Here is a 230,686-nt window from a genome sequence, read left to right as displayed (position 1 = left end):
ATATTGAAGCTGCTCCAACAATTTTACCAGGTTTTGATGAAGACCTTGTAAAATATGCACGTCGTTCTTTAGAAGATCGCGGTGTAGAGTTTAAATTAGGTACAATGATTAAAGAGTGTAAAGCTGACGGTGTTATTGTTGGTGACGATAAAGAAGAAATTAAAGCAGCAACAATTGTATGGACTGGTGGAGTTCAAGCTAACTCTATTTTAGGTGAATCTGGTTTTGAGCTCACAAAAGGTAAAGTGAATGTTGATTCTGATTTACGTGCACCAGGTTATGAGGATGTATTTATCCTTGGTGATTGTGCATGGGTTATGAACAAAGAATCAGGACGTCCTTATCCTCCAACAGCACAAATTGCTATTCAAGAGGCTGATGTTTGTGCAGCAAATATTGATGCACTAATTAAAGGTACTTCATTAAAAGAGTTTACGTTTGACAATAAAGGAACAGTTGCATCATTAGGTGGACGTCATGCAATGGGTACAATTTTCGAAGGTAAAAAATTGTATGGTTTATCAGCTAAAATGATGAAGCATGTCATTGATGATCGTTACTTGTTTATGCTTGGTGGAGCAGGACTTGTATTGAAAAAAGGTAAATTCAAACCATTTTAAATTAAAAACATATCAACGTTAAGTTAAGTAAGCTGATTTTTTTCATCATTTGAAGGAGGGAATCCGTTCATGAAGAACACGTTGCTTGTCACATTATTTACATTACTTACAACTGTAGTGTATGTCGTATTTTCACGACAGAATGAAAGTGGAAGAGAATTTCATTGAGTTTAGTAGAAACCAGTCAGGTCTTGGCTGGTTTTTTTGTGAATGAATTTAGAAAGTATACATATTATTAGTTGTAAAGTCTTAACATATTTCAAAAATAAGGTATAATTATTTTGATGTAAAAAACATAGAAGTGTAACTGGAAAGCGAGAGGAACGAAATGGGACGTAAGTGGAATAATATTAAAGAAAAGAAAGCATCAAAAGATGCGAATACAAGTAGAGTTTATGCAAAGTTTGGACGTGAGATCTATGTTGCAGCACGTCTTGGTGATCCAGATCCTGAGACAAATCAAGCGTTGAAAATAGTCTTAGAGCGCGCAAAGACATATAGTGTACCAAAGCAAATTATTGATCGCGCAATTGAAAAAGCTAAAGGTGGGGAAGAAGAAAGTTATACGGAATTACGCTATGAAGGTTTTGGACCAAATGGTTCGATGCTTATTGTTGATACATTAACAAATAATGTTAACAGAACTGCAGCAGATGTCCGTGCAGCATTTAATAAAAATGGCGGAAACATGGGTGTGAATGGTTCTGTGGCATATATGTTTGATGCGACAGCGGTTATAGGTTTTGAAGGGAAAACAGCGGATGATGTCTTAGAATTATTAATGGAAGCGGATATTGACATTCGAGATGTTTTAGAAGAAGATAACGCGGTTATTATTTATGCTGAACCAGATCAGTTTAGGGCAGTACAAGACAGATTAAAAGAAGAGGGGATTACAGAATTTAGGGTTGCAGAATTAACAATGCTAGCTCAGAATGATGTTGTCCTGTCAGAAGAAGATAATGCACAAATGGAGAAGTTATTCGAAGCGCTAGAAGAGTTAGAGGACGTTCGTCAAGTCTATCATAATGTGGATTTACCAGAATAACTGAGATTTTGTTCAGTTATTCTTTTGTTTGAATATGTTTAAGACAATGATACAAAGGGTAAAATTCAGGAGAGTGATTAGATAGACAATTGAGGGAGATGTTTCATTTATGGCAGAAAGAACACAACTCGGAAAATCAGATTTATACGTTAATCCTATAGGTTTAGGAACGAATGCAGTAGGAGGACATAATCTATATCCTAATTTAGATGAAGAAGTAGGTAAGGATTTAGTGCGGACTGCAATAAAAAACGATATTAACTTTTTAGATACCGCATTTATATATGGCCCGGAACGCTCAGAGGAATTAGTAGGACAAGTGGTGAAGGAATTAGGAAATCGCGAGGATGTTGTGATTGCTACAAAAGGGGCGCACAAGTTTAATGGCGATGATGTTCTTATCGATAATTCACCGGCTTTTTTAACAAAAGCAGTAGAAGCTAGTCTTACAAGGTTACAGACAGATTATATTGATTTGTATTACATTCATTTTCCAGATGAGCATACACCAAAAGATGAAGCTGTTGGTGCTCTACAAGAATTAAAAGATGTAGGCAAAATAAGAGCAATAGGGGTTTCCAATTTTTCAATTGATCAATTAAAAGAAGCGAATAAAGATGGCCTCGTAGATGTATATCAAGGTGAATATAATTTACTTAACCGCGAGGCAGAGAATGAAATATTACCATATTGTAAAGAGAATAATATTTCGTTCATTCCATATTTTCCTTTAGCTTCAGGTTTATTAGCAGGGAAATATACAAAAGATATGAAATTTGATGATCTACGTAAAGACATGCCACATTTTCAAGGCAGACAATTTGAACATAACTTGGATAAGGTTGAACAAATCAGAGAAATCGCGCATGACAAGGGTGTAGAGGTTCCACACATCGTCTTAGCATGGTATCTAACGCAACCCGCAATAAACGCGCTTATTCCAGGTGCGAAACATTCAGATCAGGTCTTAAATAATTTAAAAACATTAGACGTGACGTTAACAGAGCACGATATTGAACGAATAGATGGTATTTTCAAAAAACAAGCATAATAAATATGTATAAAGAGCTTGGCCCCAAACATGGAGGTCAAGCTCTTTTAATTCTATATGCGCCGAATCGGGCGATAATTTCAATAATTGGGCGAACAGCAGAACTTATCGGGCGAAATTTTTAATAATCAATCGAAAACTAGAATAATCGAGCGAAAAAGAATATTTACTGTGAAACACACAGATCATTTGATAGAATAATAGTATAGAGAAGCTAGGAGGAAGTCTGTATGGATTTTGTTGCAATTGATTTTGAAACTGCGAATCGTTTTCGTGATAGTGCTTGTGCAGTGGGGATTGTCGTTGGAAATGAGAATGGCATTATTGATGAGTTTTACAGTTTAATAAATCCACAAACAAGTTTTGAAAGTCATAATATATATGTTCATGGAATTACAGAAAGAGATGTACAAAGCGCACCTACTTTTGATGAAGTTTGGGATACAATGAAAGATTACCTTGATAATCAAATTGTAATTGCACACAACGCTAGTTTTGATATGAGCGTTTTACGTGCGTCATTAGATAAATCGCGGTTAGCCTATCCGACTTTTGATTATCTCTGTTCTGTTATGCTATCAAAATTAGTCTGGCCAGGAATGCCAAACTATAAATTGAATACATTGGCTGATTTAAAAGGTATTATGCTCGATCATCACCATGCACTTGCAGATTCACGAGCGGTTATTGAATTGTTGGTCCAAGCGATGCAAGATAATCAAGTATCAAATATTGATTATTTAATAAAACAGCATGCAGTGACATGTGGAAAAGTTTTTGAGAGAAGCTATCAAACACCTAAACGTCGTAAGCGAAGTGTAAAGTAAAAACTAATAGAATCTTTAGGAGGATAAAGATGGCTTGCAAAGGTTGTTCAGCATCCGTAAGGCATACAAAGGAAGAAGTAGAAGCACTTGTGAGTGAGCAATTAGCATTAGAACCTGATCTAGTAACAGAAGATATTTATCAATCTAGAATGCAAATCTGTGAACAATGTCCAAACCTGCAATATGAAACGACTTGTGGATACTGCGGTTGTTTTGTTGCATTTAGAGCAAAATTGGCTTATAAAAAATGTCCAGATCCAACTGGTTCGAAATGGCTAGTCAATTCATGAAGTAATGACTTGCATAAATTTTCACTAAGCATTATATTTAATCATTACTATATGAATACATACAACTAGATGGGAAGGGAATAATATTATGAAGAATAAACTACAATCAAATTTAGACATGTTTAAAGACAAACTATGGGAGATGAGTGATTACTTATATCATCATCCTGAATTAGGTGGACAGGAATACAACTCGATGAAACTTCTGGTTGAATTCTTACAGTCACATGATTTTGAAGTGGAAACAGGTTTAGTTGATCGAGAAACGTCATTTAGAGCTGTTTATGATAGCAATAAACCCGGACCGACAATAGCATTTATGTCCGAATATGATGCCTTACCGGGTGTTGGACATGGTTGTGGTCATAATATGATTGCTACAATGGGTGTAGGTGCTGGTGTGACCTTGAGTAAAGTCATAAACGAAACAGGAGGTAAAGTCATTGTTCTAGGAACCCCAGCAGAGGAAACGAACGGTGCTAAAGTACCAATGGCTGACGAAGGTATTTTTGATGACATTGATGTCGCGATGATGGTACATCCAGGAGATGTCTCAGCAAAGAGTGGTCATTCATTAGCAATGGATGCGATACAATTCTCCTACCATGGCAAAACAAGTCATGCTGCAGCTGCTCCTGAAAAAGGTATTAATGCATTAGATAGCGTGATCCAATTATTTAATGGTATTAATGCATTAAGACAACACGTTCGGTCTGATGTTCGAATTCACGGTGTCATAACAGAAGGTGGGGTTGCTGCAAATGTTGTTCCTGATAAAGCAACAGCACAATTCTATGTCCGTGCAAAAGATCGTGCTTATTTGAATGAAGTAGTAAAAAAGGTGAAAAATATCGCAGAAGGTGCAGCTTCAATGACTGGTGCATCAATTGAAATTAGTAACTATGAGTTGAGTTATGATGATATGCATACAAATGAAACGTTATCTGATTTATTCACGAAGAATTTATATGCAGCTGGTGAAACGAAAGTGAACCCTTCCAATGCATCATATGGTTCGATTGATATGGGGAACGTGAGTCAAGTTGTGCCAGCTATTCATCCGTATATTGGCTTCGATCATCCAGGTTTAATCGCACACACAACTGAATTCGCAGATAAAACAATTACCGAAAAGGGGCATACTGTAATTGCTCGTGGTGCTTTAGCTTTAGCGATGACTGGCTATGACATAGTCGCTGATAAAACATTACTTAAAAAAATAAATGCGGAATTTAACAAGTAATAACTAAAAAATGAGCTAATTTTTGATTTACTCTTCCCAAATGCATAAATATTTGTTAAAATGCAGTATCGTGTATAAATATACGTTACAAAGAGATAAAAGAAGGGAAGATAAAAATGAAAAAACAATTTTTCTTAATGGCAGCACTTATTGGAATATTTTCACTATTGTTAGTAGCTTGTGGTACATCTGATGAAGGAGAAACGACGGAGGATACTTCAGAAGAAACGACGGATGCAACTGAATCAGAAGATAAAGAAGTATTAGAAATGGCAACTTCTGCTGATTTCCCACCATTTGAATCACGAAATACGGATGGCGATTTCGTTGGTTTTGATATTGACTTAGCTAATTATGTAGCAGATGAACTAGGATATGAATTAGAAATTACAGATATGAATTTTGATGGTTTAATTGGAGCACTACAGAATGATCGTGTAGACATGGTATTATCGGGTATGTCGGCAACGGATGAACGTGCTGAAAATGTTGATTTCTCAACAGCATATAACCATTCAGGTGAAATGTTTGTAACACTTAAGGATTCCGAAATCACTTCATTAGAAGATATTGAAGGAAAAACTGTTGGTGTTCAATTAGGTACGATTCAACAAGATGGTGCAGAGAAGATTCAAGAAGATACAGACTTTGAAATAAAAGCTGTTGATACTGGATCAATATTAATTCAAGAATTAATGTCTAATCGAATTGATGTAGCATACATGGATAAAGCCGTAGCTACTGGTTATATAGAGGAGCAAGATCTTGCTGGATTCGATGATCCAACAACAAGTTCACCAGGAATGGCGATTGCATTTCCAAAAGGAAGCGAAATGGTTGATGAAGTGAATGAAGTTCTAGCTCAAGCAGAAGAAAGTGGCTTTTTACAAGAATTAAAAGATAAATGGTTAAGTGAAGAAGAATAAATTATATTAGTCAAATAAAATATTATAGGAAGAAATGAGGTGTAAGGCATGAATTTGGATTTTACCCAAATCGTGCCTTATATTCCTTTTATGATAGAAGGAATATGGGTAACATTAAAGTTTGTATTTGTCGCTATTATATTTGGTTTCATATTGGGAACCATCTTAGCATTATTTAAAATTGGTAGCATTCGACCACTGAGATGGTTTGCTGATGCGTATACATCAATATTTCGTGGAACACCGTTAATATTACAATTAATGATTATTTATTTTGCTGTTCCTCAACTTACAGGATATGATATCCAACCATTTTTATCAGCAGTTTTAGCATTTGGATTAAATTCATCTGCATATGTATCAGAGATTATTCGTGCTGGTATTCAGGCAGTTGATAAAGGCCAAACTGAAGTTGCACAAGCATTAGGAATACCGTATCGTCAGATGATGACGGATATTATACTACCACAAGCTATGAAGAACATTTTGCCAGCATTAATGAATGAATTTATTACTCTAACAAAAGAATCAGCTTTAGTTTCAACAATAGGTTACTTAGATCTAATGCGCCGTGCACAGGTCGTTGGTGCTGAAATGTATCGCAATTTTGAACCGTTATTATTTGTTGGTGTGATATATTATCTATTAGTTATGGGACTTACAATAGTAGGTAAGCTTGTGGAACGGAGGTTGAGAGTTAGTGATTAAAGTAGAAAATCTATCAAAAAAGTTTGGAAACAATGAAGTATTAACAGACATCTCAGCAGAAATTAAAAAAGGTGAGGTTGTCTCTATTATTGGGCCCTCTGGTTCAGGTAAATCAACTTTTTTACGATGCATCAATTTATTAGAAAAACCGACAGAAGGTAAAATATATATTAACGGTCAAAGCTTAACAGATCCTGGAACGAATATTATGAAAGTAAGAGAAAAGATTGGTATGGTATTTCAACACTTTCACTTATTCCCTCACTTATCTGTTTTGGATAACTTAACGTATGCTCCGATGAAAGTGAAACGCGAATCAAAAGCACAGGCACAAGAAAAAGCGAAAGAGCTTTTAGCTAAAGTCGGTTTAACGGATAAAGAGGAAGCATATCCAAGTAGTCTTTCAGGTGGTCAAAAGCAACGTGTAGCAATTGCTCGTGCTTTAGCAATGGAACCTGAGTTAATGTTATTTGATGAACCAACTTCAGCATTGGACCCCGAAATGGTTAAAGAAGTATTAGATGTAATGAAAGATTTAGCGCATTCTGGTATGACGATGGCTGTCGTAACACATGAGATGGGATTTGCTCGTGAAGTTGCTGACCGTGTAATCTTTTTAGATCATGGTAAATTAGTTGAAGAAGGCGAACCAAATCAGTTTTTCGATAAACCTAAAACAGAGCGTGCAGCATCTTTCTTAGAAAAAATATTATAGGTTGTTAAAAAGAGAGTTAACTTCGATGAGGTTAATTCTTTTTTTATGATGACAAATCATTTAAATTGACCGTAATTCCTTGTCATTATATAATGGTTATAATAGGTTTTTAAGCTTTATGTGTATAGTAGTATTATAAAAACATATATTGTTAATAAAATGAAAGGGTGTTTTTTATGAATCCTTTAATATCTGAGCACATGCCGTTTTTCATAAAAAGAGAAATGGAAAAGATCGCAGAACAAGTTCAACCTTTAATGAAAAGAAATTCGAGATATATACTGTTTGCATTTCCTCTCATGTTAGTAGGAGGGATTAATTTAATAATTATGGCTTTTCAAGGGAATTGGAGCGAAGATATGCTACCAATTGCGGTGACTTATGCTTTGATTGCCTCCATCGGAATGGCGTTATATAAAGAAGCAAAACATGTTAATAAAAAGATTCATCAGATTGGTAAGGAACACATGATTGAACGTATAAAGACTAGCCATGTTGTTGCTGATGATAAGAAAAAGGCATATATTAATATGGTGAAAGAACATTCTAAAATGAGTCTCCAAATTTTTTTCAACTTTTTGACAGAAGAGAATAAAGAAAAGCAAGATACATTTTCATAGCACACGAAAAACTAGCAAGCATTTTAAATGTTTGCTAGTTTTTTATTTAATTTAAATATAAAACTTTTATTACTGTTAAGATTCACAGTTGATAGAAAATGTGACATAACATGCCGCTTTGGAAATGTACTTCGCTTTCCGTGGGCACGGCTTCAGCTAACTTAGTAAAGCAAAAAACGCTTTACTAAGTGGATCTTCAGCCCGCGCTGTTCCCACAGGAGTCTACGTATATTTCCAAAGCTAGTTCAGATTCTACATGATGATTGTATATGGAATAATGACACTTTAGCTAAAGACATGCTTATCAATTGTTTATATTCTCCATTACAATTACAGTTTTTCTTCAAACTTGCTTCATTCCCTAGATAACCTAATTCTTCATAGTGAATATTGTTATTTATTTCTCCTAACTAGCGTATCAAGTGAAATTGGCGACACTCCTGCAGGAACAGCAAATGTTTTCGATGGGATGAGTAATCGCAATCCCACGGGCTGAAGATCCACTCGGAAACGTTCTTAGTTTCCGAGTTAGCTGAAGCCGTGCCTGCGGAAAGGGAGTCAATTTCACTTGAGTAGCGGGTCGGTCAGGGGATTTTGTTATGTCACAGTTGATGGCAATTTTGACGCAAGTAATGTTATGCCGGTGTCTATGGATACTTAATCACAAATAATACTTTTAAAAAGAGTTGAAAAATGTTCATATGTTTTCCTGTAGAACATTGGTATAATTAGTTGTGCATAACTTCACATAACTAATTAGAAGAAGGGTTTGGTTGACATGAGTTTTTATACGCCACAGGAAATTGCAACGTATACGGTATCGTCTGGAAAGAAAAAGGCGCATTTATCTATTTTACAATCTTCTGTTTTGGGATTTGAAGCAGGAGCATTTATTGCACTTGGGTTCTTGTTATATATTCGTGTAACAGCGAGTATGCCTGTTGAATGGGGAGGGTTTTCAACTTTTATTGGAGCGTCATTATTCCCAATCGGTTTAATTCTAACACTTCTTGCTGGTGGTGAATTGTTAACAGGAAATATGATGGCAGTTCCTTTATCACGAATGGAAAATAAAATTAGTACGTTACAATTATTGAAAAATATAAGTATTATCACACTAAGTAATTTTATCGGCGCACTATTTGTTGCATATTTCTTTGGGCATATTGTTGGATTAACAGAGACTGGAGCATATTTAACAGCAACAATTAGTTTAGCAGAACATAAATTAGACGCAACATTTTTACAAGCATTTGTATCTGGAATTGGATGTAATTGGTTAGTCGCTTTAGCAGTTTGGTTAAGTTATGGTGCAAAAGACATGGGTGGTAAGATATTGGGTATTTGGTTCCCTACGATGGCTTTTGTTGCAATAGGTTTTCAACATGTGGTAGCTAATATGTTTCTTATTCCTGCTGCTATATTTGCAGGTCATTTTACATGGTTAGCATATTTAAGTAATTTTGTGCCAGTATTCTTAGGTAATGCTATAGGTGGTACTTTATTTGTAGCTGCTGCTTATTGGACTGCATATCTAAAAGAAAGACCAAATATATCTGATAAAAGGGAAGAAGATATTCCACTTTCAGTCGTTTCAAATAAAATAAATTAATGAAATAGACAATAGCGATTGAATGTCAGCATTATTTTATTTCTCGTTCAATCAATGCTTCTTTTAATAAAAAGATAAATTCATTATCCAGTTTTAACCTAATTGCAGTCTGATAGGCTTCAATAAGTTGTTTATCTGTTAGTCGCTCCATCTCATCTCCCACTTTCTTTATGGTATTAATTAAAATTTATTTGTTTAAGTAAATGGTTGGCTTATAATAAACTAAATAGTGGTTATTAATTTAGTGGAAATGTTATAATGTAATTTGTACTATACTTTATTTATATCGGTATCGTTTAATATTTAACTGAACAAGTATGTCCTAAGAGGTGGAGAGATGACAACGTTATTTGAATCAATGGTATTTCCTGTAGATAATTTGTTAGGGATATTTTTATATGCTGTCTTGTTTGTTATTATTACTAGCTTAATAATTAGCCTGCTATTGCATTTCATTCCTAATTCACTGAGTAAAAGGTTAAAAAGTTTTATCTTAGGAACAGCTGTATTTATTTCACTATTTTTTTGGTGGTCTATTATTGTTGTATGAAAAATTGAGATTAGTTTTCTAATTTAACAATGATTTCCTTACTATTTTTCCCGATTTTTAGAAATATAAACATTCTACAATAGCTAATTTTACTTTTTCTTACTAGCAAGTTTAATTGAAAGCGCAAACATAGAAAGGAGAGAGATTATTTATGAATTTAGAAGATATTCAAACGATGACGAATAGAATAAAAGAAAATGTACAACAAGTTATTGTTGGGAAATTCGATGTTGTAGAACAACTCTTAGTAGCGTTACTTGCTTCACGTCATATATTGTTAGAGGATGTGCCTGGCACAGGTAAAACATTGTTGGCAAAGTCTTTAGCAACTTCACTAGATTGTAAGTTCAACAGAATTCAATTCACTCCAGATCTTTTACCCACGGATGTAACAGGTTTGACTATTTACCGAACGAATAAAGGGGAATTTGAATTCCAACCTGGACCATTATTTACGAATTTACTATTAGCAGATGAAATTAATCGTGCAACACCGAGAACACAATCTAGCTTGTTAGAGAGCATGGAAGAAAAACAAGTAACGATAGATGGAAAGACGCATGTGTTGGATCGTCCGTTTATGGTAATAGCTACTCAAAATCCAATTGAAAGCCAAGGAACATTTCCATTACCAGAAGCACAATTAGACCGCTTTTTCTTAAAGATTAAAATGGGGTATCCAGACAAAGAGGAAGGAATGGAAATACTAAAGCGATTTAAGGATAATGATCCATTAGCATCACTTAAGGCAGTTGTGAGTAAAGAAAGTCTTATAGAAGCACAGAATCTTTTTACAAATGTATATGTAAGTGATGAAATATTGGAATACATAATGGCTATTGTGGAGGAAACAAGACACCACAGCGAAGTATTAATTGGAATCAGTCCACGTGGTTCGCAAGCTTTGTTAAGAGCAGTACAAGCATACACAGCAGTTAAAGGGAGAAGTTACGTTATACCTGATGATATTAAAATGATGGCAAAGTCTGTTCTGGGTCATCGGTTAGTCTTAAAACCAATGGCTAGAAGAAGCTTAAATGGAGCAGATGATATTATTGATAATGTACTAGAACGGGTCACAGTTCCTACAGAATCATTTAAAACAGAAGGTTCATAGCATATGAATATCGCCTGGGTCATTGTTGTGACGATTGGATTTATTTATCTACAAAGTAGTCTTTATCAAAGATGGGGATTAACTAAAATCACATATCATCGGAAATTTAATAAACTAGCTGTGTTTGAAGGTCAGGTAGTTGAACTTATCGATCAAATAGCGAATGAAAAAATATTGCCATTACCCTGGGTTCGTTTAGAATCTAAAATTAATAGACATTTAGCAATAAAACAGACAGAAGATCACGTCTCAGAAGATAAACAATTTCATCGTACACTGTTTAGTTTTCTTCCATATCAAAAAATAACGAGAAGGCATGAAGTGACCTGTTTAAAACGTGGTGTATATGCCCTACAAACAGTATCATTAGCAACAGGTGACCTTTTTGGCTTTCAAGAAAAGTTTAAGCAATTTAATACAGATGCAGTTTTAACTGTCTATCCAAAACTATTAGAAATAGAGGAGTTAAGCTTACCTGTCCATAGCTTTCTAGGTGAACAATCAGTCAAACGTTGGATTATGGATGATCCATTTATGAAGATCGGTACACGAACCTATCAAGAATCCGATCCAATCCATTCAGTCAATTGGAAAGCTTCTGCTCGAACGAATCAGCTACAAGTAAACATGCATGACTATACAGCTGATCATTACGTCATGATTTATTTAAATGTAGATCAATCAGATGATATTAAATTGCCAATTGAAAATGAACAATTGTTAGAGCAATCGATCACGTATGCCGCATCGATCGCACATTACACAATTAGTAAAGGTATCGAAACAGGTTTTGCAACAAATGCTGTTTTGGACAAAGATAGATTTGAGCAGATAAAGCCATTTGTTCATCTATATCCTGAGAGCGGAGACGGACAGTTATACTATTTATTAGATTCCATGGCCCACCTTACATACGAGCGAAGCAGAAACTTTCACTACTTGATTGAAGAAGCAGTTAGCAACGATACCAGAAAAATCGATTATGTATTAATAACCTCACGAATTTCAAATGAGACACAACAACAAATTGAACTACTAAGAAATAAAGGGCAAGCGGTTGAAATAATTTGGATGACCTCAGAAGATGATGATTAGCGTAAAGGAGGAGAAATATAATGCAGCATAAAGTAATATTTCGAATCTTTAGACAGACTATTGTTGAATATATAGCGTCATTTCCTATATTACTTGGTATAACAATTTGGTTAGTGCCTGTACCTCTGTCTATACCTTTTTTAGTTACGATACTATGCCTATATATGCTAGGTATCTGTGTGGGTAGCTTTTTTCAAAAAAAGTCGCTACTAACTGGTAGTCTATTTTCTATTGCACTTATTCACATGCTTCTGTATGATGGTTCGCTCATTCAAGACATTGGGCTCTTTCTATTCAGTGGTAGTATTCTCATTCGGGGGTTCCAGTACAGTAAAACAGATTGGAACGTGTTGCTTCCAGTCCATGTTTTGTGGTCATTTGGCGTGCCGTTATACTTTATCAGTTACTTTATTTATCGCTATACCAATCTGTTAGAAGTTTATGTACCTGTTATAACAGGTAGTGGTTTAATTTTTTTAGTGCTATTACTTTTTAAATCAAATGCAGATCATTTGGAACAGGCAATCTTAGTTAATCAAGATAAAAAATCCATTAGTAGTGTTATTCGAAAACAAAATTATGTCTATATTGTAATTATGCTTGTGATTATCACATTACTAACACAGTTTGGTATAGTCAAAACAGTAATATTTACGACAATTCGTACGATGTTTCTAGCGATTTCTGATTTTTTTAGTCTTTTTGAAAGCGATTCACCTGCAGAAGTACTAGTATCAGATGTTCCGAATGAAACGTCTTTTATTGGCGAAGAAATAAATGAACCTTCTCAATTCGCTCAAATTCTTGAAATAGTTGCTACTATTGCAGTTATTCTTGTGTTAATACTATTCATAATTTTTATCGGGTATAGAATATCAAATAGTTTTCAAAGATTCATTCACTGGATCACCGCTATTATTTACCGTATGATAGAAATAATAGGTAGTAAATCAATACTTGATACAAACATGTCAACGCATCAAGATGAAAAAGAAACGCTTTTTGATTGGAATAGATTTCGTAGTAAAATAAAAAACCAAACAAACCGTTTTGTGAAAAAGCGTCTGTTAAAGCAGAAAAAATGGGAAGCACTATCAGAAACCGAGAAGGTTCGTTATTTGTATCTTCAATTCGTTAAAAAAGCTCAAGAAGAAGGATACCAAGTAATGAATAATGAAACTGCGCATGAAATGCTGACTCGAATTGATAAAAATGAACTGTTGAAAAAATCAACACGATTGGAATTAGACCAGTTATACAATCGAGCACGTTATAGTCAAGAACGTCTTATAAAGTTAAATAAAGAGAATTATCAGCAACTCTTGAATAAATAATGGGGCATAATTATTCAAGAGGATGGTATTGGTTGACTATTGAGTTAATTATTCATATAATTATCTTGAATTCAAGATACGAACGAATGAAAGGGAGGACATCATAAAAATGAAACATATTTATAATGAAGGTAGCTCGGATCGGACATTATTATTGTTACATGGGACAGGTGGAACAGAACAGGATCTTTTACAAATTGCTGAAATGATTGATTCTTCTGCTAATGTACTTAGTGTAAGAGGAAATGTTTCAGAAAATGGTATGGCGCGTTTCTTTAGAAGATTAGAAGAAGGCGTTTTTGATGAAGAAGATTTAATTAAGCAAACAAAGGATTTAAATGACTTTTTAACAAAAGCATCAGGTGATTACCAATTTGATCGTGATAATATTGTAGCTATTGGTTATTCTAATGGGGCTAATATCGCTGGAAGCTTATTATTTCATCATGAACAAGCGCTAAAGGGCGCTATTTTACACCATCCAATGGTTCCTAGACGTGGTATCACATTACCTGATCTTACAGGAATGAATGTTTTTATTGGAGCAGGTCATAATGATCCCTTATGTACGGAAGCTGAATCGAAAGAATTATATGAAATTTTAGAAGGTAATGGTGCACATGTTACATTGCATTGGGAAAATCAAGGGCATCAATTAACACTACCCGAAGTTGATGCAGCTAAACTTTGGTATAAGGAAAAATTTTAAATATTTCAAACATAAATTGGTATATTATGATAGAATCAGCTTATAGATAAAGTTTGACTCAGGAGGTAGTTACACTGCGATGAATACCATTGAAGAGACAATAAATGAAGCTGGATTTGGACGAAAAAAAATCATTAAGAAATATACTGAAGTCTTCAAGAAAAATAAGTTAGATACTGATGAAGTATTGCTAGAAATGGCAACTACATTTGATAAGCCGACAGATTTATTATTCGTTACAGATAAACGTGTTTTTTATTTTAAAATGAACACAGAGGATTCATCAGTTGATAAACGAGTTAACTTTAAAGATGTTCTAAATTGTCAAATAGAGGATCAAGGTATTGAAAAACGTTTTGTAATTGGTTCTCGTTCACAAGAAGTGATAATTAGTAAGTTGATAGTAAATACGAGTATTGGGGTAGTAATAGAAATAGCTAAGGTACCAACCAAAATTGCCGAACAAGTAAAACAAACGATTGATTCAAAGATAGAATAGTAAACAAAAGCTGCAGGATATTAATCCTGTAGCTTTTATTTCTTATGAAAATCGTTTCCGTAAAGTAATTGTTGATTTAAGAATATCGCAATAGGCAGTAAGATGCCTGAGATGTTAATTTTAAATGAACCCTTAATGGTCTTGATCCAGTTGTTCGCCAAAATAAAATTAAGAATATCATGATTCAAGATGTTGCTGATCGAAATATGACAATCATTATTTCTTCTCATAATTTGCTTGAGGAGAGGCTAAAAAAAAGTATTAGCTAGGTGTTGTAACAATACTAATACTATATCCGTTATTTCGTAATGTAACTCGTCTAAAATTGATAAATGATTTTAAAGATGAAGAAAATTGCTAAAAAATTAAACATCTATTTGTATATAGTGAAAATACAAATTCACAGAGCGCGAAAGCAATTTAAAAAAGTTTAGTTTTCATTGTAAATGAACTTTCATAAACGTTTCAATTTGTTCACTGATCAACACTCCCTGCTTGTCAAAAATTACAGGTTGTATTCTAGACGAATTAGTAAAAAGTATAAGCAGGAGGTGAACAACTAATGCAAAAAAATAAAGGTATGATGCTTCCGATGCTTGCATCTATTGGTGTAGGTGCTGCTACTTATTATAGTATGAGACGTAATGGTGGCGGAAAAAATGTAATGAACAAAATGACTTCTGCAATGAATCAAAACAAAAATATGTAAGTGAACAACGAGTAGGCGAATGAAACAATTCGTCTGCTCGTTTAATTTCATGAAGTGTTAACATAGCGAGTGCGATATTCTTTTGTTATAATTAATGAAACTATACAATACATAAAGGAGTTTTAGATGATGGGGAAAAATTTAATAGGCTATATAGGATCTTACACAAAGAAAACTAGTGAAGGGGTTTATCAATTCACATTAGATTTGGAAAAAGAAATGATCACGGATGTAACACCTGCAGCTAAGCTAGATAACCCAACTTACCTTACGACTACAAAAGATAACAAATTTCTGTATGCGGTATCAAAAGAAGGGGAAGAAGGTGGTGTAACAGCATTTTCTATAAATGAAAAAACAGGAGAATTAACAAAATTAAATAGTCTTGCTTCTGCTGGTTCACCACCTTGTCATGTTAGTGTTTCAAATGATAATGCAAATGTTGTAACAGCAAATTATCACACGAAAAAGGTAGAATCTTATTTAACTGCTGCAGATGGTTCTCTGCAATCACTTGCCGACGTTGCAGAGCATGAAGGAAGCGGACCACATGATCGCCAAGAAAAACCACATATGCACTTTGCTGGTTTCACACCAGATGAAAAATATGTTATCGCAATTGATTTAGGTAGTGACAATGTAATCACTTATGCTGTAGACAAAGGTAAATTAACAAAAGTTCAAACTTTTGAACCAAAACCAGGAAGTGGTCCTCGTCATATTGTCTTCCACCCAGATGGTAAGCATGCATATATTATGACGGAATTAACTTCAGAAGTTATTGCATTAGAATATGACGCAAAAGATGGCCATTTCACGGAGATGCAAGCAATTAAAGCTATTCCATCTACTCACACTGATGTAAACGATGGAAGCGGTATTCATATAACAAAGGATGGTAAGTTTGTTTATGTTGCAAATCGTGGTCATAACAGCATTGCTGTGTTCGCAATAGATCAAGCAACAAAAGAACTAGCATTTGTTGAATGGACATCAACTGAGGGCGATTGGCCAAGAGATTTTGTATTAGATCCTACTGAAAAGTTCTTAGTTGCAGCTAACCAAAATTCTGGAACATTAACACTTTTTAGAAGAGATGAACAAACAGGTAAGCTAGCCTTATTACAAAAGGATGTTAAAGCGCCTGAGGCAGTTTGTGTAAAATTTTTAGAAGCATAATAAAGATGGGTCTTCGAACATAGAAGGCCCATCTTTTTAGCGGAAGAGGAGAAAAGATGGAACCAATTATACAAGGAAATACTGTAGATAGTGACTATATTCGCGAACAAATTATTGCTTATAATATGGAACAGTTGCCTGATAGCGTAAAAACTGCAAAACAAAGTTTCTGTTTTAAAATAGAAGATCCACAAACAAAGAAAATTATTGCCGGAATTACCGCAACAGCATTTTGGTATCATCTTCATATTGATTTTCTTTGGGTCGATAGTAATAATAGAGGTAAGGGATATGGCAGGCAATTACTAAAAAGAATAGAAGAGACGGCAAAAGAAAATCAATGCCGTTTACTGTTTTTAGATTCATTTAGTTTTCAAGCACCTGATTTTTATAAGAAACAAGGTTATCAAATGGTTGGTAAGATTGAAGATCATCCAGAGGGTTATTCGCTTCACTTTTTAGAAAAAAGGCTAAAATAGTAATTTTAAGTGCAAAGGCTCTGTTGGAAAATAACAGAGCCTTTGCACTTATTATAGTATTTGGGATAAAAATAACTTTGTTCGATCTTCCTTAGGGTTATCAAATAGTTCTTCAGGGGAACCAGATTCAATAATTTCACCTTGGTCGAAAAGGACAATCCGGTCGGCAACTTCTCTAGCAAATCCCATTTCATGCGTTACGACCAACATAGTCATACCTGAATGTGCTAATTCTTTCATAACATCTAAAACCTCTTTTATCATTTCTGGATCTAGTGCGGAAGTAGGTTCGTCAAACAACATAATTTCTGGTTGCATTGCTAATGCCCTTGCAATCGCGACACGTTGTTGTTGTCCACCTGAAAGTTGACCTGGATACTTATCTGCTTGTTCAGGAATTCCTACACGTTCTAATAATTCTTTTGCAAGTTTTTCTGCTGCTGCTTTTGGCTTTTTCCGAACCCAGATTGGTGCTAGTGTGATGTTCTTTAAAATGGTCATATGTGGGAAGAGATTGAATTGTTGAAAAACCATCCCTGTTTCTTTTCGAATTGCTTCAATATCTTTAATATCGTGTGAAAGGTTAATACCGTCAATATGAATTTTCCCTTTTTGTATTTCCTCTAATCCATTAATAGTACGAATAAAGGTTGATTTCCCAGAACCTGATGGACCGAGTATAACGATAACTTCTCCTTTATTTGCTGTTAACGTAACATCTTTTAACACATGTAGATCACCGAACCATTTATTGACTTTCTTACACTCTATTATAGGACCCTGTTGTGTTTGTTTTGCCGTACTTTCGATCATATCAATTCCTCCTTAATAGTATAAGTTATCTTTCACCAACACCTAAAGATCGTTCCAAACGACGACTAGAATAAGCCATTGCATAAGCGATTACCCAATAAAGAAGCGCAATGAATAGATAAACTTCCATATGACGTCCTAGATAATCAGGATTAGATTTAACAGTTTGGGCAATGCCTAAAATATCGAATAACCCAACAATTGCGACAAGAGATGTATCTTTAAACATGGAAATACTTTGTCCTACGATTGCAGGGATAACAGCACGTAATGCTTGTGGCATAATGATAAATGTCATAGAATGTACCGAATTTAAACCAATTGCTTTTGAGGCTTCGTATTGTCCATTTGGAATAGACTGAAGTCCTCCACGTACATTCTCAGCCATATAAGCAGCTGTAAATAGCGTACAGCCAATCATAACGCGAATGATATTGGTTATTTCAAACCCTTCTGGTAAGAATATTGGAATTAATATTTGTGCCATGAACAATACAGTAATTAGAGGAATGCCGCGAATAACTTCTATATAACCAATACAAAAGTATTTAATTACTGGCAACTTACTTGTGCGTCCTAACGCAAGTAAAATTCCGATTGGAAAAGAAAAGATTATTGCTACAGCTGATAGTAATACTGTAAAGAGTAAACCACCCCATACATTTGATTTCACTGCAGGCAAAATTCCAAATCCATTTAGCAAAAAGATGATTAGTGGAAAGGCCAAACAAAACCCAATTATCACAATCAATTTTTTCTTTGGTAAATATGGCGCAATAATATAGCCAGCAATAATCACTGCAATAATGGATAGTAACCATAGTTTACTTTGTCCTGACGTAAACGGTACGAAAATATGAACAAGAAAGATAAAGATCAGTACACCAGAAAGTATACGGGGTGTGCCTTTCCAAATTCCAGCTGACATCCCGAACAAAAGCGAGATGAATCCTAATCCAGTCCAAACACGCCATAGTTCTGATGGTTCGTACTGGCCAACCATAAACAAACGGTAGTTATTACTAATTACACCCCATTCGGCAGTGATAAAAACCCAATTTGCAGTACCCGAAATAATCTGATAAAGCAAGTAAATGGAAATAAAAGATAATAAAACATTCCACCAACTATTAAACATATTTCTTTTTAGCCATGTTAATAGGCCTGGTGAATTTTTCGGTGGTTTAATTGAACTTGTTGCTTGGTTTGTATTTATATTCATATCCATTCTATTCACCTCTCTACTAACCGAGATTTAGCATTATAGAAATTCATAAAGACGGAAGTTATTAAACTTAACGTTAAGTAAACAAGAATCATAATGACAATCATTTCAATAAAATGTCCGGCTTGGTTCATCGTTGTATTTGCAACAAAGACTAAGTCTGCGTATCCTGCTGCAATTGCTAAACTAGAGTTTTTTGTGAGATTGAGATATTGGCTTGTTAATGGCGGGATAATAATCCGGATAGCTTGCGGAAATACAACGAGACGCATTGTTGTAGAGCTTTTTAAACCCAATGCTTTGGCTGCTTCTTTTTGCCCTTTTGCAACGGATAGAATACCCCCACGAACAATTTCAGCAATATAAGTAGCTGTATAAATGGTTAAACCTAGTAAAACAGCTAAGAATTCTGGTGATATAATATATCCACCTTCGAAGTTAAAATTACCTAGAACTGGCGTATCAATATTTACTGGCCCAGACATCGTAATCACAAATGCAAGTAGAAGAGAGAGGATTAAAATTCCTATCCCCCAAACAACTGGGTATTTTCTATTACCCGTTTCAATTTGTTTTGTTCGCTTGATTTTCCATAGAATAATTGCACCTACTAGCCCAATTAAAAATAAGATTAGCCATGTAAATGTGTGGGCGTTCATATTTAACCATGGTATAGCAATACCGCGATTACTTAAGAATGCGGGTCCAATTTCAATACTTTCATCAACAGCTGGTAAGGGTAATAAAACAGCAAAATACCAGATGAATATTTGAACGAGCAAAGGTGTATTTCGAAATACGTCAATGTACAATCCAGCTAATTTTTGAACGAGCCAATTAGTAGAGAGGCGGGAAATACCAACAAAAACCCCAATTAGCGTAGCGAAGAAAATCCCAATTATGGATACCTTAATTGTGTTTAGAATTCCAACTAAGATTGCCCGTAAATATGTATCAGTGGGTTGATAATCGATCATTGATTCAGAAATATTAAAAGAAGCTGTATTATTTAAAAATCCAACTCCTAAATTCATTCCGATACGGTCCAATCCTGCACGTGCATTATTAATTAAATAAGTACCAATAAGAAAAATAAAAATGACAAATAGTACTTGAAATAGGATTGGTAATATTCGATTATCACGCCAGAACGGTGTACGGACAGTTTGTTCTTTATTCATAGTATTCACCCTTCCGTATGGAAATAAATTGACCTGCTCCCCTAACTGAAGAGAGCAGATCTTAATCATCTATTAGATAATCTTAATTGAATGGTGGTGAGTAAAGTAATCCACCATCTTTCCAGTTTGTATTATAACCACGTTCTAAATTAAAGACTGAATCTGTTCCTAAATTACGATTGTATATTTCTTCATAATTACCAACATGTTTAATTACACGATAAGCAAAGTCATTTGGTAAGTCCATTAGGCTGCCAAGTTCACCTTCGATTCCTAAGAATCTACGAACTACAGGATCTTCACTATCCATGAAATCATCAATATTTTCTGACGTAATTCCTAGTTCTTCGGCCTCAATAATCGCAAATGTTACCCATTTAACTATGTTGAACCACTGATCATCACCCTGTCTAACTGTTGGTCCAAGTGGTTCTTTCGATAAAGCTTCTGTAAGAATTAGATGTGCATCAGGTTCTGCTAATGTTGCTTGACGAGAAACTAGACCTGATTTATCAGTAGTCCATGCATCAACTGTACCTGCTTCATATGCCTCAACTAATGAATCACTGTCATCAAATACTACTTGTTCATATTCGATTCCTAATTTACGGAATTGGTCAGCTAAGTTCATTTCTGTTGTGGTACCTGTTTCAACACCAATACGTGCTCCAGCTAAATCTTCCAAACTTGTTATGCCACTTTCTTTTGTAACCATCATTCCTTGCCCGTCATAAAAAGTCGTTGGACCAAAATTTGTTCCAAGCTCAGTATCACGTGTTGTTGTCCATGTTGTATTTCGAATCAAGACATCAATTTCACCAGTTTGTAAAGCGGTAAAACGCTCTTGAGCTGAAAGGGGTCTTACTTCAATTGCTTCTGGATCATCAAAGATAGCAGCTGCAAGTGCTTTACCAAAATCAATATCAAATCCTTCGTAATCACCATCTTCATTTACATAACCAAAACCAGGTAATTGACTATTACCACCAACAACAACTTCTCCTCTTTCTTCAACAGCAGCTAGAGTGGAACCAGAGTCGTTGTCAGAGGAAGTTTCTTCAGTATCTTCTGTTTCTTCGGTAGGTGTTTCACTTTCGTCTGTGCTAGCATCTTCTTCGGATGAACAACCAGTCAAAAATAGTGCGAGAATCAAGAAAAAGCTAGCCAAAAGAACGGATAAATAATTTTTGCGTTTTATCAAAGTAAATCCCCCTTATTTTTTATAGTTCTATGTAAATGGTATAGAACTAAAGTAAAAAGTGTTGTGAGAATATCCTACACGCTTAGTTTACAGATTGATCACAAAAAATAACACTAGTTGGTTAGATTGTCTTCCGTATTATTTGAAAATTCTGATAATACTTTACTTTTTAATATGTATAGTTTCAAAAATTGTAGATAAACTAACAAAAAGATTATGTTTCATGTAAAGGAGAATCTGCAATGAAAGTAGGATTAGTATGTGGCTTTCTACTGGTATATTTTATGCAACCAACTATATTGCAAGCTGCACATGAAGATGAGCAACAATCTGAGAATCATATATGGGAGATTCAAAAGGTTTCATATCATGATGTTCCTATTTACTCGCATGAATTTAATGTATGGCACCATTTTATTGAAAAAGAAAAAACGTGTAGCGTGGTAAATAAAGTTAAAACAGAAGTAAGGTATTGCAAAGTACACGATCATATTGAAACAAAAGTAACCTCACAAGAAGTTACACACAGTCATGATCATTAACTGAAATGAAGCCGGATATTCATAATGTAGATTTACTATAATCATTAAGTGTGAAACAACATTGTTATTGACTACATAAATAATTCACTAATTTCTACGCTACGGTAGCAAATGCTTTCCCTTTCCACGGGCACGGCCTCAGCTAACTTAGTAAAACAAAGAACGTTTTACTAAGTGGATCTTCGGCTCGCACTGTTCCTGTAGGAGTGTCAAGCATTTGCTTCCTTCGCTGTTTAGTGGATCTATTTTTAGCGTAAGACCAGAGTCAATCGAAACATTTTCAAGAGATTGATTAATTTGTTTATTTGTAGTTCATAAAATGTTTAAAGACAAAACTAGCGGATCAAGTGAAATGGGCGACACTCCTGCAGGAACAGCAAATGTTTTCGATGGGATGAGTAATCGCAATCCCACGGGCTGAAGATCCACTCGGAAGCGTATTTTCTTCCGAGTTAGCTGAAGCCGTGCCTGCGGAAAGGGAGCCCATTTCGCTTGAGGAGCGGGGGCATAAATTCTGTTGTATTGCAATTTATATAAAGAATTTTACGTCGTAGTTTCTCTCTATTGCGTTGTTTAACTAGCAAGATAGTCTTATGAAAAATATATACTAAAAAACCCTCCTAATAAGGAGGGTTTAGTTGGTGATAACAGCTGGGTGAATGATATGGTTTGATTCGAATTTATCGATTTTATCTGCTTGGGTTAACGTAACAGCTATTTCGTCCCAGCCATTTAAAAGCATTTCTCTTTGATAAGGTGAAATGTCAAAGTCAGCTTCAAAACCTTCACTATCATAAACTTTCTTTGACTCTAAATCTACTGTGATATCATAATCTTTTGCTTGTGCATTTTCAATTAATTGTTGTGCTTCTTGATCGGTTAAACGAACAGGCAAAATCCCGTTCTTTGTGCAGTTATTATAGAAAATATCTGCAAAACTCGATGCAATGATAACTCTAAAACCAAAATCTTGCAGTGCCCAAGGAGCATGTTCACGAGATGAACCACAACCAAAGTTATCACCAGCTACTAAAATAGAAGCATTTGCGTATTTCGGTTGATTTAAAGAAAAATCAGGTCTAGGTTGATCCTTTTCATCATAACGCCAATTATAGAATAAGAATTCGCCAAATCCTAAGCGAGAAATTCTTTTTAAGAATTGTTTTGGTATTATCTGATCAGTATCGACATTAGCGCGATTCAGTGGATAGACAAGTCCGTTATGTTTTCTAATTGGTTCCATTTGAAGTACCTCCTAATAAAATTGTTAGTAAAAGGGGAGGGAGGTAATAAATTAGTCATGCTTGTTTCCCTCACACCCAATTAAGCTTACACACCTACAGGCAAGTTGCGAACATCAACAAAGTGGCCTTCAATTGCAGCTGCAGCCGCCATTTCTGGACTAACTAGATGTGTTTGTGCACCAGTACCTTGACGACCTTCAAAGTTGCGATTTGAAGTAGAGGCACAACGCTCACCAGAAGGTACAACATCATCATTCATTGCAAGACACATACTACAACCGGCTCCGCGCCATTCAAAACCAGCATCGATAAAGATCCGATCTAATCCAAGTTCTTCAGCAGCTGTTTTAACAGATTGTGAACCAGGTACGACCATAGCACGTACATTCGGGTGGACTTTTCTACCGTTAATAATCTCTGCCGCACGTTGTAAATCAGCTAGCCGTGAATTTGTACAAGATCCGATAAAAACATGCTCGATTGTTACCGATGATATTGGTTTGCCTGCTTCTAGTCCCATATATTCTAATGCGCTTTTTATTTCATTTCTATCATTCTCAGAAGTTGCATCATCTGGACTAGGAATATTAGCGCTTATTGGAATACACATACTAGGATTTGTTCCCCAAGTAACTTGCGGTTCAATTTCAGCAGCATCCATTTCTACCATCGCATCATAACTAGCACCTTCATCAGTAGCTAGTGCTCTCCAGTCTGCAGCCAACTGGTTAAAAGCATCTTCATCTTCTGGTATATATTTTTTTCCGCGAAGATAATCAATCGTTGTATCATCAGGACTAACTAACCCGGCACGCGCTCCAGCCTCAATGGACATATTACAGATAGTCATTCGGCCTTCCATAGAAAGATTTCGAATTGCCTCACCAGTATATTCAATGACATAACCAGTTCCAAATTTAACGCCGAATTTACCAATTATTGCAAGTATTAAATCTTTAGCTGTAATACCAACACCTAATTTACCATCGATTTTAACATTCAACGTTTTCGGTTTTGCTTGCCAGATAGTTTGTGTAGCAAGAACATGTTCTACTTCACTTGTACCAATACCAAACGCTAGTGCACCAAAAGCACCGTGTGTCGATGTATGGCTATCTCCACATACAATGGTCTTTCCAGGCTGTGTTAAACCAAGTTCTGGACCAATGACGTGTACAATACCTTGATGACGGTGATTAATACCTGCCAAAGGTACACCGAATTCTTTACAGTTTATTTTTAGTTGATCCATTTGTTTTTTTGATACTTCATCTTTAATAACATTTCGGTGCACAGTAGGTACGTTGTGATCCATCGTAGCAAATGTTCGATTTGGTTGACGAACCGTCCGTCCTTGCAAACGCAATCCCTCAAAAGCTTGAGGGGAGGTAACTTCATGAACAAGGTGAAGGTCAATGTAGAGAAGATCTGGTTTACCTTCTTCTTGATGGACAACATGTTTATCCCAGATTTTTTCGATAACTGTTTTGGCTTTTCCCATGTTAGAAATCACTCCTTTACTTTTGTGAAAATGAAGGTTATTATTTTTGCTCGATGTAAGCAATAATAGCTTCAGTCATTTCCTGTGTGTTTACTTTTTCTCCACTTTGAACTTGTAAATCAGCAGTATAGTATCCTTTGTCTATACACGCTTCAATTGCTTCTTCGATTAAAGCTGCTTCTTCTTCGAATGAAAAAGAGTAGCGTAACATCAAAGCAGCTGATAATAATGTTGCAATAGGGTTCGCTATCCCTAAACCGGCAATATCTGGTGCTGAACCATGTGCTGGTTCATATAAACCAACGCCATTTTCAGCTAAGCTTGCAGATGGTAGCATTCCTAAAGAACCTGTTAAGACAGAAGCTTCATCGCTTAAAATATCTCCAAACATATTCTCTGTAACAATTACATCAAATTGGCTAGGATTTGTAATTAATTTCATTGCGGCAGCATCTACTAGTAAATGATCTACTTCGACATCTGGATAGGCAGCTTTTTTTTCTTCGACAATTTCTCGCCATAGTTTACTAGATTCTAAAACATTTGCTTTATCAACTGAAGTAAGTTTCTTGTTACGTAATTGCGCGCTTTGAAACCCTTTATCGATAATTCGTTCCATTTCATAACGACTATAACTCAATGTATCGACTACCGCATTACCATTATCACGTCGTTCACTAGGAGTTCCGAAATATAAACCACCAGTTAACTCTCTAACGATTAATAAGTCACTACCGTTAATAACTTCTGCTTTTAATGGAGAAGCACTTAATAGTTTTTTGAAACCTTTTACTGGGCGTAAATTAGCGTATAAATCTAATGCTTTACGAATGCCTAGAAGGCCACGCTCAGGTCGTAAGTGGGAAGGGTTGTTATCCCATTTCGGCCCACCTACTGCACCTAATAAAACGGCATCTGCTTGTTTACAAGCTGCAATCGTTTGATCGGGAAGAGGTGTGTCATATAGATCGATAGCACTACCTCCAATTGCTTGTGAATCAAATGTAAAGCTATGACCAAATTTAGTTGCAATAACCGAGAGGACTTCTGTTGTAGCATCGATAATTTCAGGTCCAATTCCATCACCGGGAAGAAGTACAATATTTTTTTCCATCATTTATCCTCCGATTGGTTAGATATTTTCAGATGCATCTATTTTTTTAGTATTATTTTTAGTTAAGAAAATTCTGTTTATTGCATTTATAAATGCGTGAGCAGCAGCTTCTAATACATCCTGAGCAGTACCACGGCCACTCATAGAAGTCTGGTATTCTTCTACAGTCATACTTACATGTACTTCTGCTAGTGCATCTGTACCTTTACCAATTGAATTTAAGGTAAAATCAGTAAGTTGTATTTTTTCTTCAATTAATGCTTCAATCGTATTATATAAAGCTTCTACACTTCCTTGACCAGTGCGTGCTGTTTCAACTCTTTTGCCCTCTGGTGTATTTAACGCAACTGTTGCAGTGGGCAAGTTATGGGAACCGTACTGAACTTGAAAAGAAAGTAACTCATATTTTTTACGTGTACTTAAATCGGTTTGAATATCAGTTAATATAACAAATAGATCATCTTCGGTTACTTCTTTTTTTCTATCTGTTAAAAGTTTAAAAGATTTAAAAGCTTCTGTAATTTGTTCATCTGTTATAGTGAATTCGAGTTGTTCAATTTTATCTTTAAAAGCATGTTTTCCAGAGTGCTTACCTAGAACCAAGTTATTGGATTGAATACCAACCAATTCAGGAGTGATAATTTCATATGTTTGTGCATTTTTCAGTACACCATCTTGGTGAATACCAGATTCATGAGCAAATGCATTACGACCAACAACGGCTTTATTACCGGGAACAACCATTCCAGTAAGTTTACTTATTAGATCGCTCGTTCGCTTTATTTCCTTTAACGTTAAATTAGTAGTGTAAGGGTAAAAATCTTCTCGTATTTTAAAAGCAACGGCCAATTCCTCTAAAGCAACATTACCTGCCCGTTCTCCAATACCATTAATTGTACCTTCAATTTGTGTCGCACCATTCTGAACGGCTGCAATAGAGTTTGCTGCTGCCATTCCAAGGTCATCATGGCAGTGACAAGATAAATCAACTTTGTCGATATTTGGTACATTTTCTTTAATATACCGAAACATTTCTCCATATTCTTTTGGTGTCGTAAATCCTACAGTATCAGGCAAGTTAATTACGGTTGCACCGGCATCAATTACTTTCTCAATAATAGATGCTAAAAAAGGTAATTCAGTTCGAGATGCATCTTCTGCTGACCATTCGATATCATCACATTTTTCTTTCGCATAACGTACCATGTTAACTGCAATATCTGTTACTTCTTCAGCGGTCTTTTTTAACTTATATTCCATGTGAATAGGGGAGGTTGCGATAAAAACATGTATTCTTGGTTTTTTAGCATTTTTAATCGCTTCCCAGGCACGATCAATATCTGATTTAAACGCTCGTGCTAAAGCTGTAACCGTAACATTTTCGATTGTATCTGCAATTTTTTGAACGGCATCAAAATCACCTTGGGAGGAAGCAGGAAAACCTGCCTCCATAACATCAACACCCAAGCGTTCTAATTGTTTAGCAATTTCAAGTTTTTCAATTTGATTCAAATTCACACCAGGGGACTGTTCGCCGTCCCGTAGTGTGGTATCAAATATTTTAATTCGAGTCATTCTTGACCACTTCTTTCTTAGCTTTTGCTCTTTGATTTACAAAGGGCATTAACTCACGAAGTTCTTTCCCAACTTTTTCAATTTGGTGTTTATTTTCTGAAGCAGTAATAGCGTTAAACTGTGGACGGTTTGCTTGGTTCTCTAAAATCCAACCTTTAGCAAATACACCTGTTTGAATATCAGTTAATACGTCTTTCATGCGAGCTTTTGTCTCTGCATTCACAACGCGTGGTCCAGAAACATAATCTCCCCATTGCGCTGTATCAGAGATAGAGTAACGCATTCCTTCAAGTCCACCTTCATACATCAAGTCAACAATCAATTTAAGTTCATGCATACATTCAAAATAAGCAACTTCTGGTTGGTAACCAGCCTCTGTAAGAGTTTCAAATCCAGCTTTTACTAAGCTACTTACACCACCACAAAGGACAGCTTGCTCACCGAAAAGATCTGTTTCTGTTTCTTCCTGGAATGAAGTTTGTAGAATTCCAGCACGTCCCGCACCAATTCCTTTAGCGTATGCAAGAGCGGTTTCAGTTGCTTTACCAGTATAATCTTGATAAATACCATAAAGTGCAGGTACACCAGCACCTTCTTCAAAAGTACGACGAACAAGATGTCCAGGTCCTTTTGGCGCTACTAAGAATACATCTACATCTGCTGGAGGTACGACTTGATTAAAATGAACATTAAAACCATGTGCGAATACTAATGCATTACCAGCTTCTAAGTTTGCTTCAATACTTTCCTTATAAATAGTAGGTTGATTTTCATCAGGTAATAGAATCATAACAACGTCTGCTGCTTTAGTAGCTTCAGCGACTGTTTTAACTTCTACACCGTCTTCAACTGCTTTGTCCCATGATTTACCTTTGCGAAGACCAACAACAACATCAAAACCACTTTCTTTTAAGTTTAATGCATGTGCATGACCTTGAGAGCCATATCCAATAACTGCGATTTTTTTAGATTTTAGAACCTCTTCTTGAATATCGTTGTGATAAAGTACTTTTGCCATAATGAATACATCCTCTCAAATTTGTTTTATTTTTATATAGTAAATGTAAGATACATGTTACTTCTGTCTTTTAATGGAGCAATGAAAATGACGTATTTTCTTGTGCAACCTGTGGCTGTTGACCACGTTGGAATGCTGTTACGCCAGTACGAGCTAATTCTTTAATACCATAAGGTCGTAAGAGTTCAATTAACGCTTCAACCTTTTCTGGTTTACCAGTTACCTGAACAGATAATGTATCTTTACTTACATCAATAACAGTTGCACGGAAAGGTTCAATAATACCTTGTATTTCAGCACGTAGCTGGCTGTTACTAACGATTTTAATTAGTGCAAGCTCACGTGCAACAATGGCTTTATCTGTAATATCAGAAACCTTTAGCACGTCGATTTGTTTATTGAGTTGTTTTGTTACTTGTTCTAGTTTTTGATTATCTTCTACATCGACAACAAATGTTATTTTTGAAACTCCATCGACCTCAGTACGACCGACAGAAATACTTTCAATATTGAATTGTCGTTTTTGTAATAGTCCAGTAATTCGGTTTAAGACGCCACTACGATTCTGAACAGTGGCTGTTATAATTCGTTTCATGGTTTCACTCCTATCATTTCATGAATACCTTTGCCAGGTGCAATCATCGGATATACATTTTCTTGTTGTAAAACCCGACAATCAATTAGCACGGGTCCGTCATAAGCGATAAGTGCTGGTAACTTTTCTGCTAGTTCTTTTTGTGTATCTATTTTTACCCCTTTAATTTCATAAGCTTCAGCAAGCTTAACGAAATCAGGCTGGATGGCAAAAATCGATTCAGAATAACGTTTCTCATAAAATGATTCCTGCCATTGTCTAACCATTCCTAAAGCAGAATTATTAACAATGATGATTTTCACTGGCAAGCCACGTTCTTGTAAGATTGATAGTTCTTGTAGTGTCATTTGAAAACCACCGTCACCAACAATCGCTACTACTGTGTCTTTAGGGGCTGCTAATTGCGCTCCAATAGCTGCTGGAAAACCAAATCCCATTGTTCCAAGTCCACCGGAGGTAACCCAACGATTTGGTTGACTGAATTTGTAATATTGTGCTGACCACATTTGATGTTGACCAACGTCTGTTGTAACAATTGCATTGCCTTCAGTCGTTTTGTAAACTTGTTCAATTACCCATTGCCCAATCATTTCAGATTCAGGTTTGTTATACCAAAGTGGATAATCTTTCTTGTTTTCTTGAACATGATCTAACCATTCATCATAATCTGGTGATGTCTTAATCTGTGTAAGCATTTGTGTTAGTGCTAGTTTAGCATCAGCAACAATTGGAATATGCGTTGTGATGTTTTTACCAATTTCAGCAGGGTCAATGTCAATATGAGCAATGATCGCTGCTGGGGCAAAATGGTCTAGATTACCTGTTAGTCGGTCGTCAAAACGTGCGCCAATATTAATTAACAAGTCACTTTCATAAATTGCCTTATTTGCTGCATAAGTTCCGTGCATCCCAGCCATACCTAGAAATAAGGGATGTTCGCCAGGAAATGCACCTAATCCAAGTAGAGTAGAAACAACTGGAATTTGATGTTGTTCTACAAATGCTTTGATTTCTTCAGATGCTTTTGCGGTAGATATACCAGCACCAGTAAGGATAAGTGGCTTCTTGGCTACTTTTAATGCCTCACCCAATTTTTTTACTTGCATTGGGTTCGGTTTAATTGTTGGTTGATAGCCTGGTAAGTAAAAATCTGTTTCATAATGATCTTCACAAGGATTAGCTGCTAAATCTTTTGGAATATCAACTACAACAGGACCAGGACGACCAGTTGAAGCGATATGAAAAGCTTCTTTAACGATACGAGGTAAGTCCTTGATCGATCTTACTTGATAATTATACTTCGTAATAGGAGTAGTAATCCCCATAATATCAGCTTCCTGGAAAGCATCGGTACCAATGACACCTTGGTTAACTTGCCCTGTGAAAACTACCATTGGAAGTGAATCCATCATTGCATCGGCAATTCCTGTAACCAAGTTAGTCGCACCAGGACCAGAAGTAGCAATTACGACACCTGGTTTTCCTGATACACGTGCATACCCTTCGGCAGCGTGAATGGATCCTTGCTCATGTCGTGCTAGAATTTGATTAAATGATCCTTTAGCTCTATATAATGCGTCGAAAATTGGTAAGACAGCACCACCAGGATAACCAAATAATGTGTCTACACCAGCATCAATTAAAGATTCAACTAAAAGATCCGCCCCTGTTTTCGGTGTTTTGTTAGTTGCATTGACTTGTTCTTCCTGTTTCATTGTCATTTTCGCCATTTATAATCCCTCCTGCATATTTTAAAAGTGTTTTAATATAAAAGAAAAAAGACCTGTTTTCTCCAAATAAACTGCAGCTATATCAATTGCAGTATTACAAGGGAGAAAAGGTCTTTGCTTTTCACGGTACCACCCTGATTCACAACACTTTTACAAGTGCTGTCTCAATGAAGTAAGCTATAATAGCTTACTTCTTTTTTTTAACGAGTGAACTGTAATTCACCCGGCCAAATCTACTTAAGTTAACCCTGTTCAATTTAGCACTCCGAGACGATGTCAGAATAAAATGTATTTCCGGGCTTCCAGCAACCCCGGCTCTCTGTAAATACAAGAACTTATTCCTTTGTTCTCTTCATCGATTTATTTATTTCATATCATTTAGCTTATCCTTCTTCATCCATTATACCATCAGTATTGTTAGATGTGACAAGTTTTGTTTAATTAGGTCAAGTGTAACATATTCTTTCATTTTGGTTAAGTTGTACGTCTGTTCGAAATTTTTAAAAAATTCTTTCAAAAGTTAGAATAAATAATTTATTTGGTTTTCGACAATCATACAACCATTTTGAGGTGAGGTCAACAGGTTTAGTGAAAATTTTCTGATATTTATAAAAAATGTGTGTTTTATTAAATAGAATAGTTAAGTAGTAATACCGATAAATCCTTGTTATCACTAATGTTGATGCACCTTTTATCATGTTGAATTGTAGATATTGCTTGTAAGAATATCTTACGAGAGCTACTTGTTAATTGTTAGTGTATTTTATTAAAAACAGGCAATTATCCATGGTATGATATGTAGTGAAGAGGAAGGAGAATGTTCATGAAACAATTAGCTATCATTCCTTGTGGTAAAAAAAAGATCTGGGATAGTGATTCTTCTCAAGGACCTACAGTCGTGAAAGATGCATATATTGGTGTGTTGCACCGGATGTGTGAACAATATGCAGAAATGTTTTGTAATCAATGGGTAGTGCTATCAGGCAAACACGGGTTAATGCTACCTTATGAGATAATCCTTGAAGATTATAACGTGACATTTGAAAAGAAGTATTCTGAGGAAGTTATTTCGATTAAAGAATTACAAGCTCAACTAATTGATAAAAAACTAGATACGTTTGATCAAATTATTTCCTTAACCGGTAAAAAGTATCAACCTATTATTGAAGAAACGTTTGGACCTGATCAGAATATTCGTTATCCATTATTGGGTACAAAGGGAATAGGAGAGATGCAACAGCGATTAAAATATGCGGTTGAAAATAATAAAATCTTACATTAAAACTTAATGACAAAGGAAGTAGAATTCCTCTAACGAAATAAAGTATGATTTCTCTAATAAAATTAATTAGAGAATTCATACTTTTTCATTGCCTGAGGTTCATTTACTCGCTTGGAATTGAACTGGAAAAGATGATAAGCACAACAAAAAGAATAGGTATAAGAGAAAGGACAGTAGTAAAAGGGATGAATGGTGCTAGCATAGAACCAATACTTGCCCCAATTAATAGTACGAAAGAGTATAGGGCCACCGCAGTAGATTTAAATACAGCCGCATGTTTTCCTACAAGCAATACAACCATTGGGATAGTTAATGAAGTAGAGGCAATCATAAATAGGGAAGCAATTAAGATAGTAAAGACATTTAACGAAACAACAGCTGGAATAAATCCCACTACCATAATACCTAATTGAAACCGCAATACAGATTTCACACCCCACTTTTTAACGAAAAAACTAGAGAAAAACGCTGGTGAAATGCCAATTAAGCTTATGAAACGAAGGATTTGTGCAGAAAATGGGAATTTATGCGAGTCATTATATAAATGAATTTCAAATGAGCCATAAAATAACATAATAGTGAATAGTAAGAAGAAAGTAATCCGGTATACCTTTTTCAATGTATGATCACGAAAACATGCTAAAATTATAGGTTGGATTTTTTTAGTATTATCTGTTTGTACAGGATTGGATTGTTTGAGTGTAAGAAATAGACCAATAAAACAACTGAAATAAAAGCAAAAGAAGGCTATAAAAACAACGTGATACGAACTCAATTCAGTAAAGAATACAGCGGTCATTTGACCGAAAACACCTGCGAATAAAAAGCCAGTATTAATCATAGCGATGATAAATGTCTGAGAAGTATCTTTAAAATGCTTAAAGCAATAAGCAAAAGTTACAGGAGCAAAGCTTGCTGCCAGAAATCCTTGAAAAGTTCGTAAAATAATTAAACTAGTAAATGAATTACTAAAGCTAAGCAATAAGGTAACCCCTGCCAACAATGTCATTCCGGTTAACAAGATTTTTCGTAATGAAAAGTGATCAGCCAATAGACCAAAGAAAACTAGTCCTAGCGCATAAGGGATAACAAATAATGTGCTAGGCAGAGAGGCAAAGTGTAGGGACACATTAAATTTGTCTGCCAACAATGGTTGAAGCGGGATCATGAGATAAATACTACTTGCTATAAAAATAGAACAATAGATTAAAACAATCGCAGTAAAAGTAACTTTAGTCATCGAGCATCACCTCAAAATTAAATGGACTAATGTACTATATTAATCTGAAAATAAAGTGTGCCAGTATATAAGATATTTTTTCAGATAGGATAGTGTATTTAGAAAGCGAAGTAGGTAGATAAAAAAGTCGACGGACACTTAAGCAAAATAAATGTTCGACGACTTTTTCGGTGAATCTGGTTTCTTTTTCAATTATTATCTAAATTAATTATCCTGTATGCACGTCACCTTTTGGATAACGAATGTGTGTATTGTGGGGTCTTGCTAATAAAAATGCAAATGTTAATGGTCCTAAACGACCAATGAACATAAGTAAAATGAGTAGTTCTCGACCGATATCTGTTAAAGAACCGGTTAATCCCATTGATAATCCAACTGTTCCAAAAGCTGAAACAACTTCAAATAGAATTACTAGAAAGTCTGCCTTTTCCGTAATTGTTAAGGCTAGTGTGAAAATGAAAATGACTGCAAAGCCGATACTAATAATAGCCAAAGATCTTATAATTATATCTCTTGGAATAGTACGTTTAAATATAACAGGTCCTTCTTTAGTAGTTAAAAAAGCATAAGTGGATAACAGTACGACGATAATCGTTGTAAGTTTTACCCCACTAGCAGTAGAACCACTACCTCCTCCAATAAACATTAACATAATGGTATAGAGCAAGGAACCATCCTCCATTGAACCGATATCAATCGTATTAAATCCTGCAGTACGAGGTGCAACAGCTTGAAAATAAGAAGCAAGCACTTTATCAAAATGACTGAATGTACCAATTGTTAATGGATTATTATATTCGATAGCTAAAATTACGAATAAAGAAATCAAATTAATCGCAAATGTTCCAATTAGCATTAATTTCGTATGCAGGGTTAGGGGATGCCAATGCTTATTGACTTTTAGATCTGCAATAACGGTAAATCCAATCCCACCAATGATAAATAAAATGGTAATGACAATATTCACTACAGGATTAATTGCATGTCCCATTAAGTTATCAGTCCATGTTGAGAATCCAGCATTGTTAAATGCTGAAATACTATGAAAAATACTGTGAAACAAACCATCTGACCAACCATATTTAGGTACCCAATCTAGCGCAAGAATTAAAAAGCCAGAAGCTTCTACAATAACAACAAAGCTCATTAGTAATTTAACTAAACGAACGATTCCGCCAGGTGTGTCTTGGTTAAAACTCGAAGACAAGAATAGACGTTGTTTAAACGTAATTTTCCGACCGATTACTAGTAGTGTAAACATCGCAAATGTCATTAAACCAATTCCCCCAAATTGGATCATAATCATAATGACTGTTTGGCCAAATCGAGTAAAAACAGTTGCTGTATCGACAACAATTAGCCCTGTTACTGTAGTAGCAGATGTTGCTGTGAATAAAGCATCCAACCAGTTGATAGGAGCTGTGGTTGAAATGGGAAGTTTTAATGCTAATGTGCCTAATATAATCACTACTAAAAAACTAATGGCCAATACTTGGGGTGGTGAAAATGTTAAAAGTTTTGATTTTAGATTTTTCATGTTATACCTCATTATCAATTTTAAAATGTATTGTTGTACTTACATAGAAGTATTCTATCACTTTTTTTAATAAATGAAAGACACTTTTGCTAGTCTTTATATCAATTATATTAGAGAGGGCGATAAGATCATGCCGTTCCACAAAAGCTCCTTCAAGCAAATACTATAGTAGCGTTACTATCTACTAAATGTAACGCAAGGAGGTGATTCAAAGTGGACAAAGGTACGATTATACGAACACTTACTTTACTTGTTGCTTTAACGAACCAAGTACTCGTACTGTTTGGTAAATCGCCATTACCAATATCTGACGTAGTCTTGGAACAATTCCTTTCTACTTCCTTTACCATAATCTCATCTTTGGTTGCTTGGTTTGGAAACAATTATGTAACAAAAAAAGGAAAAGAACAAAAGGAATGTTTGAAACAACATGGACTATCGAAGTAATAAAGGAGGGAAATTGCTTGATGCCAGTTCTAATTATTGATCCAGGTCACGGTGGAGATGACCCGGGAGGCGGCTCAAATGATAAGTGGGTCGAAAAAGATCTCGTATTGCAAATATCATTATATCAATCGAAGAGATACAAGGAATTAGGTATCCCAGTAGAACTAACTAGAAATACAGACCAAACACTATCTCCTACTGGAAGGGTAAGAACGGTGAAAATGAGTGGTGCGCGTTATTGTCATTCTAATCATATTAACGCAGGAGGTGGGGACGGAGCTGAGTTCATTCATTCAATTTATAGCGATGGAAGAATGGCTAAAAGCTTAGCATCTAAATTAAAAAGTACAGGGCAAAATGTACGACGTATTTTCACTAGAACGTTACCGAATAGTAAAAGTAAAGACTACTATTTTATGCACAGAGAAACGGGAGAAGTAGAAACAATCATTATTGAATACGGATTCGCTGATTCACTAAAAGATGACCGTACCCAACTCGAAAAAAACTGGGAGATGTATGCAGAAGCAGTTGTGCAAGGCTTTTGTGAATTTGCAGGCTATGATTATTTTGCCCCTGATCAGCATGAAAAAATAGCACAAGATATACCTTGGTATATTGGTAAACGGCTTGAAAGTAAGGTAGATAATCTACGCTATTATAGAGAACCTTCTTGGGAAGACAGTGCCTGTGTAAATACAATCAATAAAGGAATTGGTTTTCCGGAAATTGCAGAGAAAGTAAATGTTGGAAAAGGTGCGCAATATAAAGTAATAAATTCTAAAGGCGAAATTTATTATATTACTGCGCATGAAAAGTATGTCCATGTTGAGTAAAGGACGCTGCGGCGTTCTTTTTTATTTTTTTACTAAAAAGTAGTAAGATAGAAGCATAATGAGTTTAGGGGTGATGGAATGGAAAAGGAATATAAGCAGGTTTGGAATTTAGACACCTTGTTTACTGGTGGCAGTAATTCTGAAGAATTCGCAAATTATATAAAGGAATTAGAGAAGCGTTTAGAAATGTTGAAGAATGAAGTTGAGCAAACTCAAGGCAAAATGATTGATGGAGATACGTTAGAAAGAATAGTAGAACTAATCCGGTTATGTACGATGCAATTAGAGGAAATGTCTTCGTTTATTGGTTGTTTAACAGCAGAAAATACACAAGATAAATATGCCAAAATACTTGTAGGGAAAAGTAATAGTTATCAAGCGGTGTTTGATAAGATTTTGACGAATGTTGATAATATGCTTACTGAAATTCCAACAGAAAGATGGGTGTCTATCCTTGATAGTCCATCTATTAAACCAATTGCCTTTGTATTAGAAGAACGTAGACAAATAACAAAAGAGAAATTACCTGCTGAACAAGAAGCATTACTTGCAGATTTAGCAGTAGATGGTTATCAAGCTTGGGAAGAGATGTATGATGCAATTGTAGGTAAGATAACAATTGATTGGGAAGATAAAAATGAAGTGAAACAATTATCCGTAGGACAGGTAGAAAATAAGTTAAATGATAGTGACCGCGATGTACGCAAATCGGCATTCGATAAGCTAGAAGCGGCTTTTACTGAGGAAGCAGACCTTTTTACAGAAACATTAAACCATATGGCTGGATTTCGATTACAAACGTATGCGCATCGTGGTTGGACAGATGTATTAAAAGAACCATTAAGTTATAACCGAATGAGTCAGAAAACATTACATACAATGTGGCAAGCAATAAGTGAAAATAAATCGGTATTTTTCACCTATTTACAACGAAAAGCAGAACTATTAGGTGTGGAGAAATTAAATTGGTATGACCTGGAAGCTCCGATTACAAAAAATTCAAAAAAGATTAGTTTTGATGAAGCTGCCGAGACTATTGTTGAACAGTTTTCTAAATTTAGTCCAAAGATGGCTCAATTTGCACAAATGGCCTTTGATCAGAGTTGGATTGAAGCGGAAGATCGTTCTGGAAAGAGACCTGGAGGATTTTGTACTAGTTTCCCAGATAGCAAAGAGACTCGGATCTTTATGACATATGCCGGTAATGCCACGAATGTTGCTACGCTTGCACATGAATTAGGACATGGCTACCATCAACATATAATGGATGATTTAGATGTTCTAAATCAAAGTTATGCGATGAATGTGGCGGAAACTGCTTCTACATTTGCAGAAATGATTGTAGCAGATGCTGCTGTAAAAAATGCAAAAAATAAAGAAGAAAAAATAGGCTTATTAGAAGATAAAATTCAACGAAGTGTAGCGTTCTTTATGAATATTCATGCTCGTTTCTTATTTGAAACAAGCTTTTATGATGAAAGGAAGCAAGGTTTTGTATCGACAGAACGTTTAAATGAATTGATGGAAGCAGCCCAAAAAGAAGCCTATGGAAATCAATTGGATGTGTATGATCCAACATTCTGGGCTTCAAAATTACATTTTCATATTACAGATGTGCCATTCTATAACTTCCCATATACATTCGGTTATCTTTTCAGCATGGGTATATATGCACGAGCATTAGAAGATACTGCTACATTTGAAACGTTTTACAATGAATTATTATATGATACGGGAAGAATGCGTGTAGAAGATTTAGCGATGAAACATTTACAAGTTGATTTAAAAGATCCAACATTTTGGGAAGAAGGTATTAATCTTTGTAAGCAAGATGTAGAAGAGTTTTTACAACTAACTCAAGAGTAACTCGAGGCTTTTATATCGTGAAAGACAGCAACAAATGGGGCAGGATTTGTTTTTGATTGAAAAGCTAACACTCCCTTATCTGTATGTAAATAAAGAAAATAGAAGTGTGTGGACAATGCTCGATAAGAGATGTCTAATACACTTTCTAACGCAATATAATTTTCAGTACTTTCAATAAAGGTGTGGTGTAGGTTAACTTTATGTGTTGTTTCTTGTGTAAATTGTTGATTGTTGACAATTTTACGTTCTGTCATGAAATAGGGATGAGAGATTACTTGTGTCATCAGACCACTCCTTTCTACTAATATTGTTTAGTATGCCATCTCTGAAAGAACTTATCAAAGAATCCGAATGATAAAAAAGAAGATTGAAGTCTTTTTGCCATCTTGACGAACACGACAACAATAAAAGAACCATAACTCTTATATAGCTTACAACTGCAATAAACTGTAACGTAACAATCCTTACGTCACAATTATCATCAACTGCGACATAACGTTTTGGTCTTACTCGCTACGTCAGCAAATGCTTTCCCTTTCCACGGGCACGGCCTCAGCTAACTTAGTAAAGCAAAGAACGCTTTACTAAGTGGATCTTCGGCTCGCGCTGTTCCCGTAGGAGTGTCAAGCATTTGCTTCCTTCGCTAGTTAGTGGAACTATTTTTAAGCGTAAGACAGAATCAATCGAAACATTTTCAAGAGACTAATGATTAATGTGTTTATTTGTAGTTCATAAAATATTTAAAGACAAAACTAGCGGAGCAATTGAAATGGGTGAGACTCCAGTGGGAACAGCACGGGCTGAAGATCCACTCGGAAAGCGGTTTTTGCTTATCCGAGTTAGCTGAAGCCGTGCCCACGGAAAGCGATCCCATTTCAATTGTGGAGCGAGTAAGGAATCTATGTCACAGTTTCTCTCTACTGCGAGGTTTAATAGCATTGGAGAAGAGTCATAAGAATTAAGTGGAGGGGATATAATGAAGGCTTATATACATCAAGAAGATAAACTTTTGGTTGGTACCATTGATGAACCGGAACCAACGCAAGGACAAGTGAAGGTTAAATTAAAAGTAGCAGGATTAAATCATCGGGATTTACAAATACCCAACAGAAGAGGGACAAACAAAGAGCCACTTATTTTAGGTTCTGACGGTGCAGGTATAATTGAGGCTGTCGGGCAAGGCGTGACAAAATTTTCGGTTGGTGACGAAGTCGTTATTAATCCGGGAATTGGCTGGATAACGAATAGTGACGCACCTCCAGAAGGTTTTGGAATTGTTGGAATGCCTAATCATGGTACATTTGCGGAGAAATATGTAGTAGATGCAACATACGTAGAAAAAAAGCCGAGCTATTTAACGTGGGAAGAAGCTGGTGTATTGGTATTACCCGCCTTAACAGGTTTTCGAGCATTATTTACTAAAGGAAAATTGAAGGCAAGCGACACGATCTTCTTTCCTGGAGCTGGCAGTGGTGTAGCAACTTATATTATTCAGTTTGCAAAAGCCGTAGGAGCAAGAGTCATTGTCTCTTCACGTTCACAAGAAAAAAGAGAAAAAGCACGAGCATTAGGTGCTGATGTTGTAATAGATACGAATGAAGATTGGAAGAATGCTTTAGAAGGGGAAACGATCGATTTAGTGATAGAAAGTGTTGGAGAAGCTACGTTCAACCGTTCATTAGGTGTATTGAAAAAAGGGGGCAGAATGGTAACCTTTGGTGCTACAACAGAGGACCAAGTAACCATCGATATTCGAAAATTCTTTTATGGACAATATCAGTTGTTTGGATCAACAATGGGTAGTAGAGAAGAGTTGCATGATATGCTAGTATTTATGGAAGAAAATCTTATTCGTCCCGTAGTTGATCGTGTTTATGATCTTGATGATGCAGAAGATGCATTTACCTATCTAAGAAAAGGAAAACAATTTGGTAAAGTTGGTTTACAAATCGGTAATTAAAAAAGAAAGCACAAGTTCATCGTGTTTTGGCCCAAAAAGCTAGAGAGAAAAATGCTTTTTTGGGTCAAACACAAGAGCTTGTGTTTTATTATCCTTTCGGTTTAAAGCAGATTGCGCCAATCACGCCGAATATAATCGCAGCGGAAATACCTGAACTAGTTATTTCAAACATACCAGTAACGACACCAATTAATCCATGTTTTTCAGCTCCATCCATTGCGCCATGAACTAAGGAGTTACCAAAGCTAGTGATTGGTACAGATGCACCTGCCCCCGCAAAATCAATTAATGGTTCATACAATCCAAAACCATTTAAAACAGCTCCTGCTACCACTAAGGTAGTTAATGTATGTCCAGGTGTTAGCTTAAAAACATCAAACATAATCTGACCAATGACACAAATGATACCTCCTACTAAAAACGACCATAAAAAAACTATTTTTAAGCACCTCCATTCTCAATTGATACGGCATGTGCGATGCAAGGTATCGATTGTTTTTGTTGTACGGAAAGAGGGGAGAGTAATGCGCCGGTCGCAACAACTAATAATTTGTTTATTTTTTTAGTTTTTAATTGGTTAATAAGATGTCCAAATGTAACTACAGCAGAACAACCTGCACCGCTTCCACCAGCAAAAACTTTCTGATCATCCTTGTAAATTAACAAGCCGCAATCATTAAACGTTTTTTCGTCTAATGTAACACCTTTTTCTTTAGCGAGATCAATCGCGATTTCTCTGCCGATTTCTGCTAGATCGCCTGTTACAATCATGTCATAGTATGTTGGGTCAATACCACGTTCTTTTAAATGGGTAACAAGGGTATCAACGGCAGCCGGTGCCATAGCTCCACCCATATTAAATGGATCAGATAACCCCATATCAAAAACTTTACCAATTGTAGCACTTGTAACGCGCGGCCCTTCACCTGATCTACTAAGCAAGGCAACACCCGCGCCTGTTACAGTCCATTGAGCTGTCGGTGGTTTTTGTCCACCATATTCTGTAGGATACCTGAATTGTTTTTCAACAGCAGCATTATGACTACCAGCACCTGCCAATACATAGTTGGCTCCATTTGAATTTACTAAGTATGCACCCAAAGCCAATGCTTCCATTGATGTCGCACAAGCATTAAAAAGTCCAAGAAAAGGAATTTGCAGGGTGTTAGCAGCGAAATTTGTAGGAGTCATTTGATTGATCAAGTCGCCACCTAACAGAAATTGTACATCTTCTTTTGTAATGTTTGATTTTTTAATTGCTTGTTGACAGGCTTCTTCCATAAGTAATTGATGTGCTTGTTCGAAAGACTTCTTCTCTAACCATAAATCTGAGTGTAATAGGTCAAAATCAGTTGCCATTTTTCCTTTTGCTTCAAAAGGTCCACCAACAGTTCCAGTAGAAACAATCACAGGAGCCTGATCAAAAATCCATGTTTGCTTTCCGTTAAGCATTAGATAAGCCCCCATTGAATAAGGAGTGTTTTAATGATTGCAATAACAAAAGCAGAGAAAACACCAAAAACGATAACTGGACCTGCGAGTTTGAACATATTGGCACCAACACCCAATACGAATCCCTCGGTACGATGTTCAATAGCAGCAGAAATGACAGCATTACCAAAACCAGTGACTGGAACTGCTGTACCAGCCCCTGCATATTGAGCAATATGGTCGTAAACACCTAATCCTGTCAATAACATAGTAATGAAGATTAACGTAGCTACAGTAGGGTTTCCAACCGTTTGTTCTGTAAAATTAAAATAATACATATAAAAAAATGAAATTGCTTGTCCTATCGTACAGATAAAGCCCCCAATAAAAAAAGAAATTAAGCAATTTTTAAGAAGTGGACGTTTTATTTCTTTCTCATCTGCTAACTTTTGATATTTTTTTTGATTTGTTGTTAGTTTTGTTGTTGACATTAAAAAGTTCCTCTCTAAGCAGTATCATTTTTCAGCTTTTTAATTTTATTAAATCGTTTATCAAATTCTTCAATTGAAAGTTGACCATTTCGTAAATCTGTTAGTAGTTGGTTTATTTCCATAAAAATTTTTTGGTCAGATGAAACGAGTATCGTGAAATTCGGCTTTACTTTTTCAATTTCTTTTCTTATTTCTTGCTCAATCTCTTGTTCGTTAAATTGTTGGAAAGTAGTAGCTTTAATAGCTATTAAGATATCTTCATGGTTTTTTAGACTTACTACATCTTCAACAGAATCAAATGCAGCTAAGATCTTGTCATTTATCACATGCGTATCAGATTGATCTACTAAGCCTCCTTCATGCTTAACTTGTTGCATATTCGTATCTGTTTGATTATTAATTAACGGTGGATTTGCATCTTCTTGATTACATCCACTTAAAAAAGGGAAGAGACTAAAAGACACAATAATCCAAATAACTTTTATTTTTGACATATGATCACCTTTATTCGCGTATTATAAAATTTGTTAAGTAACTCTGTGGGTTTAGTTTGTATAAAAATAATTTAGTTATACGATAAAAAAATATATTGATATGTAAATAGCTGAAATAAGTGATATAATAAATAATTCAGAATAATTTCCATGATTTTGAAACCTTTTATTGTTGAATTTCGTCATAATATATATAGAAAAATTTTGAGAGGAGGGAGTTTGATGATAAAGCGTCTAGTTATTATGGCTATAATTTTATTGGCTTTTGGGTCTACGACGGTTATTTGGCTGGATAGTACAAAGACAACGACATTAGCAGAAACAGTCTCAATTGATCAAAAAGAAAATGACTTTATTTTACATATGCGAATAGAGAATAGTGATGAAGGATTTCGGATTTTACATTCATTAGAATATGTTGGCGCAGAGCAAGTTACGATTGAACATCGAACTCCGCTAACATCTATTTCGATTAATACGGATACGAGTGATTTTACAGGAAGTCCTGTTAGCAAAATATTAGAACCAGGGGATATATATCGACCACATAAGAGCGCTATTATAGAGGAATCGCTTGAGGAAGGAACACATAAGGTATATATGAATTGTCAATTTTATTACAAGGAAGAGCAAATAAATATTAAAATTGAAAAAGATATTGAATTCCAATAAAAAAAAGCCTGCTCAGGCTTTTTTTTATTGGAAAAACTATCTTTTATTGAATCCCTTTTCCTTAACATAGGTTGAAATTCTAGCTCGTTTTGGTGTAGAAAGTGCATGTTTCATTTGGTCTGTCCAGCTATCATTTCGTTGATTGGTGGTCCGATTCTGATAATAATCAGAAATTTTCTCATCAAATTTCTGTAAATAATTTGCTTCATCATTAGTTGAAATATATTGGTTTTCAAAATAAAATGCAGGTTTAGCTAACCTTGGTTTTTGATCTGGTTGTGCATCTGGATAACCAATTGCCATACCGAATAAAGGAACTACATGTTCAGGAAGTTGAAATAACGCGTCTACCTTGTCAATATCATTACGAATACTTCCAATGTAACAAATACCTAATCCCATTGATTCTGCTGCAATTGCGGCATTTTGAGCCGCTAATGTTGCGTCAATCGTTGCTACTAAGAAATGTTCGGTATTTTCTAAATTAACGCGCATATTTTCGTATTCTTCTGCTGATGTGTTTCTAATATGGCGATGAAAATCAGCACAGAATAGTAGAAAGTGACCATTTTTTTCGATGTAAGGCTGATTTGATATACTTGCTAACTGTGCCTTTTTATCCTGATCAGTCACGCCTATAATAGAATAAGCCATTAAATAACTCGATGTTGAGGCATAACTCGCAGCTTCTAAAATGATATCCAATTCTTCTTGTGTCAAGGTTTTATCTTTAAAACTTCTAATCGAACGGTGATTTAATAATGTCTCGAGTGTTTCATTCACTTTAGTCTACATCCTTTCTTATTCCACAATAATATTTAAAATAATCTGGTCTGTCGTTTTATCGGATTCTATCCACGCATTGAGTTCTTCGATAGTTGGTTCTTCGACGGCTGGTATATCCGCTACAATAGTTTCATTATCTTGCCACGTGATGTTTTCTAAAGGCCACTTAAAAGAAGAGAATAGAAGATCTCTATCATTTGTCATACCAAGTGGTGTAAAGGTCTCTACATCAATAATGATCAACTTACTTGTTTGCCAATCATTTTCAGCATTTTGACGATCGAATACAAATAACAGTTTGGATGCATCAGGTGATGGGATAATATCAGAAACAGTTGCTAAATCAGCTAATAGAAGAGAACTACCTTGACCTGATTTATCTAATAGTAAATAAGAACCAATGTTATCATGCAGAGAAAATGAAAGTAAATACAAAGAGTCCTTGGTTGAAATGTCTATTTTTTTCAATTTCATATTCTCAAGAGCTTGTTGTCGATCTTGAATTTGAGCAAGATAATTATCTAGAATAGGTACTTGACTTAATTCAATCATGATTTGCTCATTTTCAATATTGAACTCAATCATTGTATGTTCTTCTGTTTCATTTTCATCTTCATCTTGTTCAACTAATGTTGGACTTTCTTCTTCATTCCCATCCATATCTTTTTGTACAATAGCGGGTGAGCTATCGGAACAACCAGCAAGAAAAATAAAAATTAGTAGTATCCAACCAATGTAATGTTTAATCAACTTCATCGCGCTCCTTCAAACGACATTCTTTTGTACCTAATCAGATACTTCTTCTTTATTTAGTTCAATTATCTTTAATTGATCATTTTCATATCCCACAGTAAATGTATACGTCCTTGTTTCTGGTTCGTTTTCAGAATCAACGTGAACCACTTCAACATCTGTAATGATTTCAACTTGGTTATCATCCTCAAGATAGGTTGTTTTGCTTTCACTTACTTCTAATGAAATGTGGTAAATATAAGACTTTCTGAAGTCGGTATAGCCTGTTTCGGTTTGCAGGCTACTACCTAATAATGTGTAGGCGTTTATATAATCATGAATTTTAATGCTTTCAAAAAAATAGCTAATTAGATAATCTGCATCTTCTTGCATTTGCGCCGGATCACTATTGATATTATAAGAAGCTACTGGATAAATTAATTCTTCATCACTGACAGAACGAGACCACTCTGTAACATCCTCAATAACATTTCCTATAGGTATACTAAATGCAATTTCACTTTCATCGATACCAGCAGAGTTTATCCCAACTACTTCACCAGTTGATCGATTAATTAATGGTCCACCACTATTTCCATGAGTAATATTGGCTGAAATTTGATAAACATTATCATAGGAAAACGTATCAATTTCAAAGGAGCGATCTATACCAGAGATAATCCCAATTGAAACAGAGTTTTGAAAACCTAACGGGCTTCCTACAGCAATAATTTCATCTCCAATACCTAATTTTTCTGAAGATGCGATATCAACAGGTGTCTGATTAATTAATTGAGGCACTCTAATAACAGCAATATCTTTTTTATCTCCCATCTTAACAATAGCTGCTTTATAAGTTTCAGCATTTGACATGGTTACTGTAATAGATTCGGCATCCTCAATAACATGTGCATTCGTAATAATGTCTCCGTTTGAATTATATAAAAAACCAGAGCCTGTTTTTTCACTTGATGCTGTTTCAACACTAATTTGAACGACGTTTTTTTGTGCTTCATGAATAATGGATTGTAAATCTTTTTGATCGGTCGTGTTAGTTAAACTTGCAACGTTACTATCCTGTTCAACAGTTTTTGATGACCAATTAGTATAAAGGTTGAAACAGATGATAGCACTTGAAATGACAATGATAACGCTAAGTATTATGGTAATGGAAAGTGTGTTTTTTTTCATCTCGCTACCCCTCAAGTAATTAATCAATGAACCACTTTATGGTTTCAATTTTTACATCAAATGCATTATCTTTATCCATTAAATCGTAATGTGTGTGATCAAATTTTCCGACTTCATCTGGATACAATGTTTCAGGATAAACATAGATTTCATTTGTTTCCATTATATTATCTTCTTTATCTATAATGTTATATGTTATAGCAATACTGTTAATAGGTATTGTTGCAACACTCTTGATTTCACCAAAGATAATAATGTTACCTTGATCATCTTCGCCTAATTCAGCATTCGTTAGTTCCACAGCATCATTATTGTTTAGATCACGTTCTGCTTCAACAGCAGTGAGTGCTTGTTCGATTCTTTTTTCTTGCGCAGTTTCAAATGCTGTCTTTTCTTTTTCGATTGTTGTTTTTAAGCTTGATAATTTTTCAGAATCAGGTGCGTACTGTAAGCCGCTTGCAACAATAGAACGAGCTTCGGTAAATTGATTCTCTTGTAAAAGCTGATTCGCTGTTGTAGAAGAGTAGGCGATAATTTGTTCTCTAATAGACGCGGCTATTTCAATTGCTTCAGGATCCTGTATGCCTTCTGCTTCCCATAAAGTAGTTTGTAACGTTTGAATACTTGGTTCATCCTCGAGTTTCTTTTTTACTTTTTCCAGTTGAATCTCTTTACGTGATGTATCTAATTGATCTGTTAGTTGAATGACTGCTTCCCCGCTATAACTACTTAATTCTTTCTTACCCTGATTTATCTCAATTAAAGCATCTTGGTAGCTGTTTTCTTCTTTATTTTCAATTGTATCTTTTAATGTTAAGGCAAGCTCAGTAAATTTCTGTAGTTCTTGTGCTGCAGGAAAGTTGCTATTATGATCAAGTGCTGTTTCTATTTCAACAAGTGCTTCTTGATAATCTTCGTCTAACAAATAGTTTTCTGCTTTTTCATATGCTGCGTTTGCTTGTTTTGTTTGAGATTGCAAATAAAAATAGTAGCTTGTACAACCTATAGTACTTAGTAAAGCTACAATTATAGGAATATAAATGAAACGAAAGTACCTTTTGGACGGTATTTCTCTGGAATCAATGTCTGCTGGTAGTTTTTCACCACATTGAATACAAAATAACTCATCCGTTTTTGTTATACTGCCACAATATGGACAATAAGCCATGTATTAACACCTACCTCTAGTGGTTATATTACTTTTCTATCATTCTACCATTTTCCATTCAAAATTGGGATTGATAACAATAGTTGAGTGTCCAATAATTTCATTTCTTTTAACAAAGCCTAATCCATTACGACTATCTTTACTTAATTGGCGATTATCCCCCATAACAAAATAACTTTCATCTGGAATAGTAACAGGACCAAAATCTTCAGTTGTAAAGCTTTTTGCATCTGTTAAAAAAGTTTGTTGATAAAGTACATCATTAATATATAACTTTTCGTCTCGTATTTCGATGGTTTCATTTGGTAGACCAATGATTCGCTTGATATAATCTTGCAAGGGATAATCAATTATAACAACATCACCGCGCTCAGGTTCAGTAAATAAATAAGCTGCTTTGTTATATATAATCTGTTCGCCATTTTCCAAAGTCGGATGCATGCTATCTCCTTCAATGATAGAAGTAGAAAAAATAAAGGAACTTAAAAAAATGGCAAGAATAACAGTTATGAAAATAAATTTTATAAAGTTTTTCCAATTTATTTTAGCGCTATAGTGCATGAGGGACGTCCTTTCTCTAAGAAGTAATAAAACCCTTTGAATTATTCCTAATTCATAAAACTATGAATAATAGCAATAATAGTGTACCATAATTAGTAATAGAATGTACGTTTGGTTAACTTGTACAATTTATTTTGCTAAAAGAGATTTTAAATGGCGCCATTAATGTTAATCTAATTCTAATATGTTAAACTATTCAAAGACATAGTTGGGTATGGGGGGTAGCTTCGCATGGATAAGGATCAGTCATATTATTTACTCACTCAGATAGAAATGCTTCGTAAAAGAATGATCGAGATTGCCATACTAGAGGGCTTTACTAGTGAGGAATCACTTCTGTTAAGTCGTGAACTAGACAGGCTATTGAACCAATATGAAGAATCAAAAGAGAAAGTTATTTAAAAGAAGGCAAAGCAGAAGAAGTTATTCATTTCTTCCTGCTTTGCCTTCTTTCTTTGTTGAACAATTATGAACGGTTGTTTCGTGATAAGAACGTTTCAAAACGGTCTAATCCTTTTTCGAGTGTTTCCATACTATAAGCGTAGGAAAGACGTAAATACCCCTCACCATATTGGCTAAATGCATCACCTGGAACAAGCGCTAAACCAACTTCATCAACCATTTTTAAAGCGAAATCAAATGATGTCATTTTTGTATTGATTCTTGGAAAGAAATAAAATGCGCCGTCAGGTTTTATCACGTCAATTCCCATAGATAAAAACCTTTCATAGACATAGTTTCTTCTATCCAAATATGCCTTTTTCATTTTTTTTGGATCTTGTTGGCCATTTTTAAAAGCTTCTAATGCTGCATGTTGACTAATAGAAGTAGCGCAAGAAACATTGTATTGATGAACCTTAAGAACGTGCTTTGCAATCCATTCTGGTGCAAGTAAATAACCAATACGCCAACCGGTCATGGCATGTGACTTTGATAAGCCGTTAATAACAATTGTCTTATTCTTAACTTGGTTCAGTCGTGCAATCGAAAAGTGTGCTTCTTCATATGTTAGTGAACTATATATTTCATCCGCAATGACAAAGATATCTTTTTTTTCTAAGACATTAGCAATAGCCGTTAACTCCTCTTGCGTCAATGTCACGCCTGTTGGATTAGAAGGGTAGGGAAGAATCACACATTTAGTCTTGTCTGTTATGTGCGCTGCTAAATTTGCAGCAGTTAATTTAAAATTATCCTCACGTGTGTCCATATGTACAACTTTAGCACCTGCTAATCGAATAAGTGGTTCATAACCTGGATAAACGGGAGCAGGTAATAAGACCTCGTCGCCTGGTTGAAGAATCGTTCGTAATGTAATATCAATTGCTTGAGATGCTCCCACAGTAACGATAATTTCAGTCATTGGATTATATAATAACTGATCATGCTGTTTAACATGATTTGCAATTGCTTGTCTGAGAGGGAGGATACCAGCATTATGTGTATAGGTCGTTTGATTATCATTAATTGCTTCAATTGCTGCTGTTTTAATGTGCTCAGGTGTTGTGAAATCGGGTTGACCAATTGTTAAAGAAAGGATATCTTCTTTATCACCGACCATATTAAAGAATTTTCGAATACCTGAAATCTCAATATCTAAGACATTTTTGTTTAATAAATGATCCACGGTTGTTCCTCCTTGAAAATTGTCGCATAATTTAGACTTATTTGAATTGAAAAATATTTTCAATCAGTTATAATGATATGTAAGCGGTTCATTAATTTAAAAACAAACAAAATATCAATATAAGGAGTGATGATCTTGCGTACAAGAAAAGTTAACTTTGAAGAGCTTGTTAATCAGAATAAGCAAGACCTATTAAATGACAAAATAGCCATGAAAAAGCTTGAAGAAAGTTTAGATAATAAACAAGCAAGTCCTTCACCAAAACCAAAAAGACAGTATGCAAATTGATCATACCATAATTCATGTAAAGTAAACAAAACATCTAGCAATTTTCATGCTTTTATTCTATCTATGTTGGATTCTATGTTTATTTCAAAAAAACTAACTTTAGCAAATAGCTTTTGCAGTCTAGCAAAGGCTATTTGCTTTTCCTAATATTAGAATTGGAATCAAATGATTTAACTAAATTACCAGTTTATTGTATAATGATGTGATATACAATATATCGAAACTTTGTAACTAGTCAATAGAAAAGGAGATGCATGCATTGGGTCAAACAGGTTTAATATTAGAAGGTGGCGGAATGAGGGGAGCATATACCGCTGGTGTGCTTGCTTTTTTTCATGATGCGGAATTGCAGTTTCCATATGTAGTTGGTACATCAGCTGGCGCTTGTGTAGCAACCTCCTATCTTTCTAATCAGAGAGATCGAAATTATGAAGTATTTGTTAAATATGCCAGCCATCCTGAATATATTTCATACAAACGCTTACTAACCAAAAGACAACTATTTGGAATGGACTTTATCTTTGACACTGTCCCTAATCAATTAGTTCCATATGATTATGAGGCTTTTAATAAGCAAACGACGAAGCTTGTCATAGGAGCAACAGATATTTATTCTGGCAAACCAGTTTATTATGATAGTTTTGAGAATAAGAAGGAGTTATTAAAAATTGTACGAGCATCAAGTTCACTTCCTTTCATTGCTTCTAGTATTTCGCATAACGGGCTAGAATTAATGGATGGTGGTATAAGTGCCCCAATACCAATTATGCAATCTATTGAAGCTGGAAATCAGAAACATGTAGTCGTACTAACAAGGAATGAAGGTTATGTTAAAAAGGAAATGAAATTCAAACGCTTAGTTCAAAGAAAATATAAAGCGTATCCCGGATTAGTAACTGCATTGTTAAAACGTCATGAGAAATATAACCAAACAATAGATTTGTTACACGAATTGGAGAAAAAGCAAGAGATTTTTATTATTCGACCTAAATTACCGTTAGTAGTTAGTAGAATTGAAAGGAACATGCAAAAGTTAGATGCTCTATACAATCAAGGATATGAGGAAGCGAAACAATTAGGAGGAAAACTACAAATTTTTTTGAACCAATAACAAAAATTCTTCTTACATAAGTATAAATGAATGTTGAGTAGGAAAAACTAGTTTGTAATAGTCATAGTAGAAGTTATACGGAGGCTCTTATTGAAATGGGCTTCTTTATTAACAACTTTCTTTACTAGAAAGGGGAATATGCTAGTGCAAACAATGTTTCTTATCGTTTATAGTATTGGGTTTAGTTGGTTCAAAAAAAGCCAATTGACATCTTTTGGGTTACAAGAACAACAAGTGGATTTTTTAATAGGTTTAGTTTGTATCGTAGTATTGTATCTAATTTTGCATCCTTCATTAAAACTATTAATGGAATTAAAGTGGAAGTTCTTGTTAACGTATATTGTAACGATTCTTCTCTTTATCAATGTTATGCTGTTTTCGTATCTATATCTTGGAATAAGGCAGGGGAGTATGGCGTTTAATTTTTCTATGTTACATTATATATTATTTGACATCATTGCTTTAGGGGTTATCTTAGGCATTACGGTGTTAACAAATAGAGCAGTTTTTTATTTTAAGCAGCACAAGTCAAATTCTAATTAACATATGCCGCTTATGTATGTTATCTCTCTCTTCTATTTTTGAAATATGATTGGTTCCAACGACCCAATGAGGAAGGTGTATAATAGGCTGAGCAGGTTTTTTCTTCCACAGGGTAGGGTATTTCTAAAAAAACATATAATACTTTTTTTGCTTGGGTGAGAGACAACTTTGTTTTCGGATTTCGATAATTTTGATCAATATTACCCAAATGTTCTACTTCTTTGAAATCTTGTTTATTTGGAGGAATGTGGAAATAATAGCTTCCTACCTTTACTAGTAGAGTAGAATGTTGACGACTTAATTTGGGGCGGTCTGAAAAATGAAGACCGATTTTTTCTGCGTTTTTATTTTCCAATAACTTTGTAATTGTTTTCTTTTTCAAGTTATATAAGTCACTAGGATTTAAAGCTGTTTTTGCGTGGCGATTGATAATGAATAGAGCTTTAGCAATTTCTTCAATATTCGTAGACTTCTCTTTCTTCACTACTGTACCTCCTTTCTATGTCTACTTTGTTTAGTAGATTCCTATTTGTCAACTATTTTAACATTTTCTTAACAAAAAAACTATATCTACTAATCAAAATAATTTTTATTTTAGTTACTGAATGAGTAGGCAGTATGAAATCAATTGGTCTCCTTATTTTATTTATGGTAAACTGTACTTGTATGTTAATTTTTAACGTGAACATATTCTTTCAACTGCTCGTTAAAGGGAGTGGATAAAATGAATACTGTTAAACAACTACCGTTATTAGATATTACTGCTGAGTCTTTGATGATCTCATCAGAAAAAGTAGCACACGTACAATTGAATAATCCATTAGAACATGCGTTATTAATATTAGTTAAATCAGGATATTCCGCTGTACCAGTTTTAGATACCTCTTACAAGTTTAAAGGAACAATTGGAAAAAACCTCATTTTAAATCATATTCTAGGTTTAGAGCGTTTTGAAATGGAAAGATTATCTGAAGTTGAAGTACAAGAAGTGATGAATCAAGAAATTCCATGTGTAAAAAAACAAGATAATTTTTTAAATTGTTTAAAAGCTGTAATCGATCATCCTTTTGTTTGTGTAGTAGACGAAGAGGGGTTTTTTGACGGTATCTTAACTAGAAGAGCGATATTGAAGCAGTTGAATAAGTACATTCACGTGAACAAACCGCTATTTACAAAAGTAATAGACGATAAGTAATAAAGTAGTTTACAGAGAAATCATTGTAGTTGACCTGTATTCGAACTTGAAATGATTAATACTTGTCAGCTACATATGCTATCTGATAAAGTAAAGAAAAATTATGTTGGAGGTAGAAAAATGAAGAAGATGGATGCAAATGAAATAATTTCATTTATTTCGAATAGTAAAAAGGCAACACCAGTTAAAGTTTATGTGAAAGGTACAAAATTAAACAAAATTGAGTTTTCAAATGAAATTCAAGCGTTTGTACAAGACGAAACAGGTGTTTTGTTTGGGGAATGGAAAGTAATTAAAGAAGCTTTGCATACATATAAAGATCAAATCGTTGACTATGTAATAGAAAATGATCGAAGAAATTCAGCTATTCCACTGTTAGATTTAAAAGGCATTAACGCACGTATTGAGCCAGGAGCTATCATTCGTGATCAGGTTGAAATTGGTGACGGTGCCGTTATCATGATGGGTGCTAGTATTAATATTGGTTCTGTTATTGGAGAAGGAACAATGATTGACATGAATGCTACCTTAGGTGGCCGCGCAACTGTAGGAAAGAATTGCCACATCGGTGCTGGAGCTGTCTTAGCTGGTGTTATTGAACCACCATCAGCGAAACCTGTTGTAGTGGAGGATGGCGTTTTAATTGGTGCAAATGCAGTTGTTCTTGAAGGTGTAACAATTGGAGAAGGCGCGGTTGTTGCAGCAGGAGCTATTGTAGTATCTGATGTTGAACCGAATACAGTAGTAGCTGGAACCCCTGCTAAAATGATTAAAAAGATTGATGATAAAACGAAATCTAAAACAGAAATTATGCAAGCGCTTCGTAAATTAGACGAAGAATAAACGACTAGTAAAAAGTAGGTGAGTATACTCTCCTACTTTTTTTTACATCATTTAGTAATAGAAGAACGAGGGGTGAACGTAATGTATCGTGAAAAATTACGAAATATTAGAAGGGAATTACATCAAATTCCTGAATTAGGTTTTCAAGAATTTAAAACACAGTCTTATTTGCTAGAAAAGATAAAATCATTACCGCAAGATTCTTTGATAATAGAAACTTGGAAAACAGGAATACTAGTTAAAGTAAAAGGAACGAAATCCGTTAAAACAATCGCATATCGAACAGACATAGACGGTTTACCGATTAAGGAAGAAACTGGATTATCATTTTCATCTCACCATGAGGGGAAGATGCATGCGTGCGGCCATGATTTGCATATGACGATTGCATTTGGTGTTTTAACGGAATTAGTAAATAAACCTCCCGAAAATGACATTGTGCTAATTTTTCAACCTGCAGAAGAGGGACCAGGTGGCGCGCTACCAATGCTTGAATCAGAAATTTTTCAGTCTTTCTATCCAGATATTATAACCGCATTACATATTGCGCCAGAATTACCTGTAGGGACAGTTTCTACTCGATCAGGACTTTTATTTGCAAACACGAGTGAACTGTTTATTGACTTTAAAGGTAAGGGAGGACATGCAGCATATCCACATTTAACAAATGACATGGTGGTTGCTGCTAGTAATTTTGTTTCACAATTACAGCAAATAGTAGCAAGGAGATTAGATCCTTTAGAAAGTGCTGTTGTTACAGTTGGAAAAATAACGAGTGGTACGGTACAGAATGTTATTGCTGAAAATGCTAGATTAGAAGGTACAATTCGAACAGCCAATGCTAGTATAATTGCAGAGATTAAGCAAGCAATTGAAGAAATGGCAAAAGGTTTTGAACGAAGCCATCATTGTGAAATTTCGATAGATTATGGATCTAATTATTATCAAGTTTATAATACGGAAAGATATGTTGATAAATTCAAACAAATAATTTCCGATACTTCGGCAATTTGGAAGGAAGCTAATCCTGCTATGACAGGAGAAGACTTTGGTTACTTCTTACGTGATATTCCAGGATTTATGTTTTGGTTAGGTGTTAGCTCACCTTTTGGGTTGCATCATAGTAAACTAAATCCAAATGAAGATGCACTAGTAACTGGAATAGAAGTAGTTGAAGCTACTTTACGTCAACTATAATCCTCTTTTTTTGTATAAATAGCTGTTCTTTCGCACAAACTACCTTTTGAAAACAGAATTGGAGGCAGATAGTGTGAAACGTGTAGGTGTTGAAGGTACATTATCAGATGTAAAAGGGGCTTTGCAAGATAAAGGCTATGAGGTTATTGAATTAAAGCAAGAGGAAGACTTAGGGGATTGTGGGTGTTGTGTTATATCAGGCCAAGATAAAGATGTAATGGGAATGGCAACAACGAATTATACGGGTTCTGTAATTAATGCCCACGGTATGAACGCTGAGGAGATTTGTCAGCAAGTTGATGAGAAAATGACATAATAGAAAAAAGCGGGTGCCAAATAATGGCTTACCCGCTTTTCGTTATTTACTTGAATCTTTTGTAATATTAACTTGATGTGGAAATGGAATTTCGATATCAGCTTTATCAAACTCTTCCTTAATGCGTTTTCTGATCTCTCTCTCTGCAGCAAATTGCTCCATATTTTCAGTTCTACCTAAGAGACGTAAAACAACATCAGATGAACCGAAGCTTTGAACTCCTAGTACGTCTGGACCTTCAACAAAACGTGCGTCCTGTTGAAACTCATCACAAATACTTTGAAGAACACTCATCGCATGGTCAATATTGTCATCGTAACTTATGCCAATATCAACTAAGGCTCGCATGGTGCCACGAGAATGATTACTAATTCCCTCTAATTGTCTGTTTGGAATAAAGTTTAACGTACCATCAAAACTTCTAATTTTAGTTGTACGTAAGCCTACCTCTTCAACAATACCACTGTATCCTGCTGTCGATACATATTCGTCTACTTCAATTTGCTTTTCTAGTAAAATAAAAAAACCAGTTACAATATCACTTACGAGACCCTGAGCACCAAAACCAATTGCAAGGCCAATTATACCTGCACCCGCAATTAATGGAGCTAGATCAAGACCAAATATACCGAATAACATTGCAATGAATACAAATAGTAAAATGTATGTATAAACATTTTGTATAAGCTTTTCTAATGTTTTAGTTCGAGCTGGTGATATATTCTCTCTCTTACCTGCTTTTTCTAGGGTGCTAGCAATAACCTTTCGACCTATTGGTGCGGCAATTGCAAAAGCAATGAATAGAAAAACGATTTTTAATGCACTAGCAATTAGTGGATAGGTAGTAGTAAACGCACTGAAATCAATGCCAAATATGTTCATCTTGAATTCTCCTTTCTTATTTAACTATTACAGAATAAAGAAATATACCGCAATAATCAAATAATACCCTTTTTCGACAAAAATTAAGCATAGCATTTTGTGTTTTTGTTAAAGCTGTTACTAGACTAGGATGATAATTTAAAATTTCTATTATTATTGACTAATTTTTTACTGATCTTTATACTTAAATAAAGTATGTGAAAAGATTAACAAAATATATAATTGGAGGGATTAGTATGGCTGAACGTATGGTTGCAAAACAGGCTCCTCGTTTTGAAATGGAAGCAGTACTGGCAAATAAAGAATTTAACAAGATATCTTTAGAAGCGATTATGAAAGAGGATAAATGGACAGTGTTATTCTTTTATCCAATGGACTTTACACATGTTTGTCCAACAGAAATTACGGCGTTATCTGACCGTTATGATGAATTTGAAGATTTAGATGCAGAAGTAATTGGCGTATCAACTGATACTGTACATACACATTTAGCTTGGATCAATACACCACGCGATGCTAATGGGTTAGGAGATCTTGCTTATCCATTAGCAGCTGATACAAATCATAAGGTTTCAGGAGAGTACGGTGTATTAGTAGAAGAGGAAGGTGTAGCGCTTCGTGGATTGTTTATTATTAATCCAGAAGGTGAGTTGCAATATCAAGTCGTAAACCATAATAATATTGGGCGGGATGTTGATGAAACTTTACGTGTGCTTCAAGCATTACAAACTGGAGGCTTATGTCCAGCTAATTGGAAGCCAGGTCAAGAAACACTATAAAATTTTTTTATTTCATTAATAATGGGTGCACAGAAAGGGTTATGTTAAATGAAATTAAGAACACCAATGCCAGAATTAGATGGTGCAACCGAATGGTTAAATGGAGAATTTAAAAAGGACGATCTTATTGGCAATAAACCAACGCTGTTTCACTTTTGGTCAGTTAGTTGTGGTTTATGTAAAGAAGCAATGCCAAATGTTAATGAATTTCGTGATGAGTATAAAGACAACCTTAATGTCGTCGCTGTCCATATACCACGTTCTGAAAAAGATTTAGATTTAGAGCAAATTAAAGAAGTTGCTGCAGAACACGATATTACGCAGCCGATTTTTGTGGACAATAAACATGTACTAACAGATGCATTTGAGAATGAATATGTTCCGGCATATTATGTTTTCGATGAGGAAGGCAATCTCCGCCATTTTCAAGCTGGTGGTGGGGGAATGAAAATGCTTCGTAAACGTGTGAATCGTGTGTTAGGAACGACAGAGAAATAGATATAGCTGTAAAAGATCCTTTGTGTGAAATAATCCATACAAAGGATCTTTTATTTTCGATTGGAATAAAGCACTTCAGTCTTAAGACTGATTTTTTAGTTTTTCAAAAGAAATAATGCAAAAGGGTGGTAATTTATTTCGGAAACCGATATATTTATAATTACGAAAAAAGAAAAAGAGGAGGGAAAATACATTGGAAACGTTTAAAAAGCTACAGCAATATTATATGCCATTTAAAAAGTACTTTCTTATGTCTTTATTTTTTGTTGTTATCGTAACAGGAATCACAGTACTTTACCCAATTATATTACAGATAACGATTGATAATGTTGTTCTTGAGGAACAATATGGTCTTATACCTTATTTAGCAGGTGGATTTATCCTTGTGATGATTATTAAAGGGATAGCAAATTTCATACAACAATACTTAGGAGATCTATTCGGTGTCTCTTCTGTTTATAGATTGCGAGATGGATTGTATACAAAGTTACAGCGTCTTTCTTTTACTTACTATGACAATGCACGAACAGGTGACTTAATGTCACGCCTCACAATGGATGTAGAAGGTTTTAAATTCTTCCTTGCTGCTGGATTAAAGGAACTAATCCGCATTATATTGTTAATTGTAATTAGTTTATCTGTTATGTTTTACTATTCGATTCCATTAGCACTTGTAACAATGGCGGCCATGCCATTCTTGGCTGTGGTTGTATATAAATTTGATAAGAAGGTACACCCAGCTTTTCGTGCCATCCGTAAATCATTAGGTCGTTTAAATACGCGTATTCAGGAAAACGTGAGTGGAATTAATACAGTTAAATCTCTATCAAAAGAGGATTTTGAAATAGAACGATTTACTGTCAATAACCAGGAATACCGAGAAAAGAATATTAAAACATCAAATATTTGGGCTAATTATTTCCCGTTCATGGAGTTAATTGGTAACATTTGCATGGTTGCCTTACTTATTTTTGGAGGATATTTAGTGATTGATGGTAACCTTTCAGTAGGTAAACTAATCGCTTTCTTTAGCCTAGTAAACTACATTTTAGGACCATTGATGCAGTTAGGCTTTATCGTTAACCAATTTTCTCAAGCAAAAGCATCAGGGGAAAGGTTGTTAGAAATATTGGAAGCTGAAGAGGATGTGCAAGAAAAAGACCATGCACTTATTCCAAATTCAATAAAAGGTCATGTGACGTTTGAAAATGTCACATTTAAATATGTTGAAGGTGACGAAGTAGCACTGAAAAATATCTCATTTGATGCACCACCGGGAAAAGTGATTGGACTTATCGGTGCAACAGGATCTGGAAAAACGAGTATTACACAATTAATGACACGTTTTTACGAACCACAAGCAGGTAATGTCTTAATTGATAATAAACCTTCAAGTGACTATAACATAAAGGCATTACGCAAACATATCGGATTTGTTTTACAAGAGTCGTTCTTATTCTCTACATCAATTAGAGATAACATAGCATACGGTAATCCAACAGCAAGTATAGATGATATTATTGCAGCGGCTAAACGTGCGCAGGCACATTCATTTATAATGGAAATGCCCAATGGTTATGAAACGATGCTTGGAGAAAGAGGGATGGGCTTATCTGGTGGTCAGAAACAGCGTATTGCAATAGCTAGGGCGATTTTGATTGATCCAAGTATTCTTATTTTGGATGATGCAACGTCTGCTGTAGATATGGAAACTGAATTTAGGATTCAAAAAGCGCTAAACGAAGTTATGAAAGGTCGAACAACATTCATTATTGCTCACAGGATATCTTCATTAAAACATGCAGATGAAATTCTTGTTTTAGAAAATGGCGAAATTGTTGAACGAGGTACTCATGACCAGTTATTAGATAATGCTGGACCATACCAACGAATATATGACATTCAATATCAAGATAAACAAGCGATTATGAATACAGTTAAATAAAAAAGGGGGGATAACTTTGGCAAAACAAGAAAAAGTAAAACAACAAAGTCCACATTTAAAGCGGTTTTATTATCCACTTGATCAAGCTGTGGAAAAACCGTTTAATTGGAAACAAATGACACGATTATTATTCTATATAAAACCGTATACGAAATCATTACTACCAGGTGCAATTATAGCAATGTTTATCACGACAATGATTCGCCTAGCAGTCCCATTTTTGATAGGTAAAGAAGTAATCGATGTAGCGATAGCTAATCAAGATCCAACACTGTTAACCTATTTAATTATTCTAATCTCGATTTTGTATGTGATTAGTTATATTGGAAACCATTTTAGAATTAAATGGGTCAATGTATTAGGACAAAACGTTATTCATGATCTCCGTAAACAATTGTTTTCACACGTACAACGTTTATCTCATAACTTTTTTGATAAACGTTCAGCTGGATCGATTTTGGTTCGCATCTTAAATGATGTAAATTCATTACAAGAACTGTTTACCAACGGAATAATTAACTTATTGATGGATGTCTTTATGTTAGTAGGTATAATCGTGATTTTATTTGTATTAAGTCCTCAGCTTACATTAGCTGTCTTAGTAATCTTGCCAATCATGTTCTATATCTCTACTAAATTAAGAAGAAATATCCGTAAAACATGGCAAGAGGTACGTATACAGAAGTCCCGTTTAAATTCACATTTAAATGAAAGTATGCAAGGTATACGTATTACACAATCCTTTTCACAAGAAAAGGAAAACACAGAGTACTTTAATGGTGTGAATGAAGATAATTATGAAGTAGAACGAGTCGCAATGAAAAAGAGCGCTTATTTTGGCCCGTTTGTTGAGATGAGTAATGCAATTGGTACTGTTATTTTAATTTCATTTGGTGCACATTTAATTATTACTGGTACGATTGAGATTGGTGACTTTGTATCCTTCGCCATTTACTTAGGTATGTTTTGGGAACCTATTTCTCGTCTTGGTCAAATATATAATCAATTATTAGTTGCGATGGCATCATCTGAACGTATTTTTGAGTTTTTAGATGAACAGCCTAATGTCTTTGAAAAACCAGATGCAAAAGAGTTTACTGACATGAGAGGGCATATTGAATTTGATCATGTTGAATTTTCTTATGATGATGATCGGGTTGCATTACATGAAATTTCATTAGAAATGAAGGTCGGTCAAACAGTAGCACTTGTAGGGCATACTGGTTCTGGTAAATCAACTATCGCAAACTTGATTAGTCGTTTTTATGATCCAACAAAAGGTATAGTTAAAATAGATGGAAATGACTTAAAAGATATGAAAGTTGGTAATTTACGAGATAATATTAGTGTTGTTTTACAAGATACATTTATTTTTTCTGGTTCTATTATGGAAAACATACGTTTTGGAAGACCTAGTGCGAAAGATGAAGAAGTGATTGATGCCGCAAAAGTGGTAGGAGCAAATGAGTTCATTTTAGGTTTATCAGAAGGATATCAAACTGAAGTAGAAGAGAGAGGAAACATTCTTTCTGCAGGTGAAAGACAATTACTGTCGTTTGCTAGAGCCTTATTAGCTAATCCGCGAATATTGATTTTAGATGAGGCAACAGCAAGTATTGACACAGAAACAGAAGTGCGTATCCAACATGCGCTTAAGAAGTTATTACATGGTCGTACGGCTATTATGATCGCCCATCGTTTGTCAACAATTCGAGAAGCGGATAATATTATTGTGTTAGAAAACGGAAGGATTTTAGAACAAGGCAATCATTCCGAATTAATGCAAAAACAAGGTGAATATTTTGGTTTAGTTAAATCACAATTCGAAATGTTAGACGCATTATAAATTCTATAAATAAACCCCTCCATTACTTAGTAATGGAGGGGTTTTCGTAAACTTTATTACTTTTAACTTTGTTAACAGAATTTAAAAGTAATAACTAAACTTTTTCACCAAAAAATAAAACCTATTCGTTGACTGTTTTAATTTTAGAGCGTGTCTGCTATATTCCTCGCCATTCTTAACTCGTTCTAGAAATACACAACGCTTTCTTTAGGCACTTCTTATTGAAATGAATTGCAATTGTGAGAGGTTCCATATGTTGACACAGCAACAACCTATCCAATGGAATTTCCATCAACTACGACGTAAACTGCCATGTTGATTTCCACTTCGGACAGTCGCTTTCCGCGGGCAAGTCTTTTCGATGGGTCGAGTAATCGCAGACCCAACGCTTCAACTTCCTCGGAAGCAAAAAGCGCTTCCTGCGGGATTTTCAGCTGTTGCTTTTCCCGCAGGAGTCGACTGTCCTACGCTACAATCAATCAGCATAATATGACCAGCAGACGAGGTATTACTCTTAACACCTATCAAGCGAAGGAATCCATTTGCTGACGAAGCGGGTAAGAAAACACTGACGATTGCTATTAATTGTCTCATCGAAACTATTTGCTAACGTGATGAGTCAGGTAAAGAATCACCGTCGCAGTTTATATCAAGTGCGTCAGATGAATCGCCGTGATGATTACGAGATTAGAGTACGAAAGTCAACTTCAACTTTGTATTGCAAGATTTCTCAAGTTTACCGAGACTTAAATAATGATTTCGGGCTGTTAATGTAGAGTAATACCTTATCGTTAAGCACGTTAGGTTTCAATATATAAGATATTGTTAATAGCAACAAATCTTTTAGAAATAAGCTATTTTTTAAAAATGATACGCTTTATCTCTTATAAATATGATAAACTATGCTCAGTAAGGTGTACGAGGAGGAAAAGTCATGAAAAGAGAGTTTGCAGTTATAGGGTTAGGCCGTTTTGGCGGTAGTATATGTCGAGAATTAAGTGAAGAAGGCATGGACGTATTAGCAATTGATACCCAAGAAGATAAAGTGAATGAATTTAAAGATATTGCGTCACACGCAGTAATCGCTGATTCAACTGATGAAAAAGTGTTAAAAGAATTAGGCGTTCGCAATATTGATCATGTAATTGTGGCAATAGGAGATAATATTCAAGCGAGCATCTTAACAACGTTAATGCTAAAAGAATTAGGTATAAAAAAAATAACGGTAAAAGCACAAAATGATTACCATGAAAAAGTACTAAAGAAAATTGGTGCGGATCAAGTTGTTCACCCCGAAAGAGATATGGGAAAGAGAATTGCGCATAGTATTATCTCTAACAACATCTTGGACCATTTAGAATTATCAGATGATCATAGCATTGTCGAGGTAAAGGCTGGTACAAAGATGATCGGTAAAACTTTAGTAGAGTTAGATGTACGAGCTAATTATGGGTGCAATATTGTCGCAATTAAGCAAGAAAAGACGAATGATATCAATGTCTCGCCAATGGCATCGGAAATTATTGAGAATGGAGATATCTTAATAGTAATAGGGGCAGATAAAGACATATCTCGTTTTGAAAAACACTTAGTAGTTGATGATGAATAAATAAACAAAGAAAAAAACCGTGCATAGACGGTTTTTTTCTTTGTTTTCTTATCGTTTAACGCTACTTTTATTATACTTCCATAATAATTGGTAGAATCATTGGACGACGTTTGGTTTTTTCAAATAAGAATGGTGCGATTGTATCTGTTATTTCATTTTTGATTTCTGACCATTGTGTCGTTTTTCTTTCCATCACTTTATCTAGGTGAGTAGAAACAATTTTTTGTGCCTCATTGATTAAGTCTTCTGACTCTCTCATATAGACAAAACCTCTTGAAATAATGTCAGGTCCAGAAGCAATTTTAAATTCCTTCATATTGATACTAACTACAACAATTACAAGACCTTCTTCTGAAAGAATTCGGCGATCACGTAATACTATATTACCAATATCACCAATACCGCTTCCATCAACATAAACAGAACCAGAAGGAATCTTACCTGCAACTGCAGCTTTTTCTTTACCTAGTGCTAAAACATCACCAATGTCCATAATAAAACAGTTATTTGGTTCAACATCACATGCAACTGCATGTTTTGCGTGTTCCTTTAACATACGATATTCACCGTGAATAGGCATGAAAAACTTAGGACGTAATAATCTTAGCATTAGCTTTTGTTCTTCCTGTCCACCATGTCCGGATGTATGAATATCATTCAATGGACCATGGATAACATCTGCTCCAGCGTGTGAAAGCATATTAATCATTCTATTGATACTAACCGTATTTCCAGGGATTGGAGAAGAAGAAAATACGACTGTATCACCAGGAATTGTCTGGATTTGTCGGTGTGTTCCTTTAGCGATTCTTGAAAGAGCTGCCATTGGTTCACCTTGTGAGCCTGTACAAAGAATAGTCACTTCATTGGCAGGTAATCGATTAATTTGATGTGATTCAATAAATGCTTCATCAGGTGCATTTATATAACCAAGTTCTCTGCCAATTGCTATCGATGATTCCATACTTCTTCCGAAGATAGCTACTTTACGATTGTGTTTTACAGCACCTTCAATCATTTGCTGTAGTCTGTATATATTTGATGCAAATGTAGCAAATATGATGCGACCGTCAACACGAGTAAAGATATCATTAATACTATCTCCAACTACTCGTTCAGACATTGTAAATCCAGGAACTTCACTATTTGTACTGTCAGACAATAAGCAAAGTACGCCTTCTTTACCAACCTCAGCCATTTTAGCTATGTTTGCAGGTTCCCCAACAGGTGTAAAATCAAATTTAAAGTCACCAGTGTGTACAATATTACCTGGTGGTGTTTTTACTACAATTCCATAAGAATCAGGTATACTATGCGTTGTTCTGAAAAATGTTACAGATGTTTTTCTGAATTTGATTATATCGTCTTCTTCAAATGCATGAAGCTTTGCATTTCTTAAAAGACCATGTTCATCTAATTTATTTTTAATTAACCCTAGTGCAAGTTTACCAGCATAAATTGGTATGTTAATTTCTCTTAATAAGTAAGGGATTCCTCCGATGTGGTCTTCGTGACCATGCGTAACGAATAAGCCCTTAATTTTATCTTGATTTTGCACGAGGTAAGTGTAATCAGGAATGACATAGTCAATTCCTAGCAATTCATCTTCAGGAAACTTAATTCCAGCGTCGATTAATATTATTTCATCCTGAAACTGAATGCCGTATGTGTTTTTACCGATTTCACCAAGTCCACCTAGTGAAAAGACTGCTGATTGATCATTTTTTACGAATTTCATAATTTATCTATTCTCCACTTCGAAATGCTCAGAAAGTTTTTCATATTCTAAATGAGCACCGTTTAATGGCTGGATAAATTCGATATTAATTTTGCGAGTCGCTAACTCTTCTCTTACTTGTCTCTCAGATTCTGCTTCATAATAGAGACTTGTCGTTCTTTCCCTTACAGGAATTTCATTGTGAATTTCTTGATATAATACTTTGAAAATCATTCGATCTCTCCTTCATTCTTCTTCTTTTTTATTTTTATATTGCTTATATTTAAATAGCAATTTTCCTAATGAATTCATTGTACCTGATGTATTGGAATGCTTTACTTACCGACAGTTATTCTTTGAAAGCATTTGGAACTCGATTTTGACCTAATAACTTCTTCCATCGTTTTCTAAGCTTTTCTCTCAGTCGCTTTAACATTTGACTGTACAGCTCCTTTCGATTAGTTAAAGAAAAGCATAAACGTCCGACCGATCCAATCCCTCTATTACTAGTATAGTACGGAATTGCTCGTTTGGAAACAGAAACGTACTAAACTATTACAAAAATTATGAAATAATGGTGTAATTAGTAGTTATTTTTTGCTTGAATAGCTAATCTTATACGAAAGGAGTGTGTATATATTAAAAAAACAAGTTATTCTACATCACAGGCTTTTGCATTATCTGGTTTTAAGAAAGGGTTGTTCTCATTAATATAGTCATAAAACATAATGCCATTTAAATGGTCAATTTCATGCTGTAGGACAACAGCGGCATAACCACGTAATCTCAGTTTAATTGGATCGCCGGCTAAGTTAATAGCTTTTACTGTGATACGTGCATATCTAGGAACATAGCCTTGGACTTCTCGATCGACGGACAAACAACCTTCACCGCTTGATAAAAAAGTTTTCTCGACAGAATGACTAACAATTTTCGGATTGAATAGACCCTCACTATAGAAATTGCCATCAAAATCCTCAAAATGAATGGCAATCATTCTTTTAGATAGACCAATTTGTGGTGCGGCTATTCCGACACCAGGTCTTAATTGATATTTTTTAGCGATCTCTTGATCTTGACTATTTTTAAGAAAATCTAACATTTCGTGCAGTGTCGCGCTATCTTGCTCAGTTGCCGGTAATGCTACTTCTTTTGCAACTTCTTCCAAAATAGGATTACCTTCACGCACAATATCATCCATGGTAATCAACTGGTTCACTCTCCTTATCGGTGTTTTTACTGTTACATAGTGTAACATAACTATTAAATATAATGATATTATATTATTTTTGCAAAAGATATGAGAACTTTTCTAAAATAGTATAAGAAATGTAAAACGTTATGTTATAATATTTTCATAAATGTCAAAAAATATAATAAAAGGCATCAAGATTAAGGAGGCAGCATTTTGAAATTAAAGGTTTTACTTATAGGTTTAGTAAGTATCTCATTATTAGCAGCATGTTCTGGTGAATCCACGACAGAAGAAATGTATGGACATTTAGAGGAAGCGGTGGAACTAGAGAACGAATTTGTTTCCCAACAACAGCCGTTAAATGAACTAGAGGAACAAGAACAAGCAATCTATCAAGAAATTACAACATTAGGAATGGATGATATGGAAACAATCATTTCGCTCGCTGATGAAGCATTACAATCAATTGAAGAAAGAAAAGAATTACTTGTTGCTGAGAAAGAGAGTATTGATGCAAGTAAGGAAGAGTTTGATAAAATTGAACCGTTAATATCTGACATAGAAGATGAGACTGTCCAAACAAACGCTAATGAAATGTATGAAATAATGGAAGAAAGATATCAAGCATACATAAACTTACATGATACATATGTTGTATCATTAGAGAATGATCAAGCATTATATGAATTATTGAAACAAGAAGAGCTAGAAGAAGATGCAGTAACAGAGCAAATCGATAAAGTAAATGCGCAGTACGAGAAAGTAATTGAAGCAAATAATACGTTTAGTGAAACAACAGATGCGTTTAATGAAAGTAAGAAGACATTTTACGAATCTACTGACTTAAACGTAACATATGAGTAAACAAAAAAACTTCTCAATTTTGGGAAGTTTTTTTGTTTTTATAATTTCTATTGAAAAAATAGTAATACAGTTAAACGAAAAAAATGAAACAGCTACTTTACGGTAATACTGTTACAGTGTCTTAATCTGTCTATTTTTATACTTTTAAGTTTAAAAAAATTAAATAAAACGAATCAAAGTGTTTGACCATGGTAATAGAATGAGCTAAACTTATAAAAGAATCTAAATTGTACTAATCATGATACGTAATAGCTATGTAACAGTTTTCTACATAGAAATAATTTTAGATTAAAAAAAGTTACTATAGGGTATTGTATAAACAAGTACAATTATGTTCAGTATCTGTACACTCTATATAGGAATAGTGCAGAAAAAATTGAAGGAATAGAAAGGAAGAGGTGATTACTTTGAAACGTACACTTGAAAATGCTGAAAATGAATTTCAAACGTTTCAAATTCTGAATGAAGAAGGCGAAGTAGTTAATGAGAAAGATATGCCAGAACTTTCAGATGATGAATTAAAAGAATTAATGACTAGAATGGTTTATACGAGAATTTTGGACCAACGTTCAATCGCCTTGAATCGTCAAGGACGTCTTGGATTTTACGCACCAACTGCAGGACAAGAGGCTTCTCAGTTAGGAACGCAGTTTGCTTTAGAACAAGAAGACTTTATCTTACCAGCATATCGCGATGTACCGCAATTGATCTGGCAAGGACTTCCACTTTATCAAGCATTTTTATTCTCAAGAGGCCATTATCATGGTAACCAAATGCCTGAAGGTGTAAACGCGTTAAGCCCACAAATTATTATTGGTGCGCAATATACACAAGCAGCAGGAGTTGCTATGGGTATGAAGAAGCGTGGTAAAAAGAACATAGCTATTACTTATACTGGTGATGGTGGTACTTCACAAGGTGATTTCTATGAAGGAATGAACTTTGCTGGTGCATTTAAAGCTCCTGCAATCTTTGTTGTTCAAAATAACCGTTTTGCTATTTCAGTACCTGTTGATAAACAAACAGCTGCTAAAACATTAGCTCAGAAAGCTGTTGCTGCTGGTATTGAAGGTATTCAAGTAGATGGTATGGACGTATTAGCTGTTTATGCTGCAACTAAAGATGCTCGTGAACGAGCAGTAAATGGTGAAGGTCCAACATTAATTGAAACTCTAACATACCGTTATGGTGCACACACAATGGCTGGTGATGATCCGACACGTTACCGTACGGATGAACTTAATACGGAATGGGAGAAAAAAGACCCAATCGTTCGTTTCCGTAAATACCTAGAAGGTAAAGGTTTATGGTCTGAAGAACAAGAAAATGAAGTAACTGAAAGAGCAAAAGAAGAAATTAAAGCAGCAATTAAAAAAGCTGACGAACAACCAAAACAAAAAGTAACAGACTTAATCTCAAATATGTATGAAAAACTTCCTGCACACTTAGAAGAGCAAATGGAAGAATATAAAGCAAAGGAGTCGAAGTAAATCATGGCTCAAATGACGATGATTCAAGCAATAACTGATGCATTGCGCACAGAATTAAAAAATGATGAAAACGTATTAGTATTTGGAGAAGACGTTGGTCAAAACGGCGGTGTATTCCGTGCTACTGAAGGACTACAAGATGAATTCGGTGAAGAGCGTGTATTCGATACTCCTCTAGCAGAATCTGCAATTGCAGGTATTTCAATCGGTTTAGCAACACAAGGTTACCGTCCTGTACCTGAGATTCAATTCTTTGGCTTTGTTTATGAAGCAATGGATGCAATTAATGGTCAAATGGCTCGTTTACGTTATCGTACTGGTAACACAATGAATGCACCAATCACAATTCGCGCACCATTTGGTGGCGGTGTGCACACACCTGAATTGCACGCAGATTCGTTAGAAGGTTTAATTGCACAACAACCAGGTATGAAAGTAGTAATCCCTTCAAATCCATACGATGCAAAAGGATTATTAATTTCTGCAATTCGCGACAATGACCCAGTTGTATATTTAGAGCATATGAAACTATATCGTTCATTCCGTGAAGAGGTTCCAGAAGAAGAGTATACTGTTGAACTTGGTAAAGCTAATGTTAAACGTGAAGGTACAGATGTAACATTAGTAGCATATGGAGCAATGGTTCAAGCTTCTTTAAAAGCTGCTGAAGAGTTAGAGAAAAACGGCATCCAAGCGGAAGTAATTGATCTACGTACTGTTATGCCTTTAGATATGGAAACAATTATTGAGTCAGTTAAGAAAACAAATCGTGTTGTTGTTGTTCAAGAAGCACAGCGTCAAGCTGGTATGGCATCACACATCGTTACTGAAATACAAGAACGTGCAATCTTACATTTAGAAGCACCAATTTTACGTGTAGCGGCACCAGATACAGTTTATGCATTTACGCAAGCTGAAGAAGTATGGTTGCCAAATTATGAAGATATTGTTGAAAAAGTAAACAAAGTAATGAACTTTTAAAATAAAGACTGATGGGAGGTAACAAGAATGGCATATGAATTTAAATTACCAGATATTGGTGAAGGAATCCATGAAGGTGAAATCGTTAAATGGTTTGTAAAAGCCGGAGACGAACTTAAAGAAGATGATGTACTTTGCGAAGTGCAAAATGATAAAGCAGTAGTTGAAATACCATCACCAGTAGAAGGTACTGTAAAAGAAGTACACTTTGACGAAGGAACGGTAGCAACAGTAGGCCAAACAATTATCACCATTGATGCGGAAGGTTATGAAGATCAAGGTGGAAATGAAGAAGCTGAAGAAGCTACTAAAGAAACACAATCTGAATCTACTACAAGTGGAGATAAGGGTGCATATGAATTTAAATTACCAGACATTGGTGAGGGCATCCACGAAGGTGAAATTGTTAAATGGTTTGTAAAAGCCGGAGACGAACTTAAAGAAGATGATGTGCTTTGCGAAGTGCAAAATGATAAAGCAGTAGTTGAAATACCGTCACCAGTAGAAGGTACTGTAAAAGAAGTACACTTTGATGAAGGAACGGTAGCAACAGTAGGTCAAACAATTATTACGATTGATGCTGTTGGATATGAAGGAGAAACGACTTCAGAAGAGCCTGCTAAAGAAGAAAAGAAAACAGAAAAGCAAGCACCAAAGTCTAACTCTAATTCTAAGGAAGTAGATAAAGACCGTCGTATAATTGCTATGCCTTCTGTTCGTAAATATGCTCGTGATAATGACGTATCTATTTCTAGTGTAGCAGGATCTGGTAAAAATGATCGTATCCTAAAAGAAGATATTGATGCTTTCTTAAATGGTGATCAAGTAGCAGAAACTACTACGGAAACGAAATCATCTGATCAAGGTTCAACTGTTATCAAAGATGAGAAAAAAGCGAAATCATCTGTAGCTAGCAAACAAACCGTTCCAGAAGGTAACTTCCCTGAAACGCGTGAAAAGATGACTGCAATTCGTAAATCTATTGCAAAAGCAATGGTTAATTCTAAACACAAAGCTCCTCATGTTACATTACATGATGAAATTGATGTTACTGAACTTGTTGCACATAGAAAGAAATTCAAAACTATTGCAGCTGAAAAAGATATTAAATTAACGTATCTACCATATGTTGTAAAAGCATTAGTATCTGCATTGAAGATGTATCCAATGTTGAATGCATCTATTGATGATGATACACAAGAAATTATTCACAAGCATTACTATAATATCGGTATTGCGGCAGACACTGAAAAAGGTTTACTTGTGCCAGTAGTTAAAAACGCTGACCATAAATCAATCTTTGCAATTTCACAAGAAATTAATGAATTAGGTCAAAAAGCAAAAGATGGTAAACTTTCACCAGACGAAATGAAAGGTGCATCATCTACAATATCAAATATTGGTTCTGCAGGTGGACAGTGGTTTACACCAGTTATTAACTACCCAGAAGCAGGTATCTTAGGTATTGGACGTATTGCTGAAAAACCAGTTGTTAAAGACGGTGAAATTGTTATTGCACCAGTCATAGCATTATCATTAAGCTTTGATCACCGTATCGTTGATGGTGCTACAGCTCAAATGGCAATGAACCAAGTGAAACGTTTACTAAACGATCCACAATTAATTATGATGGAGGCGTAAATTATGGTAGTAGGAGATTTTCCGATTGATTTAGACACACTAGTAGTTGGCGCTGGTCCTGGTGGATATGTTGCAGCAATTCGTGCAGCACAAACTGGACAAAAAGTAGCCATCGTTGATAAAGGTACACTTGGAGGGGTTTGTTTAAACGTTGGGTGTATCCCATCTAAAGCATTAATCCAAGCTGGCCATCGTTTTGAAGAAGCACACGGAGCAGATGAAATGGGTATTAAAGCCGAGAATGTTACCGTTGATTTTTCAAAAGTACAAGAGTGGAAACAAAGCGTTGTTGATAAACTTACTGGTGGAGTTGAAGGTTTATTAAAAGGAAATAAAGTTGAAATTATAAAAGGTGAAGTATACTTTGTTGATAAAAATTCAGTAAAAGTAATGGACGAGAAGAACTCTCAAAGTTACACATTTAAAAATTGTATTATTGCAACTGGTTCAACACCAATTGAAATTCCGACTTTCAAATTTTCAGAACGTGTTATTGATTCTACAGGTGCATTAAACTTAAAAGAAATCCCTAAAAAACTAGTTGTCGTTGGTGGCGGTTATGTTGGTACTGAATTAGGAACTGCTTATGCTAACTTTGGTACAGAAGTTACTATTTTAGAAGGTGCTGACGAGATACTTGGCGGATTTGAAAAGCAAATGTCATCTTTAGTTAAGCGTCATTTGAAAAAGAAAAACGTTACAATTGTTACGAAAGCAATGGCTAAAGGTGCTGAGGTTACCGATAACGGTGTTAAAGTTACCTATGAAGCAAAAGGTAAAGAAGAAACAGTGGAAGCAGATTACGTGCTAGTAACAGTAGGGCGTAAACCTAATACTGCTGAAATTGGTTTAGAACAAGTTGGAATCGAAACAGATGACAGAGGTTTAATCAAAATTGATAAACAATGTCGTACGAACATTGATAACATCTATGCAATTGGCGATATCGTAGCAGGACCTCCATTAGCTCATAAAGCTTCTTATGAAGGAAAAGTTGCAGCAGAAGCAATTGCAGGAGAAAAATCAGAAATCGATTACAATGGTATTCCAGCTGTTGTATTCTCTGAACCTGAATTAGCTACTGTAGGATATGACGAACAAAGTGCAAAAGATGCAGGATTTGATGTTATCGGATCTAAATTCCCATTTGCTGCTAATGGTCGTGCATTATCACTTGGTAGTGGTGAAGGATTTGTTAAACTTGTTACAAGAAAAGAAGATGGCCTAGTATTAGGTGCTCAAATCGCGGGTGCTAATGCAAGTGACATGATTTCTGAACTTGGTTTAGCGATTGAAGCAGGAATGACAGCTGAAGATCTAGCTATGACAATTCACGCACATCCAACACTTGGAGAAATTACTATGGAAGCTGCAGAAGTAGCTATGGGTACACCAATCCATATTGTAAAATAAAGATTAAATGAAAAGCCTATGTTTGGATATCCAAACATAGGCTTTTTCTATGACAATGGTGGCTAATCAAAATTAACTATGAGAAATTTCTTTTGAAAAGGAAGATATTTGTCAGATTTTCCAGTATAATAGTAAATATACATACGACACCAGGAGGGAAACTATGAAACATAAGCTATTCGTACTACTCATTGGAGCAATTCTTTTATTGGTCGGCTGTAATAATGAAAATACAGACGAGAATACGCAAGAAGAAAGTAATGATGAGACACAAACAAACGAAAAAAATCAAGAAGAACAAATAGAAGAAGATGTAGAAGAAACAGATACAGAAACAGAAGAAGATGAAGTAGTTGAAGAAGAACCAGAGTCTGTTGAAGTAGAGTATCAAATTAATTCAGATACTTGGAGTGTAGAACCTCTAAATGATGCTAATGAGGATGTGGTTTTATTAACTATTGATGATGCACCAGATGGTAATGCATTAGAAATGGCAAAAACATTAGTGAAGCTTGATGCGAAAGCAATCTTTTTTGTGAATGGACACTTTCTTGATACGGATGAAGAAAAGGCAGTTTTAAAAGAAATTTATGAAATGGGCTTTCCAATCGGTAATCATACGTATACACATCAAAATTTGAAAGAGGTTAGTGAAGAAGAACAACGTGAAGAAATTGTCAGCTTAAATGATCTAGTTGAAGAGATCATTGGTGAACGTCCGCAATTTTTCCGTGCACCACATGGAGCTAATACTGATTACTCGACACAGCTTGCGGAAGAAGAGGGCATGGTTGTGATGAATTGGACATATGGTTATGATTATTTTACACCATATCAGGATGCTGATAAACTAGCAACCGCGATGATTACAGGAGAAGGGCCAGAAGTCGATATTTCCTATTCATTACTTAAACCAGGTGCGAACCTGTTAATGCATGATCGTGATTGGACTGCGGCAGCATTAGAAGAGATTGTAACTGGTCTCCGTGATAAAGGGTATGAAATGGTAGATCCAGCAGCAATACAAAAAGTGGATGCGAGCTAGAATTTATAAGATTAGATAAAAAACGACGAACAAATGGCATCTATCCATCTGCTCGTCGTTTTTTAAAACCCTTTTCGCGAACATCGTTACTCAATATTCGTACTTGAGAGAAACTGCGACGTAGATTTCTTACTCACTCCACAATTGAAATGGGATCGCTTTCCGTGGGCACGGCTTCAGCTAACTCGGATAAGCAAAAACCGCTTTCCGAGTGGATCTTCAGCCCGCGCTGTTCCCACTGGAGTCTCACCCATTTCAATTGCTCCGCTAGTTTTGTTTATAAATAAGTAAAGCGTTTCCTATTGCATACTGAATTAAAACGTCAGCAACTATATTAGTAAGTGAAAAATATATCAGTTTTCAATCTTCAATGTCAAAAACGTTATAACGTTTTGAAATTAGTTGCTCTAATCAGTGAAAGAAGCAAATGGGTGACACTCTAGTGGGAACAGCACAAGCCGAAGATCCACTAGGTAAAGTGTTTTTCTTTACCTAGTTAGCTGAGGCTGTGCCCACAGAAAGGGAGCCCATTTGCTTCTGTAGCGGGTATTATGTCGCAGTTGATGACAATTTTGACGCAAGGTATGTTACGTCAGAGTTTATAAAAATTTAGTAATAAACAGTCTGTTCTTAATATTAATTAGCGTTCCTTCGTTGTACGTGCATGTTTTTATGTTATTGGTTTCATTTCTTTAATTACATGGATCGTTTGAAGTGTATCATCTTCTAAACCTTGGACAGGTAAACCTGCAGCTAAATTTTGTTTAATATATTCTAAATTTTCTTCGGTAATAATCTCTCCTGGAATAAAGATAGGAATGCCAGGTGGATAAACCATAATGGATTCCGCACTAGTTCTTCCAGCAGCTGCTTCTAATGGAACAGTCTCTGATTCAGCATAAAACGCATCACGTGGCGTTATACTTAACAGGGGAATGGCAGGAATGGTAACATCTATTAGATTGTCTGTAGACGACTTTTGATGCGATTTTTCTAGATGCTGCAATGCCTGTACTAATAAACTTGTTTCTTTACTCGAATCACCAGGTGTAATGATGCAAAGTATATTGTACATATCAGATAATTCAACTTCGATATTATACTGTTTTCGTAACCATACCTCAACATCATAACCTGTAATACCAAGTTGTTTTACAGAAATAATTAATTTCGTTGGATCATAACCAAATGTTGCTTCACTACCTAACATTTCTTTACCAGCACACAAAAGGTGTGGAATTTTATTTATCTCTTTTCGAGTTGTTTCTGCTAGTAGTAATGTTTCATCTAATAATTGTTTCCCATTGATAGCTAATTGTTTACGGGCAACATCAAGTGAAGCAAGTAATATATAGGATGTTGATGTTGTTGTTAACATCGATAAAACACTTTGTACACGAGAATGTGAAACTAATCCCTCTTTTAAATTCAGAACAGAACTTTGGGTTAGGGAGCCACCAAGTTTATGAACACTCGTTGCAGCTAAATCTGCACCAGCTTGCATCGCAGAGAGTGGTAACTCATCGTGAAAATGAATATGCACGCCGTGCGCTTCATCAACTAGTACGGGTATCTTATGACTGTGGGCGATTTCAACAATACGTTGTAAATCAGCTGCAATCCCAAAATAAGTCGGGTTAATCACAAAAACCCCTTTAGCATCTGGATGTGCTTCGAGTGCTCTATTTACAGATTCAGGTGTAATCCCATGGGCAATTCCAAGTTTATTATCTAACTCTGGATGAACAAAGATTGGAATAGCACCAGCGAAAATAAGTGCAGTTGTTACGGATTTGTGAATGTTACGTGGTACAATAATTTTATCACCAGGGCCACAGACGCTTAGAACCATAGCCATAATTGCTCCACTTGTCCCTTGTACAGAGAAGAAAGTATAATCGGCACCAAATGCTTGTGCAGCTAAATCTTGTGCTTGTTTAATCATTCCTTGTGGGTGGTGCAAGTCATCTAATGGTTCGATATTTATTAAGTCGATTGATAGTGCATTTTCTCCTATAAAGGATCGAAAAGTTGGATCCATTCCTACTCCCTTTTTATGACCTGGTATGTGAAATGGAATAGGATTATTTTCAGCATGTTTTTTTAATCCTGTAAATAAAGGTGTTTCATGTTGTGCTTGCATAAAGGCTACCTCTCTTTGTAAAATATAAATGATAGTGATAGAAAACAAATGAATTATAGCAAATTAAAATGTGAATTACTAGTTAGCGATTCACTATGCATAGAAGAAAGGACGGTTATAATATGTCATATAGTTATCCAATAGATCCATCATGGAGTACAACAGATGTAATCGATGTCGTAAACTTTATATCAATTGTTGAGAAAGCACATGAAGATGGTGTTAAACGTGAGGACATTATGTTAGCTTATACAAAGTTTAAACAAATAGTTCCATCTATGAGCGAAGAAAAACAAATTGATAAAAAATTTGAAAAGGATACAGGTTACTCAATTTATCGTGCAATCAAGCAAGCTAAATCCGCAAAAAAAGGTGAACGCGTTAAAATGTAAATAAAATTACTGTTTTTGTATAGCCTAGGTTATACAAAAACAGTAATAACATGTAGACCTTAAATCGTGTCTAAACTGGAGCGATAAAAAGGTATTAATGTATCAATTGTTTCTTTTATATGGTCGATTAGCTCCTTGCCATTCATATCAATAGCTTCTGTAGGGGAAATATGACGGCCAACTAAAAACTCAGCTTTTTTTACATCACGAAACCGTTCTAGATTGGTTTCAGTTAATTCCTTGATCGAAAAAGCATCCTTTTTCATATGATCAAGTGAGACAACGAAATCCTTAGGGAGCTCTTGTAATTCATCCAATTGTTTTATAAACTGTTTTGCTATCTTTTCTTTATATGGTAGTTCATAAATGAACGCGAGCCATATGAAAATATGGTCATCAAACAAGCCAACTTGAAAATGAGGGAGCATTTTATAACCGCGTTTACTATGTGCAACAGCTAGCCATGTATCATTTGGTGGGTTAACAGAACGACGTGCATGTCTTGCAATATGTAAGAACATTTCGTTCCCTAACGTAGCAGATAAATGTGTAGCTAATTCTGTTCCTATAATTTCGAATTTTGGTTGAATCCGTTGTTGGATGGCCTCCATTCTATTTTCTAAACCATCAATTTGGAATGTGTCAAAGTCTTTTTGTTCAAATCCATTAAACGTCATAGTTATTCACCTTTCTACTTCTTTAATAGCTTCTATTTTACCATAAACCAACATGATCTTGCATTATTTACGTTGGAAAGATGCATACATATCAATTTTCTGCTACTATAAACGAAAAGCAACTCTTGAAATGGAGGCTAAAAATATGGATATTACGAATAGAGATCAAATATATCAGTTTGCAAAAGAATGGGTACTAGAAGCCGGTGAGCATATTCGAAATGTAATTGACGAACCATTAACCATTGATACAAAGTCAAATCCAAATGACCTTGTAACACAAATGGATCGAAATACGGAAGAATATTTTGCGAAAAAGATTAAAGGCACTTTCCCGGCACATAAATTACTGTCAGAAGAAGGTTTTGGTGATAATTTAGAAACATTGGATGGAACGGTGTGGATTATTGATCCCATTGATGGCACAATGAATTTCGTTCACCAAAAAAGAAATTTCGCTATTTCAGTTGGAATCTACCAAGATGGTGTTGGTGAAATTGCGTTTATTTATAATGTGATGGAAGATATTCTATATCATGCAAAAAAAGGACAAGGTGCATTTAAGGATACCGTAAAGTTACCGAAACTAGATGAAAAGGTGACGTTAGATCAAAGTATTTTGTTAATTAATAGTTTATGGAGTGGAGAAAATAAACGAATTAACCACGAAAAAATTCAAGATCTTGTTAGAAAAGTCAGAGGAACACGTTCATATGGATCAGCAGCTCTAGAATTTGCTGGAATTGCTGAAGGCGTACTAGATGGATACATTTCCATGAAGTTATATCCTTGGGATTTTGCAGCTGGTGTTATTTTAATCGAAGAAGTTGGTGGTACAACATCGCAGGCTAATGGTAAAGCTTTAAATTTCCTAACAGAAAATACTGTTTTCTCAGGGAACTTCCAAATAGCTAAGGAGATTATAGACAATTACATAGAACTAAAATAGCGAAAAAAGAAGATCCCATTATCTCCTATTACTGGAGGAAGGGATCTTCTTGTTTACGTTCTTGATAAAACTTGAACTTTCCTGTTGCAAGTCTTTTTTTTGTTTTTTCTCCAATGCGATCGGAACAGCTTGGACATAAATATAAATGTTTCCGACGGTTTCTTAATCGTTTTGCTAGAGGAGAGTCAGGATCGATCGTATCAATTGAATCACATATTGGACATTTAACTTGCATCTTACCACACCTCTATTAAATATATATCGTATTTGCTTATTTACTTAAATCATATGGGATTAACCCTTAATTAATAGTTTATCACAGTTTTACTTATATAATAAGTTTTTATGTAACAAAATCTTTATTATACCTTTGTTTGAGATTTTGAAATAAAGGGTAAAATTGTATAGATAGTGTATAAAAGAAGGGTTGGTTATTAATGAAGAAAACAATAGTATATAGTATTGTTGGTCTATTAGCGACTTACTTTATGACAAATAAAAGAATACGAAGAGTACTGGAGTCAAATATGGAAAAAGAAGCAGCTTTTTTTCCAATTGAAGAAGCAGGAGAACCAGAGACAGATAACCCAGAAAATGCAAATATGGTTGATGAGGGTTCGCAATTTGGCGTGAAATACTATAATAACTTACAAGAAGAATAGACAAATTTGTCTATTCTTCTTGATTAAGATGGTTATTTGATTGTTCTTCTTGAATATCTTCTAATTCTTTTTCTTCATTTTCTGGAATTGACTGTTTATTAGAGTCTTTTTCACCTTGATTTGTGTTTTCAGGTGGTAACTCTGGCATATATCGGCCTACAATGGCAGATAATTCTTCCATAACTCCACTTACTGGATCACCAGACTGTACACTACGGGCCATGGCTTTAATTCGTTCTGTAGCATCTGCATCCGCAATAACCATTGCAGTCTTTCCATAAGGATCGTCATGTAATGCTTCTGTAACAGCGTATTTGATAGATCCAACTCTTGTCCGATCTATTTCTTTATCTACGTCTATTCCAACTACCGCATAAGGACCAGCAATAATTGCCGTTGCTTCATTAACATCAGGTACATTATTTGCTAAATTTGCTAAATGTTTTGCGATTTCTTGATTTGATCCATCCTCATTTTGTGATACTTCAGAATCTTTTACATGTAGGACATGATCCTCGTTTCCTTGATTAGCTAAATTCTCTTCTTCTTCTTGCCCCTGACAACCTGCAAGGATAAAAAATATGGATAAAAAGATCATCGTATATTTTATCAAATATATCTTCCTCCTTATAATTTGTGATATGTTTGTACATTTTCTTGTGCTTATTTTTCGTTAAAAATAGAAAGTTATACAGTTTAACGATTATTAATTTAGCTTTGAGAAGATACGCAACATATTTATATACAAAAAATTCTATGTAAATCGTCGGAATCATCTTGCTTTTTAGGATTATTAACGCTAATATAAATGAAAGAAGTTCTTTAACGGAGGGGATTGAGTGATACCTGAAGTAATCGTAAGTAAAGCAGAAAAAGCCTATGTACTTTTACAAGAAGACGCAGATAAAATCCTGAAGCTTATAAGAGTTCAAATGGATAATTTAACAATGCCTCAATGTCCACTATACGAGGAAGTGTTAGACACACATATGTTTGGCCTTTCGAGAGAGATTGATTTTGCGGTTCGTTTAAACTTAATCTCAGAAGAAGAAGGTAAACAACTTTTGGAAAGTTTAGAAAGACAATTGAATTTGTTACACGAAGCTGCACAACAATCGATGTAGTTGTGTCTCTCTGTCTTAGATAAAGCCTTTGCCAATGGCAAGGTTTTTTTACTTTTTAACACATATTTTTGGTGAAGGAGTAAGGTAATGAAGCAAAAATGGAAAATGTTTGACTTTACACTAGCTTTTACGCCATTAATTCTCGCTATTTTTGGTATTATAATGATATATAGTTCAAGTATGGTTATTGCAGTAATGGACGGTAAGGCACCTAGTTATTATATGCTCAAACAGTTGCAATGGTTTATTATCGGTTTAGTTTTTTTCATTTTCTGTAGTTTTTTTAACTATCGTCATTATCAAAAGGTAATGAAATTCATTATAATAGGTCTAATTTTAATGTTAGTAGTGGTTCTTTTTGAAGATCCGGTGAAAGGAGCACGATCATGGCTTTATATTGGTCCATTTTCAGTACAACCTGCTGAATTTGTGAAATTAGGATTAATTATGTATTTAGCTTCTGTATATGCTAAAAAACAAAGTTATCTAAATAATTTCACTGCAGGTGTGTTGCCTCCACTTGTGATGACTGGTATTTTATTAGGCTTGATTTTTTTTCAACCAGATATAGGAACAGCAGCAATTATTTTTTTAATCGCTTGTTCTGTTATCTTTAGTGCAGGAATTAAACTTAGACATCTATCCTTATTATTTGTGTTTGGTGCAGTCTTTATTGTCTTTGTAGGTTCTGATATGTTGACTACTGAGCGTCTTTCAAGATTTACAGGTGCATACCAACCTTTTACTAACCCTGAAGATGGTGGTTATCAGCTGATCCAATCGTATATTGCAATTGGAACAGGTGGATTGGACGGGTTAGGTTTAGGACAAAGCGTACAGAAACTTGGTTATTTAACAGAAGGATATAATGATTTTATTATGGCTGTAATAGCAGAAGAACTTGGTTTTATAGGTGTTATTATTGTAATCGGTTTGTTAGCTATTATTGTCTTAAGAGGTTTATTTATCGCAAAAATTTGTCAAGATAGTTTTGGTTCCTTATTAGCTATTGGAATTTCCTCCATGGTTGGGATCCAAGCATTTATTAATTTAGGTGCAATAAGTGGACTGTTGCCAATTACAGGAGTAACATTACCATTTGTTAGTTATGGAGGATCATCTTTATTAGTATTAATGATCTCAATGGGTATCTTAAATAATGTCGCACGTCACGTAAAAAAATCATTATCTGATTCTGCCTCAGGACACATTAATGATCAACAAGAAACAAAGGATAGGAGAATACGCCCTGTTCGTGCGTATAATAGTTAAGTATTAATTATGAAAGTCCCAACTAGTAAAAAGCTGGGGCTTTTAATTTGTGAACTTTTTGTGCCAAAATGTATAAAAACCTTGCAAATTTAGCTTTTCTTTGCTAAAAATAATAACGTATGAAGATAGAATGTATATTTATTTAAAAACAGAAAATTGATTACTTATAAATTTTTGAGTGACAAAAGGGATGTGAAATACAATGGATAAGGCAGAAACACCATCACGTAAGATGTTAACGAATACTGCTGAAAGTGGAAAAAAAAGTATCGCATCCGATTTAAAGGCATTGTTAAAAACAGGAATTATTCAATCGAATGTCATGACAGCTTTTGCAGGCTTTTGGGTTGCATTATACTATAACAATATGCAAGTGCATACACACTGGTTATCATTAGCATTGATGTTAATAGGCACTGCTTTGGTTATTGGTGGAGGCTGTGTGTTAAATAATTATTATGACCGTGATATTGATCCAGTGATGTCGCGTACGAAAAAACGCCCAACAGTAACTGGAACGATCCCATTATCTGTTATATTAGCTTTAGGTATAGGGCTATCAATCATGGGTATTGTTGTTTTGTTATTTATTACGTGGCAAGCAGCATTAGTAGCTGCATTCGGTTGGTTCGCTTATGTTGTCTTATATACAATGTGGTCTAAAAGAAGATATACATTAAACACAGCAATAGGTAGTCTTTCTGGCGCTGTTCCTCCGTTAATAGGTTGGGCGGCTGTAGATCCAAACCTTTCTTTAGCTGCCTGGGCATTATTCGGTATTATGTTTGTTTGGCAGACACCGCACTTCCTAGCGCTAGCAATGAAAAAAACGGAAGAATATAGGGCGGCTAATATTCCAATGTTACCTGTCATTTATGGATTTAAGGTTACTAAACGGCAGATTATTATGTATATTATTTGTTTACTACCTCTTCCATTCCTTCTCAGTGAACTTGGTACAGTATTTATAATTTTGGCTAGTGTGTTAAATATTATTTGGCTTACATTAGCATTAAATGGATTTAAAAAGATGGATGATTTAAAATGGGCGAATCGCTTATTTGTTTATTCTCTATTTTATTTAATGATTCTATGCATTAGTATGGTGGTTTTAACGCTACCATCTGTTATATAAGAGAAAAGTAAAGCAAGAAGAGAGGAAATCGTTGCATGCCATTTTTACCTACACTAAGCACAGCTTTTATTATTTTAAGTGCAATACTTGTTGCAATTGGCTGGCTCTTAATCGTTAAGAAGAAATACAAGGCACATAAATACACGATGATAAGTGCGGCTATAAGTGCATTATTATTTTTTATTATCTATGCATCTCGAACAGTTTTTGTAGGCAACACTAGTTTTGGTGGTCCTGATGATCTGAAGATTTATTATACGATATATTTGGTTTTTCATATTATTTTAGCAACAACAGGTGCGGTTTTTGGAATTGTAACACTTACCCTTGCTTTTAAACGGAATATTATAAAACATCGTAAGTTGGGACCAATAACGAGTATTATTTGGTTCTTTGTAGCTATAACTGGTACTATAGTGTATGCACTCTTATACGTATTTTATGAGAGTGGCGAGACAACTAGTATGATTAAAGCAATACTTGGATTTTAATCAATAAAAAGAGGCTGATTTTTAAAATCAGCCTCTTTTAAATTTTAAATTTTAATTTGATAATCCCAGCTTCTTTTGCTGAATTAAAAGCGATAACAAACAGTGGACCTATTATAAAACCAAGTAAACCAATTAATTGAAGACCAATATACATGGCAATCAATGTTGCCAATGGTGATAAACCGATATGTCTCCCCATTACCTTGGGTTCCACGGTTCTCCGAATAATTAAAAGAACAATAGCGAGCACAGCTAGTTGTGATCCAAGTACGATGTCACCGGTTATATACATATACAACGACCACGGTCCTAAAACTGCAATTGATCCAATGATTGGGATGAAATCAATAACCCAAATAATAAGTGACATAATTAACGCGTATTCCGGGAAAATAAATAGTAGGCCTAGCAACGATATGACAAAAATAACTGTGCTAACTAGAAACTGTGCTTTCAGAAAGCCTAAGACAACATAAGATAATCGTGCACTCATAAACCGAGCTTTCTCTGCTGTATCTGCAGTGAGATAATAATAAGATTTTGATTTCAAAAGTGGTAATTCGATCATAAACAAGAATAAAGCAATTAAGTAAACGATAAAGCTCACAATGTATTGTGGTACGGCAGCTACATAACCGGCGATGTTTTCAAGCTGTAGGTTATTTTTAATTGTTTCGTTAACAATCAATACATTTTCCTTTATACTATCTTTTACCTGATCTACAAATTCTGTAGGTAGATCCTTCATCACACGGTCCAAATCAGCTTCCCACTCTATGACTTTTCCATTTATTTGATTGACATATGTTGGCGTATTCTCAGCAAGTGTAACGACATGCTTTACAACACTTGTAACTGTATATGTACCAATAATTCCGACAATTAATATAAATACCAGAAAGACAATAGTAACTGCAAACTTCCGATTTATCTTAAAGCGAAATTGTAACCATCGAATGGTAGGGTTCAAGAATAATGCTGTAAAAAAGGCAAGTATTAGCGGAATAGAAACAGGTAATACAAAGTAACCAATCAAAATAAGTAGTAATGCTAATAAAATTAATATCCAATGACGTTTACTAAGATAACGGAACAATTTATGTATGTGACTCCTTTCAAGAGGAAACTGTTTTCAAAAATCCTTTATACAAAATATAGCATGAAGTTGGTTAATTTAATAGTGCTTAAGTAAGTTAATCACTTTATTTTGTGAAATTTAATAATAGACTCAATTTTCCTCAGTTTTTGCTTTCAATATTCAGAGTGGAGAGAAACTGCGACGTAGATTCTATACCCGCTCCACAATTGAAATGGGCTCGCTTTCCGAGTGGATCTTCAGCCCGCGCTGTTCCCACAGAAAGGGAGCCCATTTGCTTCCGTAGCGGGTGTTAAGTCGCAGTTGATATAAATCTTGACGCAAGGAATATTAAGTTGGAGTCTATAGTCATTTAGTCATAAACAATCCTCCTTTAGAAAGCTGCCTACCATTAAGGTGACTATCGGATCTAAATTCACTTCAAGTTTTTTTCTTCAGAAATGCAAGTTTTTTACTTAGTCGGTCATAATAACAAATGATGAATAGTTGTATTCAATCAATTAACACGGAGGAGGATATTTATGAAAACTGTAAAAGATATAATGACGCAGGACGTTACTTATTGTTCCCCAGATGACTCGCTTATTAAAGCAGCTGAAATGATGAAGCAACATAACGTTGGTGCTATTCCAGTTTGTCAAGATAACAAAGAAATAATGGGTATGGTGACTGACCGTGATTTAGTCCTTAGAGGTTATGCTTTAGATAAACCAGGAACAACAAAAATTAAAGAAGTTATGACAGATCATCTTATTACAGCAGAACAAAACACTAATGTTCAAGAAGCAAGTTCTATTATGGCAGAACATCAAATTAGACGCTTACCAATTGTAGAAAACAAGAAAATTGTCGGTATTGTCGCATTAGGTGACTTATCATTAGATGACAAGTCAAATATGGCTGCTGGGCATGCATTAGAAGAAATTTCAGAACGTCCAGAATTACACTAATATAATTGTTGACTATCTAAAGGCTCTTTACTGAAGTTAAGTAAAGGGTCTTTTTATAGTTTCCTAATGCATTCAATAATAAAAGGTTGTACACATACATAATATAGTAGTGCAGGAAATTGGATTCGCAAAGGAGCTAAAATGCATGAAAAATGTAGTAAAAAGAGTCCTCTTTGTTTTTTTATTAGGTGCAGGTGTTTTTTATATGTTACAAGGAAAAGTGGGAACGCAGGAAGTAATATCTAATGTTGAGAGTTTGATGAGCCAAAAAGAAATAGTAAACGATGCTAAAGTATCGCCAGTATATATAGCCTCAAAGACAACTACTCACAATGGAGTATTTAGTTGGATTGGTGAAACAACAGATGCACTACGAGAAGAAAAAGGGGAGCCAATTCGTAAAGATTTAAGTCCATATGGGTATACGTGGTGGGTTTATCAAAATGGTGATGACCAGTACATACAATTTGGCGTGAAGGAGAAAAGGATTGTTACGCTCTATGCTACTGGAGTTGAATCTAACTTTGACCCGATTAAAATTGGGACATCTTATCAAGTATTAGCAGAAGAATATCAATTTGAAGATCAAATTAGTTTTTCTACTTATACATTTAAACTTACAGAAGAAGATAAGAAAATGAGACCATTAAAACAGATTAATGAAAATCTTTTCATTCAATTTTATTTTGATTCATACAATGAAGTATTGTCGTCATTTCGGTTAATGACAGAAGAAGTCTTGCTGATGCAGCAACCTTATGAAATTAGCTTTCGTGGTAAACTTCCTGAATCGCCATTTGTTTCAGAAGAGGATTGGCAGTCTATTGCTTCGGGTGAAGAACAACAAATTTTCGCAATAACAAATGTAATTAGAAATAGATTTGATAGAGATCAACTTGTATGGAATCAATCAGTGCAAGAAGTTGCTTATAACCATAGTAAAGATATGGAAAAAAATAATTATTTCTCTCATTATTCACAATCAGGAGCAAGCCTTAAAGAACGATTAGAAGTAAATGATGAAATATACAAATTAGCAGGAGAAAACATTGCAGCGCAATATGTAGATGCTCCTGCTGCTGTTGAGGGCTGGTTAAATAGTGACGGGCACCGAGAGGCACTTCTAAAAAAAGAATATACAGATTTAGGTGTTGGTGTTTACCGTGACTATTATACACAAAACTTTTTAGGTAAGTAACGATACTATTCACGTATCACCTTTTGTGCCTAATTGACATAAACTATTTTGATAGTAAATAGGGATAAGAGGTGATCGTTTGTGTCTAATCCTGAACTGGATCCGAGCATTGCAAAATTCAAAAAATTTGTTCAAGAACATCCAGGCTTAATTAGAGAAGTTCGAAATGGGAATAAAAGGTGGCAAGATTTCTATGAACAATGGGTGTTATTAGGAGAAGATGATTCAAGTTGGGAAACGTATCTCAAAGATGCATCCAGTAAAAAGGTAGAAGAGCCTGCCAAAAAAAAGAAAAGTAAACAAGAGTGGATGAAACAAGTAACAGGTTTGATGGAAAAAGTAGATATGAATAAAATGGAAGGGAATATTGAGCAATTAAATGGAGCCATTACAAACATCCAATCATTACTGGCTCAATTTAAAGATGAAAATAAACAAACGCCAACTAAACCATCAAATCCATCAACACGTAGACCTTTTCAGTTTTATCGTGATTAGGAGGAGATCTTTATCGATCCTAGAGTATACAATCAAATAAATGCGAAACCGGAGTTGTTGTTTTTTCTGCGTAATCAACCAATTTGGTATCGAACATTATCGAGAGATCCTACCCAATTTGAGCAATTCGAAAAAGAAGCAAAAAGTTACCTTGGTAAAACGATTCCGCAACGTGTTGAGAAAGTATCGGAACAAATGCAAATGATGGCAATGTTTCTTCAAATGGCAAGTGCTTGGAAAGATTAGCACTTGCCCTCTTTTTTTTTAGGCACTTTACTGGTATGATAATCCTTATGGAGGTGAAGATTGTGTTAGCTACATCTGAAATTGTTGATTTGATAGATGAATCTGAACGTATTGGTCAAATGATTATGCAATCAGAACTCATGATTGATTATATAGAAGCAAAAGAAGCATTGGCAAATGATAAAGAAGCACAGCGTCTTATTACTGCTTTCCATGATAAAAAGGAACAGTATGAAGAAGTACAGAGGTTTGGGCGTTATCATCCGGACTATAGTGCGATTACGAAAGAAATTCGTGCAACGAAGCGAGAGATGGATATGAATGATTACGTTGCAAAATTTAAAATTACGGAACGAAATGTGCAAACATTATTAGATGAGGTTAGTGAACGTATTGCACAAAGTGTTAGTAGTCAAGTTAAAGTGCCAAAAGATGGCGCATTATTAACAGACAGTGGATGTGGTTGCGGATCTGGTGGCGGTTGCGGCTGTGCATCATAGATAGAGTAATCTATATTTATCCTGTTAGATGCGAAACAAAAAAGTAAGCGAGGAAAACACAAATGCGAACACAACGACAAGGACTTATTATTTGGTTTCAACATATGAAAAATATGAAACAAATCAAGCGGTACGGCCATCTCATTTATGTTTCAAGAAATTTGAAGTATGCTGTAGTATACGTTGATAAAGAAGAAGTAGATGACAAACTAATAAAGTTAGAGAAGCTTCCCTTCATTACACGTGTAGAGAAGTCCTTTAAACCATTTATCAGAACAGAGTTTGAAAATGCTAAAAAGGATAAAGCGAAAGAGTATGATTACAAGATGGGAATTTAGAGGTTTAACTACTTAAATGAACAAAAAAAGCCTGCAGATCAATTAATCTGCAGGCCCTTTTTAACTTCTATATTAGAAATCAAAAAGGCAAAGGGAGAGGAGAAACCGGAGGAAGTACTTATGGGGAAACGTAAGCCTTCTCCGTCTTCAAGAAGTAACCAAAGCCTTGTTTAGCTACCTCACTAGCCTAGTATAGACGAGAAATATTTTTCTATACATTTCTTGTTAAGGAACTTATAAATAAAAGTTTTAGTGCCATGTTTTGACACAGTTTGATTAAAATTTCTGTCATGCAGCATTTTATGGTAGGATGGAAGTCGAATAATATAAATAAGAGGTGTGCATGATGAGAGTGATTGCAGGTACATATAAAGGTCGGAGATTACAGTCCGTTCCGAATAATTTAACCAGACCAACAACAGATAAAGTAAAGGAAGCTTTATTTCAAATGATTGGTCCATATTTTGAAGGTGGAATGTGTTTAGATTTATTTGCAGGCAGCGGCGCATTAGGAATAGAAGCATTAAGCAGAGGGATGGACAAAGTTATATTCGTTGATCAACAGTCAAAAGCAATTCAAACTATCTATGCCAATCTGGAAATTTTAGATCTAGAAGATCATGCTGAGGTATTCCGGACAGAAGCATTTCGTGCATTAAAGGCTGCTGGTAAAAGAGACCTAACCTTTGATCTTGTCTTTCTTGATCCGCCTTATGAAAAGATATCATACGAGAAACTACTAGAAGCTTTACTAACCTATAAGCTTGTAACGGATAAAACAATTATTGTTTGTGAACATGAAAGAAGACAATCATTACCTGACTATTACGAAGGTTTTCACAAGTTGAAAACGGAAAGATACAGTAATTCAACTGCTATTTCATTATATAAGAAGGGAGAAGAAAAGAATGAATGAGAGGCTAGCGATTTGTCCTGGTAGTTTCGATCCAATTACTTTTGGTCATTTGGATATTATTCAACGGGCAGCAAAAGTATTTGATCATGTAATAGTAGCTGTATTTAATAACCAATCAAAATCACCCTTATTTACAGTCGATGAAAGAATGAAGATGCTTGAATTAGTTACAGCTAATATACCAAACGTTTCAATTGATTCGCATGGGGGTCTATTAGTTGATTATGCACGAGAAAAGAATGCGCAAGCAATTGTGCGAGGCCTTCGTGCAGTTAGTGACTTTGAATATGAGTTACAAATAACTTCAATGAATCGCAAACTAAATGAAGATGTAGAAACTTTTTTTATCATGACTAATAATCAATATTCCTTTTTAAGTTCTAGTATGGTGAAAGAGGTAGCTAAATATAAAGGCAATGTATCTGATTTAGTTCCAGAAGTTGTCGACAAGGCCTTAAAAGAAAAATTTATTGAACAGCAAAAAAACAGCTAATCTAATTGATTAGCTGTTTTTTTGGGCTCGAATCCGACTAAGAAGAATTAAAAATGCAACGAAAAGGGAAGCTAGTGTGATAATTGGTCCGTATTCTTGGATAGCTGTATACAATTGAAAAGATCCTTGTGTTTCCGTTGATAAGAAAGCAGGAATTAATTTTCTTGTTTCTAGTGCTTGATTGGAATATAAATACGGAAATAGTAAAATAACTAAGCAACTTGCAAATATACCATGTAAAATTCTTGCGAAAAAGTAGGGGATGAAGCGAATATCTGTTTCTGCTAGTATGCTAGCTACTTGTGCTTGTACGGAAAAACCATTAAAAGCAAAGATAAAACTTAAAATAACAGCTTGTGGTAAAAGATCGGTCATATTTGTATTAGCAATCATTTGGGCACCAAGTGTAATTTCAAAGAGACCTGAGAATAATGGTAATGCTAGTTCGCTTGGTAAATTAAAAGCTACAAGTACCACGCCTATCCCATTAGAAATAAAGGTTGCTAGACCAATAGCGTGAAGTAGTGCGGTAAACACAGAAAACATAATGATAAATCCACCAATCATTAATAATGTTTGTACGGATTGCGTGATAGCATCACCAAAAATTTTACCAAAAGGTCTACTATCTTTTAATCGTGTCTCATGCAGTTCACTAAATGCTCTACCAATGGCAAGTCCTTTCACTCTATATCTTGGTTTAAGCTCTTTCTCCTTACCGTAAAAACGCATGCACACACCAACAAGTGCATTACTGGAATAATGTACGACAGCAAGCAGAAATCCTAGTGAGGCATCATGAAAGAAGCCAACTGATACTGCTGCAATAATAAACAAAGGATTTGAAGCGTTAGTAAAAGAGACTAACCGTTCTGCTTCTATTTTAGTTAATTGTTTTTCTTGTCGCAGTCTTGCTGTTAATTTAGCGCCAGATGGATAGCCGCTTGCCATGCCCATTGCCCAGACAAAGCTTCCAACCCCAGGGACATTAAATACAGGACGCATGATTGGTTCAAATAAAACGCCAATAAAACGAACCACACCAAAACCAATTAATAACTCTGCTGTAACAAAAAAAGGAAGTAAAGAAGGGAAAACTGTTCCCCACCACATATCAATTCCGCGTATACTTGCTTCTAGTGCATCTTTTGGAAAAGTAATCAGCGCTACAGCAACAAATAGTGCTATGCTTGCTAAGAAGCCTGACTTCGTTTTTGATTTCAATTGTTTTATGCCTCCTAATTCGCTTTCACAATTCTGTACTTCTAAATTAAATAATAGTAGAATAAGTATAGTTTCTCTTGTCCAAGCCTCTATAACAATGTATACGCAAGTACCGCTTTTTTTTATGCTTAAGAATAGATAAAAAGTCTATCTAAAATAGAAAAGGCATAAAGTAAATAGTAAACTAACAGACAAGTGGGGGAAAAAATGAATTGGAATAAGAAAAAGATTATAATTTATAGTGTATTAATGATTGTCATTGCTTTTCTGGTTGCTTATCGACTACCGTATTACATATATAAACCTGGTGGAGCAGATGCGCTTAGTCCCGTTGTTGAAGTAGCCGATGGATATGAAAGTGAAGGAGACATGCACTTAGTAACGGTAAGGGGTGGACAAGCAACGCCTTTACAATATATATGGGCTTTAATGCAACCTCATCAAGATATTGAACGTTTGGAAGATGTATTTCCAGAGGGGATTAGTCAAGAAGAATACTTTCAAGCTCAACTACAAATGATGGAAAGTTCACAAGAGGCATCTACTGTTGTTGCCTACCAAGCAGCAGATCAGGAGATAGATATTTCTTATGAAGGGGTATATGTTGTTTCAGTTTTAGAAGATATGCCAGCTTTTGATAAGTTAGAAACAGGCGATAAAATAACAGAGATAAATGATCAAGTAATTAAAGATGCTGATGAATTAATCGAAATGGTAAGTGGCATGCAAGTTGGTGAAGAAATTTCTTTAACGATTGATAGAGAAGAAGAACAAATAAATGAAGTGGTTACATTAGCCGAATTTCCTGATAACCCTGATCAAGTAGGCATTGGGATTCAACTTGTTACCAATAGAGAAGTTACGGTTGATCCTGAAATTACATTTACAAGTGGTGAAATCGGTGGACCTAGTGCTGGATTAATGTTTTCTTTAGAAATATATGATCAATTAACAGAAGAGGATCTTACAAAAGGACAAGAGATAGCAGGTACAGGAGAAATTAGCTATGAAGGAGATGTTTTACCTATTGGTGGTATTGATAAGAAAGTAATCGCTGCTGATAAAGAGGGATGTACGATCTTCTTTGCACCAAATCAAGGTGGAGCTGAAGATTCAAATTATCAAGTTGCACTGGAAACAGCTAATGAAATCGATACAGAGATGGAAATTGTGCCAGTAGACACATTTGAAGACGCCATTACTTATTTAGAAAATCTAGAATAGAACATGAACCCCCATTAGTATGACTAATGGGGGTTCTGTATTATTAAAAGCTGTCGTACCTAAAGCAATTTATCTTTTGTTAAAATGTTGTATCGCATTTTCCATCAACTGAGACTTAATAGAATTTCCTGCCCCGCTCCTCAAGTGAAATTGACTCCCTTTCCGCAGGCACGGCTTCAGCTAACTCGAAAACTAAGAACGTTTCCGAGTGGATCTTCAGCCCGCGCTGTTCCTGCAGGAGTGTCGCCAATTTCACTTGATACGCTAGTTTATTACACAGTAATATTAGAGAGCATAAATTAATCACATGTCGAAAAGGTACGCTATCAAGCGAAGAAAGCAAATGGATGACACTCCTCGAAAATAAAAAACGATTTTCGTGCGATGTGAACTCTTAGAAGCATTCCTTGTCCTGTGGGAACAGCAAATGTTTTAGGGTGGGATGAGTAATCCCAATCCCACAAGTTGATGATCCACTCGGAAAGAGACTTTTGGACCTGCGATTACTCGCCACATCAAGATCGTTTGCTGACGAAGCGGGTAAGGATCTTATAATGGTGAAATGGAAATGTTAACACAAATTAGCGAAGGAAAAATGCGAGACTCCTATGGGAAAGGAACAGTCTGAAGACCCCGCAGTGAGCGTTTTTTGCTCACGAGGAGGCTGAAGCGTTCCCCATGGAAAGCGAGTGTTTTTCTGCAGCGACAGATTAACAAGGAATTATATAGCATAACCTTTATAATCTATGTCGTAGTTTCGTTCGTTCAAGTTCGTCAGTCAAAGCACTATGATACTTACGAAAGGGATACGAAGTCAACTTCAAATTTGTATTATGAGACTTTCTAGTTATGCTAAGACATATCTGCCACTTTTACTCTGCTAAAGTTGAGTAACAAGTAATTAAGTTTACGAAATAAGTTCATTTAAGAACATTTCATTTCATGTATGGTGGATTAAATTCTTGTTTACGCATTTGGTTGCGCATTGTTGCAGGTAATACCGTGTAATAGGCATCACTTGCTCGTTCATCTAATGCTAACATTTGTGATAAGTTACGACTTAATTGCGTCACAATTGGTACGAGACGTTCTTTCTTCGTGTTATTCAAATGAATCTTTCCTTGTTCCGACATACCAAGTAAACGAATGTAAGGAATAGACTGTTCAAATTGGATTTGTTTGATCTCATTCTTTGTTGTATGGGTTAAAATATGAACAAACATACGTTGTATACGCGTATTAGTAAAACGTTTTGTATGTAATGCTGTGAGCCATTGCTTGAAACTCGTTACTTCGTGGACGGTCTTTTTTAACCGATACTCCATCCCTTCATCTACACCTTGGATCATTTGCAACGCTTCTAAAGACATAGTGGCTACACGGTATTGTAGGAATGAAAAATAAGCTTCCCAGGTGTGCCAAATACCTGTTTGTTCCTTATAAGCTGTTAGATACTGTTGAGTACTTTCTGGTAAAGACTGTGACACGTCATCTGAAATGTCATGTCGATCTAATAAACCTTTCCGAATGCTCGTAGCACTAGCATATGGATGCTTAATAACTTGATCATGGTAATCACTTTGTACTCTTTTAATCGTGATAGCTTTAATTAATGGATTAATTTTGTGAATACTTTTTACGTAACTAAAGCCTAAAATGTTATTTGGTTTACTAAGATCAAGGCCATTCGTGTTGGTTGTTAAGCCGATTTTTTGAAAGGCTCTATTATTTGCTACAGGATAGGATTTTCCTAAGGACAACTCATTTTTAATAATAGCATTGAATTCGATTTTATTTTCTTCTAAAATTTGATATGCTTGATGAAAGGAATCTATATTTCCTTGTTCACTACCAAAACAAATAGACGAAACTTTTAGTTCGTTTAATAATGCAATTGCACCAGAAGCGAAATTGTCACTATGTTGTACTGCACTAGCATATGGTAATTCAATGACAATATCGACACCTTGATCAATTGCCATGCGGGCCCGCATAAACTTATCAACAATTGCAGGTTCGCCTCTTTGTAGAAAGTTTCCGCTCATACAGGCGATGACACATGTTGCATCTGTTTGTTCTTTTGCCTGCTTCACATGATATTGATGTCCGTAATGAAAGGGATTATACTCTACAATAATGCCACAAGCTTGCATAGATTTCACTCCTTCTGGATAGTATTGTACCATAGCAAGTAAGTAATAAAAAAATCACATCGAAGTGTAAAGAAAAAATGTTGACAAACAACCAATTTCCTTTTACAATAAACGATGTGCCTTGAGGTGATACAAATGAAAATTTCTATTCAAAAGATAATTCGTTCTGAAGTTATTCAATTTGACGAAAAAGTAGATATTTCGGAAATTGAAACGTGGAACAATGATATTAGAAGGATCGATCCTGTTTTAGTTAAGGGAAGTCTTACAGCACAAGGTGATCAGATAACGTGTCAAATGACACTAAAAGGTATGATGGTCCTACCATGTGCGAGAACATTAATCGATGTCGAATATCCATTTGAATTAGAAGCAACAGAACTTTTTTCTATTAGTCCTTATTACAATGAAGAGGATGATTCAGAAATTCATCCAGTTGATGGAGAATTACTTGACCTTGATCCTTATATCATGGAGAATGTGATATTGAAAATTCCTTTACGTGTTTTTGCTAGTGAGAAAGAATTAGAAGAACACGCGTTAACTTCAGGTAATGGATGGGAACTTGTTCTCGAAGAAAAAAAAGAGGAAACGATTGATCCTCGTATGAGAAAATTACAATTTCTATTAGATAAAGAAAACAAAGAAAATCAATAAGGTAAAGTGATTTAAACTAATGCCACTTCCTTGCCTTAATGTTTGATATAGTAAGGGAAGATTTTCGTTTCGTAAGTGAAGGAGGTGTAAGACATGGCTGTACCAAAAAGAAAAACGTCTAAAAAAGTTAAAAATCAACGTCGTACACATAAAAAATTACATGTACCGGGTATGATTGTATGTTCGAATTGTGGTGAACTTACTAAACCTCACCATGTTTGCAAAGCTTGCGGACAATATGACGGTAAACAAGTAGTAGAACAATAGAACGTTGAAAAGATGGCAGGGACTTCCTGTCATCTTTTTTTGTTTGTCAAATTCTATTGATAAACTATGTTGCTTTAACAACATAATAGGATACTGTTCTATTTGTTTTTAAAACGATGACATTTAAAATTCTGCTATTAAAATAGAAAGATTTGATTCTAGCACTCCTATTTTTTGCATATAGTAATAGCAAAAGTAATAGGAGGGGGAATAAAATGAGTACGACTAGACAAGATGCGTGGTCACAGGATGAAGATGCGCTTTTAGCGGAGACGGTATTACGCTATATACGTAATGGTAAAACACAATTAGAGGCATTTAAAGAAGTTGGTAAAAGGTTAGTTAGAACGCCAGCGGCATGTGGGTTTAGGTGGAATGCTTCGATACGAAAACAGTATCAACAAGCAATTGATTTAGCTAAAAAAGAAAGAAAAAAACAACCTCATGAGTCAATATATCTTCCGACAGAAATGAATCAGCATCTAACGTTAGAGGCCGCGATTTCTATCTTAGAAAAAGTAAAAGGTAATTATGATGCGATTGAACAAAAGCAAACTATTGATTATCAACAAGTTCATGACATAATAGATGAAAATAAAGCGTTAAAAAAACAACTAGAGAAATATGAAGAGGCTTTTAATGAAATGCAACGATTATGGGGAAATTTTGATAAACCTACTATTAAGTTATAGACCTTGTAGAAAGTTTGCAAGGCTTTTTATTTGCTAAAAAAGAGGAATCACTAGTTTGCACTAGACGGATAAATGACAATATTATATGCTAAGGTATGGAAATATAAATACAATGAGTGAACTGAGTGAATATAAATAGAGCTATTATCTTGACGCGTCTCTAAGATAAGTGTCATAATTAGCTCGGTTTAACTGGTATTTATAACTAGTTTGTTCTATAAAAAAACAAACGTGCATTCGAAGTGTAAAAATCAAAGTTAGTGGGTTGAATTAGATGTTGTCACACATCATTGCATACCTATTTGCAATTAGCATTACATTCCCTATATTAGTTACAGTTGGACTTTATTACATATTCAAAAGAATATATAAACATCCCAAAAAGGTATTGCATAGTAGCATTGCATATTCTACGCTATTTTACATTATTTCTGTTATGATTATGTTAAAACACTTATTCCAGTCATCTTATGTCGGTATAATCATTCTTTTTTTGTTAGTAGTATTGATGAGTTTTGTTATTTTACAGTGGAAATTCACGCATGAAGTTATTTTTAGACACGCTTTTAAATTGTTTTGGCGTTCTATGTTTCTTTTCTTTTTGGTTGCCTATGTCTTACTTGGATTAACAGGTATCATAATGGAACTTATTATCACCATGTAATACTATTTCAATCGTAATTACTTATAATCTAGCATAAATAGAAGAACCCATAACAGAAGGAGCAGGTACTTGTGTACATTAATCCCATAACATTAGCGCATAGTAAGTTATTAGAAGATTATTATCAACAAAAAGAAGAGATTATGCAACAATTTGATTATGATCCATTTATGGAAGAAACAATGAAACAACGTGTATTCGACTTACATAATCAAGCTTATGATCGAGATCGACTTGTTTCTGTATTAAAACACCTAAATAAAAAATGGCATGCAGATGAAGCTGTCTTTGCCAATATAGAACGTCTAAAAGATCCAACAAGTGTCACTGTTATTGGTGGTCAACAAGCAGGACTTTTAACAGGGCCTCTTTATACGATTCACAAAATGATTTCAATTATTGCCTTTGCTAAAAAGCAAGAAGACGAATTAGGGATTCCGGTCATTCCAGTATTTTGGATTGCAGGGGAAGATCATGATTTTGCGGAAATTAATCATATTATGGTAGCACAAGAACAAGGTAAAATGAGAAAACATAAAATTGCGCACTATGTGAAACAAAAGCAATCTATGTCACTATTACCGCTAGATAATCAACTGGCTAGTGATTGGTTAGAATCTCTTTTTAAAGAATTGGATGAAACAATACATACGAAAAGAATCTACAAACAAGTAAAACAGGCATTAAGCCATTCGGATACTTATGTTGACTTTTTCGCGGAAATTACGAGTGTACTATTTCAAGGAGAAGGGTTAGTGTTAATAGACTCTGGTAATCCGATGGTACGTCAATTAGAGAAAAAGCATTTTCAAGCGATGATTAAGCATCAACCAGAGATAAGCAAGGATGTATATCAAAGTTTGCAAACGACGAAAAAAAACGGTTATTCTATATCTGTTGATGTCAATGAGGAAGACGGTCACTTATTTTATCATTTAAATGGAGAGCGGATTTTACTAGTGAAAACGGATAAAGATAAGTGGTCTGGTAAAAATAAAGAATGTCAATTTACAACATCTGAATTAATAGAAATAGCTGAAAATAATCCTGAATTGTTGAGCAATAATGTGGTAACGAGACCATTGATGCAGGAGTGTTTATTCCCCACTCTTGCGTTTATGGCTGGACCAGGTGAATTAGGTTATTGGTCCATTTTAAAACCTGCATTTCATGCAATAGGGTACAAGATGCCACCAGTGTTACCAAGACTTTCATTCACGTTGCTGGATCGTAAGACAGAGAAAAAGATAAAGCAACATGGTATGGATGTTGGAGAAGTAATTCGAACAGGAGCGTTACAAGATAAATTAACTTGGCTAGGCTCTCAATTAAATCCGCCACTAGGTACGTTAGTTGAACAGGTGAAACAGTCGATAGATCATATTCACCAGCCTTTGCGAGATGTTGCGAAATCAATGGGACCAGATCTTGAGAATTTGGCAGATAAAAATTTGGAATATCTCTTACAAAGTATAGATTACTTACATGAATCTCTAGAAAAAAATGTGGTAGGAAGACACGATCAAACGATTGAAATGTTTGATAGGGTACATGTTACGTTGCATCCTAATAATGGTTTACAAGAAAGGTCATGGAATGCAGTTTCCTTCATAAACCAATTTGGAGAAAATTGGATTAGAGAGATAATTAATCAACCGTATACGTTTAGACACTTTCATTATTCTGTTACACTATGATCCCCACATCTTACCACTAAATAATAATGAAGCTGATAAAAAGGGCGCTAACCTCATGGTTAGCGCCCTTTTTTATCTGTGTATAAGTCTTACATTATTTACTAAACTAGCTCAAACCATCGCTAAAAGCCAATAAATCTAAAAGGAATGTTACTAAATTAAAAAAATGGTGGAGGATAGTGGGGGGTTGTGGTAAGATAGAAAAAAAGGTGGGCGATCTATATGTTTATGGGAGAATACAAACATAATATTGATACCAAGGGTCGCATTATTGTTCCTTCAAAATTCAGAGATGGGCTTGGTGAAACCTTTGTTGTTACGCGAGGTTTAGATCAATGTTTATTTGCTTATCCAATGACTGAATGGCGCCTTTTAGAAGAAAAGTTAAAAAAATTACCGTTAACAAAAAAAGATGCACGTGCCTTTACACGATTTTTCTTTTCTGGCGCAGTTGAATGTGAGGTAGATAAGCAGGGTAGAATAAATATTCCTGCAGCACTACGCAAATATGCTGTATTAGATAAAGAATGTGCCGTTATTGGTGTTTCGAATCGAGTAGAAATTTGGTCAGATCAAGCTTGGACAGGCTATGTTGAAGAGTCTGAAGAATCTTTTTCTGAAATTGCAGAAAATATGCTTGATATAGACTTTTAAAATTATAAATGTAATCTAAAACCTAGAAAATAGGATGTTTTACTAAAAGAAGAAGGTGGAAGAATGTTTGAACATGAAAGTGTGCTACAGCTACAAGCGGTAGAAGGATTGAATATACGCCCAAATGGTACATATGTTGATGGCACATTAGGGGCCGGTGGTCATGCTGAAAAAATAGTTGAAAAGCTAAATGACGAAGGCTTACTAGTAGCGTTTGATCAAGATCAGATTGCTTTAGAAGCAGCAAAAAAGAGATTAGCTGCACATGACAATAAAATGTTGTTTGTGCATTCGAATTTCAGATATTTACAAGATGTTTTGGCAGAACATCAAATTGATGAAGTAGATGGTATTCTATTTGATCTTGGTGTATCCTCTCCTCAATTAGATCAAAGTGAACGTGGCTTTAGTTATCAACATGATGCACCACTTGATATGAGAATGGATCAAACACAAACAACATCAGCTTATGAAGTTGTTAATACGTGGTCGTATGAAGCGCTAGTTCGGATCTTTTTTAAATATGGTGAAGAGAAGTTTTCCAAACAAGTTGCTCGTAAAATAGAAGCTGCAAGACAAACGAAACCAATTGAATCTACAGTTGAGCTTGCAGAGATCATTAAAGAGGGTATTCCTGCAGCTACCAGAAGAACTGGTGGCCATCCTGCAAAGCGTGTATTTCAAGCGATTCGTATTGCGGTAAATGACGAGTTACATGCTTTCTATGATGTTTTACATCAAGCAGCAGAGTCTGTATCTGTTGGTGGAAGAATTGCAGTCATTACTTTTCATTCGTTAGAAGACAGAATATGTAAGCAGGCTTTTAAGAAGTGGAGCTCTTTACCACCACTTCCTAGAAACATTCCAATTATACCGGAGACGAGTCAACCACCATTTAAACAAATTACGAAAAAGCCAATTGTGGCAGATGAAGAAGAACTAGATAACAATAGGCGGGCGCGTTCTGCAAAGTTACGTATCGTTGAAAAAGTAAAACCTTGGAATGATCAATTTTTCTTTAAAGAAGGGCGGGATCAGGCATGAGTGCTAGTGAAGCAAGAAATTGGCAACAAACAGCGGCTGAAAGAAGTGAACAAACCTACCGACAAACGGAAACAAAGAAACAAGTTAAGGTAGATGTTACGCAACGTTGGATAACACCAGGAGAAAAGTTTTTATATGTTATTTTTTCTTTGGCTACAGCAGCAACATTATTTTATGTTGTATCGTTTAGTACAAATTTAGACGCTTTAAATCGAGATATACAAAGCTTAGAAAGTACCGTGGAACAGCAAGAAACGATCAACGCTAATTTAACATATCAAGTAAAAGAATATAGTAATCCTGATCGCATTCTTCGTATTGCTAAAGAGAATGGATTGAAAATTCAAAACACAGAAGTAAAGCAAACAGCTACAATTTCTGAATAGACAGTAATGGGGTGATCAAAAGTGAAGAAAAATAAAACGACATCGACGATGGCAAACCTATTCATACTTATATTTGTCGTGATATTTTTAACACTATCTGGTCGCTTTTTATACATACAAGCAACTGGTGAAATTCAGGGAATAAATTTACAAGAATGGGCGGATGATCGTAGGACGAATAATTACGCAATAGAAGCAAACCGAGGAACGATTTATGATCGTAATGGCATGGATCTTGCGCAAGATCGGGCAACATATAGCTTATATGCGATTGTTGATGAGGCTTATTCTACAAACCTTGATAATCCCAAACATGTGGATAATGTAGATAAGACTGCAGAAGCATTAGCACCTTTGTTGGATATGGAAGTAGCAGAAGTTAAATCTGTTCTTCAAACGGGTATAGAAAATGATAAATTTCAAGTAGAATTTGGTGCAAATGGTAGTCAGTTAAGTCAAGAAGTGAAGTTGGATATTGAAGCACTCGATTTACCAGGAATAAATTTCGATGAAGAAGCAAAGCGTTATTATCCAAATGGTACTTTCGCTTCTCAGATAATCGGTCTTGCCCAAAAAAATGATGATTCAATTATTACTGGTATAACAGGTATTGAAGCGCAATTAGATGATTACTTACAAGGAACGAATGGTTCAATTTCGTATAAACGGGATAAATACAATACTAAATTACTAGACCCTGATGAAATTATTCAAGAAGAAGAAGATGGGGACAATGTTTACCTAACAATTGACCAAAAAATTCAAACATTCCTAGAGGATGCAATGTCACAAGTGGTAGAAGATTACAATCCTGCACGTATTACTGCCACAGTCATTGATCCAAAAACGGGAGAAATATTAGCGATGAGTAACAGGCCAAGTTATAATCCAAATGACCTTGAAAACGTTGAGAATTGGTATAATGATGTGGTATCGACGCCAATTGAACCTGGTTCTACTATGAAAGCTTTTACTTTAGCTGCAGCAATTGAAGAAGGCGTCTATAATGGTGATGAACTCTATGAATCTGGAAGTTATAAAATTGATGAAATTGAAAAACCAATTACAGATTATAATCAATCATGGGGTTTGATACCATTTGATGAGGGTATTCGACGATCTTCAAACGTTGCTGTGTCTAAGTTAGTCTGGGAGAAGATGGGAACAGAAACGTTTTTAGAATACTTAAATGCGTTTCATTTCGACCAAAATACGGGGATTGATTTACCTAGAGAGCAGGCAGGGACAATACTGTATAATTATACGATTGAGAAGTTAACCACTGCTTATGGTCAAGGCTCAACTGTTACGCCAATTCAACTCATTCAAGCAGCTACAGCACTAGCTAATGATGGTAATATGATGAAGCCATACGTGATATCAAAAATAACGGATAGTGAAACTGGCCAAATTGTTGAAGAAACAGAATCAGAGGTAGTAGGCAATCCGATATCTGAGGAGACGGCAAACCAAGTACTTGATATATTAGAAACAGTTGTAACCGAAGAAGATGGAACAGCCCATAATATTTATAATTTATCTGATTATTCTGTTGCTGGTAAAACAGGTACAGCACAACTTTCTCAGGGTGGATATTTAACTGGGGCTAATAATTATATCTTTTCCTTTTTAGGGATGGCACCGAAGGAAGATCCAGAGCTTATTATGTACATTACGGTACAACAGCCTGAACTAGAAGTAGGAGAAGCAGGGTCTGCTCCTGTTTCTTACATTTTTAAAAATGTTATGGAGAATAGTTTACATTACTTAAATATTCAACCTGATAAAGAAGAACAAGAAACTGTTGCAACTTATACATTTCCAGAAGTTATAGGAGAATCTGTAGACGAAGTCAAAGCAAATTTAGAAGAAAACGATCTGAAAGTTACCATGATTGGTAATGGCGAGTCGGTTACAGCTTCATCTGTTACATCTGGCGAGAAAGTGGTATCTGGTGAACATATCTTGTTAGTTACAGATAATCCAACGATGCCAAACATTACTGGTTGGTCATTGCGCAATGTTATCGAGTTAGGTGAATTAGTTGATCTGGATTTAGAATATATAGGAAGTGGTTACGCCACCTCTCAAAGTGTCAAAATTGGATCAGATATAGGGGAAAACACCTATATGATGGTTGAATTTTCGCCACCTGAGAATACTGAAGAAGAGTCAGAAGATGAGTCAGAAGAAGAAACAACATCAGAAAATGATTAATTAGAGTGAAGCATTCAAAGTGATGCAGTGTTCTATTCGTTTAACATTTACATATACTAGATACAACTTTACTTGGATAATGTGAGGAGTTATTAAGCCATGAAACGTGTATCAAATGTAACGATGCGAAAACGAATTGTCACTGTATTTCTTTTTGCTTTTCTTTTGTTTTTAGTAATAACGATTCGCTTGGGTTATGTTCAGTTCATAATGGGTGACGAGCTGATGGATAAAGCGGAAGCTTCATGGAGTAGGGACATTGATTTTGAAGCTGAGCGTGGTCAAATCTTGGACAAGAATGGCTTAGTGTTAGCAGAAAATGTTACAGCCCCTACGATTATGGTTGTTCCGAGACAAATCAAAGATTCAGAAAGAGCTGCAACATTACTAAGCAATATCTTAGAAATATCGGAAGAAGACATGTTATTAGAATTAACGAAAAACACGAGTATCGTGCGATTTAACGCCGGAAGAAAGGTTACAGAAGAACAAGCAGAGGCGGTTCAAACGCTAGCTTTAGATGGGGTTTACGTTGCTAAAGATACGAAACGATATTATCCCAATGGCGATTATCTTTCACATGTGTTAGGTTTTAGTGGAATAGATAATCAAGGGTTAATGGGACTAGAGTTATATTATGATGAAGAGCTCAGCGGAGAAAAAGGAAGTCTATCATTCTATTCTGATGCTAAAGGTCAACGATTACCCAGTTTAGCAGATACGTATCAAGCGCCAACTGATGGTTTGGATATGAAATTGTCTATTGATGCGAAAGTTCAAACAATTATAGAAAGAGAGCTGGATCAAGCGGAAGCAACGTATAATCCAGATGGCGCATTAGCGATAGCAGTTGATCCTGATACAGGTGGTATTCTTGCAATGGCTTCAAGGCCTAATTTTGATCCAGAAGATTATCAATCTGTAGATGCAGATATTTATAATCGAAATTTACCAATTTGGAGCACATATGAACCTGGTTCCACCTTTAAAATTATCACATTAGCTGCAGCGTTGGAAGAAGAAGTTGTTGATTTAGAGGAAGATGAATTTTTTGATGATGGAAGTATGGAAGTAGGCGGTGCGACATTACACTGTTGGAAAAGTGGTGGTCATGGCCAACAAACTTACTTAGAAGTTGTCCAAAATTCATGTAACCCTGGTTTTATTTCTTTAGGTCAAAAAATTGGTAAAGAAAAACTGTTTTCCTATATAGATGATTTTGGTTTTGGACAAAAGACTGGCGTTGATTTATTTGGTGAAGAGAATGGGATATTATTTAACTTAGATCAAGTAGGACCTGTTGAACTAGCTACTACTTCATTTGGTCAAGGTGTATCAGTAACGCCAATTCAACAAGTTATGGCGGTCTCAGCAGCAGTAAACGGTGGATATTTATATGAACCATATGTTGCTGCAGAATGGTTGGATCCAGTAACAGGTGAAAGTGTGGAAACAGTTGAACCTACCTTGAAAAGACAGGTAATTTCAAATGAAACTTCTATCCAAATACGTGAGGCTTTAGAAAGTGTTGTGGCAAAAGGAACTGGTAGAGGTGCTTATGTAGAAGGATATCGAGTAGGTGGTAAAACAGGAACTGCCCAAAAAGTTGGAGAAGATGGACAGTATATGGCGGATAATCATATCGTTTCTTTTATTGGATTCGCTCCTGCTAATGACCCAGAAATTGTTGTCTATTTAGCTATCGACAACCCGAAGGACACTGTTCAATTTGGTGGAGTGGTAGCTGCTCCAATTGTTGGAAATATAATGGAGGATAGTCTACGTGCTATGGGCGTACCTACAACTACAGAAGGTTTAGAGAAAGAATATCAGTGGCCAGATCAACCGTTAGTTGAGGTGCCAGATTTAATTGGCGTGTCTCGTAATGAATTACAAGAATACTTAATTAATCTTTCGATAGAAGCATCGGGTGAAGGAGATAAAGTAATTGAGCAGGATCCGGCAGCCGGAACGAAATTAGAAGAAGGAGAAACAGTTCGTCTATACTTTTCTGATTAAAAATAGATACGATTAATCATGAAGATTAAGACTAAATTTGTTATACTAAAGAAGTTGTGAAGAAAACTATAAATAACTTATAAATAATCAGTAAAGATAGTAAGGGTGAAAGCGATGAAAAAACTACAAGAAGTTCTAGACATTATTCCTGTATACCAATTGAATCAGACATTAGATAATATAAATATAAACGGTGTAACAATCGATTCTAGAGAAGTACAAAAAGGTAACTTATTTATTTGTATTGATGGCTATACAGTTGATGGACACAATTTTGCTAAACAGGCTGAAGCGAATGGTGCTCATGCAATAGTAGCTGAAAAACCGTTAGATGGAATCAACATTCCAGTTATATATGTTCGTGATACGATTAAAGCTGTCGGACTTTTAGCTAATAGCTATTATGATAATCCGACACAAGCGCTACAACTTATTGGTATTACTGGTACGAATGGAAAGACAAGTGTTACGTATCTCTTAGATGCAATTTTTCAAAAAAACCAACAAAAAACAGGAGTAATTGGAACGATTCAGATGAAAATAGGAGAAAGAAAAGTTCCTGTTGCAAACACAACACCTGAAGCTTCCTTTTTACAAAAAGGTTTTAAAGAGATGATAGATAGTGGAGTAGAAACAGCTATTATGGAAGTGTCCTCACACGCTTTAGAAATGGGAAGAGTTAATGGGTGTGATTTTAATATTGCAGTCTATACGAATTTATCACAAGACCATTTGGATTATCATGATAGTATGGAGAGTTATTTTCAAGCTAAGAGTCGCCTATTTCAACAATTGGGAAACCGATATGATCCAAAAAAACCTAAATATGCCGTAATTAATCAAGATGATGAGTATAGTGAAAAGTTTATCAATGCGACAACACAGCCTGTAGTTACGTATGGTATAGACAATGAAGCGGATGTCCGTGCAACGAACCTAGAATTAAATGCAAACGGTACGTCCTTTGAACTGGTTACTTATAAAGGGAACATAGCTATTTCTAGTAAGTTAATGGGTAAATTCAGTATATATAATATGCTGGCGGCTGTAGCTACCGCTTTATTATCCAACATTCCTTTAAAGATAATTAAAGAGGCATTAGAAGAAACAGCAGGTGTAAGTGGCAGATTTGAACCTGTTCAAATTGGTCAAACATATGGTGTAGTTGTTGATTATGCACATACGCCGGATTCACTTGAAAATGTATTGCAGACTATGCGAGGGTTTGCAGAAGGTGATATCTATGTTGTGGTTGGTTGCGGCGGTGATCGTGATAAAACAAAACGTCCTTTAATGGCGAATATAGCTGTTAATTATGCTACCCATGCGATTTTCACTTCTGACAATCCACGTTCTGAAGACCCTTCCGTAATCATTGAAGATATGATTAGAGGAATCGATATGAATAATTACGACGTTATTATCGATCGCAAAGAAGCTATAGAAAAAAGTATTGCTTTGGCCAAAAGAAATGATATGATATTAATTGCTGGAAAAGGCCATGAAACATATCAAATTATTGGTCCACAAACGTTAGACTTTGATGATAGAAAAGTTGCTAAACATGCAATAGAAAAACGTTTAAAACAAGAATAAGTGCTTTTATAACAAATGTAAGAGGTTGTATTACTGTTTAATGAGGAGTTATCACTATGTTATTTACCTTACCTTTTCTAAAGGGATTGTTTCCTGATACAAAGGGGGCCATTCATGATCAATTTATAATCAATCAAGTTACAACAGATAGTAGAAAACCAATGTCACATGCATTGTTTGTGCCTTTAGTAGGAGACAAATTTGATGGGCATGCCTATATGAATCAAGCAATTGAACAAGGCGCAGTTGCTACTATATGGGAAAAAGACAAACCGTTGCCGAAGTTTTTGCCAACGGATTTTCCTGTGTTCTTTGTTAAAGATACACTAATTGCGCTACAACAATTAGCACAGGCATATCGGCTAAAGATAAATCCAACAGTTATAGGCGTAACTGGGTCGAACGGTAAAACGACGACGAAAGATTTAATCGCAACTGTTTTGTCAAGCCGCTATCGTACACATTATACCAATGGTAATTTTAATAATCATATCGGTTTACCTTTAACAATCCTTTCAATGCCAAATGATACCGAAATGCTTGTATTAGAAATGGGAATGAATCATTTTGGAGAAATGGAACGTCTATCTAACATTTCAGAACCTGATATTGCAGTAATTACAAATATTGGAGAATCACATATTGAGTATCTAGGCTCAAGAGCTGGTATAGCAAAAGCGAAGGCTGAAATATTAAGTGGGTTAAAAGTTGATGGTACACTATTAATTGATGGAGATGAACCATTATTATTGCCGTACAGTGAACAAGTTGATACAACTAAAATAGGGTTTGATCTTTCAAATGATATCGTAATAGATCAATTTAACATGCATCCGTTACATTCATCTTTTCGATTAATGGCCAAGGATACATATGAAATCCCGTTATTGGGAAAGCACCATGCCCAGAATGCTGCATTCGCAATTCAAATAGCAGTAAAACTCGGTATGGAGTGCAAGGAAATCCAACAAGCACTTTTAGAAGTTGATCGAACAGGCATGCGTTTTGAAGTAATGAATGGTAGGGGTGGGGTAACGTTAATTAATGATGCATATAATGCCTCTCCAACATCTATGAAGGCTGCTATTAACGTAGTGAAAGAAATTACAGGATACGAAAGAAAAATTGTCGTCTTAGGCGATATGTTTGAACTAGGTAATGCTTCAAAAGAATTCCATCGTTCAATTGCAGATGTACTATCTCTGCCAATCGAGTATGTATGTACAATTGGAGAGGATGCTATTGAAATAAGTAAGGCAGTTAATAAACAAAATCCGTTGATTCATACAAAACACTTTGCGAATAAAGAAGAGGCAATTACTTTTTTAGAGGCGTATTTAGACGAACAAACATTAATTTTAGTGAAAGCTTCAAGAGGCATGCAATTAGAAACAATTATTGATCGACTATTATAAAATTTCAAAAACAATGGGCGGTTTGACTAAAAGAGGAGGAAATAGATCATGAATGAATATATATTAATAATTACGATGAGTATTGCGTTTTTAATTACCGTCCTATTATCACCAATTTTCATACCACTTTTACGTCGGTTAAAGTTTGGTCAGAGTATACGTGAAGAAGGACCAAAGTCGCATATGAAAAAGACGGGAACACCTACAATGGGTGGGGTTGTGATTGTTTTAAGTGTTGCAATTACAACACTGATCATTACCAGCAAATTTAATGCTAGTTCAATAAATTCAGAAACAATGCTACTTATCCTGGTGTTAGTAGGGTATGGTATCCTTGGTTTTTTAGATGATTTTATCAAAGTAGTATTAAAAAGAAATCTTGGTCTGACATCAAAACAAAAAATGTTCGGACAAGTGCTAATTGCGGCTATTTTTTATGTCGTATTATTCATACAGGACTTTCCTACATATATTTCAATTCCAGGTACGAGTGTACAGTTTGATTTAGGATGGGGATATGCGGTCTTTGTTATACTAATGATTGTTGGAGCATCTAATGCAGTTAACTTAACGGATGGTCTTGATGGACTTGTCGCAGGAACAGCAACGATTGCATTTGGTGCTTTTGGCATTTTAGCGTGGTATGGTATACCTCAATTTGAAGTGACGATTTTCTCTTTAGCGATAGTTGGAGCTTTATTAGGTTTCTTAGTATTTAATGCACATCCAGCTAAAGTATTTATGGGTGATACTGGTTCGTTGGCATTAGGTGGAGCGATAGCTGCTATAGCTATCTTAACGAAAATGGAATTAATGCTTGTTATTATCGGTGGTGTGTTTGTGCTTGAAACACTATCTGTTATTATTCAAGTCATTTCTTTTAAAACAACAGGAAAACGAGTATTTAAAATGAGTCCGTTGCACCATCACTATGAATTAAAAGGTTGGTCAGAATGGCGCGTTGTCACAACCTTTTGGCTTGTTGGACTTTTATGTGCTGCGTTAGGAATTTATATTGAGGTGTGGTTAACATGAATAAACTAAAGAACTTCCCATATCAAAATGTCTTAGTACTTGGTTTAGCTAAGAGTGGCACGGCGGCTTGTAAAGTTTTAGTGAAAAATGGTTGTACGGTCCGAGCGAATGACTTAAAAGTAAAGGAAACAAGTGATCCAGTCATAGCTGAATTAAATAAGTTAGGTATTGAGGTGACCACTGGTTCACACCCATTAAAATTGTTAGATGAAATAGACGTTGTAGTGAAAAACCCTGGTATTCCTTATGAAAATGAACTTTTAATAGAAGCTGAAGTAAAAGGGATACCTATTATTACAGAAATTGAGCTTATTCATTATCTTATTACAGCGCCATATATAGGGATAACAGGTTCAAATGGTAAAACAACAACAACTACATTAATTCATGAGATGTTAGAAAAAAGTAATAAAAGAAGCAAATTAGCAGGCAATATAGGTAAGGTTGCAGTTGAAATAGCTGAAAATCTAAAAGAAGAGGAAACAATGGTTGTTGAACTATCATCCTTTCAATTAATGGGAACCCAAGAATTTCAGCCACATATAGCAGTAATGTTGAATTTGTTTCAGGCGCATTTGGATTATCATAAAACTTTTCATAATTATAAAGATGCTAAGGCACGTATCTTTGCGAATCAAACAGAGAAAGATTACTTTGTTTACAATGCAGAAGATGGTGAGATTGCTACATTAATTGATCATGTTGTTGCAACTAAGGTGCCATTTAGTATTCATGAAAAAGGACTTACAAATGGTGCATGGTGTGATGAGACCTATGTTTATTTTAGGGATAAACGCATTATTGCAAAAGAAAATATTCGCTTAGTTGGTGATCACAATTTAGAAAATGTCTTAGCTGCAGTAGCTGCAAGCATGCTATCTGGTGCGACCAAAGAAGGAATTAACGAAGTTTTAACAACTTTTCCAGGTGTCAAACATAGAACGCAATATGTAGAACAAATCAATGGCAGACTATTTTATAATGATTCAAAAGCTACTAATATTTTAGCGACTTCAAAAGCATTAGACTCTTTTGAACAACCGGTTATTTTATTAGCTGGTGGTTTGGATCGTGGAAATGATTTTGACGCGTTAATTCCGTACTTAACAAATGTAAAAGCAATGATCTTATTTGGTGAGACAGCTATTAAGTTAAATGAAACAGGGCAGCAAGCAGGTATAGAAGATATCGTGTTTGCTGACAATATGGCCCAAGCAGTGGATTTAGCATTCGAACTTTCAGACGAAAAGGATATCATTCTGTTGTCGCCAGCTTGTGCAAGTTGGGATCAATATCGAACTTTTGAAGAAAGAGGAGACATGTTTATAGAAGCTGTGCATACATTAAAATAAGGGCTTGTACTAAGAGCCTCACCTTCCATATTAATCGGAAGGTGAGGCTTTTGTATTCTTATTTTACATGTAAATGGAAATGGGGTCATGTTAGGTGGAAAGTAGACAAAAGACACAGCTGCGTCCTGATTACCTTTTGATTATCACCATATTAGCACTTTTATTAATAGGAGTTGTTATGGTATATAGTGCATCAGCAATTTGGGCTGATTATAAATTTAACGATTCCCTTTATTTTGCTAAGCGTCAACTTCTATTTGCGACAGTCGGCTTAGTGGCTATGTTTAGTGTAGCACGTGTACCATACCAAGTATGGCGGACCTATTCAAAAGTTATTTTAGTTATTTGTTTTGTTTTATTGATAGCAGTATTAATTCCTGGAGTTGGCTTAGTTCGTGGTGGAGCAAGGAGTTGGATTGGTATAGGTGCCTTTAGTATTCAACCTGCTGAATTCATGAAGTTAGGTCTCGTTATTTTCTTAGCAACTTATCTAGCCGAAAAACAGCGATATATTACATCCTTCAAAGAGGGCTTCTTGCCATTGTTGTTATTAATATTTACAAGTTTTGGACTTATTATGCTCCAACCAGATTTGGGTACGGGTATGATTGTTATCCTAACCTGTTTTGTGCTCTTATTTGTGGCGGGAGCTAGAATTAGCCACTTCGTAGGCCTAGGAGTTTTAGGAGTGATCGGTTTTGCAGGTTTAATTATTTCGGCGCCATATCGAATCAATCGGATTACAGCTTTTCTAAATCCTTGGGAAGACCCACTAGGAAATGGGTTTCAAATTATTCAATCGCTCTATGCAATTGGACCAGGTGGTCTCTTAGGAATGGGCTTTGGAAATAGCCTACAAAAGTTTTTTTATCTACCTGAACCACACAATGATTTTATTTTCGCTATATTAGCTGAGGAACTTGGTTTTATCGGTGCTTTAATACTTATAAGTCTATTCTTTATGTTGTTTTGGAGAGGTACTAAAATAGGTTTAGCTGCACCTGATAAATTCGGTATGTTACTTGGGTTAGGTATAACAGTTATGATTGCGTTGCAAGTAATTATCAACATGAGTGTCGTAATTGGTTTAATTCCAGTAACAGGAATTACATTGCCTTTCTTAAGTTATGGTGGTTCTTCTCTTACATTAACATTGGCTGCCATGGGCATTATTATAAATGTCAGTAAATATAGTAATGAATAAATAGTATATACTCAATTTCGCAAAGTGAAATTGGCAAATAAGTCTTGATATAATTAATAAGACTTGCAAAGGTAAAGTTGACTTCGTACTCCTTTCATAAGCAGCATGGTGCTTTGACTGACGAACTTAAGAGATGCTATGACGTAACATTTGTATAAATTAAAAAATAGATTACTTTAGACACGCTACGTAAGCAAATGGTCTCCCTTTCCGCAGGCACGGCTTCAGCTAACTCGGAAACTAAGTACGTTTCCGAGTGGATCTTCAGCCCGTGCTGTTCCTGCTGGAGAGTCGACCATTTGCTTCCTCCGCTGGTTTGTAGCAATAAAAAAATGCAGAAATGGCGAATCTATTTTATTGGCAACTAATATAAAAAGAGTGATTACAGAGATTCCAATTATTAATAAAATAACTATTTATTTTCTGGGAATCTCGACCACCTCAGTCGCTAATTTAGTTACCAGCCCAATTAACAAAATATTGTTTATTACTTGTAATTGCCTACAAACAAATGAAGTATATTAGCGAAGATTGCAAATGGTTGTGCCCACGGAAAGGAAGACCAATTGCTACCGTAGCATGGTAGCAATCAGTAAATTATTTTGGTAGCCGGTAACAATGTTACCTCGCAGTTGATGATAATTCCTACTCAAGGAACGTTATGTCAGAGTGTATGAATGTTTGTAATATTACAGTCTTTTAGAAAGCAGCTCTGTTAAAAGATTGTCAATAATATAGCAACTATATGCGAAACTTAAAACATACAATGATGTGCACTTATTTTTTTGTGAGAAAGTTGAGTTGTATAATTATTTATACTTTATATATTCTAATTAAAAAGCTTATCTTACACAAAAAGATGAGCTTTTTTGATTGAGTAAATTTTGATAGAAACAATATGTTGTCATAAAATCCTTCAAACTTGCGTAAAAAGATGAATTTTGTAGAAAAATCCATCTTTTGGATCAGAAAATCTTACAACTTTAACTGATAAAATATGATATACTTTTAGAGTGACGAACTATTCAAATATAGTTCTACTATTTTGTTTGTATAAGCTTGTTATTTTGTTTCAATAAAGGAAGAATGAGGAGATGGAAGAAAAAAAGGTTATATCCATAGAAGATCGTATTCCAAAGCTAAAGGAAGCAAGAAAAAAGAAAACAAATAGGCGTTTAGTATTCTATTTATCATTATTTTTTATCTTGATTTCGATAGTTGTATATTTACAATCTCCTCTTAGTTATATACAGCATATTGTAGTGAATGGAAATGAATATGTTGCAGAGGATGTAATAGTTGAATTAAGTGAATTATCAACCGACAATAATTTATGGAGTGTTAGCTTGGATGACACTGCTGCAATAATTAAAGAACATCCAGAATTAAAAGATGTACAAGTCCAAAGAGAATTACCAAATTCGATTGTAATAACTGTAGAGGAATTAAAGAAGGTTGCTTACATAAAAATGGAAGATAGTTACAGGCCATTATTAGAGAACGGGGAAGTTATTGAATCTATTGACGCATCAAAATGGCAAGGTGATGCACCACTACTAATCGATTTTACAAAGGAAACTTATATTAAAGAAATTGCAGAAGAGTTACAGCAATTACCAGTTACAGTCGCTGATTTAATATCGGAGATCTATTGGAAGCCAACAGAGGCAAATCCATATAAAGTTTTATTATTCATGGATGATGGTTATCAAGTAGAATCTTCTATTAGGAATTTTGCTACCTACTTACAAACTTATCCTTCTATCGTTAGTCAGCTAGAAGAAAAAGCTGGAATCATTCGTATTGGTGAAGGCGGAGCTGTATTCGATCCTTATAATGAAACTGATGAAGAAGAGGAGGCGGAAAATGAAACTGAGGGGTAAACATGTAGTACTCTCGTTTGTATTATTCATTTTTGGTTTTCTTGTCGCCTTTAGTTATCAAAATACGAAAGAGCAAGCAGAAGTGATTCAATTATCCCAGCAAGAGTGGGAAAAAGATTTTTATTACAGACAGCAATTACTTCAATTTGAAGAACAAAGTCTTGAATTACAAGAAAAGGTAGATGATTACCGACAAGAAATAAGTACACTGGAGGAATCGTTAGGTGAACAAGAAACAGCGATAGGTGAATATGTTGAAACGAAGCGTAAACTCCAAATTTTAACGGGAGAATTACCTATTACTGGTCCTGGTATTCGCGTAACTTTGTCTGATGCGAATTATATACCAACTGCTGAGAATGCAAATCAATATATTGTTCACGACCGTCATGTTCAATTAGTAATAAATGAATTATATAGTGCGGGGGCAAAAGCAATTGCAATAAATGGTCAACGCATTTATAAAGATAGTTACGTTACGTGTATTGGTCCAGTAATATCTGTTGATGGAAAACAGTATCCGGCACCATTCTCTATTGAAGCGATAGGTGAACAGGAGACTTTAGAAGTAAGTTTAGAACTGAAAAACGGTGTAATTGATATGTTAGTAAATGATAATGTAGAAGTTGAGGTTGGAACTACCGACCAGATTGCTATGGATGCAAGAGTTAATTAAGAAAGGTGATCGGTTTGTCAACTAAAAGTAAAATCATTTTGGCTCTAATATTTTCCTGTATTGGATTTATGATTGCAATCCAATTCCAATCCATACAAGAACCAAAGGAACGGGACACAAGAGATATGTGGGAAATCCGTACCCAATTACAAGCTGAACAAGAGACACAACAAGAACTCTATCAACAATTAGATGAATTAGAAACAACATTACAAGAGTATAAAGATAATGCAGAACAAGACCAGATTAACACCTTAATGGAATCGGTTGAAGTACTGAAAATGGAAGCTGGATTAACCGATAAAACAGGCAGAGGCATTACCATAACAATTAATCCAGTTTTTGAAGAGTCAAATGAAGAACAAGTTTATCCAAGTGTTACACCGGAATTGCTAAATCGACTTATTAATGAGTTGAACAATTATGGTGCTACAGACATCGCAATTGGAAATGAGAGATATATTGGCGTTACACCAATTCGAAATGTAAATGGTGAGACTTATGTTAATAATCGTGCCTTACCAGATATTCCATTTGTCATTAAAGTTTTATCAAATGAACCGGAACGATTACTAGATTATATGGAAGTTAGCCAATCAAAAGATGACTTTTCCATCGAGAATATGGAATTTGATATCAACGTTGAAGATACGGTAACTTTACCTTCCTATGATGGAAACATCGATTTAGAAATAGTAGAATTAGATGAAACTAACGAAGCAGGTGAAGAATAATGTGGTTACCAGCATTGTTCTTAGTCGTCGGTATCGCATTAGGTTTTTTATCAGATATTACGATTCCAGAACAATATACGTTGTATCTATCGATTGCGGTTTTAGCAGCGCTTGATACGCTCTTGGGTGGTATACGTGCTTATTTAGACAAGAAATTTGATCAAATGATTTTCATTTCAGGATTTTTCTTTAATATTGGTTTAGCGGTTGTACTAGCATTTTTAGGTGTGCAATTGGGTATTGACCTTTATTTAGCTGCAATATTTGCATTTGGTGTAAGACTGTTTCAAAACATAGCGATTATTCGACGACATCTATTTAAAAATAGAAAAAAACAAGAAAATATATAAAAAAAGTTATTTTAAACAGAAAATAGTCGTAATATGTTGCATAATGTACTAAAGTAGAGATATAAAGATATTGTTAAAAGAATGACTATAAAAATGGTATACTGAATGAGAGATAGTATTTTGTGAAATTATTTTAAGATATCGATTGTAATTTTAATGATTATTCGTTAATATTTGTACTATTCAGATGCCTTAGATTGGGAGGTGCCTTACTTTTGAACAACAATGAAATTTTAGTCAGCCTGGATATAGGTACATCAAAAATAAAAGTAATTATCGGTGAAGTATTAAGTGATTCGTTAAACATTATTGGGGTAGGGACAGCAAAATCGAATGGAATGAAAAAAGGAGCAATCGTAGATATTGATCAAACGGTGCAATCTATTCGTGCTGCCGTAGAACAAGCGGAGAGAATGGTAGATTTAAAAATTGATCGTGTGATTGTTGGTGTGAATGGTAATCATGTTCAGTTACAACCGTGTCATGGTGTTGTTGCTGTTGCAAGTGATAATCGTGAAATAGGTAATGAAGATGTAACAAGAGTTATCGATGCGGCACAAGTTATATCGATACCTCCTGAACGTGAAATTATTGATGTTATCCCTAAACAATTTATTGTAGACGGATTAGATGAGATTACGGATCCAAGAGGAATGATTGGTGTACGCCTTGAAATGGAAGGTACAATTATTACTTGTTCTAGAACGATGTTACATAATATTTTGAAATGTGTAGAACGCGCTAACTTAGATGTTATAGATATCTGTTTACAACCACTTGCTACGGGTTCGATAGCTTTATCAAAAGATGAAATAAATTTAGGCGTCGCGTTAATTGATGTAGGTGGAGGTAGTACAACTGTTTCAGTTTTTGAAGATGATCACCTAGTTTCCACAAGTGTAGTCGCATTAGGTGGAGACAATATTACAAAAGACATCTCCATCGGGTTACGCACTACATCAGAAGATGCAGAAGAAATTAAAATTAATCATGGCCACGCTTTTTATGAAGATGCTCGTGAAGAGGAAACATTTGAAGCAGCAATTATAGGAAGTGACCAAAAACAGACATTTAATCAATTAGAAATATCTGATATGATTGAAGCTAGATTAGAAGAAATTTACACTTTTGCAGCACGTGAAATTAAAAAAATGGGTTATTCAGAAGTTCCAGGTGGCTTCGTTCTTACTGGTGGTTGTATTAAAATGCCTGGAGCAATTGAACTTGCACAAGATTTATTTCATGCCAATGTACGAATGGCCATTCCTGATTATATTGGAGTGCGAGAGCCACAGTTCACGTCTGGTGTTGGTATCTTGAAATTCGCATATCGTAATGCGAAGATTCAGGGTAAAGAACTATCAGCTGCAGTAACTTTAGCTGACCAGTCTATGGAAAAGCCTAAGAAACAAAAACGAACACCAAATACAAATGAGAAATCAAGTTCAAATAAGAAAAAGGAATCAAGTATTGCTAACTTATTCAAATACTTTTTTGATTAGAATAGTTTCTGAAAGAATTCTTATAGTAGGAAGCTAACTTCATTGAATCTTGTAAACTTGCAAATTAGGAGGAACGAACATGTTAGAGTTTGATACAGAAATGGATCAGCTAGCAACGATTAAAGTAATCGGTGTTGGTGGTGGTGGAAGCAATGCTGTGAACCGTATGATTGAACACGGTGTACAGGGTGTTGAATTCATTGCTGTTAACACTGATGCGCAAGCTTTAAATTTATCAAAAGCAGAAGTTAAAATACAAATTGGTACAAAATTGACGAGAGGATTAGGTGCAGGTGCTAATCCAGAAGTTGGTCGAAAAGCTGCTGAAGAAAGTAAAGAGCAATTAGAAGAAGTTCTTGCAGGAGCAGATATGATCTTTGTAACAGCTGGTATGGGTGGCGGAACTGGTACTGGTGCTGCACCTGTTATAGCACAAGTTGCAAAAGAATTAGGCGCGTTAACTGTAGGAGTTGTAACACGACCATTTACGTTTGAAGGAAGAAAACGTTCTACACAGGCAGCAAGTGGAACAGATGGTCTAAAAGCTAGTGTAGATACTTTAATTGTCATTCCAAATGATCGTTTATTAGAAATTGTTGATAAGAACACACCTATGTTAGAAGCGTTCCGTGAAGCAGATAATGTTTTACGACAAGGTGTACAAGGTATTTCTGACTTAATCGCTGTACCTGGATTAATTAACGTCGATTTTGCCGATGTAAAAACAATAATGTCTGATAAAGGTTCTGCGTTAATGGGTATTGGTATTGCCACTGGAGAAAATAGAGCAGTAGAAGCAGCGAAGAAGGCAATCTCTTCACCTTTATTGGAAACTTCAATTGACGGTGCTCATGGTGTTTTAATGAATATTACGGGTGGTAATAATTTAAGCTTGTATGAAGTGCAAGAAGCGGCAGATATTGTTACATCTGCTGCAGATCAAGAGGTAAATGTTATATTTGGTTCTGTTATCAATGAGGAATTAAAAGATGAAATAGTGGTAACAGTTATTGCAACTGGATTTGATGAATCGCAGTTGAATACGCCCAAAACCAAGCAACAACGTCCAAGCGCTGCACAACAATCACCTAAAGCGCCAGCACAATCGGATGATAAACCACGACGTGAAGAAAGTAATCGTGAAGCGTCTCCACAGCAAAATACACGTCAAGAAGAAGATACACTAGATGTACCTACATTTTTACGTAACAGAAACCGAAGACGATAAATTAAAAATAAGTTATCAAAAGGACAAGTGGCTATTGCGCATTTGTCCTTTTTTTTTGAACATTTTTAAATAATGTTATATAACTTTTAAACCTCGAAAGTGTCGAAAATTCCGAAGTGGTTAAAAAGTTTCGTTGTATTCTTTATAAATGCTATTTTATTCGAAGAGTTGGTTAGGAAATAGCACATCAAATTATTTGGTTTTTACAAAAAATAGAATTATATAGTTAATTGCATGTGATTTAAATAGAGAAGAATATCCTAGGATATTCTTCTCTATTTTTAATGCGACAATTTACTATCGAAACTCTAAAAATTAGCGGTAATTCCCTTACAACATATGACAGACTTTTAGAGATAGCTTCGGTATACTTGCAACAAATTAGTAAGCAATTAGTAGAGAGGAAGTAAAATGTGACCATCTATGTTGATGCAGTATTTTTATTGAATTTTTTAATTGATTGGATGATTCTATTATTAACCCAACAGATGTCTAAAATGGCAACAGGTAAATTCTCACTTCTTATTGCTGCTGTAATCGCGGCATTATTAGTTCCTATAACCATCTTCTATCCAAATTCAATTATACTGCATCCCATTGGAAAATTAGTGTATTCTGTTCTAATCGTATTCGCAGGCTTTGGATTTCATAACATGCGACGATTCACCAAATTACTAGTTACATTTTATTTTATTTCTATTGCATTGGGAGGTGGATTAACAGGATTACATTTTTTTATTAAGAGCCCTATGTATTATTCAGAACACGGGTTTTTAACTTGGAGTAGTGGTTATGGTGATCCGATTAGTTGGTTGTTTGTTGTGATAGGATTTCCAATTGTTTGGATCTTTACAAAAAAAACAATGGACAAGCACGCACTACTTAAATTCCGTCAAGATCAGTATATGCAGGTCACGATTGTTTTAAAGGAAAAGGAAGTATCTACAATCGGATATGTTGATAGTGGCAATCATCTAGTCGATCCAATAAGTCAAAAACCTGTTATTATATGTGATTACAAAATTATTAATCAATTATTTCAGGAAGAAGAAGTAGCGCAATTAAAAGAGGCGCAAGAAACGTGTGATTTTGACTGTATTCCGGATCATCTAATGACACAGGTTCAATTTGTACCGTATCAAGGCGTTTCAGGTGATCAACGGTTTCTTGTAGTCGTAAAACCGAAATTTATAACGATAGAATATGGTAATCAATTAATAAAAGTATCTAAGGTACTTATTGGCATTCAATTTGGCAAACTTACAGCAGATGAAAGTTATCATTGCTTGTTACAACCAGGATTGTTTAATGAAATTGCTACGAACTCAGCATGAACATGAAGGGGAGATATATATATGAAAAGATGGTTAATTCGATTTAAATTAGGCTGGTATAAAATTCGTTTGAAATTAGGTTTTAAACCAAAGGAGATTTATTACATAGGAGGGAGCGAACCCTTACCACCGCCTCTATCAAAAGAAGAAGAACAAGTTTTATTGCAAAAATTGCCTAGTGGAGACAAGTCAGCAAGAGCTGTTTTAATTGAACGAAATCTGCGTCTTGTTGTCTATATCGCAAGGAAATTTGAGAATACGGGAATAAACATTGAGGATCTGATTAGTATTGGCACAATTGGCTTAATCAAAGCGGTTAATACATTTAATATTGAGAAGAAGATTAAATTAGCTACCTACGCCTCCCGTTGTATTGAAAATGAAGTTTTAATGTATTTACGGAAAAATAACAAACTTAAATCCGAAGTTTCATTTGATGAACCGTTAAACATTGATTGGGATGGAAATGAATTACTGCTTTCTGATATTTTAGGAACAGATGAGAATATTACAATTAAAGACGTAGAAGCAGATGTTGACAAATCCTTATTAAGAAATGCTTTGGAACAGTTAAATGAAAGAGAGAAACAAATTATGGAATTAAGGTTTGGATTAATTGGTGATGAAGAAAAAACACAGAAGGATGTTGCAGATATGTTAGGTATCTCACAATCCTATATTTCACGTTTAGAGAAAAAAATTATCCGACGTTTACAAAAAGAATTTAATAAGATGGTATAGCAAGTAATGACTTGTTTTCCGGAAAATTGAGAGCCTGTACGGGATAATTTTCCTGCATAAAAGATCCTCCTCGTGGTGATACTGTTCCATGAGTAACATCTCCAAATGGGAGGGTGGAAAATGGCAAGACATAAAGTAGAAATATGTGGTGTAGATACTTCTAAGTTACCAGTACTTAAGAATGACGAAATGAGAAAACTGTTTAAGCAACTACAAGAAGACAACGACCTTTTTGCCAGAGAAACACTTGTAAATGGAAATTTACGATTGGTGTTAAGCATTATTCAGCGATTCCAGAATCGTGGAGAATATGGTGATGATTTATTTCAAGTTGGTTGTATTGGTTTGATGAAATCCATTGACAATTTTGACTTAGGGCAGAATGTAAAATTTTCAACTTATGCTGTACCTATGATTATTGGAGAAATACGCCGTTATTTACGTGATAATAATCCAATTCGAGTTTCACGTTCTCTCCGCGATACAGCTTATAAAGCGCTACAAGTGAGAGAAAAGTTAATGAGTAAGACATTAAGAGATCCGACAGCCATGGAAATTGCAGAAGAAATGGGTGTATCTCATGGGGATATCGTTTTCGCTATGGATGCGATCCAAGACCCAGTGTCATTATTTGAACCTATTTATAATGATGGGGGCGATCCAATATTTGTAATGGATCAAATAAGTGACGATAAAGATAAGGAATCAAATTGGCTTGATCAAATATCTTTAAAAGAAGGTATGCATCGTTTAAATGAAAGAGAAAAGATGATTTTGACAAAACGATTTTTTCAAGGGAAAACACAAATGGAAGTTGCAGATGAAATTGGAATCTCACAAGCACAAGTTTCCCGTTTAGAAAAAGCAGCAATTCAAGAAATGAATAAAGAAATGTTTGAATAAACACGTTATGCATGCATCCCATTGCAATCATCAGTAAGACTCTTGGTTCAACTATTAATCAGTTTGAAAGGAAAACCCCAACTGATTGAAGTTTGACTTTATATGAACCCGACTATACGTTATTGTATAGTCGGGTTTTTTGTTTTGATGAATAATACGAAAATATTAGGTTTATGTGCATATAGTAGTAAAAAGGAAGGTGATTATATTATGGTAACATTGACAAATATGCAGGTGAAAGAAATTATATTCGTTGAAACAGGAGAAAAGATTGGGAACATAATTGACTTGGAGATAGATGTTGACAAAGGTATTATAACGCATGTTGTAATTGCGATGAAAAATAAAATGATGGGCCTATTTGGAAAACAAGAAGAAGTAATTATTCCATGGGACCATATTGTCACTGTTGGTTCAGATGTGATATTAATAAAAGAAACTGATTTGAAGTAAATAAGGTAGAAATAAATAAAGTTCAGATAAAAATCTAATTCTTCTGCGATTGAGAGGAGAATTTAGTCAGGTTATATGATAAAATAGTGAAAAATGCAAGGAGAGATCAAATTGGAACCTTTTAAACAAAAAAATGAATCCATTATGGAGCTCTCATATGGACAAGGTAACAATCCAAAGCTAATTGCAGGAATCACAACGCGCTTTGGAGGGGAAAGTACTGCACCATTTGATTCTTTAAATATGGGATTTCATGTTCCAGACGATCCGAAGCGTGTGCTCGATAATCGAAAGAAAGTTGCTGAACTGTTAGCATTTCCTTTACATAATTGGATTATAGGAGAACAAACGCATCAAACAAATATTCATGTTGTAAAGCAGGATGATCCAAACATTGGATCAGGTGCTTTAACGAATAAGGATGCACTGAAGGATATAGATGGTCTCATTACGAATCAACAGAATGTGTTATTAACGGCAATGTATGCAGACTGTGTTCCATTATACTACTTTGATCCTACTACAGACTGGATTGGTATTGCACATGCTGGATGGCGCGGTACTGTAAATCAAATGGCTAAGCATATGGTAGATAAATTAACGGACCACGGGGCTAATATCGCTACGTTGCAAGTGACAATAGGACCATCTATTTCTGTATCAAATTATCAAGTAGATGAAAAGGTTTATCAACTTATTCCTAATAAATGGAGAGAAGAAGTTACGCAGAAATTTGATGCGACACATTATTTGTTTGACCTACATAAATTGCATCAATTAATATTGATTGATAGTGGGGTAAAACCAAATAACATTTTTATAACGAATTATTGTACTTATCAAGATGACGCTTTTTATTCCCATCGAAAAGAAGAGGGGAAAACAGGAAGAATGCTAGGCTACATAGGTTTAAAGACAGCTAGATAAGTTGATACCAAATGCTGATTCGTAGTAAGAAAGGATAGAGAAATATGAATGTAGAACAAAACTTAAAGACAATTGAAACGAATATAATAGAAGCGTGCACACGGGCAAATCGTAATCCTGAAGAAATTACAATCATTGGCGTGACGAAATATGTTACAATAGAACGTACAGAAGAAGCGTTCCAAGCTGGTGTTGTTGATCTAGCAGAGAATCGACTAGAAGGTCTGTCTGAGAAACAAGCATTTCTCTCTCAAGAGCAAATAAATTGGCATTTTATTGGGACACTTCAATCACGTAAAGTAAAGAGTGTTATTGGCTCAATAAATTACTTGCATTCACTTGATCGTTTGTCTTTAGCAAAAGAAATTAATAAACGTTCGGATGATGTTTTGTCCTGTTTTGTACAGGTTAATGTTAGTGGAGAAGAATCCAAGCAAGGTTTAGATAGTAAAGAAGTGATGGATTTTATTACCGCTTTAGAAGAGTATCCTGCTGTTAAAGTAATTGGGCTAATGACAATGGCTCCTCATATAAAAGATGAACAAGAACTTCGCAGTACTTTTCGATCTTTAAGAGAGTTACGAGATGCTATTAAACAAAAACAGTTGGCCCACGCACCATGTAAATACCTATCCATGGGCATGAGTAATGACTATCAAATTGCTATTGAAGAAGGGGCTACACATATTCGAATTGGTTCTAATTTGGTAGGGACAACAACTGAAACGAGGTGAGCAAAATGAGCATGAAAAATAAATTTAAAACATTATTTTCAGTCGAAGATGACTATGAATATGTTGATGAGGAAGAAGTGAATTCAGAGGAACCTTCTACTAGAAGCGAAAAACGTACTGGGCAAAATGTTGTGAGCTTAAAATCTGTTCAAGCATCTGCAAAGGTGGTTCTATCTGAGCCACGTTCTTATGATGAAACACAAGAGATAGCTGATCATATTGTTAATCGTCGGTCTGTTGTAATCAATTTACAACAAGTTGATTTTCAACAAGCAAAACGAATTGTTGATTTCTTAAGTGGTACTGTTTATGCTGTTTCAGGTGAAATACAAAAACTTGGACCGCACACCTTTTTATGTACACCGGATAATGTTGATGTTTCAGGAAGTATTACACAAATGATTGAAGAAGAGGAAGAATTTGAGCAGAGGTGGTAAGTGGTCATGTATATGCTTTATGAAATAATTACAGGTGCAATTGAACTGTATAGTTATGTGTTAATTATCTATATTTTAATGTCTTGGTTTCCAGGAGCAAGAGAATCATCGTTTGGAAATATCATATCTAGATTAAGTGAACCATATTTGGAACCATTTCGTAAAATCATCCCACCATTGGGAATGATCGATATTTCACCAATAGTAGCTATATTTGTACTTAGGTATTTAATACCAAGTGGAATTAACGTATTGTTTGGTTGGTTTATTTAATTGTTTTAATGGAGTGAAGAGAAGATACAATGGAAATATATCAACATTTTAGAAAAGAAGAGCAGCCATTTATCGATCAAGTCCTTTCTTGGAAAGAACAAGTGGAAAAGCAATACCAACAAAAATGTAGTGACTTTTTAGATCCACGCGAGCAAAAGATCTTTCAAAGTTTAATTGGAAATGACGATCAATTTACGCTTTCCTTTTTTGGTGGTACAGAAGAAACAGAAAGAAAACAAGCTATTTTAGCCCCTTATTACCAGTCAATTGAGCAGACGGATTTCCCGATTACTTTATTGCATGCTGTTTATCCAACGAAGTATATCACAATTGAGCATCGTGACGTACTAGGGGCATTTCTATCATTAGGTGTTCAACGAAAAAAATTAGGGGATATTGTCGTAGATGACGGCACTATTCAACTGTTGGTTTCATCTGATATTGCTCCTTTTATCTCGTTTAACTTAACATCTGTTAAGAAAGCGACGATTGAATGGGTAGAGAAACCTTTAGAAGAAGTTATTCTATCACGTGAAACATGGCAGTCGCATATGACGTTTGTAAGTTCTTTACGGCTGGATATTATGATGAAAGAAATATACGGTATATCAAGGCAAACTGCAGTACAAGCAATTCAAAAGAAGCTTGTAAAAGTGAACTTCAGAATTGTCGAAGATATTGCTTTTGTAGTAGAAGAAGGGGATGTATTTTCTTTGCGAGGTAAAGGAAGAAGCAGATTGAAGGAAATACTCGGTACTTCTAAAAAAAATAAAACGCAAATAAATTACGATATCCTAAAATAATTAAAATTTTAGCAGGAATTGTACTAATTTTGTCGAATTATATAAAGAAGCTATAAAACTTCACAAGGAGGTGGCCGATGTGCCATTGACACCATTGGATATTCATAATAAAGAATTTTCTCGAGGATTTAGAGGTTACGATGAGGATGACGTAAACGAATTTTTAGACCAGATTATTAAAGATTATGAGTTGGTAATAAGGGATAAAAAGGAATTGAAGAATCAAGTAGAAGACATGAAAGATAGACTTGGTCATTTCTCTAATATTGAAGAGACATTAAATAAATCAATTCTAATTGCACAAGAGACTGCAGAAGAAGTAAAAGGAAACGCGAATAAAGAATCAAAACTCATTATTAAAGAAGCAGAAAAAAATGCAGATCGTATTATTAATGAAGCACTTCAAAAATCAAGAAGTATAGCAATTGAAGTAGAAGAATTAAAGAAACAAGCAAAAGTATTCCGTACACGCTTGAAGATGTTAGTAGAAGCTCAACTTGAATTAGTTGAAAATGACGATTGGGATGGTTTATTCCAAACACGTATGGATGAAGAGTATGAAAATGATGAAGAAGTAGAAACAAATCGTTACTAAAACTTGACGTTTTTATCGTTAATACATATAATGGATTAACTTAAAGCTATTATAATTTATAAGATTTAATTTTCTATAACAAAGAAAAGCAATGCAAGGGAAAGTAGAATAGATTTAGACTGTTAATAAGCGAGTTAGGGTTGGTGTAAGCCTGACACAGTATCTATTTTAAAATCACCCTTAAGCTTCCTACTTGAAAGGTTTCGAGTAAAGTAGGACGTGTCCATCACGTTACGATGCTAAGCGGATAAAAATCTTAAGAACGTTTTTATCTAGTAAGGGTGGTACCGCGAGTCTTCTCGTCCCTTTAGGGATCTTGAGGGCTTTTTTTGTTGAAAAAAATAAGTAAAAGTAATGTTACGATCATTCAAGGAGGAAGAAAAATGGATTATAAAGACACGCTATTAATGCCAAAAACAGAATTCCCAATGCGCGGTAATTTGCCTAATAAAGAACCGAAAATGCAAGAAAAATGGGATGAGGACAACATGTATCAACAAGTACAAGCGCGTACAGAAGGTAGACCGCTATTTGTTTTACATGATGGCCCTCCGTACGCAAATGGTGATTTGCATATGGGTCATGCCTTAAATAAAGTACTTAAAGATTTTATTGTTAAATACAAATCAATGTCAGGATTCCATGCGCCATATGTTCCAGGATGGGATACACATGGACTGCCAATTGAGCAAGCATTGGCTAAAAAGAAAGTTAATCGTAAGAAGATGTCAATTGCTGAATTTAGACAAAAGTGTGCTGAATATGCGCTAAAACAAGTGGACAATCAACGTATTCAATTCAAACAACTTGGTGTACGGGGAGATTGGGATAACCCATATATTACATTAGAAAAAGAATATGAAGCTGCACAAATCCAAGTATTTGGTGACATGGCGAAAAAGGGATACATTTATAAAGGGTTAAAACCTGTTTACTGGTCACCATCGTCTGAATCTGCATTAGCTGAAGCAGAAATTGAATACCAGGATAAACGTTCAGCATCAATCTACGTGACTTTTGATGTAAAAATTCCAGGTGACTTGCTCCAAGGAGATGAGAAGTTCATTATTTGGACAACAACACCTTGGACAATTCCTGCAAACTTAGCAATCGCACTGCATCCTGATTTAACATACGCAGTAGTAAAAGTAAATGATGCGAAGTATATTGTTGCAGAAGAAATGATCGAGCAAGTGAAAGAAACACTAGAATGGGAAAAAACAGAGGTTGTCCAAACATTTAAAGGGCAAGAAGCAGATCATCTAGTTGCAAAACACCCTTTCTATGACCGTGATTCATTAGTTATTTTAGGTGATCACGTTACGACTGAAAGTGGTACTGGACTTGTTCACACAGCGCCAGGACACGGTGAAGATGACTTTATCATTGGTAAGAAGAATGGCTTAGAAGTTCTTTGTCCTGTTGATGAAAAGGGTGTGTTTACTGACGAGGCACCTGGATTTGAAGGATTATTTTACGATGCTGCAAATAAAGAAATTACTGAGAAGCTTGAGGAAGTTGGGGCACTACTAAAACTTACTTTCATTACACACTCGTATCCACATGACTGGCGTACGAAGAAACCGACCATTTTCCGTGCAACAAATCAGTGGTTTGCATCAATTAAAGATTTCCGGGAAGATATTCTTGCTGAAATCAACAGAGTTAACTGGGTACCAAAATGGGGCGAAACGCGTCTTTATAATATGGTGCGTGATCGAGAAGATTGGTGTATTTCACGTCAACGTGCATGGGGAGTTCCTATTCCTGTATTCTACGGGGAAGATCGTCTACCAATTATTACGGATGAAACGATTCAACATGTTTCTAACTTATTCCGTGAACATGGTTCAAATATTTGGTTTGAATGGGATACGAAAGATTTATTACCAGAAGGATTTACTTCAGTTCAGAGTCCAGGAAATACATTTACAAAAGAAATGGACATCATGGATGTATGGTTTGATTCAGGTTCATCTCATCAAGGTGTTCTAAATGAACGTCCTGAATTACAACGTCCAGCTGATGTATATTTAGAAGGTTCTGATCAATATCGTGGATGGTTTAATTCCTCAATTTCTACAGCAGTGGCTGTAACTGGTAAAGCGCCATTTAATACAATCATTAGTCATGGTTTTGCTTTAGACGGTAAAGGAAGAAAAATGAGTAAATCGGTAGGTAATGTGGTTGTTCCATCAAAAATCATGAAACAATATGGTGCTGATATTTTACGTTTGTGGGTTGCATCAGTCGATTATCAAGCAGACGTTCGTATTTCGGATGAAATTATTAAGCAAGCATCAGAAGGTTATCGTAAAATCCGTAATACATTCCGCTTCATGCTTGGAAATATCGCTGATTTTGATCCGGCTATTCATACGATCAAAGATAAGGATTTGCAAGAAGTAGATCAATATATGCAAGTTCGTTTACAGAGCTTAATTAAAAAAGTAACAAAATCATATGAGGAATATGATTTCTCAAGTGTTAATCAAGCAATTCACAATTTCTGTTCGATTGAATTAAGTGCATTTTATTTAGATTTTGGAAAAGATGTACTATATATCGAAGCTGAAGATAGTTCAAGACGTCGAAGTATTCAAACAGTTTATTATGAGATCGTTACTAGCTTAGTTAAACTATTAGCACCGATTCTTTCGCACACAGCAGAAGAAGTTTGGGAACACATTCCACACGTACAAGAGAAAAGTGTTCAATTAACAGATATGCCTGTTGCCAGAGAAATTGCTAATCAAGAGCAAATTCAAGCAAAATGGGATCATTTCATGACAATTCGTGATGATGTTCTAAAAGCATTAGAAGAAGCACGAGCTGAGAAAGTAATTGGTAAATCTTTAGAAGCAAAACTGCAAATTGTTGCAAAAGATGCTGATACAAAAGAATTGCTTACAAGTATGGAGGATATCCATCAATTGTTTATTGTCTCCGAAGTTGAAGTAGTAGCAGAATTAACGGATGTTAAAGAATTTGAACAAGTTTTTGTTAAAGTTGAAAAACATTGCGCTGAGCGTTGTGAACGTTGTTGGGTAGCTTCCGAAACAGTTGGAGAAGATCCAGCACATCCAGCACTATGTACAAGATGTGCAGCGATTGTTACAGAACATTATCCCGCATAATACAGATTTAAATAAAAACCATCAAATTGCACGTTGATTTGATGGTTTTTTTATAATTATTAATCTTTTGCATGCTAACTGGTAATAAGAAGCGTCAGAATTTATAGACACTATTAGTACACACGTCAACTTATTCTCTTTTCACTAACATATTTTATTTGAATATATTATTTCAGAACTGTTTTTCAGAAAAGGGGGTAGTGGTTTATGTATTATGTTTATCAGCCCGGTTACTATTATTATCCTGATTATATGTTCGATAGGCCGTATGATCAAAGTATAAGGCAGCAGTTTCCTCCAATTAATCCGAACTTATTGTATCAATCAGCAAATGAAACTAGAAGACTCATGAAAGATGCTAATATGGTTCTTGATAAGCTGTCAAATTCAAAGGAATTTAACACCGAACTTATGTATGCTGCACAATCTTCAAATAAAAAAGAGGTTAATCGCTTAATTAATTCATTGGGTTTAGCATCTGATGTAACAATAGATTTTAATCCAGATGGATTACATCTGGAATTTAAATCACAAGTGGAATCAAAAGAGTGTTGTCACCTAAAGATTGCGCTCCGTTGGCGTTAAAAGGGATCTTATGTGCTAAAAGCAAATAAATAAATCAACTTACTCATTTGAAAAATGGGAGCTATTCATTGGTTGGTTGCGTTTGAACTATATTTATTCTATTACATGTCCATATTAAAAAAGGCCTACTAGCTAAAAGATTAATACCTATGACGGAATTAACATACATTGCGAGGTAACTTACCTTAAGTCACAATGTTGATTAACTGCGACATAACAGAATTCCCTGACCTGCTTCTCAAGTGAAATTGACTCCCTTTCCGCAGGCACGGCTTCAGCTAACTCGGAAACAAAGTACGTTTCCGAGTGGATCGTGCGCCCGGCATGGGTTATAACTAGCTGGTGAAAGTCCACTACAGGTTTGGCAGTAGGAACTGTTAGCGAATGGCAAGGGTGTCTATCGTGAGGTAGAATCTGAAGGAAGCCGGACGCAAAATCCCGAACTGACGAACAGAAACTGTATATAAGGCTGAATCGGAACGGACGAGTTTGCGATCCCTTACAAAGTCCAATACTGCCCAAATTCCGTACAGTAAATACAGCAGTTACATGGGAGGAAAGTTATAACTCTTACCCGGGGAGGTCTCACGAAGGTCTAATAAGACAATTGTATTAGTGATAATACGATGAATTGTGAGAAGTCAGCAGACGCCATAGTAGTTTCTCAATGAAACGAAGGGCAGAACAACCTTAAATCTTGGAAAACAGGGAGGTGTAGACATCGCCGCCTAAGCACAGAAAACAGTGTGGTAAAGACCGAATAGATGGCTACCTATGAGTAAATACGTTGGAAACGGAAGGATTCATAGGAGTGTGCAGGCATGTCGCATAAGAAATGAAAGAACAAGATAGTATCAACTTAATCGAAAAAGTGATAAAAACGGATAACCTCTGGAAAGCACATGATAAAGTGAAAAGCAATAAAGGTGCCCCAGGAATAGATGGGATCACAATAGATGAATTGGAAGATCACATGAAGGGATACTTTGATCACCTACAAAGGAAATTAAGGGATGGAACTTACGCCCCCCAACCGGTTAAAAGAGTAGCTATTCCAAAGGCAGATGGTTCCAAAAGATATCTAGGGATTCCATGTGCACTTGATAGAGTAGTTCAACAAGCGATCTTACAAGTCATAGATCCCATCATTGACCCGTATTTTTCTAAATATAGTTACGGCTTCCGGAAAGGGAAAGATGCTCATCAAGCTATTCAAAAAGCGCAAACCTATTATGAAGAAGGTTACCGAACAATTGTAGACTGTGATCTAAAAAGTTATTTTGATACCATTCATCACCAACGATTGCAATCCTACTTGGAATACTTCATCAAAGATAAGATCGTCTTGAAATTGATCTGGAAGTTCCTATGCTCCGGCATTATAGATAGGAACATCTTTATCGAAACCAACGAAGGAGCACCGCAAGGTGGCCCACTATCACCAATTTTAGCGAATGTCTATCTCAATCAATTAGATCGCGAACTGGAGAAACGAGGACATCGATTCATTCGATATGCCGATGATTTCATTATCTTTGTGAAGAGTCCACGAGCTGGAGAGAGAGTGATGATAAATATCACCGCATTTTTGGAGGGGAAACTTCAATTAACGATTAATCAGAAGAAAAGTCACGTAACTTCAGCGACAAAAGCGACCTTTCTGGGTTTCCAACTACTAGACTACATGGGAAAGTAGGGTGCCGGCCAAGTCGGTCGGCGAAGCAGAAGTTCAGAGAGAAACTTAGAACAATGACAAGTCTCAAAAGACCAGGAAAATTCGAAGAAATTGTTGCAGAGATTAATCAAACGATAGTTGGTTGGATTAACTACTTCGGAATAGGTTATATGAAGGCATTTATAAAAGAAACCCAACAGTGGTTAAACCGTCGATTAAGACAATTGATATGGAAAAGATGGAAGAAAACAAAGACGAAGTACAAAAGACTTCGGAAATATGGGATATCACATGTGGATGCGATCAAACTCGCTAGCTCAAGGAAAGGGTATTGGCGATTAGCATTCAACCATATTATCCATCAAGCCATCTCCATAGAACGTTTAGGGAAATGGGGTCTAAAGGATATGAATATCCTTTACCATATAAGATACTTAAAAGGTTGAACCGCCGTATACGGATCCGTACGTACGGTGGTGTGAGAGGTCGGGGCTGTGAAGCCCCTCCTACTCGATTTCAGCCCGTGCTGTTCCTGCAGGAGTGTCGCCAATTTAACTTGATCCGCTAATATCCAGCTTTCCATCACTAACAGAGAGTAAAAGTCTACAAATAAAAATGAAAGGATTTAAACCATATTTTATTAGTTAGAAATTATTACGTAGATTATCATTTTCATCTAGTTTAATCGATCTTTTCTATCTATAAGGATGTAAATAGACATCAGCGAAGGAAGCAAATGGATGACACTCCTGTGGGAACAGCACAAGTTGAAGATCCACTCGGAAAGCGACTTTTGCTTATCCGAGTTAGCTGAGACTGTGCCCACGGAAAGGGAATCCATATGCTGACGAAGCGGGTAAGGGGATCTTCTCTTATGTCGCTGTTTCTCTCAAATTAATCAGATAAAAAGGTAGATGATTTCAGGCGAAGAGTGAAGTCAATTTTTACTCTGGATTGTAAAAATTTCTAGTAATTGTAAAACTTAAATGCCTTTTATACACTATAAAAGTTGAGTAAATAAAGTAAAACAACAATTAATTTAGCAAGTAAATCAAAAGCCCACTTGGAAGTAAATCCAAGTGGGCTTTTATATACATATTAATCGATCAATTGTGCATCGCGTCTGTTTTTTAAGTCGACCATAATATGTTTCATTAGCATAAAGCTCAAAAATCCACAAAAAAGAATAAGTGTAGACATAATTTCACTAGAGAATATGCCACCTAAGGTAACAAAAAATGAACTAATCATCATCGATCCATTAAAGACTAATCCATAGACAGCCATGTAAGAACTCCTCTTATCATCTGTCGGAATACTAGCTAAGAAATCCGATTGTATAGGTACACGCATCAATTCTCCGATTGTTGCAAGAACCATAAAGGCAAACAATAGCCAAATATTATTGAAATAACTGATACCTACATAGCCTAATGTGAATATGCCAATTGACCAAAGGAAAATGGGGCCTTCTTTTTGTTTTACTACCCATCTTGTTACAAATACAGTTAAGAAAACAACAAGTATTGTATTTTCAGATTTAAGAAACCCGACCATTTCTACCCCTGAAAAAGGAAATCCTAAAATGGTTTGGAGTGGCATCTCATTGTTTAACCGAATTGCAATATAGTTTTCCATTTGATTTTCCATAGATTGCAATAATAGCCCGGCAAATACAAATAGTAAGAATAACTTATCTCCAGCGACATCTTTATAACTGGTGAACATACTTTTTAACACATTGGTTTCAATTGGTTTTTCTTTTTTCTCCATTGTTTCTGAGATGAAAAAGATAACTAAAACATTAGCTGCTATACTTGTGATTACCATAATGACTAATAATTCGAATAGATAATGATTAAATGTTAAGGCACCGACAATACCACCAACAGCAAAAGCAAGATTGAAACTCCAATAAATAAGTGCATATACACCTTTTCTTTCGGAAGGTTTTGTAATATCAATAATCATTGCGTCAGCTGCAGGACCATCTAAACCAAATGATGCGGTAATAAGTACTGCCATTAAAAATGTTAATTCAGGTGAAGTTAGTAATGGTGAATTTGCAACAGCCATGACGATAAAAGCAATCATTCTTATCAGGCCAGCTATAACCATTAATTTTTTTCTGCCCATGATATCGGCATAATAGCCCCCATATAATCCAACAATAAGTCCAACGACTACATTAATAATGAGTAAAAGTCCAGTAATAGCTGAACCAAAGTATGTAGCAAAATAAATTGCGATAAATGGAAATATTGCACCAGCTACCATATCTGATAAAAATATTTGTCCAATACGGATTTTAATATTGCGGTGATAATTTCGAAATTGACCCATCTCTTTCTCTCCTTTGATGCTTAAAAACTTTTGTATGTCGTATTAAAATCATAGCTCTCTTATCATAATGTATATGGGATCAATTTACCACCGACTTAAGACGGATGTAAGCCACGTCTTAAATAGTAGAATAAGTTTTTCGCTTTTGTCGTAATTTATGGTAAAATGCTAGAGAAGGAAGAAGAGAGTTTGAACGGGGGAGAGATTGAATGCGTTATTATTTGCTCGCATTTGTCATTATTATTATTGATCAATTAACAAAGTTTTGGGTTGTAGCAAATATGGAACTTCGGGAAAGTATTACAGTTATAGAAAATATCTTTTACATTACATCTCACCGAAATACAGGTGCTGCGTGGGGAATCTTAGCTGGTAAAATGACATTCTTTTATATTATAACTGCAGTTGTTATTGTTCTGATTTGTTATTACATACAAAAATTTGCTAAAGATAGTTTATTAACAGGTCTTGCATTAGGATTAATCTTAGGAGGAGCTGTTGGTAATTTTATTGATCGGATAGTACGCAAAGAAGTTGTTGATTTTTTTGATGTCTATATTGGTAGTTACAATTATCCGATTTTTAATATAGCAGATTCAGCTTTAGTTGTCGGCGTTATTCTGGTTTTAATTGCAACCATACTCGATGAAAGAAAACAAAGGAGAAAAAAGGCATGACAGAGAATAAATTGATCGTATCTTCAGAACAAGATGGGGAGCGAATTGATAAAGTATTAACCGAAATTATTAAAGAAGCATCACGTTCGCAAGTTCAAGCGTGGATTAAAGAAGGCTACGTACTTGTAGATGATGCTACTGTAAAGAGTAATTATAAGTGTGAAGAAGGCACTACCATAACATGGCAGGTACCAGAACCAGAAACAATTGATCTTATTGCTGAGGATATTCCATTAGATATTATCTATGAAGATAAAGACTTACTCGTTGTTAATAAGGCAAGAGGGATGGTCGTGCATCCATCAGCAGGTCATAGAGGTGGAACGCTAGTAAATGCATTATTATATCACTGTGATGATTTATCTGGGATAAATGATGTTATTCGTCCAGGTATTGTACATCGAATTGATCGTGACACAAGTGGCCTATTAATGGTTGCTAAAAATGATCAAGCTCATCGTGCATTAGCTGAACAACTGGAAGCTAAAACGGTCAAACGGTCTTATGAAGCGATTGTTCATGGTGCAGTTCCACACGAATACGGTACGATTGATGCACCACTAGGACGTGATCCAAAAGATAGACAAAAGATTGCTGTCGTCTCAGGTGGCAAAGCAGCCGTTACCCACTTTGAAGTGATCGAGCGTATTGGTGATAAGTTTACACATGTAAAATGTGTGTTAGAAACAGGTAGAACACATCAAATTCGTGTTCATATGAAATACATTGGCTTCCCGTTAGTAGGTGATCCAAAGTATGGTCCACGCAAAATTATTGCGATGGGTGGACAAGCTCTTCACGCAAAAGAATTAGGTTTTGAACATCCACGTACTAAAGAATGGATGCACTTTGAAGTTGAACCACCAAAAGATTTTCAAGAAGGTTTAAAAAAGATCAAAGAAATTCGTTGACAGAGTGGTTTTTTTTTGGAATAATAGAGAGTAATAAAATGACCTTTAAATACAGTCCCGTGAGGCTGAAAAGGATTCGGCAAATAGAAGTGTAAGTCTGTCTAAATCCATTTTCTTCCACGCGGAGAAAATGGATTTTTTCGGTCATTTATCATTAAATGGGGGTGAGTGCAATAAAACAAAAAGCAGTAGTCTTGGATCAGTCAGCAATAAATCGCGCACTTACTAGAATTGCCCATGAAATTTTGGAAAGAAACAAGGGTGTCGATAATTTAATGCTTGTCGGGATTAAAACCAGAGGTGGTCCATTAGCTGATCGATTGCGGGCAAAGATTGCTGAAATTGAAGGGATCGAGATACCGATTGGTGAGATTGATATTACGCTTTATCGAGATGATCTAAGTCATGTTTCTGCTAATGAAGAACCGATAATTCATGATACTGATTTTCAAACCCAAATAACAGATAAAAAGCTAATCGTAGTTGATGATGTATTATATACAGGTAGAACTGTGCGGGCGGCAATGGATGCGATAATGGATCAAGGTCGACCATCCCAAATTCAATTGGCAGTTTTAATTGATCGTGGTCACCGAGAATTGCCAATCAGAGCTGATTATATTGGGAAGAACATTCCAACATCACAAGATGAAGTGATTGTAGTTGCATTAGATGAAACAGATAAAGAAGAAAAGGTTAGTATATACGAAAGTGAATAATGGAAACCTTTAAGTAAGTCCTGTGAGACTTGCAAGGTTGTTAAGGGATACGTGTACGCACGTCTACCTCTTTGCGACTTTGCAAAGAGGTTTTTTTTATGGAGAAAGAGAGATTAGAGGGGGAAGTCAGCAAATGACAAATTCAAAAATGGTAATGGACGTAAGAGATGTACCACAAAAATCAAAATGGTTAATGTTAAGTTTACAGCACTTATTCGCAATGTTTGGTTCTACAATTTTAGTACCTTTTCTAACCGGATTACCACCAGCAGTTGCACTTATATCAAGTGGATCAGGTACACTTGCTTACTTATTAATAACAAGAGGTAAAATTCCAGCATATCTAGGTTCCAGTTTCGCTTTTATCGCTCCAATTGGTGCTGCGATAAGTGAAAGTGGTGTTCCAGGGGCCATGGTTGGTAGTTTCTTTGCAGGTTTGGTTTACGGTATACTCGCACTTTTGATTGGTGCATTTGGATTAGACTGGTTAATGAAAATATTACCACCAATTGTCGTAGGTCCAGTTATTATCGTAATTGGTTTAGGTTTAGCACCTACAGCAGTAGATATGGCAATGAATGTTGATGGAAGTTATAGTGAAAAACACTTTCTTGTTGCAGTTGTAACATTAGCAATAACAATTATTGGCTCTTTATTTTTCAAAGGGTTCTTTGGACTTATTCCGATACTGATTGGTATCGTATCTGGTTACGTTTTCGCCTTAACACAAGGAATCGTTGATACATCTGCATTAAGTGCCTCATGGTCAGCTATTGTTAGTGCTGGCTCAATCGGAGGATTCTTATCAGCAGTTTTCGTTCTACCGGAGTTTGTTATACCATTTAAAGATTACAATCCGATAGATGTATTTAGCTGGAGTATATTTTGGATCATGGTCCCTGTATCAGTCGTTACGATTGCAGAACATATTGGTGACCAAATGGTTTTATCGAAAGTTGTTGGACGTAATTTCATTAAAGAGCCTGGATTACATCGTTCGATTCTAGGCGATGGTGTTGCAACATTAATCGCTTCTGTTTTAGGCGGACCACCAAACACAACATATGGTGAAAATATTGGTGTCTTAGCTATTACGCGTGTGTTTAGCGTCTTCGTTATCGGTGGTGCAGCAGTTCTAGCAGTTACATTCGGTTTTGTCGGTATCGTCTCAGATCTAATAAGCTCGATACCAACAGCTGTAATGGGCGGTGTTTCGATTCTATTGTTCGGTATTATTGCAGCAAGTGGTTTACGAATGTTAGTTGATAATCAAGTTGATTTAGGAAATAACCGAAACTTAATCGTAGCATCAGTCATTTTAGTAATTGGAATTGGAGGAGCGTTAGTACGTTTCAATGTTTTTGGACAAAGTATTGAGATTCAAGGCATGGCATTAGCTGCCATTACCGGAGTTATTCTTAATCTAGTATTACCAGGCAAAGAGTCAGGCTTTGGTAATGGAAATATGTTCAAAACGGAAGAACAAATAGAAGCAGAAAATACAAAATAGCATGAGAAGGACTGTCTAACTAGACAGTCCTTCAGACTAAAAGGAGGAGTAAGTTATGAAACATTTTGTCTCGATGAAGGGTTTATCTGAACATGAATTGATGCGGTTAATGAAAATAGCAAGCGATATTGAGGAAAATGGAATTGCACCATTTTCAGAGCAATTCTTTGTTGGGAATTTATTTTTTGAACCTAGTACGAGAACGAAAATGAGTTTTATTGTGGCGCAGAAAAGACTAGGCATCGAAGCACTTGATTTTCATGCTGAAACTTCTAGTGTTAAAAAAGGGGAAACAGTCTATGATACTGCTAAAACATTTGAATCAATAGGCGCTTCTCTTCTGGTAGTGAGGCATCCAGAAGATGATGCTGTTCAACAACTAGCTGATCAGCTGTCGATCCCTGTTATAAATGCTGGTGATGGAGCTGGTGAACATCCAACACAATCATTACTAGACTTATACACAATGTATCAAGAGTTTGATAGATTCAAAGGTCTCAATGTTGCGATTATTGGAGATATAAAACATAGCCGTGTTGCTCGATCAAATGCTTTAGCTTTACAAACGTTGGGAGCAAATGTCTACCTTTCAGCTAAGCCTGAATGGCAGGATGACACGTTACCTTTTCCATATATAAATATTGATGATGCCGTTACACTAGCTGATGTGGTTATGCTACTTCGCGTCCAAACGGAAAGACATCAAGAAGAAGACTATCCTCAAGAAAAAACATATCTCGAAAAATATGGCTTAACAGTAGAACGCGAACAAAAAATGTTAGCTCATGCAATTATTATGCATCCGGCGCCAGTTAATCGAGGTGTAGAAATAGATGATACGTTAGTAGAAGCGAAAAGATCACGCATCTTCAAACAAATGAAAAATGGTGTAACGGTAAGAATGGCTGTTATTCATCATTTACTTCAAACAGGGGGAATTACACATGCAACTAATTATCACGAACGTCAAGCAAATGTTACCAACTAATGAATTAAAAGCGTGTGAAGTAAAGGTCAAAGATGGAATGATTGAAGAGATAGCCGATTATATTGAAAAAAAACCAACAGATACACTGATTGATGGTCAAGGAAATCTCATTGCACCAGGTTTTATTGATATTCATGTTCATTTACGAGAACCTGGTGGTGGTGCAAAAGAAACGGTTGAAACAGGTACGAAGGCTGCTGCAAGAGGTGGATTTACTACTGTATGTACAATGCCGAATACGAGACCTGTTGTAGATAATCCGGAGATTTTACAGCAATTGAATCAAAAGATAGCCGATACAGCAGCTGTTCGTGTCTTACCGTACGCTGCGATCACACAAAGTTTACAAGGTGAAAAGCTAACAGATATGGCGAGCTTAAAAGAAGCTGGTGCCTTTGCTTTCACAGATGATGGCGTTGGTGTCCAAACAGCAGATCAGATGTTACAAGCGATGAATATTGCAGCAAAGCTGAACATGCCGATTGTAGCACATTGTGAAGATAATTCCTTAATTCATCAAGGGGTTGTCCATGAGGGTGAAGTGAGTAGTAGATTAGGAATCAATGGTATCCCTGCAGTATGTGAGTCGGTACAAATTGCTCGAGACGTATTATTAGCAGAAGCAACTGGTTGTCATTATCATGTCTGTCATGTCAGTACAAAAGAGTCCGTTCGGGTGATTCGTGATGCAAAACGAGCAGGAATCCATGTAACAGCAGAAGTAACACCACACCATTTGCTATTAAATGAAACGCATGTTTTGGATTTGGATACGAATTTTAAGATGAATCCACCATTAAGAGCAAAAGATGATCAACAAGCATTATTTGAAGGATTACTAGATGGAACAATAGATTTTATTGCAACAGATCATGCGCCGCACACTGAATCAGAAAAGCAAACAGATATGAATAAATCGCCATTTGGTATTGTCGGCTTAGAAACAGCTTTTGCTCTTTTATATAGTCATTTCGTACAAACAGAAAAAGTTACATTAAAGCAATTGATTGATTGGTTAACAATTAAGCCAGCAGAAGTATTTCATTTAGCATCTGGTGAGTTAAAAGTTGGACGTGCAGCTGATTTAACACTAATTAACCTCGATCAAAAATGGCTAATAGATAAAGAGAAGTTTTATTCAAAAGGGAAAAATACACCATTTCAAAATTGGGAAGTAACTGCTAATCCAATTCTAACAATGGTAAACGGAAAGATCGTCTATGAGGAGGCATCATATGTTAAACCGTAAGCTTGTACTAGAAGACGGAACGATATTTACTGGGAAAGCATTTGGTAGTTTAAATAAAAGTGTTGGTGAAGTTGTCTTTAATACAGGGATGACGGGTTATCAAGAAATATTGTCAGATCCTTCTTATTGTGGACAAATTGTAACGATGACCTATCCGTTAATTGGAAATTATGGTGTCAATCGGGATGACTTTGAGACGATTAATCCATCTATTCATGGATTGGTAGTAAAAGAAATGTGTGAGATGCCGTCTAATTTTAGAAGTGAAGAATCATTAGATAGTTATTTAAAAGCAAAAGATATACCGGCTATTTCCGGAATAGATACACGAAAATTAACCAAAATCATTCGTAAGCATGGAACAATGAAAGCCATTTTGACAGAAGCATCGATGGAGGTCAGTGAGAAGGATGAATTAGCAGCATTATCAAATGCAACATTCATGCGAGATCAAGTCGAGCGTGTTTCGACAGTTAAGCCTTATGTGGTACCAGGAAGAGGATACCGGATAGTTCTAGTGGACTTTGGGATGAAGCATGGCATTTTACGTGAATTAACAAAGAGAAGGTGTCATATTACAGTTGTGCCATACCACTATTCAGCAGAAGAAATCCTGCGGTTAAAGCCGGATGGAATTATGCTTACGAACGGACCTGGAGATCCCAAAGATGTACCAGAAGCAATAGAAATGATTGCTACTATTATCAATCAGGTTCCTATTTTCGGAATTTGTTTAGGTCATCAACTATTAGCTTTAGCATGTGGAGCCGATACGGAAAAAATGACGTTTGGCCATCGGGGTTCAAATCATCCAGTAAAAGATCTAGAAGAGGATAGAACTTATATTACATCACAAAATCATGGGTATGCTGTAACAGCAGATTCACTGGTAGGAACTGACTTAGTCTTAACGCAAATTGCATTAAATGACAGTTCTGTTGAAGGAATTCGTCACCAAGCGTTCCCAGCCTTTTCCGTACAGTACCATCCGGAAAGTTCACCAGGTCCAGAAGATACGAGTCATTTATTTGATGCTTTTTTAACTGAAATAAACACACACCAGAATACAGTCAAGGAGGCTCTCGCATGCCAAAACGTACAGATTTAAATAAAATATTAGTTATTGGTTCAGGGCCAATTATCATCGGACAAGCTGCAGAGTTTGATTACTCAGGAACGCAAGCCTGTCAATCGTTAAAAGAAGAAGGATATAGCGTTATTCTAGCAAACTCAAATCCCGCTACAATTATGACAGATCATACGGTAGCTGACACAGTTTACATGGAACCTTTAACAGTTGAATTTTTAACCAAAATCATTCGTAAAGAACAACCAGATGCTATTTTACCTACATTGGGTGGTCAAACAGGCTTAAATTTAGCTGTTGCAATTGAAAAAACAGGCATTCTTGAGACATATAATATTGAAATGTTGGGGACATCATTAGAAGCCATTCAATTAGCAGAAGATCGTGAGAAATTTAGATCGCTAATGTATCAGCTAAATGAGCCCGTACCTGAAAGTGAAATTGTTACAACAGTTGAGCAAGCAGTTGATTTCGCCAATAAAATAGATTATCCGTTGATTGTACGACCAGCGTACACATTAGGTGGTACTGGTGGGGGCATGTGTTATAACGAAACCCAATTACGTGAGATTACAAGAAGCGGACTAGCTTTATCTCCTGTAACACAATGTTTAATAGAACGGAATATTGCTGGGCTTAAAGAAGTGGAATATGAAGTAATGCGTGATAAAAAGGATCAAGCAATTGTTGTCTGTAACATGGAAAATATTGATCCAGTTGGAATTCACACAGGTGATTCGATTGTTGTAGCACCATCTCAAACATTAAGTGACCGAGAATATCAATTATTACGTAATGCTTCATTAAAAATTATTCGAGCACTCAAAATTGAAGGTGGCTGTAATGTTCAACTTGCAATAGACCCAGACAGTTTCGACTATTATATCATCGAGGTAAATCCTAGGGTTAGTCGTTCATCTGCATTAGCATCAAAAGCTACTGGCTACCCAATTGCTAAAATCGCAGCAAAAATAGCAGTTGGTCTAACGCTAGACGAAATAAAAAATCCGATTACCCAGACGACTTATGCTGCATTCGAACCAGCACTTGATTATGTTGTGACAAAGTTCCCACGTTTTCCTTTTGATAAATTTACGACAGGAAACCGCACGCTTGGTACCCAGATGAAAGCTACTGGCGAAATAATGGCGATTGGGAGAACATTTGAAGAATCGTTTTTAAAAGGAATTAGGTCATTAGATATTAGTGAAGAAGAGTTCTGGATTCCGCAACTTGAAAAACTCAACGAAACTGAATTAGCTGAAAGGCTTACAAAAGCAGATGATGAAAGAATTTTTGTGTTAGCTGAAGCATTGCGTAGAAATATGACTGTTGATGAAATATTTGAACTAACGAAAATAGATCGTTTCTTCCTGAACAAAATAAATAGAATAATTAAGATCGAAAATAGATTAATAGATGAAGTAGAATCAATAGAATGTCTCATTGAAGCGAAACAGGCTGGATTCTCCGACACGCAAATTGCTCGTTTATGGAATCTTGATGTGGATACGATTTACCATCTTCGACAAAAGCATAATGTCAGACCAGTATATAAAATGGTGGATACGTGTGCAGCTGAATTTGAATCAGCTACACCATATTTTTATAGCACATATGAAGATGAACAAGAATCAATTACAACTTCTAATCAAAAAGTACTTGTACTCGGATCAGGACCAATTCGAATTGGCCAGGGCATAGAATTTGATTATGCAACAGTACATTCTGTTTTAGCTTTAAAAGAAGCGGGATATGAAGCAATTATTATGAATAATAATCCGGAAACAGTATCTACTGATTTCAGTGTCTCCGATAAATTATATTTTGAACCATTAACGCTAGAAGATGTTATGCATGTCGTCGAATTAGAGAATCCACTAGGTGTCATTGTTCAATTTGGTGGGCAAACAGCGATAAACTTAGCATCTGGTTTAGAGAGGCGTGGTGTGAAGATTATGGGGACATCACTTGAAGCAATTGATCTAGCAGAAGATCGCGATAAGTTCGAACAATTGCTAACGAGCATAGACGTACCACAGCCAAAAGGAAAAAGTGTTCGTCATTTAGATCAAGCAATAGAGACAGCGAATGAAATTGGTTATCCAGTCTTAGTGCGACCATCTTATGTAATCGGTGGAAGCCAAATGGAGATTGTTTATAACGAGAATGAACTAGCACATTACTTACAAAAAACAACACATATTAAACATAAACATCCTGTATTAATCGACAAATATATGACTGGTATAGAAGTAGAAGTAGATGCGATATGTGATGGGGAGACAACTATTATCCCTGGTATTATGGAACATATCGAACGGGCTGGTGTCCATTCTGGTGACTCGATTGCAGTTTATCCAACACAACGTATCCAACCAGAAGTCAAACAGCAATTAATAGATACGACAATTAAAATTGCAACTAAATTACAAGTCATCGGTTTAGTTAATATTCAATTCGTTGTTCATAAAGATCAGGTATTTGTAATTGAAGTAAACCCACGTGCGAGTCGAACAATTCCATTCTTAAGTAAAATCACTGGGGTAACGATGGCAAATCTTGCAACAAAATGTATTGTCGGTCAGTCACTTAAAGAAATGGGTTATACAAGCGGCTTACTACCTGAACCAAATCATGTTTCTGTTAAAGTTCCAGTCTTCTCTTTTGAAAAATTACGTAGTGTCGATACGATTCTTGGACCAGAAATGAAATCAACTGGCGAAGCAATTGGCCGTGATAAAACACTAGAGAAAGCATTGTATAAAGGTTTACTAGCTTCTGGACTATCTATTCCAATGGAAGGAGCGGTATTATTAACTGTTGCTGATAAGGATAAACAAGAGATTGTAGAAATTGCAGAAAGATTTCATCAGCTAGGTTTTCACTTATACGCAACAGAAGGTACAGCAGAGTTTATTCAGAGTCAAGATTTACCGGTAACAGAAGTTGGGAAAATAGGTGCTGAAGGAAGAAATGTGCTGTCTATTATCGAGAACGGAGAAGCACAATTTGTTATAAATACACTTACTTCTGGGAAACGTCCTAGATCGGATGGATTCAGAATTCGCCGTGAAGCTGTAGAACATGGAATTGCTTGTTTAACAAGTCTTGATACGGCATTAGCAATTTTGAATGTCATTGATTCCACAACATTTACCGCACAAGCTGTCGTTGCGAATAAGGAGGTCATCAGGTGATCACAAAGTCTATTGTTAAGATCGAACAAATAAACGAAATTGCTTTGGACACAATTGAAATGAAACTAAAGACGCCAATTTCATTGGAAGAGGTAAATCCAGGACAGTTTATTCATGTTCGAATTGGCAGTGATCATGCACATCAATTAAGAAGACCTATTTCCATTGCAGACCTTGATAAAGTCAATCAAATCATGACAATCGTATTTAAAATAGTTGGTTCTGGTACAGAAATATTAGCGCGGGCTAAAGTGGGAGAGGAATTAGATGTTCTCCTTCCATGTGGAACTGGCTATCCGATTGATAAACTTGAGGTACCAAAAGCACTACTTATTGGTGGGGGTATAGGTGTCCCCCCTTTATATTATTTAGCAAAACAATTAGTTGAAAAAGGTACAGAAGTAACGGCTATCCTAGGCTTTCAAGCAAAAGAACATGTATTTTATGAAGAAAAATTTAAGGCACTTGGAAATTGTCATGTTGTCACAAATGATGGTAGTTATGGACATCAAGGTTTCGTAACAGATGTGATTGACATAGAATCTCCAGAATTTGATTACTTTTTCTCTTGTGGACCAACACCAATGCTACGTGCAGTTTCTACTAAATTAGAGAATAGTAATGGTTATATTTCTTTAGAAGAACGAATGGGATGTGGAGTTGGTACTTGTTTTGCTTGCGTGATCCCGGTGCCTGGTTCCGCTACTGATTACAAAAAGATTTGTAGCGATGGACCTGTATTTGAAGCAAGTGAGGTGGCACTATGAGTAATCTTGCGGTTGAACTCCCAGGTTTATCTTTAAAAAATCCAATTATGCCCGCTTCTGGTTGTTTTGGGTTTGGACGTGAATATAGTAACTTTTATGATTTGAGCAGGCTTGGTGCAGTAATTATTAAAGCGGCGACTGGAGAAGCACGATTTGGAAATGCTACACCACGAGTAGCAGAAACCGCATCTGGCATGTTAAATGCGATTGGTCTACAAAATCCTGGTGTAGAGAAAATTATTGCAGAACAACTTCCTTTCTTTCGGAATTACGACACGCCTATTATTGCAAATGTGGCAGGTAGTACGATTGAAGAATATGAGTTAGTCGCAGAGGCTATCTCAAATTCACCTGATATTGCAGCAATTGAACTAAACATCTCTTGTCCTAATGTGAAAGAGGGAGGGGTCCAGTTTGGAACTGATCCTGTTTTAGCAAGTGAAGTAACAAGACGTGTGAAAGCAAAAAGTAAGGTTCCGGTATATGTAAAATTATCACCGAATGTAACGAATATCGTAGACATTGCGACAGCAGTAGAAGCGGCTGGTGCTGATGGTTTATCGATGATAAACACTTTAACAGGTATGCAAATAGATTTAAACGCGCGTAAACCAATACTTGCGAACAAAATTGGTGGTTTATCTGGACCAGCTATCAAACCAGTAGCAATTCGAATGATATACCAAGTAAAACAACATGTTTCGATTCCGATTATTGGTATGGGTGGTATTACAACAGCAGAAGATGTGTTAGAGTTTTTGCTTGCGGGATCAAGCGCTGTTGCAATTGGGACAGCTAATTTTCAAAACCCGCTCATTTGTCCAGAAATAATTGAAGCATTACCAGCTGTACTAAAAAAATACGGTTTTTCATCTATACAAGATGCAATTGGAAAGGGGCATGAACATGCAACAGCCAATATATCTCGCACTTGATTTTCCAACATGGGAGCAAACAGATCATTTTTTAAAAGTAAATGAACTAGATGGTGTCCCAGTAAAAGTAGGAATGGAATTATTTTATCGAGAAGGTCCAGCTGTGATCGCTTATCTCAAAAAGAAAAATCATCCGATTTTTTTAGATCTTAAATTACATGATATTCCAACCACGATTTATAAAGCAATGCGTAATCTAGCAAACCTAGGTGTCGATGTAGTCAATGTCCATGGACTAGGAGGAAGTGCAATGGTTGCTGCGGCTAAACAAGGATTGATCGACGGAAGTAATCAAATTCAGACTCCAAAATTATTAGTGGTAACCATGTTAACCTCAATGGATCAAGAGACAGTCGAACAAGAATTGGCGATACAGCAACCGATCGAAACGATTGTCACAAATTTAGCTCTATTAGGAAAAAATAATGGAGCGGATGGTGTTGTTTGTTCTGCACAAGAGGCACGAGCAATCAAACATGCCTGCGGAAACGAGTTTTTAGCAGTAACACCAGGGATTAGATTAACGAACACTGCAAATGATGATCAAAAAAGAATTGCAACACCTACTTTCGCAAAAGCAGAAGGGGTAGATGCACTTGTGATAGGTCGAAGTATAACTGCTGCAGCGAACCCAAAAGAAACCTATAAGCAAGCTGTAAAGGAGTGGAATCATGTCTCTAGCTAAACAAATTGCCAATGACTTATATAAAATAGAAGCGATTCAAATTAAACCAGATCGTTCATTCACTTGGACATCTGGTATCAAGTCACCGATTTATTGTGATAATCGACTAACGATGTCTTATCCAGAGATTCGAACTAATATAGCGGAAGCTTTTGTTGAAAAAATTAAAGCATTACCCGTGCAACCGGATGTAATTGCAGGTTGTGCAACAGCAGGTATTCCACATGCAGCATGGCTAGCAGAAAAGCTGGGCTTACCAATGATTTATGTTCGTGCAAAGGCTAAGGCGCATGGTAAGGGGAATCAAATTGAAGGAAAAATAGAGGCAGGTCAAAAAGTAATTGTTATCGAAGATTTAATTTCAACTGGTGGTTCTTCGCTTAATACAGCGTTAGCGCTTCAAGAAGAGGGGATAGAGGTGTTAGGTGTGATGGCAATTTTTACATACGGACTAGAACAAGCAAAAAACGAATTTGCTGCCAAACAAATAGACTTGTCTACCATAACAACTTTTGATATTTTAATTGGGCAATTGCTAGAAGTAAAAGCAATTACCAAAGTAGAAGAAGAAAGTCTGCTAGAGTGGCGCGATACATTAACACTTGGATAAATATTTCTTGAAAAGTCATAGCGGAATGATCGCTATGATTTTTTGTGGATATGTAAGAGTTAGATTTTATTACCCGCTTCTCAAATGAAATTGACTCCCTTTCCGTAGGCACGGCTTCAGCTGTTCCTACTGGACAAGGAATGCTTCGACAGCATTAACATCGCACGAGAAAATGACTTCATATTTTCGAGGAGTGTCGCTAATTTCATTGGATGCGCTATTTTTATAGATATCTGGATAACTAGTCCTGTAATTTAATCTCTGTATTGGGACATCGCTTTTTTAATTCGGTGATAAACTCGGGATTTATTCTTTGGTGAAATTTTTATACTACCAAGGATTGTTGAACTGTAAAATATTTCAATTCCATTCTTTGATGATAAAATTCTATAACCAGTAAATATATTATTCGTTAGAGATATTTTTGTTATAGCTTGATAAGGGACTTTACTCCTAAATGGTCCACCTTTCACTAATAGATAATCCTCATTAAAAATGTACTTAATAGAAAAGGCTGACCATAATATAAAGCCTACCGAAATAATAAAGATAGCGGACATAATGATTACGATAGATATTGTTGCTTCTTTATCAATTAACAGAGGTAAATACACTACAACACCCATTAGTAACACCGTTATAGAAATAAATATTATGAAATAAGTATCTACTTTTGAACGAAAAATCATATAGTGATCACATCCTTCTAATGCTAAAAGTGGTATACTCATTAAAAATTCAACTGGGGTGATATTGATGGAAATAAGCAAGACTAGAGATTATGCGTTAGTTGCAAAATTAAACAAGCCAGTTCATGATTTGCATTTTTCTCTATATCCAAAGTATTTCAAAGCATATAACTATGAAGAAATCAAAGAAGTATTTAAAGAACTAATAGTTAATGAAAATTTTGCTTTTCTGCTATTAGAAGACTATAAAGAAGCGGTTGGTTATGCTTGGATAGAGATTAGAAATTACCAGGAAAACGCGTTCAAGAAAGGTTATAAATCCGTTTATGTGCATCAAATTAGCATTGTTCAAACACAAAGACAAAAGGGATTTGGAACAAGCTTAATGGACTATATCTATAACTTCGCAAGTGAAAAAGGAATAGACTTGATTGAATTAGATTATTGGTTAGATAATAAAATTGCGAAAGAGTTTTACAAAAAGCACGACTTTGTAAAATATCGTGAGTTTGTATATAAACAGCTCAACTTTCTCACCTGAAAAATAAGCACTGATCGTTGGCTACTATGAGTTTGTAGTGTGTTCATTATAAAGCTTGACACTATTTAAAAAAGTTGTTTAATACTGAATAACCATAGACTATGCGGTAACTGCCATGTTGATTTCCGCTACAGGCAGTCGCTTTCCGCGGGCAAGTCTTCAGCTAACTTCGTAAAGCGGTTTTCTTTACAGAATTAGCTGAAGCCGTGCCTACGGAAAGGGAGTCAATTTCATTTGAGGAGCGGGTAAGAACTTTATGCCTCTTACCGCAGAGTTTCTCTCGAGTATAAACAACAATTTATAAAGAAGTCTAAATAATGATGATGAACACTTAAGTTAATCTCCGTTAATTTTGCAGTTTTAATCAATTAATAGAAGGTTTATGTCAAAGATAATGCTATTCTATTCGAATCTATCATTTCGAATTAGTCCACTTGTTTTAAAAATTCTAATAGCTCATCTATTTCATACGTCTTGTAAATCATTTCTGTGTCATCAAAGACAACATATGCAGGAGATTTTTCTAAATTCAGAAATTGATATTGTTGATTCGCACTTTCCAAGGAATCAATAGTTTGGGCAGAGGTGACATTTTTAACACCCTCTTGATCCAGTATATCGTAGTCAAAAGATGTCCTATTATCAACGACAAAAAGCGCATATTCATCCTCGTTTTCAGCAATTAAAGGATAGACTTCATCAAAATTAAACGCTTCTAATGTTCTGTTGACCTCACCATTTTCATTAAATAAGCTAACCTTAACCGGTTTCTCATTGCTCAAATAGATATAATAATCATCATGGAGATGACTGCTTAGCTTCATATTGCTTGTTTCTATGATCGCTTTCTCTGAAAAAGCACTACCAGAACCAAAGCCAACACCCTCGGTTTCATCATACCAGTGAAAGTAGTCAGCATTATTTTCGTAACTCAGTGTTAACAATCGTTTTGAATAGGCGTTATTTTCTTGTTTCACTTCAATTAATGCATAATAACCTGGAAACGACATTTCAAATTGAACAAGAACAATCCAACGGTCGATTTGTTTAACCGACGTCAACAATGTGATATTATCTATATCTTCTTCGAGCATTTGATCGCCTAATTGTTCTTCTATTACTTCTGCTAATTGGTCTGTCTCAACAGGTGATTCTGCGTATCTGAATGTATCATCGATATTGGTATCTGTACTAGGATCAGTTTGTGTCAAAGGTGAATCATTGAATTGAAAATATAGAAAGACAAAGAAAATCATACAGACAATTCCTACTGACCAAAATTTAATAGCAGCGGGCGATAAAATAAATCGCCGCTTTCTGTTTGACTTTGGCAAATCATCAAGAGTTTGTTCTATAGACTTTTTGATGATTTCAGAAGGTTCATCATTCTCTTTCTCGTTTTTCTCCACTTGATCTATTTTCAAATAGCTTGCAAGGTTATTGTGCGCATAATTAAGTCTTGATTTTACAGTACTTTCATTAATATTTAAAATAGTAGCAATATCTTGAATATTAAATTGTTCATAATAAAATAGAGTTATGATTACTTTATGAGTAATACTTAAATTATCCATGCCTTTGGACAACTGATCATACACTGTTGCTTCTTCTTGATCAATTAATTGTATTGGATAATCTAACGGTTCAGAAGAGATAACTTTATCCTGTTCTTTTAAATGAGCATAGCATTGATTAATTAATAGTTGTGTTAACCAAGTTTTAAAATCTTGTTGTTTCTTTAACTTATCAACAGAATAGTAACTTTTCTTAATCGTTTCTTGAATTACGTCTGCACAGTCATCATCATGCTTTAATATCACTTTTGAAACACGATACAAGGTGTTTTGACATGCAATAATTAGACGTAAAAATGCATCTTTATCGTCTGCTTTTGCTAAATTCACTTCACTCTGATCGATCATGTTAGTTGATTCCTCCTATACATATTAGACTTATTAAAATGATGAAACGTTCCATTTGATTTTCATGAATGATTGAAAACAGATATAAAGTTATTAGAAATATAAAATAACCTCTCCAAGGGCTACACATTGGAGAGGTTATGCTTATTTTTTCGGTCTTAATTGCTTGATTAGGGCGCTATCTGGTGTGACGAATAATGTTTTTTGGTTATCGTATGTCACATAACCTGGTTTTGCCCCGTTCGGTTTTTTGACATGCTTAATTTGTGTGTAGTCAACGGGCACAGATGAAGAATCCTTAGCTTTACTAAAAAGGGCTGCTAACTGTGCTGCTTCTACTAATGTTTCTTGATCGGGATTTGGGTCACGAATGACGACATGCGATCCTGGTATGTCTTTGGTATGTAACCAAATTTCATTACGTGCTGCTAAACGCATCGTTACATACTCATTTTGTTTATTGTTTTTACCAACTAATATAGTTGTTCCATTGCTTGCAATAAATGTTTCAGGCTCAGGTTTTTTCGCTTTCTTCGGCTTTTTACGATGTTTTGTTTTCGTTTTTAAATAACCCTGTTCACGTAACTCTTCTCTTATTTCCTCAATGTCTTGTACACGAGCTTCTCCAATTTGTTGAATCAATTCATCAAGATAAATAATTTCTAACTTAGCTTTTTCAATTTCTAAAATAACCATTTGTTTTGATTTTTTTAACTTTTGGTACGTTTTAAAATAGCTTTGTGCATTTTCACTAGGGGTTTTATTTGGATTTAATTCAATCGTTATTTCCTTTTGATCTGGATCGTAATAGTCAATAACTGTTGCAAGTTTATCTCCAAATTTGATCGCATGCATGTTAGCAGTAAGCAGTTCACCATTTCGTTGATACATGGGCGCTTTTTCAGCCTTTTTTAAAGTTTGCTCTTGTTTTTTTATTTTACGTACATTTTTTTCGCGTTCATTTTTCAGGAAACGCAATAAGTCTCCAGCTTGTTGTTTAACAAGATCTCGTTCTGCTTTACCTGAATAGAATGCATCAAGCATGGCACTTACACTAGGAAAAGTTTCTTGCTCAGCTTTGATGTGTGTTAACGGCAAGACATAGAAATCTTCTTTGACTTCTTTAAATATAATTGGTTGATATTCATGAGCTTGAAGTATAGTTTTTATGTCTTTAAAAGCATTCTCATAGGTTTCAAGTGATCCTAAGTGGGCACGAGAAACTATCTCTTTAGCTAATAAAGGAGATACCCCCATAAAAGTCAGCACTATTTGTTGATCTAGTTTTCCGGCGTTTAAATCCATTTTCTTGCGGAACGTGTCGTTATCAGTCGTAACTGGATTCAATTTCCCTTGATCAGGCGGTAATACATAAGCTTGCCCTGGTAATATTGTCCGGTGTCTATTTTGTGCGGGTGGTACGTGTTTAATGCTGTCTAGAATATGTCCTTTTTCATGATCGATTAATAAAATATTACTGTGCTTACCCATAATTTCAATTACTAACGTTTTTTCCGTTTCATCGCCTATTTCATTTTTCCCTTTAATATGAATCGTGACAATGCGTTCGTTTTCATGTTGTTCTATGCTAGTAATAAAACTCCCTGTTAAGTGTTTTCGTAAAAGCATACAAAACATGGAAGGTTCACTCGGGTTTTGATACGAATCTTCCGTTAAATGAAAGCGCGAATAACTTGGATGCGCGGATAATAGCAATGTTTTATTCTTTCCTTGTGACCGAATAGTAAAAACTAATTCGGTTTGTGTTGGTTGATAAATCTTCAATATTCTTCCCGATTTTAAATCTTCTTGGAGCTCATGTGTAATTGCTCGGGTAACAACGCCATCAAATGTCATAGTTAATCACCTCTTTGTTCTATTGGAACATTTCCTATTATAGCATTTTTTTGCGTATGTCTGCATAGATATGATTACGAGCGAAAGTAGATGGAGGAATGCGATGTGAATTGGTATCAGTTAAGTGAAGGAGAAGTCTTGGACAAGCTCGCAGTGAATCAAAAAGTTGGACTAACAAAAGAAGTTGTAACAGAACGCTTAAAGAAAACGGGGCCCAATCAGCTAGATGAAAAAAAGAAAGCATCTTTAATTTTTCTTTTCATAAAACAATTTCAGGATTTCATGGTATTTGTTCTGCTGGCTGCTACACTATTATCAGGCCTACTCGGTGAATATGTAGATGCAATTGCGATTATTGTAATTGTAGTAATTAATAGTTTTATAGGTTTTTTTCAAGAACAAAAGGCCGAGAAATCATTAACTAAATTAAAAGAATTGTCTGCCCCAGTAGCACACGTTCTACGAGATAAAGAATGGATGACTATTCCGTCCCAACAAGTAGTGATTGGGGACATTATTAAACTAACAAATGGGGATCGAATTGTTGCAGATATTCGAATCTGTCAAGGTGAAGGGTTAGAAATTGAGGAATCAGCTTTAACAGGGGAATCTGCACCCGTGCATAAAAAGGTAGCAAAGATTGCAACGGAAGAACTTGATTATGCTGACCAACAAAACATGGCTTTTATGGGAACGTTAGTGTCAAAAGGTACGGGTGTTGGTGTAGTTGTTGCGACTGGTATGCAAACAGTGATGGGTCAAATTGCTGATCTATTAGTACAAACGAAAGCCCAGCCAACACCGTTAGAAAGGAGATTGGCTGATTTAGGTAAAATACTTATTGTAATTGCTTTAATACTTACAGCTTTTGTTGTTTTTATTGGTGTATGGCAAGGGCATCCATTATACGATATGTTCTTAGCTGGGATATCGCTAGCAGTAGCGGCAATTCCAGAAGGATTACCAGCAATTGTTACAGTTGCCCTTTCTCTAGGTGTCCAACGAATGATTAAGAAGAAAGCAATTGTTCGAAAGTTATCTGCAGTAGAAACATTAGGGAGTACAACCGTAATTTGCTCAGATAAAACAGGAACAATGACTGAAAACAGAATGACAGTAAGACAAATATACACAAATCAACGTTTAATAGAAGTGACAGGCGAGGGTCACGCATTAACTGGTGCGTTTCAGGTAGAGGAAAAAAGTGTACCCGACAGGTTACTACGTGATGTTTTATTATATGGTATGGTCTGTAATCATGCAGCGCTGGCTAAAAAAAAGAAACACTGGCAGGTTGATGGCGATCCAACGGAAGGTGCTTTACTAATTGCAGCGCACAAAGCCCATCTTTCGGAAGACGATCGAAATGATTTCAAAATAATCAAAGAAATACCATTTGACTCAGATCGTAAGCGAATGACTGTTATTGTGGAAGATAAGCAAAAAAGACGTTTTGCGATTACAAAAGGAGCACCTGACGTATTACTTCCTCGTATTAATTATATGATGGATGATGGGGAACGTAGGCCTTTTACAAGTAAAGATAAAAATAGAATAGAAGAAAAATTAGATAGGATGACAGAACAGGCTTTACGAACAATTGCTATCTGCGTAAAACCAATTAAAACTGATATGTCTTTTGATCATACGTCAATTGAAAATAATCTTACTTTCGTTGGCTTAGTTGGAATGATGGACCCACCACGCAAGGAAGTGAAAAAGGCAATAAAGGCTTGTAAAAATGCTGGAATCAAAACAGTAATGATAACTGGAGATCATGCAAAGACTGCAGAGGCAATCGCAAAGCAGTTAGATATACTGCCTTTAGGTGGACAAGTCCTAAATGGATATGAACTAAATCATATGTCTGAAATGGAATTAGCTGACAGAGTTGATAATGTCTACGTATTTGCTCGTGTAACGCCTGCACACAAATTAAAAATCGTCCAAGCTTTACAGGCAAAAGGTCATATAGTAGCGATGACAGGTGATGGAGTTAATGACGCACCAGCAATGAAAGCAAGTGACATTGGTATTAGTATGGGTAAATCTGGTACTGACGTTGCCAAAGAAGCCTCTGCATTGGTATTACTTGACGACAACTTTGCGACGATTGAGGCAGCGATTGAAGAGGGAAGAAATATATACGAGAATATCCGGAAATTCGTACGTTATCTACTAGCCTCAAACGTTGGGGAAATATTGGTCATGTTATTTGCGATCGCTTTAGGCTTTCCATTACCACTAATTCCAGTCCAAATATTATGGGTTAACCTTGTAACAGATGGTTTGCCTGCTATGGCATTAGGACTTGACCAAGCAGAGAATAATGTGATGAAAACAAAACCTCGACCAGTAAAAGAAGGTATTTTCTCCAGAGGATTAGGTGTTAAAATATTAACACGTGGTTTACTGATCGGTGTCGTTACGCTAATAGCATTTATGACTGCCTATCAAAACGATCCGGCACATTTAACGTATGCTAGAACAATCGCCTTTACAACACTCGTAATGGCACAGCTCATTCATGTTTTTGATTGTCGAAGTGAACGTTCAATTTTTTCACGTAATCCATTTCAAAACATTTATTTGTTAGGTGCAGTATTTTCTTCCGTTGTTTTACTGATGGTTGTTATCTATTACCCGCCATTGCAAGTTGTTTTCGAGACAGTCGATCTTCATTTACGTGACTGGATATTTATCTTATCACTTAGTGCAATTCCGACAGTCTTATTTGGATTCACCAAGAACACAGCTAAGTCGTAAGAAATTATAACTTTAAACAAAAAGTAAATAAGGCAATCAAATAACCGAGCTATAATAGATGATAATTCAACTATAGTTCGGTTTTTTGATTTAGTTTAGAAAAGTAGACATTTATTATGAAATACTCAACTTTCTCAATTAAAAAATAAGCACTAAGCGTTTGCTGTTATAAGTTTGGCGTGTGTTCATTATAAGCTTGACACTAATTAATTACTGAATAAACATAGACTCTGTCGTAAATAAGAATTTCTAGAACCGCTCCTCAAATGAAATTGACTCCCTTTCCGCAGGCACGGCCTCAGCTAACTCGGATAAGCAAAGATCGCTTTCCGAGTGGATCTTCAGCCCGTGGGATTGCGATTACTCATCCCATCGAAAACATGTGCTGTTCCTGCAGGAGTGTCGTCAATTTCATTTGATACGCTGGTTTTAGTCCATGAATTAAAAATTGTGTAAAATGCTGCTTTATTATTTGTAATTAAAGGGTAACTAAAACACGAGTTAGACTCAATAAACAGCGCTTTATCACCTGTTTCAAAAAAAGGTACGCTATCCAGCGAAGGTAGCAAATGGTTGACACTCCTGTGGGAACAGCGCAAACCGAAGATCCTCTATAGAAGCGTTCTTTGCTTCTATAGATAGCTGAGGTTGTGCCCACGGAAAGGGAGACCATTTGCTACTGTAGCGTGTCTAAGGTTGTAAGATACCTTATGTCACAGTTTCTCTCACGTGCGCCAGATCAAACGCACTTATGATTACCAAAGAGGTGTGAAGTCAACTTTAAGACTATCTTGTTATACCAAGAATTAAGTGTCTGTTTTACAGATTGAAAGTTGAGTTATATATTAAGAATTAGTGAATTTCGTTATGTTCCGTCTCATTTTTATATTCATGCCTTTTTTTGCTATACTACTATTATATATTTAAGAATGAATTATAAAATTGGATGTGATGATGTGACAAATAGTATGACGGGATTTGGTAGAGAAGTTAGAATTGTAGATGGTACTGTCATTTCCGTGGAAATCAGAAGCGTGAACCAACGTTTTCTTGATATCTCGCTAAAACTACCACAAGCTTTTTCTATGTTTGAAGATAAAATCAAAAAAAATGTCCAACGTTATTTTTCACGTGGGAGAATAGAAGTCTTTATTTCAATAGAAGGTAAAGGATTTGTCAAACGAGATTTACAAGTGGACTGGAACCTCTTTGATCAATATATTACTATGTTTCACACGGTACAGTCGCGTTATGATTTAGCAGATGATGTGACAATCGCAATGATACCAAATCTAAATGAAGTTTTAGCCGTTCAAGAAACGGATCAAGAAACGGACGAATTAAAAGATGCAATTTTAGTCAGCGTTGAAAAAGCATGTCAACAAGTTTGGGATATGCGTATAAAAGAAGGCAAGGTATTAAAGGAAGATATGGTAACAAGAATAGAAAAAATAGAAAAAATCATAAATATGTTGGGTGAACGACGAGAAACTGTTATAATAGAATATCGGGAGCGAATTCAAAATAGAATCAAGTCTTACACACTGGAAATGCTTCCTGATGATAGTAAAATATATCATGAAATTGCCTTGTTAGCTGAAAAGGGAGACATAACAGAAGAAGTTACACGATTACATAGTCATCTCAAACAGTTTAGCATGACGGTTGATCAAGAACAGGTAATGGGTAGGAAATTAGAATTTATTTTACAAGAAATGCTTCGCGAAACAAATACAATAGGCTCTAAATCAAATGATTCATTAATTAGCGAGTGGGTTGTGACGCTAAAAACTGAAATGGAGAAATTGAAAGAACAAATTCTTAATGTTGAATAAATATTTTCATCATGTGCTAAATTGTACTATAATATATAGGAATACAAAGTAAAAGTAGATTAAGATTAACCGTACACGGAGATGATGTACATAGAGGGGGAGCAAGATTGAGTTTAAGATTGATAAACATAGGATTCGGGAATGTCGTCTCGGCTAACCGTATTATCTCTATCGTATCACCAGAGTCTGCACCAATAAAGAGAATTATTACGGTTGCGCGAGATAATAATAAATTAGTAGATGCAACTTATGGCCGTAGAACAAGAGCTGTAATTATTACAGATAGTGATCATGTTGTCTTGTCAGCTGTTCAACCTGAAACTGTAGGTCAACGTGTTCTAAGTCATGAGGAAATGATAGATGAATAAACAGTAGACATGAATGAAAATTCGTGCAAACAGGAGGATGTATGTTGATCAAGGAGAAAGGTATTTTATTTGTATTATCAGGTCCGTCAGGTGTGGGAAAAGGAACCGTTCGTAAAGCGTTATTTGAAAGAGATACAGCTTTACAGTATTCTATTTCAATGACTACAAGACAAAAACGTGTTGGTGAACAAGAAGCAGTTGATTATTTTTATCGGACAAAAGATGAATTTGAATCAATGATTAAAGACAATCAATTATTAGAATATGCCGAATATGTTGGTAATTATTATGGTACACCACGTGAATATGTAGAAGAGACTTTAGAACTTGGAAGAGATGTATTCTTAGAGATTGAAGTACAAGGTGCACTTCAAGTTAAAGAAAATTTCCCTGAGGGTGTTTTTCTTTTCTTATCCCCACCTAGTCTAGAAGAATTAAAAACACGTATTGTTAACCGCGGTACGGAAAGCGATGCGTTAGTTGCAAACAGATTAGATGCGGCCAAAGAAGAGATTGAAATGATGGACGCTTATGACTATGTTGTTGTAAATGATCAAGTCGAAGTGGCTGTAGATAAAGTCCAGGCAATTGTAAAAAGTGAACATTGTAAGAGAGAACGTGTGGCAAAACAATATAAGAAAGTGTTGGAGGTTGATTCATTATGATGTTAGAACCGTCTATTGATAAGCTACAATTAATCATTAATTCAAAATACACATTAGTAACGTTAGCGTCTCGACGTGCGAGACAAATTCAGGTAACGAAAAAACATCAGTTAGAAAATCCTAACTCATTTAAACAAGTTGGAATTGCTTTAGAAGAAATTCAAGCAGGTAAGCTTACTTACATTGCAACTGATGTTAAGGAAAGAAGATAAACACAGACTATTCTTTAGTATTCCCTCGTTTGCACTCTGCAGGCGAGGGTTTCTTCTATAAATAATCATCCAATAAGATATAAACTGTTTTTTGAAAGGAGAAATGACATGCTAAATGGTTTACATGTTGTACTCGGAGTAACAGGCGGCATTGCTGCGTATAAAGCTTGTGCACTAACAAGTAAATTGGTCCAAAAGGGTGCAGAAGTAAAAGTTATTATGACAGAAAGTGCACAGGAGTTTGTCAGTCCGTTAACTTTTCAGGCATTATCTCGTAATCCAGTTTACACAGATACATTCGATGAAAAAGACGTAGAAAAAATAGCTCATATTGATTTAGCAGATTGGGCTGATTTATTTATTCTAGCACCCACAACAGCGAATATGATTGGTAAAATAGCTAATGGGATTGCTGATGATATGTTATCCACTACTGTTACTGCAACAGAAGCAGATGTTTATATAGCACCGGCAATGAACGTACATATGTATGCACATCCTGCTGTAGTTGACAATATGAAGAAATTAGACGCATGGGGTTATAAATTTATTGAACCAGGTGATGGTTACCTTGCATGTGGGTACGTAGGTAAAGGAAGATTAGAAGAACCAGAAACAATCATAGCTGTTTTGGAAGAAACCAGAAAGACGGGTCAACCGTTAGCAAATCAAAAGGTTTTAATTTCAGCGGGTCCAACGCAGGAGAAAGTTGATCCTGTTCGTTTTTTTACAAATCATTCTTCTGGTAAGATGGGTTTTGCTTTAGCTGAAGTAGCAGCACAATTAGGTGCAGAGGTAACCCTTATTTCAGGACCTGTAGAATTAGATACGCCGGCTAATGTAAATCGTGTGGACATTGTATCAGCTAGTGAGATGCATGAGCAAATGAATCATTATTTTACCGCTAGTGATATTGTAATTAAAGCAGCTGCAGTTGCAGATTATCGACCTAAAACAACGTATGACAAAAAGATGAAAAAGAAAGACGGCGACTTAATACTTGAATTAGAACGGACGACAGATATCTTAAAAGAATTAGGTAGTAATAAAACCAATCAATTTTTAGTGGGATTCGCTGCTGAAACAGATAATGTCCTCGATCATGGCCAAAAGAAATTAGCGAGCAAAAACTTGGATGCGATTGTTATTAATGATATTCAAGCTAAAGGTGCTGGTTTCAAATCAAATACAAATGATGTAACGTACGTGCATCGTTCTGGTGCTGCTACGCATTTTGCTTTGGCGTCAAAAAAGGAAATAGCAAAACAAATTTTAGAACAAATAATCAACGATTTAAAGGCTGATGAAAAGTGAATATTGCTAAAGTAGTAGTTGATGTGCCTGCCTCCCAAACAAACCGTGTATTCGATTACGAGATACCAGAAAAGTTAAATGGGTCGATACATCGAGGCATGCGTGTCATTGTTCCATTTGGACCTAGAAAGATTATGGGGTATGTCCTAGAGCTTACAGACCATTCTGATTTCTCTCCACTAAAGAAGATTGTAGAATTAATGGATATCACCCCTGTGTTAACAGATGAATTATTGGATTTAGGTAAATGGTTGGCTGAACATACGATAAGTTTTTATATTTCCACCTTTCAGGCAATGCTACCACAAGCTTTAAAGGCGTCCTATAAAAAAACGTTGCATCGTTTAACTGATGAGAAGCTATCTGATGAGTTAGAGGTATTGTTTGCTGATCGTGATTACCTAGAGTATGAAGAGTTTGTTGAAAGATCGGGATCCCATAAATACTTACAACAAGCAATAAAAACAGATCTAGTAGAGATGATTTACCAAGTAAACTCGAAGGAAACGTTTAAAAAACAAACAATGATTGAAGCGGGTAAAGATCCGTTAGAATTAGAAGAAATAATTGCTGATTTACCAAAGCAAGCAAAGAAAAAAATAGAAATTCTCCGTTATTTTCAAGATAACAGAGAAATAATCTTAAAACGTGACTTCTTGAAAAAGTTGCATACAACACAGGCAACAATAAAACCATTAATAGATGAAGGTTTATTAATAGAAAAAAAGCAAGAGATATACCGAAATCCTTTCAATGATGATCAAATAGAGCGCACCAATGCACTTCCTTTAATGAAACAACAAGTTAAAGTAATGGAGCCGATAGTTGAGTCACTTGATACGGCTAGTCACGACGTTTTTCTTTTGCATGGTGTAACAGGAAGCGGGAAGACAGAAGTTTATTTACAGTCTATTCAGCATGTATTAGAACAAGGGAAAGAAGCTATCGTTTTAGTGCCAGAGATCTCATTAACACCGCAAATGGTTACGAGGTTTAAAGGTAGATTCGGCTCACAAGTTGCTGTCATGCATAGTGCGCTATCAAAAGGTGAAAGATTTGATGAGTGGCGTAAAATTCAACGTAAGGAAGTAAATGTGGTTGTTGGTGCAAGATCGGCTATTTTTGCACCATTTGAAAATGTTGGCCTTATTATTATAGATGAGGAGCACGAAACGAGCTATAAACAGGAAGAACATCCACGTTATCATACCCGTGATGTGGCGATTTATCGAGGGGAATATCATCAATGTCCTGTCATTTTAGGAAGTGCGACACCAACATTAGAATCATATGCAAGAGCTGGTAAAGGTATATATCAGCTGTTATCGATGCCAGACCGAATGAATGAAACAAAAATGCCAGATGTACATATTGTTGATATGCGAGAAGAACTTCATGCTGGAAATAGAACAATGTTTTCTAGACAATTAAAAGAAGAAATTGAAAAGCGTATCGAACGAAAAGAACAAATAGTCTTATTTTTAAATCGTCGAGGGTATTCAACCTTTGTAATGTGCCGCGATTGTGGATATGTCATTAATTGTCCGCATTGTGATATTGCATTAACTTATCATCGGAAAACAGAAAAGTTAAAGTGTCATTATTGCAGTTATGAAGAAAAGATGCCTGATAAATGTCCAGATTGCTTAAGTGAAACAATTCGCTATTTTGGTACTGGAACACAAAAGGTGGAAGAAGCAATTCAAGAAATGATTCCTGCAGCACGCGTGATTCGGATGGATGTTGATACGACAAGACGTAAAGGTGCACATGAAAAGTTATTAGATCAATTTGGAAATCATGAAGCGGATATTTTATTAGGTACACAAATGATTGCAAAAGGTTTAGACTTTGCTAATGTTACATTAGTTGGTGTGCTAGCTGCAGATAGTTTGTTACATTTACCTGATTTCCGTGCTTCTGAAAAGACATTTCAACTTTTAACACAAGTAAGTGGACGTGCGGGAAGACATCATCTACCAGGAGAAGTTGTCATTCAAACTTATACACCAGATCATTACAGTGTTGAACTAGCAGCACAATATGACTATGAGACCTTTTTTAAACAGGAGATGTTATTACGTAAGACTTATAATTATCCGCCATACTATTTTCTAACATTAGTAACGGTCTCACATCCAAATGAATTAAAAGCAATGGAAGTGACAAAGACGATTACACAGTTATTAATTAAACACTTATCTAGTCAAGTGCGGGTTTTAGGCCCTACACCTTCACCAATCACAAGGATAAAAGATAGATATCGCTATCAATGCATGATAAAATACAAAAATGAACCAGAACAACGGCGTGTTTTACAGCGAATTTTAGCTTACTATGAAAAAGAGATTCAAAAAAATGATTTACTAATCCAAATTGATTTACAACCATATCAATTAATGTAGAAATGAGGTATTTGATGCAGAATGTCGTATTTATGGGGACACCAGATTTCGCCGTCCCTATTTTAAAACAGTTAGTAGAGGATAAATATAATGTTGTATTAGTTGTCACACAACCAGATCGTCCTAAAGGTAGAAAGAGACAATTGACACCGCCACCAGTTAAAGAGGAAGCAATGAAGCAAGGTATTCCAGTATACCAACCAGAAAAAGTTAAAGATACTTTTCAAGATATCTTAGCTTATGAGCCTGACATTATTGTGACAGCTGCCTTTGGACAGATTTTACCAAAAGCGTTATTGGAAGTTCCTAAATTTGGCTGTATTAATGTACATGCTTCTCTCTTGCCAGAACTTCGTGGTGGTGCACCAATTCACTATGCACTACTCCAAGGCAAAAGAGAAACAGGTATAACCATAATGTATATGGCCGAAAAGTTAGATGCAGGAGCGATTATCTCACAGGCTAAAATCGCCATTAATCACGATGACCATGTCGGATCATTACACGAGAAGTTAGCTGGAGTTGGTGCATCACTTTTACAGGAAACATTACCAACTATTTTAGAGCAAACGGCGCAACCGGTAGAGCAAGATGAAACACTTGTTACGTATGCACCAAATATTAAACGAGAACAAGAAAAAATAGATTGGAACGAAACGAATCACGAAATATATAATCATATTAGAGGACTTCACCCATGGCCTGTCGCAAGTACAACACTAAATGGGAATAATATTAAAATTTGGTGGGGAGAAGTAGACCCTACTACTTATCCAAACAAGCCAGGTGAAATAGTAGCTGTTAGCCCTGAAGGGATCATTGTTTGTTGCGGTAATAAAGAAGGCATTAAGATTACTGAAATACAACCTTCAGGAAAAAAGAAAATGTCTGTTGCAGATTTTGTACGTGGGAGCGGTCAATCATTAAAAGCTGGGGAAAAGTTGGGAGAATAAAATGAAGAAAAAAAATGTACGCGCAAGTTCATTAGATATATTATTGCGGATAGGTGATAATGGTGCTTTCAGTCATTTATTAATTGATCATACGATCAAGTCAAATGAGTTATCTACATTAGATCAATCATTATTAACAGAGATAGTTTATGGTACCCTGCAACGAAAACTAACATTGGATTATTTCGTAACCCATTTTGTGAAAAAACCCGAAAAATTAGCGTCATGGGTAAAATGGTTGCTTTATCTATCCTTCTATCAAATGCATTATTTAGAAAAAGTTCCGGATCATGCGATTATTAACGAGGCTGTTACGATTGCTAAAAAAAGGGGACATGAAGGTATTTCTTCATTAGTTAATGGCGTATTACGGAGTGCGCAGCGAAGCGGTTTTCCTTCATTTGATAAGATTTCAGATGATGTGGAGCGTCTCAGTTTAGAAACAAGTCATCCATTGTGGTTGGTAAAACGCTGGGTGAAAACCTATGGTATAACTAAGACAGAATTGATTTGTCATGCTAACTTACATACAAAACCGATGACTGTTCGTGTACAACCATTAAAAATAACACGAGATGATGCAATGAAAGTACTGGAAGATGAGGGCTATGAGGTAGAAGCATCTCTTTTCTCAGAACAAGGAATTGTTGTTGTCAAAGGTAATGTATTAAAAAGTGACTTATTTAGTAGAAATAGTTTGTCAATTCAAGATCAAAGTTCGATGCTAGTAGCGGAAATGTTACAATTAGAAGAGAATCAAATTGTCTTAGATGCTTGTAGTGCTCCAGGTGGAAAGACAACACATATAGCTGAAAAACTAAAGAATACAGGTCAAATTTTCGCCTATGATTTGCTTGAGAAGAAAGCAGACCTTGTTGCAAAAAAAGCAGGGATATTGGGCTTAACCAATATTGAGACAAAGGGAGCTGATGCGAGAAACTTAGATGTCTATCATAATCCGAATACATTTGATCGCATATTAGTGGATGCACCTTGCTCAGGTTTAGGAGTTATTAGAGGGAAGCCAGATATTAAATACAATAAAAGTGAAGCAGATATTAATAAATTAGCAACCATTCAGATGTCATTATTAGAAAATGTTGCACAATTATTAAAAAATGATGGTAAACTTTTATATAGTACATGTACAGTTGATAAGGAAGAGAATGAAAAAGTAGTAGAAGCCTTTTTACTAGTTAATACGGACTTTGAAATAGATAAGTCTTTTTTCGAAACATTACCGACATTCATCCAAAATGCGCCTGGTTTATCTGATCTAGGGTTACAAATATTCCCGGATGATTATCAAACGGATGGTTTTTTCTTAACTCGCTTGCAAAAGAAATGAAAAAGACATACGTTATAAGGACTAGTTTACCGTTACGTATACAATGAATTATAATGATGAAGAATGAATGATACGGGGTGAGATGAATGAAGCAATATTTTATAACGGATCAAGGAAAAGTAAGAGAACATAATGAAGATGCAGGTGGTATATTTCGTAATGCAGAAAATCAAGTTTTAAGTGTTGTAGCAGACGGGATGGGAGGCCATAAGGCAGGTGATGTGGCTAGTCAAATGGTTATCCATCACTTTCAACAAGAATGGCCAAAAACCACTAGCTTAACAACGAAAGAGGAAACGGAAGAATGGTTGACAAACTCAATTAAAGATATTAATCAAAAAGTTTATGATCATGCACAGGAAAATAAAGAATGTGCTGGTATGGGCACAACGGTGGTGGCTGCAATATTTTCTTGTGATTTTGTTTCTATCGCGCATATTGGTGATAGCCGTTGTTATCTTTATCATGATCAAACACTTCGACAAGTAACAGAGGACCATTCACTCGTCAATGAACTTGTTCGATCTGGTCAAATTTCAAAAGAAGATGCTGAATTTCATCCTCGTAAAAATGTTTTGATGAGAGCATTGGGCACAGATAAAAATGCAGAACCAGATGTAAGATCAGAAGAATGGAAAGAAAAGGATCGTATACTGATTTGCTCAGATGGTTTATCTAATAAAGTCAGTGATAAAGAATTCAATGAATATTTGCAGAAGGATGATTCACTTGACCAAATTGGAAAACAATTAGTTAATCTAGCTAATGATCGCGGTGGAGAAGACAATATCACGATTACTTTATCTGAATATGAAACAGTAAGAGAAGGTGATCCATCGTGTTAGAAGGTCGATTACTGAATGACCGTTATAAGGTAATAAAGACGATTGGCGGCGGTGGAATGGCCAACGTATATCTAGGCCATGACACTATTTTAGATCGTGAAGTAGCTATTAAAGTATTGAAACTAGAATATGCAAATGATGAAGAATTTATTACCCGTTTTCATCGTGAAGCCCATTCTGCAACAAGTTTATCTAATCCTAATATAGTTAATATATATGACGTCGGCGATGAAGATAATATATACTACATGGTTATGGAGTATGTCGATGGGATGACTTTAAAAAAATATATTCAATTATACGGTCCAATCCAAGTTGAAGAAGCGATTGCAATTATGAGACAAGTTACATCTGCAATTGATCATGCCCATGAAAATGATATTGTTCATCGTGACATTAAACCCCAAAACATTTTAATTGACCCTTTTGGTCAAGTTAAAGTGACTGATTTTGGTATAGCATTGGCTTTAAGTGCTACCTCATTGACGCAAACCAATTCTGTATTAGGTTCTGTTCATTATCTTTCACCAGAACAGGCGCGCGGAGGGAACGCAAATAAAAAATCCGATATCTATTCACTAGGTATTGTCCTCTATGAATTGTTGACTGGGCGGATACCTTTCTCTGGACAATCTGCAGTTTCGATTGCCTTAAAACACTTACAATCTAATACGCCCTCCATTAGACAATGGAATGAAGAAATACCACAAAGTATTGAAAATGTTGTTTTAAAAGCAACAACAAAAGATCCATTCTATCGGTATGATTCGGTAGATGCTTTTGAGCAAGATTTAATAACTGCTTTAGACCCATCTCGTTTGAATGAGCCAGCTTTTTTCCCGCCTGAAGAAGAGGGCGAGTCAACAAAAGCAATTCCGATCATAACGGAAAAATCTTTTGAAAAAAATAAATCAGCACAAGATACACTCGTTCACACTAAAAATAATGTTGGAAATGAACAACCAACAGAAAATGAAACAGATATAAAAACAGGTAAAAATAAAAAAGCTAAGAAAAAGAAATCCAAAAAAAAGAAAGTTTTTATTTGGTTGATAATAGTATTCTTTGTTCTAATAAGTTCAGGTCTGTTTGCATTATTTGTATTGCCTAATTGGCTCCAACCAGATGATATAACGGTTCCTGAGTTAGAAGGAGAAACATATAGTGATGCTTTACAAGAACTTGTAGAACTTGGTTTAGAAGTAGAACGTGAAGATGATTTCTCAGAAGAAATTCCGGAAGATCACGTAACGAGAACGAACCCTGAGGCAGGCATAAATATTAAAGAAGGCTCCTCGATAACAGTTTATGTTAGTCAAGGAAAAGAAACAGAAGATATTGCTGATTATGTAGGGCAGAATTATGATCAAGTAGAACGAATTCTCCTGCAACTAGGTTATCAAGACGTTCAGAGAAACGATACCTATTCTGATCAACCAGAAGGACAGATTTTAGAACAGGTTGAACCTTCACCAAATAGTGCGGTGGTTCCTTCTGATACTATTGTTATATTCGATGTTAGTGCTGGAGAAAAAATGATCACGTTAGATGACTTAACTGGCATGAGTGAAGATGATGCAAGAGAGTATCTAGCAGCAAATAATTTATCCGCCAATATAGAAGAAAGTAATTCAGATGATGTCGCAGAGGGTGATGTAATTAGTCAATCTCCAAGTGCAGGTAGTGAAGTGGAAGAGGATACTGTGATCGATCTTGTTGTTTCAATAGGAGAAGAAGAACAGCCTCCTATAACACATAGCGTTTCCTTTACAATACCATATACTGGCGACACTACTAATAACGGTAATGGTGATGAAAATGGAAACGGTACTGAAAATGGAAATGGAAATAACGAGAATGCTACAAGTGAAGCGCAAGAAGTGCGTATCTATATTAATGATATGAATAATGATCTTACAAGCTTGTATGAAACAGAGTCCATTACGGACGATACGGAGTTTTCTGTTAGGCTTACGATCGCACCGGGTGAGACTGCAACTTACAAAGTTGAAAGAGAAGATCAAGTAATCTTGCAAAAAACGATTGCATATGAAGATGTAGAGGGGTGAGTGAATGAATGCCTGAAGGTAAAATTATGAAAGCATTAAGCGGCTTTTATTACGTGAAGAGTGATCAAAATATATATCAATGCAGAGGACGAGGATTATTTCGCAAACAAAAAATCACCCCATTAGTTGGTGATGATGTCCAATTTGATATTAGCAATCCGAATGAAGGCTATATTTTTGAAATAAAAGAACGTAAAAATGAATTAAGACGCCCACCTATAGCGAATATTGATCAAGCTGTTATTGTCGTATCAGCTAAAGAACCTGATTTTAGTTCCCTACTATTAGATCGTTTTTTATTATTAGTAGAAGCGAATCAAATAGAACCTGTTATATTTATTTCAAAAGTAGACATGCTTTCTGCTGAAGAGTTAGAAAAAATTAATATATATCAGGAAATTTACCGTTCTATTGGCTATCAGGTTGAAGTGTCATCAACGAAAGATGGTTCTGATCTGCAACAACTAATGCCTTATTTCTCTAATAACATATCGGTTATAGCTGGACAATCAGGTGTGGGTAAATCATCGTTATTAAATAAATTGAATCCACAACTTGATATCGAGACAGACGAAATTTCAACTAGTCTGAATCGTGGTAAACATACAACGAGGCATGTTGAACTTGTAGAAATTGCAGAAGGTTTAGTTGCGGATACACCTGGATTTAGTTCATTGGAATTTGATCAAATTGATTTAGAAACGTTACCTGTTTGCTTTCCTGAAATGAGAAGCAGACAGAATGATTGTAAATTCCGTGGCTGCATGCATATTAATGAGCCGAAGTGTGCCATTAAAGCAGCCGTAGAAAATGAAGAAATCGCATCTTTCCGATACAAACATTATGTTTCATTTTATCACGAAATTCATACAAGAAAGCCGAGGTATTAAAAGATGACAAAAATTGCCCCATCTATTCTATCAGCTGATTTTGCACGATTGAAAGATGAAATTACAGACGTGGAACGAGGGGGAGCCGATTATATTCATGTTGATGTAATGGACGGCCACTTTGTTCCCAACATAACAATTGGACCACTTATTGTTAATGCTATTCGTCCAGTTACTACGTTACCTTTAGATGTGCATTTAATGATTGATAATCCAGATGACTATATTGACGCTTTTGCTGATGCTGGAGCAGATATTATTTCTGTTCATGTCGAAGCTTGTGTGCATTTACACCGCACGATTCATGCGATTAAAGCAAGAGGAGTAAAAGCGGGAGTTGTAATCAATCCTGGTACACCTGTAGAAATGCTCTACCCTATTTTAAAAGATGTCGATTTAGTCTTGTTTATGACTGTAAATCCTGGCTTTGGTGGGCAGTCCTTTATCGCAGATGTATTGTCGAAGGTTGAACAAGCAGCTATTTGGAGAAGAGAATTTGCCCCTCATGTGGAGTTTGAAGTTGATGGTGGTATTAATGAAGAAACTGCCAAATTGTGTACAGATGCAGGTGTCGATGTGTTAGTTGCAGGAAGCGCTATTTTCAATCAACAGGATCGACATGAAGCAATTGAGATCATTCGAAATGCAACAAAATAAAGTTTGTGCATAAAAGGGGTAAGATTATGTATACTGTAGCCATTGTAGCGGGAGGTCCTGCTTCATTTATTCCAAACTTAACATTATACCAGAATCAAGTTGACTACTGGATTGGTGCAGATAAAGGTTCTTACCGTTTAGTAGAGGAAAATATGAGTCTAGATCTAGCAATTGGCGATTTTGATTCGATAACTGAAGATGAATTTAGTAAGGTGAAAGAGCATGCAAAAAAAATAAATGTTTTTTCAATTGAAAAGGATGAAACTGATCTAGATTTAGCTATTTTAGAAGCAATGGCTTTAAAGCCTAATAAATTACTTATCTTTGGTGCTACAGGTGGTCGAATGGACCACACACTGGCTAATATTCAATTACTCTCCCGATTAAAACAGGACATCCAAACTAGTATAATTGATTCTCAAAATGAAATTTCTTTATTTCGTCCTGGAAACTATGAGATTGAGGAAAATCACAATTTACCGATGATCTCCTTTATTCCTTTAACACCTGCTGTAGCAGGTTTATCTCTTGAAAATTTCTACTATCCGTTAGAGGATAAATTAATTGAATGGGGATCAACTCTATGTCTTTCCAATAAGCTTATTCGGAAAAAAGGTACTTTTTCTTTTGATACAGGCATATTAATAATGATAAAGAGCCGTGATGTACTTATTAGGCATGGTAATCATAGAATAATATGAAGTATTTTTTGTCATAAGGAAAAGAGGAGGGGTTCTCATTAAATTTTATACCTTTAAACTCCCAAGGTTCATTGGTGGCTTCGTTCGAGTAATCATGGGTTCATTTAAAAAGAATTAATTTGTTCCGTATGTGAAAGTGGCATAACAAAAAAGCACCTAATCATAGGTGCTTTTTTGTTAAATAAGTATATCTTTTATTGAATAGTAAAAACTAATCATTAAAGCACTACTTATAATTATACGCGCTCTACTTTACCAGATTTCAATGCACGAGTAGAAACATAAACACGTTTCGGTTTACCATCTACCATAATGCGAACTTTTTGCACGTTAGCTTTCCATGTGCGTTTATTAGAGTTCATTGCGTGCGAACGGTTATTTCCAGTTGAAGTTTTACGTCCAGTTATAACACATTTTCGTCCCATATTAATCCCTCCTACTTACATCTATCTCATTACATACTTATATAATTTATCACAAATATACGGATAATGCAATCTATAGTTGAATAAAGTAAGAACGATCAAAATGATCACGAATTAATTACTACTAATAAGCAAAACCTTCAATTTTTAGACAAAAAGTAGCTTTATAATAGGAATATAAAGCAGATTCGCTTGACAGAATTTAAGTTTTCGTCCATTGTATAAAGGGGTTTATCAAGGTTATGGAAGACTTAGGTCCTTAATACACGGATTTATTCAAGTACATACTAACCAATGAAACAGTTTTTTGTTAAAGGTACAAGGTGAAACGGCTTTCATAATTAATTTGTTTGTTGTAATATGAAGATAACCGAACTGTTTTATATGTTAAACTGAAATTATAAGTAAAAGAATAGCAAGATATGACTAAGGAGGATAATGTTATGTCTATTGAATTAACTACAAAAGACGGACATGTCACAATTACAAATGAAGTAATCTCTACAGTTGCCGGTGGAGCAGCTATTGAGTGCTATGGTATTGTTGGTATGGCTTCAAAAAACCAACTGAAAGATGGAATTGCGGAAATTTTACGTAAAGAAAACTTTTCTAAAGGTGTTGTCGTTCGTCAAGATGATGACCTTATTAGTATTGATATGTATATTATTGTAAGTTATGGTACAAAGATTTCTGAAGTAGCTCATAACGTACAATCTCAGGTAAAATATACATTGGATAAAACATTAGGATTACCAATTCATGCAATTAATATTTTCATTCAAGGTGTAAGGGTACAAGCAGAATAAAAAATAAAAGTTGTAATAAATAAAATGCTAGCTACAAATTGAAACGTGTTAAGTTTTTCGTTTACGAAGGAGGAAGTTCTAGTGGTTGTAAGAACTATAGAAGGCGCTAAGTTTGCACAAATGGTGCTACTTGGTGCAAACCATTTAACTAACAATGCAACAATGATTGATGCATTAAATGTTTTTCCAGTTCCTGATGGGGACACGGGTACAAATATGAATTTATCAATGACTTCAGGCGCTGCCGAAGTAAAGAAATTAGAGAATGAATCTGTAACAGTAGTATCTGAAGCATTTGCAAAAGGCTTGTTAATGGGTGCACGTGGAAATTCAGGTGTGATACTTTCACAACTATTTCGCGGTTTTGCAAAAGGTGTGAATGGTGCTGAAGTTCTTGATACAAAAACATTCGCAAAGGCTTTGCAAACAGGTGTTAATACAGCTTATAAAGCTGTTATGAAACCGGTTGAAGGGACAATTTTAACTGTAGCAAAAGATACCGCTAAAAAAGCAGTAGAATTAGCTGAAACTACTGAGGACATCATTGTATTTATGGAAGGTGTCTTAAAAGCTTCTAAAAAATCGCTTGCGCATACACCGGAATTATTACCAGTTTTGAAAGAGGTTGGTGTAGTAGATAGTGGTGGACAAGGTTTAGTAGTTATATATGAAGGGTTTTTAGCATCCTTAAAAGGAGAGGCTTTACCTGAATCTGCAAATGCGACGGTTGAAATGGATGATTTGGTAAACGCTGAACATCATAAACTTGTTCAAGATTATATGCGAACAGAGGATATCGAATTTGGTTATTGTACTGAATTTATGGTTAAATTTGAAGATGAAAAATTAAAAGAAAATCCTTATGATGAAGAAGTATTTCGTCAAGAGCTAAGTGAACTAGGTGATTCATTATTAGTTGTATCTGATGATGAAATTATTAAAGTCCATGTGCACGTAGAATATCCTGGTCAAGCTATAGATTTAGGCCAGCGTTTTGGAAGCTTTATTAGTATTAAAGTTGAAAATATGCGTGAGCAACATACTTCTATTGTCGGTGATAAGGTTAAAACGAAAGAAAAGCCAAAGAAAAAGCAAGATTATGCGATCGTATCTGTTGCAATGGGTGATGGATTAAAAGAATTGTTAGAAAGTCTTGGTGCATCAGTTGTCATTCAAGGTGGACAAACAATGAATCCTAGTACGCAGGACATTACACATGCAATTGAAGAAGCGCATGCTAAACGCGTAATTATATTACCTAACAATAAAAATATTGTCATGGCTGCTGAGCAAGCTGCAGATTTAAGTGAAGATGAAGTAATTGTTGTTCCAACGAAAACAATTCCACAGGGAATGAGCGCATTATTAGCCTTTCATCCTGATTCTTCGCTTGAGACTAACAAAGCGAATATGTTAGAAGCAAGTAAGCAAGTAAAAACTGGTCAGATAACATATGCAGTAAGAGATACGCAAATAGATGGGTTAACGATTGAAAATGGAAACTTTATGGGGCTTGCTGATAGTAAGATTATCGCAACAGGTAAAGATAAATTAGATGTTATCAAACAATTATTAGCAGAACTTGTTACAGAGGAAGATGAAATTGTAACGATCTTACAAGGTGAAGATGCTGCTGATGAAGAAATTGAGATCATCGAATCATACATTGAAGCGGAATTTGAAGACTTGGAAATAGAAGTTCATAAAGGAAATCAACCGATTTATTCTTATATTTTTGCTATAGAATAAGTAAGAAGGCTCAGGAGTAAGACCATATCCTGAGCTTTTCTTATGTTAGAAGTTTCGTTATACTAAGTTTACAACTTACGCAAGTATGAAACAGGTATTCAAGTCTTGATATAACAAGGAAGTCTGACAATCAAAATAGAAGTTGACTTCACGCTTCTTTTGAAATCGGCTGACGAACTTTTTGCTTTACTAAGTTAGCTGAAGCCGTGCCTACGGAAAGGGAGCCCATTTCGCTTGAGATGCGAGGCGAAAGCTCTGTTAAATGTCCATTTAACTAAAGATCGTTACGACATAGTCTGTGTTAATTCTGTAATTGACAATAAACTTATAAAAAACAGATCTCTAAAGAATGTCACATAATATAATTCAAACGAAACACATTCAACAATTAACGCTTATTTTTTTGTTGAGATAATTGAGTAAGAAAATATAAAACACGTTTAATAACTGAGGGAATTGAAAGGAGTGTCATTTCGAATGAAATACAAATCAGTTTTTGACATTATTGGTCCTGTTATGATTGGACCTTCAAGTTCTCACACAGCAGGTGCTGCAAGAATTGGTAGGGCTGCGAGAAATTTATTTGGAAATGAACCAGTTTGGGCAGATATTTATCTCTACGGGTCATTTGCTAAAACGTATAGAGGCCATGGTACGGATGTTGCAGTTATTGCAGGCTTATTAGACTATGATACTGATGACAGTCGAATTAGTACAGCATTGGAAATTGCACATTCAAAAGGTATTGCTGTCCACTTTTTTGAAGAAGAAAGTGCCGTTGAACACCCAAATACAATGCGAATTAAAATGGGTGTTGGTAATGAAACTTTTGAATTAGTGGGTATTTCTATCGGCGGTGGGAAAGTTGAAATTACGGAACTGAATGGTTTTGAATTGCATTTATCAGGAAACCATCCGGCTATCTTAATCATGCACAATGATCGTTTTGGTGCAATTGCATCTGTTACACAAATATTAGCAAAGCACGAAATTAATATTGGTAGAATGGAAGTATCACGTAAAGACATAGGCAAAGAAGCATTAATGGTAATTGAACTGGACCAAAACGTAAGTGAAGCGATAGAATTAGAATTAGATCAAGCTGACCACATCTTGCATGTTTCTAAAATTGTCGATTGATTCACATTACATATATACGAACTAGAACTAGAGTTAAATTATTAAATAAATAATAAGAATCAGGGAGGGATTTATTTGTTTCGAAACGTCGCAGAATTATTAACAATCACAGAAGAAAAAAATATTTCGATCTCTGAAGCAATGATCCTTCAAGAGATGAACTTGCATGGGAAATCTAGAGAACAGATAATGGCTCAAATGGAACGAAATCTAGATGTCATGGAAAAAGCAATAGAAGATGGTTTAAAAGGTGTCCGTTCTCATTCAGGTCTTACAGGTGGGGATGCGGTACTTCTACAAAACTATATAAAAACAAACAAACCACTTTCAGGCACGTTATTATTGGATGCTGTTAGTAAAGCGGTCGCAACAAATGAAGTAAACGCTGCTATGGGGTTAATTTGTGCTACACCGACAGCTGGAAGTGCTGGCTGTGTTCCGGGTGCTTTATTCGCAGTAAAAGAAAGATTAGAACCTTCTCGAGAAGAGATGATTCGTTTCTTATTTACATCTGGTGCTTTTGGATTTGTTGTTGCAAATAATGCTTTTATTTCCGGCGCTGCTGGTGGTTGTCAAGCAGAAATAGGTTCAGCTGCAGCAATGGCTTCGGCAGCTGTAGTAGAAATGTCTGGTGGGACACCGAAACAAAGTGCAGAAGCGTTTGCTATAACGTTAAAAAATATGTTAGGACTTGTTTGCGACCCTGTTGCAGGACTCGTTGAGGTACCATGTGTTAAGCGTAACGCAGCTGGAGCTTCTAATGCGATTGTATCAGCAGATATGGCTTTAGCAGGTATTGTTAGTAAAATTCCTTGTGATGAAGTTATAGGAGCGATGTATCGAATTGGAAGACAAATGCCATCAGCTTTACGAGAGACTGCAGAAGGTGGTCTTGCTGCTACACCAACTGGGCGAGCAATTGCTGCAAAAATTTACGGAAATACAGCAGAGAAAGAGTGAGATAATTGGGAGATCATTCGATTGAGCAAGTTAAAGGAGTAGGAGAAGCTTTACAAAAGAACTTTGAAGAACTGGGGATTTATACAGTTAATGATTTGCTCTTTTATTTTCCAAACAGATACGAACATTATGAAATCAAACCTGTCAGTGAATTAAGGCATGATGAGAAAGTATCGATAGAAGGGGAAGTCGTAGGAGATCCTGTGCTCACCTTTTTCGGAAAAAAGAAATCACGCTTAATACTTCATCTTCAAGTTGAAGAAGTAATCATAAAAGGGATTATGTTCAATCGACCTTTCGCGAAAAAACAATTACAACAAGGTGATACAGTAACATTAACTGGGAAATGGGATCAGCATCGCTTACAAATTACTGTCAATCAATATAAAAAGGGTAAAGTGAAACAAGATGATCCGATTCAGCCTGTTTATTATTTAAAGAATATACTAAAGTCAGCACAATTCAAAAAAATAATGATGCAGGCTATCGATCAATTTGCAGGTGAGATTGAAGAAATATTACCAAATCCTTATATAGAATCTTACAAGCTGCCAACAAGGGCTAAAGCATTGAGGGAAATGCATTTTCCATCTAATTTTCAAACGCTTAAGCATGCGAAGCGTCGTTTTATTTATGAAGAGCTTTTATTGTTCCAATTAAAAATGCAATTATTTCGTAAAAGAGATCGAGAGCGTACAAAAGGAAATAGCCAAATATATGATGCGTCTCAAGTTAATCAGTTTATTGAAACGTTACCATTTAAGTTAACAGATGCGCAAAAACGTTCACTTGATGAAATATTAGTAGATTTACGTGCCCCTTACCGAATGAATCGATTATTACAAGGTGATGTTGGTTCAGGGAAAACAGCTGTCGCTGCGATTGCCTTATTTGCTTCTATTACATCTAAAAAGCAGGGAGCAATTATGGTGCCAACAGAAATATTGGCTGAACAACATTATGAATCGTTACAGTCTTTATTCGATGGATACGGAACGATTACGTTATTAACTGGTTCTGTTAAAGGGAAAAAACGAAAAGAGATTCTAGAAAAAATCAAGACGCATCAAGTGGATATTACTATCGGTACCCATGCATTGATCCAAGAGGAAGTGGTCTTTGCTAATTTAGGTACAGTGATTGTCGATGAGCAACATCGTTTTGGTGTTAATCAACGAAAGACGTTGCGTGACAAAGGAATGGATCCAGATGTACTATTTATGACAGCTACCCCCATCCCTAGAACACTTGCTATTACAAGTTACGGTGATATGGATGTATCGCAAATTGATGAGATGCCAGTTGGTCGTAAAACAGTTGAAACCTATTGGGTAAAAGAAAACATGCTCCCTCGTCTATTACAATTCATTCAAAAAGAAGTGGATAGTGGTTATCAAGCGTATGTTATTTGTCCATTAATTGAAGAATCGGATAAAATAGATATTCAAAATGCGGTAGACTTATATAATCAATTACAAAATACATTCCCTTCGTCGACTAAAGTTGGTTTATTACATGGTAGGTTACATAGTGATGAAAAAGAAGATGTTATGCAGCAGTTTGCGGCTAATGAGATTCATGTTTTAGTTTCTACGACAGTTGTGGAGGTAGGTGTGAATGTTCCAAATGCAACAGTTATGCTCGTATATGATGCAGAAAGATTTGGTTTATCACAATTACACCAATTAAGAGGAAGAGTGGGACGTGGGCAAGCGCAGAGTTATTGTATTTTACTTGCTGATCCTAAAGGTGAAGTAGGAAAAGAACGTATGAAAATTATGACCGAAACGAGTAATGGATTTGAATTAGCAGAGCAAGATTTGCAATTAAGAGGACCTGGGGACTTTTTTGGTAAAAAACAAAGTGGCTTACCTGAGTTTAAAGTAGCTGATATTGTTCAAGATTATCGTGCATTAGAAACGGCCAGAAATGATGCACAATCAATTGTTTATCAAGATCGATTGAAAGATCCAAATTATTATGCACTTAAAAGCTACATCACAAAAGAATTAAACAATAATGGATCTTCATTTGATTAAAGGGGCTTGCATCTTTTTCTTTGGTATTATATATTACTATTAGTACCTACTCATAAATTAAAAATTCTCTTTAGTTTTACATTGGAAGTGATGAGAAAACTAGGATGGTGTTTAAATAAATGAAATTACCGAAAAAACATAGACAACAAAAATTACAAGAAACAATTAAAGAGATGCCTTTCATTACGGATGAAGCGTTGGCAAAACAGTTTGGCGTTAGTATTCAGACTATTCGATTAGACAGAATGGAATTATCCATTCCTGAGTTGCGTGAACGAATCAAATCTGTCGCAACCGATCAATGGAATGAAACCGTAAAAGCATTACGAATTGATGAAGTAATTGGAGAAGTGATTGATTTAGAATTAGACAATCGGGCTATTTCTATTTTAGACATTAGTAGTGAACATGTATTCTCACGTAATGATATTGCTCGTGGCCATCATTTATTTGCTCAAGCTAATTCATTAGCTGTGGCAGTTATTAACGATGAGCTAGCTTTAACCGCTAAGGCAGAGATAAAGTTTACGCGACAAGTTAAACAAGGGGAACGCGTTATTGCAAAAGCTAAAGTAGTCACTGCTGTTGAAAATCAACGGACATCGGTTGAAGTAGATAGCTATGTTGATAATGAAATTGTTTTTTCTGGTGTGTTCGATATGTATCGTTCTACAGAACAAAAAGGAGAAGATCGACATGAAGTTAGTAATTGATGCAATGGGAGGCGACCATGCTCCAGAAGCAGTAGTAAAAGGGGCTATGGAAGCTGTCAAACAGATTGAAAACCTTGAAATAACATTAGTGGGAGATCAAGAAAAAATAGCGACTCATTTAACAGATGACAGCAAGATATCGATTATACATACAACAACTGTAATAACTGGTGATGAAGAACCTGTTCGAGCTGTTCGTAGAAAAAAGGACTCTTCTCTAGTTTTAATGGCAAATGAAGTGAAGGAAAAACGAGCTGACGCTTGTGTATCAGCAGGGAGTACCGGAGCGTTAATGAGCGCTGGTTTATTTCAAGTCGGCCGTATCAAAGGTATAGAAAGACCAGCACTAAGCCCAACTTTACCAACTAAAGATCAAAAAGGATTTTTATTATTAGATGTTGGTGCTAATGTAGACGCAAAAGCGAAACACCTCGTTCAATTTGCAATCATGGGTACAATTTATAGTGAGAAAGTCCGGGGGATCACTTCACCTCGAGTAGGCTTACTGAATATTGGAACAGAAGATGGTAAAGGCAATGAACTGACAAAAGCTGCTTTTTCTCTATTAAAACAAGCACCGATTAACTTCATTGGTAATGTAGAAGCACGAGATTTACTTGACGGTGTTGCAGATGTGGTTGTTACAGATGGTTTTAGTGGTAATATAACGCTGAAAACAATTGAGGGTACAGCTGCGACAATGTTTTCTATGTTGAAGAAGTCATTTATGGCTAACATGAAGACAAAAGTAGCTGCTGGATTGATGCAAAAAGATTTAAGGAAACTAAAAGATCAATTAGACTATTCAGAATATGGTGGTGCAGGACTTTTTGGTCTTCAATCCCCAGTTATCAAAGCACATGGTTCTTCAAACGCTCGTGCGATTTTTAGTGCAATTAAGCAAGCATGTCATATGGTGGAATATGATGTCACAAAAAAAATTGAAACAACAGTAGCAGAGTATGACGCCAGTGAGGAGGAATAATATGAAACAAGTAGCCTTTATATATCCCGGACAAGGATCACAACAAGTTGGTATGGGTGAAGAATTATATCAAACGTATCCGGTGGTAAAAGAACTTTTTGAACAGGCTAATGCATTATTGAATTTAAATTTAACGGATCTTATGTTTGTGGGCCCAGACGATAAGTTAAAGCAAACAGAGAATGCCCAACCTGCTTTATTACTTACTAGCATTGCTATTACTAGGGTACTTTTTGAGGAAGGTATTAAACCAGTACGTCTTGCTGGTCATAGTCTTGGCGAATACAGCGCACTCGTGGCAGCAAATGCTTTGCCATTTCAGGATGCCTTACCATTAGTACAAGCTAGAGGTCGGTTGATGGAAGAAGCATATCCAAAAGGTCAAGGACTAATGGCTGCGGTTCTCGGAATGGAGCAAGATACTCTGCAAAAAGAATTAGATCAAATTCAAACGGAAACAAATGAAGTGATTGAAATTGCTAATTTGAATTGTCCAGGTCAAATAGTCATTTCAGGAACTAAAGTAGCAATAGAACATGCCGTTACAAAGTTAAAAGAAGCTGGAGCAAAACGGGTCTTGCCGTTAAATGTTAGTGGACCATTTCATTCTAGTTTAATGAAACCAGCTGCTAATGAATTTTCTAAACGATTAGAACAAGTAAATGTTACCAATGCGGAAATTCCTGTCTATGCGAATGTATCGGCCGAAGAAGTGACAGACCAAGTAGAAATTAAACAATTACTAATAGAACAATTGTATTCACCAGTTCGTTTTGAAGAAATTTTACACCGTTTGAATGATGATTCATTGGATGCTATCGTAGAAATTGGTACTGGAAAAGTCTTAACTGGATTAATGAAGAAAGTGAATCGTCGCATGACTACTTTCTCTATCCAAGATCCAGAATCACTTCAGGCGTTTATTTCATGGTATAAGGAGGAATCTTAATGCTTAAAGGTAAGGTAGCACTTATAACAGGTGCTTCTCGAGGGATTGGTAGATCAGTTGCACTAGAGCTTGCATCGCAAGGAGTGAAAGTTGCCGTCAACTTTGCAGGCAACGAAACAAAAGCACAACAAGTTGTTGATGAGATAGAAGCATTAGGCATAGAGGCAATTAAGATTCAAGCAGATGTTACGGTTGAAGCAGAAGTCAAAGATATGATCAAGCAAGTAATAGAAATATTTGGTAGTTTAGATATCTTAGTTAATAATGCCGGTATAACACGTGATAATTTGATCATGCGTATGAAAGAAGAAGAATTTGATGAAGTAATTCAAACGAATTTAAAAGGTGTTTTTCTTACTACGAAAGCTGTGACAAGACAAATGATGAAGCAAAGAGCTGGTCGAATTATTAATGTCGCCTCAGTAGTTGGTATTAGTGGTAACGCTGGTCAAGCAAACTATGTAGCAGCAAAAGCTGGTGTAATTGGTATGACTAAAACCGCTGCAAAGGAATTAGCTACGCGTAATATCTTAGTAAATGCAGTTGCACCAGGATTTATTGAAACAGATATGACAGCTAAATTATCAATTGAGCAACGCGATGCAATGACTGAATTAATACCTCTTACAAGATTGGGTAGTGGTGAGGATGTTGCGAAAGTTGTGCGATTTTTAGCTTCTGATGATGCAAGTTATATCACTGGACAAACTATACAAGTTGATGGTGGTATGGTAATGTAGAATTTGTTATTCTCTTGCTACTTTGAAAGGGGGTGAACGAAAGATGGCAGATACATTTGAACGCGTAAAGAAAATAGTGATCGATCGCCTAGATGTTGAAGAAGATAAAGTAACTTTAGAGGCATCTTTTAAAGATGATTTAGAAGCAGATTCATTAGATGTTGTTGAACTTGTTATGGAACTAGAAGATGAGTTTGATATGGAAATCGCTGATGAAGATGCAGAAAAACTTCAAACGGTTGGTGATGCTGTAACGTACATAAACAGCCAATCCTAATAAATGGTATCAATTAAAAAGTCTCGCTCAAAAAGCGAGACTTTTAAAATATGGCTCTTTTCGAAAAGATTGTTGCTTTTCAATATGAACTTGATAAAAACTGCGACGTAGTGAAACTTTTTTACCGCTACGCTCCACAAGTGAAATGGGATCGCTTTCCGTGGGCACAACCTCAGCTATCTCTAGAAGCAAAAATCGCTTCTAGAGAGGATCTTCGGTTTGTGTTGTTCCCACAGGAGTCTCACCCATCTCACTTGCTCCGCTAGTTTTTGTTTATAAATAAGTAAAGCGTGTCCTATTTCATACTGAATTTAAATACCAGTAACTATGTTAGTTACTGAAAAACACATCAGTTGTTAATTTATTATAACTAGCGTATCAAGTGAAATTGACGACACTCCTGCAGGAACAGCACGGGCTGAAGATCCACTCGGAAAGCGGTCTTTGCTTATCCGAGTTAGCTGAAGCCGTGCCTGCGGAAAGGGAGTCAATTTCACTTGAGAAGCGGGTTAGATAATTCGTTACGTCGTAGTTGATGATAATGCTGACGTAAGTATGGTTAAGGGCAGTCTATGGAAATGTTTTAAACAACAATCTTTTAGAAAAGAGCTTAAAAATAAAGGTGTTAAAATAATGAATAGGAGGCGAAGGATATGAATTTTCAACCATTACAAGATCATTTGCAAATTCATTTTAATAATGAATCGATATTGCAACAAGCTTTTACACATTCTTCTTATGTGAATGAAAATCGTGGCAAATCATCTCAAGATAATGAACGGCTTGAATTTTTAGGAGATGCGGTATTAGAACTAGGTGTTTCGCAATATTTATATCGTACTTATCCTAATATGGCAGAAGGAGAGTTAACGAAATTACGCGCATCAATTGTCTGTGAGCCTGCCTTAGTTGGTTTTGCAAATGATTTATCGTTTGATCAATACGTGTTACTTGGTAAGGGTGAAGAACGAACTGGTGGGAGAAAGCGTCCAGCATTATTAGCTGATGTTTTTGAAGCTTTTGTTGGTGCACTTTACTTAGATCAAGGTTTTGATGTTGTATTAGACTTCTTGGATAAATACCTTTATCCAAAAATTGAAAAAGGTGCCTTTTCTCACGCAATGGATTATAAAAGCCAGTTGCAGGAATTGATTCAACAGAATAGAGATGCAGAGATTGTATATGAAATAGTTGAGGAAAAAGGTCCCGCACATGATCGCGAATTCATTGCAAACGTACGTTTGAATCAAGAAATTGCTGGAGTTGGACATGGTAGAACAAAGAAGGAAGCAGAACAACGAGCTGCTAAAAAGGCATTAGATCAAAGGTAGAATAAAATGATTGATGGTTGGCTCGTCTTTATGAATAGCTATTCGTAAAAACAAGCCAACAATCACTCTATTTTATTTACGGATACTTGAAAGTTCTTGAATAAATGCTTGTGTTTCAGAAACGCTTAATTGACCTTTTTGAATTAAAACATCATATAACGCTTTTAGATCATCATACTTCTCTAGATTGTAATCATCTGGATCCATAATTGATTCATTTACCACGCGTAACTGGCTAGCAATTTCCTTTAGAATATAAGTAAGGTTTTCATTTGTTGCTTCATTTAAATTCAAACGAACACTCCTTTGGTAATCTGACCTTCTATCTCTCCTCTCTTTATGATAAAATAGTTTAGTTGAAATGCAAGCTTTTAGTTGAAATTGTAGTAAAATAATTAATGAGTTAAAAAATAGTAGCGACTTAATAGGAGAATGTATATGTTCCTAAAAAAATTAGAATCAGTTGGTTTTAAATCATTTGCTGAACGCGTTTCAGTAGATTTTGTTCCGGGTGTTACTGCAGTGGTAGGACCAAACGGAAGCGGAAAAAGCAATATAACAGACGCAATACGATGGGTTTTAGGGGAGCAGTCTGCTAAATCATTGCGTGGTACAAAGATGGAAGATATTATTTTTCAGGGTAGTGATACACGAAAAGCTTTAAATGTCGCAGAGGTTACCCTTATTTTAGATAACCATGATCAAGCATTACCGATTGATTATGAAGAAGTAAGTGTAACTAGGCGTGTATATCGTTCTGGTGAAAGTGAATATTTATTAAACAAGCAATCTTGTCGATTAAAAGATATTGTTGATTTATTTATGGATTCTGGTTTAGGACGAGATGCATTTTCTATTATTAGTCAAGGGAAAGTTGAAGAAATATTAAGCTCAAAAGCAGAAGAAAGACGCACAATTTTTGAAGAAGCTGCAGGTGTTTTAAAATATAAAAACCGTAAAAAGAAAGCCGAATATAAACTTGCAGAAACTCAGGAGAATTTAAATCGAGTTGAAGATATTACACATGAAATAGAAAAGCAGTTAGAACCTTTGCAACAACAGGCTTCCACTGCTAAAGAATATATAGCTAAAAAAGAAAGTTTGAAAACGAAAGAAATTGCGTTATTAAACGCTGAAATTGAAACGCTTCATAAGCAATGGTCCGAGTATCTTGAAGATATTAAAGAAAATAAAGATGAGGAGATCGCTTTTACGACATCTATTCAGCAAAAAGAAGCTGTCTTAGAAAGAGAAAGACAAGATATGCAACAGTTGGATCAATCTATAGAAGTTTTACAAGAAAAACTATTAGCTTCAACACAAGAATTAGAGAATTTAGAAGGTAACAAGAAGCTAATGGAAGAGCGGTCCAAACACTTTACAGAGAATAAAGAAAAATTAGAAACAGAACTAGAAACACTACAAGTTAGAATTACATCTATTGAAGATGAATTGAATACACAAACCGAAAAACTTACTGAACTTGAGTCTGTACGCAACCAGACAAAGCAACAGACCAACATAGTGAAAACGCAACTAGACCAGTCTTCTGAAAATAGCGAAGAAAAAATAGAAGAACTAAAAAGTGACTACATTGAATTGCTTAATGAACAAGCAGCGAAAAGGAACGCCAAACAATCGATTGAGCAACAGTTAAATCAAATGGATTACAGACAGAAAAATCAGGAATCAAAATTTGAAGATCAATTGGCACAAAGAGACACACTAACAAGTGTATTAACGGATTATCAAGGACAATTAGAAGTACAACACGCAAATCGAAAACAAAAAGAAGATGGTTTACATGCTGATAAAGAAAAAATTGAGCAAATAAAAGAAGAATATCAAGCATCACAAACCAAACTCAATCAAGGTTATCAATATATTGAAAAACTAAAATCTAAGAAAGAAATGCTTGAAGATATGAAGGAAGACTTTCAAGGTTTTTTCCAAGGTGTTAAAGCGATATTAAAAGCAAGAGAAGAGAAGCGTTTATCAGGCGTACATGGAGCTGTAATCGAGTTACTTGATGTTCCTAAGGAATATGTTACTGCAATGGAAACAGCGCTTGGTGGGCAAACTCAGCATATTGTAGTAGATGATGAAGGAATAGCAAGACGAGCAATCGAATGGTTAAAACAATCGAATAATGGTAGAGCTACTTTTTTACCACTAAAAACAATGCGAGCAAAATCGCTTCCATTAAACCTGAAACAAAAAGTGGAAAATCAATCTGGATTTATTGGTGTTGCTAGTGATTTAATACATTTTGACGAAAAATATGATGGGGTTATTCGTTATTTACTTGGAAATACGATATTTGCGAGCACATTAAAAGATGCTAATGCAATAGCTGGAACGTTAGAACGTCGCTACCGCGTTGTAACGATAGAAGGCGACATTGTTAATCCTGGTGGGTCTATGTCTGGTGGGGCGCGTAAAAATACGAATCAATCACTATTTACAAGAGATAATGACTTGCAAGATGTAACCAATAAGTTAACTAAATTCAATCAAAATATTATTGAATTTGAAGAGAAAGTTAACAAGCAAAAACAATTAATCTTTGAAAAAGAAGTAGATTTAGAGCAAGCAAGAACAAGTATTCAAACGATGCAACAGGAAGAAAATAAGTTGCGGGAACAAATGGCGGAGAATCAAGCAAATATTCGTCACATAAATAGTAATCTAAGTATATATGATCAAGAAAAAGCTCAATTTGAAAAAGATAAAAAAGAATTAACAGACAAAAAACATCAAATTGAGGAAACGCTTATCCTATTAGAAGAACAATTAGCAAGTAGACAGGCCGAAATTAATCGTTTAACGAGTGAGAAAAATACGCATCAAGAAAATTATACGGATTTAAAAGAAAACTATCACCGTTTACAAGTGAAGTTGGCTGAACAAGAAGGACAAGTGCAACATCAATTAGAGAAAACAGAAATTCTGGAGCAAACGTTTAGAGAATTACAGACTTCAGAAAAGAATATAACGCAACAATTAAATGAGTTAATAGCCTTTCATCAAACAGATGATAAACAACTAGCTTTTGAAGAGAAAGTAGTGCAAAAGCAAGCCGAAAAACAAGAAGTAACCGAATCCATTCAATCAAATCGCCAAAAGAGACTAAAACAAACGCAATTTATTGAAGATGCTGAAAGAGAAATTAAAACGCTTCTTAATCAAAGACAAGCAATAACAGAGATGATTCAACAGAAGGAAGTGAAAGCTACCCGTTTGGATGTAGAATTAGAAAATCGTTTAAATCATCTACAAACAGAGTATGTAATCACTTATGAAAAAGCAAAAGCAACCTATCCAACAGCCGAAGATATAAATCAAGCAAGCCAGGATGTAAAGTTGATTAAGCGATCAATTGAAGAGTTAGGAACCGTTAACTTAGGAGCAATTGATGAATACGATCGAATTGCAGAACGTTATGAATTCTTAACAGCGCAGCAAACAGATCTATTAGAGGCTAAAGAAACATTATATAGTGTCATTGGTGAAATGGATGACGAGATGAAACGGAAATTCGAAACAACCTTCTATCAAATAAAAGAAGAGTTTTCTGTTGTGTTTGAACAATTATTTGGTGGAGGACATGCTGCTTTAATCTTAACAGATCCAACAGATATGTTAGAAACAGGGGTTGACATTAAGGCGCAACCTCCAGGCAAAAAAGCGCAACAGCTGGGCCTTTTATCTGGTGGAGAAAGAGCTTTGACAGCAATTGCTTTGTTGTTCGCTATTCTGCGTGTTCGACCAGTTCCGTTTTGTGTATTAGATGAAGTGGAAGCAGCATTGGATGATGCAAACGTAAATCGATTTGCGCGTTATTTAAAAGATTACAGTGAAAATACGCAATTTATCGTAATCACACATAGAAAAGGAACAATGGAAGAAGCGGATGTTCTTTATGGCGTAACCATGCAAGAATCCGGTGTTTCGCGCTTGGTATCAGTTAAATTGGAAGAAACAAATGACTTAGTGAAGACGACAATATAATGAATTAGCTAGAGAGGAAGTAATATATGAGTTTTTTTAAAAAGTTAAAAGAGAAATTTACTACAACAGAAGAAGAAAGCAATGTATCAGATAAGTACAAAGAAGGTCTATCCAAAACAAGAGATTCTTTTTCTAGCAAGATTAACAATTTAGTTGCACGCTATCGGACAGTTGATGAAGATTTCTTTGAAGATTTAGAAGAAATCTTAATCCAAGCAGATGTCGGTGTGATGACTGTAATGGATTTAGTAGAAGAATTAAAAACAGAAGTGAAACGACAAAACATTAAAGATACAGCTAATTTGAAAGAAGTTATTTCTGAGAAATTAGTGGAGATTTATGCTGGTGATGATGATGTTAACACGAAACTAAACATACAAGATGATGATCTTTCTGTTATTCTTTTTGTTGGGGTCAATGGTGTAGGTAAAACAACAACAATTGGTAAAATGGCTCATCAACTAAAAGAGCAAGGGAAAAAAGTAGTATTAGTAGCAGGTGATACATTTAGAGCTGGCGCTATTGAACAGCTTGAAGTATGGGGAGAACGTGTTGGAGTTGATGTAATTAAACAGACTGCAGGAAGTGATCCTGCTGCCGTTATTTATGACGGTGTTAAAGCAGCGAAATCTCGCGGTGCAGATGTTTTGCTTTGTGATACAGCTGGCAGATTACAAAATAAAGTTAACTTAATGAATGAGCTCTCGAAAGTAAAAAGAGTAATTGAACGGGAGATTCCTGGCGCTCCACATGAAGTGCTCCTTGTGTTAGATGCAACAACTGGACAAAATGCATTAAGTCAAGCTAAAACATTCTCTGAGTCAACGGATGTTTCTGGAATTGTCTTAACTAAATTGGATGGTACAGCTAAAGGTGGGATTGTGCTAGCAATTCGAAAAGAATTGAAAATCCCTGTTAAGTACGTTGGATTAGGTGAAAAAGTCACAGATCTAGAAGAATTTGATGCTCATGCATTTGTTTATGGTTTATTTGCTGATATGATTGAAAAGGAATAGACAATATAGAATCCTTGACAGACAAGTAAGCTATCGTCTACTATTTTAAATGTAAAGGTCTTTCACTTAACAAGGAGTGTTTATATTGTTAGAAAAAACAACAAGGGTTAATTTTTTATTCGACTTTTATCAAGCATTATTAACACCAAAACAACGTAATTACATGGAAATGTATTATTTAGAAGACTATTCATTAGGTGAAATATCGGAAACATATACGATCTCAAGGCAAGCTGTCTACGACAATATTAGACGAACTGAAGCAATGTTAGAGGCATATGAAGAAAAACTCGAGCTGTATGATAAATTTATATCTCGACAAAAGTTACTTAATGAATTACAAGAAATACCAGAAATAGATACACATGTACAAGCAAAAAAAATCGTGAATGATTTAAAAGAATTAGATTAGGAGGACACCCTCTATGGCATTTGAAGGTTTAGCAGATCGTCTGCAACAAACAATGAAAAAAATGACTGGCAAAGGGAAAGTTAGTGAGCAAGATGTAAAGGAAATGACCCGGGAGGTTCGTCTTGCTTTATTAGAAGCCGATGTAAACTTTAAAGTAGTAAAAGACTTTGTCAAACGGATTAAAGAACGTGCGGTTGGCCAAGAAGTAATGAATAGCTTAACCCCGGGCCAACAAGTAATTAAAGTAGTAAAAGAAGAACTAACCGAGTTAATGGGTGGAGAACAGAGTAAGATAGCAGTAAGTGAAAGATCACCAACAGTTATTATGATGGTTGGTTTACAAGGTGCAGGTAAAACAACTACATCTGGTAAATTAGCGAACCTACTTCGAAAAAAACATAATCGCAAACCAATGTTAGCAGCAGCTGACGTTTATCGTCCAGCAGCAATTAACCAATTGGAGACGATCGGTTCACAACTAAGTATTCCTGTTTTTTCAATGGGTACAGAAGCAAATCCAGTTGATATTGCTAATGAAGCTATTGCAAAAGCGAAAGAAGAACATCATGATTACGTTATTATCGATACTGCAGGTCGATTGCATGTAGATGAAAATTTAATGGATGAATTAAAACAAATCAAAACAAATGTTTCACCAGATGAAATATTCTTAGTTGTTGATGCAATGACTGGTCAAGACGCAGTTAATGTTGCGGAGAGTTTTGATGAGCAATTAAATATCTCAGGTGTTATATTGACCAAGCTAGATGGTGACACACGTGGTGGTGCAGCCCTTTCTATTAAGGCTGTCACAGATAAACCAATTAAATTCGCAGGTATGGGCGAAAAGTTAGATGAGTTAGAGCCGTTTCATCCTGAAAGAATGGCCTCTCGTATTCTAGGTATGGGAGATGTCTTGTCATTAATTGAAAAGGCGCAAGATAATGTCGACGAAAAGAAAGTGAAAGAGCTTGAGCAGAAAATGCGTTCCTCATCCTTTACATTTGATGACTTCCTTGATCAGATGGCACAAGTCAAAAACATGGGACCGCTAGAAGATATACTTGGTATGATACCAGGTGCGAACAAAATGAAAGGTCTTAAAAATGTGCAATTGGATGAGAAACAACTTGTACATGTAGAGGCTATTATTCAATCTATGACAAAACAAGAACGCCAAGAGCCTAGCATCATGAATGCCAGTCGTAAAAAACGTATTGCTAAAGGAGCAGGACGCCCTGTATCTGAAGTGAATCGGTTATTAAAACAGTTTGATGAAATGAAAAAAATGATGAAACAAATGACCAATACACAACCAGGTAAGAAGGGTAAAAAGGGAAAAGGATTTAATTTTCCGTTCATGTAATGTAAAAACACTTTACAGACAATAAAATTTCTGATAGAATCAAAACTTGAGTAAAACATTTATAAATGGAGGTGCGAAAGCATGGCAGTAAAAATCCGCTTAAAGCGCATGGGGTCAAAACGTAATCCCTTTTATCGTGTAGTAGTAGCTGATTCTCGTTCTCCTCGTGATGGACGTTTAATTGAGCAAATTGGCACATACAATCCGGTTGCTAATCCGGTTGAAGTGAAATTAGATGAAGATAAAGCATTAGACTGGATGTCAAAAGGTGCAAAACCAAGTGACACAGTTCGTAACTTATTCTCTAATGAAGGCATCATGAAGAAATTCCACGAGTCTAAAAACCAAAAGTAAAGGTTTGTGATTAATTGGAAACTTTAATTCAAACAATCATTGAGCCGTTAGTTGATCATCCAGAAGAAATTCAGGTTAACGTCAAGGAAGAATCCAGTAAGATGGTTTATCATCTTACTGTTCATCCAGATGATGTTGGAAAAGTGATCGGTAAGAATGGGCGAATTGCTAAAGCGATTCGTACAGTGGTTTATGCCGCAGGATCAGATACAAATAACCGTATTTATCTTGATATTATGTAAAGCAGGGAAGGGATATTTTAAACCTTCCCTGTTTCTCTATATACAAGTAAATATCTAAACTTTCTCAACCTAAAATAAGCATGCTGTCTAAAAGACTTTTGTTTATTACGAAACAACAATTAATTCTGAGGTAACACCCTCGCTATGGAAGCGAATGGGCTCTCTTTCTGGTGGGGTGGGAACAGCGCGGGCCGAAGTTAGCTGAAGCCGTGCCCACGGAAAGCGAAGTATATTTCCAAAGCGGTATGCTGCATTTTCTATCAATTTCGTAAAATGTATCGCAAAGATGCTTACGAGAAGAGCATGAAGTCAACTTAACTTTTGATTGTGAGACTTTTTAAGTTTAACAAGATTTAAATGTCTAGTTCAATCTGCAAAAGTTAAGTGAAGAACTTTTTAAAAAATACAAATTAAAATATATCTACATAGGCTTTAAATAAGATATACTAGTATAAGAATAGGTGTCATAACTTTGTACAAGATAAGAAAGGTTGATAATCTGTGCAGATTATTCAAAAAATACTAGTAAAACAAGTTATAACAGAATCAAGTAAAACATTAATTCAAAAGAATTTCAAAAAGAAATTACAACAACTTGAACAAGAAAGTCAGCAATTAATTTTTGAACGTAAAAAATTAGAACATAAACCAGGCGTTGATAAATATAAGGTGAACAAACGTTTTCAGGATGAGATACAAAAACGTGAGGAAAGAAAAAAACAGATCCACTTTCAATTGGATCAATTAGAAATAGTACCAATTGGAACAGAAATCGTAGAGAATGAAGTAGAAGCACTTGTTGACGTTTATGAAGGTATGAATTGGCAGGAAGTGATGAAAGAACAAGCAATTATCATCCAAGATGGTATGGTTATTAGAATAGATTAAGAAGGTGAAAATATGGAGAATAAATTTTATAATGTAGGTAAAATAGTGAATACACATGGAATTAAAGGTGAAGTGAAGATCATCAGGATCACAGATTTTGATGATAGATTTGATAAAGGTAACACACTGTTCTTTTTAGGGAAAAACGAGAAAAAGCCAACTAAATTGACTGTTGTAAGTCATCGTATGCATAAACAATTTGATTTAGTCCAATTTGAGTCTTATAACACAATTGAAGCTGCCGAAAAACTAAAAGAAGGCATGCTAATGATTAAAGAGGAACAAAGAGGCACTTTAGATGAAGGTGATTTTTATTACCATGAGATTATTGGTTGCACAGTCTATACAAAAGAAAATGAAGAACTCGGTTTGGTTAAAGAGATTCTAGCACCTGGTGCAAATGATGTATGGGTTGTTACTAGACCAAACCAAAAAGATTTATTAATTCCGTATATTCCGGATGTCGTAAAAGAAGTAGATACGATCGAGAAGAAAATTATCATTGATCCGATGGAAGGATTGCTAGATTAATGCATATTGATATACTAACGTTGTTTCCAGAGATGTTTGATGGCGTTATGCGATCATCAATATTAAGAAAAGCTCAAGAAGCGGCTGCATTTAACTATCAAACAATTGACTTTAGAGAATATACGGCCAATAAACATTATAAGGTTGATGATACACCTTATGGTGGTGGTGCTGGTATGGTGTTAATGCCACAACCAATATTTGATGCGGTTGAGGATGTCGCTAAAAAGTCAGATAAAAAACCTCGAATTGTTCTGTTGTGTCCACAAGGCGAAACGTATACACAACAGAAGGCGGAAGAATTCGCCAGGGAAGAACACCTCGTATTCATTTGTGGTCATTATGAAGGTTATGATGAAAGAATAAGACAAGAATTAGTTACGGATGAAATATCTATTGGTGATTATGTCTTAACAGGAGGAGAACTTGGTGCGATGGTTATAATTGATAGCGTTGTTCGCCTTCTTCCAGGTGTTTTAGGTAATGAAGCATCTGCAAGTCAAGATTCATTTTCGAATGGATTGTTAGAACATCCACATTATACACGCCCAGCAAACTTTAGAGGTATGGAAGTTCCTTCTGTGTTACTATCTGGTCACCATAAGAATATTGATGATTGGAGAAAAAAACAATCTATTCAACGAACATTTGAAAGAAGAAAAGATTTGTTGGAAAAGTACCCTTTGTCAGATCAAGAAAAAGATTGGATAAAAGATTTCGAAGACGATAAATAAGAAAGAAGTAATGGTTGAACTGCAGAACAAAATGTGTTATATTATTTGTTGTGCTTAAGTGAATACTTAGGTCGTATAAACGATGTTCCGCTGTTAAGGTATCTAGGATATGAGCATTAGTTTGGAAGGAGTGTGACATAATGCAACAGATAATTGAGCAATTAACTAAAGAACAACTTCGTTCAGATCACCCTGAGTTTCGTCCTGGTGATACAGTGAAGGTTCACGTTAAAGTTGTCGAAGGAACGCGTGAACGTATTCAGCTATTTGAAGGTGTTGTTATTAAACGCCAAAATGGTGGAATTAGTGAAACATTTACTGTTCGTAAAATTTCTTATGGTGTAGGTGTTGAACGTACTTTTCCAGTACATTCTCCACGTCTAGATAAGATTGAAGTTTCTCGTCGCGGTAAAGTACGTCGTGCGAAACTTTATTACCTACGTGAATTACGTGGTAAAGCAGCACGTATTAAAGAAGATCGCTAATTTTAAATGTAAAAGGAGCTTGCTCAGTCAAGCTCCTTTTTCTCATCTAAAAACAATATTAATTATTCTATATTTCACTATACTATACATAACAATAGGAATGAGATTCGTATCGGAGGAGAAACCTAATGGCAAAGAAAAAGAAAAGCGAGTGGTTTGAATGGCTTAAATCATTAGCGATTGCAATTTTACTAGCTTTCATTGTGAAAACTTTTCTATTCTCGCCAATAATAGTTGATGGACCTTCTATGCAGCCAAATCTAGAAGATGGCGATCATATGATTGTAAATAAGCTAAACTACAAAATTAATGAACCAGAACGATTTGATATTGTTGTCTTTCATGCAACAGAGGAAAAAGATTATATCAAGCGTGTAATTGGATTACCTGGGGAAACTGTAGAATTGGCTGATGATACCCTTTATATAGATGGCGAAGCAGTGGAGGAAACATTCTTAACGGATGAAAAATCGCAGCTTTCAGATGGACAAGTATATACAATGAATTTTTCTATGGATGAAATACCAGGTGGATCACTAGTAATTCCAGAAGATCACGTTTTGGTACTAGGAGATAATAGAAATAACTCTACAGATAGCAGAATGCTTGGATTTATCTCATATGATCAACTTGTTGGAAATGCTGTCTTTATCTATTGGCCATTAAATCGATTTGGCTTTGCAAATGAATAGGAGGTTTTATTTATGACCATTCAATGGTTTCCAGGCCATATGGCAAAAGCTAGGCGTGAAGTGCAAGAAAAACTGAAGCTTGTAGATTTCGTAATTGAATTGGTTGATGCTAGAGCGCCGTTATCATCAGAAAATCCAATGTTACATCAAGTGATACAACAAAAACCGAAGATGCGTGTCTTAATGAAACGAGATTTAGCTGATCCAACTGCAACAAAACAATGGATTAAGTATAATGAATCCAATGAAATACCCACTATAGCTGTCGATGTACAAAATAAACAAGATATTCAACAAGTAATCGAAATGGCTAAAAAGATGAGCGAAGAGAAGATGGCACGATTAAAACGTAAGGGTGTCCGACCCCGAGCTGGACGTGCAATGATTATTGGTATTCCTAATGTTGGTAAGTCAACTTTAATTAATCGACTTGTCAATCGAAAGATTGCAAAAACAGGAGATAGACCAGGGATTACCAAAAGCCAACAATGGATTAAGATAAATAAGGATTTTGAGTTATTAGATACGCCGGGTATATTATGGCCAAAATTTGAAGATCAATTGGTTGGTTATCGGTTAGCCGCAATTGGTACTATTAAAGATCAATTGTTACCTATAGATGATGTAGCTGTTTTTGTATTAGAATATCTCCAAGAAAACTATTTTTCATTGTTAGAAGCACGCTATCAATTATCGGAGCCAATAGATGACATGGAAAAGTTGTTTGAACATATTGGTAGGCTCAGAGGTTCATTAGAGAGTGGCGGTTATATTAACTTAGAAAAAACAGCAGAACTTATCATACATGACCTTCGAATTGGGAAGATCGGTAGAATTACCTTGGAAAGACCCGAAAATTAAAATTGTTACGTTTTTTCTTTAAAAGTACAATAATAGTAGAGAAATAAAGACATTCCAATTGCGGATGTCTTTATTTTTTGAAATAGTAGACGATATAAGATATATATGTGAGAGGAAGATTGTGATGGGGAATAAACAATCAATCGCTGAAATTAAGGCGATGTTAAATGAAGGAGCTGCTACGGCAGAGGAAATAGATAACTATAAAATGGATCCAAGAAAAGGCGTTCAGGCAGCTGTAAAACAATATGATCAAAAATTGGCAAAAGAAGACGAGCTGTCTGCACAATTTGAACAAATGATGACATATGAACGTAAAAACTATCAACTGGGAAAGAAGTTAATTGCAGGAATTGATGAAGTAGGTCGAGGACCTTTGGCAGGACCAGTTGTAGCTGCGGCAGTTATCTTACCAGAGGATATTTATCTCCCAGGTATTAATGATTCAAAGAAAATGTCTAAAGCAATGAGAGAAACCCTTTACGATAAGATTAAAGAACACGCTATTTGTTATAGTATAGGTATTATTGATAACAATGAGATAGATCGGATTAATATTTACCAAGCAACAATAAAAGCGATGATGCAAGCAGTCAGTAAATTAAGTCATGCTCCTGATCATGTATTAATTGACGCCATGTCACTTCCAAATGTGTCGTTTACAACCGAGTCCATAATTAAAGGTGATCAAAAAAGTATTTCAATAGCAGCAGCTAGTATACTAGCTAAAGTGACACGAGACAAAATGATGCTCGATCTACATAGAGAATTTCCCAACTATTACTTTAATAAAAACCAAGGTTATGGTACGAAAGATCATATTAAAGCATTAGAGGAATATGGGATCACACCAATTCATCGGCAATCATTTGCACCGATAAAACGAAAGTGAGGGGATTTAGATGGCTTTTCAATCAATGGATGTGTCATCAATACTTCGGTCAGCTTCATCCTCAAAAGTACAGCAAAATCAAATGGTCTTAAGACCAGGCCAAATCTTATCAGGTAAAATACTAGAAATCTATCCAAATCAACGTGCGTCTGTTCAATTGGGGAATCAGCAATTTGTTGCCCAATTACAGACAGCATTGAATCTTGATGGCGAGTATTTCTTTCAGGTACAAACTGGTAATAAGTTAGTGCATCTAAAGGTTTTAACAGACATACCTGCAAATCAAACATCACAAAACCAGGCGTCTGCACTATTAAAGCAACTACAGTTACCAGTGACAAAAGAAAATCTCCAGTTTGTAAAACAGTTACTGACATCTGATATTCCTTTTCGTCCATCCGAGTTAAAGCAAGCTTTGCAAATGCAACAAGGAAAAGGTAGTAAAGGAACTGTATTGCTTATGGATATGATGCGTCGTCAATTGCCGATTACCTCAACAATGTACGGGGCAATGTCTAGTGAGGGAAAGCAGTCTTTAAATACACAATTGCAAAATTTACAGAATATTTTAGGGGAATCAGTCGAAAACGAACCGTTACTTAATCGCATTAATGCACTACTACCAGATCGATCTAAAATAACGAGCCAAAATGATTTATCTAACGTTCTTTCGAGACAAATCAAAAATGGTGATCAAGCTATTATACAACTAGTAAGACAGGCGGGTATTACTGACCAGCAACAAGCGAGATCGAACTCAAATCAACAATTACTTTTAACAAAATTAACTACATTAGCACAGTCTCAATTAGGTTTAACCGATCAACATGTTGATCGGTTCCAAAAGATAGTGCAGTATTCTACTACAAATGGTGGAACAATAGCACCGCAACAACTACAAGACTTGCAAACATTTTTGAATGAACCTGGTACTTCATCTAAAATAGCTAATAGTTTAACAGGGGTTGCAAAACAAAAGTTCTTGAATTGGCAACAGCAACCCACCTTATCAAATTTAGTGCCAGTCGTGGCTGCATTAAAAAAGGTTGCAGATCAACAAGTTACGAAAAGTGTAGAAAGTAAATTAACAGATCTTCTAGCCTCATATTCAAAAACAAATAATCAGGTGCAATCGAACATACAAAATGATTTGTCGACTTTACTTTCTAAACAAATTCAAAATGGTGATCAAGATGTCATACAATTAGTGAAGCAAGCGGGTATTCTTTCAAAAGAAATAAATCAGCAACAACCGAATGGACTAAGTTCTTCTATTAATAATCAATCGGCTTTTGCAAGCTTAAAAGCATTATTTCAAGTGCAATTGTCACTAACTGATGCACAAGTGTACCAATTTCAAAAATTGGTTCCAACGAATTCTAGTGAAACGAAAGTGTCTGCACAGTTACAAACATTTTTAGAACAAGCAGGTGTTGCGTCAAAAATAGCCAGTGTCTTAACTGGAGAAGCAAAACAAAATTTTATCAATTGGCAGCAACAAGGTTCAATAGCAAACTCAGAAGAAGTGTATGCTGATTTAAAAAGAGTCGCAGAACAACAACTCCCTAAAAATATGGAGAATAAATTAACAGATTTGTTAGCACCTTTATCTAGGGAAAGCGGTAATTTTTCAACGAAAGAGCAGTTCTTGTTACACGCGAAGCAGTTCCTATCATTTTCTGGATTAGATTATGAACACCAACTTCTTCAAGAAAATAGTAAGAACATCCAACAAGAAAATAGTTTAAAGCAATTAATATTACAGTCGTTGCAAACTGGTCATATAGGAAAAGCAGAATTAGAATCGCTCTTACAAACACTAAATGGCATGCAATTAGCTAGTGTAAGAGAAGAAGCGGGTTTTCTTCAAGCAAGTATGCAATTACCAGGTTTATTTGGATTAGAGAAAGATGTCAAAATAGATTTTGAAAGCAAAAAAGGAGAAGATGGCCAGATAAATCCTGATTTCTGCCGCGTAGTATTCTATCTATCATTAGAAAAAATGGGAGATACGATGATAGATATGTCGATTCAGAAAAGAGTTGTACAGTTAACGATTCATAATCAACATGAAGAGGTCGCTTCGTTGTTGGATGGGGTAAAACCCTTACTTCAGCAAGGTTTAGAGAATAATGGGTATCAGCTTTCCACAGTGAAATACAAACAACTACCAGTTGAAGTTGAAAATAATAACCCTATATTACCAAAAAAAGAGGTGCAATCATCCCTTCACCAAGGAGTTGATTATCGAATATGAATGATGAATATAAATCTAAAAGAGCAATTGCACTACGCTATGATCAAAAGAGTGAACAAGCACCGAAAGTTTCTGCGACAGGAAAAGGATATGTTGCAGAACAAATTATTGAAAAAGCAAAAGAAGCTAATGTACCAATTCAAGAAGATCATAATTTAGTTGAACTATTAGGAGAACTAAATATTAATGAAAAGATACCAGAGGAACTATATCAAGTAGTCGCGGAAGTTTTCTCTTATATCTACCATGTAGATAAAAACTTAGAATTAGATCGACGAAAAAGTAAATAAGTAAACCCCCAATCTTTTAAAGTAGAGTGGGGGTTTATTATTTATGAAAGATAGATGATTTAAATATTCAAAACCTCAATTTCATTTGAGGAACGGGTAATGAAGATAACTTGGATGATTAGCAAGGTCTATCTTTGAGGTCGTATAGTATTGTTTATAGTAAAAAACATATGGACAATTACCTACCAATTTTATACTATAGAGTTAATGCTTCCATTGGATTACTAGATAACCTAAATTTAAAAAAGGAGTGCTGTTTATTGTATAATGCTCGTTTTCGACTTATTCACCTTCATCGATCTACCGCTACAACAAGAGCCCTTATTCATAACATACTAAAAATTGACCCTACCCTCACAACTTTATATGATTTGAAGCCAACTGATTTCATTTCACTTTTATCGTTATCATCTGATCGCGCAAACAAATTACACCAAGATCTACATAATAAGACGTTAATTGAAACCATACAGCAAGACCTGGATCAGTTTCATATATGGACAATTTTAGATCCAAATTACCCGTTAGCACTTAGGATGATACCAGATCCACCACTTGTATTATACGGATTAGGAAACTCGGAATTATTTAAGCATACACCAGCTTTAAGTGTAATTGGAACTAGAAATCCTTCGTCTGAAGCAAAACGAAAAATGCACTACATACTAACGCCATTAGTTAAAACGGGTTGGTTGTTTGTTAGTGGTATGGCATTGGGTATTGATGGTTATGCACATAAAATGGCATGCCATTTTGAAGGTAAAACAATAGCGGTGTTAGGTGGTGGACTTCGACATGTTTATCCTAAACAACATAAAGAATTATTTAGACAATTAGTAGAAGAACAATTGGTTGTTTCTGAGTATCCTCCTAGCTTTCCACCTCAACGCTATTATTTCCCCGAACGCAATCGAATAATAAGTGGCTTAGGATTTGGAACAATTGTAATAGAAGCTAAAGAAAAAAGTGGTTCTTTAATTACAGTAGATCAAGCCCTAGAACAGGGCAGAGAGGTATATGCCGTTCCAGGAGCTCCTTGGTTTATCCAAACGAATGGGTGTCATAAAATGATACAAGATGGCGCTAAATTGGTACAAAATACCTATGATTTGATAGAGGAATGGGAACGAATTGAGAAGAATTGGTGTCAAACTTTAAATGAAATTGGCCAAATATATGCTGATTAAGAAGATAAGTTACTTGCTTATGTTTGACAAATCAACAAAAAGTATTTAATAATAGTGAAGATTTATTAATAAAATGAACCTATTGTTAATTTTAGTGTATAGTGTGATTATAATCGAAAAAAGAGTAGAAGAAATGAAACCTCTTGGGAGGAAAAGAAATGGCAGATTATCTTGTAATAGTAGAATCACCAGCAAAAGCAAAAACAATTGAACGTTATTTAGGTAAAAAATATAAAGTGAAAGCATCAATGGGACACGTACGTGACTTACCGAAAAGTCAAATGGCTGTAGATGTAACCGATCACTTTACCCCGAGATATATCACGATTCGTGGTAAGGGTCCTGTCTTAAAAGAACTAAAAGCTGCAGCCAAAAAAGTTAAAAAAGTTTACCTAGCAGCTGACCCCGACAGAGAAGGGGAAGCAATTGCATGGCACCTTGCTCATAGCTTAGGTATCGATGAAACATCTGAATGTCGTGTGGTATTTAATGAAATAACAAAAGATGCAATAAAAGAATCATTTAAACATCCACGAAGTATTAATATGGATTTAGTAGATGCGCAACAAGCGCGCCGAATTCTAGATCGATTAGTAGGTTACAATATTAGTCCGCTTTTATGGAAAAAAGTAAAAAAAGGGCTTAGTGCTGGTAGAGTTCAATCAGTAGCAGTAAAAATGATTATTGATAGAGAACGTGAAATAGAGAAATTCGAACCAGAAGAATACTGGTCAATTGATGGATTATTTGACAAAGATAGTGAAATATTTGATGGCGCTTTTTATGGTATCAATGGTAAAAAGACCGCATTACCTAACAAAGATGAAGTAGATAAGATCTTAGCAGAATTAAAAGATAAATCATTCTTAGTAGACAAAGTGAAAAAACGAGAAAGAAAACGAAATCCATCAGCACCATTTATAACGTCATCAATTCAACAAGAAGCAGCTAGAAAATTGAATTTCAGAGCTCGAAAAACAATGATGGTTGCGCAACAGTTATATGAAGGAATTGATTTAGGTAAAAAAGATGGTGGAATTACCGGTTTGATCACATACATGAGAACAGATTCAACTCGTCTATCTGATACGGCTAAGAAAGAAGGAAAAGATTTTATTATCGAGAAGTACGGATCAGAATTTGTCGGAGATGTGAAACAGAAGAAAAACGCTGAAGGTGCACAAGATGCACACGAAGCAATTCGACCAACTGCAGCATTTCGTGATCCAGCTTCATTAAAAAGTATGTTATCAAGGGATCAGTATAGATTGTACAAGTTAATTTGGGATCGTTTTATTGCAAGCTTAATGGCTCCAGCAGTAATGGATACCATGACAGTACATTTATTGCAAAATGGTGTGGAATTTAGAGCCACTGGTTCTAAAGTCAAATTTAAAGGTTTTATGAAAGTATATGTAGAAGGTAACGATGATAACAAATCAGATGCTGATAAACTTTTACCAGACTTAGAAGAAGGTATGCAAGTAGAAGCAACTGAAATTAAACCGAACCAACACTTTACACAGCCACCTCCGCGCTACACGGAAGCACGGTTAGTCAAAACAATGGAGGAACAAGGTATTGGTAGACCATCAACCTATGCTCCTACGCTTGATACCGTTCAAAGACGTGGTTATGTTACATTAGATAATAAGCGATTTGTACCAACGGAACTAGGTTACATTGTACTTGATCTTGTTGAAGAATTTTTCCCGGAAATAATTGACGTTGATTTCACTGTTAAAATGGAAGGTGATTTGGATTCGGTCGAAGCAGGTACAACGAATTGGGTAAATATTATCGATGATTTTTACCAAGGATTTGATAAACGATTGAAGATAGCCGAACTTGAAATGGAAAAAGTTGAAATACGTGATGAACCAGCGGGTATTGACTGTGAATTTTGTGAACATGAAATGGTTTATAAAATGGGAAGATACGGAAAGTTTTTAGCGTGTTCCAATTTTCCAGATTGCCGTAACACGAAACCAATTTTAAAAGAAATTGGTGTGACGTGTCCTAAATGTAAAACGGGTAACGTAGTAGAAAGGAAATCGAAAAAGAAAAGAACTTTCTACGGATGTGATACGTATCCAGAATGTGATTTTATTTCATGGGATAAACCGGTATCACGACCGTGCCCTAAATGTGAAAGTCTTTTGGTTGAGAAGAAAGCTAAAAAAGGAACACAAATTCAATGTACAGCTTGTGATTATAAAGAAGAAACACAAGAATAGGCCATACTTAAAAGCAGTTTGTGATATATCGCAAACTGCTTTTTTTCAATGAATTATATGATTTTATTAATAGATAAGGATATATTTCGCAATAGTAGGATATAAATGATACTAATAGAAAAATTATAATAATGAGAAAAATGAACCAATTGGAAACAGTTCAAAATATTGATTGACATTCTCTTTTGAAACAGCTATAATTTTTCGGTGGTAAGTAATTATACTTGACAGGATAAAAAGTAATTGTACATACCTTTAAAACAATTCAGAATTTTCAATTGCATCCTTACATGTAATATGTTAAGCTTTAACCGCCTATGATGAGGTGAATTTATGGAACTAATGGATGAAAATACAAAACTACTGCAACAATTCCAGGAATACTTGCAAATCGAAAAAAATGCATCGCCTTACACATTAATTTATTATACAAAAGATATTGAAACATTTTACAAATTTCTTTCAGAAGAATCAATTGATTTCTTACCTGATATTGATTACCATGTAGTTCGTTTGTTTTTGACAAAACAATATGATCTACAGTTATCAAGACGAAGTGTATCTAGAAAAATATCAAGTTTACGTAGTTTTTTTCGATTCTTAGAGCGGGAAGAAAAAGTACAAACAAATCCTTTTTTAAACCTTACACTTCCAAAAGCAGATAAGTTAGTGCCAGACTTTCTATATCAACAAGAGCTAGAAAAGTTATTTGCGATTTGTGATTTAGAGACTCCGTTAGGGCAAAGAAATCAAGCGATCTTAGAGCTAATGTATGCTACAGGAATTCGTGTTAGTGAATGCACAACGCTAACGAAAGAGGCAGTTGACTTTAGTTTAAAGACGATCTTAGTTATAGGTAAGGGACGGAAGGAACGGTATATACCTTTTGGTTCTTTTGCAGAAACAGCTTTACAACGTTATATAAATGATGGTCGAGAAATTCTGTTGAAAAAATCGAGTTCTTTTCCAACTAATACGATCTTTTTGAATGCCAAAGGTACACCACTTACGACGCGTGGGGTTCGATTGATTTTTAATAATTTAGTGAAGGATACAGCGTTAACAATTAACCTTCACCCGCATACGCTTCGGCACACTTTTGCTACCCATATGCTAAATGCAGGTGCTGATCTAAGAAGTGTGCAAGAATTATTAGGACATGAACATCTTTCGTCTACACAAATCTATACGCATGTAACGAAGGATCGACTGCGCCATATTTATATGGATAGTCACCCTCGTGCTATTAATAGAGACAAATGAAAGAGGTGGAATGATGAGTTCAGAATTTCATGCGACAACCATTTTTGCTATTCAACATAACGGCGAGTGTGCAATGAGTGGCGATGGTCAAGTAACAATGGGAAATGCAGTAGTAATGAAACATAAGGCCCGTAAAGTTCGTAAATTAGCTAAGGGTCAAGTTTTAGCTGGTTTTGCTGGCTCAGTTGCAGATGCGTTTACACTTTTTGAAAAGTTTGAAGCTAAACTTGAGGCGTTTAACGGAAATCTTCAACGTTCTTCGGTTGAATTAGCAAAGGAATGGCGAAGCGATAAAGTTTTACGTAAGCTAGAAGCGATGCTGATTGTAATGAACAAAGAAACATTATTACTCGTTTCAGGAACTGGTGAAGTAATCGAACCGGATGATGGCGTGTTAGCCATTGGTTCAGGTGGTAATTACGCGCTTGCTGCTGGTAGAGCGTTGAAATATCACAGTTCAGAATTATCCGCTAAAGATATTGCGCAAGCAGCTTTAGAAATAGCGGGAGATATTTGTGTGTATACAAATGATCAAATTACATTAGAAGTAATTGAGTAAAGTAGGGAGGCAATGTATATGGGAATGGATATGTCCCCGAAACAAATAGTTACGGAGTTGGATAAGTTCATTATTGGTCAAAAACAAGCGAAAAAATCGGTTGCTATTGCACTCAGAAATCGTTATCGTAGAATGCAATTAGATGATAAGATACGCGATGAGATTGTTCCGAAAAACATTATAATGATTGGTCCTACTGGTGTTGGTAAAACAGAAATTGCTAGAAGGTTGGCTAAACTAGTAGGTGCTCCTTTTGTAAAAGTAGAAGCGACAAAGTTCACAGAAGTTGGCTATGTTGGACGTGATGTGGAATCAATGGTGCGTGATCTTGTAGAAATGGCCATTCGAATGGTTAAAGAAGAGAAAATGGAACAAGTGCAAGATAAGGCGAAAGAGTTGGCTACTCAACGTTTAATTAAATTACTTGTACCTGTTGCGAAAAAACAACAGAATAATTTTAAAAATCCATTTGAAATGCTTTTCCAAGGTCAAGACACACAAGAAGAACAAACAGATGAAACCGATGAGAAAGATCAAGAAATCGAAACGAAACGCGAACGTATTGCCCGACAGTTAAACTTAGGTGAACTGGAAGACGTTATTGTTTCTGTTGAAGTGGAAGAGCAAACTCCTTCCATGTTTGATATGATGCAAGGTTCGGGTATGGAACAAATGGGAATGAATATGCAAGATGCATTTGGTCAACTAATGCCTAAGAAAAAGAAAAAAAGAAAATTATCGGTTAAAGATGCAAGAAACATTTTAACTCAACAAGAAGCAAATAAATTAATTGACATGGATGAAGTTACACAAATCGCAACGAATAAAGTAGAACAATCAGGTATTATATTCATTGATGAGATTGATAAAGTTGCTGCTAAAAATGACCAACAAGCAAATGTATCTAGAGAAGGCGTCCAACGTGATATTTTGCCAATTATTGAGGGTTCAACGGTAGTAACAAAATACGGAGCAGTAAAAACTGACCATATCTTATTTATTGCAGCTGGTGCTTTTCATATGGCTAAACCTTCTGATTTAATTCCTGAATTGCAAGGTCGATTTCCAATTCGTGTTGAATTAGAAAAACTGTCGATAGAAGATTTTAAGCGAATCTTAGTCGAACCTTCTAATGCGCTATTAAAACAATATCAAGCTTTATTAAAAACAGAAGGTATTGAGGTACTGTTCACAGATGAGGCGATTACGCGTTTAGCTGAAGTAGCATTTCAAGTTAATCAAGAAACCGATAACATTGGTGCTAGAAGACTGCATACTATTCTAGAAAAGTTATTAGAAGAATTATCGTATGAAGCATCAGATGTAACAATGCCGACAATTGAGATTACAGAAAGCTATGTTGATGATAAATTAAGCTCTATTGCTAAAAACAAAGATTTAAGTCAATATATATTATAAACTTGAAAATGTGTAATCCGATTAAAGGATACTATTTTCAGTTATCTTACAGTTCATATAACAGGATAACCAAAATTAGAGTGGAGGAACATCATGGAACTATTAGAAAGAGCACGAAAAATTAATTCTATTTTGCAAAAAACAACGAGTAAATCAGTGAATTTTAATGATATGGCAGGGGCATTACGTGATATTATTACGGCTAATATTTTTGTTGTTAGTAGAAGAGGAAAGTTATTAGGTTTTGCGATTAATCAACAAATTGAAAATGCTCGAATGAAATCAATGTTAGAGGAAAGACAGTTCCCTGAAGAATATACAGATAGCCTATTTAATATTAATGAGACGACTTCAAATATTGATATTGACAGTGCTTATACAGCATTTCCAGTTGAGAATCGTGAACTATTTAAAAGTGGTTTAACAACAATTGTCCCAATTATTGGTGGTGGAGATAGACTTGGTACACTAATATTAAGTCGTTTAACTAATAGCTTTAATGACGATGACTTACTACTAGCTGAGTATGGTGCCACAGTTGTTGGTATGGAAATCTTACATGAAAAAACAGAAGAAATTGAAACGGAAGCGCGTAGTAAAGCTGTTGTACAGATGGCAATTAGCTCCTTATCATACAGTGAATTAGAGGCAATTGAACATATATTTGAAGAATTAGATGGTACAGAGGGATTGCTAGTAGCAAGTAAGATCGCTGATCGAGTCGGAATTACTAGATCTGTAATTGTTAACGCATTACGCAAGCTAGAAAGTGCTGGTGTCATTGAATCTCGTTCATTAGGAATGAAGGGAACATATATTAAAGTTCTAAATAACAAATTCTTAATAGAACTACAAAAAATTAGATCGAATTAAAAAAGTAGCATTCTGATAAACTTCAGAATGCTACTTTTTTTATGAAAATATGCTAAAAAAGAAAATGAAACTATGTACCTAGTTTTAAATTATACTTTAGCATTATTTCAAGCATAGCAACGTATATCACAAAAAATGCATTACTTTTAATCCGAATATGAGCGTTTTTGTTGAAATTTGACCTAATTTGTTATTCCAATTTTTCAAAGGATATGCAATAATATAAACATAAATAACTGTTTTTCGACACAAATCGATAATATTACATTATTCTTATGGAAAAGTGGTTCTTTAGTCGCTATTGTCAAATTACGGCTAGCACTAAAGTCAGTTTGTGAAAAAAGAGCATAGACAGTTAGTCATATTTAAATTACAATATTCGATATCAAAGAACTTTTTTCGACGGTTCATTCATTAATTAGGGGGGTATAACTTCTATGTCACTTTTCGGTGGTGCTATTTCAAGTTTGCAAAATGGATTAGATTATGCAACAACTAAAAATCAAACAATTGCTAATAACATTGCAAATGTGGATACGCCTAATTATAAGGCTAAGGATGTTGTCTTCAAAAATGTACTTAATCAAGAGATGGATAGTGGATTTCAAGCGAAAAGAACTAACGAAAGACACTTGACATTTGGTAGTAGCGAAAGCTCATCTCGTATTGTTTCAAATAATAGTACCGAATACAATCACAATGGTAATAATGTAGATATTGATAAAGAAATGACAGAGCTAGCCAACAATCAAATTTATTATCAAGCTTTAGTTGAACGTATGAATGGTAAACTTAATAGTTTGCAAACTGTAATTAGAGGAGGGGCATAATGAGTATATTTAACTCGATTAATACAAGTGGTAGTGCATTAACTGCTCAACGATTAAGGATGGACACAATCTCCTCTAATATTGCAAATGCTGATACAACTAGGGCAACAATTAATGAAGATGGAGAATATGAAGCATATAGAAGAAAAACAGTTTCATTTGAAGCAAAGGATAATAGCTTTTCATCTTATTTAAACCGTGCTTCGAATTCCAACCAAGGGGCCGGATCTGGTGTTCGTGTTGACGAAATTACGGAAGATGATGAACCTTTCATAGAAGTTTATAATCCTACCCACCCAGATGCTGGTGAAGATGGATATGTTTCCATGCCAAATGTGGATCCATTAGAAGAAATGGTTGACTTAATGAGTGCAACACGTTCTTACGAAGCAAATGTAACATCCATAAATGCAACGAAAAGCATGTTGATGAAAGCGTTAGAAATTGGTAAGTAATTAAAGACCGGGGGAATAAATAAATGGCGATAAACATTCAAGCACTTCAAACACCTACCTTATTAAATCAAGAAACCACAGCTTCTAAACTTTCTGTTGGTGAAGCGCAAAATCAATTCTCAAATCAACTCAAAACCGCGATAGAACAATTAAATGCATCTCAAATTGAATCTGACATAAAGACAGAGGCGCTTGCAAATGGTGAAATAGATGATTTACATGATGTAATGATTACTGCACAAAAAGCTAGTGTCACATTAAACGCAGCTGTAGAAGTCCGTAGTAAAGCGCTTGATGCTTATAATGAAATTATGCGGATGCAAATATAAGAAACAATTGGCTGACTTGTTGTATGGAGGCAAATGATGAAACAGAACTTAATAACATATAAAAATAAAATCATAGAATTTTGGCAAAGTAAATCCAAGAAACAAAAAGGATTCGGACTTTCATTAATCTTTTTATTTCTTCTAATTGTAGTTGGTGGAAGCTTCTTTGCAACAAGGACTACAATGGTGCCATTGTATAGTAATCTATCAATTCAAGAGGTTGGGCAGATAAAAGCAGAGTTAGACACTAGAGGTGTGAAATATGAAGTGGAAGGTGCTGGAACGGTAATTAATGTGCCAAGTGAAGAAGCAGATACATTACTTGTTGATCTTGCGGCACAAGGTATACCAAACAGTGGAAATATTGATTATTCTTTTTTTAGTGAAAATACTTCTTGGGGAATGACAGATGGTGAATTTAATGTAATGAAACTTGATGCCTTGCAAACAGAATTGGCAAATTTAATGACTGGAATTTCAGGTATTGAAAATGCTACTGTCATGCTTAATATACCAGAGGATCAAGTTTTTGTGAGTGATGCAGTACAGCAGGCATCTGCATCAATTGTTCTGACAACCACACCTGGGTACCAGTTTGAGGAAAGTCAAATTAATTCACTTTATTTACTTGTTTCTAAAACGGTACCAAACCTCTCTACAGACAATATCGTCATTATGGATCAAAACTTTAATTACTATGATCAAAATAGTTCTACTACCGTAGCAAGTGGCGATGCTTATACCACACAGCAGACAATCAAAAAGGATATTGAACGAGATATTCAAAGACGTGTGCAGCAAATGCTAGGTACGATGGTTGGAGCAGATAAAGTTGTAGCATCTGTTACAGCAGATATAGATTTCACACAAGAAAATCGAATAGAAGAACTAGTAGAACCAGTAGAAGTAGATGGAGAAGAAGTAGAAGGTTTACCAGTTAGTGTTGAAACGATTACAGAGACATATACAGGAAATGGTGCAGCAGCTGCCGGTGAGGTTGGAGTGGGCGATGAAGATATAGCAAACTATGTTGCGGAAGATGGTGCTGACTATGGTGAATATGAAAAAGTTCAGGAATCTATTAATTATGAATTTAATCGAATACAACGTGAAATTATAGAAAGTCCATATAAAATTAGAGATTTAGGTATTCAAATAGCAGTAGATAATACAAAAGAAACAGTTGACGCAAATGGTGAACTAGAGCTTTTAACAGCACAAGAACAAGCCAATGTTGAAGAGAGTATCGCGTCGATACTAGATTCTATTATTTCTACTTCTATTGACGGAACGTATGGAGAAATTAACCCAGAAGATAAAACATCTATAGTATTTCAAGAATTCAATGGTATTCAAACAGCAAATACGCCTGTTGGAACCGGAATCCCCACATGGATTTATATAGTTGGAGGAACCTTACTTGTTCTAGTAATTGGCCTTATTATTATGTTGATAAGAAAACGAAGAGAACCAGAAGAAGAAATGGGATATAGTGAAGATGTAGTGTCACAAGAGACATTTGAAGTTCCTGATATGGAAACAGCAGCAGATACCGAATCATCAATCAGAAGAAAACAGCTTGAAAAAATGGCAAATGACAAACCAGAAGAATTTGCTAAGTTATTACGTAGCTGGATTTCTGAGGATTAGGGGGAAAGCTTCATGGCAAGAAAACAAACATTGACTGGTAAACAAAAAGCTGCGATTCTATTAATCTCATTAGGACCAGATGTTTCAGCACAATTATATAAACATTTAACAGAAGAGGAAATTGAAAAACTAACCTTAGAAATTTCCTCTGTTAAAAAGGTGGAAACGGAACAAAAAGAAGAAGTCTTAGATCAATTTCATCAGATAGCATTAGCGCAAGATTATATTGCGCAAGGTGGTATAAATTATGCAAAGACTGTTTTGGAAAAAGCCTTAGGAGCTGATGAGGCAGGTAATATTATCAATCGGTTAACATCATCTTTACAAGTTAAACCTTTTGACTTTGCTAGAAAAGCAGATCCTGGCCAAATTTTAAATTTTATACAAAATGAACACCCACAAACTATTGCTTTAGTTTTATCCTATTTGGAAAAAGAACAGGCTGGTCAAATATTATCAGAGTTGCCTCAAGAGATGCAGGCTGATATTGCGAAAAGAATTGCAATAATGGATTCAACATCTCCTGAGATAATTTATGAAGTAGAGCAAGTGTTAGAACGGAAATTGTCTGCAACAGTAACGCAAGATTACACACAAACAGGTGGGATTCAGGCAGTAGTAGAAGTTTTAAATGGCGTGGATAGAAGTACAGAAAGAACGATACTAGATGCATTAGAAATACAAGATCCAGAGTTAGCAGAAGAAATCAAGAAACGAATGTTCGTATTTGAAGATATTGTAACATTAGATAATCGTGCTATTCAGCGGATTATACGCGAAGTTGAAAATGATGATCTTCGTCTATCACTGAAAGTAGCAAGTGATGAAGTGAAAGAAGTTGTCTTTAGTAATATGTCGAATCGTATGGCTGAAACGTTCAAAGAAGAAATGGAATTTATGGGCCCTGTTCGTTTACGGGATGTCGAAGAATCACAAACACGAATTGTTTCTGCAATTCGTCGTTTAGAAGAAGTAGGTGAAATCGTTATTGCACGTGGTGGAGGAGATGATATTATTGTCTAACCAATTGGATCGAAAAATCACACCAAGTAAAGTAATCGGTATTAAACCACTAGAAGTTCGACAAGATTTTACAGAACAAGATTTACTAGATCAGAAAGCAATTCTTGAAATACAATTAGAACAAGCGAAGCAACAGTTGCAGCAAACAAGGGAACAAGCGGATCAATTACTTGCTGATACAAAGATGACAATAAAAGATAAAGAGAAAGAATGGCAAGAAGAGAAACTGAAGTGGATTGAAGAAGCAAAACAACATGGACATAATGAGGGTTTTCACGAAGGTAAAGAAGATAGTTTAAATGAATATCAAACATTACTCGATCAGGCTAGTGAAATTGTTCAACTAGCTAAAAAAGAAAAACAAACAATTTTAGCCCAATCGGAACCAACGATATTACGGTTAGGGATAGCAGCAGCGTCGAAGATCATACAACATGAATTAGTCGAAAGTGATGCTTATATCGAAATCACAAAAAAAGTTTTAAAAGAAGTTTTAGATCAGCCATCAATTCGTGTTTTTTCAAATCCAAGAGATTATCAAACACTGCAAAAGTATGAAAATGAACTTCGTTTAATAATTGATGCAAAAGCGGACCTACTATTCTATCCAGATGAATCATTATCCGAAGGCGCTTGTATTATTGAAACACCTTTTGGAAAAATAGATGCAAGTGTTGACAGTCAATTAGAAACTTTGCGTCATGCATTGTTAGACTTAGCGGAGGAGATAAATCGTGAATCTTGATACGTATGTAGAATCAATTGAAAATTCGGATTTATACAAACGATTTGGAAAGATTCAACGTGTTGTTGGACTAATGATTGAATCAAAAGGTCCGGCAGTTAGTATAGGGAATGTTTGTTATATTCATACTTCTGCAAAAACAAAGATTTATGCTGAAGTTGTAGGTTTTCATGATGAAAATGTACTTTTAATGCCCTATGCATCTATCAATGAAATTAGTCCTGGAAGTCTTGTTGAAGCGACTGATAAGCCACTTACGATAAAAGTTGGTCGAGGTTTAATTGGGAAAGTTGTAAACTCAATGGGACAGCCGTTAGATGATTCAACGTTACCGAAAGGTTTAATGTCCTATTTAACCGAGAGAACACCGCCAAATCCTCTATCTCGTCCAAGAATATTAGAACCAATTCAACTGGGTGTCAAAACAATTGATTCATTGTTAACAGTTGGAAAAGGGCAACGTGTCGGGATTTTTGCGGGGAGTGGTGTTGGTAAAAGTACACTACTAGGAATGATTGCCCGAAATAGTGATGCGGATATTAATGTTATTGCAATGATAGGGGAACGTGGCAGAGAAGTTAGAGAGTTTATTGAAAAAGACCTTGGTGAAGAAGGCCTAAAGAAATCAATTGTAGTTGTAGCAACATCAGATCAGCCTGCGCTAATGCGGATAAAAGGTGCATATACAGCAACGGCTATAAGTGAATATTTTCGTGATCAAGGTTTAAACGTAAATTTAATGATGGATTCTGTTACACGAGTTGCGATGGCACAACGGGAAGTTGGTCTAGCTACTGGAGAACCACCAACAACTAAAGGTTATCCACCTTCTGTGTTTTCTATTTTACCAAAATTATTGGAGAGAACAGGAACCAGTGATAAAGGAACGATTACAGCTTTTTATACTGTATTAGTAGATGGAGATGATCTAAACGATCCTATTGCAGATACGACAAGAGGAATACTAGATGGTCACTTTGTCTTAGATAGAAAGTTAGCAGAGCAAGGACAATTTCCAGCTTTAAATGTATTAAAATCCATTAGTCGTGTTATGCCACAGATAACATCAGAGAAAGATCAAAAAATAGCGCAAGAGGTCCGTAAGATTTTATCAACATTTGAAGAGAATTATGAATTAATACAAATAGGTGCATATAAACGTGGAACAAGTAGGGAAGTAGATCAAGCCATTCAGTTACATCCAAAGATTATTTCTTTTTTGAAACAGGGAATGGAGGAATCTTGGTCAAGGGATGAAGCAATGACGTTACTTGAGACTAGTTTATATGGAGGTAAAAAAGCATGACAAATATAAAAGCTTTTCAAAAAATACTGTCACATCAAGAGCGCTTAAAGAACGAGGCACAAATTAATTACCAAGAAGCAATGAATAATTTCGAGACTGTTGCAACAAAGTTATATCAGTTATTGCAGAAAAAAGAAGAAGTCGAAAAACAATATGCTTATTATCTAAAATCTAGTGGTACAGTCACTACATTAGCGACACATTATGCTTATATCGATGAAATAAAGAAAAAAATACAGCAAGTGGAATTAGAAGTAAGCAAGAAGCGCGTAATAATGGAAAAAAAACAAGTGTTATTAACACAATCACATATTGAAGTGAAAAAGTTCGAAATAATAATTGAGAAAAAAAACGAAAAAGAAAAATTGCGTGAAATATATACTGAGAATCAACAAATGGACGAAACGTCATTGAGACAGTTTTTAGCTAATGAAGATAGGTGATTAAAATGGCAGAAAAGACAAAACAAGAAAAAAAGGCAAAGAGCCCTGGCTTCATGCAATGGGTATTAGTAATTGGTATACCTTTAATATTTGCTATCATACTTGCTTTTATTATCTTTTCATTTATGGGTATTGATGTTATTGCTAAAACAAAAGACGCAGCTAATCAGATCCCCTTTCTTTCTTCGGTTGTCACAACAGATGAAGAACAAGAAGTCGAACGAGAAGAAGAAAAGGTTGAGACACAACTTTCTGAAAAAGATGCAGAAATTGAAACACTGCAAACAGAAGTCTCCAATCATGAACAAACAATTGATGAGTTAAATCAAGAAATTGTTAAACTTACGAACCAAACGGAAGATACCTCTGGTGAAGAGGTAGAAACGGAAGGTGAAGTGCAAGAGAATGAGGAAGAGAGCGAAAATTTGGATAAGCTGACAAAGTCTTATGAAGAAATGGACCCCGAAAGCGCTGCTCCCATCTTGTCAAATGTTGAACGCGATTTAGCTACAGCGATCTTACAACAAATGAAGGATGAAGAAAGAGGGGAAGTACTTAGTGCAATGGATGCAGAAGTTGCTGCAGAACTTACACAACTATTACTAGAATAGTTTACGTTGAAATTATTTGAAGGGGGGTGAAAAAGTTTGAATGTAACGGGACTTTTAAATCAGCAAACAACCCAGTTAGGAAATACTTCTACGAAAAAAGGTAATGAAGGACAATCAGTCTTCGGTAGTCTATTAGAATCAATAGGTAGTAAAGTGAATAACAGTTTGATTGGTGGTCAGTCAAAATCAAGCACTAGAGAACAGCTAGAATCTTCTGAAGAGGCTAATTCAATTGAAACATTATTTTCATCGTATTTAGCGGGTGATAACGCTAGTTTAGAGCCATTACTAGAGCAGTTGAAGATTAAAAGTGATGAACTAACTACTTCAACTGATGAATCAATTCGTATTGCCGAATTAGCTGAGCAATTGATGTTATTAGAAAACGATACAGATATATCTAATCAGATGAAAAGTTTATGGGATCAACTTGAACCAGCTTTTGAGCAACTATCTACTGATCTAGCAGAAAGTACTTCTGAAGAAGATGTGTTGGAATTAGTAGAGCAATGGATTGCTGTTTCAGAGGAAGCGCCTGAGCAAAGTAGCAACTTCCTTAAACAACAAAATAACACTGAACTAGCAACATGGCTTGAAAATATAGTCTCTTCCAAAGCTATAGCAGAGGAGAATACCAAAACTAATCAGGCTAGCGTACAAATGGCGTCATTAGAACAATTATTTCAAAATAACACTTTACAAAATGTCGATGTTAATCAACAAAGTATAGAGAAGATAGCAAACTTATGGAAACAAGTAGAACAAGTAGCCGCACAAGTATCTTCTGGTAAGTTTGATCAAGAATCGAGTGTAAAAGTTCTGAAATTATTAGAACAATGGACATCTTTAGAGAAAAGCACACCGCTAGAAACAGCGAATTTGTTACAAGAGAAAAAAGGGACGAATGAAGGTCAGTTATGGTCTCGCTTATTAGGAACATACCAAAAAAGAACAGAAGGTCAGATGCAGGCTAAATACCAGTCTAGTGCAATGGTCACTACGACAGATGTTTCAAAGTGGATGAAGAATGCTGTTACAAGTCTATCATCTGAAACAAAGGCTACAGTAAATACTGAAACTTTAGCAACAGGTCAACAAATTTCTAAGTTAGAACAATTTGTTGTACATGTAAAGCAGTCAACACAAACAAACCAAAAATCTACTTCTGATAATTTAATGGAAGAATTTCAAAAAGTTATTAAATCAAGTAAATTTATGTCAGGTCCAAATGGATCTAACGAGTTATTATTGAAATTAAAACCTAATCATCTAGGAGATATTTCAGTTAAATTAACCCAAATAAATGGGGAAATGATGGTGAAAATCACTGCCACAACACAAGCAGCTAAAGATGCGTTAGAAACAAATATTCAACAATTACGCCATATGTTTTCACCAAATCAAGTAGTGATTGAAAAACAAGATGCGCAAATGTTCCAGCAAACACAAGAAGAGTCCAATTCCTCATTTGATGAACAGATGTCAGAGTCGTCTCAACAAGAAGATGCTGAAGGAAAAGAGCAGAATGATGGAGAGCAGGATCAAAGTAGTATAAGTTTTGAAGAAGTATTAATGAATGAGAGAGTGTAGGTGAATTAATTTGACGACAATTGATAGTTCTTATTATTTGAGTAACCAATCTCGTGGCACGACTAGCTCTGCATTAGGTAAGGATGAATTCATGCGGATATTAATGGCACAATTACAAAACCAAGATCCTCTGAATCCAATGGAAGATAAAGAGTTCATTTCACAAATGGCTACTTTTACTTCATTAGAACAGATGATGGAAATGAATACATCGATTAGTAGTTTAGTTCAAAACCAAACAGTTTCACCAGTAATTCAATATAGTCATTTAATTGGTAAAGAAGTTTCATACTATAAACTTGATGAAGAGTCTGGTGAAGTGATTGAACCGAAGGAAACGGTTAAAAGTAACGTTATCGCTGTAAGTGAAAAAGAAGGTTATGCAGTTTTAGAATTAGAAAATGAAAGTAAGATCTATACGGATGAAGTTCTTAAGTTAAGCCAACCTTCAACGGATTAAGGAAGGTGAAAAATATGGATCATCGTATCCAACAAGTACATCAAGGGGCATTGCTTCCGAAAAACAGAAATAATATGCAGAAAAAGCAGGTTGGTACTTCTTTTCAAGATGTCTTATCTAGTGCACAAACATTAAAGATTAGCAAACATGCGCAAGCTAGATTAACTGAAAGAAATATTAAGATCGATGATGCGAAATGGCAACAAATTTCGGATAAAATTGTTGAAGCAAAACAAAAAGGAATAACAGATTCTTTAGTTGTTACAGATGAAGCAACCTTATTAGTTAGTACGAAAAATAACACGGTTGTGACAGCAATGGATCGAGCAGAAGCACAAAGTCGTATTTTTACAAATATTAATGGAACAATTGTAGTAGATTAGGCTGGTCCCGTTAAGGGAGGCCATTCAAGCTGTTGACTGATTGATACAGCTAATTAAACTAAAAGGGGAATGGTAATATGTTACGTTCAATGTATTCTGGTATATCAGGGATGAAAAATTTCCAAACAAAATTAGACACGATCGGTAATAATATAGCAAATGTTAACACATCGGGATTTAAAAAAGGACGTGTTACGTTTCAAGATATGATGAGTCAAACGTTGTCAAATGCACAAGGTTCAATAGAAGGTGTCCGTGGTGGGCTAAACGCCGCACAAGTTGGTCTTGGTTCTCAACTAGGTTCGATTGATAACATTCAAACGCAAGGAAATAGACAAACAACGGATCGTACATTAGATTTAGCGCTTGAAGGCGATGGTATGTTTGTATTAGGTAGTAATTTAGAAAATGGCGCAGCTGGTGATATTGATATGGAAGCATCAGATATTAACTTCACGCGTTCTGGTAATTTCTACTTAGATAATGAAGGGTATATAGTAAATCCAGATGGTTTATATTTATTGGGGGCTGGGAACCAAGCTGATGGCGATGATTTTGTCTTATCAGAAGAGCTAAGCCAAATTCAAATTCCTGCTAATGCAGCCAGCTTTAGTATTGCAGACAACGGAACAGTTAATTATGTTGATGGTGATGGCAACACACAAGTTGCTGGACAAATTAGATTAGCATCTTTCTCAAATCCTGGTGGTCTAGAGAGAAGTGGATCTAACTTGTATCGATTAACAGCTAATGCAGGGGCATTTGAGGATGCTGGCGATGATGACGGTTTTAATACATTAAACGATTTAGTTACCCCTGGTGCAAATGGTTCTGCTTCGGTAGTCTCGGGCGCTTTGGAAATGTCAAACGTTGATTTAGCAGAAGAATTCACCGAAATGATAACGGCGCAACGTGCATTTCAGTCAAATACCAAAATAATTACAACGTCAGATGAAATCTTACAAGAGTTAGTTAACTTGAAACGATAAGTAAGGAGGTGTGGAGCAAGTTTTCTTAACTTGCTCCAACCATAATATGATAGAAATCACGAAATTTAACGGGGATAGTTTTACCTTAAATGCTTTAATGATTGAACAAATTCAATCATTTCCTGATACTACTATTACTCTATCAAATGGGAAAATTATAGTAGTTAAAGAGACAGAGAATGAAGTAGTTACTTTGGTAAATAACTATTTTCAAATGTTTGGCATACAAGGATGGATAAAAGAGGCTGGTGAACAAAATGAACTCTAAATTATTTAAAATAATGATAAGTTCAATAGCTGTCATTTTGATTGTTGGAGTCGGTGCACTAATTTATATTTTAAACAGTTCAGATGGTGAAAATGAAGAATTAAGTATCGAGAAAATGGTAGAATACTCCTATACAACAGATGAAATGAGCACAGATTTAAAAGATGGTAGTTTTGTTCGAATGCAATTCGACATTATTACAGATAGTAAAAAGGCGCGAACAGAAATTGAAAATAGGTCTTTTCAATTTAAGAACATCTTTATAAAAGAATCCGTTAACCTAACAGAAGCAGATGTGCAAGCAGGATTAACTGAATTAGAAACAAAGCTAAAAGATCAAATGAATGAGCTAATGGATGAGGGAAATATTATCGATGTATATATCATTAGTAAAGTCATACAGTGATAAAAGCTCCTTCCTAGGAGGTGAATGTTGTGGCCAATGAAGTTATGTCGCAAAATGAAATTGATGCATTATTATCCGCACTTTCATCCGGTGAGATGGATGCCAATCAATTAAAACAAGAAGAACAAGAGAAAAAAGTGCGTGTTTATGATTTTAAACGAGCATTACGATTCTCAAAAGACCAGATTCGAAGCATTTCTCGAATTCATGAGAACTTTGCACGATTATTAACAACATATTTTTCTGCACAGTTACGCACATATGTGCACATATCTGTTGCGTCTGTTGATCAAATCCCATATGAAGAATTTATTCGCTCGATCCCCACGATAACGATATTAAATATATATAGTATGCAACCATTACACGGTCGAATTATTTTTGAATTCAACCCGAATATTGCATACGCCATGTTAGATCGAATGTTAGGTGGTAAAGGAAAGAGTGTAAACAAAGTAGATAGTCTAACGGAAATTGAATCAACACTTATGACGCAACTATTTGAAAAAGGTTTAGATAATCTACAAGAAGCTTGGTCATCCGTGATAGATATTGATCCGATATTAGAGGAGTTTGAAGTAAATCCTCAATTCTTACAGCTTGTTTCTCCCAATGAAACAGTAGTAGTCGTTTCATTAAATACTACAATTGGTGAGAGTACTGGCATGATCAATATATGTATTCCTCATGTGGTTTTAGAACCTATTATTCCGAAATTATCTGTTCATTATTGGATGCAAACGGAGAAGCCAAAGGAAAGAAAACCAGAAGAATATGAAAACTTAACAAAGAATCTTGAAACAGCAGAATTAGATATGAGAGTTCTACTAGGAGAAACATCAATTACAATAGAAGATTTATTGAATTTGCAACAAGGTGATGTACTCCACTTGGACCAATCAATTGAAGATGAATTAGTGATGCAAATTGATCAAGAGGATTTATATTATGTACAACCAGGAAAGAGAAAGAATAAATTGGCCGTCCAAATTATGAAAGAAATAAAAGGGGGCGATTCAGATGATGAATGACGGTATGTTATCACAGGATGAGATTGATGCATTATTAAACAGTACAGATGATGATCAGCCTGAGACAAATAATGATAATGATGAGCAGGAAGAACAAGACATAGAAAATCTATTATCTGACATTGAAATTGATGCACTAGGAGAAATAGGTAATATTTCATTTGGTAGTTCGGCAACTACACTCTCAACATTGTTAAATCAAAAGGTCGATATTACAACACCAACTATTTCTACAATAAGTCGCAGTCGATTAGAAGAAGAATTTCCAAATCCTAATGTAGGTGTAGAAGTAAAATATACAGAAGGTTTCGAAGGCGCTAATCTATTTGTGTTAGATTCTAATGATGCAGCAATTATTGCGGATTTAATGTTGGGTGGCGATGGTAAAACCGATACTCAAGAATTAAATGACATCTCGTTAAGTGCTGTACAAGAAGCAATGAATCAAATGATGGGAACTGCTGCGACTAGTATGTCAACGATATTTAGTAAAAGAGTCGATATCTCCCCGCCAGCTATTATGCTGTTAGATGTGAATGACGAGAATAAAGCTGATTATATGCCAGAAGATAATATCTTTGTAAAAGTGTCATTTCAATTGAAAATTGGAGAGCTAATTGATTCAAATATTATGCAATTATTACCTTTATCATTTGCTAAAGATATGGTTGATGGTTTGTTGAATGGGGGTTCAGCTGATCCAATAGAAGAACAACCTGTAACAACTGAAACAGCTCCTGTACAAAAAGAACAAGAGCCTGCACAAGCGCAAAATCACAAGCCAACTTCCCAACCAGCAGAACCTAAAAATTTAGGGGAATTATCACAGGAAAATGCTTCTATTCAAAATGCATCTTTTTCTGCTTTTGAAAATGTCGATCTTCCGCAAAATGAAAAACGTAACTTAGGTATGTTGATGGATATTCCATTACAAGTTACCGTTGAATTAGGTAGGACTAAACGAACCGTAAAAGATATCTTAGAATTATCATCTGGCTCCATTATTGAATTAGATAAACTAGCAGGTGAACCAGTAGATATTCACGTAAACAATAAATTAATCGCACAGGGTGAAGTAGTAGTAATAGATGAGAACTTCGGTGTGCGTGTCACAGATATCGTAAGTCAATCAGATCGATTAAGGAAATTAAAGTAATTAACTAGGGGGATTTATATAATGGCTCAGAAAATATTAATAGTAGACGATGCAGCTTTCATGCGAATGATGATCAAAGATATCTTAAGTAAGAATGGTTTTGAAGTAGTAGGTGAGGCGCAAGATGGTGTACAGGCTGTTGAAAAATACAAGGAGCTTACGCCAGATCTAGTTACAATGGATATTACAATGCCTGAAAAAGACGGAATTGCAGCACTAAAAGAAATTAAAGAAATTAACCCTGATGCGGTTGTTCTTATGTGTTCGGCTATGGGACAGCAAGCAATGGTTATTGATGCAATTCAAGCAGGTGCAAAAGACTTTATTGTAAAACCATTTCAGGCAGATCGCGTCATTGAGGCCATTCAAAAAGCATTGAGCTGATGAAAAATATGCGAAAAATAAACTTCGTATGCTTACTGATCGCATTATTTACTTGGGCTAGTATTCCTAGCACAATGGAGGCGGCATCCAATGATGGATATGTAGACGACTTATTTAAAAATGAGGCTCCTAGTGATGAGACGGATTCACCTGAAGAAGAAAACGAAAATAGTGAATCAAACCCAAGTAGTGAGACATCTTTAAGTGAGAACTCAGTTGATAATCCAATCATTACTTTCTTAAAAATTGTTTTGTCATTAATTTTGATTTTAGGATTAATGTATTTGTTACTAAAATTATTTAATAAAAAAACCAAGCTATATAAACACGCGAATACTTTAGAAAATATTGGTGGTGTTCCACTTGGTTCTAACAAATCGATTCAAATGATTCGTATTGGTGACAGCATATTCGTGGTTGGTGTCGCAGATAACATTGAACTGCTAACTGAGATTACAGATGAAGAAACTAAAAAACAGTTATTGGAAAGTCAAACTGAACAAGCAAGTTCAAATCAAATTGCTAATGTAATTGGAAAAACGATTTCACGTGTCTCATCGAAGAAACAACAAGTTACATCAACTAAATCTCCTGCTGAATTTTCATCATTATTTAAAAATGAATTAAATGGTTTAGCAGATAAAAGAAAAAAAATAACAGAGCAATACAAACGTAAGGAAGAAGATAAACATGAATGAATTTGTTGATATATTTTCTAGTTCAGACCCGTCAAATGTTGCTACATCAGTGCAATTACTGTTATTGTTAACTGTTTTTTCATTAGCACCTAGTATTATTATATTACTAACATGCTTTACCAGAATTATTATAGTTTTATCTTTTACTAGAACTTCACTCGCAACACAGCAGATGCCTCCTAATCAAGTATTGATTGGGATAGCACTCTTTTTAACCTTCTTTATTATGGCACCAACGTTTCAACAAGTGAATGAAGATGCACTGACACCGTTATTTAATGAAGAAATAACATTGGATGAAGCCTATACAAATGCTAGTATTCCAATGAAGGAATTTATGTCTAAGCATACACGCCAAAAAGATTTGGCTTTATTTATGAATTATAGTGGATTGGAAAATCCTGAATCATTAGAAGACATTCCGTTAACAACATTAGTCCCCGCCTTCGCAATAAGTGAATTAAAGACAGCCTTTCAAATGGGCTTTATGATTTTTGTTCCATTTTTGGTTATTGATATGGCTGTTGCAAGTGTCTTAATGTCAATGGGAATGATGATGTTACCACCAGTAATGATTTCATTACCATTTAAAATTTTATTATTTGTGTTAGTTGATGGCTGGTATCTGATCACACAATCACTATTACAAGGGTTTTAGCAATACGAAATAAGAGGTGAAAGAGAAAATGAGTGGAGAATTCGTTATTAATTTAGCTGAGCAAGGGATATTTACAGTACTCATTGTAACAGGTCCTCTTTTAGTACTAGCCCTTGTAGTAGGATTATTAGTTAGTATTTTTCAAGCAACAACGCAGATTCAAGAGCAAACCCTAGCATTTGTACCTAAAATTGTCGCTGTTTTTTTAGGCTTAATTTTCTTCGGACCATGGATGCTTGTTCGGATTGTGGAATTTACGAGTAATATATTTCAAAATTTAAATCAGTTTGTAGGGTAGAGGTATGTTAGAGTCTATTGATATTAATAGTTTACCAGCGTTTTTGTTAATCCTCATACGATTTACAGCTTTTTTTGCAACAGTACCAATTTTTTCTTATCAAAATATTCCAATGCAATTTAAGATTGGACTAGCTGGTTCTTTATCTTGGATTATGCTGTATAGTATTGAGATTCCGACCATACCACTTGATTTAACGTTCTTTTTATTGGTTGGTAAGGAAGCAATTGCAGGGTTATTATTAGGCTTAATTGCTTATATGATATTAGCGGCAGTTCAAATTGCAGGTGGATTTATTGACTTTCAAATGGGTTTTGCGATTGCGAATGTTATTGACCCACAGACAGGTGCACAAAGTCCTTTAATGGGACAATACTTTTATACGATTGTGCTACTTTTTTTATTGAGTGTTGATGGTCATCATCTACTCATAAATGGTGCTTTCTATAGCTTTGAAACCATTCCATTAGATCAAATGATAAATTTTAACAATGAAAATATTGTGATGTTAGTCATCGATATCTTTAATCAATTATTCTTGGTTGCTTTTCAATTGGCAATACCTGTTGTAGGTTGTTTATTTCTAGTGGATGTTGCACTAGGTATTATTGCACGTACAGTTCCTCAATTAAATGTATTTGTCGTCGGTTTACCGTTAAAGATTTTTGTTGGGCTTTTTGTAGTAAGCATGTTTATTGTAATGTTTATATCAATTGTAAAGCAGTTGTTCTCTTATACATTAGAGATGATGCAGTTATTAATGCAGCTGTTTGGAGGTGCTTAAGTCATGCAGTTGAAATTAGATCTGCAATTCTTTGCAGGAGAAAAGACAGAAAAAGCAACTCCAAAAAAACGTCAAGATTCTCGAAAAAAAGGTCAGGTAGCTAAAAGCCAAGATATAAATACAGCACTTTTATTATTTTTAATTTTTATCCTTTTTACTGTTATTGGAACCTTTTGGAAAGAGAAAATGACCGGTTTATATATAAGGTCTTTTAGTGAATTTATTCATTGGGAAATTACTGTTCCTAATTTACAAACGATGTTTGCAGAAATCACCATATATATGGCACAGACGTTGGCTCCAGTAATGGCACTAGCAATTGTTGCGGGTCTTGCTTCAAATCTTATGCAAATTGGTTTTTTATTTACTACAGAACCATTACAAGCGAAATTTAATAAACTCGATCCTATTCAAGGTGCAAAACGTATTTTTTCAGCACGCGCTTTAGTAGAACTAGTCAAATCAATGTTAAAAATAAGTGTTATTACTACCATTACTTTTTCAATTTTATGGATGAATAAAGACGAGATGATGATGCTTGCAGGTAAAGACGTTAATGCAGCCTTGGCTTTTTTTGCGAATGTTACGATATTAATGGGAATATTTTCAGCAATTGCATTACTTGTTGTGTCAGTTATTGACTTTACTTATCAACGATATGACCATGAAAAGAATATGAAAATGTCTAAAAATGATATTAAAGATGAACATAAGAATATTGAAGGAAATCCTTTAATTAAATCTAAAATAAAAGAGCGTCAAAGACAGATGGCGATGCGACGTATGATGAGCGATGTGCCAGACGCAGATGTTGTAATCACAAACCCAACACACTATGCTATTGCGATTAAGTACGATGAGAATAAGTCTGATGCCCCTTATGTAGTTGCTAAAGGTGTTGATTTTGTAGCTTCAAAGATTAGAGAAGTTGCAGAAGCAAATCAGATTATAATGGTAGAAAATCGAACTTTAGCAAGAGCGTTATATGCTGAAGTTGAGATAGGTGGAGCAATTCAAGAAGAATTCTTTCAGGCTGTTGCGGAGATTTTAGCATATGTTTATCAAATAGAACAAAAAGCATAAGGATGTCTAGTAGGGAGAGTTAATAATGAAAATAAGAGATCTATCCGTTATAATCGGTGTTATTTTAATAATTGTTATGTTAGTTATTCCATTACCGGGTTGGTTATTAAGTATCCTTATTTTAATAAATATTTCATTAGCACTAATTGTTATTTTAGTCTCGATGAACACCACAGAACCGTTACAATTTTCAATATTCCCTTCGTTGTTATTACTCCTAACATTATTCCGCTTAGGACTTAATGTTTCCACAACACGCTCGATTCTATCTACTGGAGAAGCTGGTGGCGTGGTGGAAACGTTTGGTACTTTTGTTATCGGGGACAACGCGTTAGTTGGTTTTGTTGTCTTCTTGATTCTTGTTATTATCCAATTTTTAGTTATTACAAAAGGTAGTGAACGTGTATCTGAAGTTGCAGCGCGTTTTACTTTAGACGCAATGCCTGGAAAACAAATGAGTATTGATGCAGATTTAAATGCAGGAATGATAAATGAACAACAAGCTAAAAAACGTCGTGAAAAAGTTGAGGGTGAAGCAGACTTTTACGGTGCAATGGACGGTGCGAGTAAGTTTGTTAAAGGTGACGCGATTGCCGGAATCGTTATCGTGTTAATCAATATTATTTTCGGTTTAATTATTGGTATGATGCAAATGGATATGACGTTTCCAGAAGCAATATCTACCTTTATGCAACTAACTGTTGGTGATGGACTAGTAAGTCAAATTCCTGCATTACTTATCTCAACAGCTACTGGTATTGTTGTTACACGTGTGGCTTCTGAAGGTAACCTTGGAAGCGATGTAACAGAACAATTGTTACGTTATCCAAAGATGCTGTATATTGCAGGTGGAACAATCTTTATGTTTGGTTTTACACCTATTAACTTTTTCTTAACAACTTCCATTGCAGGGGTACTCGTATTGGGTGGTTACTTGCTATCTAGACCAATTGTAGAACCAGAAGTAGATCAAAAAGGGGAAGAAGAAGCAGCAGATTCACAGCAGATGCAGTCTTCTAATAATGTGGTTGATCTTTTAAGTATGGACCCTATTGAATTTGAATTTGGTTATGCTCTAATTCCTTTAGTTGATACGAATCAAGGTGGGGATTTAATGGATCGTATCGTTATGATTCGCAGGCAGTTAGCAATTGAATTAGGAATTGTTATTCCAGTGGTTCGAATTCGTGATAATATCCAATTAAATCCAAATGAGTATCAATTAAAAATTAAAGGGAATGAAGTTGCACAAGGAGAGCTAATGTTAGATCATTATTTAGCGATGACACCTGGTTTGGATGAAGATGATCTAGAAGGAATAGATACAACAGAACCTGCTTTTGGGCTTCCTGCAAAATGGATAGGTGAAGACGTGAAAGATGAAGCAGAATTATCTGGTTATACAGTAGTTGATCCACCTTCTGTTGTTTCTACGCACATTACAGAAATAATAAAAAAACATGCACATTTATTATTAGGACGTCAAGAAACGAAGCAGTTAATTGATCACTTAAAGGAGTCATATCCTATATTAGTTGAAGAGGTAACGCCTGAGCCATTATCTATTGGTGATGTACAAAAGGTACTTGCGAAATTATTACGCGAACATGTTTCGATCCGAAACTTGCCGATTATCTTTGAAACATTAGCAGACTTCGGGAAAATGACCAATGATACCGAGTTGCTAGGAGAGTACGCAAGACAGGCCTTATCTGCTCAAATTACCAAACAGTATGTACAAAATGAGCAGGGATTAAAAGTTATAACGGTTGCAGGTGAAGTTGAGCAAATGATTTCAGATCATATTCAACAAACTGAACATGGTAGTTACTTATCCTTAGATCCTGATTCACAGCAACGCATTATTCGCTCAGTTACGGAAAAGATAGAGAGTATATCATTACAAGAGGAAACGCCAATTATTCTCTGTTCACCAACTATACGTATGTATATGAAACAGTTACTTGATCGGTTTTTCCCACATGTTGTCGTGTTATCTTATAATGAATTAGAACCTAATTTAGATGTCAAAAGCGTCGGGGTGGTGAATGTTGCATGAAGGTAAAAAAGTATATCGCACCAACAATGCCTGAAGTAATGAAAAAAGTACGAAAAGAACTAGGTGCAGATGCCGTTATCCTTAATTCAAAGGTAATTTATACTGGTGGGTTTTTAGGATTATTTAAAAAAAGAAATATGGAAGTTGTTGCAGCATTAGACCCGCAACCAACTAAGCCTAAAATAGAAGAGCAATCAAAACCGTTTATACCTATGTCTTCAGATATACCAAGAACGGATGATAAACAACAAGTATTATTAGACGAAGTACGTGCGATGCGTAAATGGATGGAGAAAACAACAAGTAATGGGGAAGATATCTTCCCTCCTACATATCAAGCGGTTGTAGATCTCTTGTTGGAACAAGAAGTTGATCTTGATATTGCTCAAGAAGTTGTTGCGAATAGTATAGAAAACAATTCAACTGAGGACACAACATATGAATTAGCTAAAAAACAGGTGGAAGAAGCTGTTAACAAAAAGTTAGCGATCAATGATTTTGGTGGCGTTACTTACCATAAGAAATTCATACATTTAGTTGGGCCAACAGGTGTTGGTAAAACAACGACGATAGCTAAAATAGCTGCGAAATGCATGTTAGTTGATGGTAAAAAGGTTGCGTTAATTACAACAGATACGTATCGCATTGCTGCAATTGAACAACTAAAAACATATTCTAAAATTCTTGATATTCCATTAGAAATTGCTTATACAATTGAAGATTATCGTAATGCTAGAGAAAAATTTAAATCCTATGATATTGTTTTAGTAGACACAGCGGGCCGCAATTTCCGTGATCCTAAGTATATTGCAGAGTTAGGAAAAGTAGTTGACCTTGAACATGATATTGATACGTATTTAGTCTTATCCTTAACTACTAAGTCATCCGATTTAGATGTGATTTATAATCAATTCGAAAACATTCCGATAAAAAAATTAATATTTACTAAAAAAGATGAGACGGGAACCTATGGTGCAATTTTAAACTTAACTCTCAAGTATCAAATAGGTGTTGCGTATTTAACAGATGGACAAGATGTACCAGATAATATTGAAGAGGCTTCAAGTGAAAAAATCAGTCATTTGATAGTTGGAAACTCAAATGAGTGATCAAGCAGCTAATTTAAGAAAAAAAATTGACAGACTTAACGCCAAAAGGCAAGCAAAAACGATTGCAGTTGTAAGTGGAAAAGGTGGCGTAGGTAAATCAAATTTTTCACTTAATTTCGCTTTAAATTTATCAAAAGCTGGAAAAAAAGTCCTTTTATTTGATTTAGATATTGGTATGGGTAATATCGATATTCTATTAGGTGTCCAAGCTAAACGGTCAATTGTGCAAATGTACGAGAATCAATTGTCGATTCATGATATTATAGAAACAGGACCTCATTCTTTGTCGTATATTGCTGCTGGTTCTGGATTAACTGATATGTTTAAAATGGATGAAACTAAATTTCATTATTTCTTGGAACAGCTAGACGAACTTATTACAGATTTCGACTATATTATTTTTGATATGGGTGCAGGAGCTTCTGATGACAGTATGTTTTATGTTTTAGCTGCTGATGAGTGTATTGTTGTTACAACACCTGAGCCTACATCAATGATGGATGCTTACGCTATGATGAAACATATTTGCAATCGAAATTTCACCATACCATTATATCTTTTAGTTAACCGAGCTGAAAATAATAAAGATGGTCGATCTATAATAAACCGTTTACAGAAGGTAATGCAAAGCTTTTTAAACAAAGAAATTGTTCCATTAGGTATCTTACCTAATGATAAATCAGTTTCTAAAGCAGTAATTAATCAAATACCATTTACGATGTATGATCCAAAATCAAAAGTTACGCTAGCAATGATCCAAATCGTGAAGCAATATGTAGGTAATAACATTAATATTGAGAAAAAAGTTCCTTCAACTTTTATAAAAAAGTTAAAACAATTTGTAAAAGAGAGGTAGATTGCCATGAACATAATTAACGTATTAGTTGTTGATGATTCAGCTTTCATGCGGAAAATGATTGCTGATATTCTTCAATCACATCCAAGAATAACTGTTATTGGCACAGCTAGAAATGGGCAAGATGCACTAGAGAAAATTGAACAATTAAATCCGGATGTCATCACATTAGATATAGAAATGCCTATTATGGATGGGATTACTACGCTTAAAAATATTATGAAAGACAAACCAAGACCGGTTATAATGCTTTCTAGTTTAACAAAAGAAGGAGCAAAAAAAACACTTGAATCGATGGAATTGGGTGCAATTGATTTTATTACAAAACCTTCTGGTTCTATTTCCCTAAACATTAGGGAGAAAGATGCCGAAATTAAAACTAAGGTGTTACAGGCAGTAGACGCTAAGATAGATAGGTTAGTTTATAAAGAGCCAAAGCAGTCGGTAATAGCTTCATTTTCGCCACGCTTATCTCGTCAACAAATTAACAGTGATCTAATTATTGGAATTGGGACATCAACAGGTGGACCAAGAGCACTACAGCAAGTAATTACTCGATTACCTAGAGATTTACCAGCATCAATAGCAATTGTTCAACATATGCCTGCTGGTTTTACAAAGTCATTAGCAAAGCGTTTGGATTCGATGTCAGAAATCAACGTTAAAGAAGCTGAAAATAAGGAGATTTTACAAAAGGGTACAGCCTATATTGCTCCGGGTGGATTCCAGTTCCGTGTTGAAAAAACAGCAAAAGGTTTGCAAGCTGTAATTTCAAAGGAAGAAACGCGCAATGGTCATCAACCTTCTGTTGAAGTATTATTTGAATCACTTGCACAGTTACAAACCGAGCAGGTTTTTGCAGTTATTATGACTGGAATGGGTGCAGATGGTGCCAATAGTTTAATCACCTTAAAAGAAGCAAAATCAAATACGGTTATTTTTTCTGAATCCAAAGAAACGTGTATTGTATATGGAATGCCTCAGGCAGCTGAAAAAACAAATGTAGTAGACCATGTTGTTAGATTACCAGAAATAAGTGAAGTACTAGTTAGTCAAATTAAAGCCAGAGGTGAATAAAATGGACATGAATGAATATCTTGATGTGTTTATTGAAGAAAGTAAAGAACATATCCAATCGTTGAATAACCGTCTACTTGAATTAGAAAACGATCCAACTAATATGGACACAGTAAATGAAATTTTTCGTTCTGCGCATACATTAAAAGGTATGTCCGCTACAATGGGTTATAAAGACTTAGCCGATTTAACACATAAAATGGAAAACGTTTTAGATGCTGTACGCAATGACAAGTTAAAAATGAATTCTGCTATTTTAGATGTTGTCTTCGATGCAGTGGATCACTTAGAAGGAATGGTTTTAGATATTGTTGATGGTGGTGAAGGTAAAAAAGATGTCTCTGCAACAGTAGCTAAGCTTGAAGCAATCGAACAGGGTGAGGCGATAGAAGAAGTTGCTGCTACAGCTGCTGTAGCAAATGTAGAATCAACTCTATCTAGTGTAAAAACAGCTGTTGGTGAATTGGATCAATTTGAAGTTGCGGTGTTGCAACAATCAGCAGAAAACAATTACTCTAATTTTCAAGTGAATGTTAGTCTGCAAGAAACCTGTATGTTAAAAGCTGCACGTGTTTATATGGTTTTTCAGATTTTAGAACAGGTTGGAGAAGTAATTAAGTCAAATCCAACTGTATCTGAATTAGAAGATGAGAATTTTGACTATAACTTTACTGTTATTCTAGTAACAAGTGAATCTGCAGAAGATGTCAAACAGAAAATCATGAAAGTATCAGAGGTAGCTGAAGTAGAAATAAGCCTATTTGATTATAACGTCAAAGTCGAAGATACTAGCGAAAAAATGAATCAAGTAGAAACAGCTACGGGAAAAACGACTGAAAAAAGTGAAGAAAAGACAGTACAAAAAGTTCAAGTAACGAGTAAAACAATTCGTGTTAATATTGAAAGATTAGATGCATTAATGAATTTGTTTGAAGAATTAGTTATTGATCGTGGTAGATTAGAACAAATATCAGCTACATTAAAAAACGCTGAGCTTCAAGAAACCGTTGAACGTATGACACGTATTTCCGGTGATTTACAAGGTATTATCTTGAATATGCGAATGGTTCCTATTGATCAAGTGTTTAATAGATTCCCTCGAATGGTTAGACAATTAGCAAAAGACCTAAATAAACAGATTAATTTAGAAATCACAGGTGCGGATACAGAGTTAGATCGTACAGTTATTGATGAAATAGGAGATCCGTTAGTACATTTAATTCGTAATGGATTAGACCATGGGATTGAAACACCGGCTATTAGAAAAGAAAAAGGAAAGCCTGAAGAGGGAACGTTAAAACTACATGCTTATCACAGTGGAAATCATGTCATTATTGAAATCAAAGATGATGGAGCAGGAATTAACAAAGAAAAAGTTTTAGAGAAGGCAATTTCAAACGGTGTTGTTTCTAAGGAAGAAGCAAGTAATTTAACAGATTCTCAAATACACCAGTTGATTCTTTCTAGCGGATTCTCGACAGCAGATAAGATTTCTGATATCTCTGGTCGTGGAGTTGGTTTGGATGTAGTGAAAAATACAATTGAATCGCTTGGAGGAAGTATTACAATCCAATCCGAATTCGGTAAAGGTTCACTGTTTTCTATTCAACTTCCATTAACATTATCGATTATATCGGTACTATTAGTTGAAGTGCACAAAGAAAAGTATGCTATACCACTATCATCAATTATTGAAACTGCAATTGTTAACAAATCAGAAATTATGCATGCACATAATAAACAAGTCATTGATTTCCGAGGTAAAGTAGTACCATTAATTTCTCTGAAACAAGTATTTAATGTACCTGGTGAAGTTGAAGAGGATCAGTTTTGTTCCATTATAATCATTAGACAAGGTGAAAAAATGGCTGGATTAATTGTCGATACATTCATTGGACAACAGGAAATCGTATTGAAGTCACTTGGCGATTACTTAGGTGATATATTTGCTATCTCTGGGGCAACTATTTTAGGTGATGGACAAGTAGCATTAATTGTTGATACGAATGCTTTAATTAAATAATAAGGAGGGATTAATCATGACAGAAGGATTAACAGCAAAAAAGCTTAAAACAATTGTTTTTGAATTAAACAAAGAAGAGTATGCACTGCCTGTTAAACAGGTTGGTTCCATTGAACGTGTTATGCATATTACAAGAATTCCACAGACCTCTCCATTTGTGAAGGGTGTGCTTAATTTACGAGGTGTAGTGACGCCAATTATCGATCTACGAGCTAGATTTGGTCTGGAGGATATTGGTTACACAGAAAGCACTCGTATTATTATAGTTAATTTAGAAGAGTTAGCAGTGGGTTTGATTGTTGATGCTGCCTATGATGTTATTGATATACCTACTGATGCAATTGAACCAGCGCCTGAGGTTATCGGTTCGGTTCAAGTAGATTATATTGAAGGTGTTGCAAAATTAGCTGATCGCTTATTAATTTTATTAGATATGGATAAAGTACTAGCTAAGGATGGATTGAAAGGGCTACACGAAATCGAAAGTTAGTAGGTGAGTATATGTCTTTTATTGAATCATTAACAGCTTATCAATTAGACACATTAAAAGAAGTAGGTAATATTGGATCTGGAAACGCGGCTACCTCTCTATCTACTTTATTAAATAGAAAAGTAGATATGACAGTACCAGCAGTTCGAGTCGTTGGTTTTGATGAGATGATGGACCTAGTTGGTGGTCCTGATAAAATTATTGTATCTGTCTATCTCCGCATTCAAGGAGAAGCTCCTGGTAACATGTTTTTCGTGCTTTCCCCCCCTGAGGCAGAAGTATTTGTTAAAGAGATGACAGGTATAGATAATTTTAATTTAGAAAACCCTCCATTTGACGAAATGGGTTTGTCAGCATTACAAGAATTAGGTAATATATTGGCAGGTTCTTATCTATCAGCATTATCGGATTTCATAAAAGTATTATTACAGCCATCAGTCCCACTCCTACACATTGATATGGCAGCTGCTATATTAACACAAGGATTGATGGAGTTATCACAAGAAAGTGACTATGCTATCATTATTGATACAATTATTAATGAAGAGGGTAATAATAGTGAACCTATTAAAGGGCATTTCTTTTTATTACCTGATCCGGAATCTTTTCCAAAAATATTTGATCGATTAGGTGTTACAAGTTAGTGTTAACAGAAACAAAAGAAATTATTAAAGTAGGCATTGCTGATTTGAAGTTCGCAAAATCTCCGGAAGTTTTGCGAACATCAGGTTTAGGTTCGTGTGTAGGGGTAGTTGTCTATGATCTTACGATGAAAATTGCTGGTATGTCACATGTAATGCTACCAAATTCATCCTTATCAAAACGAAGTGATTTGAATCAATTAAAATATGCAGATACGGCGTTACCAATTTTAATTGAACATTTACTAAAAGAAGGCGCTAGAAAATATGCATTGAAAGCTAAAATTGCTGGTGGTGCACAAATGTTTTCATTTAGTTCTTCTAATGATATGCTTCGAGTTGGAAAACGAAATGAGGAAGCAGTTAAGATGATGCTTGAACAATATCGCATTCCTCTCGTTTCAGAGGATGTTGGTGGTAGTAGTGGGCGAACAATTGAATTTTCTCTCGATACGGGTATGTTAAATATAAGAACAGTAAATTCGGGAGAAAAACAAATATAATTTTTCAACTAATGGGGGAACATGACAACTGTGAGGTGATTTAATGTCAGATTCTAGCCCAGCAATACAAGAGGTTTGGGATAAATGGTCAAATGATAGAGATAACGAATCAGCAAACCAACTGGTTGAGCATTATCTTTATCTTGTTCAATATCATGTGCAACGAATTGCAATCCATCTTCCGAAAAATGTAAGCAAAGATGACATGAAGAGCTTAGGATTAATGGGATTATATGATGCGCTTCATAAATTTGAACCAAAAAGAGATTTGAAATTTGATACATATGCCTCTTTTCGGATTCGTGGATCAATTATAGATGGGCTACGTAAGGAAGATTGGTTACCGCGTTCAACACGTGATAAGTCTAAAAAAATTGATAAAGCACTGCGAGATCTAGAGCAAAAATTGCATCGAGAACCTACGTTAACTGAAGTGGCTGAATTCTTGGGAATGCGTAAACAAGAAGTTGAAGAAATAGTGAAAGATTCACTATTTTCTAATCTTCTATCCATCGAAGAAAAGTCAAGTGAGCATCAAGATGATTATAAAGAAGGTATAGGCTATAATTTACCTGATGATAAGAATTTAACGCCTGAAGATAGCATGTTGACAGCAGAAAGTCATCATGAACTAGAGCAGAGTATTGGACAATTAAATAAAAACGAACAATTAGTCATTAGTTTATTTTACAAGGAAGAGCTTACATTCACAGAAATAGGAAATGTTTTAGAGTTGACTACATCACGAATATCACAAATCCATAAACAAGCTATTTTTAAATTAAAAAAACATTTGGCATGATCAGAAAACCGTATATAGTCGTGTCATAGTAAAGGGGATTATAATATGGAACCTCTTCAGGAAGTATTTGAGTTGAGTGTGTCAACCGATAAAATGCATGCCTCACTTCATGCGAAAGAGACTTTTGATCCAGAAGAACTAACTGTAGAACTAATTTTAAAGTGGTTAAAAGAGCAAAAAATAACAGTAGGTATTCAGGCAGAAGCGATAGAAAAATTAGTTGCGAATTTTCAAGAAGATTTGTTACCACTAAAAATTGCTTTAGGTACATATCCTGTTCATGGAATTAATGGCAAAATTGATTATGTCTGTGAACAGGATGACAATATTGAATTGGAAGAAAAAAGAAATTTCCGTGATGTTAGAAAAATTCCTTCTCTTAAAGAAAAGGAAAAAATTGCAATAGTATCGGATCCAGTGCCGGGAATTGTTGGACTGAATATTTACGGAAAAAAAGTACCTGCCAAATCTGGAAAGCCAATACGGATGCGTGCGGGTAAAAATGTTGAATTTAATGAAAGTGATCAGTCGTTTTATGCTACAGCTGACGGTCAATTGAGCATTGGAGCAAATGTCATCCAAGTATTTGATACATATGAAGTTAGTGGAGATTTGTCTTTAAAGACAGGCAATCTTAATTTTGTTGGGTCTATTATTATTCGAGGTAATGTTCCCTCAGGATATCGTGTAGAAGCAGAAGGAGATATACATATATATGGTTTAGTGGAATCTGCTTACATTCATGCGGGTGGTAACGTGTTTATTTCAGAAGGCATTGCCGGTCAGCGTAAAGGTACAATTATTGCAGGTGCAGATGTCACAGTTAATTACATTAATCAAGCTATTGTTGATGCGGGTAAAGATATCATCGTACATAATGCAATTATGCACAGCCATTGTGTTGCACAAGAGCATATTTATTGCCAAAATGGACATATCATTGGTGGTGTTTGTTCAGCAGGTAAAACGATAGAAGCAAGGGATATCGGTAATAAGATGGATACTAAAACAGAAATTGCTATCGGAATCAATCAGGAACATGCTGAAGAAGAAACAAAATTACTTAAAGAAAAAGAAAGTTTACATGAGAATAAAGAAAAGCTTCGGGTCTTAGGTGAAAGTTTACATAAAAAAGCCGAATCTAATGTTGGTTTAACCTCAAAAGAGCGCATATTTTTATTGAAGCAACGTAATTCAGTAAAACAGACGGATCTGAAATTGGATAAAATTGAGGAAGAACTTTCCTTGTTGCATGTGGAGCTAGGTGATGTAGAACAGGTTAGGTTAATTGTTAAAGGCATCTTACATGAAAATGTTGATTTATCTTTTGGTAAATATCAAATGACAACAAAAATCACCCAGAAGTTTACACAAGTATATTTAGACAATGGTGAAATAACCACGAAAGCACTATAACGCTTGAAAGGAAGCAATCTATATGAGTTGGAGAGCTGTAGAAATGCAAATAGCGCTACCACGTACGCAAGATGCTGGTAAAATACAAGAACAGCTCCAACAACGTGGTCAATTCATGCAAGATGTTATAGCTAATCAACAATTAGCCCAAGATGAGGTTAAACGAAAAACTGTGAATGATTTGAAGCAGAAGGCTGAACTTTCAAACAAAAAAGAAGAAAAGCATCCAACTAATAATGAAACATTGCATGATAATACAAGGAAAAATGAAATTGAATCGCACGCAATAGAACACCCGTATCTCGGTAAAAAAATCGATTTTAATGGTTAAGAGGGGTATTATGGTATATTTCTTATTATTAATAAGTTTTTTATTACATGTGTTCACATTTATTACGATTAAAGTTTTAAAAGATCGTATCATGGAACCCGATGATGTTATAGAAAAACAAGCCCAGCAACAAAAAGAAATGGAAGAACTACTTGCTGTTTATTTGTTAGAAATAAGAGAAGAAAACGAAAAAATAGTTAGCATGTTTGAAAAACAGAAAAGCAGCAGTAAGAAAAATAATGTATCTAGTCCTCCAAAAATAAATAATGAACAAGAGAAAAAGTATGAGAAAGCAGTTCAGATAAATGAGACGGTAACATCTAATGAACCTGAACCTATAACTGATTATCAGCCACCGATAGGTGATGATTTTCAGGATACAGTAGAACAATCATTATCTGCACAAGTATTATCTTTGTATAATCAAGGTGAATCTATTGAGTCTATTGCAAGAAAATTAGATTCAGGTAAAACAGAGATTGAACTAATGATAAAATTCCATAAAAAAAACAGTTGAAATTGCTTGATTGCATGTTTTGGTTATGGTATAGTTACTTTTGGTGTCAATCACACACGCTTATGGATGATAGAGATGGTGCTAATCGAATGATTAGTTTTTCTATAAATATGAAATAAGCGGAGGCATAAAACCAAATTATTAGGAGGAAAAAATCATGGCAGTAATCTCAATGAAACAACTTCTTGAAGCTGGTGTACATTTCGGTCACCAAACTCGTCGTTGGAATCCAAAGATGAAGAAATACATCTTTACAGAAAGAAACGGTATTTATATCATCGATCTTCAAAAAACAGTTAAAAAGGTAGATGAAGCTTATAATTTCGTAAAACAAATTGGCGAAAATGGAGGTACTATTCTTTTTGTAGGTACTAAAAAACAAGCACAAGAGTCTGTTAGAGACGAAGCGATTCGTTCAGGTATGTTCTTTATTAACCAACGTTGGTTAGGTGGAACACTAACAAACTTCGGTACTATCCGTAAACGTATTAATCGTATGAAAGATATTGAACGTATGCAAGAAGACGGTACTTTTGAAGTAC

236 protein-coding genes, 1 pseudogene and 1 other annotated feature (2 of these 238 only partly in view) are annotated in these 230,686 nt (G+C 35.3%); of the genes and pseudogenes, 194 read left to right on the top strand and 43 right to left on the bottom strand.

Annotated elements, in window-relative coordinates; genetic code table 11:
- The 11 genes from D2K62_RS03545 to D2K62_RS03495 all read left to right on the top strand — a co-directional run.
- Window positions 1–620, top strand: the 3' portion of a protein-coding gene (locus D2K62_RS03545) for an NAD(P)/FAD-dependent oxidoreductase (protein ID WP_117149291.1). Its footprint begins 589 nt before the window's first position; only the last 620 of its 1,209 coding nucleotides appear in the window; the start codon falls outside the window, past its left edge; it ends in the stop codon at window positions 618–620.
- 328 nt (window positions 621–948) lie between these two features.
- Window positions 949–1,668 (top strand): YebC/PmpR family DNA-binding transcriptional regulator, encoded by a 720-nt coding sequence (locus D2K62_RS03540; RefSeq protein ID WP_112180650.1) that lies wholly within the window; start codon window positions 949–951, stop codon window positions 1,666–1,668.
- A 109-nt stretch (window positions 1,669–1,777) separates the two neighbouring features.
- A complete protein-coding gene (locus tag D2K62_RS03535; RefSeq protein ID WP_112180651.1) occupies window positions 1,778–2,719 on the top strand; it encodes an aldo/keto reductase in 942 nt (313 codons plus the stop codon).
- A gap of 230 nt (window positions 2,720–2,949) precedes the next feature.
- Window positions 2,950–3,546: a 3'-5' exonuclease gene (locus tag D2K62_RS03530; RefSeq protein ID WP_117149292.1), complete on the top strand. Its 597-nt coding sequence runs from the start codon at window positions 2,950–2,952 to the stop codon at window positions 3,544–3,546.
- Window positions 3,547–3,575: 29 nt separating this feature from the next.
- Window positions 3,576–3,836: a DUF6171 family protein gene (locus tag D2K62_RS03525; RefSeq protein ID WP_112180653.1), complete on the top strand. Its 261-nt coding sequence runs from the start codon at window positions 3,576–3,578 to the stop codon at window positions 3,834–3,836.
- Between the two features lie 88 nt (window positions 3,837–3,924).
- Window positions 3,925–5,079, top strand: coding sequence for a M20 family metallopeptidase (locus tag D2K62_RS03520; protein ID WP_117149293.1), 1,155 nt, complete (start codon window positions 3,925–3,927; stop codon window positions 5,077–5,079).
- Between the two features lie 116 nt (window positions 5,080–5,195).
- Window positions 5,196–6,005 (top strand): ABC transporter substrate-binding protein, encoded by an 810-nt coding sequence (locus D2K62_RS03515; RefSeq protein WP_117149294.1) that lies wholly within the window; start codon window positions 5,196–5,198, stop codon window positions 6,003–6,005.
- A gap of 48 nt (window positions 6,006–6,053) precedes the next feature.
- Window positions 6,054–6,713, top strand: a complete 660-nt coding sequence (locus tag D2K62_RS03510) for an amino acid ABC transporter permease (RefSeq protein WP_112180656.1) — start codon at window positions 6,054–6,056, stop codon at window positions 6,711–6,713.
- Complete coding sequence (locus D2K62_RS03505) at window positions 6,706–7,428, top strand: amino acid ABC transporter ATP-binding protein (protein ID WP_112180657.1); 723 nt, start codon at window positions 6,706–6,708, stop codon at window positions 7,426–7,428. The genes D2K62_RS03510 and D2K62_RS03505 overlap by 8 nt, the downstream gene beginning before the upstream one ends.
- A 176-nt stretch (window positions 7,429–7,604) precedes the next feature.
- Window positions 7,605–8,048, top strand: a complete 444-nt coding sequence (locus D2K62_RS03500) for a DUF5392 family protein (protein WP_112180658.1) — start codon at window positions 7,605–7,607, stop codon at window positions 8,046–8,048.
- Between the two features lie 778 nt (window positions 8,049–8,826).
- Window positions 8,827–9,660 carry a formate/nitrite transporter family protein gene (locus D2K62_RS03495; RefSeq protein WP_117149295.1) on the top strand — a complete coding sequence of 278 codons (834 nt, stop codon included), beginning with the start codon at window positions 8,827–8,829 and terminating at the stop codon, window positions 9,658–9,660.
- Between the two features lie 31 nt (window positions 9,661–9,691).
- Here the strand turns inward: D2K62_RS03495 and sda are convergent, their stop codons facing one another.
- Complete coding sequence (gene sda, locus D2K62_RS03490) at window positions 9,692–9,811, bottom strand: sporulation histidine kinase inhibitor Sda (RefSeq protein ID WP_117149296.1); 120 nt, start codon at window positions 9,809–9,811, stop codon at window positions 9,692–9,694.
- Between the two features lie 186 nt (window positions 9,812–9,997).
- Here sda and D2K62_RS03485 point away from each other — a divergent pair, with 186 nt between their 5' ends.
- From D2K62_RS03485 to D2K62_RS03445, 10 genes and pseudogenes are all read left to right on the top strand, one after another.
- Entirely contained in the window at window positions 9,998–10,210 is a 213-nt protein-coding gene (locus D2K62_RS03485; protein WP_112180661.1) for a hypothetical protein, read from the top strand.
- 151 nt (window positions 10,211–10,361) lie between these two features.
- On the top strand, window positions 10,362–11,327 hold the full coding sequence (locus D2K62_RS03480; RefSeq protein ID WP_117160916.1) for an AAA family ATPase: 966 nt from the start codon (window positions 10,362–10,364) through the stop codon (window positions 11,325–11,327).
- A 3-nt stretch (window positions 11,328–11,330) separates the two neighbouring features.
- Window positions 11,331–12,422, top strand: a complete 1,092-nt coding sequence (locus D2K62_RS03475; RefSeq protein WP_112180663.1) for a DUF58 domain-containing protein — start codon at window positions 11,331–11,333, stop codon at window positions 12,420–12,422.
- A gap of 20 nt (window positions 12,423–12,442) precedes the next feature.
- Complete coding sequence (locus D2K62_RS03470; protein WP_117160915.1) at window positions 12,443–13,756, top strand: hypothetical protein; 1,314 nt, start codon at window positions 12,443–12,445, stop codon at window positions 13,754–13,756.
- Window positions 13,757–13,865: 109 nt separating this feature from the next.
- On the top strand, window positions 13,866–14,465 hold the full coding sequence (locus D2K62_RS03465; protein WP_117160914.1) for an alpha/beta hydrolase: 600 nt from the start codon (window positions 13,866–13,868) through the stop codon (window positions 14,463–14,465).
- 79 nt (window positions 14,466–14,544) lie between these two features.
- Window positions 14,545–14,964 (top strand): PH domain-containing protein, encoded by a 420-nt coding sequence (locus D2K62_RS03460; protein ID WP_112180666.1) that lies wholly within the window; start codon window positions 14,545–14,547, stop codon window positions 14,962–14,964.
- 96 nt (window positions 14,965–15,060) lie between these two features.
- A pseudogene (locus D2K62_RS19030) lies at window positions 15,061–15,206 on the top strand (ABC transporter ATP-binding protein); the annotation flags it as partial.
- 320 nt (window positions 15,207–15,526) lie between these two features.
- Entirely contained in the window at window positions 15,527–15,673 is a 147-nt protein-coding gene (locus D2K62_RS18680; RefSeq protein ID WP_157967370.1) for a hypothetical protein, read from the top strand.
- Between the two features lie 129 nt (window positions 15,674–15,802).
- A complete protein-coding gene (locus D2K62_RS03450) occupies window positions 15,803–16,852 on the top strand; it encodes a lactonase family protein (protein WP_112180667.1) in 1,050 nt (349 codons plus the stop codon).
- Between the two features lie 56 nt (window positions 16,853–16,908).
- Window positions 16,909–17,331: a GNAT family N-acetyltransferase gene (locus D2K62_RS03445; RefSeq protein WP_112180668.1), complete on the top strand. Its 423-nt coding sequence runs from the start codon at window positions 16,909–16,911 to the stop codon at window positions 17,329–17,331.
- 51 nt (window positions 17,332–17,382) lie between these two features.
- Here D2K62_RS03445 and D2K62_RS03440 read toward each other — a convergent pair whose 3' ends face one another.
- From D2K62_RS03440 to D2K62_RS03425, 4 genes are all read right to left on the bottom strand, one after another.
- On the bottom strand, window positions 17,383–18,144 hold the full coding sequence (locus D2K62_RS03440; protein ID WP_112180669.1) for an amino acid ABC transporter ATP-binding protein: 762 nt from the start codon (window positions 18,142–18,144) through the stop codon (window positions 17,383–17,385).
- Window positions 18,145–18,169: 25 nt separating this feature from the next.
- Window positions 18,170–19,372 carry an amino acid ABC transporter permease gene (locus D2K62_RS03435; protein ID WP_117160913.1) on the bottom strand — a complete coding sequence of 401 codons (1,203 nt, stop codon included), beginning with the start codon at window positions 19,370–19,372 and terminating at the stop codon, window positions 18,170–18,172.
- A gap of 5 nt (window positions 19,373–19,377) precedes the next feature.
- A complete protein-coding gene (locus D2K62_RS03430; protein ID WP_117160912.1) occupies window positions 19,378–20,550 on the bottom strand; it encodes an amino acid ABC transporter permease in 1,173 nt (390 codons plus the stop codon).
- A gap of 82 nt (window positions 20,551–20,632) precedes the next feature.
- Window positions 20,633–21,751, bottom strand: a complete 1,119-nt coding sequence (locus D2K62_RS03425) for an amino acid ABC transporter substrate-binding protein (protein ID WP_117160911.1) — start codon at window positions 21,749–21,751, stop codon at window positions 20,633–20,635.
- 242 nt (window positions 21,752–21,993) lie between these two features.
- Between D2K62_RS03425 and D2K62_RS03420 the strand changes: the two genes are divergently transcribed.
- Window positions 21,994–22,293, top strand: coding sequence for a hypothetical protein (locus D2K62_RS03420; protein WP_117149303.1), 300 nt, complete (start codon window positions 21,994–21,996; stop codon window positions 22,291–22,293).
- Window positions 22,294–22,927: 634 nt separating this feature from the next.
- On the opposite strand, the gene leuD is transcribed toward D2K62_RS03420, so the two are convergent.
- From leuD to ilvB, 7 genes are all read right to left on the bottom strand, one after another.
- A complete protein-coding gene (gene leuD, locus D2K62_RS03415; protein ID WP_112180674.1) occupies window positions 22,928–23,536 on the bottom strand; it encodes a 3-isopropylmalate dehydratase small subunit in 609 nt (202 codons plus the stop codon).
- Window positions 23,537–23,622: 86 nt separating this feature from the next.
- Complete coding sequence (gene leuC, locus D2K62_RS03410) at window positions 23,623–25,038, bottom strand: 3-isopropylmalate dehydratase large subunit (protein WP_112180675.1); 1,416 nt, start codon at window positions 25,036–25,038, stop codon at window positions 23,623–23,625.
- 40 nt (window positions 25,039–25,078) lie between these two features.
- Entirely contained in the window at window positions 25,079–26,152 is a 1,074-nt protein-coding gene (gene leuB, locus D2K62_RS03405; protein WP_112180676.1) for a 3-isopropylmalate dehydrogenase, read from the bottom strand.
- An 18-nt stretch (window positions 26,153–26,170) separates the two neighbouring features.
- Window positions 26,171–27,727 carry a 2-isopropylmalate synthase gene (locus D2K62_RS03400; RefSeq protein ID WP_117160910.1) on the bottom strand — a complete coding sequence of 519 codons (1,557 nt, stop codon included), beginning with the start codon at window positions 27,725–27,727 and terminating at the stop codon, window positions 26,171–26,173.
- Entirely contained in the window at window positions 27,714–28,745 is a 1,032-nt protein-coding gene (gene ilvC / locus D2K62_RS03395) for a ketol-acid reductoisomerase (protein WP_112180678.1), read from the bottom strand. The genes D2K62_RS03400 and ilvC overlap by 14 nt, the downstream gene beginning before the upstream one ends.
- A 70-nt stretch (window positions 28,746–28,815) precedes the next feature.
- Entirely contained in the window at window positions 28,816–29,340 is a 525-nt protein-coding gene (ilvN, locus tag D2K62_RS03390) for an acetolactate synthase small subunit (protein ID WP_112180679.1), read from the bottom strand.
- Window positions 29,337–31,070 (bottom strand): biosynthetic-type acetolactate synthase large subunit, encoded by a 1,734-nt coding sequence (gene ilvB, locus D2K62_RS03385; protein ID WP_369974621.1) that lies wholly within the window; start codon window positions 31,068–31,070, stop codon window positions 29,337–29,339. The genes ilvN and ilvB overlap by 4 nt, the downstream gene beginning before the upstream one ends.
- An 823-nt stretch (window positions 31,071–31,893) precedes the next feature.
- Here ilvB and D2K62_RS03380 point away from each other — a divergent pair.
- The gene (locus tag D2K62_RS03380; protein WP_117160997.1) at window positions 31,894–32,352 is read left to right on the top strand and encodes a DUF6884 domain-containing protein; all 459 of its coding nucleotides are present in this window, start codon (window positions 31,894–31,896) and stop codon (window positions 32,350–32,352) included.
- Window positions 32,353–32,455: 103 nt separating this feature from the next.
- Here the strand turns inward: D2K62_RS03380 and D2K62_RS03375 are convergent, their stop codons facing one another.
- Entirely contained in the window at window positions 32,456–33,592 is a 1,137-nt protein-coding gene (locus D2K62_RS03375) for an MFS transporter (RefSeq protein WP_117148761.1), read from the bottom strand.
- Between the two features lie 208 nt (window positions 33,593–33,800).
- Window positions 33,801–35,129, bottom strand: a complete 1,329-nt coding sequence (locus tag D2K62_RS03370) for a TrkH family potassium uptake protein (protein ID WP_112180682.1) — start codon at window positions 35,127–35,129, stop codon at window positions 33,801–33,803.
- 213 nt (window positions 35,130–35,342) lie between these two features.
- On the opposite strand from D2K62_RS03370, the gene D2K62_RS03365 reads away from it, so the two are divergent.
- From D2K62_RS03365 to D2K62_RS03355, 3 genes are all read left to right on the top strand, one after another.
- Window positions 35,343–35,576: a phage holin gene (locus D2K62_RS03365; RefSeq protein ID WP_112180683.1), complete on the top strand. Its 234-nt coding sequence runs from the start codon at window positions 35,343–35,345 to the stop codon at window positions 35,574–35,576.
- A 20-nt stretch (window positions 35,577–35,596) separates the two neighbouring features.
- Window positions 35,597–36,412: an N-acetylmuramoyl-L-alanine amidase gene (locus D2K62_RS19335; protein WP_269813795.1), complete on the top strand. Its 816-nt coding sequence runs from the start codon at window positions 35,597–35,599 to the stop codon at window positions 36,410–36,412.
- A gap of 78 nt (window positions 36,413–36,490) precedes the next feature.
- Window positions 36,491–38,278 (top strand): M3 family oligoendopeptidase, encoded by a 1,788-nt coding sequence (locus D2K62_RS03355; protein WP_117160909.1) that lies wholly within the window; start codon window positions 36,491–36,493, stop codon window positions 38,276–38,278.
- Here the strand turns inward: D2K62_RS03355 and D2K62_RS03350 are convergent.
- Window positions 38,269–38,562 carry a hypothetical protein gene (locus D2K62_RS03350; RefSeq protein ID WP_112180685.1) on the bottom strand — a complete coding sequence of 98 codons (294 nt, stop codon included), beginning with the start codon at window positions 38,560–38,562 and terminating at the stop codon, window positions 38,269–38,271. The genes D2K62_RS03355 and D2K62_RS03350 overlap by 10 nt on opposite strands.
- Before the next feature lie 692 nt (window positions 38,563–39,254).
- On the opposite strand from D2K62_RS03350, the gene D2K62_RS03345 reads away from it, so the two are divergent.
- Entirely contained in the window at window positions 39,255–40,238 is a 984-nt protein-coding gene (locus tag D2K62_RS03345; protein ID WP_117148763.1) for a zinc-binding dehydrogenase, read from the top strand.
- A gap of 88 nt (window positions 40,239–40,326) precedes the next feature.
- Here the strand turns inward: D2K62_RS03345 and spoVAE are convergent, their stop codons facing one another.
- The 4 genes from spoVAE to D2K62_RS03325 are packed head-to-tail and all read right to left on the bottom strand — an operon-like array spanning window position 40,327 to window position 42,654.
- Window positions 40,327–40,620 carry a stage V sporulation protein AE gene (gene spoVAE, locus D2K62_RS03340; RefSeq protein ID WP_369974620.1) on the bottom strand — a complete coding sequence of 98 codons (294 nt, stop codon included), beginning with the start codon at window positions 40,618–40,620 and terminating at the stop codon, window positions 40,327–40,329.
- Between the two features lie 59 nt (window positions 40,621–40,679).
- Window positions 40,680–41,690: a stage V sporulation protein AD gene (gene spoVAD / locus D2K62_RS03335; RefSeq protein ID WP_112180688.1), complete on the bottom strand. Its 1,011-nt coding sequence runs from the start codon at window positions 41,688–41,690 to the stop codon at window positions 40,680–40,682.
- Window positions 41,690–42,160 carry a stage V sporulation protein AC gene (gene spoVAC, locus D2K62_RS03330; RefSeq protein ID WP_112180689.1) on the bottom strand — a complete coding sequence of 157 codons (471 nt, stop codon included), beginning with the start codon at window positions 42,158–42,160 and terminating at the stop codon, window positions 41,690–41,692. Before spoVAC ends, spoVAD begins: the two co-directional genes overlap by 1 nt.
- A 14-nt stretch (window positions 42,161–42,174) precedes the next feature.
- Complete coding sequence (locus tag D2K62_RS03325) at window positions 42,175–42,654, bottom strand: YhcN/YlaJ family sporulation lipoprotein (protein ID WP_112180690.1); 480 nt, start codon at window positions 42,652–42,654, stop codon at window positions 42,175–42,177.
- 222 nt (window positions 42,655–42,876) lie between these two features.
- On the opposite strand from D2K62_RS03325, the gene D2K62_RS03320 reads away from it, so the two are divergent.
- Window positions 42,877–43,326 (top strand): hypothetical protein, encoded by a 450-nt coding sequence (locus D2K62_RS03320; protein ID WP_112180691.1) that lies wholly within the window; start codon window positions 42,877–42,879, stop codon window positions 43,324–43,326.
- Between the two features lie 36 nt (window positions 43,327–43,362).
- Here the strand turns inward: D2K62_RS03320 and nfsA are convergent, their stop codons facing one another.
- The 5 genes from nfsA to lepB (D2K62_RS03295) are packed head-to-tail and all read right to left on the bottom strand — an operon-like array spanning window position 43,363 to window position 47,764.
- Entirely contained in the window at window positions 43,363–44,109 is a 747-nt protein-coding gene (nfsA, locus tag D2K62_RS03315; protein ID WP_112180692.1) for an oxygen-insensitive NADPH nitroreductase, read from the bottom strand.
- Window positions 44,110–44,127: 18 nt separating this feature from the next.
- On the bottom strand, window positions 44,128–44,862 hold the full coding sequence (locus D2K62_RS03310) for a hypothetical protein (RefSeq protein ID WP_157967298.1): 735 nt from the start codon (window positions 44,860–44,862) through the stop codon (window positions 44,128–44,130).
- A gap of 36 nt (window positions 44,863–44,898) precedes the next feature.
- A complete protein-coding gene (locus D2K62_RS03305; RefSeq protein ID WP_117160908.1) occupies window positions 44,899–46,035 on the bottom strand; it encodes a S1C family serine protease in 1,137 nt (378 codons plus the stop codon).
- A gap of 19 nt (window positions 46,036–46,054) precedes the next feature.
- A complete protein-coding gene (locus tag D2K62_RS03300) occupies window positions 46,055–47,203 on the bottom strand; it encodes a zinc ribbon domain-containing protein (protein WP_112180695.1) in 1,149 nt (382 codons plus the stop codon).
- 39 nt (window positions 47,204–47,242) lie between these two features.
- Window positions 47,243–47,764, bottom strand: coding sequence for a signal peptidase I (lepB, locus tag D2K62_RS03295; protein ID WP_112180696.1), 522 nt, complete (start codon window positions 47,762–47,764; stop codon window positions 47,243–47,245).
- 231 nt (window positions 47,765–47,995) lie between these two features.
- Here lepB (D2K62_RS03295) and D2K62_RS03290 point away from each other — a divergent pair, with 231 nt between their 5' ends.
- The gene (locus D2K62_RS03290; RefSeq protein WP_112180697.1) at window positions 47,996–48,166 is read left to right on the top strand and encodes an aspartyl-phosphate phosphatase Spo0E family protein; all 171 of its coding nucleotides are present in this window, start codon (window positions 47,996–47,998) and stop codon (window positions 48,164–48,166) included.
- A 64-nt stretch (window positions 48,167–48,230) separates the two neighbouring features.
- Here D2K62_RS03290 and D2K62_RS03285 read toward each other — a convergent pair whose 3' ends face one another.
- Window positions 48,231–49,391, bottom strand: coding sequence for an aminotransferase A (locus D2K62_RS03285; protein ID WP_117160907.1), 1,161 nt, complete (start codon window positions 49,389–49,391; stop codon window positions 48,231–48,233).
- Window positions 49,392–49,526: 135 nt separating this feature from the next.
- Between D2K62_RS03285 and D2K62_RS03280 the strand changes: the two genes are divergently transcribed.
- From D2K62_RS03280 to D2K62_RS03270, 3 genes are all read left to right on the top strand, one after another.
- Window positions 49,527–49,679 carry an FbpB family small basic protein gene (locus D2K62_RS03280; protein ID WP_369974619.1) on the top strand — a complete coding sequence of 51 codons (153 nt, stop codon included), beginning with the start codon at window positions 49,527–49,529 and terminating at the stop codon, window positions 49,677–49,679.
- A 250-nt stretch (window positions 49,680–49,929) separates the two neighbouring features.
- The gene (locus D2K62_RS03275) at window positions 49,930–50,790 is read left to right on the top strand and encodes a patatin-like phospholipase family protein (RefSeq protein ID WP_117160906.1); all 861 of its coding nucleotides are present in this window, start codon (window positions 49,930–49,932) and stop codon (window positions 50,788–50,790) included.
- A gap of 144 nt (window positions 50,791–50,934) precedes the next feature.
- Window positions 50,935–51,333 (top strand): hypothetical protein, encoded by a 399-nt coding sequence (locus D2K62_RS03270; RefSeq protein WP_157967299.1) that lies wholly within the window; start codon window positions 50,935–50,937, stop codon window positions 51,331–51,333.
- A gap of 19 nt (window positions 51,334–51,352) precedes the next feature.
- Here the strand turns inward: D2K62_RS03270 and D2K62_RS03265 are convergent, their stop codons facing one another.
- Window positions 51,353–51,817, bottom strand: a complete 465-nt coding sequence (locus tag D2K62_RS03265; RefSeq protein ID WP_117160905.1) for a YkyB family protein — start codon at window positions 51,815–51,817, stop codon at window positions 51,353–51,355.
- A 240-nt stretch (window positions 51,818–52,057) separates the two neighbouring features.
- On the opposite strand from D2K62_RS03265, the gene cbpB reads away from it, so the two are divergent.
- The 4 genes from cbpB to D2K62_RS03245 all read left to right on the top strand — a co-directional run bounded on the left by cbpB (window position 52,058) and on the right by D2K62_RS03245 (window position 54,884).
- Window positions 52,058–52,528, top strand: coding sequence for a cyclic-di-AMP-binding protein CbpB (gene cbpB, locus D2K62_RS03260; RefSeq protein WP_112180702.1), 471 nt, complete (start codon window positions 52,058–52,060; stop codon window positions 52,526–52,528).
- 120 nt (window positions 52,529–52,648) lie between these two features.
- Window positions 52,649–53,371: a 2,3,4,5-tetrahydropyridine-2,6-dicarboxylate N-acetyltransferase gene (dapD, locus tag D2K62_RS03255; protein WP_112180703.1), complete on the top strand. Its 723-nt coding sequence runs from the start codon at window positions 52,649–52,651 to the stop codon at window positions 53,369–53,371.
- A gap of 81 nt (window positions 53,372–53,452) precedes the next feature.
- The gene (locus D2K62_RS03250; protein ID WP_117160904.1) at window positions 53,453–54,568 is read left to right on the top strand and encodes an N-acetyldiaminopimelate deacetylase; all 1,116 of its coding nucleotides are present in this window, start codon (window positions 53,453–53,455) and stop codon (window positions 54,566–54,568) included.
- A 73-nt stretch (window positions 54,569–54,641) separates the two neighbouring features.
- Complete coding sequence (locus tag D2K62_RS03245; RefSeq protein ID WP_112180705.1) at window positions 54,642–54,884, top strand: YkuS family protein; 243 nt, start codon at window positions 54,642–54,644, stop codon at window positions 54,882–54,884.
- Window positions 54,885–54,926: 42 nt separating this feature from the next.
- On the opposite strand, the gene D2K62_RS03240 is transcribed toward D2K62_RS03245, so the two are convergent.
- Complete coding sequence (locus D2K62_RS03240; RefSeq protein WP_117160903.1) at window positions 54,927–55,766, bottom strand: mechanosensitive ion channel family protein; 840 nt, start codon at window positions 55,764–55,766, stop codon at window positions 54,927–54,929.
- 236 nt (window positions 55,767–56,002) lie between these two features.
- Between D2K62_RS03240 and D2K62_RS03235 the strand changes: the two genes are divergently transcribed.
- From D2K62_RS03235 to D2K62_RS03215, 5 genes are all read left to right on the top strand, one after another.
- Complete coding sequence (locus D2K62_RS03235; protein ID WP_117160902.1) at window positions 56,003–56,545, top strand: peroxiredoxin; 543 nt, start codon at window positions 56,003–56,005, stop codon at window positions 56,543–56,545.
- Between the two features lie 48 nt (window positions 56,546–56,593).
- Window positions 56,594–57,043 (top strand): TlpA family protein disulfide reductase, encoded by a 450-nt coding sequence (locus D2K62_RS03230; RefSeq protein ID WP_117160901.1) that lies wholly within the window; start codon window positions 56,594–56,596, stop codon window positions 57,041–57,043.
- 193 nt (window positions 57,044–57,236) lie between these two features.
- Window positions 57,237–58,988: an ABC transporter ATP-binding protein gene (locus D2K62_RS03225; RefSeq protein WP_117160900.1), complete on the top strand. Its 1,752-nt coding sequence runs from the start codon at window positions 57,237–57,239 to the stop codon at window positions 58,986–58,988.
- Between the two features lie 16 nt (window positions 58,989–59,004).
- Window positions 59,005–60,834 (top strand): ABC transporter ATP-binding protein, encoded by a 1,830-nt coding sequence (locus D2K62_RS03220; RefSeq protein WP_117160899.1) that lies wholly within the window; start codon window positions 59,005–59,007, stop codon window positions 60,832–60,834.
- 934 nt (window positions 60,835–61,768) lie between these two features.
- A complete protein-coding gene (locus D2K62_RS03215; RefSeq protein ID WP_112180712.1) occupies window positions 61,769–62,443 on the top strand; it encodes a potassium channel family protein in 675 nt (224 codons plus the stop codon).
- A 70-nt stretch (window positions 62,444–62,513) separates the two neighbouring features.
- Here D2K62_RS03215 and rnjA read toward each other — a convergent pair whose 3' ends face one another.
- The 3 genes from rnjA to def all read right to left on the bottom strand — a co-directional run bounded on the left by rnjA (window position 62,514) and on the right by def (window position 65,370).
- Window positions 62,514–64,181, bottom strand: coding sequence for a ribonuclease J1 (rnjA, locus tag D2K62_RS03210; protein ID WP_112180713.1), 1,668 nt, complete (start codon window positions 64,179–64,181; stop codon window positions 62,514–62,516).
- Window positions 64,182–64,184: 3 nt separating this feature from the next.
- Window positions 64,185–64,394: a DNA-dependent RNA polymerase subunit epsilon gene (locus tag D2K62_RS03205; protein WP_112180714.1), complete on the bottom strand. Its 210-nt coding sequence runs from the start codon at window positions 64,392–64,394 to the stop codon at window positions 64,185–64,187.
- Between the two features lie 418 nt (window positions 64,395–64,812).
- Window positions 64,813–65,370: a peptide deformylase gene (gene def / locus D2K62_RS03200; RefSeq protein ID WP_117160898.1), complete on the bottom strand. Its 558-nt coding sequence runs from the start codon at window positions 65,368–65,370 to the stop codon at window positions 64,813–64,815.
- A 198-nt stretch (window positions 65,371–65,568) separates the two neighbouring features.
- Here def and D2K62_RS03195 point away from each other — a divergent pair, with 198 nt between their 5' ends.
- The 6 genes from D2K62_RS03195 (at window position 65,569) to D2K62_RS03170 (ending at window position 72,789) form a co-directional block, all read left to right on the top strand.
- Window positions 65,569–66,219 (top strand): YkyA family protein, encoded by a 651-nt coding sequence (locus D2K62_RS03195; RefSeq protein WP_117160897.1) that lies wholly within the window; start codon window positions 65,569–65,571, stop codon window positions 66,217–66,219.
- Between the two features lie 407 nt (window positions 66,220–66,626).
- Window positions 66,627–67,709, top strand: a complete 1,083-nt coding sequence (gene pdhA / locus D2K62_RS03190) for a pyruvate dehydrogenase (acetyl-transferring) E1 component subunit alpha (RefSeq protein ID WP_112180717.1) — start codon at window positions 66,627–66,629, stop codon at window positions 67,707–67,709.
- Between the two features lie 3 nt (window positions 67,710–67,712).
- Complete coding sequence (locus tag D2K62_RS03185; protein WP_112180718.1) at window positions 67,713–68,690, top strand: alpha-ketoacid dehydrogenase subunit beta; 978 nt, start codon at window positions 67,713–67,715, stop codon at window positions 68,688–68,690.
- Between the two features lie 27 nt (window positions 68,691–68,717).
- Complete coding sequence (locus tag D2K62_RS03180) at window positions 68,718–70,331, top strand: dihydrolipoyllysine-residue acetyltransferase (RefSeq protein ID WP_117160896.1); 1,614 nt, start codon at window positions 68,718–68,720, stop codon at window positions 70,329–70,331.
- Between the two features lie 3 nt (window positions 70,332–70,334).
- Complete coding sequence (gene lpdA / locus D2K62_RS03175; protein WP_112180720.1) at window positions 70,335–71,744, top strand: dihydrolipoyl dehydrogenase; 1,410 nt, start codon at window positions 70,335–70,337, stop codon at window positions 71,742–71,744.
- Window positions 71,745–71,907: 163 nt separating this feature from the next.
- A complete protein-coding gene (locus D2K62_RS03170) occupies window positions 71,908–72,789 on the top strand; it encodes a polysaccharide deacetylase family protein (protein WP_112180721.1) in 882 nt (293 codons plus the stop codon).
- Window positions 72,790–73,459: 670 nt separating this feature from the next.
- Here the strand turns inward: D2K62_RS03170 and D2K62_RS03165 are convergent.
- Window positions 73,460–74,932 carry an aminotransferase class I/II-fold pyridoxal phosphate-dependent enzyme gene (locus D2K62_RS03165; protein WP_112180722.1) on the bottom strand — a complete coding sequence of 491 codons (1,473 nt, stop codon included), beginning with the start codon at window positions 74,930–74,932 and terminating at the stop codon, window positions 73,460–73,462.
- 122 nt (window positions 74,933–75,054) lie between these two features.
- Here D2K62_RS03165 and D2K62_RS03160 point away from each other — a divergent pair, with 122 nt between their 5' ends.
- The gene (locus D2K62_RS03160) at window positions 75,055–75,324 is read left to right on the top strand and encodes a UPF0223 family protein (protein WP_112180723.1); all 270 of its coding nucleotides are present in this window, start codon (window positions 75,055–75,057) and stop codon (window positions 75,322–75,324) included.
- A gap of 59 nt (window positions 75,325–75,383) precedes the next feature.
- Here D2K62_RS03160 and D2K62_RS03155 read toward each other — a convergent pair whose 3' ends face one another.
- The gene (locus D2K62_RS03155) at window positions 75,384–76,001 is read right to left on the bottom strand and encodes a YktB family protein (protein ID WP_112180724.1); all 618 of its coding nucleotides are present in this window, start codon (window positions 75,999–76,001) and stop codon (window positions 75,384–75,386) included.
- A 145-nt stretch (window positions 76,002–76,146) separates the two neighbouring features.
- Here D2K62_RS03155 and D2K62_RS03150 point away from each other — a divergent pair, with 145 nt between their 5' ends.
- Window positions 76,147–76,950, top strand: coding sequence for an inositol monophosphatase family protein (locus tag D2K62_RS03150; RefSeq protein ID WP_117160895.1), 804 nt, complete (start codon window positions 76,147–76,149; stop codon window positions 76,948–76,950).
- Between the two features lie 28 nt (window positions 76,951–76,978).
- Here D2K62_RS03150 and D2K62_RS03145 read toward each other — a convergent pair whose 3' ends face one another.
- Window positions 76,979–77,185, bottom strand: coding sequence for a YlaI family protein (locus D2K62_RS03145; protein WP_117160894.1), 207 nt, complete (start codon window positions 77,183–77,185; stop codon window positions 76,979–76,981).
- A gap of 202 nt (window positions 77,186–77,387) precedes the next feature.
- Between D2K62_RS03145 and D2K62_RS03140 the strand changes: the two genes are divergently transcribed.
- Complete coding sequence (locus D2K62_RS03140) at window positions 77,388–77,612, top strand: hypothetical protein (RefSeq protein WP_112180727.1); 225 nt, start codon at window positions 77,388–77,390, stop codon at window positions 77,610–77,612.
- 10 nt (window positions 77,613–77,622) lie between these two features.
- Here D2K62_RS03140 and D2K62_RS03135 read toward each other — a convergent pair whose 3' ends face one another.
- Window positions 77,623–78,225 carry a YhcN/YlaJ family sporulation lipoprotein gene (locus D2K62_RS03135; protein WP_232827952.1) on the bottom strand — a complete coding sequence of 201 codons (603 nt, stop codon included), beginning with the start codon at window positions 78,223–78,225 and terminating at the stop codon, window positions 77,623–77,625.
- Between the two features lie 226 nt (window positions 78,226–78,451).
- On the opposite strand from D2K62_RS03135, the gene D2K62_RS03130 reads away from it, so the two are divergent.
- From D2K62_RS03130 to D2K62_RS03115, 4 genes are all read left to right on the top strand, one after another.
- A complete protein-coding gene (locus D2K62_RS03130; protein ID WP_112180728.1) occupies window positions 78,452–78,736 on the top strand; it encodes an Fpa/YlaN family protein in 285 nt (94 codons plus the stop codon).
- A gap of 87 nt (window positions 78,737–78,823) precedes the next feature.
- Window positions 78,824–80,008 carry a putative lipid II flippase FtsW gene (gene ftsW / locus D2K62_RS03125; RefSeq protein ID WP_112180729.1) on the top strand — a complete coding sequence of 395 codons (1,185 nt, stop codon included), beginning with the start codon at window positions 78,824–78,826 and terminating at the stop codon, window positions 80,006–80,008.
- Window positions 80,009–80,210: 202 nt separating this feature from the next.
- Window positions 80,211–81,143 (top strand): heme o synthase, encoded by a 933-nt coding sequence (gene cyoE, locus D2K62_RS03120; RefSeq protein ID WP_112180730.1) that lies wholly within the window; start codon window positions 80,211–80,213, stop codon window positions 81,141–81,143.
- A 35-nt stretch (window positions 81,144–81,178) separates the two neighbouring features.
- Window positions 81,179–81,634, top strand: coding sequence for a DUF420 domain-containing protein (locus tag D2K62_RS03115; RefSeq protein ID WP_112180731.1), 456 nt, complete (start codon window positions 81,179–81,181; stop codon window positions 81,632–81,634).
- A 37-nt stretch (window positions 81,635–81,671) separates the two neighbouring features.
- Here D2K62_RS03115 and ytvI read toward each other — a convergent pair whose 3' ends face one another.
- Window positions 81,672–82,730: a sporulation integral membrane protein YtvI gene (gene ytvI / locus D2K62_RS03110; RefSeq protein WP_112180732.1), complete on the bottom strand. Its 1,059-nt coding sequence runs from the start codon at window positions 82,728–82,730 to the stop codon at window positions 81,672–81,674.
- Window positions 82,731–83,251: 521 nt separating this feature from the next.
- On the opposite strand from ytvI, the gene D2K62_RS03105 reads away from it, so the two are divergent.
- The 8 genes from D2K62_RS03105 (at window position 83,252) to coaD (ending at window position 87,869) form a co-directional block, all read left to right on the top strand.
- Window positions 83,252–83,680, top strand: a complete 429-nt coding sequence (locus D2K62_RS03105; protein WP_112180733.1) for a CBS domain-containing protein — start codon at window positions 83,252–83,254, stop codon at window positions 83,678–83,680.
- 145 nt (window positions 83,681–83,825) lie between these two features.
- Window positions 83,826–84,878, top strand: coding sequence for a CAP domain-containing protein (locus D2K62_RS03100; protein ID WP_117160893.1), 1,053 nt, complete (start codon window positions 83,826–83,828; stop codon window positions 84,876–84,878).
- An 81-nt stretch (window positions 84,879–84,959) separates the two neighbouring features.
- On the top strand, window positions 84,960–85,376 hold the full coding sequence (ylbD, locus tag D2K62_RS03095; protein ID WP_117160892.1) for a YlbD family protein: 417 nt from the start codon (window positions 84,960–84,962) through the stop codon (window positions 85,374–85,376).
- A gap of 57 nt (window positions 85,377–85,433) precedes the next feature.
- Complete coding sequence (locus tag D2K62_RS03090) at window positions 85,434–85,622, top strand: YlbE-like family protein (RefSeq protein ID WP_232824016.1); 189 nt, start codon at window positions 85,434–85,436, stop codon at window positions 85,620–85,622.
- Window positions 85,623–85,684: 62 nt separating this feature from the next.
- A complete protein-coding gene (locus D2K62_RS03085) occupies window positions 85,685–86,122 on the top strand; it encodes a YlbF/YmcA family competence regulator (RefSeq protein WP_117160891.1) in 438 nt (145 codons plus the stop codon).
- Between the two features lie 62 nt (window positions 86,123–86,184).
- Entirely contained in the window at window positions 86,185–86,460 is a 276-nt protein-coding gene (locus D2K62_RS03080; RefSeq protein WP_112180738.1) for a YlbG family protein, read from the top strand.
- A gap of 346 nt (window positions 86,461–86,806) precedes the next feature.
- The gene (gene rsmD / locus D2K62_RS03075) at window positions 86,807–87,376 is read left to right on the top strand and encodes a 16S rRNA (guanine(966)-N(2))-methyltransferase RsmD (RefSeq protein ID WP_112180739.1); all 570 of its coding nucleotides are present in this window, start codon (window positions 86,807–86,809) and stop codon (window positions 87,374–87,376) included.
- Window positions 87,369–87,869: a pantetheine-phosphate adenylyltransferase gene (coaD, locus tag D2K62_RS03070; protein ID WP_112180740.1), complete on the top strand. Its 501-nt coding sequence runs from the start codon at window positions 87,369–87,371 to the stop codon at window positions 87,867–87,869. Before rsmD ends, coaD begins: the two co-directional genes overlap by 8 nt.
- 9 nt (window positions 87,870–87,878) lie before the next feature.
- Here coaD and ylbJ read toward each other — a convergent pair whose 3' ends face one another.
- The gene (gene ylbJ / locus D2K62_RS03065; protein ID WP_112180741.1) at window positions 87,879–89,093 is read right to left on the bottom strand and encodes a sporulation integral membrane protein YlbJ; all 1,215 of its coding nucleotides are present in this window, start codon (window positions 89,091–89,093) and stop codon (window positions 87,879–87,881) included.
- Window positions 89,094–89,300: 207 nt separating this feature from the next.
- Between ylbJ and D2K62_RS03060 the strand changes: the two genes are divergently transcribed.
- Window positions 89,301–90,317, top strand: a complete 1,017-nt coding sequence (locus D2K62_RS03060; protein ID WP_112180742.1) for a SepM family pheromone-processing serine protease — start codon at window positions 89,301–89,303, stop codon at window positions 90,315–90,317.
- 935 nt (window positions 90,318–91,252) lie between these two features.
- Here the strand turns inward: D2K62_RS03060 and D2K62_RS03055 are convergent.
- Entirely contained in the window at window positions 91,253–92,470 is a 1,218-nt protein-coding gene (locus tag D2K62_RS03055) for a nucleotidyltransferase (RefSeq protein WP_112180744.1), read from the bottom strand.
- Window positions 92,471–92,605: 135 nt separating this feature from the next.
- On the opposite strand from D2K62_RS03055, the gene D2K62_RS03050 reads away from it, so the two are divergent.
- The 35 genes from D2K62_RS03050 to D2K62_RS19020 all read left to right on the top strand — a co-directional run bounded on the left by D2K62_RS03050 (window position 92,606) and on the right by D2K62_RS19020 (window position 128,785).
- Complete coding sequence (locus D2K62_RS03050; RefSeq protein WP_112180745.1) at window positions 92,606–93,127, top strand: YceD family protein; 522 nt, start codon at window positions 92,606–92,608, stop codon at window positions 93,125–93,127.
- A gap of 93 nt (window positions 93,128–93,220) precedes the next feature.
- Window positions 93,221–93,394, top strand: a complete 174-nt coding sequence (gene rpmF, locus D2K62_RS03045; protein ID WP_112180746.1) for a 50S ribosomal protein L32 — start codon at window positions 93,221–93,223, stop codon at window positions 93,392–93,394.
- A 215-nt stretch (window positions 93,395–93,609) separates the two neighbouring features.
- Window positions 93,610–94,086, top strand: a complete 477-nt coding sequence (locus D2K62_RS03040; RefSeq protein ID WP_112180747.1) for an RsfA family transcriptional regulator — start codon at window positions 93,610–93,612, stop codon at window positions 94,084–94,086.
- Window positions 94,087–94,360: 274 nt separating this feature from the next.
- Complete coding sequence (locus D2K62_RS03035; protein ID WP_117160890.1) at window positions 94,361–94,750, top strand: DUF3397 domain-containing protein; 390 nt, start codon at window positions 94,361–94,363, stop codon at window positions 94,748–94,750.
- Window positions 94,751–94,821: 71 nt separating this feature from the next.
- Window positions 94,822–96,447 carry a bacillithiol biosynthesis cysteine-adding enzyme BshC gene (bshC, locus tag D2K62_RS03030; protein WP_117160889.1) on the top strand — a complete coding sequence of 542 codons (1,626 nt, stop codon included), beginning with the start codon at window positions 94,822–94,824 and terminating at the stop codon, window positions 96,445–96,447.
- Window positions 96,448–96,669: 222 nt separating this feature from the next.
- The gene (gene mraZ / locus D2K62_RS03025; RefSeq protein WP_112180750.1) at window positions 96,670–97,101 is read left to right on the top strand and encodes a division/cell wall cluster transcriptional repressor MraZ; all 432 of its coding nucleotides are present in this window, start codon (window positions 96,670–96,672) and stop codon (window positions 97,099–97,101) included.
- Between the two features lie 63 nt (window positions 97,102–97,164).
- Window positions 97,165–98,145: a 16S rRNA (cytosine(1402)-N(4))-methyltransferase RsmH gene (rsmH, locus tag D2K62_RS03020; protein WP_117160888.1), complete on the top strand. Its 981-nt coding sequence runs from the start codon at window positions 97,165–97,167 to the stop codon at window positions 98,143–98,145.
- Entirely contained in the window at window positions 98,142–98,531 is a 390-nt protein-coding gene (ftsL, locus tag D2K62_RS03015; RefSeq protein ID WP_112180752.1) for a cell division protein FtsL, read from the top strand. The genes rsmH and ftsL overlap by 4 nt, the downstream gene beginning before the upstream one ends.
- Before the next feature lie 21 nt (window positions 98,532–98,552).
- Window positions 98,553–100,748, top strand: coding sequence for a penicillin-binding protein (locus D2K62_RS03010; protein ID WP_369974618.1), 2,196 nt, complete (start codon window positions 98,553–98,555; stop codon window positions 100,746–100,748).
- A 99-nt stretch (window positions 100,749–100,847) separates the two neighbouring features.
- Window positions 100,848–102,767 carry a stage V sporulation protein D gene (locus tag D2K62_RS03005; protein WP_112180753.1) on the top strand — a complete coding sequence of 640 codons (1,920 nt, stop codon included), beginning with the start codon at window positions 100,848–100,850 and terminating at the stop codon, window positions 102,765–102,767.
- A 114-nt stretch (window positions 102,768–102,881) separates the two neighbouring features.
- The gene (locus tag D2K62_RS03000) at window positions 102,882–104,363 is read left to right on the top strand and encodes a UDP-N-acetylmuramoyl-L-alanyl-D-glutamate--2,6-diaminopimelate ligase (protein WP_112180754.1); all 1,482 of its coding nucleotides are present in this window, start codon (window positions 102,882–102,884) and stop codon (window positions 104,361–104,363) included.
- Window positions 104,364–104,419: 56 nt separating this feature from the next.
- Window positions 104,420–105,778, top strand: coding sequence for a UDP-N-acetylmuramoyl-tripeptide--D-alanyl-D-alanine ligase (locus D2K62_RS02995; protein WP_117160887.1), 1,359 nt, complete (start codon window positions 104,420–104,422; stop codon window positions 105,776–105,778).
- A gap of 48 nt (window positions 105,779–105,826) precedes the next feature.
- Entirely contained in the window at window positions 105,827–106,813 is a 987-nt protein-coding gene (mraY, locus tag D2K62_RS02990) for a phospho-N-acetylmuramoyl-pentapeptide-transferase (protein WP_117160886.1), read from the top strand.
- On the top strand, window positions 106,810–108,165 hold the full coding sequence (gene murD / locus D2K62_RS02985) for a UDP-N-acetylmuramoyl-L-alanine--D-glutamate ligase (protein WP_117160885.1): 1,356 nt from the start codon (window positions 106,810–106,812) through the stop codon (window positions 108,163–108,165). Before mraY ends, murD begins: the two co-directional genes overlap by 4 nt.
- 94 nt (window positions 108,166–108,259) lie before the next feature.
- The gene (spoVE, locus tag D2K62_RS02980; RefSeq protein ID WP_112180758.1) at window positions 108,260–109,369 is read left to right on the top strand and encodes a stage V sporulation protein E; all 1,110 of its coding nucleotides are present in this window, start codon (window positions 108,260–108,262) and stop codon (window positions 109,367–109,369) included.
- A 1,094-nt stretch (window positions 109,370–110,463) separates the two neighbouring features.
- On the top strand, window positions 110,464–111,252 hold the full coding sequence (locus D2K62_RS02975) for a cell division protein FtsQ/DivIB (protein WP_112180759.1): 789 nt from the start codon (window positions 110,464–110,466) through the stop codon (window positions 111,250–111,252).
- Window positions 111,236–111,928: a DUF881 domain-containing protein gene (locus D2K62_RS02970; RefSeq protein ID WP_232824018.1), complete on the top strand. Its 693-nt coding sequence runs from the start codon at window positions 111,236–111,238 to the stop codon at window positions 111,926–111,928. The genes D2K62_RS02975 and D2K62_RS02970 overlap by 17 nt, the downstream gene beginning before the upstream one ends.
- A 14-nt stretch (window positions 111,929–111,942) precedes the next feature.
- Complete coding sequence (locus tag D2K62_RS02965) at window positions 111,943–112,662, top strand: DUF881 domain-containing protein (RefSeq protein ID WP_157967837.1); 720 nt, start codon at window positions 111,943–111,945, stop codon at window positions 112,660–112,662.
- Window positions 112,662–113,012, top strand: coding sequence for a small basic family protein (locus D2K62_RS02960; protein WP_117160883.1), 351 nt, complete (start codon window positions 112,662–112,664; stop codon window positions 113,010–113,012). Before D2K62_RS02965 ends, D2K62_RS02960 begins: the two co-directional genes overlap by 1 nt.
- A 215-nt stretch (window positions 113,013–113,227) precedes the next feature.
- Window positions 113,228–114,514, top strand: a complete 1,287-nt coding sequence (gene ftsA / locus D2K62_RS02955; RefSeq protein WP_112180762.1) for a cell division protein FtsA — start codon at window positions 113,228–113,230, stop codon at window positions 114,512–114,514.
- A gap of 79 nt (window positions 114,515–114,593) precedes the next feature.
- Window positions 114,594–115,742 (top strand): cell division protein FtsZ, encoded by a 1,149-nt coding sequence (gene ftsZ / locus D2K62_RS02950; protein WP_112180763.1) that lies wholly within the window; start codon window positions 114,594–114,596, stop codon window positions 115,740–115,742.
- Between the two features lie 413 nt (window positions 115,743–116,155).
- A complete protein-coding gene (gene spoIIGA / locus D2K62_RS02945; RefSeq protein WP_117160882.1) occupies window positions 116,156–117,076 on the top strand; it encodes a sigma-E processing peptidase SpoIIGA in 921 nt (306 codons plus the stop codon).
- 21 nt (window positions 117,077–117,097) lie between these two features.
- Entirely contained in the window at window positions 117,098–117,817 is a 720-nt protein-coding gene (gene sigE, locus D2K62_RS02940; protein WP_112180765.1) for an RNA polymerase sporulation sigma factor SigE, read from the top strand.
- A 120-nt stretch (window positions 117,818–117,937) separates the two neighbouring features.
- Complete coding sequence (gene sigG, locus D2K62_RS02935) at window positions 117,938–118,720, top strand: RNA polymerase sporulation sigma factor SigG (protein ID WP_112180766.1); 783 nt, start codon at window positions 117,938–117,940, stop codon at window positions 118,718–118,720.
- 147 nt (window positions 118,721–118,867) lie between these two features.
- On the top strand, window positions 118,868–119,173 hold the full coding sequence (locus D2K62_RS02930; protein WP_232824020.1) for a YlmC/YmxH family sporulation protein: 306 nt from the start codon (window positions 118,868–118,870) through the stop codon (window positions 119,171–119,173).
- Window positions 119,174–119,284: 111 nt separating this feature from the next.
- Window positions 119,285–120,100: a peptidoglycan editing factor PgeF gene (gene pgeF, locus D2K62_RS02925; protein WP_157967836.1), complete on the top strand. Its 816-nt coding sequence runs from the start codon at window positions 119,285–119,287 to the stop codon at window positions 120,098–120,100.
- Between the two features lie 44 nt (window positions 120,101–120,144).
- Complete coding sequence (locus D2K62_RS02920) at window positions 120,145–120,834, top strand: YggS family pyridoxal phosphate-dependent enzyme (RefSeq protein ID WP_112180768.1); 690 nt, start codon at window positions 120,145–120,147, stop codon at window positions 120,832–120,834.
- A 5-nt stretch (window positions 120,835–120,839) separates the two neighbouring features.
- The gene (locus D2K62_RS02915; RefSeq protein WP_112180769.1) at window positions 120,840–121,271 is read left to right on the top strand and encodes a cell division protein SepF; all 432 of its coding nucleotides are present in this window, start codon (window positions 120,840–120,842) and stop codon (window positions 121,269–121,271) included.
- Between the two features lie 6 nt (window positions 121,272–121,277).
- Complete coding sequence (locus D2K62_RS02910; protein WP_112180770.1) at window positions 121,278–121,544, top strand: YggT family protein; 267 nt, start codon at window positions 121,278–121,280, stop codon at window positions 121,542–121,544.
- Between the two features lie 29 nt (window positions 121,545–121,573).
- Window positions 121,574–122,347 (top strand): YlmH family RNA-binding protein, encoded by a 774-nt coding sequence (locus tag D2K62_RS02905; protein ID WP_117160880.1) that lies wholly within the window; start codon window positions 121,574–121,576, stop codon window positions 122,345–122,347.
- A 79-nt stretch (window positions 122,348–122,426) separates the two neighbouring features.
- Window positions 122,427–122,942 (top strand): DivIVA domain-containing protein, encoded by a 516-nt coding sequence (locus tag D2K62_RS02900; protein ID WP_112180772.1) that lies wholly within the window; start codon window positions 122,427–122,429, stop codon window positions 122,940–122,942.
- Window positions 122,943–123,024: 82 nt separating this feature from the next.
- Window positions 123,025–123,252: a binding site (T-box leader), on the top strand.
- A 73-nt stretch (window positions 123,253–123,325) separates the two neighbouring features.
- Window positions 123,326–126,079, top strand: a complete 2,754-nt coding sequence (gene ileS, locus D2K62_RS02895) for an isoleucine--tRNA ligase (RefSeq protein WP_112180773.1) — start codon at window positions 123,326–123,328, stop codon at window positions 126,077–126,079.
- Between the two features lie 207 nt (window positions 126,080–126,286).
- On the top strand, window positions 126,287–126,664 hold the full coding sequence (locus D2K62_RS02890) for a YuzC family spore coat inner layer protein (RefSeq protein ID WP_112180774.1): 378 nt from the start codon (window positions 126,287–126,289) through the stop codon (window positions 126,662–126,664).
- Between the two features lie 835 nt (window positions 126,665–127,499).
- Entirely contained in the window at window positions 127,500–128,360 is an 861-nt protein-coding gene (ltrA, locus tag D2K62_RS02885) for a group II intron reverse transcriptase/maturase (RefSeq protein ID WP_232824021.1), read from the top strand.
- 53 nt (window positions 128,361–128,413) lie between these two features.
- Window positions 128,414–128,785: a group II intron maturase-specific domain-containing protein gene (locus D2K62_RS19020; protein WP_232824023.1), complete on the top strand. Its 372-nt coding sequence runs from the start codon at window positions 128,414–128,416 to the stop codon at window positions 128,783–128,785.
- 652 nt (window positions 128,786–129,437) lie between these two features.
- On the opposite strand, the gene D2K62_RS02880 is transcribed toward D2K62_RS19020, so the two are convergent.
- Window positions 129,438–130,682 (bottom strand): MFS transporter, encoded by a 1,245-nt coding sequence (locus D2K62_RS02880; RefSeq protein ID WP_117148765.1) that lies wholly within the window; start codon window positions 130,680–130,682, stop codon window positions 129,438–129,440.
- Window positions 130,683–130,891: 209 nt separating this feature from the next.
- Here D2K62_RS02880 and lspA point away from each other — a divergent pair, with 209 nt between their 5' ends.
- From lspA to pyrE, 12 genes are all read left to right on the top strand, one after another.
- Entirely contained in the window at window positions 130,892–131,359 is a 468-nt protein-coding gene (gene lspA, locus D2K62_RS02875) for a signal peptidase II (RefSeq protein WP_112180776.1), read from the top strand.
- Entirely contained in the window at window positions 131,356–132,270 is a 915-nt protein-coding gene (locus D2K62_RS02870) for an RluA family pseudouridine synthase (RefSeq protein WP_112180777.1), read from the top strand. Before lspA ends, D2K62_RS02870 begins: the two co-directional genes overlap by 4 nt.
- A gap of 173 nt (window positions 132,271–132,443) precedes the next feature.
- Window positions 132,444–132,989 (top strand): bifunctional pyr operon transcriptional regulator/uracil phosphoribosyltransferase PyrR, encoded by a 546-nt coding sequence (gene pyrR, locus D2K62_RS02865; RefSeq protein WP_112182697.1) that lies wholly within the window; start codon window positions 132,444–132,446, stop codon window positions 132,987–132,989.
- A gap of 133 nt (window positions 132,990–133,122) precedes the next feature.
- On the top strand, window positions 133,123–134,499 hold the full coding sequence (locus D2K62_RS02860) for a solute carrier family 23 protein (RefSeq protein WP_112180778.1): 1,377 nt from the start codon (window positions 133,123–133,125) through the stop codon (window positions 134,497–134,499).
- A gap of 55 nt (window positions 134,500–134,554) precedes the next feature.
- Window positions 134,555–135,487, top strand: a complete 933-nt coding sequence (locus D2K62_RS02855; protein WP_117148766.1) for an aspartate carbamoyltransferase catalytic subunit — start codon at window positions 134,555–134,557, stop codon at window positions 135,485–135,487.
- The gene (locus D2K62_RS02850) at window positions 135,444–136,736 is read left to right on the top strand and encodes a dihydroorotase (protein ID WP_117148767.1); all 1,293 of its coding nucleotides are present in this window, start codon (window positions 135,444–135,446) and stop codon (window positions 136,734–136,736) included. The genes D2K62_RS02855 and D2K62_RS02850 overlap by 44 nt, the downstream gene beginning before the upstream one ends.
- Window positions 136,723–137,844: a carbamoyl phosphate synthase small subunit gene (locus tag D2K62_RS02845; RefSeq protein ID WP_117148768.1), complete on the top strand. Its 1,122-nt coding sequence runs from the start codon at window positions 136,723–136,725 to the stop codon at window positions 137,842–137,844. The genes D2K62_RS02850 and D2K62_RS02845 overlap by 14 nt, the downstream gene beginning before the upstream one ends.
- Window positions 137,823–141,023 (top strand): carbamoyl-phosphate synthase large subunit, encoded by a 3,201-nt coding sequence (gene carB, locus D2K62_RS02840; protein ID WP_117148769.1) that lies wholly within the window; start codon window positions 137,823–137,825, stop codon window positions 141,021–141,023. The genes D2K62_RS02845 and carB overlap by 22 nt, the downstream gene beginning before the upstream one ends.
- Window positions 141,020–141,790: a dihydroorotate dehydrogenase electron transfer subunit gene (locus D2K62_RS02835; RefSeq protein WP_112180783.1), complete on the top strand. Its 771-nt coding sequence runs from the start codon at window positions 141,020–141,022 to the stop codon at window positions 141,788–141,790. Before carB ends, D2K62_RS02835 begins: the two co-directional genes overlap by 4 nt.
- Complete coding sequence (locus tag D2K62_RS02830) at window positions 141,787–142,725, top strand: dihydroorotate dehydrogenase (RefSeq protein ID WP_112180784.1); 939 nt, start codon at window positions 141,787–141,789, stop codon at window positions 142,723–142,725. The genes D2K62_RS02835 and D2K62_RS02830 overlap by 4 nt, the downstream gene beginning before the upstream one ends.
- On the top strand, window positions 142,697–143,410 hold the full coding sequence (gene pyrF / locus D2K62_RS02825) for an orotidine-5'-phosphate decarboxylase (protein ID WP_112180785.1): 714 nt from the start codon (window positions 142,697–142,699) through the stop codon (window positions 143,408–143,410). The genes D2K62_RS02830 and pyrF overlap by 29 nt, the downstream gene beginning before the upstream one ends.
- Entirely contained in the window at window positions 143,397–144,020 is a 624-nt protein-coding gene (pyrE, locus tag D2K62_RS02820) for an orotate phosphoribosyltransferase (RefSeq protein WP_117160879.1), read from the top strand. Before pyrF ends, pyrE begins: the two co-directional genes overlap by 14 nt.
- 254 nt (window positions 144,021–144,274) lie before the next feature.
- Here pyrE and D2K62_RS02815 read toward each other — a convergent pair whose 3' ends face one another.
- Entirely contained in the window at window positions 144,275–144,709 is a 435-nt protein-coding gene (locus D2K62_RS02815; RefSeq protein ID WP_332871721.1) for a PH domain-containing protein, read from the bottom strand.
- A gap of 67 nt (window positions 144,710–144,776) precedes the next feature.
- On the opposite strand from D2K62_RS02815, the gene D2K62_RS02810 reads away from it, so the two are divergent.
- Window positions 144,777–145,250 carry a GNAT family N-acetyltransferase gene (locus D2K62_RS02810; RefSeq protein WP_112180787.1) on the top strand — a complete coding sequence of 158 codons (474 nt, stop codon included), beginning with the start codon at window positions 144,777–144,779 and terminating at the stop codon, window positions 145,248–145,250.
- A gap of 425 nt (window positions 145,251–145,675) precedes the next feature.
- On the opposite strand, the gene D2K62_RS02805 is transcribed toward D2K62_RS02810, so the two are convergent.
- Both D2K62_RS02805 and D2K62_RS02800 read right to left on the bottom strand, forming a co-directional pair.
- Window positions 145,676–147,172 carry a sigma-70 family RNA polymerase sigma factor gene (locus D2K62_RS02805; protein ID WP_112180788.1) on the bottom strand — a complete coding sequence of 499 codons (1,497 nt, stop codon included), beginning with the start codon at window positions 147,170–147,172 and terminating at the stop codon, window positions 145,676–145,678.
- A 144-nt stretch (window positions 147,173–147,316) separates the two neighbouring features.
- Window positions 147,317–149,029 (bottom strand): Rqc2 family fibronectin-binding protein, encoded by a 1,713-nt coding sequence (locus D2K62_RS02800; RefSeq protein ID WP_112180789.1) that lies wholly within the window; start codon window positions 149,027–149,029, stop codon window positions 147,317–147,319.
- 105 nt (window positions 149,030–149,134) lie between these two features.
- Between D2K62_RS02800 and D2K62_RS02795 the strand changes: the two genes are divergently transcribed.
- The 15 genes from D2K62_RS02795 to spoVM all read left to right on the top strand — a co-directional run bounded on the left by D2K62_RS02795 (window position 149,135) and on the right by spoVM (window position 166,175).
- The gene (locus D2K62_RS02795; protein ID WP_255421348.1) at window positions 149,135–151,795 is read left to right on the top strand and encodes a calcium-translocating P-type ATPase, SERCA-type; all 2,661 of its coding nucleotides are present in this window, start codon (window positions 149,135–149,137) and stop codon (window positions 151,793–151,795) included.
- 956 nt (window positions 151,796–152,751) lie between these two features.
- Window positions 152,752–153,630: a YicC/YloC family endoribonuclease gene (locus D2K62_RS02785; protein ID WP_157967835.1), complete on the top strand. Its 879-nt coding sequence runs from the start codon at window positions 152,752–152,754 to the stop codon at window positions 153,628–153,630.
- A 107-nt stretch (window positions 153,631–153,737) separates the two neighbouring features.
- Complete coding sequence (gene remA / locus D2K62_RS02780; protein WP_112180793.1) at window positions 153,738–153,998, top strand: extracellular matrix/biofilm regulator RemA; 261 nt, start codon at window positions 153,738–153,740, stop codon at window positions 153,996–153,998.
- 44 nt (window positions 153,999–154,042) lie between these two features.
- Window positions 154,043–154,663, top strand: coding sequence for a guanylate kinase (gmk, locus tag D2K62_RS02775; RefSeq protein WP_112180794.1), 621 nt, complete (start codon window positions 154,043–154,045; stop codon window positions 154,661–154,663).
- Window positions 154,660–154,875, top strand: coding sequence for a DNA-directed RNA polymerase subunit omega (gene rpoZ / locus D2K62_RS02770; protein ID WP_112180795.1), 216 nt, complete (start codon window positions 154,660–154,662; stop codon window positions 154,873–154,875). Before gmk ends, rpoZ begins: the two co-directional genes overlap by 4 nt.
- Before the next feature lie 108 nt (window positions 154,876–154,983).
- A complete protein-coding gene (gene coaBC, locus D2K62_RS02765; RefSeq protein ID WP_112180796.1) occupies window positions 154,984–156,189 on the top strand; it encodes a bifunctional phosphopantothenoylcysteine decarboxylase/phosphopantothenate--cysteine ligase CoaBC in 1,206 nt (401 codons plus the stop codon).
- Window positions 156,186–158,594, top strand: a complete 2,409-nt coding sequence (gene priA / locus D2K62_RS02760; protein ID WP_117160877.1) for a primosomal protein N' — start codon at window positions 156,186–156,188, stop codon at window positions 158,592–158,594. Before coaBC ends, priA begins: the two co-directional genes overlap by 4 nt.
- Before the next feature lie 14 nt (window positions 158,595–158,608).
- The gene (gene fmt / locus D2K62_RS02755) at window positions 158,609–159,547 is read left to right on the top strand and encodes a methionyl-tRNA formyltransferase (protein WP_112180798.1); all 939 of its coding nucleotides are present in this window, start codon (window positions 158,609–158,611) and stop codon (window positions 159,545–159,547) included.
- Window position 159,548: 1 nt separating this feature from the next.
- The gene (gene rsmB, locus D2K62_RS02750) at window positions 159,549–160,895 is read left to right on the top strand and encodes a 16S rRNA (cytosine(967)-C(5))-methyltransferase RsmB (protein ID WP_117160876.1); all 1,347 of its coding nucleotides are present in this window, start codon (window positions 159,549–159,551) and stop codon (window positions 160,893–160,895) included.
- Window positions 160,896–160,981: 86 nt separating this feature from the next.
- Entirely contained in the window at window positions 160,982–161,740 is a 759-nt protein-coding gene (locus D2K62_RS02745; RefSeq protein WP_112180800.1) for a Stp1/IreP family PP2C-type Ser/Thr phosphatase, read from the top strand.
- Window positions 161,734–163,809: a Stk1 family PASTA domain-containing Ser/Thr kinase gene (gene pknB / locus D2K62_RS02740; protein WP_117160875.1), complete on the top strand. Its 2,076-nt coding sequence runs from the start codon at window positions 161,734–161,736 to the stop codon at window positions 163,807–163,809. Before D2K62_RS02745 ends, pknB begins: the two co-directional genes overlap by 7 nt.
- A gap of 8 nt (window positions 163,810–163,817) precedes the next feature.
- Window positions 163,818–164,699 (top strand): ribosome small subunit-dependent GTPase A, encoded by an 882-nt coding sequence (rsgA, locus tag D2K62_RS02735; RefSeq protein WP_117160874.1) that lies wholly within the window; start codon window positions 163,818–163,820, stop codon window positions 164,697–164,699.
- A 3-nt stretch (window positions 164,700–164,702) separates the two neighbouring features.
- Window positions 164,703–165,356 (top strand): ribulose-phosphate 3-epimerase, encoded by a 654-nt coding sequence (gene rpe, locus D2K62_RS02730; RefSeq protein ID WP_112180803.1) that lies wholly within the window; start codon window positions 164,703–164,705, stop codon window positions 165,354–165,356.
- Window positions 165,357–165,382: 26 nt separating this feature from the next.
- Window positions 165,383–166,057 carry a thiamine diphosphokinase gene (locus D2K62_RS02725; RefSeq protein ID WP_117160873.1) on the top strand — a complete coding sequence of 225 codons (675 nt, stop codon included), beginning with the start codon at window positions 165,383–165,385 and terminating at the stop codon, window positions 166,055–166,057.
- A gap of 13 nt (window positions 166,058–166,070) precedes the next feature.
- Complete coding sequence (gene spoVM, locus D2K62_RS19245) at window positions 166,071–166,175, top strand: stage V sporulation protein SpoVM (RefSeq protein WP_369974626.1); 105 nt, start codon at window positions 166,071–166,073, stop codon at window positions 166,173–166,175.
- Between the two features lie 118 nt (window positions 166,176–166,293).
- On the opposite strand, the gene rpmB is transcribed toward spoVM, so the two are convergent.
- Window positions 166,294–166,482 carry a 50S ribosomal protein L28 gene (rpmB, locus tag D2K62_RS02715; RefSeq protein WP_112180805.1) on the bottom strand — a complete coding sequence of 63 codons (189 nt, stop codon included), beginning with the start codon at window positions 166,480–166,482 and terminating at the stop codon, window positions 166,294–166,296.
- Between the two features lie 443 nt (window positions 166,483–166,925).
- Here rpmB and D2K62_RS02710 point away from each other — a divergent pair, with 443 nt between their 5' ends.
- The 11 genes from D2K62_RS02710 (at window position 166,926) to rnc (ending at window position 178,171) form a co-directional block, all read left to right on the top strand.
- Window positions 166,926–167,288, top strand: coding sequence for an Asp23/Gls24 family envelope stress response protein (locus tag D2K62_RS02710; protein WP_112180806.1), 363 nt, complete (start codon window positions 166,926–166,928; stop codon window positions 167,286–167,288).
- A gap of 81 nt (window positions 167,289–167,369) precedes the next feature.
- A complete protein-coding gene (locus tag D2K62_RS02705; protein WP_198663106.1) occupies window positions 167,370–169,037 on the top strand; it encodes a DAK2 domain-containing protein in 1,668 nt (555 codons plus the stop codon).
- Window positions 169,038–169,514: 477 nt separating this feature from the next.
- Window positions 169,515–170,177 carry an L-serine ammonia-lyase, iron-sulfur-dependent subunit beta gene (gene sdaAB / locus D2K62_RS02700; RefSeq protein ID WP_117160872.1) on the top strand — a complete coding sequence of 221 codons (663 nt, stop codon included), beginning with the start codon at window positions 169,515–169,517 and terminating at the stop codon, window positions 170,175–170,177.
- Between the two features lie 75 nt (window positions 170,178–170,252).
- Window positions 170,253–171,137: an L-serine ammonia-lyase, iron-sulfur-dependent, subunit alpha gene (gene sdaAA, locus D2K62_RS02695; RefSeq protein WP_112180808.1), complete on the top strand. Its 885-nt coding sequence runs from the start codon at window positions 170,253–170,255 to the stop codon at window positions 171,135–171,137.
- Window positions 171,138–171,142: 5 nt separating this feature from the next.
- Window positions 171,143–173,176 carry an ATP-dependent DNA helicase RecG gene (gene recG / locus D2K62_RS02690; RefSeq protein WP_117160871.1) on the top strand — a complete coding sequence of 678 codons (2,034 nt, stop codon included), beginning with the start codon at window positions 171,143–171,145 and terminating at the stop codon, window positions 173,174–173,176.
- A gap of 119 nt (window positions 173,177–173,295) precedes the next feature.
- Entirely contained in the window at window positions 173,296–173,889 is a 594-nt protein-coding gene (gene fapR / locus D2K62_RS02685; RefSeq protein WP_112180810.1) for a transcription factor FapR, read from the top strand.
- Window positions 173,873–174,874 (top strand): phosphate acyltransferase PlsX, encoded by a 1,002-nt coding sequence (gene plsX, locus D2K62_RS02680; RefSeq protein WP_112180811.1) that lies wholly within the window; start codon window positions 173,873–173,875, stop codon window positions 174,872–174,874. Before fapR ends, plsX begins: the two co-directional genes overlap by 17 nt.
- Window position 174,875: 1 nt before the next feature.
- Window positions 174,876–175,823 (top strand): ACP S-malonyltransferase, encoded by a 948-nt coding sequence (gene fabD, locus D2K62_RS02675; RefSeq protein ID WP_112180812.1) that lies wholly within the window; start codon window positions 174,876–174,878, stop codon window positions 175,821–175,823.
- Window positions 175,823–176,563 (top strand): 3-oxoacyl-[acyl-carrier-protein] reductase, encoded by a 741-nt coding sequence (gene fabG, locus D2K62_RS02670; protein ID WP_112180813.1) that lies wholly within the window; start codon window positions 175,823–175,825, stop codon window positions 176,561–176,563. Before fabD ends, fabG begins: the two co-directional genes overlap by 1 nt.
- 43 nt (window positions 176,564–176,606) lie before the next feature.
- Complete coding sequence (locus D2K62_RS02665; protein ID WP_112180814.1) at window positions 176,607–176,840, top strand: acyl carrier protein; 234 nt, start codon at window positions 176,607–176,609, stop codon at window positions 176,838–176,840.
- Between the two features lie 653 nt (window positions 176,841–177,493).
- The gene (gene rnc, locus D2K62_RS02655; protein ID WP_112180816.1) at window positions 177,494–178,171 is read left to right on the top strand and encodes a ribonuclease III; all 678 of its coding nucleotides are present in this window, start codon (window positions 177,494–177,496) and stop codon (window positions 178,169–178,171) included.
- Between the two features lie 72 nt (window positions 178,172–178,243).
- Here the strand turns inward: rnc and D2K62_RS02650 are convergent, their stop codons facing one another.
- Window positions 178,244–178,465: a DUF1128 domain-containing protein gene (locus D2K62_RS02650; RefSeq protein ID WP_112180817.1), complete on the bottom strand. Its 222-nt coding sequence runs from the start codon at window positions 178,463–178,465 to the stop codon at window positions 178,244–178,246.
- 144 nt (window positions 178,466–178,609) lie between these two features.
- Here D2K62_RS02650 and smc point away from each other — a divergent pair, with 144 nt between their 5' ends.
- From smc to rpsB, 57 genes are all read left to right on the top strand, one after another.
- Window positions 178,610–182,182, top strand: coding sequence for a chromosome segregation protein SMC (smc, locus tag D2K62_RS02645; RefSeq protein WP_112180818.1), 3,573 nt, complete (start codon window positions 178,610–178,612; stop codon window positions 182,180–182,182).
- 26 nt (window positions 182,183–182,208) lie between these two features.
- Window positions 182,209–183,198, top strand: coding sequence for a signal recognition particle-docking protein FtsY (gene ftsY / locus D2K62_RS02640; RefSeq protein WP_112180819.1), 990 nt, complete (start codon window positions 182,209–182,211; stop codon window positions 183,196–183,198).
- An 85-nt stretch (window positions 183,199–183,283) separates the two neighbouring features.
- On the top strand, window positions 183,284–183,610 hold the full coding sequence (locus D2K62_RS02635; protein WP_198663107.1) for a putative DNA-binding protein: 327 nt from the start codon (window positions 183,284–183,286) through the stop codon (window positions 183,608–183,610).
- Between the two features lie 13 nt (window positions 183,611–183,623).
- Window positions 183,624–184,976 (top strand): signal recognition particle protein, encoded by a 1,353-nt coding sequence (gene ffh / locus D2K62_RS02630; RefSeq protein ID WP_112180820.1) that lies wholly within the window; start codon window positions 183,624–183,626, stop codon window positions 184,974–184,976.
- Window positions 184,977–185,057: 81 nt separating this feature from the next.
- A complete protein-coding gene (gene rpsP, locus D2K62_RS02625; RefSeq protein ID WP_112180821.1) occupies window positions 185,058–185,330 on the top strand; it encodes a 30S ribosomal protein S16 in 273 nt (90 codons plus the stop codon).
- A 14-nt stretch (window positions 185,331–185,344) separates the two neighbouring features.
- Window positions 185,345–185,572 (top strand): KH domain-containing protein, encoded by a 228-nt coding sequence (locus D2K62_RS02620; protein ID WP_112180822.1) that lies wholly within the window; start codon window positions 185,345–185,347, stop codon window positions 185,570–185,572.
- A 501-nt stretch (window positions 185,573–186,073) separates the two neighbouring features.
- Complete coding sequence (locus tag D2K62_RS02615; protein WP_112180823.1) at window positions 186,074–186,460, top strand: YlqD family protein; 387 nt, start codon at window positions 186,074–186,076, stop codon at window positions 186,458–186,460.
- Window positions 186,461–186,472: 12 nt separating this feature from the next.
- Complete coding sequence (rimM, locus tag D2K62_RS02610) at window positions 186,473–186,991, top strand: ribosome maturation factor RimM (RefSeq protein ID WP_112180824.1); 519 nt, start codon at window positions 186,473–186,475, stop codon at window positions 186,989–186,991.
- On the top strand, window positions 186,991–187,725 hold the full coding sequence (trmD, locus tag D2K62_RS02605; RefSeq protein ID WP_117160870.1) for a tRNA (guanosine(37)-N1)-methyltransferase TrmD: 735 nt from the start codon (window positions 186,991–186,993) through the stop codon (window positions 187,723–187,725). The genes rimM and trmD overlap by 1 nt, the downstream gene beginning before the upstream one ends.
- Window positions 187,726–187,865: 140 nt before the next feature.
- Window positions 187,866–188,210, top strand: a complete 345-nt coding sequence (gene rplS, locus D2K62_RS02600; protein WP_112180826.1) for a 50S ribosomal protein L19 — start codon at window positions 187,866–187,868, stop codon at window positions 188,208–188,210.
- Between the two features lie 128 nt (window positions 188,211–188,338).
- Window positions 188,339–188,902: a signal peptidase I gene (gene lepB / locus D2K62_RS02595; protein WP_112180827.1), complete on the top strand. Its 564-nt coding sequence runs from the start codon at window positions 188,339–188,341 to the stop codon at window positions 188,900–188,902.
- A gap of 12 nt (window positions 188,903–188,914) precedes the next feature.
- Window positions 188,915–189,763 (top strand): ribosome biogenesis GTPase YlqF, encoded by an 849-nt coding sequence (gene ylqF / locus D2K62_RS02590; RefSeq protein ID WP_112180828.1) that lies wholly within the window; start codon window positions 188,915–188,917, stop codon window positions 189,761–189,763.
- A 124-nt stretch (window positions 189,764–189,887) separates the two neighbouring features.
- Window positions 189,888–190,655 (top strand): ribonuclease HII, encoded by a 768-nt coding sequence (locus tag D2K62_RS02585; protein WP_117160869.1) that lies wholly within the window; start codon window positions 189,888–189,890, stop codon window positions 190,653–190,655.
- Between the two features lie 10 nt (window positions 190,656–190,665).
- Complete coding sequence (locus D2K62_RS02580) at window positions 190,666–192,912, top strand: hypothetical protein (RefSeq protein WP_117160868.1); 2,247 nt, start codon at window positions 190,666–190,668, stop codon at window positions 192,910–192,912.
- The gene (locus tag D2K62_RS02575; protein WP_112180831.1) at window positions 192,909–193,202 is read left to right on the top strand and encodes an EscU/YscU/HrcU family type III secretion system export apparatus switch protein; all 294 of its coding nucleotides are present in this window, start codon (window positions 192,909–192,911) and stop codon (window positions 193,200–193,202) included. Before D2K62_RS02580 ends, D2K62_RS02575 begins: the two co-directional genes overlap by 4 nt.
- A gap of 260 nt (window positions 193,203–193,462) precedes the next feature.
- Window positions 193,463–194,389 carry a DNA-processing protein DprA gene (gene dprA / locus D2K62_RS02570; protein ID WP_112180832.1) on the top strand — a complete coding sequence of 309 codons (927 nt, stop codon included), beginning with the start codon at window positions 193,463–193,465 and terminating at the stop codon, window positions 194,387–194,389.
- Window positions 194,390–194,547: 158 nt separating this feature from the next.
- A complete protein-coding gene (gene topA, locus D2K62_RS02565) occupies window positions 194,548–196,626 on the top strand; it encodes a type I DNA topoisomerase (protein ID WP_112180833.1) in 2,079 nt (692 codons plus the stop codon).
- Window positions 196,627–196,968: 342 nt separating this feature from the next.
- Entirely contained in the window at window positions 196,969–197,889 is a 921-nt protein-coding gene (gene xerC / locus D2K62_RS02560) for a tyrosine recombinase XerC (protein ID WP_112182701.1), read from the top strand.
- Window positions 197,890–197,902: 13 nt separating this feature from the next.
- Entirely contained in the window at window positions 197,903–198,448 is a 546-nt protein-coding gene (gene hslV / locus D2K62_RS02555; protein ID WP_112180834.1) for an ATP-dependent protease subunit HslV, read from the top strand.
- An 18-nt stretch (window positions 198,449–198,466) separates the two neighbouring features.
- Window positions 198,467–199,867, top strand: a complete 1,401-nt coding sequence (hslU, locus tag D2K62_RS02550; protein WP_112180835.1) for an ATP-dependent protease ATPase subunit HslU — start codon at window positions 198,467–198,469, stop codon at window positions 199,865–199,867.
- A gap of 93 nt (window positions 199,868–199,960) precedes the next feature.
- Window positions 199,961–200,740 carry a GTP-sensing pleiotropic transcriptional regulator CodY gene (codY, locus tag D2K62_RS02545; protein ID WP_112180836.1) on the top strand — a complete coding sequence of 260 codons (780 nt, stop codon included), beginning with the start codon at window positions 199,961–199,963 and terminating at the stop codon, window positions 200,738–200,740.
- A gap of 437 nt (window positions 200,741–201,177) precedes the next feature.
- Window positions 201,178–201,570: a flagellar basal body rod protein FlgB gene (gene flgB, locus D2K62_RS02540; RefSeq protein WP_112180837.1), complete on the top strand. Its 393-nt coding sequence runs from the start codon at window positions 201,178–201,180 to the stop codon at window positions 201,568–201,570.
- On the top strand, window positions 201,570–202,025 hold the full coding sequence (gene flgC / locus D2K62_RS02535; protein ID WP_112180838.1) for a flagellar basal body rod protein FlgC: 456 nt from the start codon (window positions 201,570–201,572) through the stop codon (window positions 202,023–202,025). Before flgB ends, flgC begins: the two co-directional genes overlap by 1 nt.
- A 23-nt stretch (window positions 202,026–202,048) precedes the next feature.
- A complete protein-coding gene (fliE, locus tag D2K62_RS02530) occupies window positions 202,049–202,354 on the top strand; it encodes a flagellar hook-basal body complex protein FliE (protein WP_112180839.1) in 306 nt (101 codons plus the stop codon).
- Between the two features lie 36 nt (window positions 202,355–202,390).
- Entirely contained in the window at window positions 202,391–204,004 is a 1,614-nt protein-coding gene (gene fliF / locus D2K62_RS02525; RefSeq protein WP_112180840.1) for a flagellar basal-body MS-ring/collar protein FliF, read from the top strand.
- Window positions 204,005–204,016: 12 nt separating this feature from the next.
- Window positions 204,017–205,027 carry a flagellar motor switch protein FliG gene (fliG, locus tag D2K62_RS02520; RefSeq protein ID WP_112180841.1) on the top strand — a complete coding sequence of 337 codons (1,011 nt, stop codon included), beginning with the start codon at window positions 204,017–204,019 and terminating at the stop codon, window positions 205,025–205,027.
- Window positions 205,020–205,772 carry a flagellar assembly protein FliH gene (fliH, locus tag D2K62_RS02515; RefSeq protein WP_157967834.1) on the top strand — a complete coding sequence of 251 codons (753 nt, stop codon included), beginning with the start codon at window positions 205,020–205,022 and terminating at the stop codon, window positions 205,770–205,772. The genes fliG and fliH overlap by 8 nt, the downstream gene beginning before the upstream one ends.
- A complete protein-coding gene (gene fliI / locus D2K62_RS02510; RefSeq protein WP_112180843.1) occupies window positions 205,762–207,078 on the top strand; it encodes a flagellar protein export ATPase FliI in 1,317 nt (438 codons plus the stop codon). The genes fliH and fliI overlap by 11 nt, the downstream gene beginning before the upstream one ends.
- On the top strand, window positions 207,075–207,521 hold the full coding sequence (fliJ, locus tag D2K62_RS02505; RefSeq protein WP_112180844.1) for a flagellar export protein FliJ: 447 nt from the start codon (window positions 207,075–207,077) through the stop codon (window positions 207,519–207,521). Before fliI ends, fliJ begins: the two co-directional genes overlap by 4 nt.
- Window positions 207,522–207,526: 5 nt before the next feature.
- Window positions 207,527–208,132, top strand: a complete 606-nt coding sequence (locus D2K62_RS02500) for a MotE family protein (protein WP_117160866.1) — start codon at window positions 207,527–207,529, stop codon at window positions 208,130–208,132.
- Between the two features lie 36 nt (window positions 208,133–208,168).
- Window positions 208,169–209,722 carry a flagellar hook-length control protein FliK gene (locus tag D2K62_RS02495; RefSeq protein ID WP_117160865.1) on the top strand — a complete coding sequence of 518 codons (1,554 nt, stop codon included), beginning with the start codon at window positions 208,169–208,171 and terminating at the stop codon, window positions 209,720–209,722.
- 10 nt (window positions 209,723–209,732) lie between these two features.
- Complete coding sequence (gene flgD, locus D2K62_RS02490) at window positions 209,733–210,182, top strand: flagellar hook assembly protein FlgD (RefSeq protein WP_112180847.1); 450 nt, start codon at window positions 209,733–209,735, stop codon at window positions 210,180–210,182.
- A 14-nt stretch (window positions 210,183–210,196) separates the two neighbouring features.
- Window positions 210,197–210,565: a TIGR02530 family flagellar biosynthesis protein gene (locus tag D2K62_RS02485; RefSeq protein ID WP_112180848.1), complete on the top strand. Its 369-nt coding sequence runs from the start codon at window positions 210,197–210,199 to the stop codon at window positions 210,563–210,565.
- A gap of 77 nt (window positions 210,566–210,642) precedes the next feature.
- Window positions 210,643–211,554 (top strand): flagellar basal body rod protein FlgG, encoded by a 912-nt coding sequence (gene flgG / locus D2K62_RS02480; protein ID WP_112180849.1) that lies wholly within the window; start codon window positions 210,643–210,645, stop codon window positions 211,552–211,554.
- Between the two features lie 10 nt (window positions 211,555–211,564).
- Window positions 211,565–211,822 (top strand): flagellar FlbD family protein, encoded by a 258-nt coding sequence (locus tag D2K62_RS02475; protein WP_369974617.1) that lies wholly within the window; start codon window positions 211,565–211,567, stop codon window positions 211,820–211,822.
- Entirely contained in the window at window positions 211,812–212,228 is a 417-nt protein-coding gene (locus tag D2K62_RS02470) for a flagellar basal body-associated FliL family protein (RefSeq protein ID WP_117160864.1), read from the top strand. Before D2K62_RS02475 ends, D2K62_RS02470 begins: the two co-directional genes overlap by 11 nt.
- Before the next feature lie 29 nt (window positions 212,229–212,257).
- Window positions 212,258–213,259 carry a flagellar motor switch protein FliM gene (fliM, locus tag D2K62_RS02465; protein ID WP_112180851.1) on the top strand — a complete coding sequence of 334 codons (1,002 nt, stop codon included), beginning with the start codon at window positions 212,258–212,260 and terminating at the stop codon, window positions 213,257–213,259.
- Complete coding sequence (gene fliY / locus D2K62_RS02460) at window positions 213,249–214,415, top strand: flagellar motor switch phosphatase FliY (RefSeq protein WP_112180852.1); 1,167 nt, start codon at window positions 213,249–213,251, stop codon at window positions 214,413–214,415. The genes fliM and fliY overlap by 11 nt, the downstream gene beginning before the upstream one ends.
- A gap of 21 nt (window positions 214,416–214,436) precedes the next feature.
- The gene (locus D2K62_RS02455) at window positions 214,437–214,799 is read left to right on the top strand and encodes a response regulator (RefSeq protein ID WP_112180853.1); all 363 of its coding nucleotides are present in this window, start codon (window positions 214,437–214,439) and stop codon (window positions 214,797–214,799) included.
- A complete protein-coding gene (locus D2K62_RS02450; RefSeq protein WP_112180854.1) occupies window positions 214,799–215,497 on the top strand; it encodes a flagellar biosynthetic protein FliO in 699 nt (232 codons plus the stop codon). Before D2K62_RS02455 ends, D2K62_RS02450 begins: the two co-directional genes overlap by 1 nt.
- Window positions 215,490–216,155, top strand: coding sequence for a flagellar type III secretion system pore protein FliP (gene fliP / locus D2K62_RS02445; protein WP_112180855.1), 666 nt, complete (start codon window positions 215,490–215,492; stop codon window positions 216,153–216,155). Before D2K62_RS02450 ends, fliP begins: the two co-directional genes overlap by 8 nt.
- A gap of 28 nt (window positions 216,156–216,183) precedes the next feature.
- A complete protein-coding gene (gene fliQ, locus D2K62_RS02440) occupies window positions 216,184–216,453 on the top strand; it encodes a flagellar biosynthesis protein FliQ (RefSeq protein WP_112180856.1) in 270 nt (89 codons plus the stop codon).
- Window positions 216,454–216,457: 4 nt separating this feature from the next.
- The gene (fliR, locus tag D2K62_RS02435; protein ID WP_112180857.1) at window positions 216,458–217,237 is read left to right on the top strand and encodes a flagellar biosynthetic protein FliR; all 780 of its coding nucleotides are present in this window, start codon (window positions 216,458–216,460) and stop codon (window positions 217,235–217,237) included.
- A 3-nt stretch (window positions 217,238–217,240) separates the two neighbouring features.
- Window positions 217,241–218,320: a flagellar biosynthesis protein FlhB gene (flhB, locus tag D2K62_RS02430; RefSeq protein ID WP_112180858.1), complete on the top strand. Its 1,080-nt coding sequence runs from the start codon at window positions 217,241–217,243 to the stop codon at window positions 218,318–218,320.
- 25 nt (window positions 218,321–218,345) lie between these two features.
- On the top strand, window positions 218,346–220,379 hold the full coding sequence (gene flhA / locus D2K62_RS02425; protein WP_117148770.1) for a flagellar biosynthesis protein FlhA: 2,034 nt from the start codon (window positions 218,346–218,348) through the stop codon (window positions 220,377–220,379).
- The gene (flhF, locus tag D2K62_RS02420) at window positions 220,376–221,488 is read left to right on the top strand and encodes a flagellar biosynthesis GTPase FlhF (protein WP_117160863.1); all 1,113 of its coding nucleotides are present in this window, start codon (window positions 220,376–220,378) and stop codon (window positions 221,486–221,488) included. Before flhA ends, flhF begins: the two co-directional genes overlap by 4 nt.
- On the top strand, window positions 221,481–222,344 hold the full coding sequence (locus tag D2K62_RS02415; protein WP_112182703.1) for a MinD/ParA family protein: 864 nt from the start codon (window positions 221,481–221,483) through the stop codon (window positions 222,342–222,344). The genes flhF and D2K62_RS02415 overlap by 8 nt, the downstream gene beginning before the upstream one ends.
- Before the next feature lie 6 nt (window positions 222,345–222,350).
- Entirely contained in the window at window positions 222,351–223,421 is a 1,071-nt protein-coding gene (locus tag D2K62_RS02410; protein WP_112180861.1) for a protein-glutamate methylesterase/protein-glutamine glutaminase, read from the top strand.
- Window position 223,422: 1 nt separating this feature from the next.
- The gene (locus D2K62_RS02405; RefSeq protein ID WP_117160862.1) at window positions 223,423–225,444 is read left to right on the top strand and encodes a chemotaxis protein CheA; all 2,022 of its coding nucleotides are present in this window, start codon (window positions 223,423–223,425) and stop codon (window positions 225,442–225,444) included.
- 16 nt (window positions 225,445–225,460) lie between these two features.
- Window positions 225,461–225,934: a chemotaxis protein CheW gene (locus tag D2K62_RS02400; RefSeq protein WP_112180863.1), complete on the top strand. Its 474-nt coding sequence runs from the start codon at window positions 225,461–225,463 to the stop codon at window positions 225,932–225,934.
- 11 nt (window positions 225,935–225,945) lie between these two features.
- Window positions 225,946–226,578, top strand: coding sequence for a chemotaxis protein CheC (locus tag D2K62_RS02395; RefSeq protein ID WP_112180864.1), 633 nt, complete (start codon window positions 225,946–225,948; stop codon window positions 226,576–226,578).
- Complete coding sequence (locus tag D2K62_RS02390; RefSeq protein ID WP_112180865.1) at window positions 226,578–227,078, top strand: chemotaxis protein CheD; 501 nt, start codon at window positions 226,578–226,580, stop codon at window positions 227,076–227,078. The genes D2K62_RS02395 and D2K62_RS02390 overlap by 1 nt, the downstream gene beginning before the upstream one ends.
- Before the next feature lie 43 nt (window positions 227,079–227,121).
- Window positions 227,122–227,880, top strand: coding sequence for a FliA/WhiG family RNA polymerase sigma factor (locus tag D2K62_RS02385; RefSeq protein WP_112180866.1), 759 nt, complete (start codon window positions 227,122–227,124; stop codon window positions 227,878–227,880).
- 45 nt (window positions 227,881–227,925) lie between these two features.
- A complete protein-coding gene (locus D2K62_RS02380; RefSeq protein WP_112180867.1) occupies window positions 227,926–229,296 on the top strand; it encodes a flagellar assembly protein A in 1,371 nt (456 codons plus the stop codon).
- A gap of 22 nt (window positions 229,297–229,318) precedes the next feature.
- Window positions 229,319–229,627: a hypothetical protein gene (locus tag D2K62_RS02375; protein ID WP_112180868.1), complete on the top strand. Its 309-nt coding sequence runs from the start codon at window positions 229,319–229,321 to the stop codon at window positions 229,625–229,627.
- A gap of 10 nt (window positions 229,628–229,637) precedes the next feature.
- Window positions 229,638–230,144, top strand: a complete 507-nt coding sequence (locus D2K62_RS02370) for a DUF6115 domain-containing protein (protein WP_117160861.1) — start codon at window positions 229,638–229,640, stop codon at window positions 230,142–230,144.
- A gap of 157 nt (window positions 230,145–230,301) precedes the next feature.
- Window positions 230,302–230,686, top strand: partial view of a 30S ribosomal protein S2 gene (rpsB, locus tag D2K62_RS02365; RefSeq protein ID WP_112180870.1) — the 5' portion only. The gene runs 383 nt beyond the window's last position; only the first 385 of its 768 coding nucleotides appear in the window; the start codon lies at window positions 230,302–230,304; its stop codon lies off the right edge, out of view.

The organism is Paraliobacillus sp. X-1268 (assembly GCF_003426095.1).
GTDB lineage: Bacteria > Bacillota > Bacilli > Bacillales > Amphibacillaceae > Paraliobacillus_A > Paraliobacillus_A zengyii.
The sequence above is the reverse complement of the archived record's forward strand: the minus strand, read 5'-3'. Positions and strand labels throughout refer to the sequence as shown.

Excerpts from the sequence above, each read along its gene's own strand:
- D2K62_RS03540 (WP_112180650.1), top strand. The coding sequence starts at position 949 with ATGGGACGTAAGTGGAATAATATTAAAGAAAAGAAAGCATCAAAAGAT.
- D2K62_RS03535 (WP_112180651.1), top strand. The coding sequence starts at position 1,778 with ATGGCAGAAAGAACACAACTCGGAAAATCAGATTTATACGTTAATCCT.
- D2K62_RS03530 (WP_117149292.1), top strand. The coding sequence starts at position 2,950 with ATGGATTTTGTTGCAATTGATTTTGAAACTGCGAATCGTTTTCGTGAT.
- D2K62_RS03525 (WP_112180653.1), top strand. The coding sequence starts at position 3,576 with ATGGCTTGCAAAGGTTGTTCAGCATCCGTAAGGCATACAAAGGAAGAA.
- D2K62_RS03520 (WP_117149293.1), top strand. The coding sequence starts at position 3,925 with ATGAAGAATAAACTACAATCAAATTTAGACATGTTTAAAGACAAACTA.
- D2K62_RS03515 (WP_117149294.1), top strand. The coding sequence starts at position 5,196 with ATGAAAAAACAATTTTTCTTAATGGCAGCACTTATTGGAATATTTTCA.
- D2K62_RS03510 (WP_112180656.1), top strand. The coding sequence starts at position 6,054 with ATGAATTTGGATTTTACCCAAATCGTGCCTTATATTCCTTTTATGATA.
- D2K62_RS03500 (WP_112180658.1), top strand. The coding sequence starts at position 7,605 with ATGAATCCTTTAATATCTGAGCACATGCCGTTTTTCATAAAAAGAGAA.
- D2K62_RS03495 (WP_117149295.1), top strand. The coding sequence starts at position 8,827 with ATGAGTTTTTATACGCCACAGGAAATTGCAACGTATACGGTATCGTCT.
- sda (WP_117149296.1), bottom strand. The coding sequence starts at position 9,811 with ATGGAGCGACTAACAGATAAACAACTTATTGAAGCCTATCAGACTGCA.
- D2K62_RS03485 (WP_112180661.1), top strand. The coding sequence starts at position 9,998 with ATGACAACGTTATTTGAATCAATGGTATTTCCTGTAGATAATTTGTTA.
- D2K62_RS03480 (WP_117160916.1), top strand. The coding sequence starts at position 10,362 with ATGAATTTAGAAGATATTCAAACGATGACGAATAGAATAAAAGAAAAT.
- D2K62_RS03475 (WP_112180663.1), top strand. The coding sequence starts at position 11,331 with ATGAATATCGCCTGGGTCATTGTTGTGACGATTGGATTTATTTATCTA.
- D2K62_RS03470 (WP_117160915.1), top strand. The coding sequence starts at position 12,443 with ATGCAGCATAAAGTAATATTTCGAATCTTTAGACAGACTATTGTTGAA.
- D2K62_RS03465 (WP_117160914.1), top strand. The coding sequence starts at position 13,866 with ATGAAACATATTTATAATGAAGGTAGCTCGGATCGGACATTATTATTG.
- D2K62_RS03460 (WP_112180666.1), top strand. The coding sequence starts at position 14,545 with ATGAATACCATTGAAGAGACAATAAATGAAGCTGGATTTGGACGAAAA.
- D2K62_RS18680 (WP_157967370.1), top strand. The coding sequence starts at position 15,527 with ATGCAAAAAAATAAAGGTATGATGCTTCCGATGCTTGCATCTATTGGT.
- D2K62_RS03450 (WP_112180667.1), top strand. The coding sequence starts at position 15,803 with ATGGGGAAAAATTTAATAGGCTATATAGGATCTTACACAAAGAAAACT.
- D2K62_RS03445 (WP_112180668.1), top strand. The coding sequence starts at position 16,909 with ATGGAACCAATTATACAAGGAAATACTGTAGATAGTGACTATATTCGC.
- D2K62_RS03440 (WP_112180669.1), bottom strand. The coding sequence starts at position 18,144 with ATGATCGAAAGTACGGCAAAACAAACACAACAGGGTCCTATAATAGAG.
- D2K62_RS03435 (WP_117160913.1), bottom strand. The coding sequence starts at position 19,372 with ATGGATATGAATATAAATACAAACCAAGCAACAAGTTCAATTAAACCA.
- D2K62_RS03430 (WP_117160912.1), bottom strand. The coding sequence starts at position 20,550 with ATGAATAAAGAACAAACTGTCCGTACACCGTTCTGGCGTGATAATCGA.
- D2K62_RS03420 (WP_117149303.1), top strand. The coding sequence starts at position 21,994 with ATGAAAGTAGGATTAGTATGTGGCTTTCTACTGGTATATTTTATGCAA.
- leuD (WP_112180674.1), bottom strand. The coding sequence starts at position 23,536 with ATGGAACCAATTAGAAAACATAACGGACTTGTCTATCCACTGAATCGC.
- leuC (WP_112180675.1), bottom strand. The coding sequence starts at position 25,038 with ATGGGAAAAGCCAAAACAGTTATCGAAAAAATCTGGGATAAACATGTT.
- leuB (WP_112180676.1), bottom strand. The coding sequence starts at position 26,152 with ATGGAAAAAAATATTGTACTTCTTCCCGGTGATGGAATTGGACCTGAA.
- D2K62_RS03400 (WP_117160910.1), bottom strand. The coding sequence starts at position 27,727 with ATGACTCGAATTAAAATATTTGATACCACACTACGGGACGGCGAACAG.
- ilvC (WP_112180678.1), bottom strand. The coding sequence starts at position 28,745 with ATGGCAAAAGTACTTTATCACAACGATATTCAAGAAGAGGTTCTAAAA.
- ilvN (WP_112180679.1), bottom strand. The coding sequence starts at position 29,340 with ATGAAACGAATTATAACAGCCACTGTTCAGAATCGTAGTGGCGTCTTA.
- ilvB (WP_369974621.1), bottom strand. The coding sequence starts at position 31,070 with ATGGCGAAAATGACAATGAAACAGGAAGAACAAGTCAATGCAACTAAC.
- D2K62_RS03380 (WP_117160997.1), top strand. The coding sequence starts at position 31,894 with ATGAAACAATTAGCTATCATTCCTTGTGGTAAAAAAAAGATCTGGGAT.
- D2K62_RS03375 (WP_117148761.1), bottom strand. The coding sequence starts at position 33,592 with ATGACTAAAGTTACTTTTACTGCGATTGTTTTAATCTATTGTTCTATT.
- D2K62_RS03370 (WP_112180682.1), bottom strand. The coding sequence starts at position 35,129 with ATGAAAAATCTAAAATCAAAACTTTTAACATTTTCACCACCCCAAGTA.
- D2K62_RS19335 (WP_269813795.1), top strand. The coding sequence starts at position 35,597 with ATGCCAGTTCTAATTATTGATCCAGGTCACGGTGGAGATGACCCGGGA.
- D2K62_RS03355 (WP_117160909.1), top strand. The coding sequence starts at position 36,491 with ATGGAAAAGGAATATAAGCAGGTTTGGAATTTAGACACCTTGTTTACT.
- D2K62_RS03350 (WP_112180685.1), bottom strand. The coding sequence starts at position 38,562 with ATGACACAAGTAATCTCTCATCCCTATTTCATGACAGAACGTAAAATT.
- D2K62_RS03345 (WP_117148763.1), top strand. The coding sequence starts at position 39,255 with ATGAAGGCTTATATACATCAAGAAGATAAACTTTTGGTTGGTACCATT.
- spoVAE (WP_369974620.1), bottom strand. The coding sequence starts at position 40,620 with ATGTTTGATGTTTTTAAGCTAACACCTGGACATACATTAACTACCTTA.
- spoVAD (WP_112180688.1), bottom strand. The coding sequence starts at position 41,690 with ATGCTTAACGGAAAGCAAACATGGATTTTTGATCAGGCTCCTGTGATT.
- spoVAC (WP_112180689.1), bottom strand. The coding sequence starts at position 42,160 with ATGTCAACAACAAAACTAACAACAAATCAAAAAAAATATCAAAAGTTA.
- D2K62_RS03325 (WP_112180690.1), bottom strand. The coding sequence starts at position 42,654 with ATGTCAAAAATAAAAGTTATTTGGATTATTGTGTCTTTTAGTCTCTTC.
- D2K62_RS03320 (WP_112180691.1), top strand. The coding sequence starts at position 42,877 with ATGATAAAGCGTCTAGTTATTATGGCTATAATTTTATTGGCTTTTGGG.
- D2K62_RS03305 (WP_117160908.1), bottom strand. The coding sequence starts at position 46,035 with ATGAAAAAAAACACACTTTCCATTACCATAATACTTAGCGTTATCATT.
- D2K62_RS03300 (WP_112180695.1), bottom strand. The coding sequence starts at position 47,203 with ATGGCTTATTGTCCATATTGTGGCAGTATAACAAAAACGGATGAGTTA.
- lepB (WP_112180696.1), bottom strand. The coding sequence starts at position 47,764 with ATGCACTATAGCGCTAAAATAAATTGGAAAAACTTTATAAAATTTATT.
- D2K62_RS03290 (WP_112180697.1), top strand. The coding sequence starts at position 47,996 with ATGGATAAGGATCAGTCATATTATTTACTCACTCAGATAGAAATGCTT.
- D2K62_RS03275 (WP_117160906.1), top strand. The coding sequence starts at position 49,930 with ATGCATGCATTGGGTCAAACAGGTTTAATATTAGAAGGTGGCGGAATG.
- cbpB (WP_112180702.1), top strand. The coding sequence starts at position 52,058 with ATGAATACTGTTAAACAACTACCGTTATTAGATATTACTGCTGAGTCT.
- dapD (WP_112180703.1), top strand. The coding sequence starts at position 52,649 with ATGAAGAAGATGGATGCAAATGAAATAATTTCATTTATTTCGAATAGT.
- D2K62_RS03250 (WP_117160904.1), top strand. The coding sequence starts at position 53,453 with ATGTATCGTGAAAAATTACGAAATATTAGAAGGGAATTACATCAAATT.
- D2K62_RS03240 (WP_117160903.1), bottom strand. The coding sequence starts at position 55,766 with ATGAACATATTTGGCATTGATTTCAGTGCGTTTACTACTACCTATCCA.
- D2K62_RS03235 (WP_117160902.1), top strand. The coding sequence starts at position 56,003 with ATGGCTGAACGTATGGTTGCAAAACAGGCTCCTCGTTTTGAAATGGAA.
- D2K62_RS03230 (WP_117160901.1), top strand. The coding sequence starts at position 56,594 with ATGAAATTAAGAACACCAATGCCAGAATTAGATGGTGCAACCGAATGG.
- D2K62_RS03215 (WP_112180712.1), top strand. The coding sequence starts at position 61,769 with ATGAAAAGAGAGTTTGCAGTTATAGGGTTAGGCCGTTTTGGCGGTAGT.
- rnjA (WP_112180713.1), bottom strand. The coding sequence starts at position 64,181 with ATGAAATTCGTAAAAAATGATCAATCAGCAGTCTTTTCACTAGGTGGA.
- D2K62_RS03205 (WP_112180714.1), bottom strand. The coding sequence starts at position 64,394 with ATGATTTTCAAAGTATTATATCAAGAAATTCACAATGAAATTCCTGTA.
- D2K62_RS03185 (WP_112180718.1), top strand. The coding sequence starts at position 67,713 with ATGGCTCAAATGACGATGATTCAAGCAATAACTGATGCATTGCGCACA.
- D2K62_RS03180 (WP_117160896.1), top strand. The coding sequence starts at position 68,718 with ATGGCATATGAATTTAAATTACCAGATATTGGTGAAGGAATCCATGAA.
- lpdA (WP_112180720.1), top strand. The coding sequence starts at position 70,335 with ATGGTAGTAGGAGATTTTCCGATTGATTTAGACACACTAGTAGTTGGC.
- D2K62_RS03170 (WP_112180721.1), top strand. The coding sequence starts at position 71,908 with ATGAAACATAAGCTATTCGTACTACTCATTGGAGCAATTCTTTTATTG.
- D2K62_RS03165 (WP_112180722.1), bottom strand. The coding sequence starts at position 74,932 with ATGCAAGCACAACATGAAACACCTTTATTTACAGGATTAAAAAAACAT.
- D2K62_RS03160 (WP_112180723.1), top strand. The coding sequence starts at position 75,055 with ATGTCATATAGTTATCCAATAGATCCATCATGGAGTACAACAGATGTA.
- D2K62_RS03155 (WP_112180724.1), bottom strand. The coding sequence starts at position 76,001 with ATGACGTTTAATGGATTTGAACAAAAAGACTTTGACACATTCCAAATT.
- D2K62_RS03150 (WP_117160895.1), top strand. The coding sequence starts at position 76,147 with ATGGATATTACGAATAGAGATCAAATATATCAGTTTGCAAAAGAATGG.
- D2K62_RS03145 (WP_117160894.1), bottom strand. The coding sequence starts at position 77,185 with ATGCAAGTTAAATGTCCAATATGTGATTCAATTGATACGATCGATCCT.
- D2K62_RS03140 (WP_112180727.1), top strand. The coding sequence starts at position 77,388 with ATGAAGAAAACAATAGTATATAGTATTGTTGGTCTATTAGCGACTTAC.
- ftsW (WP_112180729.1), top strand. The coding sequence starts at position 78,824 with ATGAAGCAAAAATGGAAAATGTTTGACTTTACACTAGCTTTTACGCCA.
- cyoE (WP_112180730.1), top strand. The coding sequence starts at position 80,211 with ATGGATAAGGCAGAAACACCATCACGTAAGATGTTAACGAATACTGCT.
- D2K62_RS03115 (WP_112180731.1), top strand. The coding sequence starts at position 81,179 with ATGCCATTTTTACCTACACTAAGCACAGCTTTTATTATTTTAAGTGCA.
- D2K62_RS03105 (WP_112180733.1), top strand. The coding sequence starts at position 83,252 with ATGAAAACTGTAAAAGATATAATGACGCAGGACGTTACTTATTGTTCC.
- D2K62_RS03100 (WP_117160893.1), top strand. The coding sequence starts at position 83,826 with ATGAAAAATGTAGTAAAAAGAGTCCTCTTTGTTTTTTTATTAGGTGCA.
- D2K62_RS03080 (WP_112180738.1), top strand. The coding sequence starts at position 86,185 with ATGCGAACACAACGACAAGGACTTATTATTTGGTTTCAACATATGAAA.
- rsmD (WP_112180739.1), top strand. The coding sequence starts at position 86,807 with ATGAGAGTGATTGCAGGTACATATAAAGGTCGGAGATTACAGTCCGTT.
- coaD (WP_112180740.1), top strand. The coding sequence starts at position 87,369 with ATGAATGAGAGGCTAGCGATTTGTCCTGGTAGTTTCGATCCAATTACT.
- D2K62_RS03060 (WP_112180742.1), top strand. The coding sequence starts at position 89,301 with ATGAATTGGAATAAGAAAAAGATTATAATTTATAGTGTATTAATGATT.
- D2K62_RS03055 (WP_112180744.1), bottom strand. The coding sequence starts at position 92,470 with ATGCAAGCTTGTGGCATTATTGTAGAGTATAATCCCTTTCATTACGGA.
- D2K62_RS03050 (WP_112180745.1), top strand. The coding sequence starts at position 92,606 with ATGAAAATTTCTATTCAAAAGATAATTCGTTCTGAAGTTATTCAATTT.
- rpmF (WP_112180746.1), top strand. The coding sequence starts at position 93,221 with ATGGCTGTACCAAAAAGAAAAACGTCTAAAAAAGTTAAAAATCAACGT.
- D2K62_RS03040 (WP_112180747.1), top strand. The coding sequence starts at position 93,610 with ATGAGTACGACTAGACAAGATGCGTGGTCACAGGATGAAGATGCGCTT.
- D2K62_RS03035 (WP_117160890.1), top strand. The coding sequence starts at position 94,361 with ATGTTGTCACACATCATTGCATACCTATTTGCAATTAGCATTACATTC.
- mraZ (WP_112180750.1), top strand. The coding sequence starts at position 96,670 with ATGTTTATGGGAGAATACAAACATAATATTGATACCAAGGGTCGCATT.
- rsmH (WP_117160888.1), top strand. The coding sequence starts at position 97,165 with ATGTTTGAACATGAAAGTGTGCTACAGCTACAAGCGGTAGAAGGATTG.
- ftsL (WP_112180752.1), top strand. The coding sequence starts at position 98,142 with ATGAGTGCTAGTGAAGCAAGAAATTGGCAACAAACAGCGGCTGAAAGA.
- D2K62_RS03005 (WP_112180753.1), top strand. The coding sequence starts at position 100,848 with ATGAAACGTGTATCAAATGTAACGATGCGAAAACGAATTGTCACTGTA.
- D2K62_RS03000 (WP_112180754.1), top strand. The coding sequence starts at position 102,882 with ATGAAAAAACTACAAGAAGTTCTAGACATTATTCCTGTATACCAATTG.
- D2K62_RS02995 (WP_117160887.1), top strand. The coding sequence starts at position 104,420 with ATGTTATTTACCTTACCTTTTCTAAAGGGATTGTTTCCTGATACAAAG.
- mraY (WP_117160886.1), top strand. The coding sequence starts at position 105,827 with ATGAATGAATATATATTAATAATTACGATGAGTATTGCGTTTTTAATT.
- murD (WP_117160885.1), top strand. The coding sequence starts at position 106,810 with ATGAATAAACTAAAGAACTTCCCATATCAAAATGTCTTAGTACTTGGT.
- D2K62_RS02975 (WP_112180759.1), top strand. The coding sequence starts at position 110,464 with ATGGAAGAAAAAAAGGTTATATCCATAGAAGATCGTATTCCAAAGCTA.
- D2K62_RS02970 (WP_232824018.1), top strand. The coding sequence starts at position 111,236 with ATGAAACTGAGGGGTAAACATGTAGTACTCTCGTTTGTATTATTCATT.
- D2K62_RS02960 (WP_117160883.1), top strand. The coding sequence starts at position 112,662 with ATGTGGTTACCAGCATTGTTCTTAGTCGTCGGTATCGCATTAGGTTTT.
- ftsZ (WP_112180763.1), top strand. The coding sequence starts at position 114,594 with ATGTTAGAGTTTGATACAGAAATGGATCAGCTAGCAACGATTAAAGTA.
- sigE (WP_112180765.1), top strand. The coding sequence starts at position 117,098 with ATGAAAAGATGGTTAATTCGATTTAAATTAGGCTGGTATAAAATTCGT.
- sigG (WP_112180766.1), top strand. The coding sequence starts at position 117,938 with ATGGCAAGACATAAAGTAGAAATATGTGGTGTAGATACTTCTAAGTTA.
- D2K62_RS02930 (WP_232824020.1), top strand. The coding sequence starts at position 118,868 with ATGAATAATACGAAAATATTAGGTTTATGTGCATATAGTAGTAAAAAG.
- D2K62_RS02920 (WP_112180768.1), top strand. The coding sequence starts at position 120,145 with ATGAATGTAGAACAAAACTTAAAGACAATTGAAACGAATATAATAGAA.
- D2K62_RS02915 (WP_112180769.1), top strand. The coding sequence starts at position 120,840 with ATGAGCATGAAAAATAAATTTAAAACATTATTTTCAGTCGAAGATGAC.
- D2K62_RS02910 (WP_112180770.1), top strand. The coding sequence starts at position 121,278 with ATGTATATGCTTTATGAAATAATTACAGGTGCAATTGAACTGTATAGT.
- D2K62_RS02905 (WP_117160880.1), top strand. The coding sequence starts at position 121,574 with ATGGAAATATATCAACATTTTAGAAAAGAAGAGCAGCCATTTATCGAT.
- ileS (WP_112180773.1), top strand. The coding sequence starts at position 123,326 with ATGGATTATAAAGACACGCTATTAATGCCAAAAACAGAATTCCCAATG.
- D2K62_RS02890 (WP_112180774.1), top strand. The coding sequence starts at position 126,287 with ATGTATTATGTTTATCAGCCCGGTTACTATTATTATCCTGATTATATG.
- ltrA (WP_232824021.1), top strand. The coding sequence starts at position 127,500 with ATGAAAGAACAAGATAGTATCAACTTAATCGAAAAAGTGATAAAAACG.
- D2K62_RS19020 (WP_232824023.1), top strand. The coding sequence starts at position 128,414 with ATGACAAGTCTCAAAAGACCAGGAAAATTCGAAGAAATTGTTGCAGAG.
- D2K62_RS02880 (WP_117148765.1), bottom strand. The coding sequence starts at position 130,682 with ATGGGTCAATTTCGAAATTATCACCGCAATATTAAAATCCGTATTGGA.
- lspA (WP_112180776.1), top strand. The coding sequence starts at position 130,892 with ATGCGTTATTATTTGCTCGCATTTGTCATTATTATTATTGATCAATTA.
- D2K62_RS02870 (WP_112180777.1), top strand. The coding sequence starts at position 131,356 with ATGACAGAGAATAAATTGATCGTATCTTCAGAACAAGATGGGGAGCGA.
- D2K62_RS02860 (WP_112180778.1), top strand. The coding sequence starts at position 133,123 with ATGACAAATTCAAAAATGGTAATGGACGTAAGAGATGTACCACAAAAA.
- D2K62_RS02855 (WP_117148766.1), top strand. The coding sequence starts at position 134,555 with ATGAAACATTTTGTCTCGATGAAGGGTTTATCTGAACATGAATTGATG.
- D2K62_RS02850 (WP_117148767.1), top strand. The coding sequence starts at position 135,444 with ATGCAACTAATTATCACGAACGTCAAGCAAATGTTACCAACTAATGAA.
- D2K62_RS02845 (WP_117148768.1), top strand. The coding sequence starts at position 136,723 with ATGTTAAACCGTAAGCTTGTACTAGAAGACGGAACGATATTTACTGGG.
- carB (WP_117148769.1), top strand. The coding sequence starts at position 137,823 with ATGCCAAAACGTACAGATTTAAATAAAATATTAGTTATTGGTTCAGGG.
- D2K62_RS02830 (WP_112180784.1), top strand. The coding sequence starts at position 141,787 with ATGAGTAATCTTGCGGTTGAACTCCCAGGTTTATCTTTAAAAAATCCA.
- pyrF (WP_112180785.1), top strand. The coding sequence starts at position 142,697 with ATGCAACAGCCAATATATCTCGCACTTGATTTTCCAACATGGGAGCAA.
- pyrE (WP_117160879.1), top strand. The coding sequence starts at position 143,397 with ATGTCTCTAGCTAAACAAATTGCCAATGACTTATATAAAATAGAAGCG.
- D2K62_RS02815 (WP_332871721.1), bottom strand. The coding sequence starts at position 144,709 with ATGATTTTTCGTTCAAAAGTAGATACTTATTTCATAATATTTATTTCT.
- D2K62_RS02810 (WP_112180787.1), top strand. The coding sequence starts at position 144,777 with ATGGAAATAAGCAAGACTAGAGATTATGCGTTAGTTGCAAAATTAAAC.
- D2K62_RS02805 (WP_112180788.1), bottom strand. The coding sequence starts at position 147,172 with ATGATCGATCAGAGTGAAGTGAATTTAGCAAAAGCAGACGATAAAGAT.
- D2K62_RS02800 (WP_112180789.1), bottom strand. The coding sequence starts at position 149,029 with ATGACATTTGATGGCGTTGTTACCCGAGCAATTACACATGAGCTCCAA.
- rpoZ (WP_112180795.1), top strand. The coding sequence starts at position 154,660 with ATGATGTTAGAACCGTCTATTGATAAGCTACAATTAATCATTAATTCA.
- coaBC (WP_112180796.1), top strand. The coding sequence starts at position 154,984 with ATGCTAAATGGTTTACATGTTGTACTCGGAGTAACAGGCGGCATTGCT.
- fmt (WP_112180798.1), top strand. The coding sequence starts at position 158,609 with ATGCAGAATGTCGTATTTATGGGGACACCAGATTTCGCCGTCCCTATT.
- rsmB (WP_117160876.1), top strand. The coding sequence starts at position 159,549 with ATGAAGAAAAAAAATGTACGCGCAAGTTCATTAGATATATTATTGCGG.
- D2K62_RS02745 (WP_112180800.1), top strand. The coding sequence starts at position 160,982 with ATGAAGCAATATTTTATAACGGATCAAGGAAAAGTAAGAGAACATAAT.
- rsgA (WP_117160874.1), top strand. The coding sequence starts at position 163,818 with ATGCCTGAAGGTAAAATTATGAAAGCATTAAGCGGCTTTTATTACGTG.
- rpe (WP_112180803.1), top strand. The coding sequence starts at position 164,703 with ATGACAAAAATTGCCCCATCTATTCTATCAGCTGATTTTGCACGATTG.
- D2K62_RS02725 (WP_117160873.1), top strand. The coding sequence starts at position 165,383 with ATGTATACTGTAGCCATTGTAGCGGGAGGTCCTGCTTCATTTATTCCA.
- rpmB (WP_112180805.1), bottom strand. The coding sequence starts at position 166,482 with ATGGGACGAAAATGTGTTATAACTGGACGTAAAACTTCAACTGGAAAT.
- D2K62_RS02710 (WP_112180806.1), top strand. The coding sequence starts at position 166,926 with ATGTCTATTGAATTAACTACAAAAGACGGACATGTCACAATTACAAAT.
- sdaAB (WP_117160872.1), top strand. The coding sequence starts at position 169,515 with ATGAAATACAAATCAGTTTTTGACATTATTGGTCCTGTTATGATTGGA.
- fapR (WP_112180810.1), top strand. The coding sequence starts at position 173,296 with ATGAAATTACCGAAAAAACATAGACAACAAAAATTACAAGAAACAATT.
- plsX (WP_112180811.1), top strand. The coding sequence starts at position 173,873 with ATGAAGTTAGTAATTGATGCAATGGGAGGCGACCATGCTCCAGAAGCA.
- fabD (WP_112180812.1), top strand. The coding sequence starts at position 174,876 with ATGAAACAAGTAGCCTTTATATATCCCGGACAAGGATCACAACAAGTT.
- fabG (WP_112180813.1), top strand. The coding sequence starts at position 175,823 with ATGCTTAAAGGTAAGGTAGCACTTATAACAGGTGCTTCTCGAGGGATT.
- D2K62_RS02665 (WP_112180814.1), top strand. The coding sequence starts at position 176,607 with ATGGCAGATACATTTGAACGCGTAAAGAAAATAGTGATCGATCGCCTA.
- rnc (WP_112180816.1), top strand. The coding sequence starts at position 177,494 with ATGAATTTTCAACCATTACAAGATCATTTGCAAATTCATTTTAATAAT.
- smc (WP_112180818.1), top strand. The coding sequence starts at position 178,610 with ATGTTCCTAAAAAAATTAGAATCAGTTGGTTTTAAATCATTTGCTGAA.
- ftsY (WP_112180819.1), top strand. The coding sequence starts at position 182,209 with ATGAGTTTTTTTAAAAAGTTAAAAGAGAAATTTACTACAACAGAAGAA.
- ffh (WP_112180820.1), top strand. The coding sequence starts at position 183,624 with ATGGCATTTGAAGGTTTAGCAGATCGTCTGCAACAAACAATGAAAAAA.
- rpsP (WP_112180821.1), top strand. The coding sequence starts at position 185,058 with ATGGCAGTAAAAATCCGCTTAAAGCGCATGGGGTCAAAACGTAATCCC.
- rimM (WP_112180824.1), top strand. The coding sequence starts at position 186,473 with ATGGAGAATAAATTTTATAATGTAGGTAAAATAGTGAATACACATGGA.
- trmD (WP_117160870.1), top strand. The coding sequence starts at position 186,991 with ATGCATATTGATATACTAACGTTGTTTCCAGAGATGTTTGATGGCGTT.
- rplS (WP_112180826.1), top strand. The coding sequence starts at position 187,866 with ATGCAACAGATAATTGAGCAATTAACTAAAGAACAACTTCGTTCAGAT.
- lepB (WP_112180827.1), top strand. The coding sequence starts at position 188,339 with ATGGCAAAGAAAAAGAAAAGCGAGTGGTTTGAATGGCTTAAATCATTA.
- ylqF (WP_112180828.1), top strand. The coding sequence starts at position 188,915 with ATGACCATTCAATGGTTTCCAGGCCATATGGCAAAAGCTAGGCGTGAA.
- D2K62_RS02585 (WP_117160869.1), top strand. The coding sequence starts at position 189,888 with ATGGGGAATAAACAATCAATCGCTGAAATTAAGGCGATGTTAAATGAA.
- D2K62_RS02580 (WP_117160868.1), top strand. The coding sequence starts at position 190,666 with ATGGCTTTTCAATCAATGGATGTGTCATCAATACTTCGGTCAGCTTCA.
- D2K62_RS02575 (WP_112180831.1), top strand. The coding sequence starts at position 192,909 with ATGAATGATGAATATAAATCTAAAAGAGCAATTGCACTACGCTATGAT.
- topA (WP_112180833.1), top strand. The coding sequence starts at position 194,548 with ATGGCAGATTATCTTGTAATAGTAGAATCACCAGCAAAAGCAAAAACA.
- xerC (WP_112182701.1), top strand. The coding sequence starts at position 196,969 with ATGGATGAAAATACAAAACTACTGCAACAATTCCAGGAATACTTGCAA.
- hslV (WP_112180834.1), top strand. The coding sequence starts at position 197,903 with ATGAGTTCAGAATTTCATGCGACAACCATTTTTGCTATTCAACATAAC.
- hslU (WP_112180835.1), top strand. The coding sequence starts at position 198,467 with ATGGGAATGGATATGTCCCCGAAACAAATAGTTACGGAGTTGGATAAG.
- codY (WP_112180836.1), top strand. The coding sequence starts at position 199,961 with ATGGAACTATTAGAAAGAGCACGAAAAATTAATTCTATTTTGCAAAAA.
- flgB (WP_112180837.1), top strand. The coding sequence starts at position 201,178 with ATGTCACTTTTCGGTGGTGCTATTTCAAGTTTGCAAAATGGATTAGAT.
- flgC (WP_112180838.1), top strand. The coding sequence starts at position 201,570 with ATGAGTATATTTAACTCGATTAATACAAGTGGTAGTGCATTAACTGCT.
- fliE (WP_112180839.1), top strand. The coding sequence starts at position 202,049 with ATGGCGATAAACATTCAAGCACTTCAAACACCTACCTTATTAAATCAA.
- fliF (WP_112180840.1), top strand. The coding sequence starts at position 202,391 with ATGAAACAGAACTTAATAACATATAAAAATAAAATCATAGAATTTTGG.
- fliG (WP_112180841.1), top strand. The coding sequence starts at position 204,017 with ATGGCAAGAAAACAAACATTGACTGGTAAACAAAAAGCTGCGATTCTA.
- fliJ (WP_112180844.1), top strand. The coding sequence starts at position 207,075 with ATGACAAATATAAAAGCTTTTCAAAAAATACTGTCACATCAAGAGCGC.
- D2K62_RS02500 (WP_117160866.1), top strand. The coding sequence starts at position 207,527 with ATGGCAGAAAAGACAAAACAAGAAAAAAAGGCAAAGAGCCCTGGCTTC.
- D2K62_RS02485 (WP_112180848.1), top strand. The coding sequence starts at position 210,197 with ATGGATCATCGTATCCAACAAGTACATCAAGGGGCATTGCTTCCGAAA.
- flgG (WP_112180849.1), top strand. The coding sequence starts at position 210,643 with ATGTTACGTTCAATGTATTCTGGTATATCAGGGATGAAAAATTTCCAA.
- D2K62_RS02470 (WP_117160864.1), top strand. The coding sequence starts at position 211,812 with ATGAACTCTAAATTATTTAAAATAATGATAAGTTCAATAGCTGTCATT.
- fliY (WP_112180852.1), top strand. The coding sequence starts at position 213,249 with ATGATGAATGACGGTATGTTATCACAGGATGAGATTGATGCATTATTA.
- D2K62_RS02455 (WP_112180853.1), top strand. The coding sequence starts at position 214,437 with ATGGCTCAGAAAATATTAATAGTAGACGATGCAGCTTTCATGCGAATG.
- D2K62_RS02450 (WP_112180854.1), top strand. The coding sequence starts at position 214,799 with ATGAAAAATATGCGAAAAATAAACTTCGTATGCTTACTGATCGCATTA.
- fliP (WP_112180855.1), top strand. The coding sequence starts at position 215,490 with ATGAATGAATTTGTTGATATATTTTCTAGTTCAGACCCGTCAAATGTT.
- fliQ (WP_112180856.1), top strand. The coding sequence starts at position 216,184 with ATGAGTGGAGAATTCGTTATTAATTTAGCTGAGCAAGGGATATTTACA.
- fliR (WP_112180857.1), top strand. The coding sequence starts at position 216,458 with ATGTTAGAGTCTATTGATATTAATAGTTTACCAGCGTTTTTGTTAATC.
- flhB (WP_112180858.1), top strand. The coding sequence starts at position 217,241 with ATGCAGTTGAAATTAGATCTGCAATTCTTTGCAGGAGAAAAGACAGAA.
- flhA (WP_117148770.1), top strand. The coding sequence starts at position 218,346 with ATGAAAATAAGAGATCTATCCGTTATAATCGGTGTTATTTTAATAATT.
- flhF (WP_117160863.1), top strand. The coding sequence starts at position 220,376 with ATGAAGGTAAAAAAGTATATCGCACCAACAATGCCTGAAGTAATGAAA.
- D2K62_RS02415 (WP_112182703.1), top strand. The coding sequence starts at position 221,481 with ATGAGTGATCAAGCAGCTAATTTAAGAAAAAAAATTGACAGACTTAAC.
- D2K62_RS02410 (WP_112180861.1), top strand. The coding sequence starts at position 222,351 with ATGAACATAATTAACGTATTAGTTGTTGATGATTCAGCTTTCATGCGG.
- D2K62_RS02405 (WP_117160862.1), top strand. The coding sequence starts at position 223,423 with ATGGACATGAATGAATATCTTGATGTGTTTATTGAAGAAAGTAAAGAA.
- D2K62_RS02400 (WP_112180863.1), top strand. The coding sequence starts at position 225,461 with ATGACAGAAGGATTAACAGCAAAAAAGCTTAAAACAATTGTTTTTGAA.
- D2K62_RS02395 (WP_112180864.1), top strand. The coding sequence starts at position 225,946 with ATGTCTTTTATTGAATCATTAACAGCTTATCAATTAGACACATTAAAA.
- D2K62_RS02385 (WP_112180866.1), top strand. The coding sequence starts at position 227,122 with ATGTCAGATTCTAGCCCAGCAATACAAGAGGTTTGGGATAAATGGTCA.
- D2K62_RS02380 (WP_112180867.1), top strand. The coding sequence starts at position 227,926 with ATGGAACCTCTTCAGGAAGTATTTGAGTTGAGTGTGTCAACCGATAAA.
- D2K62_RS02375 (WP_112180868.1), top strand. The coding sequence starts at position 229,319 with ATGAGTTGGAGAGCTGTAGAAATGCAAATAGCGCTACCACGTACGCAA.
- D2K62_RS02370 (WP_117160861.1), top strand. The coding sequence starts at position 229,638 with ATGGTATATTTCTTATTATTAATAAGTTTTTTATTACATGTGTTCACA.